The following is a 226,396-nucleotide window of genomic DNA, read 5'->3' as shown; positions in this document are numbered from 1 at the left end:
CGGGCGGTGCGGACCCCGCTCACCAATTGGCCACCGCCAGCGCGTACATGGCGAGCCAGCCGAGGCCGATCAGGGCGAGGGCGCGGTCGCCGAGGACGACCTCCTCGGGCTCGCCCGCGGTGCCCCGGTCGGCGAAGACGGCGTAGCGCAGGACCGCGAGGATGAAGGCGACCATGGACAGCTGGCGCCAGGGCAGCACGCTCGTGTGCGGCACACCGCCCTCCTCCAGGGCCCACATGCAGTAGCCCAGCACGGCGACGCCGGCGGCGAGCTGCCAGACGAAGCGGAGGTAGCCGGGGGTGTACTCGGTGAGCAGCGCGCGGGTGGCGCCCGCCTTCCCGGCCAGCTGGACGGCCTCGGAGTAGCGCTTGGCCGCCACCATGAACAGCGCGCCGAACCCGGTGGTGATCAGGAACCAGCGCGACAGCGGGATGCCGAGCGCGATCCCGCCGATCACCGCGCGCATCAGGAAGCCGGTGGAGACGACGACGAGATCGACGACCAGGACGTGCTTGAGGCTGACGCAGTAGGCCAGTTGGAGGCCCAGGTAGGCCGTCAGGAGCGCCGGGACCAGCGGCGGGGTGAGCCAGGCCGCGGCAACCGGCGCCAGGACGGCCAGGGCGCCTCCCACGCCGTACGCGAGGGGGACGGGGACGACGCCGGCGGCGACCGGGCGGCGGCACTTGGTGGGGTGGGCGCGGTCCGCCTCGGCGTCCCGGGCGTCGTTGATCAGATACACGGCGGCGGCGCACGCGGTGAACAGGGCGAAGACGAGCGCGAGATGGGCCAGGGCGTGCCGGGAGAACAGCTGGCCCGCGGCAGCGGGGGCGGCGACGACGAGGGTGTTCTTGACCCACTGCTTGGGGCGGGTGGTGCGCAGCAGGCCGGCCGCCAGCGCGAGGGGGGTGCGCGCGGACGGGTGGACGTGGGTGGGCGCGGGGGGCGTGCGCCGCTCGGGGAGGGCCGTTTCGCCGGGGCGCGCGGTGTCGGTCAGGGGCGCGGTCTCGGTCATGGGCGCCCCCCTTCGCCGGACGAGCCGTGTTGTACGCTCCGCGCGCCGGGCCGTACGCCGTGCGCGCTGTGTGCGCTCTGTGCGCCGTGCAGCATCCAGTGCGCCCCGAGTCGCGCCGTGAGCGCCCCCAGGGCGGCGCCGGCGGCCACGTCGGAGGGGTAGTGGACCCCGGCGACCAGACGGGACAGACACATCGCGGCGGCCAACGGCCGCACCCCGTACGCCCCGAGGGCCCCCAGGGCGACCGCGGCGGCGGTGGCGGAGGCGGCGTGCGAACTGGGGAAGGAGTGCCGGCCCGCGGTGCGCACCAGGGGGGTGACGTGGGTGGGGCGGGCACGGCGCACGACACGCTTCACGCCCATGCTGGCGACGTGCGCGCCCGCGACGAGCGCCGTGCCGCGCACCCAGGAGCCGCGTCGCGCGCCGTCCACGGCGGCTCCGGCGAGGCCCGTCGCCAGCCACAGCGCCGCGTGTTCGCCGGCCAGGGACAGGGCGCGTGCGGCGGACGCGACGCGAGGATCGGCACCGTGGGCGCGGAGCGCGGAGAGGATCCGGTGGTCGAGATCGTCCATGTCGTCCATGTGGACTCACTGTTCACGCCGACGCCGTCGGAACTACGGCAATATTGAGCGACATCCCATTAATCACCCATTTCGGGGAGAGATGCGATGTCCATGAATCAAACGCACCATAAGGGGCGATACGGTCACCCCCATGTCTGGAGACACGGTTCCCGTCACCGGGTGGGGCCGCACCGCCCCCACCTCCGCCCGGCTGGTCCGCCCGCGGACCTACGAGGAGGCGGTGGCCGCCGTACGGGACTGCGGTCACCGCGGAGGCATCGCCCGGGGCCTGGGGCGGGCCTACGGGGACGCGGCACAGAACGCCGGCGGCGCCGTCCTCGACATGACCGGCCTCGACCGCATCCACGCGATCGACGCCGACGGCGGCACCGTCCTGTGCGACGCCGGGGTCTCCCTGCACCGGCTGATGGAGGTCCTGCTCCCCCTCGGCTGGTTCGTCCCGGTGACGCCCGGCACCCGGCACGTGACCGTCGGCGGGGCGATCGGCGCCGACATCCACGGCAAGAACCACCATGTCTCCGGGTCCTTCTCCCGGCACGTCCTGTCCTTCGAACTCCTCACCGCCGACGGGGAGATCCACGCCGTGGGCCGCGGCACGCCCCTGTTCGACGCGACCACGGGCGGCATGGGGCTGACCGGGGTGATCCTCACGGCCACCGTGCGGCTGCTGCCGGTCGAGACGTCGTACATGGCCGTCGACACCGAACGCGCGGGCGACCTCGACGACCTGATGGCCCGGCTGACCACCGGCGACCACCGCTACCGCTACTCGGTCGCCTGGATCGACCTGCTCGCCCGGGGCGCCGCGACCGGCCGCGCCGTCCTCACCCGCGGCGACCACGCGCCCCGCGAGGCCCTGCGCGAGGGCGGCCGCGCGTGGCGGCGCCCGCTGTCCTTCCGGCCCCGGCAGCTGCCGGCCGCCCCCGCGTTCGTCCCCGAGGGGCTGCTCGGCCGCACCACCGTCGGGCTGTTCAACGAGTTCTGGTACCGCAGGGCGCCCCGCGCGCGCACCGGCGAGGTCCAGCGCCTCTCGGCCTTCTTCCACCCCCTCGACGGCGTGCCCCACTGGAACCGGGTCTACGGCCGCGGCGGCTTCGTGCAGTACCAGTTCGTCGTCGGACACGGCCGGGAGGAGACGCTGCGCGGGATCGTGCGCCGCATCTCCGAACGCCGCTGCCCCTCCTTCCTCGCCGTCCTCAAGCGCTTCGGCGAGGCCGATCCCGGCTGGCTGTCCTTCCCCGTGCCCGGCTGGACGCTCGCCCTGGACATCCCGGCGGGCCTGCCCGGCCTCGGCGCCTTCCTCGACGAGCTGGACACCGAGGTGGCCGCCGCCGGCGGGCGCGTCTACCTCGCCAAGGACTCCCGGCTGCGGCCGGAGCTGCTCGCCCCGATGTACCCCCGGCTCGCCGAGTTCCGGGCGCTGCGCGCGGAACTCGACCCGCGCGGGGTGTTCGTCTCGGACCTGGCCCGCCGGCTCGCCCTGTGAGGCCCCACGCCGCCCCACGCCCCGCCCCCCACTCGGCCCGGCTCGCCCCGCTCGGCCCCCCACTCGGCCCGGCTCGCCCCGCTCGGCCCCGCTCGAAGGAACCGTCGTGAAGGAGTTGTCGTGAAGGACGCCTTCGGCATCCCCCAGTCCCTGCTCGTCCTCGGCGGTACGTCCGAGATCGCGCTCGCCACCGCCCGCCGTCTGATCGCCCGCCGCACCCGCACGGTATGGCTCGCGGGGCGTCCGTCACCCGGCCTCGAACGGGCCGCCGAGGGCCTGCGCGCCCTGGGGGCGGACGTGCGCACCGTCGCCTTCGACGCGCTGGAGACCGGCTCCCACGAGCCGGTGCTCGGCAAGGTCTTCGCCGAGGGCGACGTCGACATGGTGCTGCTGGCCTTCGGCGTCCTCGGCGACCAGGCGCGCGACGAGCGGGAGCCGGCCGGGGCGGTGCGGGTGGCGCAGACCAACTACACGGGCGCGGTGTCCGCCGGTCTCGTCTCGGCGGCGGCGCTCCAGGAGCAGGGGCACGGCTCGCTGGTGGTGCTGTCGTCCGTCGCCGGGGAGCGGGCCCGCCGCTCCAACTTCATCTACGGTTCCAGCAAGGCCGGCCTCGACGCGTTCGCCCAGGGGCTCGGCGACGCGCTGCACGGCACGGGCGTCCATGTGATGGTCGTGCGCCCCGGCTTCGTCCGTACGGCCATGACCGCCGGCCTCGACGAGGCGCCGATGGCGACCACCCCGGAGGCGGTGGCCGCTGCCGTCGAACTGGGCCTGCGCCGCCGCTCGGAGACGGTGTGGGCGCCCGCCGCCCTCCGTCCGGTGATGGCGGCCCTGCGCCACCTGCCCAGGCCCCTGTTCCGCCGTCTGCCGCTCTGACGGTCCGTCGCGGGCGGTCGATCCGTCGCGGGCGTCAGCGGCTGGCGATGGTGTCGCGGTCCGTGTGCGGGGCCACCTGCGGGGGGACCACCGCACTGCCGAAGGGGAATTCGCGGAGCTTGCGCCACACGCCGTCGGCGCCCTGTTCGTAGAGCGCGAAGCCGGCGCACGGCCACTCGGCCTCGAAGTCGGCCAGTTCGTGGAAGGCCCGGTCCATGGCCGCCTCGTCGATGCAGTGCGCCACCGTGACGTGCGGGTGGTAGGGGAACTGGAGTTCCCGCGCCACCGGCCCCGCGGGGTCACGGACCTTGGCCTGCAACCGGGCGCACGCCTCGGCGCCCCGCACCACCTGCACGAAGACCACCGGCGACAGCGGCCGGAAGGTGCCCGTGCCGGACAGTCGCATCGGGAAGGGCCGGCCCACCGAGGCGACCTCGGTGAGATGCGCATCGACCGCCGGGAGCAGTCCCGCGTCGATCTCCGTGGGCGGCAGCAGCGTGACGTGCGTGGGGATGCCGTGGGCCGCGGCGTCGCCGAAGCCCGCGCGCCGCTCCTGGAGCAGGCTGCCGTGAGGCTCCGGGACCGCGATCGACACGCCGATCGTTACGGTCCCCACGTCGTCTCCTGTCGTCGTCTCGGCTGTGGTGCCGGATTCGTACTCGGCCGTCCGGCTATCGACTGTACGGCCACGGCTGTGCTCTGGGCAGGCGCAGCCGAAGTGATGTGCGGCGCTCCGCCGGGCGTACGTGTGTGCGGTCGTGCGCCTCAGTGCTTGGCGGGCAGGAAGCCCACCCGCTCGTACGCCCGGGACAGCGTCTCCGCGGCGACCGCGCGCGCCTTCTCCGCGCCCTTGGCGAGGATCGAGTCGAGGGTCTCGGGGTCGTCCAGGTACTGCTGCGTGCGCTCGCGGAACGGCGTCACGAACTCCACCATGACCTCGGCGAGGTCGGTCTTGAGCGCGCCGTACCCCTTGCCCTCGTAGCGCGCCTCCAGGTCGGCGATGCCCGTCCCGGTGAGCGTCGAGTAGATGGTCAGCAGATTGCTCACACCCGGCTTCCGCTCGACGTCGTAGCGGATGACCGTGTCGGTGTCGGTGACCGCGCTCCTGACCTTCTTCGCGGTGGTCCCCGGCTCGTCCAGGAGGTTGATGAGGCCCTTCGGCGTGGAGGCCGACTTGCTCATCTTGACCGCCGGGTCCTGGAGGTCGTAGATCTTCGCCGTCTCCTTGAGGATGTACGGCTTCGGGACGGTGAAGGTCTCGCCGAACCGCCCGTTGAACCGCTCCGCGAGGTCGCGCGTCAGCTCGATGTGCTGGCGCTGGTCCTCGCCCACCGGGACCTCGTTGGCCTGGTAGAGCAGGATGTCGGCGACCTGGAGGATCGGGTACGTGAACAGGCCGACCGACGCCCGGTCGGCGCCCTGCTTGGCGGACTTGTCCTTGAACTGGGTCATGCGGGACGCCTCGCCGAAGCCGGTGAGGCAGTTCATGACCCAGGCGAGCTGGGCGTGCTCCGGGACGTGGCTCTGGACGAACAGCGTGCAGCGCTCGGGGTCGAGACCGGCCGCGAGGAGCTGGGCGACGGCGAGCCGGGTGTTGGCGCGCAGCTCGGCCGGGTCCTGCGGGATCGTGATCGCGTGCAGGTCGACGACCATGTAGAACGCGTCGTGGGTCTCCTGCAGGGCCACCCACTGGCGGACGGCACCGAGGTAGTTGCCGAGGTGGAACGAGCCTGCGGTGGGCTGGATCCCGGAGAGCACGCGGGGACTGTCAGAGGCCATGCTCACCATTCTCTCAGGTCCCGGGGACCGGTCGGAAACCGGCGGGAACCGCGTCCGGGCGGATACTGGCCGGGACGGAAGGGGGGCCGATGGGAGCGAGGGGGAGGGCCGGAGCCCGCGCGGTGGTGGCCGTGGCGCTGGGGGCGCTGTGCGCCGTGCCGGCCGTCGCGTCGGCCGCGTCCCCGGCCCCGGGGGACGTGCCCGATCTGGCGCTGGTGGTGTCGGACACCGGGCGGTCGCAGACGCTGCGGGCGGGGCAGCCGGACTTCGCCCGGCTCCGGGAGCTGCTCCAGCCTGCGTACACGGGCACGGAGCGGGTGCCGGACGCCTGGACACACGGCCGGTACCCGGCGGTGCGGTTCACGGTGGTGTGGGGGCTGACGGGCGTCGGCGGCTGGCCGCAGACCCGCCGGGCGCCGGGCGGCGACGTGGCGATGGAGCGGCAGGACCAGCTGTTCGTCGCCGACGACGGCACGCCGTGGGTGCGCTCGGACCCGGCGCCGGACGTGGCGGACGACGACGTCCGCTGGCACCGGGCGCCGCGCGCGGCCTTCCGGCAGGCGGAGCGGCGCGGACTGTTCGGGCTGCCGGACTCCGCCCCGAGGGCCGCCCCGGCGGACGGGGGGCGGGTGCCGGAGGAGGCGTGGTGGGCCGTGCCCGGCCTGGTGGCCGGGGCGGCGGGCGGTCTCCTGATACGCCGCGTGGCGCGCCGGCGGAACACCGGCCCGCCACGCGAGGAGCCACGGCAGGAACTGATCGACCTCTAGGGCGTGTTTCGAAAGTAGCGCCGTCCGCCCGGAGGGCGGGGCCCGCGGCGTCTGGTGCGTGCAATCGCAAGGCGGAGGATCGTCCTCGTACTGGATGTACTTGGGCGTTCCGACAACGCGGCGAGTGTGCGTGCCAGGCGTCGCGGGCCAGGCGGGACTTTCGAAACACGCCCTAGGCGGTCGGACCCGGCCCGGGCGAGGCCCTGGGGCCGGTCCCGGCGGGTCAGCCCAGGTCGACCTGCGGGTAGAGGGGGAAGCCCGCGACGAGGTCCGTGGCCCGGTGGGCGACCTCGTCCGCGATCTTCGGGTCGAGGACGTGCTGCGCCTTGGAGGGCGTGCCCTTGGCGGTGGTGCCGGGCTCGGCCGCGGTGAGGACGCGGTCGATGAGGCCGGCGACCTCGTCCATCTCGGCGGTGCCCAGGCCACGGGTGGTCAGGGCGGGGGTGCCGATGCGGATGCCGGAGGTGTACCAGGCGCCGTTGGGGTCGGCCGGGATCGCGTTGCGGTTGGTGACGATGCCGGAGTCCAGCAGGGCGGCCTCGGCCTGGCGGCCGGTGAGCCCGTAGGAACCGGCGACGTCGATCAGGTTGAGGTGGTTGTCGGTGCCGCCGGTGACGAGGGTGGCGCCGCGCCGCGTCAGGCCCTCGGCGAGGGCGCGGGAGTTGTCGACGATCCGCCGGGCGTAGTCCTGGAAGGAGGGCTGCCGGGCCTCGGCGAGGGCGACGGCCTTGGCGGCCATGACGTGCGGGAGCGGGCCGCCGAGGACCATCGGGCAGCCGCGGTCGACCTGGTCCTTGAGGGAGTCGTCGCACAGGACCATGCCGCCGCGCGGGCCGCGCAGCGACTTGTGGGTGGTCGTGGTGACGATCTGGGCGTGCGGGACGGGGTCGAAGTCGCCGGTGAGGACCTTGCCGGCGACGAGGCCCGCGAAGTGGGCCATGTCGACCATGAGCGTGGCGCCGACCTCGTCGGCGATCTCCCGCATGACGCGGAAGTTCACGAGCCGCGGGTAGGCGGAGTAGCCGGCGACGATGATCAGCGGCTTGAACTCGCGGGCCTGGGCGCGCAGCGCGTCGTAGTCGATGAGACCGGTGACGGGGTCCGTGCCGTAGGAGCGCTGGTCGAACATCTTGCCGGAGATGTTCGGGCGGAAGCCGTGGGTGAGGTGGCCGCCGGCGTCCAGGGACATGCCGAGCATGCGCTGGTTGCCGAACGCCTGGCGCAGTTCGGCCCAGTCGGCCTCGGAGAGGTCGTTGACCTGGCGGACGCCGGCCTTCTCCAGGGCGGGGGTCTCGACGCGCTGGGCGAGCACGGCCCAGAAGGCGACCAGGTTGGCGTCGATGCCGGAGTGCGGCTGGACGTAGGCGTGGCGGGCGCCGAAGAGTTCGCGGGCGTGCTCGGCGGCGAGGGACTCGACGGTGTCGACGTTGCGGCAGCCGGCGTAGAAGCGGCGGCCGACGGTGCCCTCGGCGTACTTGTCGCTGAACCAGTTGCCCATCGCGAGGAGCGTCGCCGGGGAGGCGTAGTTCTCCGAGGCGATCAGCTTGAGCATCTCGCGCTGGTCGTGGACCTCCTGGCCGATGGCGTCGGCGACGCGCGGCTCCACGGCGCGGATCACGTCGAGGGCGGCGCGGAAGGCGGTGGACTCGGGAGACAGGGGGGCGGAATTCTCAGGCATCGGACCTCCGGACATGGCGTTCGGCGTGCTCGGTTCGGCCCAGGCGCACGGCACTGATTCCCGCTCGGGCCGCTCCCCGATGGTCGGTCCCATCCCAGCGCGCCAGTCACGGCCCGTCGGCCAGCCTACCGGGCACGCCGGACGGCGGAGGTCCCGCGTCCACCATGCGAGCGAGGACAGGATGGGGGTCGCATCCCGTTCCCTCGGTCCTCTGGAGAGCCCGTGAACGCTACGGAGACGCTCATCGCCGCCGCCGACGCCCACAGCGCGCACACCTACCGTCCGCTGCCGGTGGTGGTGGCGAGCGCGGAGGGGGCGTGGCTGACGGACGTGGAGGGGCGCCGCTACCTGGACCTGCTGGCGGGGTACTCGGCGCTGAACTTCGGGCACGGCAACCCGCGGCTGGTGGCGGCGGCGAAGGCGCAGCTGGACCGGGTGACGCTGACCTCGCGGGCCTTCCACCACGACCGTTTCGCGGCGTTCTGCACCCAGCTGGCGGAGCTGTGCGGCATGGAGCTGGTGCTGCCGATGAACACAGGCACCGAGGCGGTGGAGACGGCGGTCAAGACGGCCCGCAAGTGGGGGTACCGGGTGAAGGGCGTGTCCGCGGAGATGGCGAAGATCGTGGTCGCGGGGGGCAACTTCCACGGGCGTACGACGACGGTGATCAGCTTCTCGACGGACCCGGAGGCACGGGCGGACTTCGGGCCGTACACACCGGGGTTCGAGATCGTGCCGTACGGGGACCTGACGGCGATGCGGTCGGCGCTCACCGAGAACACGGTGGCGGTGCTAATCGAGCCGATCCAGGGCGAGGCCGGGGTGATCGTGCCGCCCGCGGGTTATCTGCCGGGGGTGCGGGAGCTGACGCGGGAGCGGAACGTGCTGTTCGTGGCGGACGAGATCCAGTCGGGGCTCGGCCGGACCGGGCGGACGTTCGCGTGCGAGCACGAGGGGGTCGTGCCGGACGTGTACGTGCTGGGGAAGGCGCTGGGCGGCGGGATCGTGCCGGTGTCGGCGGTGGTGTCGAGCGCCGAGGTGCTCGGGGTGTTCCGGCCGGGTGAGCACGGGTCGACGTTCGGCGGGAATCCGCTGGCCTGCGCGGTGGCGCTGGAGGTGATCGCGCTGCTGCGGTCGGGCGAGTACCAGGCGCGGTCGGCGGAGCTGGGCGCGCGTCTGCACCGGGAGCTGGCGGCGCTGCCCGGCACGGGGACGGTGACGGCGGTGCGGGGGCGCGGGCTGTGGGCGGGGGTGGACGTGGCGCCGTCGGTCGGCACGGGCCGGCAGGTGTCGGAGCGGCTCGTGGAGAGGGGTGTCCTGGTGAAGGACGCCCACGGCGCCACGGTCAGGATCGCCCCGCCCCTGATGATCGCGGAGGAGGACCTGGACTGGGGCCTCGACCGGTTGCGGAGCGTGCTCGGGGCCGAGGGGGTCAGAGGATGACGTGGGGCAGGAAGCGGGCGTACTCGTCGGTGACCAGGCCCGAGGACTCGCGGATGCCGAGCCCCGCGGACTCGCCGTCGACGACCCAGGCGCCGAGGACGACGTGGTTGCCGTCGAAGGCGGGCAGGGGCGCGAGCTCCTGGTAGCAGCAGGGTTCGTCACGGATCACGGGCGGGCGGCCGGCCTCGTGGACCGTGACGCCGGCGCCCTCGCGGCCGAGGAGGGGCTTGGCGACGTAGCCGGTGGTGGCGGCGAGGTCGCGGGGGCCGTCCAGGTGGGCGGGCAGCAGGTTGGGGTGGCCGGGGTACAGCTCCCAGAGGATCGCGAGGAGCGCCTTGTTGCTGAGGAGCATCTTCCAGGCGGGCTCGATCCACAGGGTGCTGCCGGTGCCGCCGCCGTTGTCCAGGGTGTCGAGGACGTGCGCGGCGAAGCGGTCGGTGGTGAGCCATTCCCAGGGGTAGAGCTTGAAGCAACTGCGGATGAACTGGAGCCGGTTGTCGACGAAACGTTCCGACAGGGGGTCCCAGCCGATCTCCTCCATGGAGATCCAGTCGGTGTCGAGGCCGGCCTGCTCCGCGGTCTCCTTGAGGTAGGCGACCGTCATCAGGTCCTCGCCGAGTTCGTCCTCGGACGAGTGGGCGAAGTAGAGGGGGCTGCCCGGCGGGAGCAGCGCGGACTGCTTCTCCCAGGCGGCGACGAGGCGTTCGTGGAGGGAGTTCCACTGGTCGGCGCCGGGGAAGCGGTCCCGCATCCAGAACCACTGGGGTGAGGCGGCCTCGACGAGGGAGGTGGGGGTGTCGGCGTTGTACTCCAGCAGCTTCGCCGGGCCGGTGCCGTCGTGGCGGAGGTCGAAGCGGCCGTAGACGGAGGGGAGTTCGGCGCGGCGGTGCCACGCCTCGGCGACCGCGCGGACGACGCGCGGGTCGGTGATGCCCAGGTCGGCGAAGCGGTCCTCGCGCACGATGTGCCCGGCGGCGGCCAGGCACATGCGGTGCAGTTCCTCGACGACCTCCTCCAGCGCCTCGACCTCGTCGAGCGTGAACGCGTAGTAGGCGCTCTCGTCCCAGTACGGGCGCAGGGAGTTGTCGGGGTGGCGGGTGAGCGGGTAGATCAGGCCCTGTTCCTCGACCGTGCGCTGCCAGTCGGGGCGGGGTGCGATCGTGCGGCGTTCCATGGTGTCCGGTGACTTCCGCGCTCAGCCGCCGGAGCCGCCCTCGCCGCCGTGGCCGAAGCCGCCGCGGTCCACGCCGCCGCCGTGCGTGCCGTGCGTGGTGCGGGTCGAACCGCCCGAGCCCCCGCCGGGCTTGGTGAAGGAGCCGTCGGTGACCCAGCCGCTCTTCTTCTTGCCGCCGTAGTACCAGGCGCCGCCGACCACGGTCTTGGTGGACTTGCAGTTCTTGTCGGAGACGACCTTGTAGCCCTTGGTGAGGTTGTAGCTGTCGCGGTCGACGCAGCGCTTGTCGGCGTCGGAGGAGCAGGCGGTGAGGGCGGCCGCGAGGAGGCCCATGCCCCCGAGGACGACCGTGCCCGACCGGAGTTGCCTGCGTGCGTTCGCCATGTTCCCCGTACCCCCCGTGGATCGACCGACGATGAACGACTCCCGGCCAGCGTAGAGATCATCCCGGGCGAGCGGGAGACCACCCCCGCCTTTCGCCGTCCCCCCGCGGGGCCTCGTGCCGTTCGTCGCCCCGTGCGCCGGTCACGGGAGTGCGCGGCACAGGGCCTCCAGCGCCGCGGGCCAGGCGTGGTCCGACGGGGTGCCGTAGCCGACGACCAGGGCGTCCACCGGGGGCGTCACGGCATACTCGTGGCGGAAGGCGGACAGGCCGTGGAGGGCCAGGCCCTGCCACGCCGCGGCCTGGACCACGGCCTGCTCACTGCCGGGCGGCAGGCGCAGCACCGCGTGGAGTCCGGCCGCGATGCCGGTGACCCGGACGTCGGGGGCGCGGACGGCGAGCGCGTCGACCAGGGCGTCACGGCGGCGCCGGTAGCGCAGCCGGGCGGCGCGGACGTGGCGGTCGTACGCCCCCGAGGTCAGGAACTCCGCCAGTGTCAGCTGGTCGAGCACACCGCAGACGTCGACGTGGCCCTTCGCCGCGACGCACTCCTCGACGAGCACGGGCGGCAGCACCAACCAGCCCAGCCGCAGCCCGGGGGCGAGGGACTTGCTCGCCGTGCCGGCGTACACCACGTGGTCCGGGTCGAGGCCCTGGAGCGCGCCGACGGGCTGGCGGTCGTAGCGGAACTCGCCGTCGTAGTCGTCCTCCAGGACCAGCGCGCCGGTGCGCCGGGCCCAGCCGACGGCGGCGGCCCGCCGGTCGGGGTGCAGCGGCGTGCCCAGCGGGAACTGGTGCGCGGGGGTGAGGAGTACGGCGTCCGCGTCGTCCAACTCGGCCGTGTCGGTGGACAGTTCGTCGTACGGCAGGGGGCGGGTGGTGAGTCCGGCGCCGGTGAGGAGGCGTCGGTGGACGTCGAGGCCGTACGACTCGACGGCGACCGTGCGGGCGCCGCGGGCCCGCAGGACCGTGCCGAGGATCATCAGGGCGTGGGAGAAGCCGGCGCAGACCAGCACGGTGTCGGGGTGCGCGCGGACGCCCCGGGCGCGGGAGAGGTAGGCGGCGAGCGCGGACCGCAGCTCGGGCCTGCCGCGGGGGTCGCCGTAGCCGAGGGCGCGCGCGGGGGCGGCGGCGAGGGCCCGCCGCCCGGCCTTGAGCCATTCGGCCCGGGGAAACCCGACGAGGTCGGGCACCCCGGGAACAAGGCTGTGCACAGGCTCGGGCACCTCCCGCACCTCCCGCACCTCCCGCACCTCCCGCACCTCCCGCACCAACCGCTCCCACCCGGCCTCGGCACCCCCGGCACCACCCCTGTACGTCCCTGCTCCCCCGCCCCCGCCACGCCCGCTCGACCCCGACTCAGCCGCCCCGGCGTCGCCACCGTGCGCCCCCTGGGCTCCCCCGACCCGCCGACGCACTCCTTCCCCGGCCCCGCCCGGCCCGAACTCGGCCGTCCGCTCTCCGCGGCCACGCGCCGCCTCGGCTCCGCCGACCCCGCCACGCCCCCTGCGCCCCGGTTCAGCCGCCCCGGCGGCACCACCGTGCGCACCCCCGGCACCCTCGGTTCCCGGCAGGCGTACGGCTGTCATCAGCCATGGCTGGGGGTCGGGTGCGGTGGTTGCCGAGGTCGGGGGCGTGTGCGGGGTGAGGTCGTCGGAGACTCTTGTGCCTGAGCCCTGGCGGGCCGTGAGCCAGCCCTCGGCGACCAGGTCGGCGTAGGCGTCGGCGACCGTGTTGCGGGCGATGCCCAGGTCCGTGGCCAGGGAGCGGGAGGACGGCAGCCGGGTGCCCGGCGCGAGCCGCCCCGTGCGGACGGCCTCGCGCAGCGCGTCGGTCAGCCCGCGCCGCAGCCCGCCCGAGCGGCCCGGTTCGAGGTGCAGGTCGACACCCGAAGTGGCCCAGAATTTCGCCATGGAAATGGACCATACTCCTGGGCTGCCCCGCTCCTAGGCTCGACGACATGACCACACAGGACAGGACCGCTCGGGAAACCCCCGGGTACGCCCCCGAGACCGCCCCCCGCCTCCAGCTGGCCCAGCTCGTCCCGGACGTCTACAAGGCGATGATCCGGCTCGACACCGCCGCCCGGCAGGGCCTCGACCCCACGCTGTACGAGCTGGTCAAGATCCGCGCCTCGCAGCTCAACCACTGCGCCTTCTGCCTCGACATGCACACCAAGGACGCCCTCGCGGCAGGCGAGACCGTCGAGCGGATCGTGCAGCTCAGCGCCTGGGAGGAGTCACGGCACTTCTACACGGAGAAGGAACTCGCCGCGATCGAGCTCACCGAGGCGATCACCGTGCTCACCGAGGGCTTCGTGCCCGACGACGTGTACGAGCGCGCGGCGAAGCAGTTCGAGGAGACCGAGCTGGCGCAGCTGATCGCCGCGATCACCGTGATCAACGCGTGGAACCGCTTCGGCGTGAGCACCCGGATGACGCCGGGCCACTACCAGCCCGGCGCCCGGCACTGACACCCCGGGTCAGGACAGCCACGCCCGCCATGTCGTCCCGTGGCTGTCCACCCACTTCTTCGCCGCCTGCGCCGGGGTCAGCTTCTGGTCGGCGATCATCAGCGAGACCTCGTTCTGGTCCTCGGTCGTCCACCGGAACCGCTTCAGCAGGGCCGCCGCCCGCCCGCCGTCCCGCGCGAAGTCCGCGTTGAGGTACTTCTGGAGCGGGGTGTGCGGATAGGCGCAGGCCACCTTCGCCGCGTCGGCGTCGCAGCCCTCCTCGTAGGGCGGCAGCCGCACCTCCGTCATGGGCACCTTCTCGAACAGCCACTGCGGCGCGTACCAGTACGTCAGGAAGGGCTTGTGCTCCTTGGCGAACTGTTTCATCTGGGTGATCTGCGCGGCCTCCGAACCGGCGAACACCACCTGGTAGTCCAGCTTCAGGTTCCGCACCAGCGCCTTGTCGTTGGTGACGTACGACGGGGAGCCGTCCAGCAGCTGGCCCTTGCCGCCGCTCTCCGCGGTGCGGAAGAGGGACGCGTACGTGTCCAGGTTCTTCCAGTCGGTGATGTCGGGGTGCTGCTTCGCCAGGTAGGTCGGCACGTACCAGCCGATGTGCCCGGTCACCCCGAGGCCGCCGGCGCGGGCGATGGTGTGCTTGTCGTCGACGTACCGCTTCTCCTGGTCCGGGTGGCCCCAGTCCTCCAGGATCGCGTCGACGCGGCCCTGGCTGAGCGCGTCCCAGGCGGGGACCTCGTCGACCTGGACGGTGTCGACGCGATAGCCGAGCTCGTGCTCCAGGAGGTACTGGGCGACGGCGACGTTGGCCTGCGCGCCCACCCAGGACTGCACGGAGAGGGTGACCGTCCGCGCGCCCCGGGCGTTGGCGAACGGCGACGCCTGCTTCGTCATGTCGGCGGCACCGCAGCCGGTGGTCAGGGCGAGGACGGCCACGGCCGCCGTGATCGTCGTACGGCGCATGTCAGGCTCCCTTCCGCGCACGGCGCCGGGTCGGCTGGGTCACCCGGTCCAGGACCAGGCCGAGGCAGACGATGGCCGCGCCGGCCACCAGTCCCGTCGCCAGGTCACCCTGGGCGAGGCCGAAGACGACGTCGTAGCCGAGCGCACCGCCGCCGACCAGGCCGCCGATGATGACGACGGCGAGGACCAGGACCACACCCTGGTTGACGGCGAGCAGCAGCGACCGCCGGGCGAGCGGGAGCTGGACCTGCCACAGCTGCTGGCGCCCGGTCGCGCCGAGCGAGCGCGCGGACTCCAGCGCGGCCGGGTCCACCTGCCGCAGGCCCTGCGCGGTGATGCGGACGACCGCCGGGAGGGCGTAGACGACGGCCGCGGCGACGGCGGGGGCGCGGCCGACGCCGAACAGGGCGACGACCGGGATCAGGTACACGAACTGCGGCATCGTCTGGAACACGTCCAGGACGGGCCGCAGGACCCGGTCGACGCGCTCGCTGCGGGCCGCGGCGATGCCGGTCGCGAAGCCGAGCACGAGGGTGACGGCGACGGCGGCGAGCACCTGGGAGAGCGTGTCGAGGGACGGCTCCCAGACGCCGAGCACCCCGATCGCGGCCATGGCGAGGACGGCGGTCAGGGCGGTGCGCCAGGTGCCGATCAGCCAGGCGAGGGCGGCCACGACCAGCAGCACGGACCACCAGGGCAGCCACTGGAGGCCGTCGCGCAGCGGGTCGAGGACCCAGGTGGTGAAGCGGCCGGCCCAGTCGGCGGTGCCGCCGAGGTACGGGACGCCGGTGTAGAGGTGGTCGGTCATCCAGTCGACGGCGCGGTCGACCGGCCCGGCGACGTCCACGGTCCAGGAGTCGGGCCAGCCGAGCCGGCCCAGCAGCCGGGCCGCCAGGGCGACGGCGACGGTGGCGACGGCCCCGTACGCCCAGCGGGCCCCGGCGCCGTGCAGCCGTCCGGCCCCGGCGCCGTGCGGGCCGCCCGCGCCGCCGCCCTCGTCCGTGGTGGTGCCCGCGCCCGCCGCGGCGGTCACACGGTCCAGGACGACGGCGAGCAGCACGATCGGGATGCCGGCGGCGAGGGCCGCGCCGACGTCGACGGAGGCGAGCGCCTGGTAGACGCGGTCGCCGAGGCCGCCGGCGCCGATGACCGACGCGATGACGGCCATGGACAGCGCCATCATGATCGTCTGGTTGAGGCCGAGGAGGAGTTCCTCGCGGGCCAGCGGGACGCGGGCGGTCAGCAGCCGCTGGCGTGCGGTGGCGCCCAGCGACTCCACGGCCTCCAGGACCTCCGGGTCGGCGCCGCGCAGGCCGAGCGCGGTGAGGCGGGCCATGGGCGGGGCGGCGTAGACGACGGTCGCGAGGACCGCGGCGGGGACACCGATGCCGAAGACCAGCACGACGGGGAGGAGGTAGGCGAAGGCCGGCAGCACCTGCATGGTGTCCAGGACCGGGCGCAGGGCGCGGTCCGCGCGGTCGGAGAGCCCGGCGGCGAGACCGAGGAGCACGCCGACGACGACGGAGGCCAGGACGGCGACCGCCATCAGGGCGAGGGTCTGCATCGTCGGGATCCACATGCCGAGCGCGCCGCAGGCCAGGAGGGCGGCGGCGGTGCCGGCGGCGAGCCGGGCGCCTGCGACCCGCCAGGCGACGAGGGCGCCGAGCGCGGTGACACCGGCCCAGCCCGCGGCCAGGAGGCCGAGGTAGACAACGCGTACGCAGAGCACGACCGCGTTGCTGACGTGGCCGAGGAAGTAGAGGAACAGGGGGTGGCTGTCCCGGTTGTCGACGATCCAGTCGCCGGCGGCGGTCAGGGGCTTGGCGAGACCGACCGTCAGCCCGTCGGGCCAGCTGCGGCCGTGCAGCACGGGGAGGAGGACCGCGGCGAACAGGGCGAGGAGGAGAAGCTTCGCCACGGCCCGGCTCCGCAGCACCCGGGGGGCGCCCGCCCGCAGCCCGGGGACGGTGAGCGTCGCCATCAGACCCCCTCCGGGGCGGTGCCCGCCCGTGCCGGTCCGCCGTCGCGCCCGCCCGCGGTGACGCCGGCGACCACGCCGAGCAGGCGCTCGTGGTCCACGACCCCCAGACAGGCGCCGTCGTCCATCACACGTGCGGGGGCGCCCGCACGGGCCACCGCCTCGATCGCCTCCGCGACGGTGGCGTCCGGGCGTACGGCGGGGCCGGCGCCGGTCTCCGCCGCGGACGCGGGACGCATCGCCGTGCGCACCGTCAGGACCTGTTCGCGGGGGACGTCGCGGACGAACTCGCGGACGTAGTCGTCGGCCGGGGAGGCGACGATCTCCTCCGGGGTGCCGAGCTGGACCACCCGGCCGTCCCGCATGAGGGCGATGCGGTCGCCGAGCTTCAGGGCCTCGGCGAGGTCGTGCGTGACGAAGACCATCGTGCGGCCCTCCTCGTCGTGCAGCCGCGCCACCTCGTCCTGCATGTCGCGCCGGATCAGCGGGTCGAGCGCGCTGAACGGCTCGTCGAACAGCAGGACCTCGGGGTCGACGGCGAGGGCGCGGGCGAGGCCGACGCGCTGGCGCTGACCGCCGGAGAGCTGGGCGGGCCGGCGTTTCTCCATGCCGTCGAGGCCGACCTTGGCGACGACCTCGGCGGCCCGCTCGCGCCGCTCCGCCCTGCCGACGCCCTGGATCTCCAGGCCGTAGGCCACGTTGTCGAGGACCGTGCGGTGCGGGAGCAGCCCGAAGTGCTGGAAGACCATCGCGGCGCGGTGGCGGCGCAGTTCGCGCAGCCGGGCGCGGTCCATGGCGCGGACGTCCTCGCCGTCGATGGCGATGGTGCCCGCGGTGGGCTCGATCAGCCGGGTGAGGCAGCGCACGAGCGTGGACTTGCCGGAGCCCGACAGGCCCATGACGACGAAGACCTCGCCCTTGCGGACGTCGAAGGAGACGTCGCGGACGGCGGCCGTGCAGCCGGTGCGGGCGCGCAGCTCGGCCGGTTCCAGCGCGGCGAGGCCGCTGTCGCCGGGGACCCGGTCGGCCCCGGGTCCGAACACCTTCCACAGGCCGTCCACGGCGAAGACGGGACCGCCGGTCGCCCCGGTCCCCCCGGTAGCCTCGGTCGCCGTACTCATCGCGCACCGCCTCCGATCAGGTCCACGGCCCGCTCGCCGACCATCAGCACCCCGATCATCGGGTTGACGGCGGGCATGGTCGGGAAGACGGAGGCGTCGGCGATCCGGATTCCGTCGAGCCCCCTGATCCTCAACTCGGGGTCCACGACCGCCTGTTCGTCGTCGGCGGCACCCATCCGGCAGGTGCCCGCGGGGTGGTAGACGGTGTGGGCGGCCTTGCGGGCGTACTCGCTCAGCTCCGCGTCGCCGAGGACCTCCGGGCCGGGACAGACCTCGCGCTCGAGCCAGCCCGCCAGAGGTTCGGTCCGCGCGATCTCGCGGGCGATGCGGATGCCGTCGACGAGGGTGCGGCCGTCGTGGTCGTCCTCGTCGGTGAAGTACCGGAAGTCCAGGGCGGGTTTGACGGCCGGGTCGGCGCTGGTCAGGTAGAGGCGGCCGCGGGACCTCGGCTTGGGGACGTTCGGGGTCATGGAGACGCCGAACTCGGGCCGCCGGTAGCCGAGGCGCTCCGGGTTGTCCGTGAAGGGGATCTGGTAGAAGTGGAACATCAGGTCCGGACCCGCCCGCCGGGGGTCGCGGCGCACGAAGAGGCCCGCGTCGGAGTCCATCGCGGAGTTCTCCGGGAGGGGGCCGTGGGTCTCCCAGACGATCACCGACTCGGGGTGGTCGAGCAGGTTCTCGCCGACCCCGGGCAGATCGTGCGCGACCGGGAGGCCGAGCGCCTCCAGGTCCTTGCGGGGGCCGATGCCCGAGTGCAGCAGCAGCCGCGGCGAGTCGACGGCGCCCGCGCACAGCAGGACCTCGCCGCGGGCCCGCAGCAGCAGTTCCTCGCCGTCCTTGGTCCGCACGTGCACGCCCTCGGCCCGGGTGCCGTCGAGTTCCAGCCGGTACGCCCACGTCTCCAGCAGGATCGTGAGGTTGGGCCGCTCGTCCATCACCGGGTGCAGGTACGCCACCGACGCCGACGAACGCTTGTTGTCCTCGGGGTGGTAGGCGAGGTCGAAGAAGCCGACGCCCTCGGTGAACGGCTGCCGGTTGAAGCCCTCGACACGGGGTACGCCCAGCGCCTCCTGGGCCGCGTCGACGAAGTCGCGGGCGATGGCGTTGCGGTCCTTCTCGTCGACCGGAACGATGTGGTTGAGCAGCCGGGCGTAGTACGCCTCCATGGGGACCGAGCCCCAGCCCGTGGCGCCGGCCGCCTCCCACTCGTCCCAGTCGGACGGCAGCGGCTTGAACGCGATCAGGGTGTTGTGGGAGGAGCAGCCGCCGAGGACGCGGGCGCGGCTGTGCCGGATGTGGGAGTTGCCGCGCGGCTGTTCGGTGATCGGGTAGTCGTAGTCCAGTTCGCCGCCGAGCAGGCCCGTCCAGCGGCGCAGGGTGAGGACGTCGTCGCGGCCGACGTCGCTGGGGCCGCCCTCGACGACGGCGACGGTGACGCCGGGGTCCTCGGTGAGGCGGGAGGCTATGACGGAGCCCGCGGTGCCGCCGCCGATCACGACGTAGTCGTACGTGTGCGGGGTGCGGGGTGTGTGGGGGGTGTCGGCCATGAGGGGTCGCTCCGGGGGTCGAAGGCCGGGTGGGGGGTCGGCTGGGGGCGGGCTCGGGGGTCAGCCCGCGAACCAGCGGACCGGCCTGGGCGCCAGGTTCTGGTAGACGTGCTTGGTCTCGCGGTACTCGGCGAGACCGGCGGGCCCGAGTTCACGCCCTGTGCCGCTCCTGCCGAAGCCGCCCCATTCCGCCTGCGGCAGGTAGGGGTGGAAGTCGTTGATCCAGACGGTGCCGTGGCGCAGCCGGGCGGCGACCCTGCGGGCGCGGCCGGGGTCGGCGGTCCAGACGGCGCCGGCGAGGCCGTACTCGGTGTCGTTGGCGAGACGTACGGCCTCGTCCTCGGTGCGGAAGGTCTCGACGGTGAGGACGGGCCCGAAGACCTCCTCGCGGACGACCCTCATCCCGCGGTGGCACTGGTCGAGGACGGTCGGCTCGTAGAAGTAGCCGTCGGCGGGCCGCCGGGGCGAGGGATCGGGGCGCCGTCCGCCGGAGCGCAGCACGGCGCCCTCGGCGAGGGCGCAGGCGACGTACGCCTCGACCTTGGCACGCTGCTCCTCGGAGACGAGCGGGCCGCACTCCACGCCCTCCTCGCTGCCGCGGCCGAGGCGGATGCGGCCCGCCCTGCGGGCGAGTTCGGCGACGAAGCGCTCCCGCAGCGGCTCCTCGACGATGAGCCGGGAACCGGCCGAGCAGACCTGGCCGCTGTGCACGAACGCGGCGTTGAGCGCCTGGTCGACGGCGGTGTCGAAGCCCTCGTCGGTGGCGCAGGCGTCGGCGAAGACGACGTTGGGGTTCTTGCCGCCGAGTTCGAGGGCGACCTTCTTGACGGTCGGGGCGGCGGCCCGGGCGACCTCGACGCCGCTGGCCAGGCCGCCGGTGAAGGAGACCAGGTCGACGCCGGGGTGTTCGGCCAGCCGGGCGCCGACGGTGCGGCCGGGGCCCGTGACGAGATTGGCGACGCCGTCGGGCAGACCCGCCTCGGCGAGCAGCGCGACGAGCGCGATCGTGGTCAGCGGGGTGATCTCACTGGGCTTGACCACCAAGGTGTTTCCGGCGGCGAGGGCCGGCGCGATCTTCCAACTGGCCTGGAGGAGGGGGTAGTTCCAGGGAGTGATCAGCGCGCAGACGCCGACGGGTTCATGGACGACGACGCTGTGCACGTCGGAGTTCCCGGCGTCGACGACCCGGCCGGGTGCCTCGGCCGTAACGAGGCCGGCGAAGTAGCGGAAGGCGTCGGCGACGCAGTCGACGTCGACGCGGCCCTCCTCCACGGTCTTGCCCGCGTCGCGGCTCTCCAGGAGGCCGAGCGCCTCGCGGTCGCGGACGAGGAGGTCGGCGACGCGGCGCAGCAGGGCGGCGCGCTCGGCGACGGGGGTGTGCGGCCAGGGGCCCGTGTCGAAGGCGTGGCGGGCCGCGGCGACCGCGCGGTCCGCGTCCTCCTCGTCGCCCTCCGCGACCACGGCGAACGGGACGGCGTCCGCGGGGTCGATGATCTCGCGCGTCGCGCCGGAGACGGCTTCCCGCCATGCTCCGTCCGCGTGGATCGTCGCCCGCGCCTGTCGTTCCGTTCTGTCCGCCATGTTCGGTGATGCCTTCCCTTCCTGGTCGGTGCCCGTGTGTCACGCGTGTGTGACTGTCGAGGACCGGATGCACCTGCCCCCTGGCCGGGATTGCATGCGCAAGGGGCGACCGGAAGTGTGACGCGTCACGGGAAATGCGGTCGAACAGGGGAAGAACCGGACCTCGACGCGGTCGGCGTGTGCGATCACCGCGGAACGTGAACGATCCGCGAAGGTGCAAACGACCGGGGCGCCGCATCACGCACTGTCGCGTCCGGCGGGAAACGCGTACTGTCGCGTTCGGCCCGTTGCCGCCAACCCCCCTTCCTCTTCCACGAGTTGACCCCGAATCACCCCCGATTCAGCCCCGAGGAGCCGTACGTGCCCGCTCTGCTCGATCCCGTTCTCGACCTGCTGACGGTGCGCGGCACCGTCACCGCCGCCGAGCCCTTCGCCGGCCGGATGCGGCTGCTGCGCATCGAGGGCCCGGGGCTCGCCGGCCTCGCCGTGCGCCCGGGGCAGCAGGTGCGCGTCCATGTGGGTTCCGGGCTGACCCGGCGGACGTACTCCGTGTGGCGCCACGACCCGGCGGGCGCCGTCGAGCTGTGCGTGCTGGACCATCCCGGCGCCGGGCCGGGGGCGCGCTGGGGGCACGGGGCCGCGGTGGGCGACGAGGTGCGCCTCGGCCGCCCGGAGGGCACGTTCGTGCTGCGCCCGGAGGCGTCGCACCACGTCTTCGTCGGGGACGAGACGGCGTCGGTCGCCTTCGGCGCGATGCTCGCGGCACTGCCCGCGGACGCGCGGATCTCCGGGTGCGTCGAGACCGGGACGGCCGCGGACCGGCTGCCCCTCGCCCACGCCGACCGGCTCGACTGGCTGATCCGGGGCGAGGACTCCCTGCCCGAGGTGGTGCGGCGGCTGGCTCCCGGGCCGGGCGGCGCCGCGTACGTCGCCGGTGAGGCGCGGACCGTGCAGGAGGTGCGGCGGGTGCTGGTGAAGGAGGCGGGCTGGGACCGGCGTTCGGTGCTCACCAAGCCGTTCTGGGCGCCCGGCAGACGCGGCATGGAGTGAGCGGGCGCTTGCCGGGCCGGCTACCGGGACAGCTCGACGCCGTGGGTCGATCCGGGGCGCGGACTCCGCGCTCCCCCGGAGTTCGGAGACCGGCTGGTTCCGGCGGACGCACGGCCGGACCGGTTCAGCTGCCCGCTCCCAGGAAGCCCCTCAGGTCCTTGGGGAGGAGGTCCTGGCAGGCGTGCTTGGACTGGGTGGTCAGGGCGTCGTTCACACACGTGTAGTAGTCGCGGTAGACCAGCTGGGCCGTGAAGGCCGTGGCCACCAGGGCCAGGGCCAGGGTCGCGGTGACCAGGCCCGTCACCGCCGCCGTCGTCTGGGGACGGCCGGGCTGCTCGGGGGTGCCGGGCTGCGGCGGGCGGGGCTTCATGCGCAGGGCGCTGCCGCCCCAGTACAGGGCGAGCGCACCGAGCAGCAGGGCCACGTACGGCCAGCTGAACAGGGCGAAGAAGAAGGCCCACATGCCGCTCAGCAGGGCGTAGCGCGCCCGGCGCTGGGCGGGGTCCGTCGGGTCCCAGCGCATGTTGCCGCCGGGGCCGCCGGGGCCTCCAGGTCCGCCGGGCCCTCCCGGTCGGCCCTCCGGCCCCTCGGGGTTCCGGCCGGGGCGCTCGCCGAAGCCGCCGCCGGAGGAGCGGCCGGGCTGGCGGTCGCTCCACTGGCTGCCCCACGGCGAGGAGTTCTCCGGCGGAGGCGTCGAGTCGTCGTCGCCCGCCGGGCGCCGGGGCTGCCACGGGCTGTCCGGGGTGCCCTCCGGCGGCGCGGCGAAGGGATTGTCGTCCTGGCCCGCACCGCCCTGTCCCCCGTCGCCCTTCCCGCCCGAGGGCGCGTCCGGAGGGGAGGCCGGCCGCTCCCGCCGCAGCAGGGCGTCACGCACGGCTCCCTGCACCGGCTGCGGGGGGAACGTGAGGAGTCGCGAGTTGCGGTCCGGCATCAAGTGAGCGTCTTCCCCTAGGTGAGTACGGCTGGTACGGCCTGTCCGGCAGGAGCTTCTCACCGGTGAACGCACCGCACGGCCACCGCGTTCCCGGACCCGCTCCCACCCAGACGCTACCTTCCGGCCACGCCCCCGTCCCGTGGGGGCCGTCCGGTGTGCCGGTATCGTTGCTGACGGCCGACCGCTTCGTAGACTTCCCCGTATCCCGGGGCGCGAAGCACTCGTACGAACGTCCAAACGGCGAACGCCGGCCGTCGTACGGGCCCGGCCGCCGTACCGACGCTCCCCCGAGAAAGGGCCCCATCGTGGCCGCCAAGCCCGTGGCCAAGCGCCTCGTCGTGCTGGTCTCCGGATCCGGCACCAACCTCCAGGCGCTCCTCGACGCGATCGACGCGACCGGTGCCGGGGACTACGGCGCCGAGATCGTCGCCGTCGGCGCCGACCGTGACGGCATCGAGGGGCTGGCGAGGGCCGAGCGGGCCGGACTGCCGACCTTCGTCGTGCGGGTCAAGGACCACGCGAGCCGCGAGGAGTGGGACGCCGCCCTCGCCGGGGCCGTCGCGGCGTACGAGCCCGACCTCGTGGTCTCCGCCGGGTTCATGAAGATCGTGGGCAAGGAGTTCCTGGCCCGGTTCGGCGGGCGGTTCGTGAACACGCACCCGGCCCTGCTGCCCAGTTTCCCCGGGGCCCACGGCGTGCGGGACGCGCTCGCGTACGGCGCGAAGGTCACCGGCTGCACCGTCCACTTCGTCGACGACGGCGTCGACACCGGCCCGATCATCGCCCAGGGCGTGGTCGAGGTCCGGGACGAGGACGACGAGAGCGCTCTGCACGAGCGCATCAAGGAAGTCGAGCGAAGGCTGCTCGTCGAGGTCGTGGGGCTGCTCGCCCGCAACGGCTATCGCATTGAGGGACGAAAGGTAGTTATCCAGTGACCGCCGACAGCAACAAGCGGCCGATTCGCCGGGCGCTCGTCAGCGTCTACGACAAGACCGGGCTCGAGGACCTCGCCCGCGGGCTGCACGAGGCGGGCGTCCAGCTCGTCTCCACCGGCTCCACCGCCTCCCGCATCGCCGCCACCGGTGTCCCCGTCACCAAGGTCGAGGAGCTGACCGGCTTCCCCGAGTGCCTGGACGGCCGGGTCAAGACCCTGCACCCCAAGGTGCACGCCGGCATCCTGGCCGACCTGCGCCTGGAGGACCACCGCGAGCAGCTCCAGGAGCTGGGCGTCGAGCCGTTCGACCTCGTCGTCGTCAACCTCTACCCGTTCCGCGAGACCGTCGCCTCCGGTGCCTCGCCCGACGAGTGCGTCGAGCAGATCGACATCGGCGGGCCCTCCATGGTGCGCGCCGCCGCCAAGAACCACCCGTCCGTGGCCGTGGTCACCAGCCCCGAGCGGTACGCCGACGTCCTCGCCGCGGTCCAGGGCGGCGGCTTCGACCTCACCACCCGCAAGCGGCTGGCCGCCGAGGCGTTCCGGCACACGGCCGCCTACGACGTGGCGGTCGCCTCCTGGTTCGCGTCCTCCTACGCGCCCGTGGACGAGTCGGTCTTCCCCGACTTCCTCGGCGCCACCTGGGAGCGCGAGAACACCCTGCGCTACGGCGAGAACCCGCACCAGCCCGCGGCCCTCTACGTCGACGGCAGCGGCGGTGGCCTCGCGAAGGCCGAGCAGCTGCACGGCAAGGAGATGTCGTACAACAACTACACGGACACGGACGCCGCGCGCCGTGCCGCGTACGACCACGACGAGCCCTGCGTCGCGATCATCAAGCACGCCAACCCCTGCGGCATCGCGGTCGCGGCGGACGTCGCCGAGGCGCACCGCAAGGCGCACGCCTGCGACCCGCTGTCCGCGTTCGGCGGGGTCATCGCCGTCAACCGGCCGGTGAGCAAGGAGATGGCCGAGCAGGTCGCCGAGATCTTCACCGAGGTCATCGTCGCGCCCGACTACGAGGACGGCGCGCTGGAGGCCCTGGCCAGGAAGAAGAACATCCGGGTGCTGAAGGCCCCCGGCGCCCCCGCCAACCCCGTCGAGGTCAAGCCCGTGGACGGCGGCGTGCTGCTCCAGGTCACCGACCGGCTCCAGGCCGACGGCGACGACCCGGCCCACTGGACGCTGGCCACCGGCGAGGCGCTGAGCGCCGACGAGCTGGCCGAGCTGGCCTTCGCCTGGAAGGCGTGCCGGGCCGTGAAGTCCAACGCGATCCTGCTCGCCAAGGACGGCGCCTCGGTCGGCGTCGGCATGGGCCAGGTCAACCGCGTCGACTCCGCGAAGCTGGCCGTCGAGCGGGCGGGCGAGGAGCGGGCGCGCGGTGCGTACGCCGCCTCGGACGCCTTCTTCCCGTTCCCGGACGGTCTGGAGATCCTCACCGCAGCCGGGGTCAAGGCCGTGGTGCAGCCGGGCGGTTCGGTCCGTGACGAGCTGGTCGTCGAGGCCGCGGAGAAGGCCGGCGTGACCATGTACTTCACGGGCACGCGCCACTTCTTCCACTGAGCCGCACCTCCCGTCCGACCCGACGTGACCGGTCCGGCCGTCCCCTGGGGGCGGCCGGACCGGTCGTGCGGGCGGACCGTCAGGTCAGCAGCGCGGAGCAGGCGCTCCGCGTCACCCACTGGTGCGAGGTGATGCGGTCGTTCACCCCGACGCCGTTGCTGAACGTGTTGTCGGTGAGGTTGTCGGCGTACAGCTCGCCGGGCAGCAGACAGGCGTGGCCGCCGCCCCAGTTGATGTCCTCGTAGAACTTGACGACGTCGTTGCCGCCGAGGAAGCCGCGGTTCATGACCGAGGTGGCCCTGTCGGTGGCGCCGGCGCCCCAGTAGGTGCTGTTCCCCGGGGTCGTGATCAGCAGGGTGCCCGAGCAGTCCAGGTCCTGCCAGGCGTACATGTTGCCGTTGCGCGCACCCCACTTGCTGTCGCAGACGGGGCCGAGCGCGGAGTTGCCGGCCGCCTGTGAGGCGGTGACCGGTACGACGACGGCCAGGGCGGTGAGCCCCAGGACCGCCGCGGTGGCGGTGAGCTTGCGCATGATGGTTTCCCCTCGTTTCGTGTGGAGCCGGTGTGGAGCGTCCGGGGCGCAGTGGTCAGCCGCGCTCCGGAACGATGTGGACCGCGCGGTCGTACGCCTCTCGGCCGAGCCGCCGGTACGTGTCGATGTCCTTGCCGTACCGGCCGCGCAGCCGGTCCGCGTAGTACGTCTCCCTCGCCGAGGCCACCGCGCGCAGCGAGGTCTTCCGGGCGCAGGTCGCGTCCGCGACGGCCGTCTCGCGCTCGGCGGCGAACGCCTCGTCGGCGCGGGCCGCGCCCAGCCGGGCGGTGTCGGACACGACGGCGTCGCGCGCCGCCCAGGGGTCCTCGTAGGGCTGTCCCGCGTCCTTCATGCAGCGGGCCCAGGCCCGCACCGCCGCGGTCAGCCGGCGGTCCTTCATGAGCTGTCCGGTGTACAGCGCGTTCACGCCCGTGGCGACCTTGCCGGTGCGGAACCAGACGGCCGGGTCGCCGTACAGCGTGCGCTCGGCCTCCTCCGTGCAGCCGCCGAGGCGCTTGCGGATCTCCCCGCCGCCCGGCAGCGGGGCGGTCAGCGGACGGGAGTCGGCGCCGCCGTCGAGCGCGGCGTCGAACGCGGCGCGCCGGGACGGGGAGAGACCGGCGCGGTAGGCGCCGTTCGGGTTGTGGGCGTGGGTCCGCGCGTTCTTCGCGTCGATGCGCCCTCCGTACCCGAACTCCCGCGCCCACGCCACGTCGTCCTGGACGTAGCGCACCGGCCTGCTCTCCCGCAGGCTCAGGGTGCGGTCCTCCCAGAAGGCGAAGCCGTGCCGTGCCATGCACCGGGCGGTCAGGCGCTGCTGGGCGTCGGTGACGCGCAGCTCCTGCCGCCAGCTCAGCAGTGCGGGGCGGTCCGTGGCGGGGACGGGGGGCCGGTCCTGGCCGCATCCGGCAGTGACGACCCCCGTGAGCGCCACCACCGCACACAGCGACGAAGCGAACGTACGCCTCATGGAACGGCCCCCCGTCTCCCATGGTTTCCCCCGTGCCGCCCGTCTCCGGTGCGGCACTCACACCATCGGGCACGCGGGGTGGAGGGGGTACCTCGGAGGTCTCAGGGTCGGTGTCGGGGCCGGTCGCGGCCGGACCGTGCGGGGGCCTCCTGCCTAGCGGGCCGGCGCGTACTCTCCGAGGTAGTGCGCGATCCGCCGGGCGTAGTCGCGGTACTTCGCCGGCACCCCGCCGGCCTTGTTCACGCGGTCCCACGAGGTCCGGTAGGCGGCGGCGACCAGGACGCGCCGGTCACCGGGGAGGTCCGCGTCCAGGCGCGGGGCGATCCAGCAGAGGTAACGGCCCATCGCCGGGACGGACTCGGCCGGCGGGAACGGCGGCGAGGGCACGGTCTCGCCGGGCGTGCCGTCCTCGTTCATCCACCAGCGCAGCACGCTCGGTGTCCAGCGGGCGATGCCGTACTCGTCCTTCTCCGGGTCGGACAGATCGGGGTCGAAGTCGCTCTCCACCTTCAGCATGGCGGCGATCAGGACCGGTGTGACGGGCGGCTGGTCGCAGTCGTGCGCCGTCTCGATGATGAGCAGCCGGTACGCCGACGGGATGTCCCGGTCGGTGCGCAGGAACTCGGGGCCGTACGGAGCGGGCGTGTGCGCCGTCGCCCCGCCGCCGGCCCGGTCGCCTTCGCCGCCCCGGGAGGCGACGCCGTAACCGAGGCCCGCCACGACGACCGTGGCCAGCGCGGCGGCCAGCACGGCCGTGCGCCGCGACAGCCGGGCGGACAGGCGGCGCGTCCGGGTGGGCACCCGCCCGGACGGCGGGGTGCCGGCCGCCGCCCCGATCCGGCGCAGCAGCGTCTCGGTGTCGATCCGGTCGGCGTGCGTACGGGACAGACAGTCCCGCACGATCTCCCGCCAGGCGTCCGAGAGTTCGGGCGCGAGCCGCAGCTCGTCATGGCCGCGGGCGTAGGCGGCGGCCGCGTCGCGACGGGCGCTCGGGGTGCCGCCGGGCAGCGGGAAGGAACCGGTGAGCACAAGGTGGGCCAGCACACCGAAGGCCCACACGTCGGCGGACGGGCGGATCCGGCGGCCGCGTTCGCCGATCTCCGCCCACAGCAGCTCCGGCGGCGTGTAGTCGGGGGTGGAGAAGGCGGGTGTGTAGGCGTGGGTGCCTTCCAGCTCGGCGGCCATGTTGAAGTCCGCGAGCCGGGCCGAACCGTCCGCCATCAGCAGCACGTTGGCGGGCTTCAGATCGCCGTGCACCCAGCCCGCGCGGTGCAGCTGGGCCAGCCCCTCGCAGATCTGGGCGAGCAGCGTGGGCCCGGTGGCCGGGCGCGGCGCGGTGGCGAGCAGGGCGGACAGGGAGCGCTCGGCGCGTTCCAGGACGAGGACGGTGGCGCCGTCGAGGGCGGGGGTCCCCGGGTCGTCGACGACGAGGATCTGGTACAGCCGGATCAGCCGCGGGCGCGTCAGCCGGCGGTACAACTCGATCTCCCGCTGCACCAGTTCGCGCAGGTGGGCCAGCTGGCGCGGGGTGTCCGTGCCGGTCGGCATGAACTTCAGGGCGGCCGTGCGCGGCAGCCCCTCGCCGTCACCGGTGCGGCGCCCCGCGTAGACGCTGCCGAAGGCGCCGGTGGCGATCGGCTCGCGCACCTCCCAGACACCGACCCGGTAGCCCTTGGGCACCGGGACGGCGTACGGCTCGGTCACCGTGTCACCCGGCGGCCGGACGCGGCGGCGAGCACGATCAGGTCGTCCTCGCGCACCAGGTCGAAGCGGAGCGCAAGGGAGACCAGGGACTCCTTCTTGCCGTTGAGGCGCGGGCCCGGGTCGGCGGTCTCGGGGCCGGGTTTGAGGCGCAGCTTCACGGCCAGGTAGTCGATGTTCCACTGCACGGTGGTGCGGGAGGCGGCCGGCCAGCCGGGGCGCAGCCGTTCGACGACCTGGTCGACGGTGGGCAGCGGGGCGTGCGGGGCGCCGCGCAGCCGGGGCTCGCACAGCGCGGCCAGCACCGCGAAGTAGCGCTTGGTGCGGTCGACGGAGAACGCCGGGGCCGTGGTGTCGCCGTCCGCGCCCGCGCCGTCGCGCAGATAGTCGTGGCGCGGGGCCCACACCTCGACCGACAGCAGGTCGCCCGCGGCGGGCAGCACGATCCGGGAGAACTCGAACGGCACCGGGGCGTCCAGCCGGCCCGGTCCGACCTTGATGTGCTCGCCCGCCCCCTCCGGGTTCTCCACGACGTACGTCTGGTGGGCGGAGAGGTTGCTGAGCGTCCAGAACGCGCCCTGGGCGCCGATCGCGCCGGCCCGGCGCGAGACCCCTTCGTGCGGGATCGCCAGGTCGTTGCCGGGCGCGGATCGCCCGAAGGTGAGGCGCTCGCCGGGGGCGAGCCGGATCTGGGTGCGGTGGCGGTCGTCCTCCGTGGTCGGCGGAGGTACCACGATGATGCTGTACAAGCTGCGTCTCCCCGTGCCCGACGGCTACCACGGCCAGCCTAGGACGACACGACGGGGCCGTGTCCCCCTCGTGCGGGTGAGACACGGCCCTCGGCGGTGTTTGGCGTGAAGACGCCGACCGGTGCGGTCAGTTGGAGCGGATCACGATGGAGGAGCAGACCTTGTCGGCGAACGTCTGCTTCTTCGAGTCCCACAGCGGCCACAGCCAGCCCAGGTAGCACGCCAGGCTGTCCAGGAAGTGCGCGATGCGGCGGACGAAGGCCATGCCCACGCCGAGCGGCTGGCCGGAGTCCTCCTTCACCAGCCGGATGCCGACCGTCTTCTTGCCGATGGTCTGCCCGGTGCGGCCCTCCTGGATCAACTGCCAGATCGCCAGCCCGATGATGGCGAGGAAGCCGATGACGGTCAGCGCGGCGATCTTCTGGCTGCCGCCGACGATGATGAGGATGTAGGGCACGGCGAACACGAGGCCGTCCACGATCGTGCCCAGGAAGCGCAGGCCCCAGTGGGCGTAGGGCGGCTGGACGCCGTAACCCTGCTGGTAGCCCTGGGGCGGGTAGCCGGGGCCCTGCTGGTGCGGGACGCCCGGGGCCTGCGGGTAGCCGTAGCCCGGCTGGGGCTGCTGCTGGGGGTAGCCGTAGCCCGGCTGGGGGTTCTGCGGCTGACCGTAGGGGTTCTGCGGGTTCTGCGGCTGCCCGTAAGGGTTCTGCGGGTTCTGGGGCTGACCGTACGGGTTCTGGGGCGAGCCGAAACTCATGGTCGTTGTTCCTCCGTTGCACTGCCGGGGACGACGCGGCATGCGCGGAGGAACGTCAGAGATCGAGCGGTTTGCCCCCCACCACGGACCGCGATACTGCGCCGTTCATCGTGGTAGGCCAGACAAGTCCTTGTCCAGCCGCATTCCGCAGGTGTTGTGCAAGTGCAACATCGGCGATCTTGCTGGAAGCCGGGGCAAAAGGACGAGGCGCCCCCTGATTGGAACCCGAGGGCGGTCATCCGCGAGGATGGGGGGCATGACCGCCCAGATTCTCGATGGCAAGGCCACCGCAGCAGCGATCAAGTCCGATCTGACCGCCCGCGTGGCGGCGCTGAAGGAGAAGGGCGTCACGCCCGGCCTCGGCACGATCCTCGTCGGGGACGACCCCGGCAGCCAGAAGTACGTCGCCGGCAAGCACCGCGACTGCGCGCAGGTCGGCATCGCCTCCATCCAGCGCGAGCTGCCCGCCACCGCCACCCAGGACGAGATCGAGGCGGTCGTCCGCGAGCTGAACGAGGACCCGGCCTGCACCGGCTACATCGTGCAGCTGCCGCTGCCCAAGGGCATCGACGAGAACCGCATCCTCGAACTGATGGACCCCGACAAGGACGCCGACGGCCTCCACCCGATGAACCTCGGGCGGCTGGTCCTGAACGAGCCGGCCCCGCTGCCCTGCACCCCCAACGGCGTGCTCACCCTGCTGCGCAGCCACGGCGTGGAGATCAAGGGCGCCGAGGTCGTGGTCGTCGGCCGCGGCGTGACCATCGGCCGCCCGATGCCGCTGCTGCTCACCCGCCGCAGCGAGAACGCCACGGTGACCCAGTGCCACACCGGCACCCGTGACCTCTCCACCCATCTGCGGCGCGCGGACATCATCGTCGCCGCCGCCGGGTCCGCCCATCTCGTGCGGCCCGAGGACGTCAAGCCGGGCGCCGCGGTGCTCGACGTCGGCGTCTCCCGCAGCGCCGAGGGCAAGATCGTCGGCGATGTCCACCCCGGGGTCGCCGAGGTGGCCGGCTGGATCTCCCCGAACCCGGGCGGCGTGGGCCCGATGACCCGTGCGCAGCTGCTCGTCAACGTGGTCGAGGCGGCGGAGCGCAGTGCCGGCTGAGGACACCCACGACCACGCGGAACCCACCGCCCGCGACGCGGTGAGCGCGCCCGACGCGCAGGGTCGCCCGCGGCGCGCCACGCGCCGCTTCCCGCTGTTCACCAAGGACACCGCGCGTCCCGAGGGCGGCGGCCGGGCCGCGCCGGGCGGCGCCCCGGCGCCCGCCCGGCAGTGGCCGATGCTCGTCGTCCTGGGAACGGTCGCGCTCGGCCTGCTGCTGACCGCGCTCGACGTCTTCCGCGCCGGGTTGCTGCTGATCGGCGTCGGCCTGCTGGCCGGTGCCGTGCTGCGCTGGGTGCTGCCCGGTGTCGGCATGCTCGCGGTGCGCTCGCGGTTCACGGACATCGCCACCTACGGCGGGATGGGCCTCGCCATCGTGCTGCTCGCGATGATGGCCCAGCCGAAGCCGTGGCTGGTGATCCCGTTCCTCAACGACACGCTGCACTTCACGATGAACCAGTAGGGCCGGCCGGTTCCGGCGGAACCGGCCGGAACCCGTGACACCCGCCCCACCGCCGGCGGCGGCCCGTCCCCTCCCCCGAGCAAGGACGGACCGCCGCCGCGCACCCAGCCTCCCGTGCCGCGAACTGCCTGTTCAACGGCTGTCCGCGCGCTGTGGCACGGAAGTGACCGTTCCGCCACGGTGTCCGGGCCCTGCCACAAAGGCCCCGGCCCGGTTTCCGGGCGGGGACGTTCCGGGTGCAACGGTCTAACGTGTTCCATACCGACCGGGGGGAAAGAGGGGGGAGAGCGATGCCTCGTTGGAAAGCCCTGCCGGACGAACTCGACCCGCAGATCAAGGAGTTCACCAGCCAGCTGCGGCGGCTCGTGGACCGCAGCGGGCTGAGCGTCGCGGCACTGGCCGACCGCACGGGCTACAGCAGGACGTCCTGGGAGCGTTATCTGGGCGGCCGGCTCCTGGCACCGAAGGGCGCCGTCGTGGCGCTCGCCGAGGTGACCGGGACCAATCCCGTGCACCTGACGACGATGTGGGAGCTCGCCGAACGCGCCTGGAGCCGCGCGGAGATGCGCCACGACATGACCATCGAGGCGATACGCGTCTCCCAGGCGCGCGCCGCGCTGGGGGAGTTCGGGGGACCTCCGGTGCCGGGCACCGCGACCCGCAACGGCTCCGGCACCACGGCGGCGCCGGGCGCCCCGGGCCTCGGGGGCGGGTCCCCGGCGATCCCGCAGCAGCCGACGGGCGCCGAGGCGGAGGCCCGGCGGGGCGGTGCGGAGCCCGTGGTCAACTCCTGGAACCTGGCCGGGTACGAGGGTCCGTCGAGGGTGAGCGCGCGCCCGGCCGCGAGGCCGCAGGTGCCGGCGCCGACGGCGGACGGCGGCTTCGGCCCGGCACCGGGCACCCCGTCCCCGTACGGCGAACGGCCCCGTCCGCGGCGGCCCGCGCCGCCCGCGCGACGGCGGCGGCTGACGATGTTCCTCGCGGGGGCGGCCGGTGTACTCGTCCTCGTCGGAGCGGTCCTCCTCTTCACCCGCGGGGCCGGCGGCGGGGGCGAGGACGCCGTCGAGTCCCCCTCCCCGTCCGCCAGCACACGCGCACTGCCCGCCGGGGTGAAGTGCGTCGACGCCGGCTGCACCGGCAAGGACGCGGAGGCCATGGGGTGCAGCAGCGGCGACCTGGCCACCACCGCGAAGACCGCGGTCCTCGGCACCGCCACCCTCGAAGTCCGCTACAGCAAGACCTGCGGCGCGGCCTGGGGCCGGGTCACCGGTGCCGTGCCGGGCGACGAGGTCAGGGTGAGCGCGGGGAAGACGGAGCAGAAGGGCAGGCTCACCGACGCGGGGGACACCATCGCGTACACCCCGATGGTGGCGGTGAAGGACGCGGCCGAGGCGCGGGCCTGCGCGGTCCTCGTGTCCGGCGGCACCGGCTGCACCTCGTAGGAGGGCGGGGGGAGCGGCCGCCGTCCGGGCGCGCGGAAGAATCACGTCCGGAAAGGCATGGCCCGGCGAAAGGCGGGAACGCGAACCGTTACCCCCACGGGAGTCCGGCACGTTCGGTCCCCGACCGGCGGCCGTCTTCGTCTTCCCTCTCCCGGACGGGCGGCCGCCTCTCCCGTGTCCCGGTCGTCACTCTGTGGGACGGGCCACAACGGGGCGGGAGGTCCCCGGTCACGGATGCGCGATAGCCTGACCGCCGGATCTCTCTTGACGCCAAGATATCGATCATCCGTGTGGTCGATCTCGCGGCGGGTACCGGTCACGAGCCGGGCCGGGGGATCCGGTACCCCCGGGGCAGCGACGCCCCACCGCCAGCTGTCATACGGAGAACGCCATGACCCGCACTCCCGTGAACGTCACCGTCACCGGCGCGGCCGGCCAGATCGGTTACGCCCTGCTCTTCCGCATCGCCTCCGGCCAGCTGCTCGGCGCGGACGTGCCGGTCAAGCTGCGCCTGCTGGAGATCACCCCGGCGCTCAAGGCCGCCGAGGGCACGGCCATGGAGCTGGACGACTGCGCGTTCCCGCTCCTCCAGGGCATCGACATCACGGACGACCCGAACGTGGCCTTCGACGGCACCAACGTCGCCCTCCTCGTGGGCGCCCGCCCGCGCACCAAGGGCATGGAGCGCGGTGACCTCCTGGAGGCCAACGGCGGCATCTTCAAGCCGCAGGGCAAGGCCATCAACGACCACGCGGCGGACGACGTCAAGATCCTGGTCGTCGGCAACCCGGCCAACACCAACGCGCTGATCGCCCAGGCCGCCGCGCCGGACGTACCGGCCGAGCGCTTCACCGCGATGACCCGCCTCGACCACAACCGCGCGCTCACCCAGCTCGCGAAGCGGACGGGCTCGACGGTCGCCGACATCAAGCGCCTGACCATCTGGGGCAACCACTCCGCCACCCAGTACCCCGACATCTTCCACGCCACGGTCGCCGGCAAGAACGCCGCCGAGGTCGTCAATGACGAGAAGTGGCTGGCCGAGGAGTTCATCCCGACCGTCGCCAAGCGCGGCGCCGCCATCATCGAGGCGCGCGGCGCGTCGTCGGCCGCCTCCGCCGCCAACGCCGCCATCGACCACGTGCACACCTGGGTCAACGGCACGGCCGACGGCGACTGGGTCTCCATGGGCATCCCGTCGGACGGCTCCTACGGCGTCCCGGAGGGCCTGATCTCCTCCTTCCCGGTCACCACCAAGGACGGCGCGTACGAGATCGTCCAGGGCCTGGAGATCAACGAGTTCTCCCGCGCCCGCATCGAGGCGTCGGTGAAGGAGCTGGAGGAGGAGCGCGACGCGGTCCGCGCCCTCGGCCTCATCTGACGGTCCCCTCTTCCTGGCAGGAGCCGACCGGCGGCAGGAACTGCCACCGGTCGGCTCCTCGGCCAGAGGTACAGCGTGTGGGGCCCGTCACCGGCCGGGCGCCGCTCACCCGCGCGGCCCGGCAGGAACCGCAGTCGGGTCGGGCATTCGGCAGAAGGGCTGAAACGGCTGACATCAGCTCCGGTTCTCACCGAGGGCGGCACGGAGCCAGTCCAGGGAGCCGGTTTCCAGGACCGCGTCAGCGAGTGCCTGGCCGCTCTTGGTGACGATCCTGCCGCGGCTGTTGTCGATCCACCTCTGCGCGTTGGCATAGCCCTGGTCGCGGTACTCGATGCCCTGGATCATGCACTCCAGCTTGTCCGCGTCCCGCGCGCACTGTGCCTCCGCGGACTCCTTGGCCTCGTACTCGGCCACGAGTCCCTTGACCGCGTCAGCGAGGACCGAGGGCATGCCGGCGACCTGATCGGCGGTGATCGCCTCGGGGTCGGCCTCCCCCACGGTGTACTTCTTGCCGAGGTGGTTGACGTCGCCCGTGCGCGTCTCCTGGCTGTCGTGCCACACCGCGAGGAACGCCGCACGAGCCGGATCGGCTCCCTCGAGCTGCGCGATGACGGTCGCGATCAGCGATGCACGCCAGGAGTGATCGGCAACCGACTCCGGGTCCTTGACTCCGGCCATCCACCAGCCGCTGCGCTTGGTGTTTTTCAGCGTCCCGGCCTCGTACAAGAAGCGCGCCACCGCAGTCAGTTCGTCGGACACCGTCGGGCTCCTCACACTGTGAATATTCAGGTCCACGTAGCCGTGCTCGGGGGCGATGCCCTCAACGAGGTGCGCAAGAAGTCGGTCACCCACGGCCATCAGTCGCTGTCTCCCGACTGGTCGGTGCCCTGGTCCGGAGTGCCGTCGAGTGAGGTCTTCGTGGACGTCTCCTTCGACGTCTCGGACCGCTTGTGCTTGCCCATCGTCGGCACCTGGTTGCCGTCCGAGTCCACCCACACGGTGGTCTGCGTCTCGGAGTCCAGGACGGCGCGGGCAGCGGGGAGGACGGCGGCATCGGGGAACGGCCTCATACGGCTGACCCCCAGGGGGCGATCCGATCGCGCTGAAGCGTCTCCACGGATCTCGTCGCTGTTCGGCCGTGATCCAGACCGCGAGGGAGGCGTACAGCGGCAGGAGGACGAGCACGTACAGTGCCTGCGCCTGGCCGGTGGTGTACGCAGACTGCTCGTCTGTGTTCTATGGGGGGTGTGTTGGAGGTCGGCCCAGACGCGTTTGCCGTCGGGGAGTGGTTCGACGCCCCACATGGTGGAGACGGCGGCGACGAGGGCCAGTCCCCGGCCATCGAGCGCGTCCGGTCCGGGGGAACGCGGGCGCGGGAGTTCACGGCAGCGGTCCTCCACACCCACGCGGACTCGTACGTCGGTGAGGCGCTCGACGGTGACCCGGATCGCTCCGGCGTCCGACACGTGCTGGACGCAGTTCGTCGTCAATTCCGAGACGATCAGCTGCGCATCCGCCCGAAGATCCATCAGCTGCCACTCCAGGAACGCGTCCTGGACGAGTCGGCGGGCCTGGGCCACCGACCCCGCGACGGATGGAAGAACAAGCTCGCGGGAGCCCTCGCCGTGCCCCAGTTCCTGTGGGGCGCCGAGCTGGAAGTCATTCACCGGACTGCCTCTCCCGGGCCAGGCGGGACCGGGCCCTGGCGATCAGTTCACCGGCCAGGTACGGCTTCGTCAGAGCGCCGGGGGTCCAGATCGGGACGGACCAGTAGGAGGGGCCCGAGTCCGGATCGGTCGCCGAGGGCGGCGGTACACCGAGGCGGTGGTCACGGCCCATGAACTCGACGTCGTCACTGCGGGATTCCCATTCGGGCCGGGACCGCTCGCTCAGCCCGAGAAGCACGTAGTAGTGCCCGGCATGCCGCTCGAAGAGGACCGGGCCGTCGCGCAACTCCCACGCCAGACAGGCGTCCAGCTCGGCGAGGGACGTCGACCGGGCGAACGCCTGCACGAGCCGGGCGTCGATGCGCACGACGTTGAACAGGGTCCCCACCCGCAGCAAGGCCCGGCCGGACTTTGGCCATTCCGCGCGGGCCCGCCCCGAGTCGTCGGCCGCGGTGAGCAACCAGCGTTCCACGACACGGATCCGCTCCGCCTCCAACGCAAGGGCCCTCGTCCGGACCAGCTCCAACCGCTCCTCGTCGGACAATTCTCCTACCCGTGACGGGGAGGCGGCGGCCTTCTCCTGCGTACTTGCTGATCTGCTCATCGTCACACCTTGATCGGGGAACGGAAAGGACCGGCGTCATCAACGCGGAAGGCAGGCCGCGCAGCGGCGGCAGTCACCAAGGCCGTCATCGGACGCACTCCGTGAGTACGGGCAACCCGGCCCCGCCTGACCAGGTCCTTTGCCTCGTCCACGTAACAGAGGTCACCAGGTCCGACCATGGGGACGCGCTCGCGCGGCACCGTGCTGCAGTCGACCCAGCCGCGCAGGTCGTCGTCCACGCACTCCAACTCGTCCGTGCCGACCACTGTCCACACCAGGCGAACCGGGGCCCGTATCACGCCGATCCGGCCACCGCGGCGCAGCCGGGCGATACCGTCCCGTATCCACTCCTTCAGCGCTTCGGCCGAGACCGCTGCGGCTGTCACCAGCCAGTCTTCAACCGGTCGGTCCCGCCCGACGCTGCCGATGGTTCTTGTCACGATGCCTTCCCCAGCCGAGATCGCTCGCTTTCCTCACCAGAGGTAATCGCTGGATGACGGTCTGCGGGTACCGTGATGAGTACGTGGGACCGTGAACACCGTGAATGCGCCATGAGCTGTCGGGAGTTGAACATGGCCACGAGGAAGCGCACACCCAACCATGCCCTGGACGCCCTACTTGACCAGGCACGATGGACGCGCACACAGCTTGCCCAGCAGGTCAACCGCCTCGGCCCGCAGGCCGGGCTCGACATCAGCTACGACCGGACGGCCGTCGCGCACTGGATCTCCGGTACGCCGCCAAAGCCACAGGTCAGGCCCCTGATCGTGGAAGCTGTTTCCGCACGGTTAGGGCGGCCGGTCACCTATCAGGAGGCCGGGCTCGAACCTCCTGTGCCGATCGACGGCTCCAGCCCGGTCGACACTGTGGAAGAGCTGATCGACCTAGGAAGGGCGGACATGGATCCATCCCGCCGCGGGCTCCTCACCGCAACACTCTTCTCCGCCGCCCTCTCCATCCCTGCTTTCCAGCGGGTGGCGCGCGCATCCGGCGATCCCGTCTCCCCGGGCAAGGCCACCACGCGGATCGGCGCCTCGCAGGTCGCTGCCGTACGGTCGATGACCGAGCGGATCGCGGACATCCTGGACGAGCTCGGCGCGGGCCACGCCCGGCCGATGGCGGCTGCCTTCCTCGTGAACACGGTGGGCCCCTGGCTGCGGGCGCAGGCATCCGAGCCCGTCAAACGGGACATCCTTGCTGCAGCCTCGGACCTCACGTACCTGACCGGCTGGATGGCCATGTACGAGAAAGCACACGGCCTCGGGCAGACCTACTACACCAAGGCATTGGAACTCGCGGACGAGGCCGACGATCATGTGACCTACTGCCGCACGCTCCGCGGCATGTCCCTCCAGGCGTCCAGCCTCGGCCACGGCCGGATGTCCCTCGAACTGGCGGACTCCGCGGCCGAGGCAGCACCGGCCGCCGGCCCCCGCCTCGTCGCGTTCCTCCGCGGCCAGCAGGCCCACGGGGCCTCGATGGTCGGCGACCGGCACCTGGCTCACAACCGCCTCCGTGAAGCCGAGACCGCGCTCTCCAAGGCGGACGACCGGCGTGACGCGATCGGCGGCTACGACCAGACCGCCTACCTCTTCCACGTCTCCCACGTCCTGATGGAGGAGGGCGACTACGCCGGCAGCATCAAAGCCCTGAAGAACAGCATCCGGCTCCAGCCTGCCCAGGAGCGACAGGGCCGTGTCCACGCATACGCGGTCCTCGCGCAACGGCAGCGCCGCCACGGCCACATCGATGCGGCGTGCGCGTCCTGGAGCCGGTTCCTCGACGAGTACGAGCAGATCTCCAGCGTTCGGGGCGACGACCATTTCGCAACGATGCGCACGGACCTGGCCCCGTACGCGAAGAGCCGGTCCGTGCGCGAGCTCGCCGGCCGCGTACGAGAGGTCTCGGCCTCGAAGGCATGAACGCAAGGCGCCTCCGGGGAAGCTGTCGGCAAACCCCGGAGGCGGCGCGGCAAGACCAATGGGAGGCTGCCCCGCCGGTCAGCGGTCAGCGTCGTGCCACATCCGGAGCCAGGCCAGCAGCGCGACCTCCGCGCCGACGATGGCATTCGGCCTGCGGATCATTCAGCCCTACTTATCGGAGCTCCAGGTGAACAGGTTCTCCGGCTGCGCCGAGCCGTTCCGCAAGCCAGCATCCCGCGCACGGGCCTGACGCGCATTCTGGCCTACAGAGTCGGGTGGGTGTGTGGGACGGCCCGGCGGCGCCACCAGCGCACCGTCCACCCCACCGGCACCCCCACCCCCGCCACCCACACGGCGACCGCGCCCCCCACGGCCCACCACACCGGCCCGAACCGCGCCAACGCCCCCGTCCCGAGCGGCCCGCCCGCCACCAGGGCCAGCGCGGCGAACACCGCACCGCACATCACCCCCGCCACCCCGAGCACAGCCGCCGTCCGCCCCGCGGACCACTCCCCCGCCTCCCGCCGCCCCGTCACGAACCAGGCCACGGTCACCCCGGCCGCCACCGGCACCACCCCGGCCGCCCAGGTCAGGGGTCCCCCGCCCCCCGCGTCCGGGACCGCCGCCAGCAGCGGGAACGGCGGCAGCATCGGCGCCGGGTCCGACACCACGGGCGACACCACGTGCCCCGCACCGAGCACGAACCCCGGCCCCGCCCCGTACGAGGCCGCCCACACCGCCGCGTTCGGCACCAGCGTCACGCACAGCAGCAGCACCGCGAACCGCCCCGACCACCCCGCGGTCAGCTCCACGAACGCCGCCCGCGCCGCCCCGCCGTGCCACAACAGCGACAGCCCGAGCAGCAGCGCCCCGCCCCCGAGGAGCACGGCCGCCCCCGCCCCGGCCCCGCGCGCGGCCGTACCGAGCGCCACCTGTGTGGACGGCTCCGCGACCGGCCCCCGCAGCCTGTGCGGCAGCAGGGGCAGCACCCGCAGCAGCACCTCGCGCGGACGCCCGTACGCCGTCCACACCCCGACCCCCGCCGCTCCCCCGGCGACGAGCGGCAGGCACACCGGCACCCAGAACCACGAGGGCCCGGGTTCACCGCCGGTGGCGTACAGCGCGGCGCAGCAGCCGACACCGAGGTAGCCGGCGACGACACCCGCCCAGGCGGTCCGCGCGTCCACCGGCGGCGGCCCGTCCTCGGCCCCGGCGGTCCCTGGGCTCCCCGACCCCTCGCGGTCCTCGCCGTCCGCACGGTCCTGGGGCGCGTCGACGGCGTCCCGCGCCGCCCGGTACAGCAGCCACACCGGCAGCGCGAGCAGCAGCAGCGGCGTCACGCCGACGGGGGCCGGAGCGCCGGAGAGCGTGTCGGTGCGCACGAGTTCGACGCCGTGCGCGAGCAGCCACAGCGCGGCGGCGACATGCAGCGCGCCGCCCGGCCCGCTGTCGGGGTAGGGCGAGCTGATCCACAGCACCATCACGAGCACCGCGGACGAACCGAGCCCCAGACCGGCCGCGACGGCACCGCCGACGAGGCTCGCGCCCAGCCCGGGTGAACGGTCGCGGGCGCGGGTCAGCAGGGGGGACAACAACGGGCGCAGAGCGGTCATCCGGATCACGACGGCCATGCTCCCAACGACACACGCTTTCCCGTCGCAACAGGCGAAGATCCGTTGTGTCGCCCAATATACGTTTATGTTCTTTTTCGCACGGAAGGGCGTACGGTGACGCAGAATCCCGAGAGCCCGCTTCCGCCTCCCAAGGAACGCCGACGCCTGCGCGAGTCGCGGTCGCTGACGCAGGCTCAGCTCGCCGCACGGCTCGGTGTGAGCCGCACGACCGTACGCGGGTGGGAGTCCGGCCGCACCGTCCCGAGCGGCGCCGCGGGTGAGGCGTACACGCGGATGCTGACCTCACTGGCGAACAGCACACCGGAGGCGACGGCACCACCGACGGCCGTATCGAAGCCCCCGGAGTCCCCGAAGACCCAAAAGGACCAGAAGACGCACAGGACCCACAAGGCCCACAAGGTCCAGAAGGTCCAGAGGACCCGGAAGGTCAAGGAGGCCGAGGGGGCGAAGGAGGTTCCGGAGACCCCGTTGGAGTCGACCGCCCCCCAGCCCTGCCTCGTGCCCCAGGAGGTCGAGGCGCCCCCTGCCCTGACCCCTGCCCTGACCCCCGCCCTGACGCCCGCTCAGGCGTTCGACGCCCTGTACGCGTTCTGCGCCCCCGCCCTCGTACGGCAGACCTATCTGCTCACCGGGCGGCGCGAGCTGGCCCGGGAATCCGTGGAGCGGGCCTTCCAACTGGCCTGGCAGCACTGGCCGGAGGTGGCCCGCGACCGCGATCCGGCGGGCTGGGTGCGGGCGGCGGCGTACGACTGCGCGCTCTCCCCCTGGCACCGCTTCCGCCCCCGCTACCGGCACCCCGAGCCCCCGCCCTCGGACGCCTCCGACCGCGCGCTGCTGGACGCGCTCCTGAGCCTCCCGTCGTCGTACCGCCGCACCCTCGTGCTGTACGACGGCGTCGGCCTGGGCCTGCCGGAGACGGCGGCGGAGACGGAGGCGAGCACCCCGGCCGCGGCGAACCGGCTGACCCGCGCGCGGGCCGCGGTCGCCGCCTCGCTGCCGGAGCTGGCGGACCCCGCCGCCCTGCACCGGCGCCTCGCCGAACTGGCCTCCACGGAGCGGCTGCGCGCGGCCGGGCCGGAGCCGGTGCGCACGGACGGCGAACGCCGGATCCGCTTCTGGACGCAGGCGGCCATTGCGTTCACCGTCGCGATCATCGGTGCGACGATCCTCACCCTGCGCTCCGCGCCCACGCACTACGAACCGCCGCTCTCCCCGGCCCAGGCCGTGCGCGGGGTGCCGCCGAAGGCGGCGCTGGGCCCGCTGTCGGGTGCGGAGCAGGAACTGCGCTCGAAGCTGCGCGGGGAGCCCGCGCCCGGCCCGGAACGGCTGGTGCCGGACACCCGCTGAACGCACGGAAGGGTCCGCGTCCCCCGGGGGCGCGGACCCTTCCGTCACATCTGTCCAGCCGTTGCAGCCGTTTTAGCCGTTGCAGCCGTTTCAGCCCGCGAGGATCTCGCGCGCCAGCTTCGCCGTCTCGGTCGGGGTCTTGCCGACCTTGACGCCCGCGGCCTCCAGGGCCTCCTTCTTCGCCTGGGCGGTGCCGGACGAACCGGAGACGATGGCGCCGGCGTGGCCCATGGTCTTGCCCTCGGGCGCGGTGAAGCCCGCGACGTAGCCGACGACCGGCTTGGTCACGTTCTCCTTGATGAAGGCCGCGGCCCGCTCCTCGGCGTCGCCGCCGATCTCACCGATCATGACGATCAGGTCGGTGTCGGGGTCGTCCTGGAAGGCGGCCAGGGCGTCGATGTGCGTGGTGCCGATGATCGGGTCGCCACCGATGCCGACGGCGGTCGAGAAGCCGATGTCGCGCAGCTCGTACATCATCTGGTACGTCAGCGTGCCGGACTTCGAGACCAGGCCGATGCGGCCCGGCTTCGTGATGTCGCCCGGGATGATGCCGACGTTCGACTGGCCCGGGGTGATGATGCCGGGGCAGTTCGGGCCGATGATGCGGGTCTTGTTGCCCTTCTTGCCGGCGTACGCCCAGAAGGACGCCGTGTCGTGCACGGCGATGCCCTCGGTGATCACGACGGCCAGCGGGATCTCGGCTTCGATGGCCTCGACGACCGCGTCCTTGGTGAACTTCTCCGGCACGAAGATGACGGAGACGTTGGCGCCGGTCTTCTCGACGGCCTCCTTGACGGTGCCGAAGACGGGTACCTCGATGGGGGCCCCTCCCTGGCCCTTAAGGCCTTGGGGGACGTCGAAGTCCACGGTCTGACCCGCCTTGCGCGGGTTCACGCCACCGACGACGTGCGTGCCGTCGCCCAGCATGAGCTTGGTGTGCTTCATGCCCGTGGCGCCGGTCATGCCCTGGACGATGACCTTGCTGTCCTTGTTGAGCCAGATAGCCATGGTGTCTAGATGTCCTCGTCCTCGGTGCTTACTTGGCGGCGGCCAGCTCGGCGGCCTTCGCGGCCGCGCCGTCCATGGTGTCGACGCGCTGCACCAGCGGGTGGTTGGCGTCGGAGAGGATCTTGCGGCCCAGCTCGGCGTTGTTGCCGTCGAGACGGACGACGAGCGGCTTGGTGACTTCCTCGCCCTTGTCCTCGAGGAGCTTCAGGGCCTGCACGATGCCGTTGGCGACCTCGTCGCAGGCGGTGATGCCGCCGAAGACGTTGACGAAGACGGACTTGACGTCGGGGTCGCCGAGGATGATCTCCAGGCCGTTCGCCATGACCTGGGCGGAGGCGCCGCCACCGATGTCCAGGAAGTTGGCGGGCTTGACACCACCGTGGTTCTCACCGGCGTACGCGACCACGTCCAGGGTGCTCATGACGAGACCCGCGCCGTTGCCGATGATGCCGACCTCGCCGTCGAGCTTGACGTAGTTGAGGTTCTTCTCCTTGGCGGCGGCCTCCAGCGGGTTGGCCGCGGCCTTGTCGTGGAGCTCCTCGAAGTCGGGGTGACGGAACTCGGCGTTGTCGTCCAGCGAGACCTTGCCGTCGAGGGCGATGACCTCGCCGGAGGCGACCTTGGCCAGCGGGTTGACCTCGACCAGGAGGGCGTCCTCCTTGATGAAGGTGTCCCACAGCTTGACCAGGATGTCGGCGACCTTGTCGGCGACATCGGCCGGGAACTTGGCGTCCGCGACGATCTCGCGGGCCTTCTCGGGGGTCACACCGTCGATCGCGTCGATCGGGGTCTGGGCGACGGCCTCCGGACGGGTGGCGGCCACCTCCTCGATCTCCATGCCGCCCTCGACGGAGGCGATGGAGAGGAAGGTGCGGTTGGCACGGTCGAGGAGGAAGGAGACGTAGTACTCCTCGACGATCTCCGGAGCGGTCTCGGCGATCATGACCTTGTGGACCGTGTGGCCCTTGATGTCCATGCCGAGGATGTCCGTCGCACGGGCGACGGCCTCGTCCGCGGAGGCGGCCAGCTTGACGCCACCGGCCTTGCCACGACCACCGACCTTCACCTGCGCCTTGACGACGGACTTGCCGCCCAGACGCTCGGTGATCTCGCGCGCCGCCTCAGGCGTGTCGATGACTTCACCGGCCAGCACCGGTACATCGTGCTTGGCGAAGAGGTCCCTCGCCTGGTACTCGAACAGGTCCACGCGCTTCCGTCCCTATCAGTGATCTCGCGGTTCGTTGGATGCGTGGGCGTGCCGCGAAGGGCAACGTGACGTCCGCATGGGTCACAGGGGAAGCGCACACGGTGTCCGAGCGCGCGGCATGTCCGTCTCGCAGGTTATCGCTGCATGCGGAGGGCCCCTAAATCGCGGGTCACACCTGAGCGGTGATACCTGTCACATGATGCCGGGCTGCCTGGCACGGCGTGCCGCAAGGGGCGGAGCCTCACCGGGCTGGGGTTGACCCGGTGAGGCTCCTGGGGTGGGCCACGAGGACCCGGGCCGGTTGATCCCCACCCCAATGGGGGTCAACCGACCCTGCCCGCGGGACACGGCCCGGCCCGGCCGACGGCGTTCGACCGTCCGGGTCCGCCGCTCCCGCGGAGTCGGGGGGCGAACGGCGCCTCAGCCGCAGGGGGCTCCGCCGGTCGGCCGGGGGTGAGGGTGGGGCTGGGGGTGAGGGTGGGGCTGGGGGTGGGGCTGGGCGTTCTCGTTCATGCGGGCGTCGGTTCCTTCGGAGTTCCACGGCGCCGGAGCCGGAGCGGCTTTCAGGGGCGCCGAAAACACGAACGGGGGACGTACGCCGTCCGGAGGCCGGAGATCGGAGGCCGGGGGCCGGGGATCAGACGGCCGGGGATCGGAAGGCCGGAGATCGGAAGGCCGGAGATCGGAAGGGCCCGGACGGGCACGGTGGGCCTCACCACCTCGCGCGGCCCGTGCGGTGGGCGCGGAGCGGAGGCCGGCGGTGTCCTAACCGGGGAAGACGGGGATGTCCCGGTACCTGTCCCGGGTCCCGGACGCGTCGAGGCGCGCGGCGGCACCGGGCACGAACCGCAGCGGCGCCCGGTCGTTCAGGGTGACGGCGTGGGCGTCGAGGTGCCGCGAGGCACCGTTGTCGACGGCCGACCGGTTGCCCAGCGCGCCGTCCGGGTCACCCGCGGGCGCGGGACGGCTCGGAGCGTGGCCGGGACGTGCGACGTGCGGGGCGCGCGCGTGCGCCGCGCCGGCCGCCGTCGAGGCGGGAGCGGTGTGCGGGTACGCCCGCACGGACCCGAAGGTCACGGCCCTGTCGGTCGTACGTCCCCTCGTGCCCGGGACGTCGGGGTGCGCGGCACCCGGGCGCCGGGGCGCGGGGTCCGTGACGACCGGCGCGGGCAGCGGCGCGCCCGGCGGCTCGGACAGTCCGGGGAGCTCCGGGAGCCCCGGGAGCAGCACGGTGGGCCCGGTCTCCGGCCACGTCGGCAGCCCAGGTAGTCCCGGCAGCCCAGGCAGTGTCGGCAACGAGGACGCCGGCTCCGACGGCCGGGTCAGCTCCGTGGTCACGGTCCCGATGACGTCCCCGACCGGCTTGACGACCGTGTCGGTGACGGAACGGACGAGGTCGTCGGAGCGGATGCCCGTCGGCACGGGGCCCGGCGGGAGAGCCGGGGCGTGGGGTGCCGAGGTCTGCGGAGCGGGCGAGTGGGTCACCGGCGCGGGACGCACCGGAGGCGCGGGCACGGTCCCGGACGGAACGGGGGACCCGGAGGGAGTACCCGTTCCGGGCGCCGCTCCGGTTCCGCTCCCGGGGTGACGGACCGCCGGTCCGCCCACCGAGCGCGTCAGCCCGGCGACGGTTTCCCCCAGGCCCTTCGTCAACGACCCCGGACCGTCCCCCCGTACGGAGGACACGGACCGTGCGGATCGTTCGGACGGTACGGACGCGCCCGGCCTGACGGACGTCGTCGTCCCGTCGGCCGCGTGCGCCCGCTCCCCGGAGAGGAGGCCGAGCGCGAGCAGTCCGCCCATCAGGACCGCCAGTTGCAGCGCACGCCGCCCGGCCACCGTGCGCAGTACGCGCGTGGCGGCTCCCGGCAGGGCTGCTGCTGGCGGGGTCAAGACGGGGCGGTTCCTCCCGTGCGGTGGTACGTGTGCCGCTTCGGCACGACGCGCGCCGATCCTCGCACGGTCCGCCCGCGGTAGCGCAAGCCCCCCGTTACCGATGGGTAGTCATGTCCCCTTCCATCACGGTCATCACGTGCCGTCCGGAATCGGAAGGGGCCGTTTCTCGATCGCCGCCGCCATCACCTCGGGAAACAGGTCGGGCGTACAGGCGAACGCCGGCGCCCCCAACGCGGCGAGCGCCGCCGCGTGTTCCCGGTCGTACGCCGGCGTCCCCTCGTCCGACAGCGCGAGCAGCGCGACGAACTGCACCCCCGACGCCTTCATCGCCGCGACCCGCTTCAGCATCTCGTCCCGGATGCCTCCCTCGTACAGGTCGCTGATGAGCACCACCACCGTGTCGGCGGGCCGGGTGATCTGCGACTGGCAGTACGCCAGGGCCCGGTTGATGTCCGTGCCGCCGCCGAGCTGGGTGCCGAAGAGGACGTCCACGGGGTCGTCGAGCTGGTCGGTGAGGTCGACGACGGCGGTGTCGAAGACGACGAGCCGGGTGCTGATGGACCGCATGGACGCGAGCACCGCGCCGAACACGGAGGCATGGACCACCGACGCCGCCATCGAGCCCGACTGGTCGATGCAGAGGACGACCTCCTTCTTCACGGACTGCGCCGCGCGGGCGTAGCCGATGAGCCGCTCGGGCACGATCGTGCGGTACTCGGGCAGGTAGTGCTTGAGGTTGGCCGCGATCGTGCGGTTCCAGTCGATGTCGTGGTGGCGCGGCCGACTGACGCGGGCGCTGCGGTCGAGGGCGCCGGTGAGGGTGGCGCGGGTACGGGTGGCGAGCCGCTTCTCCAGGTCGTCGACGACCTTGCGCACGACGGCCCGTGCCGTCTCCTTGGTGGTCTCCGGCATCGCCTTGTTGAGGGAGAGCAGGGTGCCGACGAGGTGCACGTCGGCCTCGACCGCCTCCAGCATCTCCGGTTCGAGGAGCAGGGCGGACAGCCCGAGCCGGTCGATGGCGTCGCGCTGCATGACCTGGACCACGGAGGACGGGAAGTAGGTGCGGATGTCGCCGAGCCAGCGCGCGACGGACGGCGCCGACGCCCCGAGCCCCGCCGACCGGTCCCGCCCCGGCTGCGGCCGGTCCCCCTTGCCGTAGAGCGCGGTCAGCGCTCCGTCCATCGCGGCGTCCTTCCCGGACAGCGCGCAGCCGGTGCCGTCGGCCGCCTCACCGCCGAGGACGAGCCGCCAGCGCCGCAACCGCTCCTGATCCGTCCCGGTCGTCATGTGTCTGTCCCCACCAGGTTGTTGTCGTCCGCCGTCGCCCTCTCCCCCACGCCGTCCGGGCCGAGCAGCAGGCGCAGCACGGGCAGGACGGCGTCGGCGCGCCCCGCGTCCGGTTCCGGGTGGAAGCCGGGCAGCCCCGCGCCCGGTCCGTCGGCCGTGCCCGCGTGCCGTCCCGGTCCGCGACGCACTTGTTCGCCGAGGGTGCGGCGCACACCGGGCTCGTACGCCGAGAACGTGCGGCGCAGCAGCGGCAGTACGTCGGTGAACGCGTCCGCCGGAACCCCGGTCAGCCAGGCGTCGACCAGCCCGAGCAGCCGTTCGTCGTGCACGAGGAGCATCCCGCCCCCGCCGCCGACGAACCCCTCGATCCACGCGGCCGCGTCCGCCGGGGCCGTCCCCACCGACAGCGCGAGCCCCATCAGCCGCGCGGCCTCCCCCTGTGCGAGCTCCCCCTCGTCCAGCAGCAGCCGCACGGACCGTCCCCGGACGACCCCGGGCACGGTGTCCCGCAGGGCGAGGGCCCGCAGGACGGACCGCCACCGCACGCGCAGCCCGGCGTGGTCGGGGCGAGGGCCGCCGGTGCTGTCCGTGCCGCCGGTGGCACCGGGACCGTCGGCGCCGGACGTGGTCTGCGCCAGCAGTCCCACCGCCGTGTGCACGGCGTCGACGTGGCGGCGCATCTCCTCGGCCGCGTCGGCGTCGAGGCCGGAGCAGGCCGGGGGCAGACCGACGAAGATCCGTTCCGCGAGGCCCGCCGCGACCTCGGTCAGGGCCCGGGTGTCCGTACCGCGCACGTCGCCGTAGCGCAGCGAGCGGACCAGCGCCGGGAGGGCCTGGGCGAGGTGGCCGACGTCGGTGTCGAGCGCGGCCCGGTCGGCGAGGACGCGCATCACCACGGGGAGCGCGTCCGGCAGGCCGGCGAGCAGACAGTGTTCGGCGAGCGCGGTGACGTCCGCGAGGGACGTCGCGGACGTCGCGTCCGACTCGGCCCTGGCCGTGGCCGCGGCGAGCACGGTCGTCCCCCACACCCCCGCCTCGGCGACCCGCACCGACAGCTCCGGTTCCCAGCGCAGCCGCCAGGTCTCCCGGAAGGTGCCCGTGCTCCCCCGCGAGCTCACCGGTTCGCCCCAGCCGACCCCGAGCAGCCGCAGCCGGTGCAGCAGACGGCTGCGTCCGGCGTCGGTGTCCTTGCGCAGGTCGAGTTCGATCTCCCGCTCCAGCGCCTCCGGTTTGAGCCGCAACCGGCGCTGGGACCGGGTCAGGTCGCGCTGGAGGGGCACCGCGGGCGCCGTCCCGGGCACCTCCCCGAGGGCGTCGCCGACCACGAGCCGGTCGTGCACGAGGGCCAGCGGCACGTCCGAGCCGTCGCACATCACCGCGCGCACGGCGTCGGTCGTCTCACCCAGTCCGGGCAGCGGGCGTCCGCGCATCGCCGCGAGGGTGCCGGCCAGCCGGACCGCCTCGATGACATGGGCCGAGGACACGATCCTGTCCTCCTCGCGCAGCAGCCCCGCCACCTTCGTCAGCCACCGCTCGACCGGCCGGTCCGGCGCGGCGAACAGGTGCGCGTACCAGCCGGGCGACTCGATGCCCGCCCCGTAACCGCCGGCCCGGGAGAGCCTGCGGTACGTCCACGGCACCCAGGTCAGGTCGACCTTGACCTTGGGCAGCCCCTTGAGCAGCGCCCGGTCGGCGGCGACGGGGGCCGCACGGCGCAGCGCGGGCACGTGCCACGCCCCGCACACCACGGCCACGGTCCCGTCGGTCTCGCGCCGCGCCGCGCGCAGTTGGAGCCGCATGTACGCCTCGCGCACCAGGTCCTCGCGGTGGCCGCCGCTGCCGTAGGTCTCCCGCAGCGCCTCCATGGCCTCCTCGACGGCGGTGAACGGCGCGAACGGGTCCCGCCGGTCGCCGCGGTGTTCGACGACGTCCTCCCACCAGCGCTCGGGGTCGTCGTACCCGGCGGCCCCGGTGAGCACGGCGAGGGGGTCCACCCGGACGTCCTCCTCGGGCCCGTCCCCCACCCCGGGGACTCCGCCCTCGCCCTTCCCGGGTGCCTCGTCCTCTCCGTTCTCCCCATCCTCTCCGTTCTCTCCGTTCTCTCCCCGGGCGAGGGTGTGTGTGGCGGGCAGGTCGATGAAGCGTGCCGGCACGCCGTGCTCCAGTGCCCAGCGGATCGCGACCCACTCGGGGGAGAACTCGGCCAGGGGCCAGAACGCCGAGCGGCCGGGCTCGTCCACGGCGTGGGCGAGGAGCGCGACCGGGGGCCGCATGTCCTCGTCGGCGGCCAGCGCGAGGAGCGGGTCCGCCTCGGGCGGCCCCTCGATCAGCACCGCCCCCGGCCGGGCCGCGTCCAGAGCGGCGCGGACCGCCCGTGCCGAGCCGGGCCCGTGGTGGCGCACCCCGAGGAGCAGTGTGCCGTCGGTCATGCGCTCACCTCCCGGCAGGCGCGGTAGAAGTCCGTCCAGCCGTCACGTTCGCGCACGACGGTCTCCAGGTACTCCTGCCAGACGACCCGGTCGGCCGCCGGGTCGCGCACGACGGCGCCGAGAATGCCCGCGGCGACGTCGCCGGACCGCAGCACACCGTCGCCGAAGTGGGCGGCCAGGGCAAGGCCGTTGGTGACGACGGAGATGGCCTCGGCCGTGGACAGCGTGCCGCTGGGCGACTTGAGCTTCGTACGCCCGTCGGCGGTGACACCGTCGCGCAGTTCGCGGAAGACGGTCACGACGCGGCGGATCTCGTCGATGCCGTCGGGCACGGCCGGCAGGTCGAGGGAGCGGCCGATCTGGTCGACGCGCCGGGACACGATGTCGACCTCGGCGTCGGCGCTCTCGGGCAGCGGCAGCACCACGGTGTTGAAGCGGCGGCGCAGCGCGCTGGACAGGTCGTTGACCCCGCGGTCGCGGTCGTTGGCGGTGGCGATCAGGTTGAAGCCGCGGACCGCCTGCACCTCCTGGCCCAGTTCCGGTATCGGCAGCGTCTTCTCCGACAGGATCGTGATGAGCGTGTCCTGCACGTCGGCCGGGATGCGGGTCAGCTCCTCCACCCGGGCGGTCGAGCCCTCGGCCATGGCGCGCATGACGGGGCTGGGCACGAGGGCGTCGCGGCTGGGGCCGTGGGCGAGCAGCCGGGCGTAGTTCCAGCCGTAGCGGATCGCCTCCTCCGGGGTGCCCGCCGTGCCCTGCACGAGCAGGGTGGAGTCGCCACTGACCGCGGCCGCGAGGTGTTCGGACACCCAGGTCTTGGCGGTGCCGGGGACGCCGAGCAGGAGCAGGGCGCGGTCGGTGGCGAGCGTGGTGACCGCGACCTCGACGATGCGGCGCGGACCCACGTACTTCGGCGTGATCACCGTGCCGTCCGGCAGCGTGCCGCCGAGCAGATAGGTCGCGACCGCCCACGGCGACAGCTTCCAGCGGGCCGGGCGCGGGCGGTCGTCCTGCGCGGCCAGCGCGGTGAGTTCGGCGGCGAAGGCGTGCTCGGCGTGCGGGCGCAGCACGTCGGCGTGCTCCTTCGCGTGCGTCGCTCCGGACGTCGTCCCCACGGCAGCAGTCATGGCTGAGGCCCCCTCAAGCTCGGCCGGTTCGGATCTGGTGTCCACCATGCACCACGCCACTGACAATCGCCGTGACCTGCACGAACGCGCCCGCCGGGGCGATTGTCAGTGGCGGGACCTACCGTCGTTGGCATGACTCAGCAGGGGGTGCGCTGGAGCGCAGACCAGGTGCTGGCACTGGCGCCTGACGCCGCGTCGCGCAAGGCGGGGAGCAAGCTCGGCGCGGCCGGTCCGTGGTCCGAGGCGGGGAGTTCCGGCGAGGGGACGGTGTGGGGGCTGTGCAAGGGCAGCGGCGGCAGCCCGTACCAGACGGTCGTGGACGTCGCGGACGCGGCGGGGCCCGCGTACAGGTGCAGTTGCCCGAGCCGCAAGTTCCCGTGCAAGCACGCGCTCGGGCTGCTGTTGCTGTGGGCGGGCGGGGACGGTGCGGTGCCGGCGGGGACGGCGCCGGAGTGGGCCGAGCAGTGGATCGAGGACCGCAGGAAGCGGGCGCAGGAGAAACGGTCGGCGGGCGGGGCGGGTTCGGCGACGGCGACGGCGACGGCCGATCCGGAGGCGGCCCGGCGCAGGGCGGAGCGCCGGGCCGAGCGGGTCACGGCGGGGGCGACGGAGCTGGAGCAGCGCCTCGCCGACCTGCTGCGCGGCGGCCTGGCCACGGCGGAGCGCGGGGGGTACGGGCTGTGGGAGGAGACGGCGGCCCGCATGGTCGACGCGCAGGCGCCGGGACTGGCCGCGCGGGTGCGGGAGTTGGGGGCGATACCGGCGTCGGGTCCGGGCTGGCCGGTGCGGCTGCTGGAGGAGTGCGCGCTGCTGCATCTGCTCGACCAGGGCTGGCTGCGCCGTGCGGGCCTTCCGGAGGAACTGGCGGCGACGGTCCGCTCCCGGCTCGGTCTGCCCGCGTCGGCGGACGGCCCGCCGGTGCGCGACCGCTGGCTGGTCCTCGCCCAGTACGACACGGCGGACGCGAAACTGACGACGCGCCGGATCTGGTTGTACGGCACGGAGTCGGACCGTACGTGTCTGCTGCTGTCGTACGGCGCGGCCGGCCGCTCGCCCGAGCCGGCGCTGCCGGTCGGTCTCGCCCTGGACGCCGAGGTGTCCGCGTATCCGGGCGCCGGGCAGCGACGGGCGGCGCTGGGCGAGCAGTTCGCCCCGCCCTCGCCCGCGGCGCTGCGGCCGCCCGGGGTGACGACGGCCGAGGCCGCCGCGCGGTACGGCGGGGCGCTGCGCGACGACCCGTGGCTGGAGTCGGTGCCGGTGACGCTGGAGCGGGTCGTGCCGGTCCCGGACGGCGACGGCTGGCAGCTGGCGGACGCCGACACGGACTCGGCGCTGCCCCTGACCCCGGCCGCCCGCGCCCGTCCCGGGCTGTGGCGCCTGGCCGCCCTCTCCGGGGGCCGACCGGTGACGGTCTTCGGTGAGTGCGGCCACCGCGGCTTCACGCCCCTCACCGCCTGGCCCGCGGGGCCGGGAGGGGCGGTGACGCTGTGCTGAACCGACCCGGTGCCACGGAACACCCGAGGGAAGGACGTCGTATGGACGGGTCCGCCGCATCCGTACAAGCCGCGGCCGGCTGGGAGGAGTTGGTGACCGTCGCGCTGCTCGGGACCGACCGGCGCGCTCCCGCGTGGGCCGCGCCGGGGCGGGAGGCGCCCGTGGCCCTGCTGGACGCGGCGGCCGTGGCGACCGTACGGCGTCGCGCGGGCCTGCGTCCGGCGCCCGCGGCGCCCCGCCCGGAACCGGCCGCCGACGATCCGCGGCCCGCGCTTCCCGAGGCCGCCGCGCGAAGGCTGGCCGTGCTGCTGGCCGACCGTCCCGGCGCGGGCGGCGGACGCCGGGGCGCCGCGCCGGACCTGAGGGAACTGCTGCCCCAGTGGCTGGCCGCGGCGAACGCGCGCGGGTACGCGGCACCTCCGGAGGCCCTGCCCGCGCTGCTGGACGCGGCGTGCGGACGCACCGATCTGCGGCCCGCGGTCCTGGCGTTCGCGGGCCCCCGGGCGCTGTGGCTGGCCCGGCTGAACGCGGACTGGCGGTTCGCGCTGCGCGCCGCACCGGGCGGCGGGACCGTGCTGCCGGAGGCCGGTGACCACGACGCGGTGCGGCGGCTGTGGCAGGAGGGGCTGTTCGCCGAGCGGGTCGCCCTGCTCTCGGCGCTGCGGGCGCGCGGGCCGGCCGAGGCGCGCGAACTGCTGGAGGGGACGTGGGGGACGGAGCGGGCCGAGGACCGGCTGATGTTCCTCGACTCGCTGCGCACGGGCCTGTCCGCCGACGACGAGCCCTTCCTCGAGCGGGCGTTGGCCGACCGCAGCCGCAATGTGCGGGCGACGGCGGCCGAGTTGCTGTCCGCGCTGCCGGACTCGGCGCTGGCCGCGCGGATGGCGGTCAGGGCCGCGGCCTGTGTGGCGCTGGACCGCGAAGGCGGGACGGCGGCGGTCGTCGTGGAGGCGCCGCACGCGTGCGACGCGGCCATGGAGCGGGACGGCGTCGTGGCCAGACCTCCCGCGGGGAAGGGGGAACGGGCGTGGTGGCTCGGCCAGTTGACGGAGGCGGCGCCGCTCGGCACCTGGCCGCGGCGGCTGGGCGGGCGTTCGCCGCGGGAGATCGTGGCGCTGCCGGTGGCGGACGACTGGCAGGGCGAACTGCACGCGGCGTGGTGCCGGGCGGCGGTGCGCCAGCGGGACGCCGAGTGGTCGCGGGCGCTGCTGGGGGCGCCCTCGGCGCCGGAGGCCGGCGGGCCGGAGGCCGGCGGGCCGGGGGCGGTGTCGCTGGCCGAGCGGGCCAAGCTGCTGGACGTGCTGGAGGCCGGGGAGCGGGCGGCGTGGGTGGCGGGGTTCATCGCGACGCACGGTCTGTCGGAGGCGTTCCAGTTGCTCGGGGTGTGCGCCGTGCCGTGGTCGGCGCCGCTGGGCCGCGCGGTGGTGGACGCGCTCGACATCGCGCGGGACGCGGGCAGTTACCCGTGGAGCTTCAGCGGGGTGATGGGCCTGGCCGAACGCTGCCTCGACCCCGCGGAGGCGATCCGCCTCGAAGGCCTGCTGACCACACCGGCCGAACGGGAGGACGCGTCCCCGGGAGCCGGGGGCTACTGGACGGAGGCGTTCCAACGCCTGACGACAACACTCCGCCTGCGCGCGACGATGACGACGGAACTGACCACCACCTGACGGGCCTCGGCCGCAGCGCCCCCTCGGCCGGCCCCGCCCGGCAACACCGGCCTCCACGCCCCGACGAACCCGGCCCCCGAGCCCGCCAACGGCGCCCGGACGGGACGGCAAGTGACGGGCGTCGGCCACACATCACCGCGTCGAGCGGCCCCCCGGTCGGCTCCGGCCGAGGGGCCCCGCCTCTCTGCCCCGGTCGGCCCCTTCTCCACTCAGTCGGCCCGAACCGCATCCGCCCGGTCGGCTCCGACCCCTCCGCCCGGCCGAACTCGCTCTCCGACCCCGGACAGCCCTCGCGCCGTCCCCGGCCAAGGCCCGGCGCCGGCGCTACGCTCCGGCGGGCTGGCGGACGTTCTCCCTGACCCAGGTCACGATCTCCGTCGTCGTGGCGCCCGGGGTGAAGATCTCCGCGACGCCCATCTCCTTGAGCGGAGCGATGTCCGCCTCGGGGATGATGCCGCCGCCGAAGACGAGGATGTCCTCGGCCTCGCGCTCCTTGAGAAGCGCGATGACGGCCGCGAAGAGCGTGTTGTGGGCACCGGAGAGGATCGACAGCCCGATGGCGTCGGCGTCCTCCTGGATCGCGGTGTCGACGATCTGCTCCGGGGTCTGGTGGAGCCCGGTGTAGATGACCTCCATACCGGCGTCGCGCAGGGCCCGCGCGATGACCTTGGCCCCGCGGTCGTGGCCGTCGAGCCCCGGCTTGGCCACCACCACGCGGATCGGACCGGCTGCCACACCCATCACTGCCTCCATGAAGCGTCTACATCCATCCGTACCGACAAGTACCGCACATTCCGTGCGGCCCGCCACCGTCCTGAAGTGAACGAACGTTATCCACACCATCCCGCAACCGGCAGTTTCGCGGCGCCCACCGAGGGGGAAATCACACAGTGGGACACGTTCGGGAGCCGCAGCGTGATCCGCGGGGACGGGAAGGGCGCGCACGGCGTTCCGCGCACCCCTCACCGCCCCCTCGCCCGGCTTCCACGAGCGCACACGGGGGACGGAGCCGTCCTCGGTGTGCCGACAGGAGGTCGGCCATGATGGTGACCCGGGCCCTGGAGCCCTTCCGTCCACTCTGTCGCCTTCTGTTTCCCGTACGGCTCGCGGGCCTCTCCCTCACGCTCCTCAAGGCGACGGCCCTGGAGGTCACCATCCTCGCGGGCCACCTCCTGCTGTATCCGACGGGGATCGTCAGCGAGCGCCGCGCCCCGTCCCGCGCCCTGCCCGCCGGGGACGGCACCGCACGGCTGCCGGTGCCAGCGGGACCCCCGGTCGTGCTGCTGCACGGGTTCATCGACAACCGCTCGGTGTTCGTGCTGCTGCGCCGCAGCCTCGCCCAGCACGGCGGCCAGCGGGTGGAGTCGCTCAACTACTCTCCGCTGACCTGCGACATACGGACCGCGGCCGAGCTGCTGGGCCGGCACATCGAGGAGATCTGCGTGCGCACGGACAGCCCGCGCGTGGACCTCGTGGGCCACAGCCTCGGCGGGCTGATCGCGCGCTACTACGTCCAGCGACTCGGCGGTGACCTGCGGGTCCGCACCCTCGTCACACTGGGCACCCCGCACGGCGGCACCCGGGTCGCACCGCTCGCGGACGCCCACCCGATCGTGCGGCAGATGCGGCCCGGCTCGGAGGTCATCGAGGAGCTGGCCCAGCCCGCGCCCGGCTGCCGCACCCGCTTCGTGAGCTTCTGGAGCGAGCTGGACTCGCTGATGGACCCGCTGGAGTCGGCCCGCCTCGACCACCCCGACCTGACGGTCCGCAACGTCCGGGTGACGGGCATCGGACATCTGGCGCTGCCGGTGCACCCCGCCGTCGCGGCCGCGATCCGGCAGGCACTCGACGACGAGCTGCCGGACGCGCTCGCCGCGCCCGCCGGCGGCCTCACGGTCGCCTGAGAGCCCGCGCACCGCCCGCGCACGGCCCCCGGATCGCTCCCGGATTGCTCTGGGACCGCCCTCGGATTGCCTCCGGACAGCCGTCGGACAGCCGCCCCACATCGAACACCCGTCGAACACAAAGCCAAGGTCACGCCCGCCGTCCCCCGAAACACGCCCGGATGCCCGTTTCCTGCGCGCGGGAAACAGGGAGAAGATTGTCGCGCCCGTCTACCGCCGGGTACAGTCGCCGCACTGCTCTGGCAGCCCCTGTTGTCGAGGCGAAAGAGAAGTTGGTGAACGACCGTCACCCGTCGGGGACCATGACCACCCCGGCTCCGGCGTCCGATGCCGCCTCGGCGCACTACGCGTACAGCAGACACGACGCCCAGTACGGCGACTTCACCACCTACGGCGGCTACGACGCGAACGGTTTTCCCACCGGCGCCCCCGCCACCGCCGGCTTCGAGTCGGACCCCCTCTTCGGCGGCCTTCCGGGTGACGTCCACACCGGCGCGTACGACACCACGCACTGGTCGACCGGCAGCCACCAGACCACGGGGTACGACCCGTACGCCGCCCAGCAGCAGGCCCTCCACGACAGCGGCGCCTACGACAGCGGTACCTTCGACGGCACCGCCTGGGCCGTCCCCGCGCAGGCCACGGTCGTCGACGCCGGCCAGTGGGACGCCACCGCCTGGGCCCAGACCCAGCCCGCCGACCCCACCCAGCAGTGGGAGTGGGGCACGCAGACCTTCGAGACCGGCGCGTACGACGCCACGCAGTGGAACCCGGACGGCACGGACCCGGCCGCCGACCCGTACGCGCTGCACTCCGCGCCGACCGAGTCCTACGAGCAGCCGCACCTCACGTACGAGGACACCCCGGCCCACACGGACCCGACGTCGTACGACGAGCCGTACGACGAGGAGCACTCCTACGACGAACAGGCCCCGCTGGACGCCGAGTCGGGCGCCACCGGGGAGATGCCCCCGGTGGCGTCGCTGCTGGAGGACCAGGAAGAGGTCGTCCCGGTGCCGCGCGCCGGCTCGCGCAGCGCGTCCCGCTCCCGCCGGCGTACGCCCGCCAAGCGCTCCGCGCTGCTGACCGTCGCCGTGCCCTCGGCCTGTGTGATGGGCGTGGCCGGAATCGCCGCCGCCTCCGTGGGCACCACGGGCGGCGAGGGGACCGAAGCCGCCACCACCGCCTCGGACGTGCGGGCGGTGCAGCCGTCCGCCGCCAACAACAAGCTGGACACCCAGCTCGAAAGCCTCTCGGCGGGCGCCGACGACTTCGCCGACCGGGCCAGCCGCACCCAGGAGCGCATCGACCTCAAGGCGCAGCAGGCCCTGGAGAAGAAGCGCGCGGCGGAGGAGGCGGCCCGCAAGGAGCGGCTGCGCCCCAAGTTCGCGCTCCCGGTGCTCCAGCACGGTCTGAGCGCCTACTTCGGCCAGGCCGGCATCAACTGGATGTCGGTGCACACGGGCATCGACTTCCCGGTTTCGTACGGCACGACGGTGATGGCCGCGACGGACGGCACCGTCCGCACCCAGTGGAACAGCGCCTACGGCAACATGCTGATCCTGACGGCGAAGGACGGCACGGAGACGTGGTACTGCCACCTCTCCAGCTACCGCGTCCCGTCCGGCACCGTCGTCAAGGCCGGTGACCCCATCGCGTACTCCGGGAACTCCGGCAACTCCACCGGCCCGCACCTGCACTTCGAGGTGCGGCCCGCGGGCGGGGCAGCGATCGACCCGCTGCCGTGGCTGCGCAGCCACGGCCTCGACCCCGGCTGAGCCGGCCCCGAGCCGTCACGCGAGGACCGCGGTGACCCGCGGTCTTCACCCCTCACCTCATCGCCCGTCGGCTACAGCTTCTCCACCGGCGCGTAGCGCAGCACGAGCCGCTTCGGCTTGCCGTCGCCGAAGTCGATCGTCGCCTGCGCGTTCTCGCCCTCGCCCGTCACGACGACGACCGTGCCCAGTCCGAACTGGTCGTGCGTCACCCGGTCGCCGACGGACAGGGCCACCACCGGCTTCTGCGTGGCGCGCTTCGTCGCGAACCCGGACGCGCCCGACGCCGAGGAGCGCGAGCGGGTCGAGGAGAGCGAGGCCGCGATGCCGGACGCCGGTCCTGAGGACACGGGCGCGGTGGCGCCCGTGCGCTTCCACTCCATGTGCGCGGCCGGGATCTCCTCCAGGAAGCGGGAGGGCGGGTTGTACGACGGCTGGCCCCAGGCGCTGCGGACCGTCGAGCGGGTGAGGTACAGCCGCTCCCGCGCGCGGGTGATGCCGACGTACGCGAGGCGCCGCTCCTCCTCCAGTTCCTTGGTCTGGCCGAGGGCCCGCATGTGCGGGAAGACGCCGTCCTCCATGCCGGTCAGGAAGACCACCGGGAACTCCAGGCCCTTGGCGGTGTGGAGGGTCATCAGTGTGATGACGCCGGAGCCGTCCTCGTCCTCGTCGGGGATCTGGTCGGAGTCGGCGACCAGCGCGACCTGCTCCAGGAAGTCGGCCAGCGTGCCGCCCAGGGCGGCGGCGCCCGGAGCGGGGGCGGCGGCGTCCGGTGCCGCCGCGCCCTCCCCGCGCTCCTGCTCGAACTCCAGGGCGACGGCGGCGAGTTCCTGGAGGTTCTCGATCCGGGTCTCGTCCTGGGGGTCGGTGGAGGACTGCAACTCGGCGAGGTAGCCGGTGCGTTCGAGGACGGCCTCCAGCACGGTCGCCGGTCCGGCGCCGGACTCGACGATCGTCCGCAGGTCCTCCATCAGCGTGTTGAAGCGCTTGACGGCGTTCGAGGAGCGCGCGGCCATGCCGTACGCCTCGTCCACCCGGCGCAGGGCCTGCGGGAAGCTGATCCGCTCGCGCTGGGCGAGGGCGTCGATCATCGCCTCCGCGCGCTCGCCGATGCCGCGCTTGGGAACGTTGAGGATGCGGCGCAGCGGCACCGAGTCCTCGGGGTTGGCGAGCACCCGGAGGTAGGCCAGGACGTCCCGGACCTCCTTGCGCTCGTAGAAGCGGACGCCGCCGACGACCTTGTAGGGCAGGCCGACGCGGATGAAGATCTCCTCGAAGACACGGGACTGGGCGTTGGTGCGGTAGAAGACGGCGACGTCGCCGGACTTCGCCCGGCCCGCGTCGGTGAGGCGGTCTATCTCGTCGGCGACGAACTGCGCCTCGTCGTGCTCCGTGTCGGCGACATAACCCGTGATCAGCGCGCCCGCGCCCGCGTTGGTCCACAGGTTCTTGGGGCGGCGGGACTCGTTGCGCTCGATGACCGCGTTGGCGGCGGACAGGATCGTCTGTGTGGAGCGGTAGTTCTGCTCCAGGAGGATCGTCGTGGCGTCCGGGTAGTCCTCCTCGAACTGCAGGATGTTGCGGATCGTCGCGCCGCGGAAGGCGTAGATCGACTGGTCGGCGTCGCCCACGACGCACAGTTCGGCCGGCGGGAGGTCGTGCTCGCTCGGCGGTGTGTCCTCGTCGTGCTCGCGGGTGCCGACGAGTTCGCGCACGAGGGCGTACTGCGCGTGGTTGGTGTCCTGGTACTCGTCGACGAGGACGTGCCGGAAGCGGCGGCGGTAGTGCTCGGCGACGTCCGGGAAGGCGCGCAGCAGGTTGACCGTCGTCATGATCAGGTCGTCGAAGTCGAGGGCGTTCGCCTCGCGCAGCCGGGACTGGTACAGGGCGTACGCCTGGGCGAGGGTCTTCTCAAAGCCGTCGGTGGCCTGCCCCGCGAAGTCCTCCTCGTCGATCAGCTCGTTCTTGAGGTTGCTGATCTTGGCGCTGAACGACTTCGGCGGGTAGCGCTTGGGGTCGAGGTCGAGGTCACGGCAGACGAGCGCCATGAGCCGCTTGGAGTCGGCCGCGTCGTAGATCGAGAACGACGACGTGAAGCCGAGCTTCTTGCTCTCGCGGCGCAGGATGCGCACGCACGCGCTGTGGAAGGTCATCACCCACATCGCGTTCGCGCGCGGGCCCACGAGCTGCTCGACGCGCTCCTTCATCTCGCCCGCGGCCTTGTTGGTGAAGGTGATCGCGAGGATCTGGCCGGGATGCACGTTCCGCTCGCCGAGGAGGTGCGCGATGCGGTGGGTGAGCACCCGGGTCTTGCCGGAGCCGGCGCCGGCGACGATGAGCAGGGGGCTGCCGGCGTGGACGACGGCCGCGCGCTGGTTCTCGTTCAGCCCCTCCAGCAGGGCCGCCGCGTCGAGCGCCGGACGGGGGGCGCCGCCGCGGTAGTACGCGTCGCGGTCCGGGGGCGCGTCGAACTTCCCGCCGAACAGATCGTCCGGAAGCGGCTCCGGAGCGTGATCGTCCTCGGGCGGGGGCGGAGGTTCCTCCTCGGACCCGTGGGGGGCCTGGAGGTTCGCCAGGAAGCTTTCGTCAAAGAGGCTGCTCATCGCTCTCCGAGTCTAGGGCGCCCCACTGACAACCCGCCGCCACCCCGGGAACATCCCCGGATTCCGCGTCCGCACGACGCCCGTCCCACCGCCCACGACCACCCCCGGGTCGCCCGGTCACGGTGCGCGACGGGTCGCATACCACGAGGTGGGAGCCGTGGACGGGAGATCAGAAACGAACAAATCACCCTCGATCGCAGCACATCGATCACGTCCCGCCCCACCTTGACCAAAGGTCACGAAAATGTATCGGGCATATCACCCATCAACCTTCACAGGCGCCACACGAGTTGGCTACCGTTCCGGGCGGGCCGTACGACCTCCACCGGCGAACGACGCCGGGCCGCGCGGCCTCCGTCGAGTCCGGACGCCTGTGGGGCGGCCGGAGCCGGGGACCCACCGACCTTGGGGTGAATCGGCCCAACTCCCTTCGGGGACCGGGCCGTAGGGCAACCCTTCCGAACCACCCGCCCGAACCCGACAGCTAACTCGGTAGGCGGAACATGGAAGGAGTCGCCTCCTTTGGCGTCGCACCGCAAGTCCCGCCCCGCCGGTCCGCGCATCGCGGGCATGGGGACGCCCGTCCTCGCCACCGCCGCCCTCACCTCCGTGGCCCTGCTCTCCCAGACCGCCAACGCCGCACCCTCGACACCCTCGACCGACGGCAGGCCGAGCGTCGAGGAGGTCCAGAAGAAGGTCGACGACCTCTACCGCCAGGCCGAGTCCGCGACCGAGAAGTACAACGCGGCCAAGGAGCAGACCGGCAAGCAGCGCAAGCAGGTCGACACGCTCCTGGACGACGTGGCCCGTCGTACGGACGAGCTCAACAAGGCCCGCGAGGAGCTGGGGACGTTCGCCGCAGCCCAGTACCGGACCGGGGCCGCCGCGCCCGACACGGCCACGTTCCTGCTGGCCGACAGCCCCCAGGACTACTTCGACCAGTCCCAGCTGATGAACCGGATGACCTCCCGGCAGAAGCAGGCGGTCGACGACTACGTCACCCAGCAGTCCGCGACCATGAAGAAGCGGCAGGAGGCCACCAAGAGCCTGGAGACGCTCGACAAGTCGCAGAGCGAGCTGCGGACCGCCAAGGCGATGGTCCAGAAGAAGCTGGCCGGCGCGCGTGAACTGCTGTCCGACCTGACGGCCGAGCAGAAGGCGCGGCTCGCGGCGATCGAGAAGCAGAAGCAGGAGGAGGCCGCGCGGCAGGCCGCGGAGCTGGCCGAGAAGCAGGCGGCGGAGAAGGCGGCCCAGGAGAGCGGCGAGGCGTCCGCGTCGACGGGGACCTCCGGCTCGACGGACACCTCCACGTCGGACACGTCGGGGTCGTCGGACACCTCGGGATCGTCGGGGTCGGGTTCCTCGTACGCCTCCAAGGCCGACCAGGCGCTCGCGTTCGCCCGCGCGCAGATCGGCAAGCCGTACGTGTGGGGCGCCACCGGGCCGGACTCGTACGACTGCTCCGGCCTCACCCAGGCCGCGTGGCGGGCCGCCGGCGTCACCCTTCCGCGCACCACGTGGGACCAGGTGAACGCGGGCACCACGGTCTCCCTCGCCGACGCGCAGCCGGGTGACCTGATCTTCTTCTACGACGACATCAGCCACGTCGGCCTCTACATCGGCGACGGCATGATGATCCACGCCCCCAAACCGGGCGCCTACGTCCGCGAGGAGTCGGTCTACTACGGCGGCGCCTCCATCATCCACAGCGTGGTCCGCCCGGCCTGACCGGAGGAACCCGGGCGGGGCCGCCGGAGAAACGGATCCCGCCCGGACCCGCGCGTCGATTCGGGCGGCCTCCCCGTGCGTACCGGACGCCGCGCGCCCACGGGACGCGTCCCGCATCGGCGGGTTTTCGACGGGTGCCCGCGTGTGGGCGGGAGCGGAGCCGGGTGGTGATCCTTAGCATCGGGACATGTCCGGTTTCTCCCCTCTTCGTGTCTGGTGGACGCGGCGCCCGCCCGCCGCGGGGGCCGCCGTGATGGCCACCGGGATCCTGTCCGTGGGGCTGGAGCTGGCCGGGCACGCGTTCCTGTCCCGGGTCTTCCTGGTGCTGGCCTGCGTCGCCTGGCTCGCGCTCGCCGTGACCTTCGTGACCGGGCTGCTGCGGGAGCGGACGCGCTGGACGGCCGAGGCACGGACACCGGACGCGCTCACCGCCGTGGCCGCCACCGCCGTCCTCGGCATCCGGTTCTCGCACTTCGGCGCCCAGGGTGTGGCCGAGGCCCTGCTGGCGCTCGCGGCCGTGCTCTGGCCCGTCCTGCTGCTGCTCGCCGTACCGCGCTGGGGCCGCCGTATGCACGGCGGGGTGTTCCTCGCCTGTGTCGCCACCCAGGCGCTCGCCGCGCTGGCCGCCACGATCGGCGGGGCCGTGGCCACGGCCTGGCTCGCGCACGCCGCGCTGGTGCTGTTCTGGCTGGGCCTCGTCCTCTACGGCCTCGCCCTCACCCGCTTCGACCCGCGGCAGCTGACGGAGGGCGCCGGCGACCAGTGGATCGCGGGCGGCGCGCCGTCCGTCTCCGCGCTGACCGGAGCGGCGCTGCTCACGGCGGACACCCCGCGGCTGTACCTGTGGAACGAGGACGACCAGGACGTCCTGCGCAAGGTGACCGTCGTCCTGCTCGTCCTCGACCTGACCTGCTACGTCGTCCTGCTGGCCGGCGAACTGCTGCGGCCCCGCGCGCGTCGTGACGTGCGCAACTGGGACGTGCGCCGCTGGGCGACCGCCTTCCCGATGGGTATGACGGCGGCGGCCACGCTGTCGGTCGCCGCCGCCGTCGGCGTCCCCTGGCTCAGGGGCCCGGGGCAGGCACTCGTGTGGATCGCCGTGGCGGTGTGGGTCGCGGTCGCCGCGGGCGCGCTGCTGACGGCCCGCGCCGCGATCGGCTCCGCCCGCTGAGAGCGCCGCCGCACCTCACGTCCACAGCACCGCGATGAAGACGTTCACCACCGTCAGCAGGCCGACCAGCCCGAACAGCCGCTTGTCGACCGTCTCGTCGTCCCGCTTCACATAGACGAGCCCGAGGATCACGATCAGCACGGCGAGCTTCACGCCGATCTTGACGGTGTTGACGTGGTGGTCGTCGGCCTGGTTCAGACCGACCAGGACGACACCGGTCACCAGCATCGTCAGCGCGCCGTGCAGCATCGCGGGGACGAAGCGGGCGGTGCCCTTGCCGATCGACTTCATCTGGGTGAGGAAGCCACCGAGGAGCGCGGCGATGCCGATGATGTGCAGGCCGACGAAGAGATGGATGAGTACGTCCATGGCTCCGGAGCCTAGCCAGAGGCCCACGTGACCCCGGTCACCGCCCCCACCTCCGGCCCCCACCTCCGCACACTCCCACAGAGCGCATATATGCGCCGCATAGCATCTCGCGGCCCCCGCCCGGCCCGGAACCGCCGCTTCGGTCATCACTCCCCGTGAAGTCGGCGGCTCCCGCCGCGGATCACGGTCGCATACGGTCACCCTCGGTCCCCTGCCGCCACTTCCGTACATGGCGTTACCGGACCGACACCATCGGCCTAGCGTCCTCCCCCAGGTGACCGGCTCCCCAACGCCGCCCGGGCCAGGGGCGGCCGCCGGCCACCACCGCCGAGAAGTCCGGCGGCGGCCCGCTCCCCCTGTGCGGGCCGTCGCCGGACGCCCCGGCGGGACGGCCCGACGGAAGGACGTGAAGGTCCAGGTGGCAGCCCACCGAAAGCCCCGGCAGCACTCGCTCGGCGGTCGTACGGCCCGGAAGGCCGCGACCGTGGCCCTGGCGGGCGCGGCCACCGCGACGGCCTTCGACGGGACCGGCCACGCCGAGCCGCGGCCGACGACGGCGCAGGTCGAGGCGAGGGTGGACCAGCTCTACCAGCAGGCCGAGGCCGCCACCGAGAAGTACAACGGGGCCAAGGAGAAGGCCGACGCGGCGCGGCGGCGGCTGAAGGCGCTGAGCGACGAGGCCGCCCGCAGGGAGCTGCGGCTCGACACCGCGCGCGAGGCGCTCGGGACGATGGCGGCGGCTCAGTACCGCAGCGGCGGCCTCGACCCCGCGGTCCAACTGGCGCTGTCCGACGACCCGGACCGGTACCTGGACGGGGCCGCGTTCGCCGAGCGGGCGGGTGACCGGCAGTCCCAGGCCGTGACGCGCGTGCGCGGGCAGTTACGGGAGATCGAGCGGCTGCGCGGCGCCGCTCGCGTCGAAGTGGCCTCGCTGAAGTCCCGGCAGGCCGAGCTGAAGCGGCACAAGCGGACCGTGACCGGGAAGCTGTCCGAGGCCCGCCGGCTGCTGGCCCGGCTGACACCCACGGAGCGCGCCCGGGTCACGGACGGCGGCACCTCCGTCTCACGGCCCGCGTCGGACGCGCACGGCACGGGTGCTCCCGCGGCGGCCCCCGACTCCCGCGCCGCGGCGGCCGTCGCCTACGCCCACGGCAAGCTCGGCAGCCCCTACGTCTGGGGCGCGACCGGCCCGAACGCCTTCGACTGCTCGGGCCTCGTCCAGGCCGCGTACCGCTCCGCGGGCGTCTCCCTGCCCCGCACGACCTACGCCCAGATCAACGCGGGCCGCCGCGTCTCCCGCTCCGAACTGCGCCCCGGCGACCTGGTGTTCTTCTACTCCGGCATCAGCCACGTCGGCATCTACGTCGGCCACGGCCGCATGATCCACGCCCCCAACCCCTCGGCCCCGGTCCGCGTGGCCCCGATCACCGAGATGCCCTTCGCGGGGGCGGCGCGGGTGGCATGAGACCGACCGCCGCTCCGTCCAAGCCGATTTCCGCCGGAACATCAGTTCGCGAAGGCCACCGACGTCCGGTCGGACTGGAGGTCGTTGATCATCGTCTTCTTGATCAGCTCCAGCTTGGCCAGTTGGGCGTGCCGCAGTTCGCGCTGCTCGGCCAGGGCGGACATCACCTCGACGACTCGCCGCTGCTCCGCAAGGCCCGGCAGCTCGATCTCGACGTTCCGCAGCCGCCCGGCGGGCAGGTCGTAGAGCCCGTCACGGCTCTCCCGCGCCTGCGCGTACAGACGGGGGTGCACCGAGCGGTGGGAGAGCCACACCGCCAGATAGCCCGGCAGGAGGCGTGTGGTGTCGCACGAGAGCCTCATGACGCTCCCGCCGTACGTGGCGCCGTGCGGTTGTCCGTCCCAGACGACCGCACGGTAGCCCCGGCCCGCCATGACGCGGGACGTGAGCAGGACGTCACCGGCGGACAGCAGTTCCGAGGGCCTCGGCGGGTTCTCCGGGCGGCGGTGGCGCATGCCCGTCGCCACGAATCCCCGCTCGGTGAGGTGCTTGGCCTCCACCGCGGGGGCGCCGTCCGGTTCCACGGTCAGCTGCCCGGACGTACCGGTCCTGGCGGCCGTGACGACGTCCCCGAGGAGACAGCGCTCGACACCGTCGGCCTCGGACGCGGCGTCCAGCACCGGCAGCAGGACCATCAGCTCGTCCACGTCCAGCTTGGCCAGCGCCCCGTCGACGGTCTTCTCCGTGTCCGTCAGGGCGTAGATGCGCTGTACCGTCCGCTGCCGTCCCTCCGCCACGCTCGTGTCGCCCGCCGTGGGGAAGTCCCACGCGCTCTGCTGCGACCACGGGTTGTTCTGGAGGAAGCCGACGCTCGGGCCCGTCAGCTGGGATTCGATCTCACGGAACGACAGGCCGTACTTCTCGTACCACCCCCGGTAGGTCTCGACGAGTTCGGCCCGCCTCGCCCCGACAAGGGCGTCGATCCGCGCCGTCAGGCCGTCCCCGAGGACGGACAGATCACCGGCGGGCGGCAGCAGACGGCCGCGCCGGGTCCAGGTCCTGAGCTGGGGCCCGGACTCACGCCACCAGTCCGTGAAGACCCCGGAGAGCGCCTGCGGTGCGAGGATGTCCGGCTCCTCCGTCAACTCCCGCCAACTGGAGGACAGTACGAGCCTCAACCGGCCCGTTCGCCCGTTGTCCGCGCGGTCGCCGTCCCGCTTCGGCGCGAACTCCGTGATGGCCCGCTCGGCCCGCTCCCACCACGCGCCGACCGCCGCCCGCAGCCGCTGCTCCCGCTCTCGTGCGAGGTCCGCAAGCCCGCGGTCGTCCGGCCTCTCGCCCGGGGGCGGGAAGTCCATGTACTCCGGATCCCCGTAGCGCGGGACGAAGAGCTGCCGAGGGGTGATTCCGTAGGCGTCCAGCAGCGCGCCCTTGCCCTTGATCTCGGCCACGGGCATCCCACCGCTCATATGGGCGCGCAGGTCCTGCGGCTCCGGCAGGGGAGCGCTGTCCACGTACCGGCGGATGTCGAGGCTGTCGCCGTGGTCCGAGAGCCGCTCCCGGTCCACGACCCGGGCGAATCGATCGACGTCCGTGAAGTCCCGCACCGCGGAGGCGATCCTCTCCACGTGCTCCGGCCGCATGTGGTTCTGGGCGGCCCCCTGGTGGTACTCGCGCGAGGCGTCGACGAACAGCACCTTCCCGCGCCGTTCCGGGGCCTTCCGCCCGGGTGCGCGCAGCAGCAGCACACAGGGCGGGACGGTGGCCGAGGAGAAGAGGTTGGGCGCGAGACCGACAACGGCCTCCACCACGTCGGCGTCCAGCAGCGCGGAGCGTGTCGCCTGGTCCCGTCCGCCGCGGAACAGCGCGCCGTGCGTGACCACCGTGCACACCGACCCCCCGCGCCCATCGACCAGTCCGAGCATGTACTGGATCAGCGCCCAGTCCGCCGGTCCCTTCTCGGAGACCGGCCCGTACGGCGCGTGCCCCCGCAGTGCCTGCGCCTGGTCGGGATGGAGGAAGAGACCGAACGGCGGCACGCTGAGCACCAGGTCGCACTCACTCGCGCCCGGCGGACCGGGCGACAGGGAGTCGCCGACCTCCAGGCGGACGTCCTGGATCCGGTGGAGAGAGAGGTTCAGGGCGGCCAGCTCGGCGGTCGGCCGGCTGACGTCCTGTCCGACGAGCGCCAACCGCCGGGCGTCACCTCCCTGTTCGTCCACGTACCGCTCGGCGTGCAGCAGCATGCCGCCCGTTCCGCAGAAGGGATCGTGGATGCGCATGCCTTCCCGCGGCCGGGAGATCTCCGTCAGCAGGTGCACCAACTCGCGAGGGGTGTAGTGCTCTCCCGAATGGCGTGCCGCGGCCTCGGACTCCTTGAGGAAGGTCTCCATCACGTCGCCGAGCATCTCGGGGTAGGCGAGGGCGTCGAGGCCGAGGTCCACGCCGCGGAAGACGTCCATCAGCTCTGCCTGCACGGTCTCGGCGGTACGGCTCACCGTGACGGCGGCCCGGCGGAGGAACTGTGCGAGCAGCGCATCGCCCTCGCCTCCCAGCCGGCCCTCGTTCAGCAGCGCGAGTGCCCGTTCCTCGAAGAGACGGGAGAGCGGGCCGCCCGGACCGCTGTCCGGCGGCCCGGCGGGGGCTTCCCGGAACCCGGCCGACGGCGCGTCGTCGAGCGTGGCCCGCGACAGGAGCAGCGCGAGGGCCACGTCCCGCCGCTCCCGGGAATCGATCAGCGCTCGGGGCGCCGCCGCCATCGCCCCGCGCAGAGCATGCTCCACCTGCTCCGGCAGGGTGAAGTTCACGGCCATGTGTCTCCCTCGTCCCTCCCTGTACCGCCCCGTGCCTCCCCCGAGGGCGGTCGGGTCAGTAGTCGACCACGTCCAAGCCCTCCTCGACGAAACGCCAGACGTCGGTGTAGGGGTCCCAGCGGTTCTGGTCGGAGGAGGTGTGCGCGGCGTTGATCCGCTGCGCGTACTGACGGGCCTTCTTGTAGTTCTGCGCCAGCTGGCCCGGTCTGACCCTCTTGGCGTCCTCCGGAGAGACGCCCCGGGCGTGGGCGCCGTACGTCTGGAGGAAACCGGGCTGCCGCTTGAGACGGCCGGCGACGTCCTCGCAGACCCCGCCGAACGTGCTCGTGTAGTTCTGGTAGTGGAGGAGGCGCCACAGCTCGAAGCAGGGGTGGGAGTAGGCGACGCGCACCCCCGCCTTCTTCGCCCGGGAGAAGGCCGTAGGAATGTCCTTGTGCTGGTCCCTGTCGAAGAGGCACCAGACCTGGGGCCAGTTCCAGTCGTCGGCTTTCAGGCCGGCCTTCTTGGCGGCCCGCTGCACCTCGTCCAGCTTCTCGATGGCGTCCTCCACGAGTGGCAGGGGCTTGCGGCGGCTCGGCGACACCGCGGCGTTCTCGATGAAGTGATTGACCGTGCGGCCCTGCTGCGCGCGGGTGCCGTGCTCCATCACGTACTCGACGAACTCCGGCTCGGTGACCTCGCCCTCCGTGAAGACGTACACCTCACGAGGCCGCTCCCCGGCTCGTGGCCTCCTGCCCCGGCTCACGCCGTCCCGCCCCTTGTCCCTCGCCATCAGGAACGCTCTTCCTCCTCTGCCAGTGCGGTGAGCATCTTCCGGCCGATCTGTCCCTGCGTCACGCGCGGGACCGCGCCGAACGCGCCCGCGAGATAGGAGTCGCTCAGGTCCTCTTCGGGCCCCGGGGCGACGTCGCTCAGCGGATACAGCTCCGTGGCTCCGCCGTCGTCCTTCTCCGTCAGCCAGATCTGTCCCGGCTCCAGCGGGCGCCCTCCCCGTGGGCTCTTGAGGAGCGAGGGGTCGTGCGAGGTGAAGACGAGCTGGGCGCCCCTGATGTTGACCCACGGAGCCTGGAAGAGCCGGACGACCTCGGCGGCGAAGCGGGGGTGGAGGCTCGCGTCCAGCTCGTCGATGAGCAGCACCGCGCCCCGGTCCAGCGCCAGCAGCAGCGGTCCGATCAGCGCGAACCACGAGCGCGTGCCGAACGACTCGTGCTGCCAGTCGAAGGGCACGACCTGGCCGCCGTCGCTTCCGTGGAGCAGCCGCACCCGGGGGCTCCGGCCGGGCTGGTGCTCCACCTCGGCGCCCTGGATGCCGAGGTCGGCCACGCGCAGCAGTTCCTCGATCCGGTCCCGGGTCCTCTCGTCGAGGAGCTCACGAGCCGTGAACGCCTCGCGCTGGCCGCGCTCGGTCTCCGGAGTGATGGCCCAGAGGTTCTGGTTGAACCACTCGTAGATCCGGGTGAGTTGGGGGTGGTTGTCGCTGGCCGCCCTGCTGAGCAGGAGGGCGTTGGGACGCGTCGTGCGGGCGAGCAGGGCACGGTCCTGGATGCGCTCGCCCGGGAAGTCGAAGACGGTGGCCCGCGCGGCGTCGCGGTCCAGCCACACCTGACGCCGTCCCTTCGGATACGCGTGCAGCCACTCGGACTCCACCCTCGTCGCGCCGAGCTCGAACCCGTACGTCCACCGGACCCCGTCCTCCAGGACGAAGTCGGCTTCGTAGAAGGTGCTTTCGGCGGCCGACTTGGGATCGAGCGCGAACTCCTCACGGGGGATGCTCCGGTAGGACGTCCACCGCCCGTACGAGTCGAGGACCGCCTCCCTCATCTTCATGAGGGCGGTGATGACGTTCGACTTGCCGGAGGCGTTGGCGCCGAAGATGCCGAGCACCGGATAGACCTGGAGCGACTTCCCGTCGGACAGGGGGAGTGCGCGCGCCCCGTCCGACTCCTCGCCCTGCGGCACGACGAAGGACAGCTCCTGCTCGTCCCGCAGCGATCGCACGTTCGCCGCGCGGAATCTCAGCAGCATGCCGTCCTCCTCCCGTCTCGCACAGCGTAACCGCGTGATCGCGTACGCGGGTGTCGGACGGTCACACCAGGCGGCGTGCCGTTGCCCAGCGGGTCAGTTCGTGGCGGTTGGAGAGCTGGAGCTTGCGCAGCACCGCCGAGACATGGGACTCGACCGTCTTGACGGAGATGAACAGTTGCTTGGCGATCTCCTTGTACGCGTAGCCGCGGGCGATGAGGCGCAGCACCTCGCGCTCGCGCTGGGTGAGGCGGTCGAGGTCCTCGTCGACGGGCGGGGCGTCGGTGGAGGCGAAGGCGTCCAGGACGAACCCGGCGAGGCGCGGGGAGAAGACGGCGTCGCCCTCCTGGACCCGGAAGACCGAGGCGACCAGGTCGGTGCCGGTGATCGTCTTGGTGACGTAGCCCCGGGCGCCGCCGCGGATCACACCGATCACGTCCTCCGCCGCGTCCGACACGGACAGCGCGAGGAAACGCACGGGCCGCTCGGCGTCGGCCATCAACGCGGCGCAGCGGCGCAGCACTTCGACCCCGCCGCCGCCCGGGAGGTGGACGTCGAGCAGGACCACCTCGGGACGGGTCGTGGTGATCACCGTGACCGCCTGGTCGACGTCGGCGGCCTCGCCGACGACCTCGACCCCGGTCTCCTCGGTCCGGCCGATCTCGGCCTGGACGCCCGTACGGAACATGCGGTGGTCGTCGACGAGGACGACCCGCACCCGACGGCCGCCCGCCTCGCCGCCGGACCGGGCGGACTCGGCCCCCGCCGCCGCTCCCGTCGTGCCGTTCCCCTCGGTCGCGTCGCTCATGACGTGTCCTCCGCCCTCTCCATCTCCAGCTCGACCTCCGTGCCGCCGTCGGGCACGGCCCGCAGCCGCGCCGTGCCCCCGTTGCGCTCCATGCGGCCGATGATCGATTCTCTGACTCCCATGCGGTCGGCGGGTATCGAGTCGAGGTCGAAGCCCGGACCGCGGTCGCGGACGGACACGAAGACCGTCCTTCCCTCGACCTCGGCGTAGACCTGCACGGCGCCGCCCTCGCCACCGTACTTGGCGGCGTTCACCATCGCCTCGCGCGCGGCCTGCATCTGCGCGCCGGTCCGGTCGTCGAGGGGGCAGTCACCGACCACGACGACCTCGATGGGCACCCCGTGCTTGTCCTCCACCTCGGCCGCGTTGCGCCGCACGGCCTCGGCGAGCGTGGCCGGTTCGTCCTCCTCGTCCTTGCCGGTGCCCTCCGGTTTGTACAGCCAGGTGCGCAGGTCGCGCTCCTGGGCGCGGGCGAGCCTGCGGACCTCGCCCGCGTTCTCCGCGTTGCGCTGGATCAGGGTGAGGGTGTGCAGCACGGAGTCGTGGACGTGGGCGGCGACCTCGGCCCGCTCCTGGGCGCGGATGCGCATGAGCCGTTCCTCGGACAGGTCCTGCGTCATCCGCACGAGGTAGGGGCCGGCGAGGAGCGTTATGCCGACCAGGACGGCCAGGGCGGCCTGGAGGACGGAGCCGAGGTGGGCGGCGGAGCCCTGGAGGACGACGATGCCGGAGACGCCCGCGGTGACGAGGAGCACGCCGACGACCGCGCGCAGCAGCGTGAGCGTACGGCGTCGGCCGCCGACCTCGACCCAGCGCGCCCGGCGGGCGTTGTCCGCCTGGCGCCAGACGAGGGCGACGCCCGCGGCGACGAGGACGGCAGGCAGCAGATAGGCCTTGACGCCCGTGCCGAGCTTGATGCTGCTCACGAACACCAGGGAGACGACGACCATGAGGAGCAGCGCGACGATCTGGCCCCGGTCGGGCTTGCGGGCCACGAGTCTGCGGCGGCCGTCGGGCGAGGTCTCGGTGGTCACGAGGGAGGGCGGGCGCTGGTCGCCGACGCCGCCGAGGCCGAGCGGCACGAAGAACCAGAACGCCGCGTACAGCAGGGCGCCGAGGCCGTTGGCCATGAACAGGCCGACGAAGACGAGCCGCACCCAGATGACGGGCAGCCCGAGATGCCCGGCGAGGCCCCGCGCCACTCCTCCGAGCCAGCGGCCGTCGCTGCTGCGGTAGAGCTTGCGCGGCGGCCGCGGGTCGTCGAGGGGCGCTGCGGCTTCCGGCATGCCAACGATGGTCACACGACGGGGAGTGGGGAGCATCAGGGTCGGCCCCCGAGACTCCCCTGATCTTCCGCGGACGGGCCGTCGAACGCCTCCCGGGCCACGTCTCGGGGCCGATATCAGGGTTCGGCCAGGGTCATCCCGACTGCCGTCGCGGCGCCGCGGCCGTCACCATGGACGCATGACCGATCACGAGCACGCCGCGACGGGTCCGGGACCCGGCACCGGCCCGCGCCCCGCCGAGGGCGCCGGGCCGGCGGATGCCGCGTCCGCCGCGGCGTCCCTGGCGGACGCGGCGGACACGGCGTCCGAGCAGGGGGAAGGGGAAGCGGCGGCCGGCGAGGACGGCGCGGCCGGTTCCCCGGCGCGGCTGCGCCGCGACCGCCGACACCGGATGGTGGCGGGCGTGTGCGCCGGGCTCGGGCGGCACACGGACATGGACCCCGTGATCTTCCGTATCACCCTCGCGGTGCTGGCCGCGACGGGCGGCATCGGCCTCATCTTCTACGGGTTCGCGTGGCTGTTCCTGCCGACCGAGGACGACGAGGAGAACGAGGTCCGCAAGCTGCTGACCGGCCGGGTCGACGGACAGGCGCTGGCCGCCGTGCTGTTCGCGCTGGTCGGCTGCGGCGTGTTCCTGACGATGCTGCGCAACGGCGGGCTGCTGATGTTCGCCGTCGTCCTGTCCCTGCTGCTCGCGGGCGCGGGGTACTGGTCGCGGCGGCGGGACACGCCCGGCCCCGACCCGCTGGCGGCGCAGGCGGCCGCCGACGCCCCGCCGGAGGCCCAGGCGCCGCCGCCCACGCTGTATCCGTCGTGGTGGCGCGACCCCATCGTCAAGGACGGGACGCACGTCGGCGGCACCGGTTATCTGTGGGGCCCCGGCGACTCCCGCGACCGGGACGTGGCGGCGGCCGTCAACATCGGTCTGGGCCGCGTCCGGCACGGCCGGGAGAGCCGGACCGCGCCGCGCGGGGCACCTCCGCGGCCTCGCGGGCCCCGCTGGATCGGCGGCTGGGTGTTCCTGCTGGCCCTGCTGGCGGGCGGCCTGGGCACCCGGCTCACCTGGGACGGCCATCCGCTGGGCACCAGCCTCCAGGCCGGTCTCGCCTGTGCGCTGGCGGTGTTCGGGCTCGGACTGGCGGTCAGCGCCTGCCTGGGGCGTACGGGGGGCGGCTCGGTGTTCCTGGCGATCGTCACGGCGGCGCTGCTCGCCGGGGCGGCGGCACTGCCCAAGGACGTCACCACACACTGGAACAACACGTCCTGGCGGCCGGCGGCGGTCGCGGACGTACGGCCCGCCTACCAGCTGGGGACGGGCGTCGGCACCCTGGACCTGACGGGGGTCAGGACCGGCAAGGGGCAGACGGTGACGACACGGGCCCAGGTCGGGGCGGGCCGGCTGAAGCTGGTGGTGCCGCGGGACGCGACGGTCCGGCTGACCATCGAGGTGGGTGTCGGGGACATACGGTTGCCCGGCGACGACCGGAAGGACGTGGACGTGCAGCCGGGCAGGCATCAGGACGTGACGCTTCCGGCACGGGCCGGCACCGGGGGCGGCGGCACGTTCGACATCAGCGTCGAGGTCGGGGTCGGACAGGCGGAGGTGAGCCGTGCTGCGTCATGAGTTCCAGCCGGGGAAGCTGGTCGCGGGCCTCTTCCTCATGGCGACGGGCGGGATCTACGCGGGGGACGCGGCGGGGCTGTGGGACACACCCTGGTTCGCGGTGGTCCCGCTGGTGGTCGGCGGTCTGTGCCTCGCCGGTACGGCGGCGGCCCTGACCCGGGCCGTCCGCAGACGACGCGGGCCCGGCCGTACGAGGACGGCCGAGCCCGTGGGAACCGACGGAGGGAGCTGACGGGCAGTCCCTCCGGGGACGTTATGCGAAGCCTCCCGAGCGTTGCCGTCGCCTCGCCCGCAGAAGGGAGTCCAGGGAGAGGTAGGGCGCGCCGGCGAGGACGAGCGGCAGCCAGGCCATCAGATAGGCGAGGTCGTTGCCATAGTAGTAGGGGTCGGACGCCCAGCTCACCGTCAGCCACAGGCTGAGGGAGATCAGCGCGCCGCCGAGGGCGGCGATACGGGAGAGGAGTCCGAACAGGGTGCCGAGGCCCACGGCGAGTTCGCCGAACGCCATGGCGTAGCCGAAGCCGACGGGGTTCTTGAGGGCCATGTCGACCAGGGCGGGGATCGCCGCGGAGTCGCGGACGGCGCGCATGGTGTCGCCCACGGATCCGGCGCCGCCCGACTTCAGGAACGCGCTGTCGGTCAATTTGTCCAAGCCGGCGTAGATGAACGTGACGCCGAGGAAGATACGAAGCGGCAGCAGGGCGTAGTGGCCGGCGGAGTCCCGCCAGTCACGGCGTCCGCCGTCCAGGTAGGGGGTGTGTGTATCCGTACGAATGCCGTGAGTCATCGTTCCTAGCCACCTCTCGCCGCCGAGACCCCATCAACTGACCATACGCACGAGAACGGAATTCGGATCAATTCTCCCGCGGAGAATTTTCCGGACGCATTCGGCCGGGGTCCGGATGTGGGGCGGCCGTCCGGGTTGTCTCGTCCGGGTCCTCGGACGGGGTCGGTCGTGGAGTGCGGTCAGTCGGTGATCTCCACGACGCAGCGGTTGGTGGTGACGCCGGCCGCGGTCACCACCTGGACCTCCACGGAACCGGGCTCGACGTCGACGGGGACGGGGACCTTGAGGACCGTGTCGGTGGGGTTGCTGAAGCCTCCGGTGACCGGGACCAGGGGGACGTGGACGTTGACCGGGCCGATGCGGACGACCATGAGGGAGAGCCGGTCGGCGGTGTCGGCGCCGGGCGGGACGAAGCCGGAGCCGCGGATCTCGATGTCGTCGCCGGTGCGGATCGGGCCGTCCAGGTCGCCCGCCTCGCGGGCGCGGACGACGGAGAGGACGACGGGCCGGCCGCCCTCGGCGTACTTGCCGGCCAGGTAGGTCGCGGCCGAGATGAGGACCAGGACGGCGAGTCCCCAGGGCAGGTCGGGGAGCTGGTCGGGGCGGCGGGCGAGCCGGACGGCGGCGAAGACGAGGGCGACGGCGCCGATCACGACGTACTGGATGTCGGCGAAGGTGCCGCGGCCGGAGTCGTCGGTGAGGAGGTCGGCCGCCCGGGGCCGGTGCGCGGGCAGCTTCTGGAGCCGCTGTCCGAGGACCCGCATCCCCACCACGCGGCGCACGATCACGGCGATCCCGCAGACCACGGCGAGGACGGTCACCACGCCGGCGCCGCGGACGAGTTCGAGCCCGGAGATCAGGGCGTCCCGTTCGGCGGGGTCGGAGGCGGCGGCGAGCCGTCCGGCCAGGACCAGCACGGCGTAGGAGACGAACAGCACCCAGGCCGCGGCGACGGTCCGGGAGGTGGACATCCGGTTGTCCTCGCCGATGACCGGCGCCAGCGCCCCGCCGCGCGACCGATGGAACCACGAGGCGGCGGTCAGCGCCCCGGCCACGACGACCGCGGCCAGCAGTCCGGCCGTGCGCGCGCTGGTCCAGCCCGCGCCGATCGCGGTCAGCGCCTGCACCAGCAGCAGGAGGACGAGGACCGCCCACAGGACGGACACCGTGCGCAGCCACAGCCGGGACAGCCAGGCCCCGCCCTCGGTGCGACCGCGTTCGGCGACGACCTGGGCGGACTGGGTCAGCTCCTCGGAGATCCACTGCCGGGAGGCGGAGGCCGAGTGGGCCACCGCCGCGGGCAGTCCTTGCCCGGCCGCGAACTCCTCGCGTTTGAGGAGGAACTCGGCCACCGCCCGGCGGTGTCCCGCACGGGCCCCGTGCGGGCAGTCCCCGCAGGTGCAGCCGCCCCCGTGGGCAGCGGTCTCCGCGCCCTGCCTCGCTTCCTGCACCGCCACGCCCGACGCCCGCCTTCCGCGCACCACGGCGCGACCGGTGGCCCCGGGTGGGGCTCCGGTGGGACGCCGTACAACTCCCCTGTGACGAGAGCGAATTGTGCCCTACGGCACCCGGCACCCGTTCGGCAGGTACGGTCACCAGGGGTGAATCCCGGTGCGCCGTGTTGACGCGGCAGCCGCAATCCGCGTCCTGGTGCCCCTGTTGGGGCACTAGCTCAGCAGGTCCGGTTCGCTGCGGCTGATGTCCTGCCACAGGGGCTGGTAGTTGATCCAGGCCACGAGGTCGCCGCCGAGCTGTTCGCGGGTGGCCGTGGCCGGACGGTGGTCGATGAGGACCGGGCGGCCCGCGGCCTTGGCGGTGAGCTGGACCTGGCAGGACTTCTCCATCGACAGGAACCACCAGGCGGCGGCGTCGACCGAGTTGCCGACGGTCAGCAGCCCGTGGTTGCGCAGCACGAGCGCCTTGTGGCTGCCGAGGGCGGTGGCGATCCGGCGGCCCTCCTCGGCGTCCACGGCGACGCCGGTGTACGCGTCGTACAGGGCGTGGTCCTCGTAGAAGGCGCAGCTCTCCTGGCTGATGGGGTCGAGCAGTTCACCGAGCGCGGACAGGGCGCGGCCGTACACGGAGTGGCAGTGGGCGACGGCGACGACGTCGGGGCGGGCGGTGTGCACCTGGACGTGCACGGTGAACGCGGCCTGGTTGACGTGGTAGCTGCCCTCGATCACCTGTCCGTCCCGGTTGGCCAGGACAAGATCGCTGACGGTGACGTGCCGGAACGGCATTCCGAAGGGATTGACCCAGAAGCAGTCGGAGAATTCGGGGTCGCGCGCGGTGATGTGTCCCGACACCCCGTCCTCGAATCCCGACCGGCCGAAGATCCGGAGTGCGCCCGCGAGCCGTTCCTTCCGGTGCCGGCGTTCGTCCTCGACCGATTCGTGCATCGGCGGCATCGCGAACCGGAGCTGGTCGGTCGGCAGCGGCAGGGGCGGGGTGGGCCCGTGCATTGGTCCTCCTGCACTGGTTTTGCTGTACGGGGCGGAAGTTACCGTCGGTCAGCACGAGAGAACAGAGTTGTTATCCAAAGAAGACCCGTGCGACCGATACCCGACAGAAGATGTCGGGTATTGCAGGAACACTCGCCGGTATGAACCAGACGGCCCGCTGGGCGGATTTCCGTGCCGCCGCACCCGAATTCGCGCGGACGGCGGAAAAGCGCTTCACCGCCTTCCGCCACCACGTCCTCGCCACCCTCCGCGCGGACGGCTCACCGCGCACCTCCGGCCTGGAGGTGCGCTTCCTGGACGGCGAGCTGTGGCTCGGCATGATGCAGGACTCGCTCAAGGCCCTCGACCTGCGCCGCGACCCGCGCTTCGCGCTCCAGGCCAATCCGGGGCCGGGCACGGACATGGACGGCGGGGACGTACGGGTCGCCGGGCGCGCGGTCGAGGTCACCGACCCGGCGCTGAAGGGGGCGTACATGCGGGAGGTGGAACCGCCGGAGCCGTTCCACCTCTTCCGCACCGAACTGACGGAGGTCGTGCGGACCTTCGTCGAGGACGAGACGTACCTCGTCACCGTGGTCTGGAGGCCCGGAGCGCCGGTGCGCACGCTCAGGCGGACCTGAACCTCACCGGGGACCGGCCCCGGGGAGGCTCACTCCCACTCGATGGTGCCCGGCGGCTTGCTGGTGACGTCGAGGACAACACGGTTGACGTCGCGGACCTCGTTGGTGATGCGGGTCGAGATCCGGCCGAGGACGTCGTACGGCAGCCGGGACCAGTCGGCGGTCATGGCGTCCTCGGAGGAGACCGGGCGCAGCACGATCGGGTGGCCGTAGGTGCGGCCGTCGCCCTGGACGCCGACGGAGCGGACGTCCGCGAGCAGGACCACCGGGCACTGCCAGATGTCGCGGTCGAGGCCGGCCGCGGTCAGCTCCTCGCGGGCGATGGCGTCGGCCTCGCGCAGCAGGTCCAGGCGCTCCTTGGTGACCTCGCCGACGATGCGGATGCCGAGGCCGGGGCCCGGAAAGGGCTGGCGCTGGACGATCTCCTCGGGCAGGCCCAGTTCCTGGCCGACCATCCGGACCTCGTCCTTGAACAGCTTGCGCAGCGGCTCGATCAGCTGGAACTCGAGGTCCTCGGGGAGGCCGCCGACGTTGTGGTGGGACTTGATGTTCGCCGTGCCGGTGCCGCCGCCGGACTCGACGACGTCCGGGTAGAGCGTGCCCTGGACCAGGAACTCCACCGCGGGGCCCGCGTCGGCGATGATCTCGGCCTGGGCCTGCTCGAAGACGCGGATGAACTCCCGGCCGATGATCTTCCGCTTCTCCTCGGGGTCGCTGACCCCCTTGAGCGCGGTGAGGAAGCGCTCCTCGGCGTCGACGACCTTCAGCTGCACGCCGGTGGCGGCCACGAAGTCCTTCTCGACCTGCTCGGTCTCGCCCTTGCGCATCAGGCCGTGGTCGACGTACACGCAGGTCAGCTGGGAGCCGATGGCCTTCTGGACGAGGGCGGCGGCGACGGCGGAGTCCACGCCGCCGGAGAGCCCGCAGATGGCCCGCCGGTCGCCGACCTGCTCGCGGATCGCGGCGACCTGCTCCTCGATCACGTTGCCGGTGGTCCAGTCGGGGCTGAGGCCGGCGCCGCGGTACAGGAAGTGCTCCAGGACCTGCTGGCCGTGCGTGGAGTGCATGACCTCGGGGTGGTACTGGACGCCGTAGAGCTTCTTGTCGTCGTTCTCGAAGGCGGCGACCGGGACGACGTCCGTGGAGGCCGTGACGGAGAAGCCCTCGGGGGCGCCGGAGCAGGCGTCGCCGTGGGACATCCACACGGCCTGCTCGGCGGGGGTGCCCTCGAAGAGGGTGGAGGAGGTGCGCGAGACGTGCAGGCCGGTGCGGCCGTACTCACGGGCGCCGGTGTTGTCGACGGTGCCGCCGAGGGCCTGCGCCATCAGCTGGAAGCCGTAGCACATGCCGAACACGGGGACACCGGCCTCGAACAGGGCGCTCTCGACGGTGGGGGCGCCCTCCTCGTACACGGACGAGGGGCCGCCGGAGAGGATGATGGCCGCCGGGTTCTTGGCGAGCATCTCGCTGACCGGCATGGTGCTCGGCACGATCTCGCTGTAGACCCGGGCCTCGCGGACGCGGCGGGCGATGAGCTGGGCGTACTGCGCGCCGAAGTCGACGACCAGGACGGTGTCGGGTGCGGCGGCGGCAGGAGTCGCTGATGACACGGGGTGCCTTCCGGCGGTCGGGCGGGGGGTCTGTGGTCATCGATTCTAACGGGGACGGGCGCCGGGGCCTCCCCGCGCGGGCTCCGTGGCATACTGGCCCCATGCTTTCGCACCCGACCTTCGTCTTTACCTATGGCAACCGGCCCACCGGCTGCCATGGTCGTGCTGCTTGAGCAACTGACAAGCGACTTCCCAGGCGCCCCGGGCCGACAAGGTCCGGGGCGCCTGGCATTTCCGGACCGTGTCGCTCCGGGGTTCCGGGTCCACCGGCGAGAACCCGACGAGGAGCCCCCGACATGAGCACCGCAGCGACCGACAGGACCGGCGCCCGCACCAGCGAGGCCGCCGAGACGATCACCGACGCCCGGGAGCGCGTCGACGCGCTCGACGACCGGATCATCGGTCTCGTACAGGAGCGGATGGCCGTCTCCGCCGTGATCCAGGAGGCGCGGATCGCCTCCGGCGGGCGGCGGGTGAACCTCTCCCGCGAGATGGAGATCCTCGACCACTACAGGGAGGCGCTGGGCAGGCCCGGCACCGCCCTCGCGATGACGCTCCTCGAACTGTGCCGGGGTCGCATCTGAGTTCGGGCGCGCTCTCACTCGTACGGCGCGTGACCGCCCCGCGGGCGGCTTCGTTGGTCCCGTTGTCCGTGCCAGCCAGGGGCGGGCCCGAAAGAACCACGCGTGGCTCGCTCTGGAGCGTCGAGACGTGCGGATCGTGCCGTACGTCGTGGGACCTCGCTCCAGGGAAGTGACCGGACGGCAGGGGACAGCAGCCCGGTCATCCAAGAGAACCGGCCGGCTCCGGGGACGCCCGGGGCCGTCCGGCGGAAACTGTAGGAATCCCCAACTGCTGGACCGGACGGTTGCGGAGGCCGTCCCCGTCCAGCACGATGCGAAGCACATCCCCACACCCGAGTCCCCGGGTCGACAACCGAATCGTGGTGCACCCCCCGACCGCCAGAGGTCGAGACCATCGATACGTCCCGTGCGCACCGGGACGCCGACCCAGGCACGACGGGCAGGGGCACACGGACAAGCGGCGCAACCCCCCGGCGCCGCTCCCAGGCACCGGCGCTGCCCTGACGCCGGTGCTGACGGAGAAGGGCCCCGCGGTTCGTCCGCGGGGCCCTTCACGTGTGCCCAAAGATGTGACGCGGCACACATAAGAATTCCGTGAAGAAGAGCACAACCATCGGCGGGCCTCGTGGATCAAACCCCCCGTACCAAGGGCCATACCCGCGCCCCACACGCGACGGCCTCCCACAACGCCCCGTGCCGCTCACCCGCGGCATGCCGGACTTTCGAGGTCTCTTCATGAAGCTTCGCCGCGCCATGGTCGCCGCCGCCGCGACGGCCGCCATAGCCCCGCTCGCCCTGCTCGCGGCGCCCGCCGCCTACGCCGACCCCGACCCGGCCTCCTCGGCGCCGAGCGCCAGTGTCTCCGAGTCGGCCCCGCAGAGCACCGAACCCACCGACACCGCGTCGGCCCCGCAGAGCACCGAGCCGAGCGCGTCCGCCAGCACGTCCGCCTCCGCGAGCGAGTCGGCACCCGCGCCGAGCGCCTCCGCCAGCGAGTCCGCCCCGGCCGCGTCCCCGTCGACCTCCGCTCCCACCGAGTCCGAGTCCCCCGACCCGGAGCCGTCGGCGTGCGAGGACTCCAAGGTGGACGTCAGCATCACCGGTCTGCCCGGCAAGATCGCCGCGGGCAGCGGCTGGCACAAGTTCTCGCTGAACGTGCTGAACAAGTCCGACTCCACGCTCAACGACCTCGACTTCTTCGCGGGGGCCTCCCCCGACAAGGACGGCGAGGAGCTGTTCCGGAGCAAGCAGGTCCAGCTCCAGGCGTGGGACCCGGACGGCAAGTCCTGGGTGAACCTGGACGAGGGCGGCTTCGCGGTCGGTTACGTCGGCTACACCGACGTGCTGAAGCCCGACTACGAGGTCGACGTCCCGATGCGGGTGAACGTGCAGTCGTCCGCCCCGGTCGGCTCCGGCTTCACGCTCGGCGCGACGATCTACGGCGACACCGACGGTCAGTGCACCGGCTTCGGCGACGTCTCCTACAAGTTCCAGATCGTGTCCGCCGGCACCGACACCAACGGCACCAAGCCGCAGGAAGGCGGCAAGGCCCCGGTGACCGACACCAAGCCGGCCGCGGACACCCCCGAGGTCGAGGGCACCCTGGCCTCGACCGGTTCCAGCTCCGCCCTGCCGACCATCGGCCTCGTCGGCGGTGTCGCCGTCGTCGCCGGTGCGGGTGCCGTGTTCGTCGCGCGGCGCCGCAAGGCGGGCGCCGAGGCGTAAGCGCCTCGCACCACGGCCCGGCACGGCCGGGAAGGACCCGCGCTCGGAGGGGGGCGCGGGTCCTTCCTTTGTGTCATCGCCGCTTTCCTGTCATCCTCGCTTCTTCGTCATCCCCGCTTCGGCGGGACCACCGGGACGTCCAGGAGCGGCAGGCGCAGCGCGGCGAAGGCGTCCGCGGGGACCGCCGGGGAGCGGGGCTCGACGGGTGCCAGACGGGTGTAGGCGGCGCCCTGCGGCGGGCGCGGGTCCGGCTCGCCCTCGTTGGGCCAGTGGGCCATCGCCCGCTCGGCCTGCGCGGTGATCGTCAGGGACGGGTTGACGCCCAGGTTCGCCGAGACCGCGGCGCCGTCCACCACCGAGATGCCGGGGTGGCCGTAGAGGCGGTGGTACGGGTCGATCACTCCCGTCTCGCGCGAGGCGCCGATGGGGCAGCCGCCGAGGAAGTGCGCGGTGAGCGGGGTGCCCATCAGCTCGCCGACGTTGCTGCCGGCGAAGCCGTTGATCTCCTCGGCGAGCGCGGTCGCCGCCCGCGTGGCGGCCCTGATCTGCTTGGGGTTGGGCGCACCGTGCCCCTGGCGGGCGGTGAGCAGGCCCCGGCCGACGCCGTCCGGTTTCAGGTACGTCGTCAGGGAGTTGTCCAGCGACTGCATGACCAGGCCGATGATGGTCCGCTCCGACCAGCGGCGGTTGGACAGCGAGCGCAGGACCAGCAGCGGGTGCCGGGCCGCGTGGGCCAGCCAGCCCAGGACGCGGGAGGAGCCCTCGGCGTACGGGACCTGGAGGATGGACAGCCCGCCCATCGAGTTGGAGCCCCTGCCGTAGCGGACCGGTTCGATGTGGGTGTCCTCGTCGGGGTGGACGGAGGACGTGATCGCCACGCCCCGGGTGAAGTCGGCCCGGGGGACGCCATGGGCCCTGCGGTAGCGGCGGTCGTCGGTCTGTGCGCCCACCAGGGCCTCGGAGTTGGTACGGGTCAGCTCGCCCAACCGGTCGGACAGGTACGGCAGTTGGCCGCCCGCCTTCATACGGTGCAGCAGGGTCTGGGTGCCGTAGGTGCCGGCGGCCAGGACCACCCGCCGGGCGGTGAGGACACGGCCCTCGCCCTTCTTCCTGTTGTCCGTGGGCAGGGTCGCCACCGCGTAGCCGCCGCGCGAGTCGTCGGTGACGGACACGACCGTGGTCATCGGGTGGACGGTCGCGCCCGCCTTCTCGGCGAGGTGGAGGTAGTTCTCGTCGAGGGTGTTCTTGGCACCGTGCCGGCAGCCGGTCATGCACTCGCCGCACTCGGTGCAGGCGGTGCGGGAGGGCCCGGCACCGCCGAAGTAGGGGTCGGCCGCCCGCTCGCCCGGCGCGGCCCTGGTACCGCCGTCGGCGTCCTCACCGTCGCCGAAGAACACCCCGACCGGTGCCATGTGGAAGGTGTCGCCGACGCCCATCCGCGCCGCAGCCGCCTTCAGGTGCACGTCGGAGGGGGTCATGGTCGGGTTGAGCCGCACGCCGAGCATCCGCCGGGCCTGATCGTAGTACGGCCTCAACTCGTCCTGCCAGTCGGTGATGTCCTTCCACTGCGGGTCCTCGAAGAACGCCGCGGGCGGGACGTAGAGCGTGTTGGCGTAGTTGAGCGAGCCGCCGCCGACGCCCGCGCCGGCCAGCACCATGACGTTGCCCAGCAGATGGATGCGCTGGATGCCGTACATGCCGAGCCGGGGTGCCCAGAGGTAGTTCCTCAGGTCCCAGGAGTTCTTGGGGAGCGTGTCGCGGGTGAAGCGGCGGCCGGCTTCGAGCACGCCGACGCGGTAGCCCTTCTCGGTGAGGCGCAGGGCGGTGACGGAGCCGCCGAAGCCCGATCCGACGACGATGACGTCGTAGTCGTAGGCGTCCTTGGGCACGTGCGTTCTCCCCTTCGGATGCGGCGCGGACGGAGGTGACGGCGCGGGTGGACGTGACGGCCCGGGTGGGCGTGACGGCGCGGGCGGCGCACCCCGGCCTAGCGGAAGCGGAACGCCTTCAGCGCGCGCAGGGCACGGCTGAGGACGGCCGCATACTGCGCGTCGTCCATGCCCAGGGCCGGGGCCATGGGGAGGAGGCGCTGGTGGGCGATGGTCTGCGGCTCGGTGTACTTGAGGATGCCCTCGGAGCCGTGGCGGCGGCCGAGGCCGGAGTCCTTCATGCCGCCCATGGGGGACTGGACGCTGCCGTAGGCGGGCGCGTAGCCCTCGTTGATGTTGACGGTGCCGGTGCGCAGCCGGGCGGCGATGTCCCGGGCGCGGCGGGTGTTCCTGGTCCAGATCGCCGAGTTGAGGCCGTAGGGCGTGGAGTTGGCGCGTTCGACGGCCTCGTCGTCGGTGGCGAAGCGGTAGACGGAGACGACCGGGCCGAAGGTCTCCTCGCCGCACACGGCCATCGGGGCCTCGACGCCTTCGAGGACGGTGGGTTCGAAGAAGTAGGGGCCGATGTCGGGCCGGGCGACGCCGCCGGCGACCAGGGTGGCGCCCTTGGCGACGGCCTCGTCGACGTGCCGTCCGACGGTCTCCAGCTGCCGTTCGCCGGCGAGGGAGCCCATGTCGGCGCCGTACGCGAGGGAGTTGCCCAGCCGCATGGCCCGGGTACGGGCGGCGAAGCGCTCCAGGAAGGCGTCGGCGACGGACTCGTGGACGTAGAGCCGCTCGATGGAGACGCAGAGCTGACCGGCGGAGGAGAAGCAGGCGCGGACGGCGCCGGCGGCGGCCTTGTCGACGTCGGCGTCCTCCAGGACCAGCATGGCGTTCTTGCCGCCGAGTTCGAGGGAGACGCCGACCAGCCGGGCGGCGGCGGCCCCGGCGACCTCGCGGCCGGTGCGGGTGGAGCCGGTGAAGGAGACGTAGTCGGCGTGCCTGACCACCTCGGGGCCGACGACCGGGCCCTCGCCGATGACGACCTGGAAGACACCGGCGGGCAGTCCGGCCTCGATGAGCAGGTCGCGGGCCCACAGCGCGGTCAGGCAGGTCTCGGTGTCGGGCTTCATCACGACGGCGTTGCCCGCGACGAAGGCGGGCAGGGCGTCGCCGACGGCGAGTTCGAGGGGGTAGTTCCAGGGCACGATCTGGCCGACGACACCGCGCGGGTGGCGCAGTTCGGTGACCTTGGTCAGGGTCGGCATGGCGCCGGTGTGCCGCTTGGGGGCGAGGTAGGCGGCGGCCTTGCGGCCGTAGTGGCGGGCGACGACGGCGACGCCCTGCACCTCCTCGTGGGCGTGCAGGCGGGCCTTGCCGGTCTCCAGCTGGATGAGGTCGAGGACCTCGGCCTGCCGTGCCAGGACCAGGTCGTGGAAGCGGAGCAGGACGGCCGCGCGCTGCCGTACGGGCACCTTGGCCCACACGGCCTGGGCGGCCCGTGCCGCGCCGAACGCCCGCTCGACGTCCTCGGGGGTGGACTCGGGCAGGTCGGCCAGCTTCTCGCCGGTGAACGGGGTGTGGTTGGCGGTGCGGCCGGAGCCGGCGACGCCCTTGGTGAGCTGTGCGACCAGTTCCGGCGTGACCACGTCGGCGGCGGTGCGGACGCCCTCCGGGGCGGGGGCGAGGGGGTTGGTGCCGGTCGGGTGCGTACCGGTCTTCTCCGGGGCCTGCGAGTCCGTCATGAGCCGCAGGGTATGCCGGGGCGGAAACTTTGGGTACCCGTCGGTAACGCGGATTCACCGAGTGCTCACATGCCGCCAGTGATCACTGGCGGCGAACACCCTGATCAGGGGTTGGGCGGGGTCAGAGGGGGACGGCGGCGGGCGCGAGGGGCTCCCGCTCCGGACCGGCGATCGTGGTGAGCACGGCGGCGACCTCCTCCGGGCCCGGCCGCTGGGACGGCTCCGGCAGCAGCAGCCGGTCCAGGAGCGGGCCGAGGGGGCCGGTGTCCTCGGGCGCCACCGGCGGCCGGCCCTCGACCGCCGCGCGCAGCAGCGCGCCGAGGGACCACAGGTCGGCGGCGGGGCCCGCGCCGCGCTCCACCAGCCGCTCGGGCGCCATGAAGTCGAGGTCGTCGCCCGGCGCGCCGCCCCCGGCGCCGGGCTCGCCCGGGTCGCCGTGCGGGCCCTCGCCCTGGGGGTGGCCGATGCCGAAGTCGGTGAGGACGACCCGGCCCGTGCCGGACTCCACGAGCACGTTGGCGGGCTTGAGGTCGCGGTGCACGATGCCCACGGCGTGCGCGGCGCGCAGGGCGCCGAGGACGGCGAGCCCCACGCGGGCGGCCTCGGAGGCGGGCAGGGGCCCCTGCGCCAGGGTGGTGTGCAGGGACTCGCCGCGCACCAACTCCATGACGATCCAGGGGAGTCCGCCCTCCACGAGGACGTCGTGGATGGCGACGGCGGCCGGGTCGTCGACGCGCGCGGCGGCCCGGGCCTCGCGGTAGAGGCGGTTGGCGGCCCGCAGCCGGTCCTCGTCGGCCGGATCGCCGGGCAGCAGGGGTTCCTTGACGGCCACGTGCCGTCCGCCGGTCTCGTCGAACGCCCGCCACACGGTGCTCGTGGGCCCGCTGCCTATGCGTTCGATCAGCCGGTAGCGCCCGCCGAGCAGACGTCCCCCGGGCGCGTCGGTTTCGCTCATGCCCCATCAGTACCGTGCGCACCGCGCTCTTGTCGACGCGCCCCGGTCAGACCGCCGCCGCCAACTCCCTTGGGCCGGGCATCCGTTCAGCCGCCCACGGTGATCGCCTCACTCACCGGTCGCCTCACCCACCTGGCTCGCCGAGGAACGTGTCGACCGCCACGTCGAAGTACTCCCGCGCCTCGCGCACCTTCCCGACCGGCGCCGACACCCACACGTCGTACAGCCGCCCGTCCTCCTCCCAGCACAGGTCGTACGTGTGCCGGGCGCCCTCGGCCGCGCTGAAGCCGTTCCAGGTGAACTCCCAGAGCGCGGCGGGCCGTCCGGAACGCGTCGTGCGCGTGACCCGGCCGTCGTGGTAACCGGGGTTGGTGCGGGGCCCGTCGGCCGCCGAGCGGCGCAGCACCCCGAGCGGGCCGCCCGGCTGGGGAGCGCCCACCTTGACGCCGAGCCGGAAGGTCCTGCCCGACGAGACGTAGAAGATCCGCTCGCCCTGCGGCTCGCGGCGGAAGCCCTCGGGCACGGCGAGCGAGAAGCCGCCCGCGTCCCGGACGAGGCGGTAACCGGACGGCGCGGTACGGGTGTCGGTCGCGCGGGGCAGCGGGCCGGTGCCCGGTGTCGCCGGCCCGCTCGACGTGTGCGCGGGCGCCGGCTCGCCCGCCCCGCCGCCCCGGTGCACCAGCAGCGCGGCGGCCGACACGCCCGCCCCTGCCATGGCCGCCATGAGCAGCCCCGCGACCAGCACGCCCCGCGGGGAACGCCCGGAGCGCGCCACCACGGGCGCGGCGATCGGCACGTTCGGCCGGGTCGGCGAGTACGGCACGACGGGCCGCGCGGGGGCCGGCGCCGGCGGGGTGCGGCCCGTCTCACGGAACGCCCGCAGCATCCGCTCGGCCTCCCCCGCGTCCAGCCGCCGCTCCGGGTCCCGCTCCAGCAGCCCCCGTACGACGGGCAGCAGCGGCTCGGCCTGTTCGGGCGGGCGGATCTCGTCGGCGACGACGGCGTGCAGGATGCCGCCGAGCGAGTCGCGCCGGAACGGCGACACGCCGCTCAGCAGCGCGCACAGCAGCACGCCCAGCGACCACAGGTCGGACGCGGGTCCGCTGCGCGCGCCCGCCATCCGCTCCGGCGCCGTGTACTCGGGCGAGCCGACGAAGGAGCCGGTCTCGGTGAGCGTGGTGGCGCCGGGGACCTGCGCGATCCCGAAGTCGGTGAGGACGACCCGGTCGGTGCCGGACTCCACGAGGACGTTGGCCGGCTTGACGTCCCGGTGCAGGATGCCCGCCTCGTGCGCGGTGCGCAGGGCGCCGAGCAGGGCGATGCCGATGCGCGCGGCCTCGGCGGCACCGACCGGGCCGTGGGCGGCCATGCGGTCGGCGAGGGATTGGCCGTCGATCAACTCCATGACGATGTACGGGCGTTCGTCGTGCTCGACCACGTCGTGGACGACGATGACGTGCGGATGGCCGAGTCCGGCGACCGCGCGGGCCTCACGCAGCGTGCGGTCCCGGCGCAACCGGGCCTCGTCGTCGGACAGGGAGGGGTCCTGGGTGAGTTCCTTGACCGCGACACGCCGCCCGAGGAGTTGGTCGGTGGCCCGCCACACCACGCCCATCCCGCCGCGCCCGAGCCGCGCCTCCAGCCGGTAACGGCCCGCGATCACCCGGTTGCCCTCGGTCCCCATGGGGCCCATCATGCCGCAGCCGACATCCGTGCCCTCGAAATCTGATCGCTGCCAGAGGTTTCTCTTTCAATCCGGTAGTTCGTTAAATCCGGCTGCAGAGGTCAAGCCATGTTCGATGGCGACCTCGCCGATCGTGACCTGAAGCCCGGAACGCGGGCCCTTGTTCATCAAAGCTCGCCGCCACCGGTTGAAGGTGGTAACGGGGGTGAGTCAGGAACAGACGGGACCTCGGCCCAGCAAGCATGCTGGGCCTGGTGGGGTTCGGTTGATTCCCCTCCCCGGGCACCTTGTTCGGTCACGGGTGCGGGGCAGCGGCGTCCAGCCGTCCCGTGGTGCGAAGCACCGGACCCAACGGAAGAAGAGGGCGTAGCCGACCGGGGCCTGATGGCCACGGATGGCGTAGCCGACCGGTAAGTTTGGCGAGCGGGGCCCATGCTCCTTGCGCGACTTGAACGCCGCCCTGCAGCTCAAGCCCACACCCCTCCCGCAAGCCGCCAGAGCAGCTGCCAATCGGGATTCCGCGCGAAAGGACGGATCAGACCGATCGACGGTGAAGTGATGGATTGACAAGTAGACGCATGCGATGAGCAGTACATACGGCCGTCAGTCTACAACATGGCACGCCGCCGGTCATTGATCTGCGAGGCCCCCATGCGGGCCAAAACAGGAACAACCGCACCCACCATCGGCCCCGCACTCACTAAGCGAATACCCCCACCGCGTTATTTCACCCCTGCAACGCAGGCAGCTGGGTTCAACTCTCGCGGAACCCAGCTGCCGCACCAGGCCAAGGAAGGGGATTTCCAACCGAGCCGCGTACTCTTCCAACGATCCCGGCATGAGCAGACGTAGACTGCACACCGTCATGTCCAACCCCCGTAAACAGGGATGATCAACAGTGCACGAAACTGCCACCATCCGAGAGGAGATCGCCGCGGACCCAACCGTACTCGTTTGTGTTGTCGTCCCTCAGATAGGTCCAGATATAGCCTTCGAGTTCATTGAACACATAGCAGTGGTAATCCAGCCTGTGACCACTACTCGCCTTACCGAGGATGGCGCAGGCAACGCCCGGACCCGAACGCATATTCGCTCCGCCTGCCGTAGCGTTCCAGGCACTGCCGTCCTTGTCCGATTCACCAATCCCGCACTCAACGCCAGCAAACGCCAGCGACTTCGGCTTCTCCGGCGTCGCGTGCGCAGGTGCGGCCAACAGCGCCGGCATCGCTGCGGTAGCCGCAACAACCGACAACAACCTAAGAGCGACCCTCTTCACTTGCCCCCCTGAGACAGTGGCCTTCTCGCGGCCCCCGATCGAGACCAACCATGAACTCATCGGACCGCGTGGATTTACATCCATCAAAGAATGGCATACCCACACCATCTTACAAAACCCCATCGACAGCACAATCCCGCCATCTTCACTTCGAGAAAATCCCCCGCTGCACCCTCCGCAAAGCGGACGAATGCCCTCACCCGACAGATGGGCAGGGCGGACAAAAATGCACTTCCCGGAAAAAGAGCCCCGCACCGCAAGGTTCAAGACCATCCCTTCCCGCGTTCGCTCCGCAACAACCAACTAACCCAATGTGACGCCTTTTCGACCATTAGCTCGTTGGCCCGGTGGTGAGTGAGGGGGAGATTTCTGACGTCACGTGAGCGGTGATCGAAGCGTTGCCGCCACCCATGGGTAGGGCTCGCGGCGGTGGCGCGATCACCGCCAGGCGCTCAAGGGCATCATGTGCAAATTCCGCACCGGACTGTCCCGGAGAGGCATGCCTGAACGGCTCGCCCCGTGGCAGTCCATCCACGGACGATTCGCCCGCTGGGCAGACGATGGCACTTTCGGCCGCTTGCTGAACGCGGCCCGGACACGGGCGAAAGTGGACCGGGCTCACCGGCACGCAGTCGCCAAAGGGAGCTCGAAGAACGTGGCCTCACACGACCCCGCGGCGGGCTAACCAGCAGGATCCACCTGCACTCAGGCCGAGAGACCGTCATCAGGAAGATCCGCGTCCTGCTGCTCGGCCCGGTAAGCCCCCGGTCCCGGCCGGACCGCATAGTCGCGCACAAGGGCTACTCGGCCCACACTCTCCAGGCCCACCTCCGCCAACGAGAGGCCAAAGCCACGGTCCCCGAATACATGGGGCCCTTGCTGCAAGACCCAGGCGCGACCGGGGCGATGGCTTGAACCTGGATCAGCCGCTTGGACGTACCGTTGGAGATACCGACGCGATGGATCAGCCCGGCGTCGCACAGTTCGGCGGACGCTCCGAAGCGCTCGCTGATCGATTCGATCCGTCGGCTCGATGGCACGCGCAGGTCCACCACGTTCAGGTAATCACGGCCGAGTTGGCGGAGGTTCTCCTCGACCTGGCCTCGCAACTGCCCTGGATTGGCACACCATCACGCACTCAAGGGATCACGCCCGGCCAGACCTTGGTGGTGATGACCAGGCCCTCCGGGTACGGCGTGGTCGAAAGGCTCAGTACCCGTCAGGCCCATCGCGCAGAGCCCAATGTTGTTGACGGTCAGGTCACCGAGCTGTCAAGTTCCGGTGCCTGCCGTGGCGTCCGTCTGCGCGCTCATGGCATGGCTCCCCTCTTGCAGGCTGGAAACGAGGAACCAGTGGGTGGGTGCAGCAGGTTCAGGCGCTCAGCGAGGCGAGCGCCTCAAAACGGGCCCACCAGTGCCGGAACAAGACGCCGGGCATGAAAAAAGTCTCCCCGGCGGATCGGATTGTGTGCCACGAAGGCGCTCCTACTAGCCAGACATTCGTCACCGAAGGGCGCCTTGGCTATGCAATCGCCGACAGACAGCTGGTCGAGTCGAATCCGATCACGTGGCCATAGGAGCGAGGAGCTCGTCACGGATCGGGGCGAGAATACGTGACGAAACAGCAAGTGCGAATTTTCCCACGCTGCATGGACAAAAGGAATATTATGCCGCCCTCCACGGCCTGATGGCTACCATAAAACCACATCCGGTATCGACTCATCGCACCAACACTTAACCTCACGCGCCGTCAGAGGGTAGTAGCGGGACAACCCAAACGAGTATTCCTACTAATAGGCGGCACCTCACCTGGTCAAGACAGCTGCAGATACCGTGACGCGCCCCACGAGCTGCGGGCAGTGCACTCAGTAGAAGGGCGCCAACCAACGGCTGATCGGTTTACTGCGGCTGTTGCCAACCCTGAAGAATCGTCTTGAACTGCTCTCTCGCCTTCGCCCAGTCCTTCTCGGGCGACGAGATGTAGATGGCGTATTCGACGCCTTCCCTGGATATATACGTCTCCTCAAGGGCGCGGCGCGGCCCTGGAAAGTCCGTATCCCGGGGCTGCGCAGTCCATGTGTACTCCCAGACTGAACCGTCGCGGTCACGGTAAATGTTCTTCTCCAGGCGAATGCGATGGTATTCAAATAGCCGCATGCTGAGCTGCTCGTCCAGATCGATCTGGTGCGAGTAAGCATCACTGAAGTCCGGCGAAGCATCGATGGCGATACGGACAAAGTAGTTTCCACCGTCGGGTGTGTAGTCAACCTGTCTGAGATCACCGGGAACACCAACGACCTTCCGCGACCATCCCTTGGGCAGATAGATCTTGAAGCCCCATGGGTCTTCGTACCGTTTCCACGCAGCCGGAATTGTTCCATCGGAACGTGGCGTGGCGCTATCTCTCACCACGGGTGACGTGGTAGCCGAACTCGAATCCCCGTTCGTCCCAGTGCTCCGCTCCCAGCGATGCCACTCCTGAAAAGCCACTGCGACACTGCTGCCGAGCACTGCCGCCAGGGCAACTACAAGGACGAAGGAACGTAGTCGGTGCCTGGACCGTGTCTTCGGCGTGCCTCCCAAAGCGCCAGAGTACCCAGAAATCGCGGCTATCGCCTCGGGCGTAGCAATGCCTACGCCTTCCAGCGCCCCGGGCTCATGACCGGTAGAATCAGAACCGGGATTTATCCCCCCATCAGTGTTTGCACTTGAGTGCTGCGTCGGCACGTACGCCTGCGCGGCGTCGGGGCGCCGGCCCTCGGCGGCCTCGGCGAGCATGTGCTCGGCCTCCTCCGCGTCCGGGCGCCGCGCGGGGTCCTTGCGCAGCAGCGCGGTGATGACGGGCCCGAGCGCGTCGGCGTACTGCGGCTCGGGCGGCTCCTCCTCGACGACCGCCTGCATGGTGGTCAGCGGCGAGGTGCGCCGGAACGGCGAGCGGCCCTCGACGGCCGTGTAGAGCGTGGCGCCCAGCGCCCACAGGTCGGAGGAGGCGCCCGGGTCGTGGCCGCGCACCCGCTCGGGCGCGAGGTAGTCGACCGAGCCGACGACCTCGCCGGTGCGGGTGATGGTGGAGTCGCCCTCTATCTGGGCGATGCCGAAGTCGGTGAGCAGGACGCGCCCGTCCCGGCCGAGCAGGACGTTGCCCGGCTTGACGTCGCGGTGCAGGACGCCGGCGGTGTGGGCGGCGCGCAGCGCCTTCAGCACCCACAGTCCTATGCGCGCGGCCTCCCGCGGCTCGACCCGGCCCTGCTCCTTGACGGCGTCGGCCAGCGAGCTGCCCTCGACCAGCTCCATCACGATCCACGGCCGGCCGTCGTGTTCGAGGACGTCGTGCACGGTGACGACGGCCGAGTGGTTGATCCGGGCGGCGGCACGCGCCTCGGCCCGGGTGCGGGCCAGCAGGACGGCTTGGTCGCTCTCCGAGACGTAGAGCGCGGCGGTCAACTCCTTGACGGCGACCGACCGGTGGAGCACTTCGTCGTGGGCTCGCCACACCCGGCCCATGCCGCCGCTGCCGATGGAGTCGACGAGCCGGTAGCGGCCCGCGATGAGCAGGCCCTGCATCTGATTCACGTTGCCCCGCAATGGTCTTGACAGGGTCAGACTAAGGATCGGCCCGCCTTCAGGGAACCTGGGGGGTGACACGGAGACCGCACTGTGACGGTTTTCGCTTCTGCGAGTGTTCGGGAACCAATTCGCGAGGTGCTCAACCGGTGTACCGGTAGGTCGCCTGCGCCTGCTCGTACAGCCGGGTCACCTCGTCGCGCTCGGCCTCCGGGCCGCGCACCTGGAGCACGTGGTAGCGGCCCTCGACGAGGATCGCGATGTTGCGGACGAACAGGTCCCGGCCCTGGTCGTCGGTCCAGGTGAACTGCCCCTCGGCCATGGTCCGGTCGCCGACCTCAATGGTTCGCAGGCCCGTAGCGGTGGCCCAACTGGAGTCCCGGTAGGGCTGGAGCTCGCGCTCGCGGTCGCGCTGGTACACCATCGGATCGCTGCCGTTGGCCGCCGTGCCGTCCCGGCCGGGGACGACGATCAGCTCGAAGTCGCCGTGCGTGTAGACGACTTGGCCGCGGCCGTTCTTCGGCGAGCGGTCCCAGCCGCGGGCCACGGCGACCTGGAAGCCCTCGGGGTCCTTGCGCAGGGTGAAGCCGTCGGCGACGGACGGGTCGGTGGTCGTCTGCGTCTCGGCGGAGGGCGCTGAGGACGGCGCGGGGCCCTTGTCGGGGGGTTCCTCGCCCCCGGTCCGCGACGGCGCGGGCGCCGGACTCACCTCTCCCGTGGCGCCGGTGCGGTCGACGCCCCCCGTGCCGCTGTCCGCCTTGGGCAGGAACAGCACGGCGTACGCGATCGCGCCCGCCAGCAGGAGCAGGATCAGCACGAGCAGGGTGCGGCCCAGGCTGCGCGGGGACTTCTCCTCCGGCCGGCCGCGCTTGTGCCGGCCGTGCGGGCTGTTCGCGGGCAGTCCGGCCCGCCGCCTGCGCACCAGTTCGCCGCGGCGCCGCACGATCGGCAGCCGGCGCGGGTCGGGCGGGGCGGCGACGACATGGGCGCCGGCCTCGGCCTCGGGCGCGGAGCGCACCAGCGAGCGCAGCCAGCCGCGCAGTTCCTCGAACTCCGGGCGCTCGGTGGGGTCCTGGCGCAGCAGCGACTCGACGACGGGGCGCAGCGGGCCGCACTCCTCGGCGAAGGCGGGCGGCTCCGCGCACACCAGCTGCACCAGTTCGGCGGTGGACTCCTCCGGGTACGGGGCGTGTCCCTGTACGGCCCTGAAGAGCAGCGCGCCGAGCGCCCACAGGTCGGTGGCCGGGCCGATGGGCGCGGCCAGCTGCCAGTTCTCGTGGACCGGTCCGGCCTGCTCCGGTGCCCAGCGCTCGGTGACGGGTCCCACGACGGTCATCCGGACCTGGCGGGCCCGCTCGGCGGCCAGGGCGGTGGCGGGACCGCGGCCGGCGCCGGGCGCGGGGGCGTCCCACTGTCCGGGGCCGGGGGCGCCCGCCGAGCCGGCCGGCGCCTCGCCGGCGGCGCGGTTCGCCTGGACGGGCAGGGCGGGGTTCCGGGGGCCGGGGGGCGGGACGCTCGCGGAGGGCGGGACCGGGGTGAGTGCCTGGCCGTCGGGCGTGCGGGGCGCGGCGCCGTGCCAGGGGGTGGCGCCCCGGACGCCGTACGGGTCGGCGATCTGTCCCGGGGGGCCGGAAGGGCCCGTGCCCCGGGTGTCGCCGGTGGCCTCCTCGGCGGGCGGGCGGGCGCCCGGGAGTGCCGCGCGCGCGTTCTGCGCCTCCTGCACCCGGGCCGCGGCGCGCGCTCCCGCGCGGTACGCCGCGATCGCCCCGGCGCGGGCGGCGCGGATGTCCTCGCCGGTCTCCAGCGCGGGGCGGGCGGGCGTACCCGGGCCGCCGGCCGTGCCGGAACCGCCCGTCCCCGCCGCGGGCAGCCCTCCGGCCGCCCTGGCCTGAATGGCGGCCCGCCGGGCCGCCTCGGCGTCGACGACGCCCCCGGCACCGAGCCCGGCACCACCACCGGTGACCGGCCCCGAGCCGGCACCACCACGCGGCCCTTCACCGGGCCCGACCGCCGCACGAGCCCCGCCGACCGGGCCACCCGGCCCGCCGACCCCACCGCCGTCCCCTCGCGCACCACCGTGCCCGTAGCCGCCGTGGCCGCCCGCACCCGGGCCGCCCGGACCGGCCGAGCCGCTCGGGCCTCCTGGACCGCCACGCCCGGCGCCGCCCGGCGCGCCCTGTCCGAAACCGCTGCCGCCATGACCGCCCGTGCCCGAAGCACCCGCTCCCCGTCCGCCGGGCGCGCCGCCCTGACCGGCGTGCGGGCGCGCCCCGCCGACCTGGCCGTCCGGGCCGTCCTCGCTCGGGCCGGTGTGCACGGGGGCGGACGGATTCCCGGTTCCCACGGGCCCGTCCTGCGCGGGTATCGGGTCGTAGCCCGACAGGGCCTCCTCCGCCGCGCCCACCGCGAGGCCCGTGAGCATCACCCGGCCGTCGTCGCAGACGAGGACCGTGCGGGCGGTGATGTTGCGGTGCACCCAGCCGTGCGCGTGCAGCACCCGCAGGGCCGTCAGCACGTCGGAGGCGACCTCGGCCGCCCGGTACGGCGTCAGCGGCTGCTCGCCGAGCATCGCGGACAGCGGACGCGCGGCCACCCACTCGCTGACGATCCACAGCGACCCGCCCTCGGCGAACACGTCGAAGACCTGGTCGAGCCGGGGATGGTCGGGGATGCGGGCCGCGGCCTGCGCGGCCTCGACGGCCCGCCGCACCGCGGGATCGGTCGGCCGCCGCGTCGCCGCGCGACCCGCCGCGGGCCGCCGCGCCCCGCGGTCACGCGCCGTGAACCCGTCGGGCAGCCCGTCCGCGTCGAGCACCTCCGCCTCGACGACCTCGGGCAACGGCACCTGCCGTACGAGGACTTCCTGCCCGCTGTAGGTGTCGAAGGCCCGGGTCTCGGTGAGTTCGTACTCGTCGGAGGGGGGCAGCGGCAACCGGTAGCGGTCGGCGAGCACCCGGCCCGCGTAGTCGTCCACGTTGCCTCCCCCGACCGGTCGGTTGCTCAATTCCGTTCGTCGTGCGACCCGTTCTGTATCCATACCTGGATGCGCACGGTTCGCAACCACTCACGATACGTGCCGTTGCCACATCGCAACGGATGATGCCCGATTCTCACGGCTTCGGTTCGAACGACGACGTGAGCGTCTTCCAGGTGTCCTTGCGCAGCGTGTCGTCCCAGTGCGCGGACTCCGCGGTGTACATCAACGCGTACCCGGCATGGTCGTTGACGACGAATCCCCGGTCGATCGTCCGGTACTTCGTGCCGCCGTCGACGTAGGTGAACTCCCAGTCGGCGGTGTTCCAGCCCCGGTAGTCCACCGACTCTATGGTGATGCGCCGGTACTGCGAGCGCACCATGTAGCGCTCCTGGTTCTTCCAGTCGGCTACCGGGTCGCCCTTCGGGGTGGTCGTCCAGGCCACCAGCAGCTTCTGCCCGTCGGGGCCGGTGTACCGGTCGCCCGCGGAACTGGCGGTCTGGAACTTCCAGCCCTTCGGCAGCCCGATCGAGTACCCCTGGCTGCCCTTGCGCGTGGTGACCACCGGGGCGGCGCCCGCGCCCTTCTCCTTGCCACTGGAGTTCGACGCGTCGTCGTCGCCCTCGTCGTCGCCGGACCCGCTCGCGCCCGAACTCCCGTCCCCCGACGTGGAGTCGGCCGGAGCCGAGGCGGACGCGGAAGCGGAGGAGGACGAGGCGCCGTCGGTGCGCGCGCCGTCGGCGTCGCTCTTCGGGCTGCCGGTGCCGGCGCTCGCGCCGGGCACGGGCCCGGCGCCCCGGCCGTTCCCCGCGGTGCCCTTGTTGTCGTCACCGCCGAGCGTGAGGGCCAGCACCGTGCCAAGCACGGCGAGCACGACCACCACCGCGACGATCACCAGGGTCCGCTTGGGCACCACGTCGGTGAGCGGTGCCCGGGGCGCGGTGCGCGGCGGCAGGTCGGGCGGCGTCATCACGGGCCAGCCCGAACTCGGCCTGCCCGCCGCACCGTTGCCGGAGCCCGACGTGGTCTGCGCGCCACCGGAGCTCTGCGCGCCACCGGAGCTCTGCGCGCCGACCGCGCCCACCGCGCCACCGGCCGTCGCGCCGGAGGCCGTGGGACCGCCGGAGGCCGTGGCACCGGAAGCCGTCGCCGACTGCTCCCCGGACCCCGTCGAGGCGTCGCCGGAGCTCTTGGTGCGGGACGCGGCCGCGGCCGCCGTGGCCGCCCCCGCCGCCTTGCGCACGGACCGCAGCGCCCCGCGCAGCTTCTCCCCCGCCTCCGAACCGCCGCCCGCCTCGGGCGACTCGGGCTGCGCGGGCAGCGGGACCACCCGCGTGGCGTCCATCGGCTGCGGCTCGGGCGCGTGGATCACCGCGTCGAGCATGGCGCGGGCGCCCGCGTCGTCCAGCCGCTTGGCCGGGTCCTTGGTGAGCAGCCCGTGGATGACGTCCCTGAGCGGGCCCGCGTTCTTGGGCTCCTCCAGGGGCTCGGTCATCACCGCGGTCAGCGTGGCGATCGCCGACCCCTTGTCGTAGGGCGGCATGCCCTCGACCGCCGCGTACAGCAGTCCGCCGAGGGACCACAGGTCGGCCGCCGGGCCCGGCTTGTGGCCGCGGGCGCGCTCCGGGGAGATGTAGGAGGGCGCTCCGACGAGCATGCCGGTGGAGGTGATGGACGGGTCTCCCTCGACCTGCGCGATGCCGAAGTCGGTGAGCACGACCCGGCCGTCCTCCGAGATCAGCACGTTGGACGGCTTCACGTCACGGTGCAGGATGCCCTCGCGGTGCGCCGAGCGCAGCACGTCGAGGACGGCGAGGCCGACCTCCGCGGCGCGCTTGGGCTCCAGCAGGCCGTCCTCGCGGATGACCTCGGCGAGGGACTTGCCCTCGATCAGCTCCATCACGATCCACGGCCGGTCGTCCTCGTCGACCACGTCGAAGACCGTCACCGCGCTGTTGTTGCGGATCCGCGCGATCGCCTTGGCCTCGCGCAGGGTCCGGGTGATCAGCCGGCGCTTCTCCTCCTCGTCGATGCTCGTCGGGAACCGCAGCTCCTTGACGGCGACCGTACGGCCCAGGGTCTCGTCCTCGGCCCGCCAGACCGTACCCATGCCGCCGCGGCCGAGCACTGCTCCCAGCCGGTAGCGCCCGGCGAGGAGACGTCCGCTCCTGTCCTGACGGGATGTCCCCGCCCGCTCCGCGTCCGACATGCGTCCCCTCATGCAACCCGCCCTGACAGAGCCTCCATTGTCCCTCACCCGACAAGTGCCCGACGCCCAGGGTGCCCCCTCCGGCGTACCCGGCGACGCCGTCCGGGGCCCGGCCGCGCGTCCCGCGGCGCCCGGGACCGCCCGCCCGCGCGGGCACGGTGCCGCGTGTCACAGGGGCACGATGTCCGGCGCCCCCAGCCGGGCGGCGTCCGCCGTCAGGTCGTCCGGCTGCCGCTGGGACTCCCGTTCGGCCTCCACGCGCTTCTCGTAGTGCTCGACCTCGCGCTCGATCTGGTCCTTGTCCCAGCCGAGGACCGGCGCCATCAGCTCGGCCGCCTCTCGGGCGCTGCGCGTGCCCCGGTCGAACGTCTCGATGGAGATCCTGGTCCGCCGGGTCAGCACGTCGTCCAGGTGGCGGGCCCCTTCGTGCGACGCCGCGTACACCACCTCGGCGCGCAGGTAGTCGTCGGCGGCCTGGAGGGGCTCGCCCAGGGAGGAGTCCGCGGCGACGAGGTCGAGGAGTTCCTCGGCCATCGAGCCGTACCGGTTGAGCAGGTGCTCCACGCGCACCACGTGCAGCCCGGTCCGGGCGGCGATCCGCGCCCGCGCGTTCCACATCGCGCGGTACCCCTCCGCGCCCAGCAGCGGTATCTCCTCGGTGACGCAGTCGGCGACCCGCAGGTCGAGCCCGTGCACGGCCTCGTCGACGGCGTCCTTCGCCATCACCCGGTACGTCGTGTACTTGCCGCCCGCGACGACGACCAGGCCCGGGACCGGATGGGCCACCGTGTGCTCGCGCGACAGCTTGCTGGTGGCGTCCGACTCCCCGGCGAGCAACGGCCGCAGCCCGGCGTACACCCCCTGGACGTCGTCGCGGGTGAGCGGGACCGCGAGCACCGAGTTCACGTGCTCCAGCAGGTAGTCGATGTCCGCGCTGGAGGCCGCCGGGTGGGCCTTGTCGAGGTCCCAGTCGGTGTCGGTGGTGCCGACGATCCAGTGCCGGCCCCAGGGGATGACGAACAGCACGGACTTCTCGGTGCGCAGGATGAGCCCGGTGGTGGAGTGGATGCGGTCCTTGGGCACGACGAGGTGGATGCCCTTGGAGGCGCGGACGTGGAACTGCCCGCGCTCCCCCACCATCGCCTGGGTGTCGTCGGTCCACACCCCTGTGGCGTTGACGACCTGCTTGGCCCGGATCTCGTACTCGCCGCCCGCCTCGACGTCCTGCACCCGGGCGCCGACCACCCGCTCGCCCTCGCGCAGGAAGCCGGTCACCCGCGCACGGTTGGCGACCTTCGCGCCGTACGCCGCCGCCGTGCGCACCAGCGTGGCCACGTAACGGGCGTCGTCCATCTGGGCGTCGTAGTACTGCAGGGCGCCGACCAGGGCGTCCTTGCGCAACGCGGGGGCGACGCGCAGGGCGTGGCGGCGGCTCAGATGACGGTGCATCGGCAGGCCCCGGCCGTGGCCGCGGGCCATCGACATCGCGTCGTAGAGCGCGACGCCCGAGCCGGCGTACAACCGCTCCCAGCCCTGGTGCTGCAACGGGTAGAGGAACGGCACCGGCTTGACCAGGTGCGGGGCCAGCCGCTCCAGGAGCAGACCGCGTTCCTTCAGCGCCTCGCGCACGAGGGCGAAGTCGAGCATCTCCAGATAGCGCAGCCCGCCGTGGACGAGCTTGCTGGACCTGCTGGAGGTGCCCGACGCCCAGTCGCGCGCCTCGACCAGTCCCGTGGACAGGCCGCGCGTGACGGCGTCCAGCGCGGTGCCCGCGCCGACCACGCCGCCGCCGACCACCAGTACGTCCAGCTCACGCTCGGCCATGCCGGCCAGTGACTCCGCGCGCTGCTTCGGACCCAGTGTCGCTGCCCTCACCGCTGCCTCCCGCTGTCGGTCGCGTCGGCCGCACCCGGTGGGCGAAGCCCGGTCGATCCCCTCCTCATGCCCAAATTCTGACCGGGTCGCCCGGCTTCAGCCACCACTCGCCCCCAGCCTGTGGACAACCGGCAGGTGAGCGGCGGAGAACCCCGGAAACACACAGGAACACACAGCAACGTAATCCCGCATAACGGTCATATTTACTCCTAGTCTGACATTGCGCTCGCCCGTCCTGTCCACCGGGCTTGCGCACCTGTCCCCTTTCGGCTATCGGGAAGGACGGCCCACGCCATGCCCGCAGACCTCGCCGTCATCGGCCTCGGCCCCTACGGCCTGCCCCTGGCCCAGGCCGCCGTAGCAGCCGGCATCCCCACGCTCGGGTACGCCACCGGGCCGGAGACCGGCGCGCTCAGCCCCGCCGAACTGCGCCGGATGCTCTCGGGGGGCTTCCGGACGACCACCGACCCCACCGGACTCGGCCGGGTGCGCACCGCCGTGATCTGCGCGCCCACCCCGCGCGGGGCGGACGGCGGGCTCGACCTGGGCCAGGTGGAGGCGGCCGGCCGCGCCCTCGCCGGACGGCTGCGCCCGCACACCACCGTGATCCTGGAGTCGCCGGTGCCCCCGGGGACGACCGAGGACTTCCTGCGGCCCCTGCTGGAGGACGGCTCGGGGCTGCGGGCGGGCCGCGACTTCCACCTCGCCTACTCGCCGAGCCGGGTCGACCCCGGCAACCGGGACGTCACCCCGGCCGGCACCCCCAAGGTGATCGGCGGGCTCACCCCGGCGTGCACGGAGTCGGCCGCCGCCTTCTACGCGCGCCTGACGGACAAGGTGGTGCGCGCGCGGGGGCCGCGGGAGGCCGAGACGGTGCAGCTGCTGGAGACGAACTTCCGGCACGTCAACATCGCGCTCGTCAACGAGATGGCCGTCCTCTGCCACGACCTGGGCGTCGACCTGTGGGACGTCATCCGCTGCGCGGAGACCAGGCCGTTCGGCTTCCAGGCGTTCCGGCCCGGACCCGGCGTCGGCGGCCACGGCGTCCCCCAGGACCTGACCGCGCACACGGGCCGCACCCTGCGCATCGTGGAACTGGCCCAGCAGGTCAACAACCGGATGCCCCGGTACGTCGTCCAGCGCGCCGCGGCCCTCCTCAACGAACACGGCAAGTCCGCGCGCGGCGCCCGGGTGTTGCTCCTGGGCGTGACGTACAAGGCCGACCTCGCCGACCAACAGGCCACCCCGGCCCACGAGGTCGCGGTCCGCCTGCTGGAACTGGGCGCGTCGGTCAGCTACCACGACCCGCTGGTCCCGTCCTGGAACGTCCTGGACCGCCCGATCCCCCGCGCCGACTCCCTCTACGAGGCGGCCGCCGGCGCCGATCTGACGATCCTCCTCCAGCACCACAGGACGTACGACATGCAGGGCCTCTCGGTGAAGGCCCAGCTCCTCCTGGACACCCGCGGCGCCACCCCCACGGGGGCGGCGCACCGGCTGTAGGTCAGGGCGGGCACGCCGGAGGGGGCCGGTCGCCGTCCGGGCGGCCGGCCCCCTCCGGGACGTACGGGAGCGGGGACTACCTCCGGTGCTGCGAGTCCGCGACCGTCACCTCGACGCGCTGGAACTCCTTCAGCTCGCTGTAGCCCGTGGTCGCCATCGCGCGGCGGAGGGCGCCGAAGAAGTTCATCGAGCCGTCGGGGGTGTGGGACGGACCCGTGAGGATCTCCTCGATCGTGCCGACCGTGCCCAGGTCGACCTTCTTGCCGCGCGGCAGCTCCTCGTTGACGGCCTCCATGCCCCAGTGGTGGCCCTTGCCCGGCGCGTCCGTGGCACGGGCCAGCGGGGAGCCCATCATCACCGAGTCGGCGCCGCAGGCGATCGCCTTCGGCAGGTCGCCGGACCAGCCGACCCCGCCGTCCGCGATCACGTGCACGTACCGGCCGCCGGACTCGTCCATGTAGTCGCGGCGGGCCGCCGCGACGTCCGCGACCGCCGTCGCCATCGGGACCTGGATGCCGAGCACGTTGCGCGTGGTGTGCGCCGCGCCGCCGCCGAAGCCGACCAGCACACCGGCCGCGCCCGAGCGCATCAGGTGCAGCGCCGCCGTGTACGTGGCGCAGCCGCCGACGATCACCGGCACGTCCAGCTCGTAGATGAACTGCTTCAGGTTCAGCGGCTCGTGCGAGGACGACACGTGCTCCGCGGACACCGTCGTGCCCCGGATGACGAAGATGTCCACGCCGGCGTCCACGACCGCCTTGGAGAACTGCGCCGTGCGCTGCGGGGACAGCGCGGCCGCCGTGACCACGCCGGAGTCGCGCACCTCCTTGATGCGCGCGCCGATCAGCTCCTCCTTGATCGGAGCCGCGTACACCTCCTGGAGACGGCGGGTCGCCGCCTCGGCGGGCAGCTCGGCGATCTCGTCGAGCAGCGGCTGCGGGTCCTCGTACCGCGTCCACAGCCCTTCGAGGTTCAGCACGCCGAGGCCGCCCAGCTCACCGATGCGGATGGCGGTGGCCGGGGAGACGACCGAGTCCATGGGCGCGGCCAGGAAGGGCAGCTCGAAGCGGTAGGCGTCGATCTGCCAGGCGATCGAGACCTCCTTCGGGTCCCGCGTACGGCGGCTGGGGACGACGGCGATGTCGTCGAAGGCGTACGCCCGGCGGCCGCGCTTGCCGCGCCCGATCTCGATCTCAGTCACGTCTGTGGCCTTTCCCTGATGCGTCTCAGCGTCTTCCAGTATCGCCGACGGGTACGCCGAGGGCGGCCCCGGAGCCCCGGAGCCGCCCTCGGCGCTGCCTCGTCCCTACTTGCCGCTGTAGTTGGGTGCCTCGACCGTCATCTGGATGTCGTGCGGGTGGCTCTCCTTGAGGCCCGCCGACGTGATCCGCACGAACCGCCCGTTCTCCTGGAGCTCGGGCACCGTCCGGCCGCCGACGTAGAACATCGACTGGCGCAGGCCGCCGACCAGCTGGTGGACGACGGAGGACAGCGGGCCGCGGTAGGGCACCTGGCCCTCGATGCCCTCGGGGATCAGCTGCTCGTCGGAGGCGACGCCCTCCTGGAAGTAGCGGTCCTTGGAGAACGACTTGCGGTCGCCGCGGGTCTGCATGGCGCCGAGCGACCCCATGCCGCGGTACGACTTGAACTGCTTGCCGTTGATGAACAGCAGCTCGCCCGGCGACTCCTCGCAGCCCGCGAGCAGCGAGCCGAGCATCACCGTGTCGGCGCCCGCGACCAGGGCCTTGGCGATGTCGCCGGAGTACTGGAGGCCGCCGTCGCCGATGACCGGGACGCCGGCCGTGCGGGCGGCGAGGGCCGCCTCGTAGATGGCGGTGACCTGCGGGACGCCGACGCCGGCGACCACGCGGGTGGTGCAGATGGAACCCGGGCCGACACCGACCTTGATGCCGTCCGCGCCCGCGTCGACCAGGGCCTGGGCGCCGTCGCGGGTGGCGACGTTGCCGCCGATGACGTCGATGCCGCCCGAGTTCGACTTGATCTTGGCGATCATGTCGCCGACCAGCCGGGAGTGGCCGTGCGCGGTGTCGACGACGATGAAGTCGGCGCCCGCCTCGATCAGCGCCTGGGCGCGCTCGAAGGCGTCACCGGCCACACCGACGGCGGCACCGACCAGGAGCCGGCCCTTGGCGTCCTTGGCGGCGTTCGGGTACTGCTCGGCCTTGACGAAGTCCTTGACCGTGATCAGGCCCTTGAGGACCCCCTCTTCGTCGACCAGCGGCAGCTTCTCGATCTTGTGCTTGCGCAGCAGCTGCATCGCGTCGACGCCGGAGATACCGACCTTGCCGGTGACCAGCGGCATCGGGGTCATGACCTCGCTCACCCGGCGGGTGCGGTCGGTCTCGAAGGCCATGTCGCGGTTGGTGACGATGCCGAGCAGCTTGCCCGCGGGGTCGGTGACGGGCACACCGCTGATGCGGAACCTGGCGCACAGCCCGTCCGCCTCGGCGAGCGTCGCGTCCGGGTGGATGGTGATCGGGTTCGCCACCATGCCGGACTCGGAGCGCTTCACCAGGTCGACCTGGTTGGCCTGGTCCTCGATGGAGAGGTTGCGGTGCAGAACGCCGACGCCGCCCTGGCGGGCCATCGCGATCGCCATGCGGGACTCGGTCACCTTGTCCATGGCGGCGGACATCAGCGGGATGTTGACCCGCACGTTCTTGGACACGTGCGAGGCGGTGTCGATCTCGTCGGGCGCCATGTCCGACGCGCCCGGCAGCAGCAGCACGTCGTCGTAGGTCAGCCCGAGTGTCGCGAATTTTCCGGGCACTCCGTCGACGTTGGCAGTCATGACACCTTCCCCAAATGGCCTTGATCGGTGCGGATGTCCATGCTAACGGGAAGCGCGGGGCGCACATTCCACGGTCCCGCCCGGCTTCCGACTTCGTATGTTCGTACGGATATGAGGCGCGTCCCGTTCACCACGGGCCCCGCAAGGGCCGTCACTGTTCGGCCAGGGCCCGCAGTCTGCTCAACGCACGGTGCTGGGCCACCCGGACCGCGCCCGGTGACATTCCCAACATCTGACCGGTCTCCTCCGCCGTCAAGCCCACCGCGATCCGCAGCAGCAGCAGCTCGCGCTGGTTCTCCGGGAGGCTGGCCAGCAGTTTCTTCGCCCACTCGGCGTCGCTGCTGAGCAGCGCGCGCTCCTCTGGCCCGAGGGAGTCGTCCGGGCGCTCCGGCATCTCGTCCGAGGGGACGGCGGTCGAGCCGGGGTGGCGCATCGCGGCGCGCTGGAGGTCGGCGACCTTGTGCGAGGCGATGGCGAACACGAATGCCTCGAACGGGCGTCCGGTGTCCCGGTAACGGGGAAGTGCCAGCAGGACCGCGACACAGACCTCCTGGGCCAGGTCCTCGACGAAGTGCCGCGCGTCGCCCGGGAGCCGGGACAGCCGGGTGCGGCAGTAGCGCAGCGCGAGCGGGTGGACATGGGCGAGCAGGTCGTGCGTCGCCTGCTCGTCCCCGTCCACGGCGCGATGCACGAGCGCACCGATCGCCCCCGTGCCCGCCTCGTCGTCGCGCATCGGTCCATGGTGCCCTGCGGCCTCACGGCCCGCGGCACCGCGCTCATCGTTGTGCACCGAAGCGTTATGAGCAGGTGCGCCGGAACTCATCTCCTGCGCCCTCCCCTTCCGCTCGACCGACTCGTCCCCGAGGAACTCCACACCTCAAGGATGCGGCATCCGCAGCGAAACGAGCAGCGGGCGTCCGACGGACCGCGTCGCCCGTCCCGCCCACCACGCGGGTGAGCGGGGGGTGCGGAAGGGTCCGCACCCCCGCCGCCGCTCACGGGGTCCTACCGGACCAGGCCCCACCGGAAGCCGAGCGCCACCGCGTGCGCGCGGTCCGAGGCGCCGAGTTTCTTGAACAGCCGCCGTGCGTGCGTCTTGACCGTGTCCTCGGAGAGGAACAGCTCACGGCCGATCTCGGCGTTGGACCGTCCGTGGCTCATGCCTTCGAGCACCTGGATCTCCCGCGCGGTGAGCGTGGGCGCGGCGCCCATCTCGGCGGAGCGCAGCCGGCGCGGGGCCAGCCGCCAGGTCGGGTCGGCGAGGGCCTGTGTCACCGTGGCCCGCAGTTCGGCGCGCGAGGCGTCCTTGTGCAGGTAGCCCCGGGCGCCGGCGGCGACCGCGAGGGCCACACCGTCGAGGTCCTCGGCGACGGTGAGCATGATGATGCGCGCGCCGGGGTCGGCCGACAGCAGCCGGCGCACGGTCTCGACGCCGCCCAGACCGGGCATGCGCACGTCCATCAGGATCAGGTCCGAGCGGTCGGCACCCCAGCGGCGGAGGACTTCCTCGCCGTTGGCGGCCGTCGTCACGCGCTCGACGCCGGGCACGGTCGCGACCGCGCGGCGGAGCGCCTCTCGGGCAAGCGGGGAGTCGTCGCAGACGAGGACGGATGTCATGGCCGCCCTCCGCAGCTGATGCGCGTCACCTTGAGCCTCCAGGCTGGTACGGAATCGTCACCTGTGCGGTCGACCGTCTCGGACGCCTGCCCGAGCGCTCTTGTTTTCAACCGCCTCCGCACTCTCAACGACGGTCACTCGAAAGAGTTACGGGGGTACACGACCTCTTCGGCACTCTACGTGAGGGCGCGCACACGATGCAGACCTGCCCGGAGGACCCACAATTTTTCATCACAACCTATGCCCCATTTGAGCCATTTTCTTCCTGTTCGCCAGTGTCTGGGGCTAGATTCGCAATGAGTCATATTTTCATCTTCTTAGACCGGAGATGTACGGTCGTTGGCACCGTATCCGCCCAGATCGGCTACAAGGGGTCACGTAATGGCAGATTTCTCCCGCCTTCCCGGACCGAACGCGGACCTGTGGGACTGGCAGCTCCTCGCTGCGTGCCGCGGGGTCGACAGTTCGCTCTTCTTCCACCCGGAGGGTGAGCGCGGGGCGGCTCGGAGCGCTCGAGAGAACTCGGCCAAGGAGGTCTGCATGAGGTGCCCGGTCCGCGCGGAGTGCGCGGCGCACGCGCTGGCCGTGCGGGAACCGTACGGAGTGTGGGGCGGCCTGACCGAGGACGAACGCGAGGAGCTCATGGGGCGGGCGCGCAACCGGCTGGTGTCGGCCACGACGTCCGGCGGGGACACCGCCCCGAACACCTGAAGGAACGTTTCTTCACGCAGGAGACAACAGACAGGAGACCGTGGGGCAGGAGACCGTGGGGCAGGAGACCGTGGGGCAGGAGGCAGTCGAGGGAACAGGTCGGCGCGGCGACGCGTGCGCGCGACTACGCGTGCGCGCCGGAAGCTTCACGCCCGCCGGGCCGCCGCCGCCAGCTGCTCCAGCGTCGCCGAGACCGCGGGGACCTGCGCCAGGTCGGGCAGGGTGAGCGCGACGATCTCGCGCCTGACCGCCGGTTCAAGGTCCAGCACGCGCACGCCCCGGGGCCGTACGGACTCCACGGCGAGCTGGGGCAGGACGGCCACGCCGAGGCCCGCGCCCACCAGGCCGACCACCGCGGGGTAGTCGTCGGTGGCGAAGTCGATGCGGGGCGTGAAGCCCGCGCCCTCGCACACCTCCACCAGCTGGCCGCGGCAGCGCGGGCAGCCCGCGATCCAGGGCTCCCCGGCGAGTTCGCCGATGGCGACGCGGCCGGTCCGCGCGAGCCGGTGCCGCTCGGGCACGAGCCCCACGAGCCGGTCCGTGAGCAGGGGCCGGACGACCAGGTCGTCCCACTCCTCGGCGCCCGCCGCGCCCTCGTACCGGAAGGCCAGCGCCACGTCGCAGTCGCCCTCGCGCAGCAGGTCGACCGAGTGCGGCGGCTCGGCCTCCTCCAGGGAGACGCGCGTGCCGGGGTGGGCGGCGCGCAGGGCGGCGAGGGCGGTGGGGACCAGGGCGGAGCTGCCGCTGGGGAAGGAGACCAGCCGGACCCGGCCCGCGCGCAGGCCGGCGATGGCGGCGACCTCCTCCTCGGCCGCGGTGAGTCCGGCGAGGATGCCGGAGGCGTGCCGGACCAGGGCCTCGCCGGCCTGGGTCAGCCGCATCGACCGGCCGCCGCGGACCAGCAGCGGGGTGCCGACGGAGGCTTCCAGGGCCTTCATCTGCTGGCTGACGGCGGGCTGGGTGCAGCCCAGCTCGCGCCCCGCGGCCGAGAAGGAGCCGGTGGTGGCGACGGCGCGCAGGACACGGAGATGACGGGCCTCGATCACCCCTTGAGCATAAGCGTGACTTGGATGGCGAGCCGAATATCGCGTCGACACTTTGGGTATGGTCACGTAGCGTGAGCACCATGGACCTTCTCTCTGTGAACCTGGGCCGCCCGAAGGCCGTGCCGTACACGGAACAGCCGGAGGGCGTGACCGGCATCGACAAGCGGCCGGTCGACCACGCGGTGCGGGTGGCGGCGCCGGGCCCCAAGGGGGTGGGGGCGAGCGGCCTCACCGGCGACGCGGTGTGCCACCTGCGCCACCACGGCGGCGACGACCAGGCGGTGTACGCGATGGCGCGCGAGGACCTCGACGACTGGGAGCGCGAGCTGGAGCGGACGCTGGCGAACGGCTCGTTCGGGGAGAACCTGACGACGCGCGGGGTGGACGTGTCCGGCGCGCTGATCGGGGAGCGCTGGCGGATCGGCCCCGAGGTCGTCCTCGAAGTCACCTCCGGGCGCGTCCCGTGTGCCACGTTCCAGGGCCACTTGGGCGAGCGGGGCTGGGTCAAGAGGTTCACGCGGAAGGGTGCGCCGGGTGCGTACCTCCGGGTGATCCGGCCGGGCGAGGTCCGGGCGGGCGATCCGATCGAGATCGTGCACCGGCCCGACCACGACGTGACGGTGGCCCTCCAGTTCCGCTCGGGGACGACGGAGCGGGAGCTGCTGCCGCGGGTGCTCGTCGCGGGCGAGGCCCTGCACGCCCAGGCCCTGGCCGAGGCCCGGGAGTACGTGGCGCGGTACGGCGGCGGGGCGGCCCGTTCCCACTGAGCCCGACGGCCCGTCACGGGGTGGCCGCGCACGCGGGCTTCACGGATCGGGAGGCCCTGTGCTCGGGGCGGGTGCGCGGCGTCCGGGTAACTAGTCTTGGGCCATGACAACGGCTCTGATTACGGGATCGACCGCGGGGATCGGCGCCGCGTTCGCGCGACGCCTGGCGGCGGACGGGCACGACCTGGTCCTGGTCGCCCGGAACACCGGGCGGCTGCGCGAGCAGGCGACCGAGCTGCACGACCGGCACGGCATCGAGGCGGAGGTGCTCACCGCCGACCTCGCCGGGGACGAGGGCATCGAGGCGGTCGCCGCCCGGCTCGGCGACCGGCGCAACCCGGTGGACCTGCTGGTCAACAACGCGGGGTTCGGCAACAAGGGCCGCTATCTGGACGTGTCGATGGCCGACGAGCTGAGGATGCTCAAGGTGCACGTCGAGGCGGTGCTGCGGCTGACGTCGGCGGCGACGGAGTCGATGCGCGAGCGCGGGCGGGGCGGAGTCGTGAACGTGGCCTCCGTGGCGGCGTTCGTCCCGAGGGGCACCTACGGGGCGTCGAAGGCGTGGGTCGTGCAGTTCACGCAGGGCGCGGCGCGGGACCTGGCGGGCACGGGCGTGCGGTTGATGGTGCTGTGCCCGGGTTTCACCCGCACGGAGTTCCACGAGCGGGCCGGGATGGGCACGGACAACATCCCCGGCTGGATGTGGCTGGACGCGGACAAGCTGGTCGCGGCGGCGCTGAACGACCTCGCGCACGGCAGGACGGTGTCGATCCCGGACCCGCGGTACAAGGCGCTGATGGGCCTGGCGAAGGTGACGCCGCACCGGCTGCTCGGCGGGATCACCTCGAAGACGGGGCGCAAGTACGGCCCGCAGTGAACCCGCGCACGGCGGGGGTGCCGGGCACCGCACCGGTGGGAAAATGGGCGTGACGGAACCGGACCCAGGGGGGCCGGAGGCGGCGCCATGACGTTCGTACAGCTCATCGAGTGCAGGACCAGCCGGTTGGACGAGGTGGACCGGCTCATGGACAGCTGGGTCGAGCAGACCCGGGGGAAGCGGACCGCGACGCACGACCTGGTCGGCCGGGACCGGTCCGACGCGTCACACATCGTCGAGATCGTGGAGTTCGCGTCGTACGAGGACGCGATGCGCAACTCCAACCTGCCGGAGACGGACCGGGTCTTCCGGGACCTGGTCGCCCTGTGCGACGAGATCCCGACGTTCACGGATCTGGACGTCGTGCGGGACGAGCAGCTGGGCACGGCGGCCGCGCGGCGGTTCTTCGAGGTGATGGCGGCGCCGGGTGAACTGCCGCCGCTGGACGGGCTGCTGGCCGAGGGGTACCACGACCACGATCCGGCGCGCGAGCAGGACGCCATCGGGATGGACGCGGTCCGCCGGGAGATCACGGTGTGGCGGGACGGCTTCGACTTCGCGTTCACCCTCGACGACCGGATCGCGCAGGGCGACAGGGTGTGCGTCCGCTGGACCTTCGAGGGCACGCACAAGGGCGAGTTCCTGGGCCTGCCGGCGACCGGGCGGCGGGTGACGATGACCGGGACGACCGTCTTCCGCTTCGGCGCGGACGGGAAGATCGCCGAGGGCTGGTGGCAGTACGACCGCCTCGGCCTGATGGCCCGGCTGGGTGCGCTGGACGCGCTGGAGACCTGATCCGAAGGACGCCCGCGAGGGGCGGAAGCCCCCGCTCCCGGTGACCGGGAGCGGGGGCTTCTTCCGTGCTGCTTCGGCGTGGTGCCGTTGCCTCAGTGGGCGTGGCCGTGACCGTGGCCCGCGGCGGCCGGCTCTTCCTCTTCCTTCTTCTCGACGACCAGGGTCTCGGTCGTCAGGAGGAGGGCGGCGATGGAGGCGGCGTTCTCCAGGGCGGAGCGGGTGACCTTCACCGGGTCGATGACGCCGGCCTTGACCAGGTCGCCGTACTCGCCGGTGGCGGCGTTGTAGCCGTTGCCCTTCTCCAGCTCGGCGACCTTGGAGACGATGACGTAGCCCTCCAGGCCGGCGTTCTCGGCGATCCAGCGCAGCGGCTCGACGGCGGCGCGGCGGACGACCGCGACACCGGTGGCCTCGTCGCCGGTCTTGCCGAGGTTGCCCTCCAGCACCTTGACGGCGTGGACGAGCGCGGAGCCACCACCGGAGACGATGCCCTCCTCGACCGCGGCGCGGGTCGCGGAGATGGCGTCCTCCAGACGGTGCTTCTTCTCCTTCAGCTCCACCTCGGTGGCGGCGCCGACCTTGATCACGCACACGCCGCCGGCGAGCTTCGCGAGGCGCTCCTGGAGCTTCTCGCGGTCCCAGTCGGAGTCGGTGTTCTCGATCTCGGCCTTGATCTGGGCGACGCGGCCGTGGACCTCTTCGGTCTTGCCGGCACCGTCGACGATCGTGGTGTCGTCCTTGGTGACCGTCACGCGGCGGGCGGAGCCCAGCACGTCGAGGCCGACCTGGTCGAGCTTGAGGCCGACCTCCTCGGAGATGACGGTGGCGCCGGTGAGGACGGCCATGTCCTGGAGCATCGCCTTGCGGCGGTCGCCGAAGCCGGGGGCCTTCACCGCGACGGCGTTGAAGGTGCCACGGATCTTGTTGACGACCAGGGTCGACAGGGCCTCGCCCTCGACGTCCTCGGCGATGATCAGCAGCGGCTTGGAGGCGTTGGTCTGGATGACCTTCTCCAGCAGCGGCAGCAGGTCCGCGATGGAGGAGACCTTGCCCTGGTTGATGAGGATGTAGGGATCCTCCAGGACGGCCTCCATGCGCTCCTGGTCCGTCACGAAGTACGGCGACAGGTAGCCCTTGTCGAAGGCCATGCCCTCGGTGAAGTCCAGCTCCAGACCGAAGGTGTTGGACTCCTCGACGGTGATGACACCGTCCTTGCCGACCTTGTCCATGGCCTCGGCGATCAGCTCGCCGACCTGCTGGTCCTGGGCGGACAGCGCGGCGACGGCGGCGATGTCGGACTTCTCGTCGATCGGCCGGGCGGTGGCGAGCAGGTCGTCCGAGACGGCCTTGACCGCGGCGTCGATGCCCTTCTTCAGGGAGGCCGGGGAGGCACCGGCGGCGACGTTCTTCAGACCCTCGCGCACGAGCGCCTGGGCGAGCACGGTGGCGGTGGTGGTGCCGTCACCCGCGATGTCGTTGGTCTTGGTCGCCACCTCCTTCACCAGCTGGGCGCCGAGGTTCTCGTACGGGTCCTCGATCTCGACCTCGCGGGCGATGGTGACGCCGTCGTTGGTGATGGTGGGAGCGCCGAACTTCTTGTCGATGACGACGTTGCGGCCCTTGGGGCCGATCGTCACCTTGACCGTGTCGGCAAGCTTGTTGACGCCGCGCTCGAGGGCGCGACGGGCGTCCTCGTCGAACTTCAGGATCTTCGCCATGACAGCGTGAGCCCTCTCGGAAATCTCGGATGAAAGAAACTGCGCCCCGGGCGCCCGGTCCTGTTAGCGGTCGCGGGGGCCAGGGGCGCAGCTCGAAGCAGAAATGCTGAGGTGACTTACTTCTCGATGATCGCGAGGACGTCGCGAGCCGAGAGGACGAGGTACTCCTCGCCGTTGTACTTCACCTCGGTGCCGCCGTACTTGCTGTACAGGACGACGTCGCCGACCTTGACGTCGAGCGGCAGGCGCTCGCCGTTCTCGAAGCGACCCGGACCCACGGCGAGGACGGCGCCCTCCTGGGGCTTCTCCTTCGCGGTGTCCGGGATGACCAGGCCAGAGGCGGTGGTCTGCTCGGCGTCGAGCGGCTGGACCACGATGCGGTCCTCGAGCGGCTTGATGGCAACCTTGGAGCTGGCGGTCGTCACGATCCGACCTCCCCCTTCGGAGATCTCACGGGGTTAACTGTCTGAGGTGGCGACCAGGTCGATCCGTCGTCGCGGGTGCCGGACCTGCCCGTCGCTGTGTTGGCACTCTCGTCTGCCGAGTGCCAGAGCCGAGACTATGACCGCGATTAGCACTCGGTCAAGCGGAGTGCCAATTGCCCGCGGCGCGTCAGCCGGAAATCCCTCCTCGGGCGGCCCGGTGCCGGCGACTCGGACTCAGAGGTAGTCCTCCAGCCGGCCCACCGTCAGGCCGGCGCGCTGGGTCTCGCGCAGCAGGCGGGTCGTGCGTTCGCGGAGGGTGGGGCCGGTGGACTCGTCGGGGCCCACCAGGACGACGTCGCCGGGGCGCAGCCGCGCCTCGCCGCGGGCGTAGGAGATGCCCTCGGCCGTCATCGCGGCCCGCCACAGGACGACCGCCGAGACGCCGCAGTCCGCCGCCGCGCGCAGGGTCGTGGTGTCGTACGTGCCGTAGGGCGGCCGGAACAGGCGGGGGCGGATGCCGAAGCGGGACCTGACCTTCTCCTGCTGGCCGCAGATCTCGGCGCGCTGCCCGGCGTACGGCAGTCCGCGCATCGCGGGATGGTCGAGGGTGTGGTTCTGGACGCTCGCGCCGACGGACTGGAGGCGCGCGAAGTGGCCGTAGCCGGGTCCGACCACGCTGTCGGTGAGGAACAGGCTGACGGGCAGGCGCAGTTCGCGGACCATGTCGACGAACCGGGGGTCCTTCTCGGCACCGTCGTCGTAGGTGAGGAAGACGACCTTGTCGGAGGTGCCGACGTGGTCCACGACGGGCGGCAGCCCCGGGCCGGCCGTGCGCGGTGCCGCGGTGCGGGCGACGGGGGTGGGACGCGGGGCGAGCGGGGCCGCGAGGCCCCAGCGGCGGTAGGCGGGTTCCGCCTCGGGGCCGTGCGACCGGACGCCCTGGGCCGCCTTCTTGCCGAGCCGTTCGATGGGGTCGACGGACTGGGCGCAGCCGCTCAGGACGCAGCCGGTGAGGGCCAGGGCGGCCGCGAGGACGGCGGTGGACCGCCGGTGCCCCGCCGCCGGCCGCCTCACAGGTAGTCCTCCAGGCGGGCCACGGCGTATCCCTCGCGCGTGACCTTGTTCAGGAAGCGGCGCATGTCGTCGGTCATCGTGCCGTTCCACTCGTCGCGGCCCTGGAAGTGGGTGAGGACGATGTCGCCGGGGTGCAGGCTCCGGTCCCACTCGCGGTACTCCCAGCGGTCGACGAAGACCTCCTCGTCCCAGATCGGCGCGTACTCGATGCCGCAGGACTTGGCGGCGCGCAGGGTGTCGCCGTTGTAGTTGCCGTACGGCGGGCGGAAGAGGGTCGGGCGCTTGCCGAACTGCCGCTCCATGACGTCCTGCATGCCGCAGATCTCGTGCCGCTGCTCCTCGTAGGAGAGTCCGGGCAGGTAGGGGTGGGTGAGGGTGTGGTTGTTGAGGGTGACGCCCTGCGACTGCATCCTGCGGAAGTAGCCGTAGTCGTCCTCGACCAGGTAGTTGCTGAGGAAGGCGGTGTACGGGACCTTCAGTTCGCTCATCATGCGCAGGAACGCCGGGTCCTTCTCGGCGCCGTCGTCGATGGTGAGGAAGACGACCTTGTCCTTGGTGGGGATCGTGGTGAAGACCGGGGGGAGGCCGTCCGTCACCTGGCCGTCGACCTCGAAGCCTTCGCGGGCGGCGATCCTCGGCTTCCGCTTCGGGGGCGGCGGGGGCGTCAGGGGGGCCGCGTCGAGTCCCCAGCGGTGGGCGGCGGCGACCAGGGCGGCACGGCCGGCGGGCGGGCGGGTGGTGTGGTCGTCCGGTCCGCGGGCGGGCGGTGCCCCCAGGGGGTGCGAACCCTCGGCCGGGCGCCGCTCCGTCTCCCCGCCCGGCGCCGAGCAGCCGGTGACGACCGCGGCGACGGCGAGCACGGCGAGGCCGCCCCGGACGGCCGTTCGCCCACCCCACGCCCTCTTTTGATCGTTTTGTCCTACTACTCGCATGGGCCCGGATCCTCGCAGGCACCCGGCCCCGGCCCGGCCCGACACCGCCACCGCGGGCGCAGCGTCCACCGACTGGCCCACAATGACCCGGTGAACGACCTGCTCCCCCTCCACGCGCTGCTCACCCCCGAGGGCCGCGCCCTCCTCGACGAGGTCCGCGACACCGCCCCGGCCGACGAACTCGCCGTCGCCACCCGGCTGCGCCGAGACCACCCCGCCGACCTGGTCTCGGCGGCGCTCGGCCAGGCCCGGCTGCGGCAGCGGGCGGTGGCGAAGTTCGGCGCCGAGGACGCGGGACGGATGTTCTTCACGCCGAACGGGGTCGAGCAGTCGACGCGGGCCGGCGTGGCGGCGTACCGCGCCGGGCGGCTGCGGGAACTGGGTGTCACGTCCGTCGCCGACCTGTGCTGCGGGATCGGCGGCGACGCCCTCGCCCTCGCGCGGGCCGGCATCCGGGTACTGGCGGTGGACCGGGACCCGCTGACGGCCGAGACCGTCCGGGCCAACGCCCGCGCGCTGGGCCTGGACGACCTGATCGAGGTGCGGGAGGCGGACGTCACCGGGGTCGACACGGCGGCGTACGACGCCCTGTTCGTCGACCCGGCACGGCGCGGCGGCCGGGGGCGGATCTTCGACCCCGAGGCGTACTCGCCGCCGCTGTCCTGGGCGGTCGGCGCGGCCCGTGCCGCCCGGGTGGCCGCGCTGAAGATCGCGCCCGGTGTTCCGCACGAGGCGGTGCCCGCGGAGGCCGAGGCCGAGTGGATCTCGGACGGCGGCGACGTGAAGGAGGCGGTGCTGTGGTTCGGGACCGGACGGCCGGGCGCCGTCCGCGCCACACTGCTGCCCGGTCCGCGCACCCTGCCCGGCCGGGGGCTGCCCGACCCCGGGGTGCGGGAGGTGGGGCGGTACCTGTACGAGCCCGACGGCGCCGTGGTCCGGGCGCATCTGGTCGCCGAGGTCGCGGAACGGGTGGGCGGCGGGCTCCTCGACGCGACCATCGCGTACGTCACCGCGGACGCGCTGGTGGCCGAGGAGTTCGCGACGGCGTACGAGATCACCGATCACCTGCCCTTCAACGTCAAGCGGTTGAAGGCGCTGCTGCGCGAGCGGGGGGTGGGGACGCTGACCGTGAAGAAGCGCGGCTCGGCCGTCGAGCCGGAGGAACTGCGCCGCAAGGTCAGACCGCAGGGACCCCACGCGGCGACGGTGTTCCTCACCCGGGTCGCCGGCGCCCCGGCCATGCTGATCGGCCACCCCGCCCGGTGAACCGCCCTGTCGGGACACTAGGCGAGTTCGGCCGCCCGGTGGCGCAGGAGGGTGCGTTCGCGTTCGTTGCGGGCCAGGGTGGCCGCCCGCTCGACCGCGGCCCGCGCCTCGTCCGTGCGGCCCAGCCGCTCCAGCAGGTCCCCGCGCACGCTGGGCAGCAAGTGGTAGTCGCGCAAGGCCGGTTCGTCGGCGAGGGAGTCCACGATGCGCAGGGCGGCGGCCGGGCCCTCGGTCATCGACACGGCGACCGCGCGGTTCAACTCGACCACCGGGGACGGGGACCGGGCGGCGAGCAGACCGTAGAGCGTGGTGATGGCCGCCCAGTCGGTGTCCGCGTAGGCGGCGGCCCGCGCGTGGCACGCGGCGATGGCCGCCTGGAGGACGTACGGCCCCGGCGCGCCGGACGACGCGGCCTCGGCGCGCGCCAGGGCCGCGACCCCGCGCGCGAGGAGCGGACGGTTCCAGCGGCGCCGGTCCTGGTCCCGCAGGAGGACCGGTGCCCCGTCGGGGCCGGTGCGGGCGGCGGTGCGGGACGCCTGGAACTCCAGGAGCGCGGCCAGGGCGTGCACCTCGGGCTCCTTCGGCATCAGCGAGGCCAGCACCCGGGCCAGCCGCAGGGCGTCCTCGCACAGACCGGGGCGCAGCAGGTCGTCGCCCGCCGTCGCCGCGTACCCCTCGTTGAAGATCAGGTAGATGACCTCCAGGACCGAGCCGAGCCGGGCCTCGCGGTCGGGGCCGTACGGCACCTCGAAGCCGATGTTGCGGGTCGCGAGCGTCCGTTTGGCGCGCACGATCCGCTGGGCGACGGTGGGTTCCGGTACCAGGAAGGCGCGGGCGATCTCCTCGGTGGTCAGCCCGCCGAGCAGCCGCAGGGTGAGGGCGGTGCGGGCCTCGGCGGACAGCACCGGGTGGCAGGCGGTGAAGACCAGGCGCAGCAGGTCGTCGTCGATGTCGTCCGGGTCGGCCGGCTCCTCGGGCGGCGCGGCGCCCTCCAGGTCCCGGCCGATCTCCGCGAGCTTGCGCGCGTAGCGCTCCCGGCGCCTGACCAGGTCGACGGCGCGGTTGCGGGCGGCCGTCGTGAGCCAGGCGCCGGGGTTCGCGGGCACGCCGTCCCGCGGCCACTGCTCCAGGGCGGCGACCAGGGCGTCCTGTGCGATCTCCTCGGCGATCCCGAGGTCCCGCACGATCCGGGCCGCGGCGGCGACGACCCGGGCCGACTCCATCCGGAAGACGGTCTCGACCACTCGGGCCGCGGTGGGCTGCTGCTGTTCCACAGCCCACCATGCAACACCCCGGGCCGGTGGTGCGCCAGAACCGCCGGTCAGGCCTCGGCGATCTCGCGCACCTCGCAGGTCACCGTCCAGTGCTCCTCGTGGACGCGGACGAACCGCTTGGTCCACTCGACCGCCTCGTCCATGTCCTTGCACTGGGTGATGGCGTAACCGCCGACGACCTCCTTGGACTCGGTGAACGGGCCGTCCGTGACGGAGAGCTTCCCGCCCTCCCAGTGGACCCGCCTGCCCTGGCTCTGCGGGGTGAGCCCGGCCGTGTCGAGCATGACGCCCGCCTTGGTGATCTCCTCGATGAGCGCGCCCATCCGCTCCATCAGTTCGGGGCTCGGGCCCTCCGGCGGCGCGGTGGTCTCGTCGATGCGCACGAGGGAGAGGTAACGCGGCATGGTGACTCCTCGGGTGGCGGCGGGGTCCCTCCCCGCCTCTCACCCATGACGTCGAACGGCGACGGGCGGGATCGACACCCACGCCGGACTTTCCCGAAGATTTTTTTCCGGGACGGGCCGGGCCGGGTCAGGTCGGGCCGGGTCAGGTCGGGTCGGCCCGGCACCGCCGCCGTGTCAGCGCAGCGACTCCCACAGGTCGCCGGCCGCCGGTTCCCGGGCCACCACCCGGTTGGGGTCGGACGGCGCGGGCAGGACCGGCATCGTCACGGTCCGCGCCGAGTCGGCGGACAGCCCCTTCAGGCTCCGGCCGAGGCCCATCAGCTCGTTCAGGGAGTCGAGGCCGGTGTCGGTGGTCAGGCTCGCGGTGACCGCGTCGGCGACCCGGTAGAGCTTGGCCGGGTCGGTGAGCAGGTCGGTCGCGGCCATCTGTGTCAGCAGGGCCTTGACCAGTTTCTGCTGGAGGGCTATTCGGCCGAGGTCGCTGCCGTCGCCGATGCCGTGCCGGGTGCGGGCCAGGGCGAGGGCCTGGGTGCCGTCGAGGTGGTGGGTGCCCTTCTCCAGGTGCAGATGGCTCAGGTCGTCGTCGATGTCCTGGTCGGTGGTGACGTCGACCCCGCCGAGGGCGTCGACGAGCTTCGCGAAGCCGGCGAAGTCGATCTCGACGTAGTGGTCCATGCGGACGTCGGTCATCGCCTCGACCGTCTTCACCGCGCACACCGGGCCGCCCACCGCGTAGGCGCTGTTGAACATGGCGTTGTACGCCACCGCCGTGGACCCGCCCGAGGGCAGCGGGCAGGAGGGGCGGGTGACCAGGGTGTCGCGCGGAATGCTGACGACGGTGGCGGAGGTGCGGCCGGCGTCGATGTGCACCACCATCGCGGTGTCGGAGCGGGCACCGGTGCTGTCGCCGCCGCCGAGCGTCTTGTTGGCCTTGCCGCTGCGTGAATCGGAGCCGAGGACAAGGATGTTGACGGCCTCGGTCGGCAGCGGGGAGGCGTCGGGCGAGGGGGCGACCAGCGGCCTGGCCGGGCGGTCGTCGCCCAGCGCGCTGTTGATGTCGACGCTCTTGATGTTGTTGTCGAGGTGCCAGTACACCCACCCGGCCCCCGCGACTCCCAGCACCAGCGCCGCCGCCAGGGTGAGCCCCGCGGCCCTGAGCACGGCCGAACGCCGGCCCCCGTGTCTTCCCTCGTCGCCGTTCTCGTCGTGTCGGGTCACAACGAAGAACATAAGTCCGAATTATTAGCGGACTGTTAGGGGAAGCGCCGCGAGGCGGATTTCTTCGGAAAATCTCACCATTCCTCGGTCGTCTCGAAAGTTTCGACGGCGCGGCCGTCACGCCGTGGGCGCCGCCGTGCTGCTGCGCACCACCAGACTCGTCGCCAGCTCCACCCGTGTCGCCACCGACGAGTCCTCCTCGCGGCCCAGGTCGAGCACGAGCCGGGCGGCGGCCTCCGCCATCTCCGTGAGCGGCTGCCGCACGGTCGTCAGCGGCGGCCCCACCCAGCGGGCGACCGGCAGGTCGTCGAAGCCCACCACGCTCAGGTCCTCCGGGATGCGCAGCCCCAGCTCCCGCGCCGCCTCGTAGAGCCCGAGCGCCTGGAGGTCGTTGCCCGCGAAGACGGCGGTGGGCCGGTCCGGGCGGCGCAGCAGCTCCAGGCCCAGCCGGTAGCCGGCCTCGTGGTGGAAGTCCCCGGTGACGATCAGCGAGGGGTCGACGGGCAGCCCGGCGGTCTCCAGCGCCGCCCGGTAGCCGTCGACCCGGGCCCTGCTGCACATCATCCGGGACGGCCCGCTGATCGCCCCGATGCGGCTGTGGCCCAGTTCGACGAGATGGCGGGTCGCGGCGAGCCCGCCCTGCCAGTTGGTGGCGCCGATCGAGGGCACGTCGGCGCCGGGGTCGCCCGCCGGGTCCATCACCACGAACGGGATGGACCGGCTGGTCAGCAGCGCGCGCTGGGACTCGTCGAGCCCGGACAGGACCAGCACCACGCCGTGCGGGCGGCGGGCGGCCACCTGGTCGGCCCAGGTCCGGCCGGGGGTGAGCCGCCCGGCGGACTCGGACAGGACGACGCTGAGGCCCGCGTCCCGCGCCACGTTCTCCACGCCCCGGATGACCTCCATCGCCCAGGCGCTCTCCAGCTCGTGGAAGACCAGGTCGATCAGGGGCGAACGGGACGCCTCGGCGCGGCGGCGCCGGTAGCCGTAGGAGCGCAGCAGCTCCTCCACCCGGGTCCGGGTGGAGGGAGCGACGTCGGCGCGGCCGTTGAGCACCTTCGAAACAGTCGGAGCCGACACCCCGGCCTCGCGGGCGATTTCAGCGAGCGTCGCTGTCTGCGTTTCCATGGGCTTCCCAGGCTTCATGCCCGCGATCGTATCCCTGCGCGAACCCTTGACGAAGACCCTCTTCCGCCATACGTTCCCGGAACATTCGAAATGCCAGCCGAAACATTCGCGAGAGGCCACGGTCATGGAGTCCACCACGTCCAACGGCGGGCGTACGTTCAGCAGGCGCTGGGTGCTCGGCGCCGGTGCCACCACTCTTCTCACCGCCGGACTCTCGGCCTGCGGCTCCTCCGGGGGTTCCGGCGGCGGCGGTGGCACGCTCACCGCGTTCGTGTACGGCGACGACGCGGCCAAGATCCAGGTCGCCGCCATCGACCGGTTCAACAAGTCGGCCGCAGCCAAGAAGGCCAAGGGCAGCCTCAAGCTGGAGAAGGTGCCAGGCGCCGAGTACCCGGCGAAGCTGCGCACGGCGATGGGCTCGCCCAACGCGCCCGACGTGTTCTTCAACTGGGGCGGCGGCTCGATCAAGGCGTACAAGGACGCCGGCCAGCTGGTCGACCTGACCGACACCATCAAGTCCGACCCGGTCCTGAAGGACGGGTTCCTGCCCTCGGTCATCGAGGCGGGCGGCCTCGGCGGTCACCTCTACGGCGTCCCGATGCGCGGCATGCAGCCCGTGATCCTCTTCTACAACAAGGCGCTGTTCGCCGAGCACAAGCTCCAGCCGCCCACCACCTGGGACCAGTTGCTCGACAACAACACCAAGCTGAAGAAGGCCGGCATCACCCCGTTCGCGCTCGGCGGCGCGGACATCTGGCCCGAACTGATGTGGCTGGAGTACCTGGTCGACCGCATCGGCGGCCCCAAGGTGTTCGACCGCATCAAGAACGGCGACGCCTCGGGCTGGGGCGACCCGGCCGTCCTCAAGGCCGCCGAGACGGTCAAGCAGCTCATCGACGACGGCGCCTTCGGCAAGGGCTACAGCTCGGTCGCCTACACCAACGGCGGCGCCCCGGCCGTGTTCGCCAAGGGCAAGGCCGCGATGCACCTCATGGGCTCGTGGGAGTACTCCACGCAGCTCGGCAAGTTCCCGGAGTTCGCCAGGAAGGACCTCGGCTGGATCGCCTTCCCCACCGTCGAGGGCGGCGCGGGCGACATACGCAACGTCGTCGGCAACCCCACCAACTACTGGTCCGTGAACGCCCGTACGTCCAACAAGGACGCCGCGCTCGCCTTCCTGCGCGACTGCGCCTCCGAGCAGTACGCCAAGGACCTGGTGGCCAACGGCGACATCCCGACCACGACCAACGCCGAGAAGCTGCTCGACGCCTCGCCCAACCCGGAGTTCGCCAAGTTCCAGTACCAGATGGTGCAGCAGGCACCGGCGTTCACCCTCAGCTGGGACCAGGCGGTCGACCCGAACGTGTCGACGCCGATGCTGACCGAGGTCAACAAGCTGTTCGTGGGCAAGTCCTCGCCCGCTCGGTTCGTGTCCGCCCTCAAGGGGCTGAAATGAGCGGCACCGCGGCGAAGGGCGGCCCGCGCACCGGCGCGGGCCGCCCGCGCGGCGGTTCGGGCGTCCGGGCGGGCCGCCCGCACGCCGTCTGGGCCCTGCCCGGCGTCCTGTTCTTCGCGTTCTTCGCCGTCGCCCCCATGGCGCTGGCGTTCTACCTGTCCTTCACCGAGTGGAACGGCCTGGGCGACCCCAAGCCGGTGGGCCTCGCCAACTGGCGCAAGCTGCTCGGCGACGACCGGCTCACCCAGTCCCTCACGGTCACCGTCCTGCTGACCGTCGTCAGCTGGGCCTTCCAGACGGTCGTCTCGCTGCTGCTCGGCGTCTGGGCGGCGGGCCGGCAGCGCAACCGGGCGGTCCTGTCGGCGGTCTTCTTCGTGCCGTTCCTGCTGTCCTCGACGGCGATCTCGCTGCTGTTCTACGCCCTGCTCGACCCGAACTTCGGCATCGTCCGCGGCGACACCCTCGGCTCGACCGACGGGGCCTTCCTCGCGATCGTGTTCGTCGGCGGCTGGCAGTTCATCCCCTTCCACACCCTGATCTACCAGGGCGGGGCGCGGCAGATCCCCGAGGTTCTCTACCAGGCGGCGGCGATCGACGGCGCGGGCCGCTACCGCCAGTTCTTCTCGATCACGCTGCCCCAGTTGCGCAACACCGCGACCACCTCGGGCGTGCTGATGATCGTCGGCTCGCTCACCTACTTCGAGACCGTCCTGATCCTGACCCAGGGCGGCCCCGGCACCGACACGGCGATCCTGCCGTACCTGATGTACGAGGCCGGCTTCAAGAGCTACGACTTCGGCTACGCGAGCGCCATCGCCTCCTTCCTCGTGGTGGCCGCGACCGCGCTGTCCCTGCTGATGGTGAGGCTGTCCGGCTTCGGCGCGATGCGCAGCACCCGGGAAGGAATGTGACGAAGTGTCGCACGACACGCTGCCCCGTCCCGTGCAGACCGCCGAGGCGCCCGCGCCCCGGCCCGCGGGCCGCCGCAGGCACTGGACACGACGGGCCAACCCGCTGGCCGGCCTCGGTTCGCTGATCTGGCTGGTCGTCGTGATCGTCCCGATCTACGCGATGATCTCGGCCTCCCTCACCGGCCAGGACGAGGCGCTCGGCAACAACGCCCTCAAGCCGCCGAGCCGTCCGACGCTGGACAACTACGACACCGTCCTGCACAACGGCTTCGGCCACTACCTGTGGAACACGGCGGTCGTGGCCGCGGCGGTCGTGGTGATCGTCCTCGCGCTGTGCGTGCCGCTCGCCTACGTCGCCGTCCGCACCCGGAGCTTCTGGTCCGGCGCGGCGTTCCGGCTGTTCCTGCTCGGCGTGGCCATCCCGGCGCAGGCGGTCGTCGTACCGCTCTACCTGATGATCTCCAAGCTGAACCTGTACGACAGCCTGCTCGCGATCGTCCTGCCGACGGCCGCCTTCGCGATGCCGGTCGCCATCCTGATCCTCACCGGCACCCTCCGGGACATCTCGGAGGAGGTGTACGAGGCGATGGCCCTGGACGGCGCCTCGCCCACCCGGATGCTGTTCCAGCTGGTCATCCCCATGTCCAAGGGCGGCATCAGCACCGTCGTCGTCTACTCGGCGCTCCAGGCCTGGAACGGCCTCCTCTTCCCGCTGATCTTCACCCAGTCCGACGGACCGCGCGTGCTGACCCTCGGCCTGTTCAACTACGTGAGCCAGTTCGGCGTGAACATCCCCGCCCTGCTCGCCTCCGTCGTCCTGTCCGGCATCCCCATCTTCGTGGTGTACCTGGTGGCCCGCCGCGCGCTGGTGGGCGGCCTGATGGGCGTGGGCGGCAAGTGAGCGCGAACGACCCGGGGCAGCGCACCCCCCTTTCCCCGACAGGAGTTTCATGACCACCGCCCCCTGGCGCGACCCCTCCCTGCCCGCCGCCGCCCGCGTCGACGACCTGCTGTCCCGGATGACCCTGGAGGAGAAGACCGCCCAGCTGTACGGCGTGTGGGTGGGCGCCGCGACGGACGGCGACGGGGTCGCGCCCCTCCAGCGCGAGATGACCTCCGACTACGACTGGGACGAGCTGATCACGCTGGGCCTCGGCCAGCTGACCCGCTCCTTCGGCACGGCCCCCGTGGATCCGGAGGTCGGCGCGCGGGCGCTGGCCCGCGCCCAGCGCCGGATCGCCGACGCCGGCCGCTTCGGCATCCCCGCGGTGGCCCACGAGGAGTGCCTCGCCGGGTTCACCGCGTGGCGGGCGACGGCGTACCCGGTGCCGCTGGCCTGGGGCGCGACCTTCGACCCCGGCCTGGTCGAGGAGCTCGGCGGGCGCATCGGCCACGACCTGCGCTCGGTCGGCGTGCACCAGGGCCTCGCACCCGTCCTCGACGTGGTCCGCGATCTGCGCTGGGGCCGGGTGGAGGAGACGATCGGCGAGGACCCTTACCTGGTCGGCACGATCGGCTCGGCCTATGTGCGGGGCCTGGAGTCGGCCGGGGTCGTCGCCACGCTCAAGCACTTCGCCGGGTACGCGGCCTCGGCGGGCGCGCGCAATCTGGCGCCGGTGCGCGCGGGCGTGCGCGAGTTCGCGGACGTGACCCTGCCGCCCTTCGAGATGGCGCTGCGCGAGGGCGGCGCCCGCTCGGTGATGGCGGCGTACAACGAGACGGACGGCGTGCCGGCGTCGGCGGACTCCCGGCTGCTGACCGACCTGCTGCGCGACACGTGGGGGTTCACCGGCACGGTCGTCGCCGACTACTTCGGCATCGGCTTCCTGGAGACGCTGCACCGGGTGGCCGGCAGCCCGGCCGAGGCGGCCCGGGTGGCGCTGGAGGCCGGCATCGACGTCGAACTGCCCACCCTGAAGTGCTACGGCAAGCCGCTGGTGGCCGCCGTGCGCGAGGGCGCCGTCCCGGAGGCGCTGGTCGACCGGGCCGCCCGCCGGGTGCTGCTCCAGAAGTGCGAACTGGGCCTGCTGGACGAGGACTGGCGGCCGGAGACGGACGGCACGGTCGACCTGGACTCCCCCGGCAACCGGGCGCTGGCCCGCCGGCTCGCCGAGGAGTCCGTGGTGCTGCTGGACAACCCGGACGGCCTGCTGCCGCTGGCGCCCGACACCCGGATCGCGGTCGTCGGACCGCGCGCCGCGGACGAACTGGCCATGCTGGGCTGCTACTCCTTCCCCTCGCACGTCCTCACGCACCACCCGGACGTGCCCCTGGGCATCGACATCCCGACCGTCCTGGACGCCGTACGGGCCGAACTCCCGGACGCGAAGGTCACGTTCGCGGAGGGCTGCGGGGTGTCCGAGCCGGACACCGCCGGTTTCGCGGAGGCGGTGGCACGCGCGGCGGAGGCCGATGTGTGCGTGGCCGTGCTCGGCGACCGGGCCGGGCTGTTCGGCCGGGGCACCTCGGGCGAGGGCTGCGACGCGGAGACGCTGCACCTGCCGGGTGTGCAGGCCGATCTGCTCGACGCGCTGGTGGACAGCGGGGTGCCGGTGGTGCTGGTGCTGCTCACCGGGCGGCCGTACGCGCTGGGCCGCTGGCAGGGCCGGCTCGCCGGTGTGGTCCAGACGTTCTTCCCGGGCGCGGAGGGCGGTCCCGCGGTGGCGGGCGTGCTGTCCGGCCGGGTGAACCCCTCCGGCCGCCTCCCGGTGGGTGTGCCGCGCTCCCCGGGCGGCCAGCCCTGGACCTATCTCCAGCCGCCGCTGGGGCTGGCCGGCGAGGTCAGCAACCTGGACCCGACCCCGCTGTACCCCTTCGGGCACGGCCGCTCCTACACGACGTTCGCGTGGGAGGGCGCCGAGGGCCCGGACGCGGAGATCACGACCGACGAGGAGTACGACGTCTCGGTGCGCGTCCGCAACACGGGCGGGCGCGCGGGCGCCGAGGTCGTGCAGCTCTACCTGCACGACCCGGTGGCGTCGGTAACCCGCCCGGACGTCCGGCTGATCGGCTACCGGCGGGTGGAACTGGCCCCGGGCGAGTCCCGGCGGATCACGTTCCGCTTCCACCCGGACCTCTCGTCGTTCACGGACCGCGACGGCCGCAGGACCGTGGAACCGGGCGCCCTGGAGCTGCGCCTCGCGGCCTCCGCCGCGGACGTCCGCCACACGACCCGCCTCACCCTCACGGGCGAGCGGCGGTACGTGGGCGCGGACCGGCGGCTGCGCTGCGAGAGCGCGGTGGACTGACCGAGGGGGGCCGGGCCCGGCTCAGTCGAGCCCGGCCGACTCGAAGCGCCAGCGGTGGACCGGGCGGCTGCTCAACTCCCCGGGCGGCTCGGGCAGTTCGGGGAGGGACGCGTCGTAGGGGGCGTCCCACCAGGTGAGGACCAGGACGCGGTCCTGCGGGGCCCGGAAGGTCTCGCGGCGCGGCGGCCGCTCGGCGAGGGGCTGCTCGCGTGCCCAGGCGAGCAGGTCGTCGCCGCGGCCCTCCGCCGCCCTCGCCTCCCACATCAGGGTGACCGTCATGAGTACAGGTTCTCCTTGCCCGTCTCGTGCGCGTGCTCGTGGGCGCGGCCCGGCACGTGCGGGTCCGTCACCGGGAGCGAGGAGTCCGCGGACAGGTCCCAGTCGGAGGCGGCACGGCCCCGCGCCACCATCTCCGCGCCGAGCGCCGCCACCATCGCCCCGTTGTCCGTGCACAGCTTGGGCCGCGGCACCCGCAGCCGGATGCCCGCCGCCTCGCACCGCTCCTGCGCCAGGGCCCGCAGCCGGGAGTTGGCCGCGACCCCGCCGCCGATCATCAGGTGGTCGACGCCCTCGTCCTTGCAGGCCCGTACGGCCTTGCGGGTGAGGACGTCCACCACGGCCTCCTGGAAGGAGGCGGCGACGTCCCGCACCGGCACCTCCTCGCCCGCGGCGCGCTTCGCCTCGATCCAGCGGGCCACGGCCGTCTTCAGCCCCGAGAACGAGAAGTCGTACACCGGATCGCGCGGGCCGGTCAGACCGCGCGGGAACACGATCGCGCCGGGGTCGCCCTCGCGCGCGTAGCGGTCGATGACCGGGCCGCCGGGGAACCCGAGGTTCAGCACCCGGGCGATCTTGTCGAACGCCTCCCCGGCCGCGTCGTCGATCGTCGCGCCCATGGGCCGCACGTCGGAGGTGATGTCCGTCGACAGCAGCAGCGACGAGTGACCGCCGCTGACCAGCAGCGCCATCGTCGGCTCGGGCAGCGGCCCGTGCTCCAGCTGGTCCACGCAGATGTGGGAGGCCAGGTGGTTGACGCCGTAGAGGGGCTTGCCGAGCGCGTAGGCGTACGCCTTCGCCGCGGACACACCGACCAGCAGGGCGCCCGCGAGGCCGGGGCCCGCCGTCACGGCGACGCCGTCCAGGTCCCGGGCGCTCACCCCCGCGTCCTTCAACGCGCGGTGGATCGTCGGGACCATCGCCTCCAGATGGGCGCGGGACGCCACCTCGGGCACGACGCCGCCGAAGCGCGCGTGTTCGTCGACGCTGGAGGCGACGGCGTCCGCGAGCAGGGTGGTGCCGCGGACGATGCCCACGCCGGTCTCGTCGCAGGAGGTCTCGATCCCCAGGACCAGGGGTTCGTCAGCCATTGATCTCGGTTCCTTGTACGGACGTGGAGGGGTCGGTCAGTCGCATCACCAGGGCGTCCACGTTCCCCGGCTGGTAGTAGCCGCGTCTGAAACCGATGGGCTCGAACCCGAAGCGCTCGTAGAGCTTCTGCGCGCGGACGTTGTCCACGCGGCATTCGAGCATCACCTCGGCGCACTCGAACTCGGTGGCGGCCCGCAGCAGTTCGGTGAGCAGCAGCGCGCCGAGGCCGGTGCTCCAGTGGTCGCGGGCGACGGCGATGGTCTGGATGTCGCCCAGCTCGCCCTGGGCGGCCAGTCCGGCGTACCCGACGAGCCGGCCGCCGAGGACGGCCACGACGTAGCGCCGGGTCGCCTCGCCGCCGCGGGCGTGGGCCAGCTCCGACCAGAACATGCCCCGGGACCAGGCGTCCTCGGGGAAGAGGTCCTTCTCGAGTCCGAGGACCGCGTCGATGTCCCACCAGCGCATCTCGCGCAGCGCGGGCTTCACGGGTTCGGTCACTTGGGCGTGACCACCTTGTAGTTCTTCGGCACCTGCGCGTCGGGCCTGCGCAGATACAGCGGCCGGGGCGCGGGCGGCTCCTCCCCCGCGGCCAGCCGCTCGGCGGCCAGGGAGGCGAGGGCCGCGGCGGAGACGTGCTCGGGCTCGTGGGCCTGCGGGAAGGTCTCGGGGTAGAGCAGCGCGCCCGCGCCGACGGCGGGCAGGCCCGCGACCCGCTCGGCGATGTCGGCGGGCCGGTCGACGGCCGGCTCCGTCACCCGGGTGCGTGAATCGGCGTACGTCGCCCAGTAGACCTCCTTGCGCCGGGCGTCGGTCGCCACGACGAAGGGGCCCTTCTCGATGTCGGCCGCGTACGCGAGTCCGTCGAGCGTGCACACGCCGTACACGGGGACGCCGAGCGCGAGCCCGAAGGTGTCGGCGGTCATCAGGCCGACGCGCAGCCCGGTGTAGGGGCCGGGCCCGGTGCCGACGACGACGGCGGTGACGGCGTCGAGTCTCAGTTCCGCCTCGGCCAGCACGCGGTCGACGGCGGGCAGCAGCAGCTCACCGTGCCGGCGCGCGTCGACCTGGCTGGACGAGGCGAGGACGGCCGTGCCGTCGTGGAGCGCGACGGTGACGGCGGGGGTGGCGGTATCCAGAGCGAGCAAGAGCACGCGAACAGCCTACGGCTCCCGCGCGCTGAGCACGCCCGTCCCGGTCGGACCGTCACAGGCTGCTACGGTCTGTGCGAAGTGCGACATATCACCCAGGGCGGAGGCGGGCACAGGTGTCAGGCACCAGCGCGGGAATCGTGGCCGGGCTCGCCGGCGCGGCCGTCGTGACGGTCGGCGTCCTCGCCCTCCAGGCGTCGGCGACCGTCCCGCCGGGCCTCGGCGGCAGGCCCGGCGCGGGCGCCTCCCCGACGCTCGCCGCGGCCAAGGCCCCCCGCGACCCGAACCGGCCCACGGCACTGCCCTCCGGCTCCGGCACGGGCGAGCGGGTCGTCTACTCGGTGGACGACGACCGGGTCTGGCTGGTCGACGCGGGCAACCGGGTGCGGCGGACCTTCGAGGTGACCCCGGGCACCGTGGACCCCCGGCCGGGCTCGTACGTGGTGACGTCCCGCTCGAACGCGATCACCGGCACGGACGGGCGCCCCGTCGAGCACGTCGTGCGCTTCACGAGCGTGGGCAGCACGGTGGTCGGCTTCAGCGCGGCCCTGAAGAACTCGGCCCCTGCGCCCGATCCGACGGCGCGGTCGGGCGCGATCCGCGAGACCCGTCCGGACGGCGACGCGATGTGGCAGTTCGCCACGATCGGCGTACGCATCGTCGTGATCCGCTGACGGCTCCCCGCCGGCCGGGTGTCCGGGCCCACCGCCTAGGCGGCCTCCGCGGCCTCCGGACGGGCACCGCCGTGGCGGTCGTGGCCGTCCGCCGGCCGGGGCGCGACGGGTCCGGGGTCCCGCGGCGGCCGGGAGACCACGGCCGCGGCGGCGCAGGAGGCCAGCAGTTCCCGCATGGAGACGCCGGTGGGGCGCGGCAGGGGCCGGACCGGGGGCTGAGGGGCGGACATGGGCGCCTCCTGACGAGCGGGGGCGGGCGGCCGGGCCTGGCCGGTTAGGCAGACCTAACCTCGAACTGGCTACCATGTGACCACGCCGGACGCGTCCCGCGCAATATCTTGCCGACGGCTTGTCGGAACCTTCCCCGGTCCTCCCCGCGATCCGCCCGGCTCAGGCGCCGAGCGAGCCGAGGTCCGCGTCCGCCCAGCGCCGGCCGAGGCCGGTGAGCGTCACGTGCCGCACCTCGTCCGCGCCCGCGGGCCCGGGGTCCGCCCCCCGGGAGGCCACGGTGCCGACCGTACGGTGGATCACCACCTGCAACCGGTCGTCCGTCAGCTCCTCGACCTTGCCCTCGCCCCACTCCACGACGACCACCGAGTCGGGCAGCGAGACGTCCAGGTCGAGATCCTCCATCTCGTCCAGACCGCCGCCCAGCCGGTACGCGTCCACGTGGACCAGCGGCGGGCCGTCGCCCAGCGACGGGTGCACCCGGGCGATCACGAAGGTCGGCGAGGTGACCGCCCCACGCACCCCGAGCCCCTCGCCGAGCCCCCGGGTGAGCGTCGTCTTGCCCGCGCCCAGCTCACCGCTGAGCATCACCAGGTCGCCCGCGCGCAGGAGCCCCGCGAGCGTGCGGCCCAACTCCCGCATCCGCTCGGGGGACGTGATGGTCAGGTGGGTCTCAACCGGGTCGTGCGGCGCCGCTGGTGCTTCCATAGCCACTTACCGTAGCCCCTGCCGGGACGGCTCCCGCGCGGGTGAGCAGGTCGGCGAGCCGGTCCGTGACCACCTCGGGATGTTCCAGCATGACCAGGTGCCCGGCGTCCGGCACCAGCACCAGTTCGGCGTCCGGCAGCAGGCCGGCGATGGCCTCGCTGTGCTCGCTCGGCGTCACCAGGTCCTGGACGCCGGCCAGCACCAGGACCGGCATGTCGGCGAACTGGACGAGCGCCTCGGTCTTGTCGTGGTCGGTGAAGGCCGGGTAGAACTCGGCGACCACGTCGATCGGCGTGGACTCGATCATCCGCTCCGCGAACCGCACCACGGCCGGATCGACGTCCCGCGACGCGAACGAGTACCGCTTGACGACCCCGGCGAACAGATCGGCGGTGGCCCGGCGCCCCTTCTCCACCAGTGCCGCCTGCTGCCCCAGCGCCTTGAGCACCCCGGGCAGCACCCGGCGCACCGCGTTGACCCCGGCGACCGGCAGACCGAAGCTGACCTCGCCGAGCCGCCCGGACGAGGTCCCCACCAGGGCGGTGGCCACCACCCGGTCGCGGATCAGCTCCGGGTACTGGGCGGCCAGCGCCATCACTGTCATCCCGCCCATCGAGTGACCGACCAGCACGATCGGCCCCTCCGGCACGGCCGCGTCCAGCACGGCCTTCAGATCGCGGCCGAGCTGGTCGATGGTGAGCGGCACGCCGTCGCCGTGCTGGGCCACGCCCCGCCCGGACCGCCCGTGGCTGCGCTGGTCCCAGTGCACGGTGCGCACGACACCGCGCAGCGCCGCCCGCTGGAAGTGCCAGGAGTCCTGGTTGAGGCAGTAGCCGTGGCTGAAGACCACGGTGACCGGCACGGGCGCCTTGCGGCCGAACAGCCGGCGCCTGCGCGGCGCCGGGCCGCCCTCGGGCTCGACGTCGTCGACCTCGTAGTACAGCTCGGTGCCGTCGTCGGAGTACGCCTTGCCGGGGGTGCCGCGCAGGGCGCCGTAAGGGCCGGTCGAGTCCAGCGCCAGCCGGGCCCGGCGGCGCATGCCCCGGCCGACGGTCATCCGCTCTATCGCCACGCCGGCGGCCGCGCCCGCGGCGAGCACCCCTATGGCCGCGCCGGCGAAGCCGGTCGCCCGGCGCCAGCTGCCGGACGCCGCCACGGCGGAGGCGACGACCGCCGCGGCGGCGTCCGCGACCGCCTCCGCACTGCTCTCGCTCACGTACCGCTCCTCTTCACCGTGTTCACGTCGATCACCGTGTTCGCCGTACTGCAGTTCGCCGCACGGCCGACACGACCGCCGGGACACCGGCGGGGGCGGGTGCCACCCGGGTCGTACGGCGGACGGTCCCTGTAGGGCTTACCCGTCCTGCGCGTCGTCCTCCCCGTTCAGATGGACGCGGGGCACCCGGGATCCGATGCGGGTGACGATCTCGTACCCGATCGTGCCCGCGGCCTGCGCCCAGTCCTCGGCGGTGGGCTCGCCGCGGTCGCCGGGGCCGAACAGGACGGCCTCCGAGCCGACTTCGGGCTCGTCGCCGCCGAGGTCTACGACGAACTGGTCCATCGCGACGCGGCCGGCGATCGTGCGCCACTTGCCGCCGATCAGGACGGGGCCGGTGCCGGAGGCGTGCCGGGGGACGCCGTCCGCGTAGCCGACGGGCACCAGGCCGAGGGTGGTGGTGCCCGGAGTGACGTAGTGGTGGCCGTAACTGACGCCGTGTCCGCCCGGGACGTGCTTGACCAGGGCGAGGGAGGCGGACAGCGTCATCACCGGGCGCAGTCCGAAGTCGGCCGGGACGCCGACCTCGGGGCTCGGCGACAGGCCGTACACCGCGCAGCCCGTGCGGACGAGGTCGAAGTGGCTCTGCGGCAGGGTGAGCGTGGCGGGCGAGTTGGCGATGTGCCGCACCTCGGGGCGCACCCCTCGCTGTTCGGCGTACGCCGTCATCTCCCGGAAGCGGGTGAGCTGGAGGGCGATGGAGGGGTGGCCCGGCTCGTCGGCGCAGGCGAAGTGCGACCACAGGCCGGTGACTCGCAGCAGGCCCTCGGCCTCGGCGCGCAGGGCGGCGTCGACCAGTTCGGCCCAGTCCTCGCCCGGCTGGCAGCCGCCCCGGCCCAGACCGGTGTCGGCCTTGAGCTGCACACGCGCGGGGCGGCCCGCCGCGCGGACCGCCGCGATCACCTCGTCCAGCGCCCACACACCGCCGACCGAGACGTCGATGTCGGCCTCGACGGCCTCCCGCCAGGGGCCCCCGGGGGTCCACAGCCAGCACATGATGCGCCCCGGCAGCCCGGCCGCGCGCAGCGCCAGGGCCTCCTCGGGCGTGGCCGTGCCGAGCCAGGTCGCCCCCGCCCGTACGGCCGCGCGGGCACACGGAACCGCCCCGTGGCCGTACGCGTCGGACTTCACCACGGCCATCAGGGCCGCGCCCGGCGCGAGGGCACGCAGGGCACGGACGTTGGCCCGCAGGGCGGCCAGGTCGATCTCGGCGCGGGCCCGCAGGGGCGCGCTCACCGCATGTGCTGTCGTACTCATCGCGCCCCCAGTCTCTCAGAGCCGCCCGCGGCCCCCGTCCGACATCCCCGCCACGCACGACGTGACGACCCCTGCGGCCGGTCCGGGGCGACGCCGGCCCCGGGCGCGCCGCGCCTCCCCGCACGCCCCGGCGCACCGCGGTCGCCCCCGGGGACAGGACCGCGGTGCGGCCAGGGGCGGCCGGCCGGTCGCGGGCGCGGCTCCGGGGCCCGTGCCGGTCACCGGCGGAGGCCGTCGCGCCGGCCGGGCGGGCCGTCCCGCTCAGGCCGTCGGTTCGCGGACGTCGCGCCACGCCTCCGGGATCGCGGCCGCGACGTCGTGGGCGCCCGCGGGGGCACCGTCCGCCGCGTAGCGGCCTGCGAGGCCGTGCAGATAGGCGGCGGCGCTGCCCGCGTCCTTCGCCGACAGGCCCGACGCCAGCAGGGAGCCCGCGAGGCCCGACAGGACGTCCCCGCTGCCGGCCGTGGCCAGCCAGGCCGTGCCGGTCGCGTTGACGCGCACCGCCCCGCCCGCCGGATCGGCGACCAGCGTGGTCGAGCCCTTGAGCAGGACGGTCGCCCGGTAGCGCGCGGCGAGTTCGCGCACGGCGGTGAGCCGCGCCCCCTCGACCTCCTCGCGCCGCACCCCGAGCAGCGCGGCGGCCTCCCCGGCGTGCGGGGTGAGCAGGGTCGGCGCGGTACGGGCCCGTACGGCCTCCGGCCCGGCCAGCCGCAGCCCGTCCGCGTCGATCAGCACCGGCACGTCCGCCGCGACCACCTCGGCGACGGTGTCCGCGTCGTCACCGGCCCCCGGCCCGGTCACCCACGCCTGCACCCGCCCCGCCCCGCGCGGCCCCCGGTCGGAGACCAGCGTCTCCGGGAAGCGGGCGATCACCGCGTCCCCGGCGGGCCCGACGTACCGCACGGCCCCCGCGCCGCCGCGCAGCGCGCCCGACACGGCGAGCACGGCCGCGCCGGGATAGCGCGCGGACCCGGCGGCGACACCCACGACACCGCGCCGGTACTTGTCGCTCTCCGCCCCCGGCGCGGGCAGCAGCGCGGCCACGTCGGCGTGCTGGAGCGCCTCCAGTTCGGGTACGGCGGGCAGGTCGAGCCCGATGTCGACGAGCCGTACGGAACCGGCGTGCTCGCGGGCCGGATCGACGAGCAGCCCCGGCTTGTGGGTGCCGAACGTCACGGTGAGGTCGGCCCGCACGGCCGCCCCCAGCACCTCCCCGCTGTCCGCCTCGACCCCGCTGGGCAGGTCGACGGCGACCACGGCGGCCCGGGAGCGGCGCGCGGCGTCGGCGAGCGGCACGGCGTCCGCCCGCAGCCCGCCCCTGCCGCCGATCCCGACGATCCCGTCGAGGACGAGGTCGGCCCGCGCGACGGCGTCCTCGGCCGCGCCGGACGCCACGACGGTTCCACCCGCCCGGCGCAGCGCGGCGAGCCCGCCCGGGTGGGTCCGCTCCGGCGCGAGCAGCACGGCCCCGACCCCGGCGCCGCGCCGGGCGAGCCGGGCGCCGGCGTAGAGGGTGTCGCCCCCGTTGTCGCCGCTGCCGACGAGCAGCACGACGCGGCTGCCGTACACCCGCCCGAGCAGGTCGGCGCAGGCGGCGGCCAGCCCGGCGGCGGCGCGCTGCATGAGGGCGCCGTCCGGGAGCCGTGCCATCAGCTCCCGTTCGGCGTTTCTGACGGTCTCGACGCTGTACGCGGTTCGCATACCTGCGAGTCTGCCGTCACCCCTCGGCGACGACCACCGCCGACGCCACTCCGGCGTCATGACTGAGCGACACGTGCCAGGACCGCACGCCGAGCTCGGCGGCGCGGGCGGCCACCGTCCCGGTGACCCGCAGCCGCGGCTGCCCGGAGTCCTCGACGTACACCTCGGCGTCGGTCCAGTGCAGTCCGGGCGGGGCGCCGAGGGCCTTGGCGAGGGCCTCCTTGGCGGCGAAGCGGGCCGCGAGCGAGGCGATGCCGCGGCGCTCGCCGCTGGGCAGCAGCAGCTCGCTCGCGAGGAACAGCCGGTCGGCCAGCCCGGGGGTGCGTTCCAGGGAGGCCCGGAAGCGATCGACCTCGGCCACGTCGATCCCGACCCCGATGATGCTCATGGGGAGCACCCTACGGCGCCCGGGACACGGGCCCCGGCCGCTCCCCCGCGTCCCCTACTCGACCGTCACCGACTTGGCCAGGTTGCGCGGTTGGTCCACCTCGTTGCCCCGCGCGGTCGCCAGTTCGCACGCGAAGACCTGCAACGGCACGGTCGCCACGAGCGGCTGCAGCAGCGCCGGCGTGGCCGGGACGCGGATCAGGTGGTCGGCGTACGGCACCACCGCCTCGTCGCCCTCCTCCGCGATCACCACGGTCCGCGCGCCGCGGGCCCGGATCTCCTGGATGTTGGAGACGATCTTGTCGTGGAGGAGGGACGGACCGTGCGGGGACGGGACCACCACGACGACCGGCAGGTCCTCCTCGACGAGGGCGATCGGCCCGTGCTTCAGCTCGCCCGCCGCGAAGCCCTCGGCGTGCATGTAGGCGAGTTCCTTGAGCTTGAGCGCGCCTTCGAGGGCGACCGGGTGGCCCACGTGCCGGCCGAGGAACAGCACCGTCCGCTTGTCGGCGAGGGAGCGCGCGAGCGCCCGCACCGGCTCCATGGTCTCCAGGACGCGCTCGATGTCGCCGGGGACGCGGGAGAGGTCGCGGATGACCGCGGCGATCTCGTCGGCCCCCTTGGTGCCGCGGACCTGGGCCAGGTACAGCGCCACCAGGTAGCAGGCGACGAGCTGCGTCAGGAACGCCTTGGTCGACGCGACGGCGACCTCCGGGCCCGCGTGGGTGTACAGCACCGCGTCGGACTCGCGCGGGATGGTGGAGCCGTTGGTGTTGCAGATCGCCAGCACCCTGGAGCCCTGTTCACGGGCGTGCCTGAGGGCCATCAGGGTGTCCATGGTCTCGCCGGACTGGGAGACGGCGACGACCAGGGTGCGGGTGTCGAGGATGGGGTCGCGGTAGCGGAACTCGCTGGCCAGCTCCACCTCGCAGGGGATGCGGGCCCAGTGCTCGATGGCGTACTTGGCGATCAGACCGGCGTGGAAGGCCGTGCCGCAGGCGACGATGACGACCTTGTCGGTCGCGCGCAGTTCGTCCGCGCCGATGCGGACCTCGTCCAGCGTCAGCGAGCCGTTCGTGTCGACCCGGCCCAGCAGGGTGTCGGCGACCGCCTTCGGCTGCTCGGCGATCTCCTTCAGCATGAAGTAGTCGTAGCCGGCCTTCTCCGCGGCCGAGGCGTCCCAGTCGACGTGGTAGGAGCGGACCTCGGCCGGGGCACCGTCGAAGCCGGTCACCGTGACGCCGTCGCGGCGCAGCTCCACGACCTGGTCCTGGCCCAGCTCGATCGCGGAGCGGGTGTGCCCGATGAACGCGGCGACGTCCGAGGCGAGGAACGCCTCGCCCTCGCCGACGCCCACCACGAGCGGGGAGTTGCGGCGGGCGCCGACCACCACGTCCGGGTCGTCGGCGTGCACCGCGACCAGGGTGAACGCGCCCTCAAGACGCCGGCACACCAGCCGCATCGACTCGGCGAGGTCCGCGGTCGCGGAGAACTCCTCGGCCAGCAGGTGCGCGACCACCTCGGTGTCGGTCTCCGAGGTCAACTCGTGCCCGCGCCCGGCGAGTTCGGTGCGCAGCGCGGCGAAGTTCTCGATGATCCCGTTGTGCACGACGGCGACCCGGCCCGCGTTGTCCAGATGGGGGTGGGCGTTGGCGTCGGTGGGGGCGCCGTGCGTGGCCCACCGGGTGTGCCCGATGCCGGTGGTCCCGGCCGGCAGCGGCCGGTCGACCAGCTCCTTCTCCAGGTTGACCAGCTTCCCGGCCTTCTTGGCGGCGGCCAGCCCGCCGTCCGCGGGCACGGCGACGCCCGCCGAGTCGTACCCCCGGTACTCCAGCCGCTTCAGCCCGGCCACGACGACGTCGAGCGCAGACTGCGATCCCACGTATCCCACGATTCCGCACATGCGCCGCAGCCTACGGTCCCTTTCCCCCACAAACCCCCCGCAGCGTGCCCGAATTCGGAAATTCCACCGAACCCCGGACGGGGACGGCCGACGTGACCGAGCACACCCTCCGGAGTGTTCGAACTCCGTTCACAATGGAATGTGATCTCTCCGGTCTCCTCGATGCCCCGGAGCGCCCACCGGCACAGGCCGGAGGCGACTCCCTACGTCGATCTCACCCGTGCCGAGTGGAGCGCGCTGCGCGACAAGACGCCGCTGCCGCTCACCGCCGAGGAGGTCGAGAAGCTGCGCGGTCTGGGCGACGTCATCGACCTCGACGAGGTGCGTGACATCTATCTGCCGCTCTCCCGGCTCCTCAACCTCTACGTCGGCGCCACCGACGGCCTCAGAAGCGCGCTGAACACCTTCCTCGGCGAACAGGGCTCCCAGTCCGGGACCCCCTTCGTCATCGGCGTCGCCGGCTCCGTCGCCGTCGGCAAGTCCACCGTCGCCCGTCTCCTCCAGGCCCTGCTGTCCCGCTGGCCCGAACACCCGCGCGTGGAACTCGTCACCACCGACGGCTTCCTGCTGCCCACCCACGAACTGGAGGCCCGCGGCATGATGTCGCGCAAGGGCTTCCCCGAGTCGTACGACCGCCGCGCCCTGACCCGCTTCGTCGCCGACATCAAGGCCGGCAAGGACGAGGTGACGGCCCCCGTCTACTCCCACCTGATCTACGACATCGTGCCCGGCGGGAAGCTCACCGTCCGCAGGCCCGACATCCTGATCGTCGAGGGCCTCAACGTCCTCCAGCCCGCCCTGCCCGGCACGGACGGCCGCACCCGCGTCGGTCTCGCCGACTACTTCGACTTCAGCCTGTACGTCGACGCGCACGGCGACGACATCGAGCGCTGGTACCTGGAACGCTTCAAGAAGCTGCGCCAGACCGCCTTCCAGGACCCGTCCTCGTACTTCCGCAAGTACACCCAGGTCTCCGAGGAGGAGGCCGTGGACTACGCCCGCACGCTCTGGAAGACGATCAACCGCCCCAACCTGGTGGAGAACATCGCCCCCACCAGGAGCCGGGCCACCCTGATCCTGCGCAAGGGCCCGGACCACAAGGTCCAACGCCTCAGACTACGCAAGCTGTAGAAGGCCGCCCTTCGACACCGACCCGAGGGCAGCGCCCCGAAGGGGCGCGGGGAACTGCGCGAACGGCCACAGCGAAACCCGCACCCCGCAACCGGCAAGACCCCGCACCCCCAACCCGGCCCGGCCAACTACCCAAGCGCCGACTTCACCGCGTCGGCCAGCCGCCCGGCGACGGTCCGCGCCTGCTCGATGTCCTGCGCCTCGACCATCACCCGAACCAACGGCTCGGTCCCGGAAGGCCGCAGCAACACCCTCCCCGTCGTCCCCAACTCCCGCTCCGCCTCGCCGACGGCCGCCGCGAGGTCCGCGGACGTACGCACCCGCGACTTGTCGACGTCCGGCACGTTGATCAGCACCTGCGGGAGCCGCTCCATGACCGACGCGAGGTCCCGCAGCGTACGGCCCGTCCCGGCGACCCGGGCCGCCAGCATCAGCCCGGTCAGGGTGCCGTCCCCGGTGGTGGCGTGGTCCAGCACGATGACGTGCCCGGACTGCTCGCCGCCGAGGGCGTACCCGTGCTCCTTCATCTCCTCCAGCACGTACCGGTCGCCGACCGCGGTCTGCACGACGTGGACGCCCTCGCGCTCCATGGCCAGCTTGAAGCCCAGGTTGGACATCACGGTCGCGACGACGGTGTCGGAGCGCAGTGCGGAACGCTCCCGCATCGCCAGCGCGAGCACGGCGAGGATCTGGTCCCCGTCCACCTCGGCACCGGTGTGGTCCACGGCGAGGCAGCGGTCGGCGTCGCCGTCGTGCGCGATGCCGAAGTCGGCACCGTCCTCAACGACGGCGGCCTTCAGCAGGTCGAGGTGGGTCGAGCCGCAGCCGTCGTTGATGTTGAGCCCGTCCGGCTCGGCCCCGAGGGTGACGACCTGGGCGCCGGCCCGCCGGAACGCCTCGGGCGAGACCCCGGCGGCCGCGCCGTGCGCCTCGTCGAGGACGATCTTCAGTCCGTCGAGCCGGTCCGGCACGACGGCCAGGAGGTGGCCGACGTACTGGTCGAAGCCCTCGTCGTAGGACCGCACCCGGCCCACGCCCGCGCCGGTGGGCCGCTCCCAGGGCTCACCGTGGCGGTGCGACTCGTAGACGGCCTCGATCCGGTCCTCCAGCTCGTCGGCGAGCTTGTGACCGCCGCGGGCGAAGAACTTGATGCCGTTGTCGGGCATGGCGTTGTGGCTCGCGGAGAGCATCACGCCGAGGTCCGCGCCGAGCGCGCCCGTCAGATACGCCACCGCGGGCGTCGGCAGCACACCGACGCGCAGCACGTCCACACCGGCGCTCGCGAGGCCCGCGACCACGGCGGCCTCCAGGAACTCCCCGGACGCGCGCGGGTCGCGGCCGACCACCGCCGTCGGCTTGTGGCCCTCGAAGGTGCCCGCCTCGGCCAGTACGTGCGCCGCGGCGACCGAGAGGGCGAGCGCCATCTCGGCCGTCAGGTCCGCGTTGGCGACACCGCGCACGCCGTCCGTGCCGAAGAGTCGTCCCACTTGTCCTCCTGAGGAAGCGTCAGTTGCGGCAGGCGCCTCAACGTGCGATCACACCAGACTTAGAGCATCTTGTGTCGTTATACGCCCAGGCGCTGTGATAAACGAACGCCCCGGCGGCACTGTGGCGTGCCGCCGGGGCGTTAGGAGTACGTGCAGGCAGCTGCGGATTAACGCTTGCTGTACTGCGGGGCCTTGCGGGCCTTCTTCAGACCGGCCTTCTTGCGCTCGACCGCACGGTCGTCGCGGCGCAGGAAGCCGGCCTTCTTCAGGGCGCCGCGGTTGTTGTCGACGTCCGCCTCGTTCAGCGCGCGGGCGACACCGAGACGGAGCGCACCGGCCTGACCGGAGACACCGCCACCGGCGATGCGGGCGACGACGTCGTAACGACCTTCGAGCTCGAGCACCTTGAAGGGCTCGTTCACTTCCTGCTGGTGCACCTTGTTCGGGAAGTAGTCCTCGAGGGTGCGACCGTTGATCTTCCACTTGCCGGTGCCCGGGACGATCCGGACACGGGCGATGGCGTTCTTGCGGCGACCCAGGCCGGCGGCCGGCTGGGGCTCACCGAAGCGGGAGGCCATCGACTCCGAGGTGTACTCACCCTCGACGGGGACCTCGGACTCGGTGGTGTAGCTGTCGATGTCGACGAGCTCGGTCTCTTCGAGCGGCTGCTCGGCAGTGGTCTCGGCCACGATTCTCCTCAGATTCTCTTCAGTCTTAGGGGGTGGCCGGACTTACTGCGCGACCTGGGTGATCTCGAACGGCACCGGCTGCTGGGCGCCGTGCGGGTGCTGGTCACCCTTGTAGACCTTCAGCTTCGAGAGCATCTGACGGCCCAGGGAGTTCTTGGGGAGCATGCCCTTGACGGCCTTCTCGATGGCCTTCTCCGGGTTCTTGTCCAGCAGCTCGTCGTAGCGGACGGAACGCAGACCGCCCGGGTAGCCGGAGTGGCGGTACGCCATCTTCTGGGTCCGCTTGTTGCCGGAGAGGTGCACCTTGTCGGCGTTGATGATGACGACGAAGTCACCGGTGTCGACGTGAGGGGCGTAGATCGCCTTGTGCTTGCCCCGGAGGAGGCTCGCTGCGGTGGTGGCGAGACGGCCCAGGACGACGTCCTGAGCGTCGATGACGTGCCACTGACGCGTCACATCGCCGGGCTTGGGGCTGTACGTACGCACGGTTCGTAGCCTTCGCTTCTTCAGTGAATGGTCCTGACAAGGTCACCGAAGACGATCACGACAGCCCTGACCGCACTGCGGTGACGCAAACCGCGTGCTGGTCGCTGGTCATCGGCCCGGTGGACCGGTGTAAGGGCCGGGTCCGTGAGAAGAGCCAAGCCAATACACAACGAAGATGCAGGATACCCGCCACGCCGCGGGCAGGTCAAAACGAGCCCTTGGATGCGGAATCCCGCCTGTTCGTGACCGAAAGTCTACCGGCCTGGATTGGGCCGGGCCGCCCCGATAAGGCCCCTATTCGTGGGACGAGAGGCGCACCGCCACCGCGTGTCGCCCGTCTAAGATGCGGCCCATGAGCTATGGGCAGGGGGGACCCCAGTCCCAGTGGGATCCCTGGAAACCGAACTCCCAACCGAACTCCCCGCAGGACCCGTGGACCGGCGGGAGCGGGGGCCAGACCCCGGACTGGGCCGCGCTCGCCGACGCGTCGGAGACGCGGAGCAAGCGGCGCCGGCTGCTGTTCATCGGCGGCGGCGCGGTCGCGACGGTGGCGATCGGCGCGGCCGTCGCCATGGCCGTGGTCTCGGCCAACGGCGACAACGACGCGTCCGGCGCCGGCGGGGTGCCGAGCGCGTCCCTGCCGAGCGACTCCCTGGGCCTGCCGTCCTTCGCGCCCACCAGTGCGCCGCCGCCGCTGGACCCGAAGGAGTTCATATCGAGCGCCCAGAAGGACACGGCGCCGCTCAGCGCCGAGACGCTCTTCCCGGGCACCCAGCTGACCATGGGCGACACCGTCTACAAGAAGGGCCTGACGGCGGACACCAAGGACTGCGCCTCCGCCGCGCAGGGCTCGCTGCCGAAGGTCCTCACGGACAACAAGTGCACCCGGCTGATGCGCGTCAGCTACCTCAAGGACGGGGTCGCGGTGACCGTCGGCGTCGCCGTCTTCGACACCGACACCGACGCCACCAAGGCCAAGCTCCAGGCCGACAAGAAGAGCATCGTGACGTCGCTCGCGGGCAAGGGCGTCAAGTCCTTCTGCGACTCCGCGGTCTGCCGCTCGACCACCAACTCCTACGGCCGTTACGCCTACTTCACCATCGCCGGCTTCACGAACGGCAAGGACGTCACGACCAAGGACACCCAGGTCTTCAGCACCGGCAACGACCTCGCCGAGTTCGCCTTCCGCCAGATCCGCCGCCGCGGAGAGGCCCAGGCATCGGCCGCCGCGGGCGGCTGACCCCGACCGCGCAACGGGCGTCGCCGGGGTCCCGCCGCAGCGGTCAGCAGCAGCCCGCGGCCGGTCCCGCGACCGGCAGGGAGCGCTTGTTGCGGGCCTCCCTGTTGCGGGCCGCCAGGAGGGCGTCGGCCGGGTAGCCGACCTCCTCCAGGGTCAGGCCGTGCGGCCGTACGACGTGCACCGCCGAGTCCCGCACCCCGGCCGCGAGCACCTTCGCCGGCCAGTCCGGCCCGCGGTGCCCGTCCCCCACGAACAGCAGCGCCCCGATGAGCGAGCGCACCATGTTGTGGCAGAAGGCGTCCGCCCGCACGGTCGCGGTGACGATCCCGTCGTCGCCTCGCACCAGACTCAGCTCCTGGAGCGTACGGATCGTGGTCGCGCCCTCGCGCCGCTTGCAGTACGCGGCGAAGTCGTGCTCCCCCAGCAGTCCGCGCGCCGCCGCGTTCATGGCGTCCACGTCGAGTGGCCAGTCGTGCCACAGGACGTGCCCGCGCAGCAGCGGGTCGACGCCGCCGGGGTCATCCGTTACGCGGTAGGCGTAGCGCCGCCAGATCGCGGAGAACCGGGCGTCGAAGCCCTCCGGCGCCTCGCCCAGCCGCCAGATCCGCACGTCCTTCGGCAGCCGGCCGGCCAGCCGCTTGAGCAGCTTCTCCCGGTGCTCCGCCCACAGCTGCGCCGGCAGGTCGACGTGGGCCACCTGGCCGCGCGCGTGCACCCCGGCGTCGGTCCGCCCGGCCACGGTCAGCTCGTACGTCGTCTCCCGCGACCGCGTCACCGTGCGCAGCGCGTCCTCGATCTCGGCCTGCACGGTCCGCTTCCCGCCGGCCTGCTTGGCCCAGCCGTGGAAGCCGGTGCCGTCGTACGACAGGTCGAGGCGGACCCGGACGCGGCCGGGTGCTACTTCGTCACTCACCCACAGATCCTCTCAGCAACACAAAAGCGGGCCCGCCCCCGGAAAGGGAACGGACCCGCCAACGCCCCCGAGGGGGCGCGGGGAACTGCGCGACGAGCCACGACGGAGCCGCGCCCGCCGACGGAACGGTCCCCCGCGGAACGCTTACGCGTCCTTCGACTCCTCGGCAGCACCCTCGGCCCCGGCGCCCTCGGCGTCCGCGTCCTTGGTGACGTCGACCTTGGTCTCCTCGGCCGGAGTCTCCACCGCGGCCTCGGTGTCCTTCGCCGCACGCCGCGTCGCGGCCTCGGCCTCACCGGTGGCCTGCTGCGCGACGGTCAGCGCCTCGACCAGCTCGATGACGGCCATGGGCGCGTTGTCGCCACGACGGTTGCCGATCTTGGTGATGCGCGTGTAGCCACCCGGACGGTTCTCGTACCGCGGGCCGATCTCGGTGAAGAGCGTGTGGACGATGCTCTTGTCCGTGATCACCTGGAGCACCTGACGGCGGTTGTGAAGGTCGCCCTTCTTCGCCTTGGTGACCAGACGCTCGGCGTACGGCCGCAGACGGCGGGCCTTCGCCTCGGTGGTGGTGATGCGGCCGTGCTCGAACAGCGCCTTCGCGAGGTTCGCGAGGAGCAGCTTCTCGTGCGCGGCGCTGCCGCCCAGACGGGCACCCTTGGTGGGCTTCGGCATGGTTCTTCTCCTGTGTGTCTGCCCCGGCCGTATCAGGTACCGGAGTCAGTATCCGAGCAGACGGTCGTCTGTCGGAGATCCGGGAGCAGCCCCGTAGGGGCGCTCCCGGAAGGGGCGCGGGGAACTGCGCGATCAAGCACAGCGCACCCGCGCCCGGGTACGGACCGGACGGCCCGAGCCCTCAGTACTGCTCGGTCTCGACGAAGCCCGCGTCCGCGTCGTCGTCCGCCCCGAACGCGTCAGCCGCAGCCGTCGGGTCGAATCCGGGCGGGCTGTCCTTCAGGGCCAGGCCCATGCCGGCCAGCTTCGCCTTGACCTCGTCGATGGACTTCGCACCGAAGTTGCGGATGTCCAGCAGGTCGGCCTCGGAGCGCGCGACCAGCTCACCCACGGAGTGGATGCCCTCACGCTTGAGGCAGTTGTACGACCGAACGGTGAGCTCCAGCTCCTCGATCGGCAGGGCGAGGTCCGCGGCCAGGGCGGCGTCCGTGGGGGACGGGCCCATGTCGATGCCCTCGGCGTCGATGTTCAGCTCGCGGGCGAGACCGAACAGCTCGACGAGGGTCTTGCCCGCGGAGGCCATGGCGTCACGGGGACGCATCGCCTGCTTGGTCTCGACGTCGACGATCAGCTTGTCGAAGTCGGTGCGCTGCTCGACACGGGTGGCCTCGACCTTGTACGTGACCTTGAGCACCGGCGAGTAGATGGAGTCGACCGGGATACGGCCGATCTCCTGGCCCACCTGCTTGTTCTGCACGGCGGAGACGTAACCGCGACCGCGCTCGACGGTCAGCTCCATCTCCAGCTTGCCCTTGCCGTTGAGCGTGGCGAGGACCAGGTCGGGGTTGTGCACCTCAACACCGGCCGGGGGCGCGATGTCGGCGGCGGTGACCAGACCCGGGCCCTGCTTGCGCAGGTACATCACGACCGGCTCGTCGTGCTCCGAGGAGACGACCAGCTGCTTGATGTTGAGGATCAGGTCGGTGACGTCCTCCTTGACACCCGGCACGGTGGTGAACTCGTGCAGGACGCCGTCAATACGGATGCTGGTGACAGCGGCTCCGGGGATCGACGACAGGAGGGTGCGGCGGAGGGAGTTGCCGAGGGTGTAGCCGAAGCCCGGCTCCAGCGGCTCGATCACGAACCGGGAGCGGAACTCGTCGACGACCTCTTCGGTCAACGAGGGACGCTGAGCGATCAGCATGTTGGGATCCTTCAGTCAGGGGCGCCCGCTATTTGACGCCCTGAGGTACTTCAAGGGTACGGGCGGCACGGCTCCTGGAGGAGGCCGTACCGCCCGGAACCGACAAAGCGCTGTGCGTCAGACGCGGCGACGCTTCGGCGGGCGGCAGCCATTGTGCGGGGTCGGGGTGACGTCCTGGATGGAGCCGACCTCGAGGCCCGTGGCCTGGAGGGAACGGATCGCGGTCTCACGACCGGAACCCGGGCCCTTCACGAACACGTCGACCTTGCGCATGCCGTGCTCCTGGGCGCGGCGGGCGGCCGACTCGGCAGCCATCTGCGCGGCGAACGGCGTGGACTTCCGGGAGCCCTTGAAGCCGACGTGGCCGGCGGAGGCCCAGGAGATCACGTTGCCCGACGGGTCCGTGATGGAGACGATCGTGTTGTTGAACGTGCTCTTGATGTGCGCGTGGCCGTGAGCGACGTTCTTCTTTTCCTTGCGGCGCACCTTCTTGGCAGCGCCCTGACGACCCTTGGGGGGCATCTACTAACTCCTACGGGAGGTGGTCGGTCCTACAGCGAAGACCGTGGAATGAGGTCCGCTGCGGACTACTTCTTGCCCGGCTTCTTCTTGCCGGCGATGGCGCGACGCGGGCCCTTGCGGGTACGGGCGTTGGTGCTGGTGCGCTGACCGCGGACGGGCAGACCACGACGGTGGCGCAGACCCTGGTAGCAGCCGATCTCGACCTTGCGGCGGATGTCGGCCTGGATCTCGCGACGGAGGTCACCCTCGGTCTTGATGTTGTTGTCGACGTACTCGCGGATCGCGACGAGCTGCTCTTCGCTCAGGTCGCGGACGCGGGTGTTCGGGTCGATGCCGGTCTCCGCCAGCGTCTGCTGGGAGAGCGTCCGGCCGATGCCGAACACATAGGTGAGGGCGACCTCCACGCGCTTTTCGCGCGGGATGTCAACACCGGAAACGCGTGCCATTCAATGGCTCCTGGTGATCTTCGGAGGTCTTCCGCAGAACCGGCTCCCAGCCGCCGTACCAGGTACGAACTGGGTCCCCGGCCTCCGAACCGGGGGTGTCGAGCCGCGGACGGCTCGGGTTCTGCCTCTGAACAAATTCAGCTCGCGTCGCGCGAAACTCTGCGGTGGGTGCAGAGGGATCGGTCGTGCGTCAGCCCTGGCGCTGCTTGTGGCGCGGGTTCTCGCAGATGACCATGACCCTGCCGTGACGGCGGATCACCCTGCACTTGTCGCAGATCTTCTTGACGCTCGGCTTGACCTTCATGGGATGTGAGGTTCTCCGGGTCAGTTGCCGGCGACCCCGCGCGGACGCGGAGTCTGGGCAAGATCTACTTGTAGCGGTAGACGATCCGGCCACGCGTCAGGTCGTAAGGAGACAACTCCACCACGACCCGGTCGTCAGGGAGGATGCGGATGTAGTGCATGCGCATCTTGCCGCTGATGTGTGCCAGGACCTGGTGGCCGTTCTGGAGCTCGACCTTGAACATGGCGTTCGGAAGAGACTCGACGACAGTGCCCTCGATCTCGATGGCACCTTGCTTCTTGGCCACGCTTCGCCCTTCGAATCGACTACCTTGATCGACTCCCACGCGTCCCTTGCGGGCGCATGCGGACATGCGGGTGCACGAGAGCCGACGAGTCAGTCTACGTCAGCGCACCCGGAAAGACGAATCGAGAGAGTCTGCCCCACCACGCGGATCGTCAATCCAGCGGATCGGGGGCCGCGGTCACGCCGAGTTCGGCGAGCTTGGCCCGGCCGCAGTCCGGGGCCGTCAGCACGAGGGGCCCCTCCTCGGTGATGGCGACCGAGTGCTCCCAGTGGGAGGACCAGGTGCCGTCCGTGGTGATGACCGTCCACTCGTCCTCGAGGACCTGGGTCTTCGCGGTGCCCAGGGAGACCATCGGCTCGATCGCGAGGCAGAAGCCCGGCACCAGCCTGGGGCCCTTGCCGCGACGCCGGTCGACGTAGTTCAGCAGGTGCGGGTCCATGTGCATCTCGGTGCCGATGCCGTGGCCGCCGTAGTCCTCGATGATCCCGTACCGGCCGCCGCCCGGCTTGGGCTGGCGGCGGATGTACGTCTCGACGGCCCGGGAGACGTCGACGAGCCGGCTGCCCGGCTTCATGGCCGCGATCCCGGCCCACATCGACTCCTCGGTCACCCGCGACAGCTCGATCAGCTCCGGAGCGTGACCCGAGCCCACGAACGCGGTGAACGCGGCGTCCCCGTGCCAGCCGTCCACGATGGCGCCGCAGTCGATGGAGATGATGTCGCCGTCCTTGAGGACGACCTCGTCCGACGGGATGCCGTGGACCACGACGTCGTTGACGGAGGTGCAGATGGTCGCCGGGAAGCCGCCGTACCCGAGGAAGTTCGGCTTGGCGTTGTGCTCGGCGAGCACCTTGCGGGCCACCAGGTCCAGATCCCGTGTCGACGCGCCCGGCACCGCGGCCTCCCGGGTGGCCGCGTGGATGGCGGCGACGACCAACCCCGCCTCACGCATCTTGGCGATCTGCTCCGGGGTCTTGATCTGCACCATGGGTGGCCTGCGCTCTCCGTCACTCACGTCGGTCGGTTACCTGTACAACAGTACGGCCGCGGTGCCCTCGGGGTCCGCCGGACGGGGTCCGGGGGGAGGGCGCCGCGGCCGGAAACGGCCCGAGGGCTACTTCTCGGTGTCCTCGTCACGCTTCAGCGCCTCCAGCGCCCGCCGCGTGACCTCGTCCACCGGGCCCAGGGAGGAGATCGTGACAACCAGGCCCTGCGCCTTGTAGTAGTCGATGATCGGCTCGGTCTGCGTGTGGTAGACCTCCAGCCGGGTGCGGACGGTCTCCTCGGAGTCGTCGTCGCGCTGGTACAGCTCGCCGCCGCAGACGTCGCAGACGCCCTCCTTCTTCGGCGGGCTGTACGTCACGTGGAAGACGTGGCTGGAGTCCTTGCGGCAGATGCGGCGGCCCGCGATGCGCTTGACCACCTCTTCCTCGGGGACCTCCAGGTCCAGCACCGCGTCCAGCTTGATGCCCTCGCCGCTGAGCAGTTCGTCCAGCGCCTCGGCCTGCGACACGTTGCGCGGGAAACCGTCGAGCAGGAAGCCGTTCTCCGCGTCGGCCTGCTCCATGCGGTCCTTGGCCATCGCGATCGTGACCTCGTCGGGGACGAGGTTGCCGGCGTCCATGTAGGACTTCGCGAGCTTCCCGAGCTCCGTCTGCTGGCTGATGTTGGCCCGGAACAGATCGCCCGTGGAGATGTGCGGTACGCGCAGTTTCTCGGCGAGGCGCACGGCCTGCGTTCCCTTACCGGCGCCCGGCGGCCCGACGAGGACGATTCGCATCAGCGGAGGAACCCTTCGTAATTGCGCTGCTGAAGCTGGCTCTCGATCTGCTTCACCGTCTCGAGACCCACACCCACGATGATCAGGATGCTGGTGCCACCGAACGGGAAGTTCTGGCTTGCCCCGAAGCCAACCAACGCCATCGTCGGTACGAGAGCGATCAGGCCCAGATACAGCGAACCCGGCCAGGTGATCCGGTTGAGCACGTACGACAGGTACTCAGCGGTCGGTCGGCCAGCCCGGATGCCCGGGATGAAGCCACCATACTTCTTCATGTTGTCGGCGACTTCCTCGGGGTTGAAGGAGATCGCCACGTAGAAGAACGCGAAGAAAACGATGAGCAAGAAGTACGCGGTGATGTAGATCGGGTGGTCGCCCTTGGTGAGGTTCTGCTGGACCCAGGCCTTCCAGCCCGAGTTGCCACCGGAGAACTGGGCGATCAGGGCCGGGATGTAGAGCAGCGACGACGCGAAGATGACCGGGATGACACCGGCCTGGTTCACCTTGAGCGGGATGTATGTCGAGGTGCCGCCGTAGGAGCGGCGGCCGATCATGCGCTTCGCGTACTGCACCGGGATACGGCGCTGGGCCTGCTCGACGAAGACGACGAGCGCCACCATGACCAGACCGACGGCGATGACGGTGCCGAACTCGATCCAGCCGCCGGCGAGGGTGCCCTGCTTCTTGATGGCCCACAGCGCGGACGGGAAGGTCGCGGCGATCGAGATGAACATCAGGATCGACATGCCGTTGCCGATGCCGCGGTCGGTGATCAGCTCACCGAGCCACATGACGACGGCCGTACCGGCGGTCATGCAGATGACCATCGTGATCGTGCCGAAGATCGCACGGTCCGGGACGATGCTCGACGCGACCGTGCAGCCGGAGAAGAGGGCGCCGCTGCGGGCGGTGGCGACGAGGCCGGTGCCCTGGAGGATGGCCAGCGCCACGGTGAGGTACCGGGTGTACTGGGTGATCTTCGCCGTGCCGGACTGGCCCTCCTTCTTGAGGGCTTCCAGGCGCGGGATGACCACGGTCAGCAACTGAAGGATGATGCTGGCCGTGATGTACGGCATGATGCCGAGCGCGAAGACCGTGATCTGGAGCAGCGCGCCGCCACTGAACATGTTGACGAGACCGAAGAGGCCCTGGTTGCCGGACGCCTCGTTCACGCACTGCTGGACGGCCTGGTAGTTGACGCCGGGGATCGGGATGTGGGTACCGACCCGGTAGACCACGATGATGCCCAGCGTGAAGAGCAGCTTCTTGCGCAGGTCGGGCGTCCTGAACGCCCGGGCGAACGCGGTGAGCACGGTGCCTCCTGCGACCCCCGCGCGTCTGCGTCAAGGGTGACGGTCTTGAAGTTCGACGAATGAAGAAAAAGTAACAGCGCAGGCCACCTTACCGGCGACACTGCCCCCTAGGAACGACCAACCGGGGATACCTCATTGTGAGGTATCCCCGGTCGGGTACGTCTACGTCATGGAACTCAGACGAGTTCGGTGACGGTGCCGCCGGCGGCGGTGATCTTCTCCTTGGCGGAACCGGAGACGGCGTCGACCGTCACCTGCAGCGCCACGGAGACCTCGCCCTGGCCCAGGACCTTGACCAGGCTGTTCTTGCGAACGGCGCCCTTGGCCACCAGACCCTCGACCGTGACCTCGCCACCCTCGGGGTAGAGCGCGGCCAGCTTCTCGAGGTTCACGACCTGGTACTCGGTCTTGAACGGGTTCTTGAAGCCCTTCAGCTTCGGGAGGCGCATGTGGAGGGGCATCTGGCCACCCTCGAAGCGCTCCGGAACCTGGTAACGGGCCTTCGTGCCCTTGGTACCACGACCGGCCGTCTTACCCTTCGACGCCTCACCACGACCGACACGGGTCTTGGCGGTCTTGGCGCCCGGGGCGGGACGGAGGTTGTGGATCTTGAGCGGGTTCTGCTCCGCCATGATCAGTCGACCTCCTCGACCGTCACGAGGTGGCGGACGGTGTGCACCATGCCGCGGAACTCGGGGCGGTCCTCCTTGACGACCTGCGTGTTGATGCCCTTGAGACCAAGGGAGCGCAGGGTGTCACGGTGGTTCTGCTTGCTGCCGATGTAGGACTTGACCTGCGTGATCTTCAGCTGCGCCATCACGCACCCACTCCGGCACGGGCACGCAGCAGAGCCGCGGGCGCGACGTCCTCCAGGGGCAGACCGCGGCGGGCCGCGATCTCCTCGGGACGCTGGAGACCCTTCAGGGCCTCCACGGTCGCGTGCACGATGTTGATCGCGTTGTCGGAGCCGAGCGACTTCGACAGCACGTCGTGGATACCGGCGCACTCGAGCACGGCACGCACCGGGCCACCGGCGATGACGCCGGTACCGGGGGACGCGGGCTTGAGCAGCACGACGCCGGCAGCCTTCTCACCCTGGATGGGGTGCGGGATGGTGCCCTGGATGCGGGGGACCTTGAAGAAGTGCTTCTTGGCCTCCTCAACACCCTTGGCGATGGCGGCCGGCACCTCCTTGGCCTTGCCGTAACCGACACCCACGGTGCCGTCACCGTCGCCCACCACGACCAGCGCGGTGAAGCTGAAGCGACGACCACCCTTCACAACCTTGGCGACACGGTTGATCGCGACGACACGCTCTACGTACGCGGTCTTCTCGGCGGCAGCAGCGCCGCCGTCACGGCCCTTCCGGTCCCGCCGCTCGCCGCCACCGGCACCGCCACCGCGGCGCTGGGGTCCAGCCATTGGATTTACCTCTCTCTTTTCCGCTAGCTACGGCGGCTCAGAACCTGAGCCCGGCCTCGCGGGCGGCGTCCGCCAGGGCGGCGATGCGCCCGGCGTACTGGTTGCCACCACGGTCGAACACGACAGCCTCGACGCCGGCGGCCTTGGCACGCTCGGCGACCAGGGCGCCGACCTGCTTGGCCTGCGCGGACTTGTCGCCCTCGCCACCGCGGATCGAGCCGTCCAGGGTGGACGCCGACGCCAGGGTGTGGCCCTTCAGGTCGTCGATCACCTGCGCCACGATGTGGCGGTTGGAGCGGGTCACGACCAGACGGGGACGCTCCGCCGTACCGGACACGCGCTTGCGGATCCGGATGTGACGGCGCTTGATCGCGGCGCGCTTGTAGGCGTCGCCCTTGAGGATCTTCTGCCCGTATGCCATGGCTTACTTACCCGCCTTTCCGACCTTGCGGCGGATGACTTCGCCCTCGTACTTGACGCCCTTGGCCTTGTACGGGTCAGGCTTGCGCAGCTTGCGGATGTTGGCCGCAACCTCGCCGACCTTCTGCTTGTCGATGCCCTCGACCGAGAAACGCGTGGGCGCCTCGACCTTGAAGGTGATCCCCGAGGGGGCCTCGACCACGATCGGGTGGCTGTAGCCGAGCGCGAACTCGAGGTTCGAGCCCTTGGCGGTCACGCGGTAACCGACACCACTGATCTCGAGCTTCTTCACGTAACCCTGGGTCACGCCGGTGATCATGTTCGCCACCAGCGTGCGGGACAGGCCGTGGAGGGCCTTGTTCTGACGCTCGTCGTTGGGGCGGGTGACGTTCAGGACGCCGTCCTCACCCTTGACGATCTCGATCGGTGCCACAACGGTGTGGGTCAGCTCGCCCTTGGGGCCCTTGACCTTGACCGTACGGCCGTCGATGGTGACGTCCACGCCGGCGGGAACCGCGATGGGGAGCTTGCCGATGCGCGACATAGCTGTTTCCTCCGTTCCCTTCCGCTACCAGACGTAGGCGAGGACTTCCCCACCCACGCCCTTCTTGCCGGCCTGCTTGTCGGTGAGGAGCCCGTGGGACGTGGAGATGATCGCCACGCCGAGGCCGCCGAGCACCCTGGGCAGGTTGGTGGACTTCGCGTATACCCGGAGACCGGGCTTGGAGATCCGCTTGATGCCCGCGATGGAGCGCTCACGGTTGGGGCCGAACTTCAGCTCCAGGACGAGGCTCTTGCCGACCTCGGCGTCCTCGACCTTCCAGCCCGTGATGAAGCCCTCCTGCTGGAGGATCTCCGCGATGTGCGACTTGATCTTCGATGCCGGCATCGTCACGGAGTCGTGGTATGCCGAGTTCGCGTTACGCAGACGCGTCAACATGTCTGCGATCGGATCAGTCATGGTCATGAATTGGCCTGTGGCCTTTCTCGCCGGGGTTTCCTATATGCGCCATCCCTCTCCCCGTACTACGGACGGGACGGGTGCGGTGCGGGGACCTACGGCGTAGTAAGTCGTTCAGGGCGGCAGAGGCCCAACCCTCCAAGCCTAAGGCATACGAGGAGGGGCCCCTGCCGTCCCGGTTGCTTACCGAGAGACCCAGCAATCCCTGTTGAGGGGATTACCAGGAGCTCTTGGTCACGCCCGGCAGCTCGCCACGGTGAGCCATCTCACGAAGGCACACGCGGCACAGGCCGAACTTGCGGTACACGGAGTGCGGACGGCCGCAGCGCTGGCAGCGGGTGTAGCCACGCACACCGAACTTGGGCTTGCGAGCAGCCTTAGCGATCAGAGCCTTCTTCGCCATCTCGCTCACGCCTCCTTGAACGGGAAGCCGAGGTGACGAAGGAGCGCGCGGCCCTCAGCGTCGTTGGTCGCCGTGGTGACCACGGTGATGTCCATACCCCGGACGCGGTCGATCTTGTCCTGGTCGATCTCGTGGAACATGACCTGCTCCGTGAGACCGAAGGTGTAGTTGCCACGGCCGTCGAACTGCTTGGGGGACAGGCCGCGGAAGTCGCGGATGCGCGGCAGCGCGAGCGACAGGGTGCGGTCCAGGAACTCCCACATGCGGTCGCCACGAAGCGTGACGTGGGCACCGATCGGCTGACCCTCACGCAGCTTGAACTGCGCGATGGACTTGCGGGCCTTGGTGACGGCCGGCTTCTGACCGGTGATCGTGGTGAGGTCGCGGATGGCGCCCTCGATCAGCTTGGAGTCGCGGGCGGCGTCGCCCACACCCATGTTGACCACGATCTTGACGAGGCCGGGGATCTGCATGACGTTCTCGTACTTGAACTCGTCACGCAGCTTGCCCGCGATCTCCTCGCGGTACTTCTGCTTCAGACGCGGAGTGGTGGTGGTAGCCATCAGATGTCCTCACCCGTCCGCTTGGCAACGCGGATCTTGTTGCCTTCGTCGTCGAAGCGGTAACCGACACGCGTGACGACCTTGTTGCCGTCCTTCTCCACGACGAGCTGAACGTTGCTCACGTGGACCGGGGCCTCGGTCGTGACGATGCCGCCGGCCTGCGAACCGCTGGCGGTCGGGCCGGCCTTGGTGTGCTTCTTGACCCGGTTGACACCCTCGACCAGGACACGCTCCTCGCGCGGGAAAGCGGCAATGACCTTGCCCTGCTTGCCCTTGTCCTTACCGGTGATGACCTGGACCAGGTCGCCCTTCTTGATCTTCATGCTTACAGCACCTCCGGCGCGAGCGAGATGATCTTCATGAACTTCTTCTCGCGCAGCTCACGGCCGACCGGGCCGAAGATGCGGGTGCCGCGAGGGTCGCCGTCGTTCTTCAGAATGACGGCGGCGTTCTCGTCGAAGCGGATGTACGAGCCGTCCGGACGGCGGCGCTCCTTGACGGTGCGAACGATGACCGCCTTGACGACGTCACCCTTCTTCACGTTGCCACCGGGGATCGCGTCCTTGACGGTGGCGACGATGACGTCACCGATGCCCGCGTAGCGGCGACCGGAGCCACCGAGCACACGGATGCAAAGGATCTCCTTCGCACCAGTGTTGTCGGCGACGCGCAGTCGCGACTCCTGCTGGATCACGTCTATCTCCTGTGTGTCTGCCGGTTCCCGGCGAGGAGCGTGAGTGCCTCACGCTCCTCGCCGAGCCTGGCGGAACTGACCTGCGAGGCAACTGCCCCGCAGGAATTGCTACTTGGCCTTCTCGAGGATCTCGACGACGCGCCAGTGCTTCGAGGCGGACAGCTTGCGCGTCTCCATCAGGAGGACGCGGTCGCCGATGCCGGCAGCGTTCTGCTCGTCGTGCGCCTTGAGCTTGTTCGTACGGCGGATGACCTTGCCGTACAGCGCGTGCTTGACGCGGTCCTCGACGGCGACGACGACGGTCTTGTCCATCTTGTCGCTGACGACCAGGCCCTCACGGGTCTTCCGCGCGTTGCGCTCGGTCTGCTCGGTCACGTTCTTCTCGCTCATCAGGCGCTCTCCACCGTTTCGATGCCCAGCTCACGCTCGCGCATCAGGGTGTAGATCCGCGCGATGTCCTTGCGGACCGCCTTCAGACGGCCGTGGTTCTCGAGCTGACCGGTCGCCGCCTGGAAGCGGAGGTTGAACAGCTCTTCCTTGGCCTCGCGGAGCTTGCCGAGAAGCTCCTCGTTGCCCAGTTCGCGCAGCTCGGACGCCTTGGTACCGGCCGACATCACGCTTCACCTGCCTCGCGCTTGACGATCCGGCACTTCATCGGCAGCTTGTGGGCCGCACGAGTCAGCGCCTCACGGGCGATCTTCTCGTTGGGGTACGACAGCTCGAACATGACGCGTCCGGGCTTGACGTTGGCGATCCACCACTCCGGCGAACCCTTACCGGAACCCATGCGGGTCTCGGCAGGCTTCTTGGTGAGCGGACGGTCCGGGTAGATGTTGATCCAGACCTTGCCGCCACGCTTGATGTGACGGGTCATCGCGATACGAGCCGCCTCGATCTGGCGGTTCGTGACGTAGGCCGGGGTCAGCGCCTGGATGCCGTACTCGCCGAACGCAACCTGCGTACCGCCCTTGGCCGCGCCGTCGCGCTTCGGGTGGTGCTGCTTGCGGTGCTTGACCCTACGGGGGATCAGCATGTCGGTCAGGCCTCCGTTCCGGTGCTCTCAGCCGGAGCTGCGGCCGCCGGGGCCGCCGAGGACTCCGTCTTGGGGGCCTCGGCACCGGCAGCCTGCTGCGGCTTGCGACCGCGCCGCTCGCCACCGCGGCCACCACGGGCCGGGCGGTCGGCACCGCCACGCGCCGGGCGGTTGCCCGCACGGGCGGCGGCGTTCTCGGCGCGGACCTCGGCGATGTTCTTGACGTCGCCCTTGTAGATCCAGACCTTCACACCGATGCGGCCGAAGGTCGTCTTGGCCTCGAAGAAGCCGTAGTCCACGTTCGCGCGGAGCGTGTGCAGGGGCACGCGGCCCTCGCGGTAGAACTCCGAGCGGGACATCTCGGCGCCGCCGAGGCGGCCACCGCACTGGATCTTGATGCCCTTGGCGCCGGCCTTCATCGCCGACTGCATGCTCTTGCGCATGGCACGGCGGAAGGAGACGCGGGAGGAGAGCTGCTCGGCGACGGCCTGGGCCACGAGCTGAGCGTCGGTCTCGGGGTTCTTGACCTCGAGGATGTTCAGCTGGACCTGCTTGCCCGTGAGCTTCTCGAGGTCGCCGCGGATGCGGTCGGCCTCGGCGCCACGGCGGCCGATGACGATGCCCGGACGGGCGGTGTGGATGTCCACACGCACACGGTCACGGGTGCGCTCGATCTCCACCTTGGAGATGCCGGCGCGCTCCATGCCGGACGTCATCATCCGACGGATGGCGACGTCTTCCTTGACGTAGTCCTTGTACAGCTTGTCGGCGTACCAACGCGACTTGAAGTCGGTGGTGATGCCGAGCCGGAACCCATGCGGGTTTACCTTCTGGCCCATTACCGGGTTCCTTCCTTGCTGCTGACGACCACGGTGATGTGGCTGGTCCGCTTGCGGATCCGGTAGGCACGGCCCTGGGCGCGCGGCCGGAACCGCTTCAGGGTCGGGCCCTCGTCGACGTACGCCTCGGAGATGAAGAGGCTGCCGGCGTCGGTGTGGTCGTAGTTGTGCGCGGCGTTGGCGATGGCGCTGTCGAGCACCTTGCCGACGGGCACGGAGGCTGCCTGCGGAGCGAATCGCAGAACAGCCTGGGCCTCCGTGGCGTCCATGCCACGGATGAGGTCCACCACACGGCGGGCCTTCATGGGCGTGACGCGGATGTACCGCGCCTGGGCCCTGGCTTCCATGGTTGTCCCTTCAGAGTTACTTACTTGTCTGAATGCGATCCGCTACTAGCGGCGCTTCGACTTCCGGTCGTCCTTGACGTGACCCCGGAAGGTGCGGGTCGGCGAGAACTCGCCGAGCTTGTGGCCGACCATCGACTCGGTGACGAACACCGGGATGTGGGTCTTGCCGTTGTGCACCGCGATCGTGTGGCCCAGCATGGCCGGGACGATCATCGAGCGACGGGACCAGGTCTTGATGACGTTCTTGGTACCGGCTTCGTTCTGGACGTCCACCTTCTTGATCAGGTGGTCGTCGACGAAGGGTCCCTTCTTCAAGCTACGAGGCATCTCAACCCGTCCTTAGCGCTTCTTGTTCGTCTTGCGGCGGCGGACGATGTACTTGTTCGACGCCTTCTTGGGCGAACGAGTACGGCCTTCCTTCTGGCCCCACGGGGACACGGGGTGACGGCCACCGGAGGTCCGGCCCTCACCACCACCGTGCGGGTGGTCGACCGGGTTCATGACCACACCACGGACGGTCGGGCGAACGCCCAGCCACCGCTTGCGGCCCGCCTTGCCCCAGTTGATGTTGCTCTGCTCGGCGTTGCCGACCTCACCGACGGTGGCGCGGCAGCGCGCGTCCACCATGCGGATCTCGCCGGACGGCATACGGAGGGTCGCCATGGCACCCTCACGCGCCAGCAGCTGCACCGAGGCACCCGCGGAACGGGCGAACTTGGCGCCACCGCCGGGACGGAGCTCGATCGCGTGCACCGTGGTACCGACGGGGATGTTGCGCAGGGCGAGGTTGTTGCCCGGCTTGATGTCGGCCCCGGGACCGTTCTCGACGCGGTCGCCCTGTGCCAGGCCGCGCGGCGCGAGGATGTAGCGCTTCTCGCCGTCGGCGTAGTGCAGCAGCGCGATGCGCGCGGTGCGGTTGGGGTCGTACTCGATGTGCGCGACCTTCGCCGGCACGCCGTCCTTGTCGTGACGACGGAAGTCGATCACTCGGTAGGCGCGCTTGTGTCCGCCACCCTGGTGGCGAACGGTCACACGACCGGCGTTGTTACGGCCGCCCTTGCTGTGCAGCGGGCGGACCAGCGACTTCTCCGGCGTGGACCGCGTGACCTCGACGAAGTCGGCGACGCTGGCGCCACGACGGCCCGGCGTAGTCGGCTTGTACTTGCGGATTCCCATTTCTCAGTCCTCGTCCGATATCGGACGATCCGGACCGCCGTCAGGCGGTCGGACCGCCGAAGATGTCGATACGGTCGCCCTCGGCGAGGGTCACGATCGCGCGCTTGGTCGCCGCACGCTGGCCGAAGCCGGTGCGGGTCCGCTTGCGCTTGCCCTGGCGGTTGATCGTGTTGACCCCGGTGACCTTGACCGAGAAGACCGCCTGGACGGCCTGCTTGATCTGGGTCTTGTTGGCGTTCGGGTCGACGATGAACGTGTACTTGTTCTCGTCCAGGAGCGCGTAGCTCTTCTCCGACACGACCGGCTTCAGCAGGACGTCACGGGGGTCCGTGTAGGCCTTGCTCGCCGGGGTGACGACGGTGTTCTTGCCCTCGGTGGCGTGGCGCTTCGCCTTGGCGACGCGCGCGACCTTGGCGGCCTTGGCGGCCTTCGAGGCGATGCTCGGGTGACGCGTAGCCATCAGGCTTCGCTCCCTTCGGTGTCAGCAGCCGATTCAGCCGGCGCGCCAGACACGAAGGACTCGAGAGCGGCCTGGGTGAAGACCACGTCGTCCGAGACGAGAACGTCGTACGTGTTCAGCTGGCCCGGCTCCAGGATGTGGACCTGGGGCAGGTTGCGGGCGGACAGCCACGCGGCCTCGTCTGCGCGGTCGACGACCAGGAGCAGGTTCTTGCGCTCGCTGATCTTGCCGAACAGGCTCTTGGCGGCCTTGGTGCTGGGGGACTCGCCCTCGATCACGCCCGTGACGACGTGGATGCGGTTGTGGCGCGCCCGGTCGGTGAGGGCGTGACGCAGAGCGGCGGCCTTCATCTTCTTCGGGGTGCGCTGCGAGTAGTCACGCGGCTGCGGGCCGTGGACGACGCCACCGCCGGCGAACTGCGGCGCGCGGGTCGAGCCCTGACGGGCGCGGCCGGTGCCCTTCTGGCGGTACGGCTTCTTGCCGCCACCGCGAACCTCGCCACGGGTCTTGGTCTTGTGCGTGCCCTGACGGGCGGCCGCGTTCTGCGCGACGACGACCTGGTGGAGCAGCGGGATGCTGATCTTCTCCACGCCGAAGATCTCCGCGGGGAGCTCGACGCTACCGGTCTTCTCGCCCGCAGGCGAAAGGATGTCAACAGTGCTCATCGGTTACCTCAGGCCCCCTTGGCCGCGGTGCGGACCAGGACGAGGCCGCCGTTCGGACCGGGAACCGCGCCCTTGATGAGCAGCAGACCCTTCTCCGCGTCAACGGCGTGGACGGTCAGGTTCTGGGTGGTGACACGCTCGTTGCCCATACGACCCGCCATACGGAGGCCCTTGAACACGCGGCCCGGGGTGGCGCAGCCACCGATGGAACCGGGCGAGCGGTGCTTGCGCTGGGTGCCGTGACCGGCGCCGAGGCCCTTGAAGTTGTGACGCTTCATGACACCGGCGAAGCCCTTGCCCTTGCTCTTGCCGGTGACGTCGACCTTCACGCCGGCCTCGAAGACCTCGGCGGTGACTTCCTGACCGAGGGTGTACTCGGCGGCGTCGGCCGTACGGATCTCGACGAGGTGGCGACGGGGGGTGACGTCGGCCTTCGCGAAGTGGCCCTTGAGGGGCTTGTTCACCTTGCGCGGGTCGATCTCGCCGAAGGCGATCTGGACCGACTCGTAGCCGTCGACGTCATTGGTGCGGACCTGGGTGACGACGTTGGGGCCGGCCTTGACGACGGTGACCGGAACAACGCGGTTGTTCTCGTCCCACACCTGCGTCATGCCGAGCTTCTCGCCCAGGATGCCCTTGATCTGCTTAGCCATTCTCAGCTCACCGACCCTCAGAGCTTGATCTCGATGTCGACACCGGCCGGGAGGTCGAGTCGCATCAGAGAGTCAACGGTCTTGGGGGTGGGGTCGAGAATGTCGATCAGGCGCTTGTGCGTGCGCATCTCGAAGTGCTCGCGCGAGTCCTTGTACTTGTGCGGCGACTTGATGACGCAGTACACGTTCTTCTCAGTGGGCAGCGGCACCGGGCCCGCGACCGACGCACCAGTGCGGGTCACCGTCTCGACGATCTTCTTCGCCGAGGAGTCGATGACCTCGTGGTCGTAGGCCTTGAGCCGGATGCGGATCTTCTGTCCCGCCATGGCTACTCAGTAGTCCTGTCTCTTGGCACGCTCTGGAACCCGGTGTTCCGTACTGCTGCTCTCCGACCCACGCGGTCGGGCGTGTCGCGCTCCCGCTGACACAGATGCCCCTTGTTCGAACATCCCTGCGGGGAATGCACACGGCCCTTCCGGTACCGCAAGCCGGGGGCGGAAGGCCCACCGGGCGCCTGGCCGGTGCTGCACCACACTTCCCGAAAGATTCCCGTACGTCCGTCCCAGTGCTGCCGTAGTGGCAGTTAGGACGACGAGTACTGTGGGACTCGCTTCCGGTCCCCCCGGCGGGAGGCGCGCAGCATCAACACTCGACCGAGCAACTCGGACAGTCTGCCATAGACGACGGTGCCCTGGCCAATCGGGCCGGAGAGAATACCCCGGGGGTGACGCAGGTCAAACCCGGCCCCACCGCACCCCTCCCCCTCAGGTGCGCGTCACCGTTCCGCACTGGCCGTCGTCGGCCGCGGGAGACGCGTCCGGCAGGGGCCGGCTGCGGTCGTACGGGTCCTCCGCGGGGCCCGTGCCCGGGGAGGACGTGGGGCCGTCGTCGGGGAACATCGGGTGGAGATAACCGTCGTAGACGTCGCACGCGTCGTTGTAGTACTCCGCGTCCCACGACCCCAGCAGCAGCCTGCCCCTGGTGACGATCCAGCGGTTCGGGTCGGAGGCGATCATCTTCACGTCACGGCGGACGATGGTCCGGGCCACCACGTCGCCGTCGCCGTGGGCGCGCACCAGCGGATAGACGAAGGTGTAGTCGGCGTGCACCTCGACCTGGCCCGGCTTGCCGGCCGCGAACGTCATGTGGCCGCGCACCTTGACCACGTCACCGGCGATCCGCGCCTCCTTCGGGTCGAAGCGGCTGAACAGCGACACCGGGTCGTGGCGCTCGGTGGGCGCGCGCAGCGCCCCCTCGACGTCCTTCAGCACGTCCGGCTGCTTCGGGTCGAGCAGGGCGAGCGCGTCGGCGGGGCGCGCGCCGCCCAGCACGGCGGGGTCGAGGCTGCCCGCGACCAGGAACTCCTTGGCCCTGCGCAGCGCCTGCGCCACCTCGTCCTTGCCCAGCCCCCCGGTCGCCTTCGCGGCGGGCAGCTCGATGGCGTCCGCGCCCTCGCCCCACGCCTCGGCGGGCGACCCCCGGAAGGGGTGGGCCCGGGTGGGCCCACCGGCCGAGTCGGCCGCGCCCGGCCCGGTCGAGGGCGGTGCGGTCTCGGCGGGCAGGGGTGAGGGGCTCGCGGCGGCGTCCGCCTCGCGGCCGGGCAGCCGATCGGTCAGCAGGGACGGCCGTACGGCGACCACGGCGACCAGGAGGGCCAGCGCCACCCCGATGCCGTTGCGCACGGCGCGCCGGCGCCGGCCCCTGCCGTCGATCTCCCTCCAGGCGGGCCCGGTGCGCCAGCCGGGCGGCTGCTGCGCCGCCTGCCGCGACCGCCGTGCGGCCCGTTCGCGTGCCGACTCCTCCCGCGGTGCCGAGGACCTGGACCGTCCGCGCCGCTTGTCCTCCGCGACGGCCTGGTGCAGGAACCGCTCCCACTCCTCGTCGGGTATGGAGGACCCGTCGTCGGGTCTGTCGCCGGGCTGTCCGGAGGACGGGGTACCGCTCACGGGCTCACTCTCATCGGCCGGGACGCGCAGATGATCACCGCGCTCACGGCCATTCCTAGGCGCCCCCGTCCACACGTCACAAGACCCGCCGGAAATCGTTGGGAACCCGTGATCGACGACCGGCCCGGGAACACCGAAAGGCCCGTACGACCGAAGTCGTACGGGCCTTCCGAGACCTACCGGATCAGTGCCGGGGTCGGACCGAGATCACTTGTTGATCTTGGTGACCTGGCCGGCGCCCACCGTGCGGCCACCCTCACGGATGGCGAACTTCAGGCCCTCTTCCATGGCGATGGGCTGGATGAGCTCCACCGTCATCTCGGTGTTGTCACCCGGCATGACCATCTCGGTGCCCTCGGGGAGGGTCACGACGCCGGTCACGTCCGTCGTACGGAAGTAGAACTGCGGACGGTAGTTGTTGAAGAACGGCGTGTGGCGGCCACCCTCGTCCTTGGACAGGATGTAGGCCTGCGCCTCGAACTCGGTGTGCGGGGTGACCGAGCCCGGCTTGATGATGACCTGGCCGCGCTCGACGTCCTCGCGCTTGATGCCGCGGAGCAGCAGACCGACGTTCTCACCGGCCTGGCCCTCGTCGAGCAGCTTGCGGAACATCTCGATGCCGGTAACCGTGGTGGTGGTCTTCTCGGTCTTGATGCCGATGATGTCCACGGTCTCGTTGACCTTGAGGACACCACGCTCGATACGACCGGTGACGACCGTGCCACGACCGGTGATCGTGAAGACGTCCTCGATCGGCATCAGGAACGGCTTGTCGACGTCGCGCTCCGGCTCCGGGATCGCGGTGTCGACGGCGTTCATGAGGTCCAGGACGGACTGCGTCCACTGCGAGTCGCCCTCGAGGGCCTTCAGCGCGGAGACGCGGACGACCGGCAGGTCGTCGCCCGGGAACTCGTACTCGGAGAGGAGCTCACGGACCTCGAGCTCGACGAGCTCCATGATCTCCTCGTCGTCCACCATGTCGGCCTTGTTCAGGGCGACGACGATGTACGGAACGCCGACCTGGCGGGCCAGGAGCACGTGCTCCTTGGTCTGCGGCATCGGGCCGTCGGTGGCGGCGACCACGAGGATCGCGCCGTCCATCTGCGCGGCACCGGTGATCATGTTCTTGATGTAGTCCGCGTGACCCGGGCAGTCGACGTGGGCGTAGTGACGCGCCTCGGTCTGGTACTCGACGTGCGCGATGGAGATGGTGATACCGCGCTGACGCTCTTCGGGCGCCTTGTCGATGTTGTCGAACGGGGTGGCCTCGTTCAGGTCCGGGTACGCGTCGTGCAGCACCTTGGTAATGGCGGCCGTGAGGGTCGTCTTACCGTGGTCGATGTGACCGATGGTGCCGATGTTGACGTGCGGCTTAGTCCGCTCGAACTTCGCCTTCGCCACTGGGGTCCTCCTGTGGAGTGGTTCTGTACGCCTTACTTCATCGGCGCCAGGTGATCTTTGCTGGAAAGCCCGGAACCCGGGGCATTCGTCCGAGAATGCGGCTGAATGCCCCTTGAGGCTCCGGAGTCAAGCCTAAAGCGTGGGAACGCTGTGCGTTACTCGCCCTTGGCCTTCGCGATGATCTCCTCGGCGACGTTCCGCGGAACCTCGGCGTAGGAGTCGAACTGCATCGAGTAGCTTGCGCGACCCGACGTCTTGCTACGGAGGTCGCCGACGTAGCCGAACATCTCCGACAGGGGCACGAGGCCCTTCACGACGCGGGCACCGGCCCGCTCCTCCATGGCCTGGATCTGGCCACGGCGGGAGTTGATGTCGCCGATGACCTCACCCATGTAGTCCTCGGGCGTGGTGACCTCGACGGCCATCATCGGCTCCAGGAGCACGGGCGAAGCCTTGCGCGCGGCCTCCTTGAAGGCCTGCGAACCGGCGATCTTGAACGCGAGCTCGGAGGAGTCGACCTCGTGGTAGGCACCGTCGTGCAGGATCACGCGGACACCGGTCATCTCGTAACCGGCGAGGATGCCGAACTGCATGGCCTCCTGCGCACCGGCGTCGACCGAAGGGATGTACTCCTTCGGGATACGACCACCGGTCACCTTGTTCACGAACTCGTACGAGGTGTCGCCACCCTCGAGCGGCTCGATGCCGATCTGCACCTTGGCGAACTGACCGGTACCACCGGTCTGCTTCTTGTGCGTGTAGTCGACGCGCTCGACGGCCTTGCGGATCGTCTCGCGGTAGGCCACCTGCGGCTTGCCGACGTTGGCCTCGACCTTGAACTCACGGCGCATGCGGTCGACCAGCACCTCGAGGTGCAGCTCGCCCATGCCGCCGATGATGGTCTGGCCGGTCTCCTCGTCCGAGTGGACCTGGAAGGACGGGTCCTCCTCGGCCAGGCGCTGGATCGCGACGCCCAGCTTCTCCTGGTCGCCCTTCGACTTGGGCTCGATGGCGACCTGGATGACCGGCGCCGGGAAGTCCATGGACTCCAGGATCACTGGCTGCTTGTCGTCGCACAGCGTCTCACCGGTCGTGGTCTGCTTCAGACCCATGACGGCGATGATGTCGCCGGCGCCCACCGCGTCGATCTCCTCACGCTTGTTCGCGTGCATGCGGTAGATCTTGCCGATGCGCTCCTTCTTGCCCTTGACGGAGTTCAGCACCGAGGTGCCGGACTCCAGGCGGCCCGAGTAGACCCGGACGAAGGTGAGCTTGCCGAGGTGCGGGTCGCTCATGATCTTGAACGCGAGCGCGGACAGCGGCTCCTCGTCGGACGGCTTGCGCCGGACGACCTCCTCCGGGTTGTTGACGGCGTGGCCCTCGATGGCCTCGACGTCGAGCGGGGAGGGGAGGTAGCGCACGACCGCGTCGAGCAGGGGCTGAACGCCCTTGTTCTTGAACGCGGTGCCGCAGAACACCGGGGTGACCGTGGTGTCCGTGGACTTGCCGGACGCGATGGTGATGCGACGGATCGCGGCGTACAGCTGCTCCTCGGTGGGCTCCTCGCCCTCCAGGTACAGCTCCATGATCTCTTCGTCGTTCTCGGCCACGGCCTCGATGAGCTTGCCGCGGTACTCCTCGGCAGCCTCGGTGTGCGTGTCCGGGATGTCGACGACGTCGTACATCTCGCCCTTGGTCGCCTCGGCGGACCACACGAACGCCTTCATGCGGACCAGGTCCACGACGCCCTTGAAGTCGGCCTCCGCGCCGATCGGCAGCTGCATGACGAGCGGCTGCGCGCCGAGGCGGTCGGAGATCATGTCGACGCAGCGGTGGAACTCGGCACCGGTGCGGTCGAGCTTGTTCACGAAGCAGATGCGCGGAACGCCGTAGCGGTCCGCCTGACGCCACACCGTCTCGGACTGGGGCTCCACGCCGGCGACGCCGTCGAACACCGTCACGGCACCGTCGAGCACCCGGAGGGAACGCTCCACCTCGACCGTGAAGTCGACGTGGCCCGGGGTGTCGATGATGTTGATGGTGTGGTCGACGTCTTCCAGCGGCCAGTGGCAGGTGGTGGCAGCAGAGGTGATCGTGATGCCACGCTCCTGCTCCTGCTCCATCCAGTCCATGGTGGCAGCGCCGTCGTGGACCTCACCGATCTTGTAGGACACACCGGTGTAGAACAGGATCCGCTCGGTGGTGGTCGTCTTGCCCGCGTCGATGTGGGCCATGATGCCGATGTTGCGCACCTTGGCCAGGTCAAGCGAAGTGGTAGCCATAAGGCTTCAGTCTTCTCTCGGTCTCGATGTGGGTAGCGACTACCAGCGGTAGTGCGCGAAGGCCTTGTTGGACTCGGCCATCTTGTGCGTGTCCTCGCGCTTCTTCACAGCGGCACCGAGGCCGTTGGAGGCGTCGAGGAGCTCGTTCAGCAGGCGCTCGGTCATGGTCTTCTCACGACGGGCGCGGGAGTAGCCCACGAGCCAGCGCAGCGCCAGGGTGTTGGCACGGCCGGGCTTGACCTCGACCGGGACCTGGTAGGTGGCGCCACCGACACGGCGGGACTTGACCTCGAGGGTCGGCTTGATGTTCTCCAGCGCGCGCTTCAGCGTGATGACCGGGTCGTTGCTGGTCTTCTCGCGCAGGCCCTCCATGGCGCCGTACACGATGCGCTCGGCGGTGGAGCGCTTGCCGTTCAGCAGCACCTTGTTGATGAGGGACGTGACCAGAGGAGAACCGTAGACCGGGTCGATGATGACCGGGCGCTTCGGGGCGGGGCCCTTACGAGGCATTCTTACTTCTCCTTCTTGGCGCCGTAGCGGCTGCGGGCCTGCTTGCGGTTCTTGACACCCTGGGTGTCGAGCGAACCGCGGATGATCTTGTAGCGAACACCGGGCAGGTCCTTCACACGACCGCCACGCACGAGCACGATGGAGTGCTCCTGCAGGTTGTGTCCCTCACCCGGAATGTAGGCCGTGACCTCGATGCCGCTGGTCAGACGCACACGCGCGACCTTACGCAGGGCCGAGTTCGGCTTCTTCGGGGTGGTCGTGAACACACGCGTGCAGACACCACGACGCTGAGGGGAACCCTCGAGTGCGGGCGTCTTGTTCTTCTCGACCTTGTCCTGCCGGCCCTTGCGGACCAGCTGCTGGATCGTAGGCACTACTTCTCCGGTTTCTGTGTGCCGATGGGTACAGCTAACCTGGAACGTCGCCGACCCACGCGGTCGGGTGTGTCGAATCCCGCAGACTTCCACCGCCAGGGAGGAAGGGCGCAGATCACGGTGGCCGGTCACAGCTCGCCATGCGGTTGAAGGCACGCACGAGAGCCAGGGCACACCCCAGGCACAAGGTCTGAGCGTACCTACCTCATTCGCTGCGGTCAAAACAAATGAAACGAGGCCGGAGGGCGGGCGGATCGAACGGATTTGACCTGGGATTCCAAGGCGGACCGGTTGCCCGGTCACCCGGCTCAGGACCGCGGCACCGTCTCCTCCGTCCGCGGCGCCGCCTCGGCCGCCACGCCGTCCGCCCCGTCACCCTTCTCCCCCGCTGTGTCGTGGCCCACGAAGTACGCCGGCCGGTTCTGTATGGCCGTGTAGATGCGCCCCACGTACTCCCCCAGCAACCCGACGCAGATCAGCTGCACCGCACCGATGAACAGCACGCCCGTGAAGAGGGAGGTCCAGCCCGGGACCGTGTGGTCCAGCACATGGGCGGTGAGGGTGTAGAGGATCAGCCCGACACAGACCAGGAAGGCGAAACCACCGAGCCAGGTGGCCAGCCGCAGCGGGGCCGCGGAGAAGCCGGTGACGCTGTCGACGGCCAGCCGGACCATCCGGCCGAGCGGATACTTGCTGCGCCCGGCGGTGCGCGGCTCGCGCTCGTAGGTGACCTGTCCGCTCGGGAAGCCGAGCCAGGGCACCAGCAGTCGGTAGACCCGCTCCCGCTCCGGCAGCGCGTTCAGCGCGTCCACCGCGGCCCGGCCAAGCAGCCGGAAATCGCCCGCCTGCGCGGGGATCGAGGGCCCGGCGAGGCGCCGTACGAGCCGGTAGTACAGACCCGCGCTCCAGCGCTTGAACCCGCTGTCGCTGGTCCGGTCGGTGCGGACCCCGTAGACGATGTCGAGCCCCTCGGCACGGGCCAGCGTCAGCATCTCGGGGATCTTCTCGGGCGGGTCCTGGAGATCGGCGTCCAGGCTGACCACGTACTCGCCGACCGCCCGCTCCAGACCGGCGGTGAGGGCGCCCTGGTGACCGCAGTTGCGGCGCAGGCCGATCACCCGCAGTTCGGGCCAGCCGAGCCGGAACGCCGCGAGCAGCCCGTCGGTCCCGTCGGTGCTGCCGTCGTCGACGGCGACGAGCTCGTACGGCACACCCAGCCCGTCGAGGACCGGGCGCAGCCGGCCGACGAGCGCGGGCAGCGCCTCCACCTCGTTGTACATGGGTATGACGACCGACAGCTCGATCCCCGTGTGCGCTCCGTGAGCCACCCGCGTCTCCCCCCTCCGCCGTGCGCATGCGACGCTTCTCCCGCGCGCAGACGCGTTTTGTGTGATCTTGCGACTGAACACTTCACGACCATCCGGACCTGTGGGCGCTCCTCGGCCCGGTGATCGGACTAGGGGGAACCACGGGATGAGCACGACGTCCGAAGCCACCGGGGCGGACACCGCCCCGCCCGCCGAGCAAGGCGCTCCCCGGCAGCCCGGCCGCCGGCTCACCCTGCCCCTCGCGGTACGGCCGTACGTGGCCCCCCTCGTCCTCTACAGCGTCACGAAGCTCGTGGGGCTCACCATATTCGCCTGGCTGCTGGAGCACGCGGGCGACTACCGAACGAAGAACCCGCGCTTCGGCGGCGGCGCCCACTGGTGGGACGTCCTGTCGTCCTGGGACGGCTGGTGGTACCTCCAGGTCGCGGAGAAAGGGTACGACCCCGGCCCGCTGCAACCGCTGGCCCCCGGCGGGGTGTTCACGGCGCAGCAGAACTCGGTCGCCTTCTTCCCGCTCTATCCCGGCCTGATCCGCGGGGCGTCCGAGGTGACCGGCCTCGGTCTGTACGGATCCGCGATACTGGTGTCGGTCCTGGCGTCCCTGGTCGCCGCGGCCGGCATCTACGCCGTGGTCTCCCTGCTCGCGGGCGCGCGGGCGGGCACCGTCGCCGCCGGACTGTGGGCCGTGGTACCCGGAGCGGGCGTCGAGTGGGCGGTCTACTCGGAGTCCCTGTTCGTCGCGCTGGCCGCCTGGTGCTGCTACTGCGTCATGAAGGGCCGCTGGGCGGCGGCCGGGCTGCTCGCGTTCGCCGCCGGCCTCAACCGGCCGACGTCGGCGGCGCTCATCGGCGCGGTGGGGCTCGCGGCGCTGGTGACACTGGCCCGGCGCGAGGGCAGGCGCGAGCACGGGATCGCGGGTCCCGTGTACGCCATGCTGGCCGCGCCGCTCGGGCTGTTCACCTACGTCGCCTGGGTCGGCCACGGCATGGGCGACCCTCTCGGGTACTTCAAGCTCCAGCACGAGGGCTGGGCGCACTACTTCGACTTCGGCGCCTACACCCTCGACGTCCTGCGGAACGTGGCGGTCGGCAAGAGCGACTACCTCTTCCCCTTCACCGTCTCCGACCTGATCGGCGTACAGATCGTCGTGGCCCTGCCCTTCCTGGTCGCCCTGATGCTGCGCAAACGGCCGCCCCTGGTCCTGGTCGCCTACACCCTGGCCTCGATCCTGACCGTCCTCGGCACCCAGCAGATGTTCGGCAACACCCCGCGCTATCTGCTCCCGGCGTTCCCCCTGCTGCTGGCCCCGGCGGCGGCCATGAGCCGCCTCAGACTCCCGACGCTGACGGTCTTCTTCACCACGGCGGCGGTGGCCTCCGGCTGGTACGCGCACTACGTCATCTTCGAGCTGGGGATCCCGTAGGCTCCCGGTCCGCACCCGCGCGGCGCGCACTCAGCCCGAGGACGCCAGTGAGGCCGCGATGATCACTGTGAACAACAGTGCCCAGCCGGCGATCGACAGCCAGCCCAGGATCAGCCCCGTCAGCGCCAGGCCGTCGCCGCCCTCCCCCGTACGCCGGATCTCCGACCGGGCCGTGTGGCCCAGGACGACCGCGGGGATGCCGGTCAGGCCCGCGGTCATGACCGTCAGGACACCGCAGACGAGGGCGCCGACCGCCTTCCCGTTGGCCGGCGGGCGCGGGGCCGGCAGGAACGTCGCCGGGACGGCCTGCGGCCCGGCGTACGGCACCGGGGCGACCGGCGTGGGCCCCTGTGGCAGATCGGCGACGAGCAGCGCCAGCTCCCCCACCGTCCGCGCCTGGTACGCCCGCGCGACCCGCTTGTCGAGCTCGTCCCGCATCAGCCGCCCCTCGCCGAACCCGGCTCTGAGCACGTCCACGGCACGCTCCCGATCGGCGTGCGAGGCGAGCATCGACGCCCCGCCCTGACCACCCTGCCCCTGCCACGGCTGCCAGGGCTGCTGCTGCCACGGTGTCGGCTGGGACATGGGCACCTCCCCCGGGCGGCTCCCGAATACCGTCCTCTGTCACACTTCAACGCCCATTGTCCGGCATCGGTTCCTGTCTTCGCCTTCCCGCGCGCGGGAATTCGCACGCCGCGTGACGGGACATGTGCGCCGGGCACGCCGAAGGGCGGCCACCCCCGCAGGGTGACCGCCCTTCAGTTCAAGCTGCTCGCCTACTGGTTGTACGGACCGTAGTCGTAGTCCTCCAGCGGAACGGCCTGGCCGGAGCCGGTGCCGAACGGCGAGTAGTCGATGTCGTCGTAGCCGACGGCCGAGTACATCGCGGCCTTGGCCTCCTCGGTCGGCTCGACCCGGATGTTGCGGTAGCGGGACAGACCCGTACCGGCCGGGATGAGCTTACCGATGATGACGTTCTCCTTGAGGCCGATCAGGGAGTCGGACTTGGCGTTGATCGCCGCGTCCGTGAGGACCCTGGTCGTCTCCTGGAAGGACGCCGCCGACAGCCAGGACTCGGTGGCCAGCGACGCCTTGGTGATACCCATGAGCTGCGGACGGCCGGAGGCCGGGTGACCGCCCTCCTGGACCACACGACGGTTCTCGGTCTCGAACTTCGAGCGCTCGACGAGCTCGCCGGGCAGCAGCTCGGCGTCGCCGGACTCGATGATCGTCACACGGCGCAGCATCTGCCGGATGATGATCTCGATGTGCTTGTCGTGGATCGACACACCCTGCGAGTTGTAGACCTTCTGGACCTCGCCGACCAGGTGGACCTGGACGGCACGCTGGCCCAGGATGCGCAGCACGTCGTGCGGGTTGGTGGCACCCACGGTGAGCTTCTGGCCCACCTCGACGTGCTCGCCCTCGCTCACCAGGAGCCGGGCGCGCTTCGAGATCGGGAACGCCGTCTCGTCGCTGCCGTCGTCCGGGGTGATGACGAGCTTCTTGGTCTTCTCGGTCTCCTCGATCCGCACGCGGCCGGAGGCCTCGGAGATCGGGGCGACACCCTTCGGGGTACGGGCCTCGAAGAGCTCGACGACACGCGGCAGACCCTGGGTGATGTCGTCACCGGCCACACCACCGGTGTGGAAGGTACGCATCGTCAGCTGGGTACCGGGCTCACCGATGGACTGGGCGGCGATGATGCCGACCGCCTCACCGATGTCGACCAGCTTGCCGGTGGCGAGCGAACGGCCGTAGCACATCGCGCAGGTGCCGACGGCGGACTCGCAGGTCAGGACCGAGCGGGTCTTGACCTCCGACACACCACGGGCCACGAGCTCCTCGATGAGGACGTCACCGAGGTCGGTGCCGGCCGGGGCCAGGACCTGACCGTCGACCACGATGTCCTCGGCGAGGCAGCGCGCGTACACGGACGTCTCGACGTTCTCCGCCTTGCGCAGCACGCCGTCGGCGCCGACCTCCGCGATGTGGAGCTTGAGTCCGCGGTCGGTGCCGCAGTCCTCCTCGCGGATGATGACGTCCTGCGACACGTCCACCAGACGACGGGTGAGGTAACCCGAGTCGGCGGTACGCAGGGCGGTGTCCGCCAGACCCTTACGGGCACCGTGCGTGGAGATGAAGTACTCCAGGACGGACAGGCCCTCACGGAACGACGCCTTGATCGGACGCGGGATCGTCTCGTTCTTCGCGTTCGACACCAGACCACGCATACCGGCGATCTGACGCATCTGCATCATGTTGCCTCGTGCACCCGAGTCAACCATCATGAAGATGGGGTTCGTCTTCGGGAAGTTCGCGTTCATCGCCTCGGCAACCTCGTTGGTCGCCTTGGTCCAGATCGCGATGAGCTCCTGCGTGCGCTCTTCCTTGGTGATCAGACCACGCTCGTACTGCTTCTGGACCTTCTCGTCCTGCGACTCGTAGCCCTTGACGATCTCCTTCTTCGCCTCGGGAACGACGATGTCGGAGATGGCCACGGTGACGCCGGAACGGGTGCCCCAGTAGAAGCCCGCCGCCTTCAGGTTGTCGAGCGTCGCCGCCACGATGACCTTGGGGTAGCGCTCGGCCAGGTCGTTGACGATCTCGCCGAGCTGCTTCTTGCCCACCGAGTAGTCGACGAACGGGTAGTCCTCGGGCAGCAGCTCGTTGAAGAGCGCACGGCCCAGAGTCGTCCGCAGGCGGAAGGTGTCACCCTGCTGCCACTCGGGCTCGCCCTCCTCCTGCGCCGGCGGGGTCCAGCCGCGCGGCGGGATGGTGCCCACCGGGAAGCGGATGTCGACGGCCGACTGGAGCGCGAGCTCCCCGGCGTCGAACGCCATCGTCGCCTCGGCGGTGGAGCCGAAGGCCCGGCCCTCGCCCTTGACGTCGCGCAGCTCGCCGTCCGTGGTCAGGAAGAACAGACCGAGGACCATGTCCTGGGTCGGCATCGTCACCGGGCGGCCGTCGGCCGGCTTGAGGATGTTGTTCGAGGACAGCATCAGGATGCGGGCCTCGGCCTGCGCCTCCGCGGACAGCGGCAGGTGCACGGCCATCTGGTCACCGTCGAAGTCCGCGTTGAACGCGGTGCAGACGAGCGGGTGGATCTGGATGGCCTTGCCCTCGACCAGCTGCGGCTCGAAGGCCTGGATGCCGAGGCGGTGCAGGGTGGGCGCACGGTTCAGCAGCACCGGGTGCTCGGCGATGACCTCTTCGAGGACGTCGTACACGACGGTGCGACCGCGCTCCACCATGCGCTTGGCCGACTTGATGTTCTGCGCGTGGTTCAGGTCGACCAGGCGCTTCATCACGAACGGCTTGAAGAGCTCCAGCGCCATGGCCTTGGGCAGACCACACTGGTGCAGCTTGAGCTGCGGGCCGACGACGATGACGGAACGCGCCGAGTAGTCGACTCGCTTGCCGAGCAGGTTCTGACGGAAGCGGCCCTGCTTGCCCTTGAGCATGTCGGACAGCGACTTCAGCGGACGGTTGCCGGGGCCCGTGACCGGGCGGCCGCGGCGGCCGTTGTCGAAGAGCGCGTCGACGGCCTCCTGGAGCATGCGCTTCTCGTTGTTCACGATGATCTCGGGAGCACCGAGGTCGAGAAGCCGCTTCAGTCGGTTGTTGCGGTTGATGACACGGCGGTACAGGTCGTTCAGGTCGGAGGTCGCGAAGCGGCCACCGTCCAGCTGCACCATCGGACGCAGGTCCGGCGGGATGACCGGCACGCAGTCCAGCACCATCCCCTTGGGGCTGTTGCTGGTCTGGAGGAACGCGGAGACGACCTTCAGGCGCTTGAGCGCACGGGTCTTCTTCTGGCCCTTGCCGGTACGGATGATCTCCCGGAGCTTCTCGGCCTCCTCGTCGAGGTCGAAGGACTCCAGGCGCTTCTGCAGCGCCGCGGCACCCATCGAGCCGTCGAAGTACGTGCCGAAGCGGTCGCGCAGCTCGCGGTAGAGCAGCTCGTCGCCCTCCAGGTCCTGGACCTTGAGGTTCTTGAACCGCGTCCACACCTCGTCGAGACGGTCGATCTCGCGCTGCGCGCGGTCGCGCAGCTGCTTCATCTCGCGCTCGGCACCCTCGCGCACCTTGCGGCGCACGTCGGCCTTGGCGCCCTCGGCCTCCAGCTCGGCCAGGTCGGCCTCGAGCTTCTTGGCGCGGCCTTCCAGGTCGGCGTCGCGACGGTTCTCGATCTGCTGCCGCTCGACGGAGACGTGCGCCTCCAGGGAGGGCAGGTCGCGGGTGCGGCGCTCCTCGTCGACGTACGTGATCATGTACGCCGCGAAGTAGATGACCTTCTCCAGGTCCTTCGGGGCGAGGTCGAGCAGGTAGCCGAGGCGCGACGGGACGCCCTTGAAGTACCAGATGTGCGTGACGGGCGCGGCCAGCTCGATGTGGCCCATCCGCTCACGGCGCACCTTCGCGCGCGTGACCTCGACGCCACAGCGCTCACAGATGATGCCCTTGAAGCGGACGCGCTTGTACTTGCCGCAGTAGCACTCCCAGTCCCGGGTGGGGCCGAAGATCTTCTCGCAGAAGAGCCCGTCCTTTTCCGGCTTGAGGGTGCGGTAGTTGATGGTCTCGGGCTTCTTGACCTCGCCGTGGCTCCACTGACGGATGTCGTCCGCGGTGGCCAGGCCGATCCGGAGCTCGTCGAAGAAGTTGACGTCGAGCACTATGCGTCAATCCCTCTCAGGGTCGTGAGTCTTTGGTCTGAAACGGGGGCCTGGGGGTCGGCGGGCCCTGATGGCTCAGGGACCGCCGGACTCCCGTCAGACCTCTTCGACGCTGCTCGGCTCGCGCCGGGACAGGTCGATGCCGAGCTCCTCCGCAGCGCGGAAGACGTCCTCGTCGGTGTCACGCATCTCGATGGACATACCGTCGCTGGACAGCACCTCCACGTTCAGGCAGAGCGACTGCATCTCCTTGATGAGCACCTTGAAGGACTCGGGGATGCCGGGCTCGGGGATGTTCTCGCCCTTGACGATGGCCTCGTAGACCTTCACGCGGCCGGTGACGTCGTCGGACTTGATGGTGAGCAGCTCCTGGAGCGCGTAGGCGGCGCCGTAGGCCTCGAGGGCCCACACCTCCATCTCGCCGAAACGCTGGCCACCGAACTGCGCCTTACCACCCAGCGGCTGCTGGGTGATCATCGAGTACGGACCGGTCGAGCGGGCGTGCAGCTTGTCGTCGACCAGGTGGTGGAGCTTCAGGATGTACATGTAGCCGACCGAGATCGGGTCCGGGAACGGCTCACCGCTGCGGCCGTCGAACAGCCGCGCCTTGCCGGTCGGGAGCACCATGCGCTCGCCGTCCCGGTTCGGGATGGTGTGCTGCAGCAGACCCGCGAGCTCGTCCTCGCGCGCGCCGTCGAAGACGGGGGTCGCGACGTTCGTGCCCGGGTCGACCTGGTCGGCGCCGATCGCCTGGAGGCGCTGCGCCCACTCCTCCGCCAGACCGGAGACGTCCCAGCCGCGGCTGGCGAGCCAGCCGAGGTGGATCTCCAGGACCTGTCCCGGGTTCATTCGGGACGGGACACCCAGCGGGTTGAGGATGATGTCGACCGGGGTGCCGTCCTCCAGGAACGGCATGTCCTCGATCGGCAGGATCTTGGAGATGACGCCCTTGTTGCCGTGACGGCCGGCGAGCTTGTCACCGTCGGTGATCTTGCGCTTCTGCGCGACGTAGACGCGGACCAGCTGGTTCACGCCCGGCGGCAGCTCGTCGCCCTCCTCGCGGTCGAAGACGCGCACGCCGATGACCTTGCCGGTCTCGCCGTGCGGCACCTTCAGCGAGGTGTCACGGACCTCACGGGCCTTCTCACCGAAGATCGCGCGCAGCAGGCGCTCCTCGGGGGTCAGCTCGGTCTCACCCTTGGGGGTCACCTTGCCGACGAGGATGTCGCCCGCGATGACCTCGGCGCCGATGCGGATGATGCCGCGCTCGTCGAGGTCGGCGAGGACCTCCTCGGAGACGTTCGGGATGTCCCGGGTGATCTCCTCGGGGCCGAGCTTGGTGTCACGGGCGTCGACCTCGTGCTCCTCGATGTGGATCGAGGAGAGGACGTCGTCCTGCACGAGGCGCTGCGACAGGATGATCGCGTCCTCGTAGTTGTGACCCTCCCACGGCATGAACGCCACGAGCAGGTTCTTGCCGAGGGCCATCTCGCCGTTCTCGGTGGCCGGGCCGTCGGCCAGCACCTGACCCGTGACGACGTGGTCGCCCTCGGAGACGATGACCTTCTGGTTGACCGAGGTGCCCTGGTTGGAGCGGGAGAACTTGGCCAGGCGGTACGTGATGTACGTGCCGTCGTCGTTGGCCGTGGTGATGTAGTCCGCGGAGACCTCCTGGACCACACCCGCCTTCTCGGCCTTGACGACGTCCCCGGCGTCGACGGCGGAGCGGTACTCCATGCCGGTGCCGACGAGCGGGGCCTCGGACTTGATGAGCGGAACGGCCTGGCGCATCATGTTCGCGCCCATGAGGGCACGGTTGGCGTCGTCGTGCTCCAGGAACGGGATCATGGCGGTCGCGACCGACACCATCTGGCGCGGCGAGACGTCCATGTAGTCCACGTCTTCGGGGCTGACGTAGTCGACCTCGCCACCACGGCGGCGGACCAGCACGCGGTTCTCGACGAAGTGCAGGTCGTCGTTGAGCGTGGCGTTGGCCTGCGCGATGACGAACCTGTCCTCCTCGTCGGCGGTCAGGTAGTCGACCTCGTCGGTGACCTGGCCCTCGAGCACCTTGCGGTACGGGGTCTCGACGAAACCGAACGCGTTGACCCGGCCGTACGAGGCGAGCGAGCCGATCAGACCGATGTTCGGGCCTTCGGGCGTCTCGATCGGGCACATGCGGCCGTAGTGCGACGGGTGCACGTCACGGACCTCGAAGCCGGCCCGCTCACGCGAGAGACCACCCGGACCGAGCGCCGACAGACGGCGCTTGTGGGTGAGACCCGACAGCGGGTTGTTCTGGTCCATGAACTGCGACAGCTGGCTGGTGCCGAAGAACTCCTTGATGGAGGCGACGACCGGCCGGATGTTGATCAGGGTCTGCGGCGTGATCGCCTCGACGTCCTGCGTGGTCATGCGCTCGCGCACGACGCGCTCCATACGGGCCAGACCCGTGCGGACCTGGTTCTGGATGAGCTCGCCGACGCTGCGCAGACGACGGTTGCCGAAGTGGTCGATGTCGTCCGTCTCGACGACGATCGAACCGCCGGAGTCGCCGACCGTCTCGGTCTCGCCCGCGTGCAGCTTGACCAGGTACTTGATCGTCGAGATGACGTCCTCGACGGTCAGGATGCCGGCGTCGAGCGGGGCGTCCGCGCCGAGCTTCTTGTTGACCTTGTAGCGGCCGACCTTGGCGAGGTCGTAGCGCTTGGGGTTGAAGTACAGGTTCTCGAGCAGCGTCTGCGCGGCCTCGCGCGTGGGGGGCTCGCCCGGGCGCAGCTTGCGGTAGATGTCGAGCAGCGCGTCGTCCTGGCCCTGGGTGTGGTCCTTCTCCAGGGTGGCGCGCATGGACTCGTACTCGCCGAACTCCTCGAGGATCTGCTCGGTCGTCCAGCCGAGCGCCTTCAGGAGGACGGTGACGGACTGCTTGCGCTTGCGGTCGATGCGCACGCCGACCATGTCGCGCTTGTCGATCTCCATCTCCAGCCAGGCACCCCGGGAGGGGATGATCTTGGCGGAGAAGATGTCCTTGTCGGACGTCTTGTCGATGGTGGAGTCGAAGTAGACACCGGGCGAGCGGACCAGCTGCGAGACGACGACACGCTCGGTGCCGTTGATGACGAAGGTGCCCTTGTTCGTCATGAGCGGGAAGTCGCCCATGAAGACGGTCTGGGACTTGATCTCGCCGGTCTCGTTGTTGGTGAACTCGGCCGTGACGAAGAGCGGGGCGGCGTACGTGAAGTCGCGCTCCTTGCACTCGTCGATGGAGTTCTTCGGCGGCTCGAAGCGGTGGTCGCGGAAGGTCAGCGACATCGACCCGGAGAAGTCCTCGATCGGGGAGATCTCCTCGAAGATCTCCTCGAGCCCGGACTTGGTGGGGACGTCCTGACCACTCTCGAGAGCCTCCTCGACGCGAGCCTTCCAGACGTCGTTGCCGAGCAGCCAGTCGAAGCTCTCGGTCTGGAGCGCGAGAAGGTTCGGAACCTCGAGGGGCTCCTTGATCTTTGCAAAGGAAATGCGCAGCGGGGCGGTGCTGGCGCCGTTGTTCGTATTCGCGGTCGAGGCGTTGCGCGAGGCGGCCAAGAGGGGGTCCTTCCGAGGGCTCGGACTCACTGCGCGCGTACCGGCCCCTCGCCCGAGCACGGAGACAGAAATCCCAGGTCAGGGATGTTCTGATCGTCGATGCTCAAGTGAGGGCAAGCCCCTGGTGACGGGCAGGGGAGAGCTAACAGGCAGCGCAAAGGGACAGTGTAGCCACTCGGCACACTGATGTCCAGCCCCGATTTTCTGTGACCCTCGTCGTCCTCAACGCCCTCGGCATGCCTGCCCTCAATGCACGTTGATACTGCCCTCTTCGTCGTCGATCCATGCCTCGGATTCGGATCCTTGTGACGACGCGTCCTGAGAATTGCGCGCTGCGTGCTGTTCGTCAAGGCCCCCCAGCCCGAACCAGGGGTTTCCGGAGACACGACGAAGATCACCATACCCCTCGCCGGCGAGGGTGCAAGGCAACCGTGATCGCGCCCCCAGGAACGCCGAGGAGCGACCACCCGGATGGATGATCGCTCCTCGGTACGCTCGCGTTACAGCCCCGGGGGACTGTTTTCAGCGCGCTGTGCGAAGGTCTTACTTGACCTCGACGGACGCGCCGGCGCCCTTGAGGGACTCGGCGGCCTTCTCGGCGGCCTCCTTGTTGACCTTCTCGAGGACGGGCTTCGGGGCGCCGTCCACCAGGTCCTTGGCCTCCTTGAGGCCGAGGGAGGTGAGCTCGCGCACGACCTTGATGACCTGGATCTTCTTGTCGCCGGCGCCGGTGAGGACGACGTCGAACTCGTCCTTCTCCTCCTCGACCGGGGCGGCGGCGGCCGGACCGGCCGGGCCCGCGACGGCAACCGCGGCGGCGGCGGTGACGTCGAACTTCTCCTCGAACGCCTTCACGAACTCGGAGAGCTCGATGAGGGTCATCTCTTCGAACTGCGCGAGCAGGTCTTCCTGGCTGAGCTTCGCCATGATGGGCGATCCTTCCACTAATTCGGCTGGTGCCGGATGTACATGTCTGGCGGGCGTGCGCCTCACGGCGTTACTGCGTAGACGTTCGGCCCGCTGCGACCGTCACCTCAGGCGACGGTCAATGCGCGAGCCGAGTTACTCGGCACCGCCCTGCTCGTCCTGCTTGGCGCGCAGCGCGTCCACGGTGCGGACGAGCTTCGACGGGAGCGCCTGGAAGACCTGAGCAGCCTGGGTCTGCTTGCCCTTGAAGGCGCCCGCCAGCTTGGCGAGCAGAACCTCGCGGGACTCGAGGTCCGCGAGCTTCTTGATCTCGTCGGCGGACAGCGCCTTGCCGTCAAGGACACCGCCCTTGATGACGAGGTTCGGGTTGTCCTTGGCGAAGTCACGAAGACCCTTCGCCGACTCCACCGGGTCACCGGTGACGAAGGCGACCGCCGTCGGACCGTTGAACAGGTCGTCGAGCGTCGTGATCCCGGCCTCGTTGGCCGCAATCTTGGTCAGCGTGTTCTTCACCACGGCGTACTGGGCGTTCTCACCGAGCGACCGGCGCAGCGTCTTGAGCTGAGCCACGGTGAGACCCCGGTACTCGGTCAGCACGGCGGCGTTCGAGCTGCGGAACTGCTCCGTCAGCTCGGCCACCGCGGCAGCCTTGTCGGGCCTTGCCATAGAGCGTCGGCCTCCTTCCGGGTGATGGGACCGCTCGGAAGGGGCTGGAGAAAACGAAACGCCCCGGCGCAGGCGCACGGGGCGTGGCTCTACCTTTACTCCCCTGTGGACAGGGGCGTTCCGGGAGCAACTTCCACAGTCACCTGCGCGGGTCGTCCGCGGTACAGCGGATCCTTCGGCCACCGGGCCCTCTTGCGAAGGCACGGCAACGACCAGCGGTCTTTGGCTTCTCCAGGAGAGTACGGGAACGGGACGCCGTCGAGCAAATCCGTTCGTACGGGGCCGCCCGGCCGCCCTACGGGACTCTCGACGGCCGCGCCGCTCGGCCCTCGGCCGCCGTTCAGCCCTGGGCCGACTGGGCGTCCTTCAGCATCTGGGCCAGGTCGACGGTGTCCTTCGCGGGCGGGGCGTCGACGGTGACCGGCTTGTTGTAGTCGAGGAAGGTGATGGTCATGTCCAGCGGGCCCTTCTCGGTGGCCGAGTTCATCCGGAACCGCTTGGTGTGGTTGCCGCCGTCGATCCACATGTCCATCGTGAGCGTCTCGACGCCCATCTTCTCGTACTGCTCCAGGCTCTTCTGCCGGCGCTCACGGGTGTCCTGGTCGCCGCCCTTCAGGGCCGTGCGCAGGTCGGCCAGGTCGACCGTGCCCTTGTAGTGGGTGGTCTTCACTCCCTCGACGGTCTCGGTGCCGACCTTCTTCACGTCCTTGGAGCCGGTGAGGAAGGTGGACTCGGTGGCCGGGTTCTGGTTGGCCTGGCCGGCGCCCAGCGAGCCGGCGCCCGGGGCGCCCCCGTCGGCGCCGAGTTCGGACGCGCCGAACTTGATCCAGCTCTTCCCGTCCATCTCCTTGGCCGCCTCGGCGCCGCCGTTGACGTAGAGCGCCTGGTCGACGAGGCGCAGCTCCACCTCTTCGGACGCCTTGGAGGACGACATCCGCATGCTCATCGCGAGCGGCTTGACGCTCATCGACGCCTCGCCCCGGACGGTGCCCGCCTCGGGCATCGTGCCGTTCAGCCGGTAGCGGAAGGACGTGATGCCCTCGGTGTTCTTCGCCGCCTCGGCGACGGCCGCGGCGGGGGTCATCGCCGGGGACTCCTCGTCGGTCTTGGCACAGCCGACGGCCCCGGCGGCGAGCAGCAGGGCCGCGACGCCCGCACCGGTGACCCTGACGCCGCCACGGACGCGCACGGAAGACTTCATAGATTCCCCCCAAGGAATTCATGATCGACACACAGCAACCGCGTGAGCGTATCCCACGGGTACGACAGCGGCCCCCGAATTCCCGTGGGGCCCGGGAGGCCCGGGAGACGCCCCTGCTGTGCGTGGGGGGCTGGGGCTCAGGACGTGCCCGTGCCGCCCTGTTTCTTCATCAGCTCGGCGAAGTCCTCGGTGTCGGAGGCCTGGGGCGCCTCGGCGGAGACCTTCACCCCGTAGTCGCTGTAGTACGCGGTCTGGGTCATCGCGCCGGCCGCCATGTCGGCCTTCTCGACCTTCTTGACCAGCAGGTCCTGGTCGTCGACCCAGATGTCCACGGTCTCCGTGGTGACACCGGCCTGGGTGAGCTGCTTCTTCAGGTCGGCGACCTGGCCGGCGCTCAGATCGCTGCCGCGCGCGGCGAGCGCGGCCACGTTCACGGTGCCGGAGTAGTGCGTGGTGCGCTTCCCGGAGACGGTCTCCTCGCCGACCTTGCGGACGTCCCCGGAGGCCAGCAGCAGCTTCACGGACTGGTTGGGCGTGGTGTTCTGCATCTGGTCCTTGAGGTAGGCGCCGGAGGCACCGCCGATGTCGGCCAGGTCGTCGTACCCGTACCTGATCCAGTGCCTGCCGCCCGTCTGCTCGGCGAACGTGTCGCCCATCCGCGCGTAGTAGGCGTCGCGCAGATAGCGCGCCTCCATGGACGTCGTACCGAGCCGGCGCATCGTCTCGGCCGTGGTGCCGCCGGTGTAGGTGATGGTGAGCGTGCCGGTGACGCCGTCGCCCCAGCCGAGGGAGCCGTCGGCCCTCATCGACATCAGCGAGCCCAGGACCGTCGTGGAGCGGACCTTGGCGGACTCGGCCCGGTCCGTGGACCTCGCGGCCGAGCGCAGCGCCGCCAGGGGGCCGACACGGGCCGTGTCCTTGCCCCCGCGGTCGCCGCCCGCGCCCGAGTCGTCGGAGCCGCCGGAGGAACTGCACGCGGCCGCTCCCGACAGCGCGGCCGCCACCACGATCGAGAGGGCCGCTCGGCGCGCGGTCGTGTTCTTCATGTCGTCCCACCCCTGTGCGAGTCCTGTGTCCGCACGCTAACGCAGCGCACTGACATCCGTACGAAGAGTCGTACGGAAAAGGACGGGCCCCGCACCTCGAAAGGTTGCGGGGCCCGCCCTTGTGTCGCGTCCCTGACGCGGCCTGCCGGGGTGAGCGCGGGGCTCAGACGGCGGCCGGGTCCTCCTCGACGAGGAGGTTGCGGGTGCGGTTCGGGTCGAGCTGGATGCCGGGGCCCATGGTGGTGCTCACGGCGGCCTTCTTGATGTAGCGGCCCTTGGCGGCGGACGGCTTCAGACGGAGGATCTCCTCCAGCGCGGCGCCGTAGTTCTCCACCAGCTTGCTGTCGTCGAACGACGTCTTGCCGATGATGAAGTGCAGGTTCGAGTGCTTGTCGACGCGGAACTCGATCTTGCCGCCCTTGATGTCGGTGACGGCCTTGGTCACGTCGGGGGTGACGGTACCGGTCTTCGGGTTCGGCATCAGACCACGGGGACCGAGCACACGGCCGAGGCGGCCGACCTTGCCCATGAGGTCCGGGGTGGCGACGACGGCGTCGAAGTCCAGGCGGCCCTTGGCCACCTCGTCGATCAGCTCGTCGGCACCGACGATGTCGGCGCCCGCGGCACGCGCGGCCTCGGCACGGTCACCGGTCGCGAAGACCAGGACCCGGGCGGTCTTACCGGTGCCGTGCGGAAGGTTCACGGTGCCACGGACCATCTGGTCGGCCTTGCGCGGGTCGACACCCAGGCGGAAGGCGACCTCGACGGTGCCGTCGAACTTGGTCGTGGAGGTCTCCTTGGCGAGACGGACGGCCTCGAGCGGGGCGTACAGCTTCTCCCGGTCGATCTTGGCGTCCGCAGCGCGGAGAGCCTTGCTGCGCTTGCTCACAACTGCTCCTGTGTGTTCTGAAGAGGAGTCGTGGTGTACGGGCCGAGCAGGCCCTACCACGGTGGTTCTACGAAGGTGGGGTTCAGCCCTCGACCGTGATGCCCATGGACCGGGCGGTGCCGGCGATGATCTTCGACGCGGCGTCCAGGTCGTTGGCGTTCAGGTCGGGAAGCTTGGTCTGGGCGATCTCGCGGACCTGCGCCTCGGTGATCTTGGCGACCTTGGTCTTGTGGGGCTCGCCGGAGCCCTTCTCGACACCAGCGGCCTTGAGGATCATCTTCGCGGCCGGCGGCGTCTTGGTGATGAAGGTGAAGGAGCGGTCTTCGTAGACCGTGATCTCCACCGGGATCACCCAGCCACGCTGCGACTCGGTCGCCGCGTTGTAGGCCTTGCAGAACTCCATGATGTTGACGCCGTGCTGGCCGAGCGCGGGGCCGACCGGCGGGGCCGGGTTCGCCGCACCGGCGTTGATCTGGAGCTTGATGAGCCCCGTGACCTTCTTCTTCTTGGGAGGCATAGCTCTCCGGTTCCTCTCTTCGGGTCCTACCCGCGCCCAGGTTGATCTCCTGCACGCAGGCATACCGCACAACGATAACGGGTATGGATGCGCGGCCAAAAACCGAGCAGGTCAGGCAGCGCCTGACCTGCTCGGAAGCGGTACGTCCAGAAGGAACTAGTTCTTCTGGATCTGGTCGAAGGACAGCTCGACCGGCGTCTCGCGGCCGAAGATCTCCACGAGGCCCTTGACCTTCTTCGAGTCGGGGTTGATCTCGTTGATGGTCGCCTGGAGCGTGGCGAACGGGCCGTCGGTGACGGTGACCGAGTCGCCGACCTCGAAGTCCAGCACCTGGACCTCGACCTTGCGCTGCGGGGCGGGCTTGCCCTCGGCCTCGGCGGCCTCGCGGGCGGCCTTCTCCTCGGCCTCCGGGGCGAGCATCTTGACGATCTCGTCCAGGGTCAGCGGGTAGGGGTCGTAGGCGTTGCCCACGAAGCCGGTGACGCCGGGGGTGTTGCGGACGACGCCCCAGGACTCGTTGGTCAGGTCCATGCGGACCAGGACGTAACCCGGCAGCTTGTTCTGCTTGATGGTCTTGCGGTCGCCGTTCTTGATCTGGACGACCTCTTCCTGCGGCACCTCGGCCTGGAAGATGTAGTCCTCGACGTTCAGCGAGACGGCGCGCTGCTCCAGGTTGGTCTTCACGCGGTTCTCGTAGCCGGCGTACGTGTGGATGACGTACCACTCGCCGGGCAGCGAGCGCAGCTCCTCACGCAGGGCCTGGACGGGGTCGACCGGCTCGGCCGGCTCCTCCTCGGCCTCGGCGGCGAGTTCGTCTTCGTCGGTGTCGGCGTCCTCGACGTCACCGTCGTCCGCGCCGTCCTCGTCCTCGACGTGCAGTGCGGCCTCCTCGGCCGGCTCCCCCAGTGCGGCCTCGGCAGCCTCGAACTCGTCCTGCTCGTCCGCGCCCTCGACGATGTCGAGCTCGTCGTCGACCGCCGTATCCGGCTCGATGGCGTCGTTCAGGTTCGGGTCAGACACGATGGCTGCTTCTTCCTGGATACATAGGGGTGGAACATGCGAAAACGGGCGCCGGTACCACGGCGCCCTTCGCTCTTGGCTCAGCCGAAGACGTACTTGGCCGCGTGGTTGAGCCCATAGTCAATCACGGTCACCAGCGCGATCATGATGGCGACGAAGAAGATCACCACGGTGGTGTACGACGTCAGCTGGTTGCGGGTCGGCCAGACGACCTTGCGGAGTTCCGCGACGATCTGGCGGTAGAAGATGGCCAGGCGCTTCAGCGGGCCCTTCTTGCCGCGCTTGCCGCCCTTGCGGGTCTTCTTCTGAGACTCCGGCACCTCATCCCGCGCATCAGGCGTGTCGATGGAGCCCACGGCGTCCGTCATTCATCCTCACCTGATCCCGGGTCGTGGCCGTGCCGCGCCCGGTTTCTGAGCCGCACGGCGGTGCTGTACGTACATGCGCACACATCCTGGCGGTGTGTGTAGCAGGGCCGGAGGGACTTGAACCCCCAACCGCTGGTTTTGGAGACCAGTGCTCTACCAATTGAGCTACGACCCTTTGTGTGTCCCCCAACGTACCGCATCCGACCGGGTGCTTGGAGTGCACCGCCCGGACGAGGCTGCCGAAGGCCAACGAGGTGAGAGTGTACGTGGTCAACGGCCCGGCGTCGAACAGAAAGAGCCCGCACAGGGTGAGCGGGCGGAAGATCGTCCTGGCCGGGGGCCGGATCCGGACGCTTGTTCACGGGTCGGTCCGATGCCGTTCAGTCTGTGAAACCCGCGTGCCGGGGACATTTCCGGTCTGAAACGATGGACCCCATGAGCGCTGCAACCCCACCCACCGAGCGCCGGGTCTCCGCCCGAGTCGGCGCGATCTCCGAGTCCGCCACCCTCGCCGTGGACGCCAAGGCCAAGGCCCTCAAGGCCGCCGGGCGTCCGGTGATCGGCTTCGGCGCCGGTGAGCCCGACTTCCCGACGCCGGACTACATCGTCGAAGCCGCGATCGAGGCGTGCAAGAACCCGAAGTACCACCGCTACACGCCGGCCGGCGGGCTGCCCGAGCTGAAGGCCGCGATCGCCGCGAAGACGCTGCGCGACTCGGGCTACGAGGTCGACCCGGCCCAGATCCTGGTCACCAACGGCGGCAAGCAGGCCATCTACGAGGCGTTCGCCGCGATCCTCGACCCGGGCGACGAGGTCATCGTCCCGGCGCCGTACTGGACGACGTACCCGGAGTCGATCCGGCTGGCCGGCGGTGTCCCGGTGGAGGTCGTCGCCGACGAGACCACCGGCTACCGCGTGAGCGTGGAGCAGTTGGAGGCCGCGCGCACCGAGCGCACGAAGGTCGTCCTGTTCGTGTCCCCCTCGAACCCGACCGGCGCCGTCTACAGCGCCGCCGAGGCCGAGGCGATCGGCCGCTGGGCCGTCGAGCACGGTCTGTGGGTGCTGACGGACGAGATCTACGAGCACCTCGTCTACGGCGACGCGACGTTCACCTCGCTGCCGGCGCTGCTGCCCGAGCTGCGCGACAAGTGCGTCGTGGTCAACGGCGTGGCCAAGACGTACGCGATGACCGGCTGGCGGGTGGGCTGGATCATCGGCCCGAAGGACGTGGTGAAGGCCGCGACGAACCTCCAGTCGCACGCCACCTCGAACGTCTCCAACGTGGCCCAGGTCGCCGCCCTCGCGGCCGTCTCCGGCGACCTGTCCGCCGTGGAGCGGATGCGGGAGGCGTTCGACCGCCGCCGGAAGACGATCGTGCGGATGCTCGGCGAGATCGACGGTGTGTTCTGCCCGGAGCCCGAGGGTGCCTTCTACGTCTACCCGTCGGTGAAGGCCCTGCTCGGCAAGGACATCCGGGGCCGGCGCCCGAAGGACACGGTCGAGCTGGCCGCGCTGATCCTGGAGGAGGTGGAGGTCGCGGTGGTCCCGGGCGAGGCGTTCGGCACCCCCGGCTATCTGCGGCTGTCCTACGCGCTCGGTGACGAGGATCTCGTCGAGGGCGTCAGCCGGATCCAGAAGCTGCTCGCGGAGGCGCGGGACTAGCCGCTCACGAGGGCGCCGACCGGGCGTCCGCCTCCTTCCCGGGGCCACCCACGACTTCCCGTGGGTGGCCCCGGGCATGTGTGCGAGCAAGACCACGTTCGGGGAATCCGCTTCCGGGGCGGCGGGCGCGTGCGGCAGGATCCTCCAATGGAGCGTGTACGTGATGTCTCTGATCTGCCGAAAGCCCATCTGCACCTGCACTTCACCGGGTCGATGCGGCCCACCACCCTGCTGGAGCTGGCCGACAAGTACGGCGTGCGCCTGCCCGAGGCGCTGACGGAGGCGCTGACCAGCGGGGAGCCGCCGAGACTGCGGGCCACGGACGAACGGGGCTGGTTCCGCTTCCAGCGGCTGTACGACGCGGCTCGCTCCTGCCTGCGGGAGGCGGAGGACATCCAGCGGCTGGTCAGGGAGGCCGCGGAGGAGGACCTGCGGGACGGTTCGGGCTGGCTGGAGATCCAGGTGGACCCGACGTCGTACGCACCGCGGCTGGGCGGGCTGATCCCGGCGCTGGAGATCATCCTGGACGCGGTCGAGGCGGCCTCGCGGGACACCGGGCTCGGGATGCGGGTCCTGGTGGCCGCCAACCGGATGAAGCACCCGCTGGAGGCGCGCACCCTGGCCCGGCTGGCGGTGCGTTACGCGGACCGGGGCGTGGTCGGCTTCGGGCTGTCCAACGACGAGCGCCGGGGCATGGCGCGGGACTTCGACCGGGCGTTCGCCATCGCGCGGGAGGGCGGTCTGCTGGCGGCGCCGCACGGCGGTGAGCTGACCGGCCCGGCGTCCGTGCGCGACTGCCTGGACGATCTGCACGCCGCGCGGATCGGGCACGGTGTGCGGTCCGCGGAGGACCCCCGGCTGCTGAAGCGGCTGGCCGACCGGGGGGTGACCTGCGAGGTGTGCCCGGCGTCGAACGTGGCGCTCGGCGTCTACGAGAAGGCCGAGGACGTGCCGCTGCGCACGCTCTTCGACGCGGGGGTCCCGATGGCGCTGGGCGCCGACGACCCCCTGCTGTTCGGTTCCCGACTGGCGGCGCAGTACGACCTGGCCCGCCGGCACCACGCCTTCACGGACGCCGAACTGGCCGAACTGGCCCGGCAGTCGGTCAGGGGGTCGGCGGCGCCGGAGGACGAACGGGCGAAGCTGCTGGCGGGCATCGACGACTGGCTGGCCGGCCCGGTCGACTGAGATGCCGCCACGCGCGGGAGCGGGGAAGCCCGGAAACGGGGGGACCCTGGGACGAGGGGCCCCGGTAACGGGGGAACGAGGAGGACGTCATGCACCTCACCGTCTTCGGCGCGACCGGCGGCATCGGCCGGGAGATCGTCCGTCAGGGGCTGTCCGCCGGGCACCGGGTGACGGCCGTCGTGCGCGATCCGGCCCGGCTGACCGTGACGGGCCCCGGCCTGGAGGTCTTCCGCGCCGACCTCACCGATCCGGAGGCGATCCGCCCGGCCGTGGCGGGCCGGAACGCGGTCCTGTCCGGCCTGGGAGCCCGCCGCCGCGGGGACGCCGGGATCACGTCCCGGCTGACCCGTACGGTCCTCGCGGCCATGGCGGACGAGGGCGTACGGCGGCTGGTCGTGGTCAGTGCGGGCCCGGTCGGCCCCGAGCCGGCCGACGGTCTCCTCGACCGCGCCGCGCGGGGCGTCGTCTCCGCGCTCCTCAGGGACGTCTACGCGGACCTGCGGGAGACGGAGGCGGAACTCGCGCGCAGCGGCACCGACTGGACGTCGGTACGACCGCCGCGCCTGCGGGACAGGCCGCTCACCGGCACGTACCGCACGGTCGTCGGCGGTTTCCCGCCCAGGGGCCGCTTCATCTCCCGCGCGGACGTGGCCCACGTGATGCTCGCGACGGTCGACGACCCGGGGACGGTCCGGCGGGGCGTGGGGGTGGCGTACTAGGTGGTGTACGTGGGCGCGCTGGGCGCAGCGGGCGGGTTCAGAGGCTGACGCCTACCGTCACGGGCTCGTTGACCAGGGTGATGCCGAAGGCTGCGTGGACGCCGGTGACGACCTCGCGGGCCAGGGCGAGCAGGTCCTCGGTGGTGGCGCCGCCCCGGTTGGTGAGGGCGAGGGTGTGCTTGGTGGAGATCCGCGCGGGTCCGCTGCCGTACCCCTTGGTGAAACCGGCCTTGTCGATCAGCCAGGCGGCGGAGGTCTTCGTCCGGCCGTCCCCGTCGGGGTAGGCGGGCGGCTCGGCGCCGTCGCCCAGCCGTTCCCGTACCCGCGCGTGGAAGGCGGCGAACTCCTCCTGGGTGAGGATCGGGTTGGTGAAGAACGACCCGGCCGACCAGGTGTCGTGGTCCTCGGGGTCCAGCACCATGCCCTTCCCGGAGCGCAGCTTCAGGACGGTCTCGCGGGCGGCGGCGAGCGGCACGCGCTCCCCCGGCCCGACGCCCAGCGTGCGCGCGGTCTCGGCGTACTTGACCGGCGCCGACAGCCCGTCCGCGTCCTCCAGCAGGAAGCGGACGCGCAGGACGACGTACCGCCGCGGGTCGGCCTTGAAACGGCTGTGCCGGTACGAGAACACGCACTCGGCGTTGGTCAGGGTGACCGTCTCGCGCGCGGTGCGGTCGTAGGCGACGACCTCGGTGATGGTGGCGGAGACCTCCTGGCCGTAGGCCCCGACGTTCTGGATCGGCGTGGCGCCGGCCGAGCCCGGAATGCCGGCGAGGCACTCGATCCCGGCGAGCCCGGCCTCCACGGTGCGCGCGACGGCGTCGGTCCACACCTCGCCGGCCGCCAGTTCGAGCCGGGTGCCGTCCAGTGCGAAGCCGCGCGTGGCGATGCGCAGGGCGGTGCCGTCGAAGCCCTTGTCGCCGATGACGAGGTTGGAGCCACCGCCGATGACCAGCAACGGAGTGCCGCTGTCGTCGGCCTCGCGCACGGCGGCGATCACCTCGTCGTCGGTGACGGCCGTGACCAGCCGGGTCGCGGGACCGCCCAGCCGGAAAGTGGTCAGCGGGGCGAGGGGAGCGTCGTGGAGTTCCTGCACGCGCCCAAGACTACGAGACACGGCCGACAGCACCGGGCGGCCACCGCGCGCGAAGGGGAGCGCCACGAGAACGCTCCCCTCTCTTCTCCCCCGCGCGTCTCTCCCACACGCGGGAGGCTCCGCGAGGCGGAGGGTCCCACCAGGTGCGCGCAACACGGCGGTGGTCTCCGCGAACCTCGTCGCGGAGACCACCGGGGTTGGACCGTCGCGGCGGGTGCCGCGCGGGTTCAGCTCGCCGCGCTCTCCAGCACCGGCTCCGGCTCGGGCGGTGTCACCGGCCGCGCGGCGCGGCGGTGGGCCGGTATCGCCAGGGCGGCGAGGGCGCCCAGGGCGACCACGGCGGCGCCGGTCACCAGGGCGGGCCGCAGACCGTCGACGAAGGACTGTGCGGACTCGTAACCGCCCTGCGCCGAGAAGATCGACGACATGATGGCGATGCCGAGCGCGCCGCCCACCTCGCGCAGCGCGTTGTTCGCGCCGGAGGCGATGCCCTGTTCGTGTGCGCCGACGCTGGACATGACCAGGTTGGCGGCCGGGGCGAAGTAGAGGGCCATGCCGATGCCGCTGAGGATCAGGGCGGGCAGCTGGGCGGCGTAGGAGACGTCCGCGGCGATCACGTACGCCATGTAGCCGAGTCCTGCGGCCTGGAGGAACAGGCCCGTCGCGACGACCGGGCGTCCGCCGATGCGGTCGGAGAGGATTCCGGCGATCGGGGCGACGAGCATCGGCATGCCGGTCCAGGGCAGCATCCTGAGGCCGGCCTCGGTGGGCGAGTAGCCGAGCACACCCTGCATGAACTGGCTGAGCAGGAAGATCGACCCGAACATCCCGAGGAACATCAGCAGGCTCGCCACGTTGATCCCGGAGAAGGCGCGGGAGCGGAACAGCCGCATGGGCAGCATGGGGTTCTTGGCGCGGGTGCTGTAGAGGGCGAAGCCCACGAGCAGGGCGGTGCCGGCGAACAGCCCGGTCAGGACGAAGGGCGCCGTCCAGCCGTCGGCGGGGCCGCGGACCAGCCCGTACACGATGCCGAACAGACCGCCGCTGGCGAGCAGCGTGCCGGGGACGTCGAGCGGGGCTCCGGTGCCGTACGACTCGGCGAGCCGCAGCCGGGCCAGCGGCAGCAGCGCCAGGCCGAGCGGGACGTTCAGCCAGAAGATCCAGTGCCAGGAGACGTGCTCGGTGAGGCTGCCGCCGATGAGCGGCCCGGAGGCGACCGCGAGTCCGTTGACGGCGCCCCAGATGCCGTACGCCATCCCGCGCCTGGCCGCCGGTACGGCCGCCGTGAGCAGGGTGAGCGTGAGCGGCATCATCACCGCGGCGCCGACGCCCTGGACCGCGCGGGCGGCGATGAGGGAGCCGATGCCGGGCGCCATGGCCGCGGCGGCGGAGGCGCCGGTGAACACGGTGAGCCCGGCGATGAACAGCCGGCGGCGGCCGAACCGGTCGCCGAGCGCCGCACCGAACATCAGCAGGACGGCGAAGGTGAGCGTGTAGGCGCTCACGGTCCATTCCAGGTCGTCCAGCGCTCCGCCTAGGTCCTTGCGGATGGAGGGCAGGGCGGTGGTGACGACGAGGTTGTCGAGGGCCGCCATGAAGCCGGCGACGCTGGTGATGACGAGGGCCCAGACGGCTCCCCCGCGGCGTTCGGTGGTCGGTTCGGTCTGCGTCGGTTCGGTCTGCTGTGACATCGCTCCCCCAGAGCGTGATCCACGATCAATGGGTAGTTATTGATTACTAACTTTCGCGGGCATGAAAAGGCGGTGAACCCTGCCTCCCCCTGTCCCCCTGTTCGGTTCGCCTACTACTCCGTCCGCCCGGAGACCCGGGCGATCGGATAGATCCCCTCCCAGACCCGGTGCTCCGACGGGAACCCCATGGCCGCGAGGGTATTGATGAGCATTCCGTACGCGAGGAAGGTCGTGGTCTCCTCCACGTCCGCCCCCAGCGGCAGGTGCACGGTCTCCCAGAGCTTCATCCAACTGGCCCGCACCGCCTCGCCGAAGGCGTGGTCCCCCTCCGCCTCGGCGGCCGAGACCGCGCCGTAGGTCTGCATCTGCATCTGGAGGCGCTCCGGCTGCTCCTGGATGAGCCGGACGTACGCCGCCGCCATCGCGTGCAGCGCCTCCTCGCCCTCCAGCCCCTCGGCCGCCTGCCCGAGGACACGGCACGCGTCATCCACGCAGCGCAGCGAGGCGGCGGCGAAGATCGCCTTCTTGCCCGGGAAGAGCCGGAAGAGATACGGCTGCGAGACGCCGACCCGCTTGGCGATCGCCTCCGTCGAAGTGCCGTAGTAGCCCTTCCTCGCGAACTCGGCGATGGCCGCCGCGATGACACTCTCGCGCCGCTCTTCTGCGCTCATCCTGACCATGCGAGAAAGTTAGTACTCAATCACTAACTTCGTCAAGGGGGGTCGGGGGCGTGTGATGGGCGGTGAGTGCGTGCTCACGCCCCCCCGACGCGCGTAAGGGGCACCCCGCTATGGAGGACGCCCCTTACCTCGCCGTACGCGACCCGCTCGGACGGCGCGGCGAACCCGCACCGCGCCGCGGTCGGTCCGCGCTCAGGCCAGTCGCACGACCGCCCGGGACATGCCGAGCACCTTCTTGCCGTCGCTCATGGCGGTGAGGTCCACGCGCACGGTGTTGTCGTCGAGCTTGGCGGCGACCTTGGCGCTGACCTCGATCAGGGCGCCCCGGTCGTCGTTGGGGACGACGACGGGCTTGGTGAAGCGGACGCCGTACTCGACCACCGCGCCGGGGTCCCCGGTCCAGTCGGTGACCACCCGGATCGCCTCGGCCATGGTGAACATGCCGTGCGCGATGACGTCCGGCAGGCCCACCTCCTTGGCGAACTTCTCGTTCCAGTGGATCGGGTTGAAGTCCCCGGAGGCGCCCGCGTACCGCACCAGCGTGGCGCGGGTCACGGGAAAGGTCTGCGCCGGCAGCTCGGTGCCGACCTCGACCTCGTCGTAAGCGATCTTCGCCGTCATCGGGCTCAGCCCTCCCCTTCCGCGTCGGCCGCGCGCGCCACCAGCTTGGTCCAAGCGGTGACCACGTGCTCGCCCGCCTCGTCGTGGACCTCGCCCCGGATGTCCACGACGTCGTTGCCCGCCAGGGACTTGATCGACTCGATGGTCGAGACGACGGAGAGCCGGTCACCGGCCCGCACCGGGCGGGCGTAGACGAACCGCTGATCGCCGTGGACCACCCGGCTGTAGTCCAGGCCGAGTTGGGGGTCCTCGATGACCTGTCCCGCGGCCCGGAAAGTGATCGAGAACACGAAGGTCGGCGGGGCGATCACATCGGAGTGACCGAATGCCTTGGCCGCTTCGGCGTCCGTGTACACCGGATTGGTGTCACCCACCGCCTCGGCGAACTCTCGGATCTTCTCCCGGCCCACCTCGTAGGGCTCGGTGGGCGGATAGGTCCGCCCGACGAAGGACTGGTCGAGCGCCATGGCCCGGCACCTCCTGATGTTCGCTGTGGAAGCCACGAGCCGGCGGGAACCGACCCGCGAAAACGCCGCGAGGCCGCCCCCGGACTTGCGGGGCGGCCTCGTGGACGAGCCTGTTGTTATCGCGTCTCGCGGTGCGCGGTGTGCGCATTGCAACGCGGGCAGTGCTTCTTCATCTCAAGACGATCCGGGTTGTTACGCCGGTTCTTCTTGGTGATGTAGTTCCGCTCCTTGCACTCCACGCAGGCCAGCGTGATCTTCGGGCGGACGTCGGTGGCAGCCACGTGAGTGCTCCTAAGACGAACGGATGGACTAATTCAACGCAAGAAAGAGTAGCCGATCGAAGGACCGACCCCGCAATCGGCTACTGTCAGTAGCGGTGACCGGACTTGAACCGGTGACACAGCGATTATGAGCCGCTTGCTCTACCGACTGAGCTACACCGCTTTGATGAGATCAGTCCCGCCTCGCGACGGGAACCTCTCACACCAGAGCCCCAAAACGGAATCGAACCGTTGACCTTCTCCTTACCATGGAGACGCTCTGCCGACTGAGCTATTGGGGCGAGCGATGAAGACATTACACGCTCGGCAGCCGTTCACCCAAATCCGTTTCACACCGCCTGTCCAGGCCCGTTCCGCGCGGATCCCGGCAGCCTCGTGACCCCCTCGCGCACCCCTTCCCGCCAGCGACGGGACCACGCCGGTACGACTATTGCGCTCCTCCGCGCCCCGCGCGTCCGGCCGCCCTAGGCTCGACTCACTCTGCGTGATCTTGCGTCCCCGTGCACGGTCCCCGAGCCTCCCCGTCCCGTGGCCCGCCGGACCCCCGATCCCCTGGAGCGCGATGCCCGACAGCCGCCCGCAGCCGCCCCCGCCGTCGTCGAACCCGCCCGGCTCCTCCGGGCACCCGGACGGGGCCGCCCTCCTGCTGTGCGGCGCCCGGCTCACCGACGGCCGGACCGTGGACGTACGGCTCGCGGGCGCGCGCATCGAGGCCGTCGGCACCGCCGGCAGCCTGGCGCCGGGCCCGGCCCGCTCCGGCGGCGCGCACGTGGACCTCAGCGGCTACCTGCTGCTCCCCGCCCCGGCCGAACCGCACGCCCACGCCGACACCGCCCTGTCGGCCGAGGACGCCGGGCCGGTCCCGTGCGAACCCGAGGACGTCCAGCGCCGGGCCACCGAGGCCGCCCTGCTCCAGCTCGCCCACGGGGCGACCGCCCAGCGCGCGCACGTGCGCGTGGGTGATGTCCAGGGACTCGGCTCGCTGGCCGCGGTCCTCCGGGCACGGCGCTCGCTGCGCGGCCTGGCGGGCCTGACACCGGTCGCGACACCGCGGTTGCTGACCGGGGTGGCCGGCGCGGACGGCCTCGCGATGCTGCGGGACGCCGTGACGATGGGCGCCACCGTCGTGGGCGGCCGTCCGGATCTGGACCCCGATCCCACCGGGTACGTGGCGGCGGTCCTGGAACTGGCCTCCGAGCACGGCTGCTCCGTCGACCTGCACACGGACGCCACCGATCCGGCCCGGTTGTCCCGGCTCGCGGCGATGGCCGCTGGTCTGCGCCCCGGCGTGGCCCTCGGCCCGTGTGCCGGTCTGGCGCTCCTCAGCACGGACGCGGCCTCCCGCCTCGCCGACCAGCTCGCGGCGGCCGGGGTGACGGTCGTGTGCCTGCCCCAGGGCGGCTGCGGCAGCGCCGACCGGCGGGGTACGGCCCCGGTACGGCTGCTGCGGGCGGCCGGTGTCCGCGTCGCCGCCGGAAGCGGCGCCCTGCGCGACGTCTCCAACCCCGTGGGGCGCGGCGACCCCCTGGAGGCCGCCTATCTGCTCGCCTCGCGCCACGGGTTGCGCCCCGAGGAGGCGTACGACGCCGTGAGCGCCTCGGCCCGCGCGGCGCTCGGTCTCCCGGAGGTCCGTGTGGAGGCGGGCTTCCCGGCTGAGCTCCTCGCCGTGCGCGCCGGCCATCTGGCCGGCGCGCTGTCGCTCGCGTACAGCCGGATCGTGGTGCACCGGGGGCGGGTGGTGGCCCGGACGAGCGCGGTGCGGGAGTACTGCAACTCGGCGTCGGCGCGAGAGCCGGGGCTGCCGAGGCAGGGGCGCAAGGAGTTGTCGTAGGGCGTGTGGTGCGGGGGTGGGGTGCGGGGGGGGGACAGGTGTGGGGTGTGCGGCGGAGCGCGCGGGGGGCGTGCGGGCGGTGGGGCGTGGGCGCTCTCTGCCCCGGCGTGCGTGTGGGGTGCGCGCCCGGCGTCCGGCGGATGAAGTGCGTGCCCCGCGAAGCCGCTCGCCCGCACGCCGCTCCCCTTCCCCACCCCCCTTCCTCGCTCTCCTTCCCCCGGCGTACGCCTCGGGCGCTCGGCAGAGCGTGAGCGCCCCTGCTCGCACTCGTGCCCCCGGGCGCGCTCCCTCCCCCGCTCCCGCCGCTCCCGGACCGTGCGGCGGTCGGGGCCGGTGGGGCGTACGGTCGGAGACATGCGCATTGTCATCGCTGGTGGTCATGGACAGATCGCGCTGCGGCTGGAGCGCATGCTCTCCGCGCGCGGGGACGAGGTCGCGGGGATCATCCGCAAGGAGGAGCAGGGCGACGACCTGCGGGAGGTCGGGGCCGAACCGGTGCTGCTCGACCTGGAGTCCGCCGCGCTGGAGGAGGTCGCGGCCCATCTCCAGGGCGCGGACGCCGCGGTGTTCGCGGCCGGCGCCGGCCCGGGCAGCGGCGCGGCCCGCAAGGACACGGTGGACAAGGGCGCGGCGGTGCTGTTCGCGAACGCGGCCGTGCGCGCGGGCGTACGCCGCTTCGTCATCGTCTCCTCGATGGGCGCGGACCCGGCCCACCGGGGCGACGAGGTCTTCGACGTCTACCTGCGCGCCAAGGGCGAGGCCGACGCGCACGTCGCCGGGCTGACCGCCCTGGACTGGACGATCCTGCGCCCCGGCGCCCTGACGGACGACCCCGGCACCGGCCTGGTCCGCCTGGAGGCCCACACGGGCCGCGGCCCCATCTCGCGCGAGGACGTGGCCGCGGTGCTCACGGAGCTGGTGGACAGCGCGGCGACGACCGGGCTGACGCTGGAGCTGATCGGTGGGTCGACGCCGGTGTCGGTCGCGGTGAAGTCGGTGGCCGGGAACTGAGGTTGCCCACCATCCGTCGAACCGTCAGAAGAGAGGCAACTGCCCGGGGAAGTCCGGTACGGCGTAGCCGTCCAACGACGGCTGGACCGCCCCGAGTTGAGCCTGCTGCCGGGATCCCGCGCAGGAGACGAGTTCGTGGTGCTCCCGTGCCCCGGGCGGATCGTGCCGCGCGAACCGTCCTGCGACGACGGCGATCTCACGGCGGCACACGGGACAGGTTCTGCGACGGGACGACATGAGGCCAGTGTGCCCCGCGCCGCACCACCCGTACCGAGCCCCCGCGCAGGTCGCGAGCGTCGGGCGCGGAATCTTGCCTAGCCGCGGGCCGCGTTGGACGCCCCGAGCGCGGCGAGCGTGAAACCGTCGCGCAGTTCGCCCGCCTGGATCGCCTTGGCGATCTCGTCCGGACTCCACCAGCGCGCGGCCGCGATCTCCCCGTCACCGGCCGAGTCGGGACGCAGCACGGCGTCCTCCCGGACGGCGACCTCGACGACGGCGACCTCGTTCTCCAGCAGGCCGGAGTCGACGTCCATGTACGCCGTCACGGTCGCCGCGGTGCCCACCAGCCCCGTCTCCTCGACGAGCTCGCGCAGCGCGTCCGAGACGGGGTCGGTCTCGCCGAATCCCCGCGGCAGTTCCCAGGCCCACCGGCCGACGGTCGGCCGCCACTGGCGGACCATCAGGATGTCGTCGCCCCGGCGGGCCAGCACCACGACACCCGTGCGGCCACCGCCGACGCGGACGCGGTGCCGGACGGTCTCGGCGCCGGACGGCAGACGGTAGGTGTCGAGGTAGACCTCGCACCATCGCCCGCCGTCGGTGTCGGTGTAGGTCTTGTGGGTGTGGGTGCGCGGCGCCTCAGCGTCCATCAGGCCCTCTTCCGTGTGCCCCGGACCCGGGTAGCTCGGGGAGCTCGATCACGTCGTACCGTCCGCGGAAATCGGTCAGCCGGGTCACCCCGGCGGCCACGGCCGCGACGACGACCGGTGCGAGCGCCCCGCCCGCGCCGGAGGCGAACGCCCCGGACGTCCCCTGACCGAGCAGACTGCTCGCCAGGCCCATGCCGCCGCCCGCGACCATCTGGGCGGTGGCCCCGCGTGCGCCCTGCACGAACCGCTGCAGTCGCGTCACGGACACGTCGTCCGTGACGCCACCGGCCGGCGGTTCTTTCGTACGCCCCGCGAGCAGGTCGCCCACCTCCTGCAGTGCGGCGAGGTCACGCCGGTGCCACCAGCGGGTCAGGGCGTCGTCCGCGTCGTCCGTGAAGCGCTGCCACTGCTCACCGCTCATCAGGCCGAGCCGGAGTTCGAACCGGGTCGGATAGATCACGACCGGTGTCTGCTCGCCCATCGTCGCCGCCTCGCGGCGCCGGACGCCACGTCGTGGCGAGGCCAGGCCCAGCAGGCAGTCCTCGCTCGCCGCTATGGCGCGGTAGTACGTCTCGTCGAAGGACTCCCGCAGCATCTGCGCGTCCGTCCGCACCGCGCGGTCGCCTGAACCCTGCAAGGGGTCGAGGCTCTCGTACAGGCGGCTGCGGTTGGGCAGGCCGTTCACGTCGAACTCCCCGCCGGTCCAGGCGGCGAGGACCGCCCGCCCCTCGTCACTGGCCGCGTCCTGGGGGCGGGGCGGGGGACAGAGCGCGTAGGCGGTCGCGTAGTCGGCCGGCACCAGGGGGCTGACCTCCAGTCGGCCGCGGTCGGCGGCCTCCAGCCAGTCCCCCCACCGGGCGACGGTGCGTCGCCGCAGCGGGGTGTCGAGGACTCCGGTCGCGGCCAGCAGCCGGTCCGCCGCGCCCAGCGGTCCCTCGGCGGCGAGGACGGCCCGCGCGGCCTCGGCGTCCGCGCGGGCGGCCAGCTCCCGCTGGAGGCGGAGGCACTGGTCGTCGGGGATCGGCAGGGAGGAGAAGAGGAAACCGGTCGAGAGCATCGCGGTCAGCTGTCCGGCCAGGTCCGCGTCGCGTGAGTTCACCCGGATCGGCAGGACCGCCCCGCCGCCGATCGCCCCGATCGCCAGCTCGTCGAGGAGCGCGGCGGGCCGGAGCACCGCGAACAGGGCGCCGTCGAGCAGTTGAGGGTACGTCAGGAACAGGGAGCCGCCCTGGATGACCTCCCAGCGCAGCCGCCCGAGCAGCTCGGCCCGCTCAAAGGCCGGCAGCCGCTCCATCGGGACGGTGGCCCCGGCAGCCGGCCCACTCAGCCGGCTCCGCTGTCTCACGCTGTCCCACCCCGTGCTGAGCACCGCGGTCATGTGCCGGCCCCCTGTGGCATCCATACCAAGAAACCCCCTCCGACCTACCGTAATGGTTGATCGAAGGGGGTTTTCCCAGTGTGGCGGCGCCAGGATTCGAACCTGGGAAGGCTGAGCCGGCAGATTTACAGTCTGCTCCCTTTGGCCGCTCGGGCACACCGCCGGGTTTTGCTGCCTTCGAACCCGCTTTCGGCGGTGCTCCCTGGCAACGACGTAAACAATACCCGATGCCGAGGGGTGGTTCGCCACCCGATTGATCTGCGCTCGTGCGTCGTGGGATGGCTAGGCTGGTGCGGATGCGGACCGGCTCCGTGCCGGACTCGGTGACCGCCCAGCAGGCGCGCCGGACGCACCCGATACGCCCCCTGATACAAGGAGCCACAGGACATGGCCGACTCCAGTTTCGACATCGTCTCGAAGGTCGAGCGGCAGGAGGTCGACAACGCCCTCAACCAGGCCGGCAAGGAGATCTCGCAGCGCTACGACTTCAAGGGCGTCGGCGCCTCGATCTCCTGGTCCGGCGAGAAGATCCTGATGGAGGCGAACTCCGAGGAGCGGGTCAAGGCCGTCCTCGACGTCTTCCAGTCCAAGCTGATCAAGCGCGGGATCTCGCTGAAGGCGCTGGACGCGGGCGAGCCGCAGCTCTCCGGCAAGGAGTACAAGATCTTCGCCTCGATCGAGGAGGGCATCTCCCAGGAGAACGCGAAGAAGGTGGCGAAGATCATCCGGGACGAGGGTCCCAAGGGTGTGAAGGCCCAGGTGCAGGGCGACGAACTGCGGGTCTCCTCCAAGAGCCGCGACGACCTCCAGGCGATCATCGCCCTCCTGAAGGGCCAGGACTTCGACTTCGCGATCCAGTTCGTGAACTACCGGTAGTCCGTACGGCAGACAGGTGGGAGGGAGCGGGCCCGTCACGGTACCCGCCCCCTCCTCTCTGTCTGCCGCGCCGCTCCCGCGCGTCACTCGCGTGAGTTGCCGAACAGGAGCCGGTAGACGATCAGGAGGACGAGTGAGCCTCCGATGGCCGCCGCCCAGGTGGCGCCGTCGAAGAAGTCCTTGCTGATGGGGTGGTCCAGCCAGCGGGCGGAGATCCAGCCGCCGATGAACGCGCCCACGATGCCGATGAGGGTCGTACCGATGAAGCCACCCGGATCGCGTCCGGGCAGCAGGATCTTGGCGATGGCGCCGGCCAACAGTCCCAGGATGATCCAGCCGATGATGCTCATACCGTGAACCTGCCCTTCCGCGCCGCGCCCGTGCAGTCCGGAACCTGTGAATCTCGTCCGGGCCGACTGCTCCGCGTGGGCCGTGCGCCCCGTGTTCCGTGCCGTTCGTGCTCCGTGTGCGTTTCCGCACCGCCCGTGGCACACCTGTTCGTGCCACGTTGCCGAGGAGGACGCCGCCGGTGCACCCGGCGGTTGCACCGGTCAGTAGGGTGCGGCGCATGACACGCTCCGATCCCGGTCTGCGGCGCACGCTGGGCGTACGGGACGCCGTGGTCGTCGGGCTCGGCTCGATGATCGGCGCCGGCGTCTTCTCCGCCCTGGGGCCCGCGGCGCACGCGGCCGGCTCGGGGCTGCTGCTCGGGCTGGCCGTCGCGGCCGTGGTGGCCTACTGCAACGCGTCCTCCTCCGCGCGGCTCGCCGCCCTGTATCCGGAGTCGGGCGGCACCTATGTGTACGGGCGGGAGCGGCTCGGGGACTTCTGGGGCTATCTCGCGGGCTGGTCGTTCGTGGTCGGGAAGACGGCCTCCTGTGCGGCGATGGCGCTCACGGTGGGCGCGTACGTCTGGCCGGATCAGGCGCACGCGGTCGCCGTCGCGGCCGTGGTGGCGCTGACCGCGGTGAACTACGGCGGCATCCAGAAGTCCGCGTGGCTGACGCGGGTGATCGTGGCCGTGGTGCTGGCGGTGCTGGCCTGTGTGGTGGTCGTGTGTCTCACCTCCGGTCGGTCCGATGCCGGGCGGCTGGACGTCGGGGTCCCGTCGGGTGCGGGCGGGGTGCTCCAGGCGGCCGGCCTGCTGTTCTTCGCGTTCGCCGGGTACGCGCGGATCGCGACGCTGGGCGAGGAGGTCCGGGACCCGGCACGGACCATTCCGCGCGCGATTCCGCTGGCCCTCGGGATCACACTCGTGGTCTACGCGTGTGTGGCCGTCGCCGTGCTGTCCGTGCTCGGCGCGGACGGTCTGGGCGACGCGGCCGCGCCGCTGGCGGACGCGGTGAGGGCGGCCGGGGTGCCGGGTCTCGTACCGGTGGTGCGGGTGGGGGCGGCAGTGGCCGCGCTGGGGTCGTTGCTCGCGCTGATCCTGGGGGTGTCCCGGACGACGCTCGCCATGGCCCGGGACCGCCATCTGCCCGGGGCCCTGTCCGCGGTGCACCCGCGGTTCCAGGTGCCGCACCGCGCCGAGCTGGCCGTGGGTGCGGTGGTGGCCGTGCTGGCCGCGACGGTGGATGTGCGGGGTGCGATCGGTTTCTCCTCCTTCGGTGTGCTGGCGTACTACGCGGTGGCCAACGCGTCGGCCTGGACGCTGGATCCGGCTCCTTCCTCGCGCGTGGTACCGGTGGTCGGACTGCTGGGGTGTGTGACGCTGGCGTTCGCGCTGCCCGCGGTCTCGGTGGTCGTGGGGGCGGGTGTGCTGGCCGTGGGTGTGATCGCCTACGGCGTGCGGCGGCGGGTTTCCGGGACGCGGTGACTGCGGGCGGCCGGTGCGGTGATGGCCCGCCGGCCGCCTCGGTCGTACGTGGCGGCACTCACGAAGCGCAGGTGGTGCGGGACGGCCGCCGTCTCAGGAGGCTCTGGGCGGGCGGGCCGCGCGTATGCGGAAGTCGGTCCAGGGGGCCAGTTCCGTGTCCGCGTGGTTCTCGTCGTACCAGCCCGTGCCGTCGAGCCAGGCGTTCAGCCAGTCAGTGAGGGTGGGCGCGTCCACGTACCAGGCGTCGTCTGCGGCGTCGGCGTTCGGCTCGTAGAGGAGGACGGGGCTGCTCTCGTCGTGGCAGTCCACGCACGCGTACATCCCGCAGCCCCAGTGGGATATCGGCAGGACGCCCTCGGGCCAGGGCCAGTCGGGGTCCTTGCGGCCGTCCTCACGGTTGGCGAGGTACTGGGGGACGACGGCCGGTTCGCCCGAGGGCGAGCTGTCCAGGAGGGGCAGCAGACCGTACTCCGGGCCGAATCCGCCGTCCCCTATACGGCGGTAGAGCGCGGCGAGGAGGGGTGGCAGGGCGAAGCCCAGGCCGGCCTCGGCGCGGTCGAGCGTGCCTGCGTCGACGGGCGCGGGAAGTGAAGGCCAGCCCCAGGGACGGGAGGTGCGGGCCTCTTCGGCCACCCGTGTCAGCAGCTGCTCGTTCTCGGTCATGGATTCATGATGCAAGCCGCCACTGACATTCGGGTGAGCCTGTGGACAACTCCGGACTTGTGGACAACTCGTATGAGATCACCACGGTGTGACGGTTGGTCAGACCAGTCGGACGTCAATGCCCTTCTCCTCGAAGAAGTCGAGGACCTCCTCGAAACTCGGCGGGCCTTCGAGGAGCGGTGTGGGACCCAGACAGGTGCGGGCCACGTGGGAGTCGTGCCAGACGAGGACGAAGGGCCAGGCCGCGCCGTAGTTCCCGCAGAGACAGTCGGCGGTGGCGTCGAGGCTGCGGCCGAAGTAGCCGCCGGGGCCGTTCACGGCCTCGCCGAGGGCGCAGAAGAAGCCGGGGATGTCGGTGACATGACGGCCGTCGAGGTGGAACGTGCTTCCGGGCGGCGCGTCGGGACGGTCGGGGTCGCGGTTGTCGAGGGCGGTGGTCAGCCAGTACTCACGGCCCGACGCTCCGCACGCCGACCAGGCGCCGGGCTCCGCCGGACGGCCGTACTCCCATGCCTGCCAGACCTGTCGGGCCGCGGGCGGCGGGCGGTCCGACCAGGGTTCGAGGGCCAGGTCGACCCGGCCGGGGCCGTGCGCGGACGGGATCCAGGAGATCAGCTCGCCCTCGGCGGCCGTCTGGAGCGGCCGTCCTCCTCTGTCGAGCCGGATCACCCGAGCGTGGCCGAGGTACTCCTCACCCGCCTCCATCGCCGCCCGCAGCGCGCCGCTCACCTCGCAGCCGAGCAGTCGCACGGGCGGGTCGGGTGTCCCCGGCCGTCCGCCTGGGTGGGGCACCACGTCCTGGCAGGTACCGAGGAGTTCCTCCTGCATGCGGCCCTGCGCCGCCAGTCGGTAGCCCGGCTGCGACGGCGCGTGGTCGGGCGGGTCGTCCTCGTACTGGGCGGCCTCGACGGTGATGTCGCGCAGGGACGGGTCGTGTGCGGCGGGGCGGTCGCCGATGATCCGGACGCCCTCCAGGTACCACTCCCCCGCCCACTCGTAGCGGTCGTCGAAGGGCTCCAGGACGAGGGTGCCGAGGGGGGCCGAACCCGTCGTGCGCGCGCGGGCGAGGGCGGCTCGAAGTGATCCTTCGGGAGCGCAGCCGAGGAGTTCGTACACCGCGCGGGCCGGTGCGGGCGGGTCGGCGAAGAGGTTCCGGGCGCTCTCGCACAGGGCCCACGGCTCGTGGTCCGCGGGGCCCGTGCCGTATGCCGTCACCGCGTACTCGGGTGCCCCCACCCTCGCCCTCCCCGCGTGTGGTCAGCGCGTCGCGAACGGCTGGTCCGTGGGCACGATCTCACGGCCCAGCGGCAGCAGGGAGACCGGAATCAGCTTGAAGTTGGCGACACCGAAGGGGATGCCGATGACCGTGAGGCACAGCGCGATGCCGGTGACGATGTGGGCGAGGGCGAGCCACCAGCCCGCGAGGACCAGCCACAGGACGTTGCCGACGCAGGACGGTGCTCCGGCGTCGCGGCGCTCGACCGTGGTGTACCCGAAGGGCCACAGGGCGTAGACGCCGATCCGGAAGGCGGCGATCCCGAACGGGATCGTCTCCCTACGTTCCCGATCACGCTACAAGGGCTCTCCGGTTCCGCCTGAACGCGTGACCTGCTGATACTGGTGGTAGCAGGACAGTACCGGCGGACCCACCTGGAGAGGTGTCGATCATGAAGCTGTTCAACCTGCTGCTGAACATCATCTGGCTCGTCTTCTGCGGCATCTGGATGGCGATCGGCTACGTGATCGCCGCGCTGATCTGCTTCATCTTGATCGTCACCATCCCCTTCGGCATCGCGTCCCTACGCATCGCCGGCTTCGTCCTCTGGCCGTTCGGCCGCACCACTGTGGAGCGGCCGGGCGCCGGGGCTGGGTCGTTCATCGGGAATGTGATCTGGGTGATCTTCGCGGGCTGGTGGCTGGCTCTGGGGCACCTGATCACGAGCATCCCGCTGTTCCTGTCGATCATTGGGATCCCCTTCGGGTGGGCCAACTTGAAGCTGATCCCGATCTCACTCATGCCGTTGGGACGTGAAGTGGTGCCGACGGACCAAGGCTTCGGAGGCAGGTGACCGTGGGAGCGGGTATCACACCTCTCAGCCTCCCGCATAGCAGGCGGGGTCACACCTGCGAAATCCCTCCCTACGCCTCCCTGTTACACCGTCATCCGTGCTACAACCAAGCATGACGACCCAGCGCCTGAACCCCAACCTCCTTGAACATCTTGTTGATGAATTCATGGATGACGGGAAACGCGCAGTCGAGTTCTTGCGTGCGGCAGAAGCCCTTCTCCTGATGCCTGAAGATGCACTACCGGGTCACGCAGAGCTTATCGCCTATTCACTCCGCGAAGCCATGAAAGCCATTCCCGCCTCCCAACGGACCGGTGGAGGCGGAGAATGGTCAGTCCGCTCGCGCGCGGTCGTAGAAGCAAAAAAGCGCTATGAACTAGCCAAAGGACTTCCGGGCGAAGACCAAGAATTGGCCCTTAGTGGATTGATACAGAAGATCGACGAGATGGCGATCACCCACACACAGGAGAGGATTCACCAAAAGAAACTAATTACTGTCATGATCAATAGGACCGGAGTCGCCCCCCTCTCTGAAGGCATCAAACCCGTAGAAACCTATCAGGGAATTTTGGATCGCCTGGATAGAGCAGTTCACGGAAATATGGACACGGCGGAGGCCCGAGGCATCTGGGATGAGTGCCTAGCGATTCTCAATCAACTCTTCCTGCCTCCGGAAATGAGATTCTCCACTCTCGATGAACTGGCAGCGCTTGAGGATCCCACGGAAGACAATCGCAAGCAACTAATCGGCCTCGTTTCCACACCGCAGCATCTCACCTATTTCCTAAAGCGGGTTCGCAACTCGACATGGCTTGAGTTCCTCTATGACGCAAACCTCCTAGCTCCATCGCCTGAAAATGCCGGTTGGCCCGTATTCGCAGCTGTGGAAAATTTGCGTCTCCATCACAGCGAGAAGCTCGAATCCATACTCGAGCGGCTCTTCGATAATTATGGAAGCGACACAGAAAGCTCCTGGTACATTTCAAGGGTCGCCCTTGAGCTTGGCGAACAAGGTCACGGGATCATTGTTCGGACCCTGAATAAGCATAGGAAGTCACGCCCGATCGCTTCCTTCGCTATAGCCGCAGCAGAAAAAGCGGATCCTTCGAGTGACTTCGTTGAGAAAGTTGCGGATCGGATCTTGAATTCCAATACGTGGGATGAGGTAGAACCCTACACACCCAAGCTGACAGCAGCCTATTGCGCTGGCCTAACTGAGGAGAACTGTGAATCGCGCATCAAGCTGCTTTGCTACAAGCTCAAGTCACCATCGGTCAATGATCTCGATTGGAGGAACTTCCCCTACGATCAAGGCCATCTAGGTGACGGCGTTAAGGACACTCCTTGGGCGAAGCATTTTAGCGTTGCCCTGACCACCCTCGTCGAATGCCTACGGAAATCTATACCGCTCTGCGATTCGACTAAGCTACTCAACTCGGTCGAACCGCTCAACGGTCTCCTGAAATCGCGCGTTCGCACATGGATCCTCGCCAATAGCCAGGCAGCCGACAGTTCGTTGATGATTTCAGCGATTTCAGAAGGTATCCTGTCACGAAATCCGAATGCAGATGACGCAGATTTGGTTGACATGGTCGCGGGAAGCTGCGACGCGGACCTTTTCGAACAATCATGGAAAGAAGCTCTGGGTAGCCCACCAGAGCTGGCTGAACTGGGTACCTCTCTGGCGGATAACTCAGTACCAAAAGAGTGGCGTCACGCCTACCAATGGAGCGCCATACTCTCTCGGGGGGTGTGGAGTGATTGGGAAAATGCAATAGCCGTGATGTCTGCTTCCTACGGACAGCCGAGCCGCGAGCATCTCCAAAGCTCTCCGAGGTTCCAAGCTTATTTCACGGGCAGCCCAATCGAGGACAACGAACTTGAAAGCCTTCCGCCTCTGGTAGCGGCACAAAAGATCTCAGAATGGCGCCCCGGCGCCGATGGTGGGCAGGCAAGTGCGCGAGAGTTGGCCCGTACCCTAGAGAGGGTGGTTAAGAGCGATATTCCAGCATGGGCGACGTCACCCATCGCTGTTGCTAGTGCTCTGCGCCACCCCACATACATCAGTCACTATCTCGTAGCGCTCTCGGATTCTGAATCCTCGCTCCGCGCCGAATACAGCGGTGCTCTTCTCGATCTCATTAGATTGACCCGGACGCACCCATGGCCAGTCATAGCACTGGGGGACAATTCTTTCGATTTCGATGAGACCTGGAGGCCCGTCGAGTACGCAGGAGTCGCTCTGATAAAGACATTGGCAGACAGCAACGCCGGCTTCTCGGAAGATAGCGACTACGCCTGGAATCTGTTGCTCACCGAGGTTCGAAACCGCAGCGAAGGGTCCGGGATTGGTGATGATTCGGATCATCTGACGGCTGCGATAAACCGGCCCTGCACGCGTGCTCTGGACTCTCTTCTCTCGTTCCTCGCGTTTGAGCGAAGGAGCGGGAAGCCCGTACGTCCAGACTTCCGTGAAGTACTTGATTCGATACTCCGTCTTGAAGGTGCAGATGGATCACAGTTCCGCGCCATCATAGGACCTCGGTTCGGGTTCATTAAGTATCTTGATGAAGAGTGGTTCAATCAAAATCACTCCCTGCTATTCGGTGACGATGCTCCGTCTGGAATGGGGCAGCTAACAGCCGACTTGACACTGCGCTGGGGACAGCCCCGACGCTGGTTTCTAGAGAACTATAAAAAGCAGGTTGAGGACGCCGTAGTCCGCGAAGTAGAAAACTCTATGGCCCAATACATCGTTGGCCTTCTGAACGGATTCAGTGGATACTCTGTGGCCGAATCCGTCGTTTTCTTCAAGAGGATCGAGAAGGTCTCAGCGGCTGGCGAGTTCATCGGCCGACTCCTGAGAGGTGACACAACGGTCGAGAGTGGCATCGTTGAATCAGCCATCTCCTTCTGGCGCGAAGCCATCAAGCTGAAGTCAGCCGGCGAGCTTTACGGATTCGGCTGGATGGCAGAAGTAACATCCATCGACGAGGCGATATGGAATGGCCTCATGGTCGAGACCTTGGAAATTTCGTCAGGAAACATCGACTGGTCGCACGAAGTAGCCGATAGAGCAGCCTCGTCCCAGCCTCAGTCAGAAATTACTTTGAAAATTCTCAATCTCCTTGTCCGCGGCTTGCAGGACGACTGGGATCGGCGAAATATTGGCACCATAGCGAAGGGCGCACTTGTCAACGCCGCCTCTCTCACGGAGACCACAGAATACAAACGGCTTCGAACTACCCTGCTTGAACGTGGAATTATGGAATAGTAGAGAAGGATCGAATGAGGTCGTGCAGTCCTGACCATCACGTCGGACGAGAGTTGAAAATCGTCCGCAATAGATGGGTTGACCCACCTCCGACTCAGCTCATTTAGTCACCGTTGCAAGAATGCTAAGCCCGTCTGACTGTGCCGTCTTCGTCGAGAACTTCCCGTGCTCTGGCCATGAATCTGGTGAGCAAAGGTGTGAGGCTATGAGCGTCTTCCGAAAACTTCCTTGAATGAAACTCGAAGCTTTCTGAAGTCGGCTGTTCTTCTGTCAGTCTCTGCACTGAACTCACGAGCAAAGCGGACGTGAAGGCGAGGCTTGCGCATTTGTCATCCATCGACGTGGCCAGGGCTGCTAGGTCATCTGGCCCTGAAATAGAGACGTTCAGCCATGCTTCCCTAACCCGATTAACTCGCTCGCCAACCAGTGCTGCAAAGTCGTGGGTAAACCGCTCAGGTCCAAACTGGCTGATAGCGATGCCGCCCCCCATTGGGCCCGCTCCCGCGCAATCGCGTGTTTCCACGACTGCAGCAACGAAGGTCTTGTAAACATCGCTTCGCGGCTCTCTCCGCTGTCTCCGATGTTCAGCACGTGCCGCAATAAGTACATTCTCGCGCTGCCACCATCCTGTGGCAAAAGCGGCGCCGGTCGTTGCGACAGCACCCGCCAATGCGCCGCACACTGCGGCCAATCCTGCATCCATGGCCGCACATCATACCAACGAATAAAGACTCTGCGGGGGGGGGATCGTCGTTCTCTACTGCAAGCAATAGCAGCAGATTTGCGGCGCTGCTACGTCTTCACACCGGGGCTGGCCAGCCCCGGACACGGAGACCGTAATTGTCAGAAAGGAAGCTCGGGCCTGGCGGCGCCTCGTTTTATGGTCATGACTCGCTCGTGAAAATCACGTGTTGAGGCTTCTCGGGGGTAACGGGAGCGAAGCTCCTTGTCCAGCTCGTCGGCGACTAAAAGCAAGGACGGAAGAGATTTCCGGTCGGCTTCGAGTGCAGTGGTGCCCATGCCGACGGCTTCCTCTATGTCCCCGGTGCGGGCAGCGGCGACCCCGAGGGTCAGGCGGGCTTCAGCGGCACGCATAGGGGAGATCTCGGTGCCGTCAGGGCCGGCGCTAATACGGATCACGGACCTGGCGTGGGCGGCGGCGCGCTCGTCATCTCCGAGGAGGCGATAGGCGTCCATCTCGTAGAAGTCCCATTTATCGGGGTCGATGATGAAGTGGTGCTCAGGGTGATCTGGGCGAGGTAGGCGGTCCAGGCGGGCGCGGCCGGCGTCGAGGGAGTCTCGGACTAGGAACCGGCCTCGGCTCTTCGTCACCCTCACCGCCCCCTCCTTCGGCCCGGTCCACCGTGCCGGGGAGCGATGCCGTCCCCCCCGCCGTAACAGCGGCGCATGCGAACACGGCCGTCCCCTCAGCTGCGGCACAGTCCACTCCCCCGACGCTCCCTCGATCGGCCAACCCTTGTGCCTGGACTGCTACGACTACACAGGCCATGTCCTGTGGCACGCGCATGCCAGCAAGCTATGGGACCGGTTCGTCATCGACGCCCGGCGGCGCCTCGCCTCTTCCGCCGGCCTCGTACAGTCCGCCTTCGCGAAGCACACGCGGCTGTCCTTCGCCCGCATCGCCGAATATCAGAAGCGGGCAGCCGTGCACGTCCACGCCGTGGTCCGCCTCGATGGCCCGAACGGACCGGACGACGAACCTCCGACCTGGGGCACTGTTGAGCGGCTGACCGATGTGGTCCGGGCCTCCGCTGGGCGGGTCCTGGTCCGCACTCCCTACAGTCCCGCCGTGGGCGAATGCGCGCTCAGGTGGGGCAACCAGATCGACATCCGCCCTCTGCACACACCCGACGGCCCTGATGACGACGCCGTAGCCGCGTATGTGGCCAAGTACGTAACCAAGGGAGCAAGCGACACAGGCGCCGGGACAGATCACCAAGTCACCAGCTGGGAGGGGATCGAGGCGGCACCTACCAGTGAGCACGTACGTACCCTCATGCGGACTTGTTGGCGTCTTGGTGGCTTACCTGAATACGCCACGCTCAGTCTGCGGAGTTGGACTCACACCCTCGGCTACCGCGGCCACATCCTCACCAAGTCCCGTGCCTACTCCACCACGTACGCAGCGCTGCGGGCCGAACGTGCCAATCACGTCGGCCGCTTCGAGCCATCAGGCACGATCGCGGATTCCCGTTGGCGCTATGCCGGCTGCGGCCACTCCCCCGGCGGCGCGCTGATCGCCGCGGGCATCTACGAAGACCTCGCCATCAACCGAGAGTTGAGCCGGGAGGCAGCACAGCAACGGGGTGGATCTGATGGCTGACACCCAGGTCATATGGCTCCCGGACAAGACGCTGTCTCCTGCCGAGCGCGCGTTACTCCTGCGCATTCTGTTCGGGCCGAGAGCACGTCGGCGAACGAATGACAGAAAGACCGACGGCTTGTCAGAAACCCGAGCTACCCTGGAACTTAAGACAAACGCCCCGGCAGCGGCTGGCACCGCCCCGGGGCTGGCCGACTGACTAGGAGTCGACGTGTCCAATGTAAGCACACCCCTGTCTTCATCCATCGAGACCGCTGCCCGCGCAGTCGGCGCACGTACTCTGCGCGCAGTCGACTACCTACGTGTCTCGACCGAAGAGCAGAAGAAGGGCTACGGCGTAGCTCGGCAAAGCCGCAAGACCACTCGGCACATCGCCCTCAAGCAGTGGACTCATGTCGCCACGTACAAGGACGAGGGTGTCTCGGGCTCTCTGGAAGCTGCTGACCGTGGTGATCTGAAGCGGCTCATGGACGACGCCCAGCAGACTCCACGCCCCTTCGACATCGTGGTTGTGCCTGACGGCCGTGTGATCGGCCGCAAAGGTCGTGCCTTCTGGCGCTGGGTCTGGGCTCTGGAAGACATCGGCGTCTTCGTCGCTGTCGTTGCTGACGACTACGACAACACCACTACCGAGGGGCGCAAGAAGATGCGCCGGGATGCTGACTACGCCGAGACCGAATGGGAGACGATCCGCGACCGCACTCAGGGCGGCTTGCAGGAAAAAGCGGAGCTGACGCCGGCCGCGCACATCGGTGGGCGTGCTCCCTACTGCTACCGCATCGCCAACAAGGGGACCCCTGGCTCGTACCTGGTGATCGATGAGGAAGAGGCGAAGGTCATCAAGCATGTGTATGACCTGGTGGTCGGCGAGGGGCTCAACCTCCGCAAGGCCACAATTCGCCTGATCGGCGAGGGGATCACGGCACGATCCGGCAAGACATGGACGCGGGACAACCTCCGAGATCGCATCATGTCAGCTCCCGTACTGGACGCTGTGCTCGTCTTTCGTGGCAAGCATGCCAAGAGGGACGAAAACGGCGACCTCATCTGGGGCGACTCCGTCAGGATCGGATTGCCTCGAATCCTGACCGAGGAACAGAGCGCAGAGCTACGCCGAAAGGTCGCCGAAACGGCGAAGCTCAGCAGCAGCCAACGCTGGATCTACCCGCTCAGCGGTCGGATCGTCGGCATCTGCGGCAAGACTCACTCGGGCTTCGGCTATACAGCGGGCCGGGAGGTGGCTCGGTTCTACAGGTGCGCAGGCGCTGCGCCCAACGATCCCAGCCAAAAGTCTTGCGGCTGCTCCCGAATCGACGCAGACGCGCTTGAGAAGCACGTCTGGAAGCACGTCACCGAGATCGCGAGCAACAGCGAAAAACTCCAGGAGTTGGCTGCTGAGTGGATCGGTTTGGCGGAAGGTGACACGGCTGCCCTTGTCGACCGCATCGCTGACCTCGACCAGCAGATCGAGGGTATGAACGCCTCCATCGCGGCCGTCATCGTCGCGTCAGCCAAGCAGAGCAAGTCCGCGGACGCCATCGAGGCGGCTACGGCTGTCTTGAACGACGAACTCCAACAACTCCAGAACCTCCGCGGAGAGGCGGCCGAATGGCTGGCGGAGATGGAAGAGTCCGATCAGCGCGCCCGTGATCTCATCGCACTGGCGGGCATGGCGAAGAAGTCGTTCCCGGACATGGCTCCTGAGCAGCAAGCAGCCATCCTGTCCGTGTTGGAGCTGAAGGTCACTATCACTGGCCCGGTACCGGACGACCGTCGCGGCGGTGTTCCTTGCACCGTACGGGCCTGGTACTCCGCTACCGACTTCGGTATCCCCGCTGCCGCGCTCTCGGACGAGGACTGGGCAAAGGTCGCTCCCCTACTCCCGACGGGGCGTAGGGGCACCGTCCGCCGATCCGTGGACGCCATCTTCTACAAGGCGCGCACCGGCAAGTCATGGCCCAACATGATCAAGGAAACCGGCGCCACCATCCAAGCCTCGAAGCACTTCAACGCCTGGACGTCCGACGGCACCTGGAGCCGCGTGAACGCTGCCCTTGCGGACGTGGAACAGGTCCCCCTCGCCGAGATCCGGCTACTGCCCTCGATGGTCATCGAAGGGCGGGTCGACCCGAGCGCGATGCTGAATGCAGAAGAACGATCCCGAAGGGGATGCCGATGATGGTGATGCACAGGAGGACGCCCGCGAGCAGGTAGCCGAGGAACAGCCAGAAGCCGCTCAGGACGAGCCAAATGACGTTCAGGATGGTCTTCACCGGGGGCGACCTGCCATCTTCTCGAGCCGGGCGATGCGCTCCGCCATCGGCGGGTGCGTGGAGAACATCTTGGACAGGCCCTGGCCGGGGCGGAACGGGTTCGCGATCATCATGTGGCTCGCGGTCTCGATCCGGGGCTCTGGGGGCAGCGGCAGTTGCTTGGTGCCCGCCTCCAGCTTGCGCAGGGCGCCGGCGAGGGCGAGCGGGTCGCCGGTGAGCTGGGCGCCCGAGGCGTCCGCCTCGTACTCCCTGGACCGGCTGATGGCCAGCTGGATGACGGTGGCGGCGAGGGGGCCCAGGATCATGATCAGCAACATGCCGAGCAGACCGGGGCCGTCGTCGTCGTCCGAGCGCCCGACCGGGATCAGCCAGGCGAAGTTGACCAGGAACATGATCACCGAGGCGAGGGCTCCGGCGACCGAGGAGATGAGGATGTCGCGGTTGTAGACGTGGCTGAGCTCGTGGCCGATGACGCCGCGCAGTTCGCGCTCGTCCAGGAGGCGCAGGATGCCGTCCGTGCAGCACACGGCCGCGTTGCGCGGGTTGCGGCCCGTCGCGAAGGCGTTGGGTGCCTCCGTCGGTGAGATGTACAGGCGGGGCATGGGCTGGCGGGCCTGGGTGGAGAGCTCTCGGACCATGCGGTACAGCGCCGGGGCCTCGAATTCGCTGACCGGGCGGGCCCGCATCGCGCGCAGTGCCAGCTTGTCGCTGTTCCAGTAGGCGTACGCGTTGGTGCCGAGCGCGACGAGAACGGCGACGATCAGGCCCATGCGGCCGAAGAAGCTGCCGATGACGATGATGAGTGCGGACAGTCCCCCGAGGAGAACTGCGGTCCTGAGCCCGTTGTGCCGGCGGTGCACGGTACGCCCTCCAAGTCGTGCAGCAGGGGAACCCTTTGCTGGCTTGATCCGCTTGCTGACCTGCTTGTCGATCTCCGAAGCCAACTGGTGCCGTGGTGTCACGTCCAGTGGACCCTCCCGCTCTGGACAACGCCAGGCGGCGGCCGCTAGTTCCCTTGTGGGCACTGCGGTGCTGGTCGGCCGTCCGGGTGAGGGCGTCACAACGGGCACGCGCGCGTGCCGGAGGGGTACCGCACGCGCGCGTGGGAGGCGATCAGAACAGACCGGTGGTGGCGAAGCGCAGCACCAGCTGGGGTGCGCCGGACAGGGCGACGCCGAGGACGCCGGTGAGGGTGATCGCGGCCGTGAGGGGCGCGGGGACGCGGTGGCGGGCCGGTTCGCCCTCGGGGGCGCGGAACAGCAGGGCCGTCCACTGGAGGTAGTAGAAGAGGGCGATCACCACGTTGACGCCCATGACGACGGCCAGCCAGCCCAGGCCGGCGTCGACGGCCACCGAGAAGACGGTGACCTTGGCGAACAGCCCGATGACACCCGGCGGCAGTCCGGCCAGGCAGAGCAGGAAGAAGGCCAGGAGGAGGGCGGTGACGGGGTTGGTGGCGTACAGGCCGCGGTAGTCGGTGATCCGGTTGAGGGACTTGGCGCGGCCCACCAGGGCGGCCACGGCGAAGGCACCGAGGTTCACCGCGGCGTACATGAGGGCGTAGGCGACGGTGGAGCCGATCGCCTTCCGGGCGTCGGGCGAGTACCCGGCGGCGGCGATCGGCACCAGGAGGTAGCCGGCCTGGCCGACGGAGGACCAGGCGAGCAGTCGTACGGCGCTGTACGCGCGGGTGGCCTGCTGGCGCAGGGCGCCGACGTTGCCGACGGTCATGGTGAGTGCGGCCAGGGCGGCCAGGGCCGGGCCCCAGACGTCGGCGTACGAGGGGAAGGCGACGACGGTGACGAGGATGAGACCGGAGAAGCCGACGGCCTTGCCGACGACGGACAGGTAGGCGGCGATCGGCAGGGGTGCGCCCACATAGGTGTCGGGCACCCAGAAGTGGAAGGGGACGGCCGCCGTCTTGAAGGCGAAGCCGATCAGGGTGAGGACGACGCCGGTCTGGGCGAGGGTGTGGAACTGCCCGTCGACGTGCTGGATGCGGTCGGCCACCTGGGTGAGGTACAGGGTGCCCGTGGTGGCGTACACGAAGCTGATGCCCAGGAGGCTGACGGCGGTGGCGGTGACCGACGAGAGGAAGAACTTCAGGGCGGCCTCGGAGGACCTGCGGTCGCCGTGTCGGATGCCGACCAGGGCGAAGGCGGGCAGGGAGGCGACCTCCAGGGCGACGACGAGGGTGGCGAGGTCGCGGGAGGCGGGCAGCAGGGCGGCGCCCGCGGCGGAGGACAGCAGCAGGAACCAGAACTCGCCCTCGGGGAACCCGCGGCGGCCGTCCTTGAGGGTGGTCACGGACAGCAGGGCGGCGAGGAGCGCGCCGCCGAGGACGAGGAACTGGATGACGAGGGTGAACCGGTCGGCGGTGTAGCTGCACACGCGCGGGTCGCCGGTGAGGCAGAAGGTGCTGCGGTCGCCGTCGAGGAGGGGCAGCAGCAGGAGCGCGGAGACGGCGAGGCCGGCGACGGAGACCCAGCCGAGGACGGCCTTCCTGGCGTCGGGCACGAACAGGTCGGCGACGAGGACGGCGAGCCCGACGACCGCCGCGGCGGTGGGCGGGGCGATCGCGAGCCAGTCGACGGACTGGACGACCGACTGGGCCAGGGGCTGGGCCAGGGCGCTCATCGGGTGCCTCCTGCGAGGAGCTGCTGCACGGCCGGGTCGGTCAGGCCCAGCAGGGCCCTGGGCCACAGCCCGGCGACGACGGTGAGGGCGACGAGCGGGGTCCAGGCCGCGAACTCGTACGTGTGGACGTCGGCGAGGCTCGGGGCCCGCTGGGGTACGGCGCCCATGCAGACGCGGCGGACCACGACGAGCATGTAGGCGGCCGTGAGGAGCGTGCCGAACGCGCCGATCGACATGAAGGTGAGGAACGCGGGGCGGCTGAGGCCGGCGGCCGGGTCGAACGCGCCGAACAGGGCCAGCATCTCGCCCCAGAATCCGGCGAGTCCCGGCAGGCCGAGCGAGGCGACCGCGGCGAAGGCGAGCAGGCCGCCGAGGCGCGGCGCCCTGCCGTACAGCGCGGCGCCGGTCTCCTCGGCGAGGGTGTCGAGGTCGGAGGTGCCCGTGCGGTCCTTGAGGGCGCCGACGAGGAAGAAGAGCAGGCCGGTGATGAGGCCGTGGGCGATGTTGGCGAACAGGGCGCCGTTCACGCCGGTCGGGGTCATCGTGGCGATGCCGAGCAGGACGAAGCCCATGTGGCCGACGGACGAGTAGGCGATGAGCCGTTTGAGGTCGCCCTTGGCCCCGCGTCTGGCGAGGGCCAGGCAGGCGAGGGAGCCGTAGACGATGCCGACGACGGCGAGGGCGGCGAGGTAGGGCGCGAAGGTGCGGAAGCCGTCGGGCGCGACCGGCAGCAGGATCCGGACGAACCCGTACGTACCCATCTTCAGCAGGACGCCGGCCAGCAGGACCGAGCCGACGGTCGGCGCGGCGGTGTGGGCGTCCGGCAGCCAGCTGTGCAGCGGCCACATCGGTGTCTTGACCGCGAGCCCGATCCCGATGGACAGAACGGCGATGACCTGCACGGATGTGGTCAGCGACCGGCCGTTGTCAGTGGCGAGTGCCACCATGTCGAAGGTGCCCGCCTTGATTCCGATCAGGAGCAGGCCGAGCAGCATGACGACGGATCCGAGCAGCGTGAAGAGGATGAACTTCCAGGCCGCCCTGGTCCGGCCCGCGCCGCCCCAGCGGGCGATGAGGAAGTACATCGGGATGAGCACGGTCTCGAAGGCCAGGAAGAACAGCAGCAGGTCGAGGACGGCGAAGGTCGCGAGGGTGCCGGACTCGAGGACGAGCAGGAGGGCGACGAACGCCTTCGGGGTCGGGCCCGACGGCATCTTGAAGTACGAGTAGAGCGCGCAGAGGAAGGTCAGCAGCGCGGTCAGGACCAGGAGGGGGAGGGAGATGCCGTCGATGCCGAGGTGGATCCGCACGTCGAGTGCGGGGATCCAGCTGATGTCGGTCGTGGCCTGCATCTTCGAGGGGTGGTCGTGGTCGAAGCCGAGCGCCAGGACGATCGCGGCGGCGAGGATCACTCCGGTGACGGTCACGCCGTGGCGGAGCACGGCCTGCTCGGGTGACTTCCCCTTCAGTCCGGGCGGGGCGGGCAGGAGGGCGGCGGCCGCGCCGAGCAGCGGGCCGACGACGACGAACGCCAGGAGGAACTGCATCACGGACTCGTTGATATCGATCACGCCTGCTCACGCTCCCGTGGCGACGAGGAGGACGGCGACCGTCAGGACGACGGTGCCGGCGAGCAGTGCGCTCACATAGGTCTGCACATTGCCGGTCTGGGCTCGCCGTACGGCGGACCCGAGCGCGCGGGGCAGCGCCGCCGCGCCGCGTACGTAGGTGTCGACGACCTCGCGGTCGAGGAACCGGACGAGAGTCGCGCCGGCCTGGACCGGGCGGACGAAGGCGGCCTCGTAGACGGCGTCCAGGTGGAAGCCGGCGGCCGCGTGCCGGTGCAGCGGGCCGAGCAGCAGCCGTCCCGGGTCGGCGGGGTCGGGCGCCCGGGCGATGTCGCCGTAGGCGGGGGTGTGGCTGGCGATGGCCTCGGCCTCGACGAGCCCGGCGTCGCCCTCGGGGTGGGCCGCGACGGCGCCGAGGGGGACGTCGGCGGCGAGGGCGGTGGTGTGCCGCCAGGCCGCGTAGGTGACGATGCCGCCGACCAGGGCCACGCCGGTGCCGAGCACGGAGGTGGTGAGGGTCGGGGTGAGGTCGCCGCCGTCGAACCAGTCGGGCAGCCCGCGGTAGGCGAGTCCGCCGAGGGCGAGGGACGGGACCGCGAGCACCCACAGGACCACGGTCATGGTGAGCGGCTGCCGTCCGTGGTCGGGGGCCTCGGTGCCGTGGCCGCGGAAGGCGAGCAGCCACAGGCGGGTGGCGTAGGCGGCGGTGAGCAGGGCCGCGGCCAGTCCGGCGACGAGGATGATCCAGCCGGCGCTGCCGGGGGCGTGCTCGGTGTGGCCGGTGGCGACGTGTTCGGCGGCGCCGAGGACGGACTCCTTGGAGAAGAAGCCGCTGAACGGCGGAATCGCGGCGAGCGCGAGGAGCGCCACGGTCATCGTCCAGAAGGCGTCGGGGATGCGGTCGCGCAGGTTGCTCATGCGGGACATGGTGGCCAGTGAGTTGGTGCCGGCGGCGTGGATGATCACGCCGGCGGCGAGGAACAGCAGGGCCTTGAAGGCGCCGTGCGAGATGAGGTGGAAGACGGCGGCTCCGCGGTCGCCGACGGCGAGGGCGCCGGTCATGTAGCCGAGTTGGCCGATCGTCGAGTAGGCGAGGACGCGTTTGATGTCGTCCTGGGCGAGTGCGGCGACGCCGGAGCCGGTCATGGTGACGGCGGCCATGACGGCGAGGACGACCATCGCGGCCGATGAGGCCTCGAAGACGGGGAGGAGACGGGCGATGAAGTAGACACCGGCGGCGACCATCGTCGCGGCGTGGATCAGCGCGGAGACGGGTGTGGGGCCGGCCATCGCGTCGGGGAGCCAGGTGTGCAGCGGGAACTGCGCGGACTTGCCGGCCACGCCCGCGAGGAGCAGCAGGGCGACGAGGGTGGGGTGGTGGAGCCGGCCGTCCGCGACGGCGCCGAGGACGCGGGTGATCTGGAAGGACCCGGCGTCGGTGGCCAGGGCGAACAGGCCGATCAGGAAGGGCACGTCGCCGAGCTTGGTGACGAGGAACGCCTTGAGGGAGGCGGCGCGGGCCTCGGGCGTCTCCCAGTAGTGGCCGACGAGGAAGTAGGAGCAGATGCCCATGACTTCCCAACCGACTAGCAGCACGATCAGGTCGCCCGAGTAGACGACCAGGAACATCGCGGAGGTGAACAGGGAGACGAGGGCGGCGTAGGAGGGGTAGCGGGGGTCGTCGCGCAGATAGCCGGTCGAGTAGATCTGCACGCAGGTGGCGACGACGCCGACCAGGACGGCGACGAGGGCGGCGAAGCCGTCGATGTGCAGGGCCAGTTCGATCGGGATCGAGCCGGTGGGCGTGAGTTCGGTGGCGGCGTCGATCGGGTCGCCGCCACCCTGGTCGACGGCGACGGTCACGGCGAGCGCCAGCGCGGCGAGGGGCGGCAGGACGGCGAGGGGGCGGACGAAGCCGGGGGCGGTGCGGCCGAACAGCAGTCCGGCGGCGGCGCCGAGGAACGGCAGGACGGGGACGAGGACGGCGAGAGTGGTCGTGGTCACGCGGTGGCCTCAGCCTTCTCGGCCGCGGGGGTGTCGCCGTCGGAGCCGTCGCTCTCGTGGCCCTCGGCGGTGTCGCGGAGCTTGTCGATGTCGGAGGTGCCGCGGTTGCGGTGCACGGCGAGGACGATCGCCAGGCCGATGCCGATCTCGGCAGCGGCGATGGCGATGGTGAAGAGGGTCAGGGCCTGGCCGGAGTGGAGGGTGTCGCGGGCGGCCCTGTCGAGCCAGACGTCGAAGGCGACCAGGTTGAGGTTGACGGCGTTGAGCATCAGCTCGACCGACATGAGGACCAGGATCGCGTTGCGGCGGGCGAGGACGCCGTACAGGCCGGTGCAGAAGAGGAGGGCGGAGAGTACGGCGGGATAGGCGAGGTGCATCAGCGGGCGCCTTCCTGCTCGGCCGGGCGGCTTCCCTCGATCGGGTGATTCCGGGAATTCGGGACGATCGGGGAACCACCGGTGGTGGCCCGGGAGTTCACAGGGGGAGAGCTCGACTCCGCCTTCGCCTTGCGGGACAGGACGATCGCGCCGACCAGTGCGGCGAGGAGGAGGACGGAGAGGGCCTCGAAGGGCAGGACCCAGTTCTGGAAGAGGCTCTCGCCGGTGACCTTCGTCGAGCCGGCGGCGGGGCCGTCGAGGTCGACCCAGGTGGCGCGGAAGGCGTCGACGACCACCCACACCAGAGCGGCCGCGGCGGCGACGGCCACGGTGAGGGCGGCCCAGCGGTTGCCGGAGTCGGCGTCCGGGGAGCGGCCGATGGGGGCCCTGGTGAGCATCAGACCGAAGAGGAGGAGGACGACGACGGATCCGACATAGATGAGGACCTGCACCCAGGCGATGAACTCGGCGGTGAGGAGGAGGTATTCGACGGCGAGTCCGCCGAGGGTCACCACCAGCCAGAGGGCCGCGTGGACGAGCTGCCGGGTGGTGACGGTGACGAGGGCGGCGCCGAAGGTGACCAGGCCGACCAGGAGGAAGGCGATCTCCACGCCGGTCGGTGAGAGGAAGCCGTGGGGCGCGGCGGCGACGGTGGTGGTCGCGGTGTGTGCCGCGGAGGCGGCTGCGACGAGGGTCACGAGGTGCCCTCCTCGGGTTCGGCCCGGGCCGCGGCGAGCTTCTCGGCGGTCTTGCGGGCGGCTGCCAGTTCCTTGGGCTCCTCCGCGCAGGGGTCGAGGGCGGGCGGGGCCGGCACGGTCCACATCCACTCGCGGAGCTTGTCGCGTTCGTGGGTGAGGTCGTGGATGTCGGTCTCGGCGTACTCGAACTCGGGTGACCAGAACAGCGCGTCGAACGGGCAGACCTCGATGCAGATACCGCAGTACATGCAGAGGGAGAAGTCGATGGCGAAGCGGTCGAGGACGTTGCGGCTGCGTTCGCGACCGCCCGGGGCGGCCGCCGGGATCGTCTCCTTGTGGGAGTCGATGTAGATGCACCAGTCGGGGCACTCACGGGCGCACAGCATGCAGACCGTGCAGTTCTCCTCGAACAGGCCGATGACGCCGCGGGTGCGGGGCGGGAGGTCGGGCTGGACGTCGGGGTACTGCTGGGTGACGGTCTTCTTCGTCATCGTGCGCAGGGTGACGGCCAGGCCCTTGGCGAGGCCGGAGCCAGGGATGGGGGCCATCAGGAGATCACCACCTTGACGATGCCGGTGAGGGCGATCTGAGCGAGGGAGAGGGGGACGAGGAGGGTCCAGGAGAGTTTCTGGAGCTGGTCCTCGCGCAGGCGGGGGTAGGTGACGCGGAGCCAGATGACGACGAACGCGAGGATCGCCGTCTTCAGCAGGGTCCAGACCCAGCCGAGGCCGTCGGCGCCCCAGGGGCCGTGCCAGCCGCCGAGGAAGAGGACGGTGGTCAGGCCGCACAGGACGATGATCCCGGCGTACTCGGCGAGCAGGAACAGGGCGAAGCGCAGCCCGGTGTACTCGGTGTACGCGCCGAAGATGATCTCCGAGTCGGCGACGGGCATGTCGAAGGGCGGGCGCTGGAGTTCGGCGAGGCCGGCGACGAAGAAGACGATCGCGCCGACGATCTGCCAGGGCAGCCACCACCAGTGGAAGGCGTCGAGGATGCCCGGCAGGGAGACGGTGCCGGCGGCCATCGCGACGGAGGCGGCGGTCAGGAGCATGGGGAGTTCGTAGGCGAGGAGCTGGGCGGCGGTACGCAGGCCGCCGAGGAGGGAGAACTTGTTGGCGCTGGCCCAGCCGGCCATGAGGGAGCCGAGGACGCCGACGCCCATCACGGCGAGGACGAAGAAGACGCCCGCGTCGAGGACCTGGCCCACGGCGCCTTCGCCCGGGCCGATGGGGATGGCCAGGAGGACGAGGAGGTAGGGGAGGAGGGCGACGGCGGGGGCGAGTTGGAAGATGCGGCGGTCGGCGCCCGTGGGGACGACGTCCTCCTTCTGCGCGAACTTCACGCCGTCCGCGATGAGTTGGGCCCAGCCGTGGAAACCGCCGGCGTACATCGGGCCGAGGCGGCCCTGCATGTGGGCCATCACCTTGTGCTCGGTCTGGCCGACGATGAGGGGGAAGGTGAGGAAGACGACGAACACGACGAGGAGTCGCAGGGCGACGTCCAGCACGCCGTTCACTGCGGGCCTCCTGAGCTGTCACGGGTGGGGGGTTCATCGGATTCGGGGACGACGGGAGCGTCGGGGGCCGCGTCCTCGGCGGCAGGAGCCTCGGGAGCGGGAGCCTTCTCCTCCGCCGCCTTCGAGTCCGCCGCCTTCGAGTTCGGCGCCGTCTCCGCTTCGGTCGGCTCTTCGGTCGGCTTTCCGGTCGGCTTTTCGGGTGCTTCGTCGAAGGCCGGGCGGGCGTGGTGCCAGGGGGCGTCCGCGCTGCGGGGGGCCGTGGAGCGGGTGGTGGGTGCGGCCGGTTCGGGCGCGGTCGGGGTCTCCTCGTCCTGGGCGCGCTGGGAGGCCGAGCCTTCCGAGGCGGTGCGGGCCCGACGCGGACCGGCCGGGGTGGTGGGCTGCGGCGGCGTCTCCGGCGCCTCCTCCGCCCGCTGCGAGGCGGACCCTTCGCCCGCGGTGCGGGCCCGGCGCGGACCGGCGGCTTCGCCCTGGCTCGCCGAGCCTTCCGCGGCGCTGCGGGTCCGGCGGGCCGGAGTACCCGGCTCTCCGGGGCCCGAGGGGGCCGCGGAGGGGCCCGAGGAAGTCGCGGTCTGGCTGGCCGAGCCCTCCGCCGCGGTGCGCGACCGGCGCGCGGTGGCTCCGGGCTCGCGCCCTGCCGGGGCCGAAGCCTGGGCTTGGTCCTGGGTCGGGGCCGAGGCTTGAACTTGGTCCTGCGCCTGGGCCTGGGCCGGCGGCGTTCCCTCCGTCTTCGGTGGGGCGGTCGTGGCGGCGGTCTGGCCGGTCGAGCCTTCCGCGGCCGTGCGGGTCCGGCGGGCCGGGCGGTCGCCCGCCGCGGCGGCCCCGCGTGCCGGGCGCTCCCCCGCCGCGCGGCCCGCTCCCCTTGCCGGGCGGGCCGGGGCGGGCGGGAGCTGGCCCTTCAGGGGACCCCAGTCGTTGGGGTCGGGGACGCCGGGCGGGAGCATCTGGCGGCGCTTGGGGGTGCCGTGGTCCGACTCCCCCGGTTCCTTGGCGCCGGGCCAGGCCTTGGCGACGCGGGCCGCCAGGACGAAGTCCTTGCGCAGGGGATGGCCCTCGAAGGTCTCCGGGAGGAGGAGGTGGTCCAGGCCGGGGTGACCGTGGAAGTCGACGCCGAACATCTCGTGCGTCTCGCGTTCGTGCCAGGTCGCTCCGGCGTACACGCCGACGGCGGAGGGCAGGGCCGGCGCCTCGTGCGGGACCGTCGTGCGCAGCAGCAGCCGGCGCACCGGGGACAGCGCCACGACGTGGGCGGCGACGCGGAAGCCGGTGCCGGGTTCGTCGACCGCGCTCAGCCAGTCGAAGTAGGTGCAGGACAGGGTGGTGCGGGCCGTCTCCAGGGCCCGGATCCAGGCGGAGGGGGGTACGTCGACCGTGAGGACCTCGTAGGACTCCTCGGCGGTGGCCTCCGTGCCGAAGAGGTCCTCGACGGGGGCGGGGAGCCAGCCGACCGTGGTCATCGGGTGCCTCCTTCGACGGCCGGGGCCGGCGGGCGCACCAGGCCGCTCTGGAGGGCGGCGGCGGAGGGGCGGGTGGTGCCGTAGCGCTCGCCGAGCGACTCGCGGGCGATCTTCTCCTGGAGCTTGAGGATGCCCTGGAGCAGCGCCTCGGGGCGCGGCGGGCAGCCGGGGACGTAGACGTCCACGGGGATGATCTGGTCGACGCCCTTGGTGACGGCGTAGGAGTCCCAGTAGGGGCCGCCGCAGTTGGAGCAGGCGCCGAACGAGATGACGTACTTCGGCTCGGGCATCTGCTCGTAGAGGCGCTTGACGGCGGGGGCCATCTTGTCCGTGACCGTGCCGGAGACGATCATCAGGTCGGCCTGCCGGGGGCCCGGCGCGAAGGGGATCACACCGAGGCGGATGAAGTCGTGGCGGGCCATCGACGCGGCGATGAACTCGATGGCGCAGCAGGCCAGGCCGAAGTTGAAGACCCAGAGCGAGTAGCGGCGGCCCCAGTTGAGGACCACCTTCATGGGCTCGGGGGCGAGGCGGGCCAGTGTCCCCAGCCGCTTCGGCTCCGGGAGCAGGACCGGCTGCACCGGCTCGGCCGGCTCGAGGGCGACGGGAGTGGGGGTCACGTCCATGCCAGGACGCCCTTCTTGTAGGCGTAGAGCAGGCCCACGGCGAGGAAGCCGAGGAAGATGAACATCTCCACGAGGGTGGTCCCGCCGTATCCGTGGTCGGCGAAGACCGTGGCCCAGGGGAACAGGAAGATCGAGTCGACGGCGAAGATGACGTACAGGAAGGCGTAGACGTAGTAGCGGACCTGGGTGTGGGCCCAGCCCTCGCCGACGGGGTCGACTCCGCACTCGTAGGTCAGCAGTTTCTCGGGTGTGGGTACCACGGGCCGCAGCAGTCGGCCGGCGCCGAAGGCGACGGCGACGAACAGCACGCCCACAACGGCGAGCAGTCCCACGACCGAATAGGACTGGAAGTAGTCCGCGGCGACGACCGCGGTCGAGCCCCCCAACGTCTCCCGCAACGTTCGTCCCTCGCTCCCTGACACGGTGACCTCGGTGATGTGGTGAACCGTGTGCGCAACATGATTCGAACGATCTGTACGCACCGGAGTCTAGGCCCTGCTAAAGGGACGGTAAGCAGCCTGGCTGGAGGGGGTGCGCGAGCGAGCGCGGGAGGGGCGGGTGCCGGGCGTCGGTGGGGCGTGGGAGCACGGAGGGCAGGGGTGGGGTTTTCCCCCGCACGCCGGGGCGGCGGACCTCATGGCGCGGGGGGTGCGGGGCGCGGGACCCTGGCGCGTATGACCGCTCGCAGCTCCTTCGCCGACCCGGCCCGGCCCGGTGACGACCGCCCGCCGCCGCCCCGTTTCGCCTATGACGCGCACACCTGGAAGGAGATCGCGCATCTGCTGGTGAACCTGCCGATGGCGTTGATCGGGTTCACGTACGTGGTCGGGGCGCTGTCCGTCACCGGTGCGCTGACGCTGACCGTGATCGGGCTCCCGCTGCTGGCCGGTGCCCTGCTCGGGGCGCGGATGCTGGGCCGGCTGGAGCGGGCGCGGGCCCGGGCGCTGCTGGGGGTGCGGGTGGACGAGCCGAGTCCGCTGCCGCTCACGGGGGGCGGCGGGCTGCTCCCGCGGCTGTGGCTGGCGCTGAAGGACCCGGTGGGCTGGCGGACGCTGCTGTACGACTTCATCCGGCTGCCGTGGGGCATCCTCACCTTCACGGTCACGCTGGCGGGGCTGTTCGTGCTGTGGCCGGTGCTGCCGTTCGTCGTGCGGGGACTGACGAACGTGGACCGGGTGCTGGTGCGCGGGCTGCTGTCGCCGTCGGACGAGCTGGAACGCCGTATCGCCGAACTGGAGTCGGACCGGGGGGTCGTGGTCGACACGGCGGCGGCGGACCTGCGGCGCATCGAGCGGGACCTGCACGACGGGGCGCAGGCCCGGCTGGTGGCGCTGGCGATGGGGCTCGGTCTGGCCAAGGAGAAGCTCCTGGAGGACCCGGACTCGGCGGCGGCGATGGTCGAGGAGGCGCACGGCGAGGTGAAGCTCGCGCTCCAGGAGCTGCGGGACCTGGCCCGGGGCATCCATCCGGCGGTGCTGACGGACCGGGGCCTGGACGCGGCGCTGTCCTCGGTGGCCTCGCGGTGCACGGTGCCGGTGAAGGTGACCGCCGATCTGCCGTCGCGGCCGGCCGCGGCGATCGAGGGCATCGCCTACTTCACGGTCTCCGAGCTGCTCCAGAACGTCAGCAAGCACAGTGGGGCGCGCAACGCGTCGGTGGACGTGTGGCGGGCGGACGACCGGCTGCTCATCCAGGTCCAGGACGACGGCCGGGGCGGGGCGCGGCTAGACGGGGGCAGCGGGATGAGCGGGCTCGCGGAGCGGCTGGGCGCGGTGGACGGCCTGTTCGTCGTCGAGTCGCCGGTGGGCGGCCCGACCACGGTCACGGCCGAGCTGCCCTGGCGGGACCGGACGTAGGCAGCCCTCGGGGGTGGGGAAAACCCCCGTTCCGAGACGCCGACGGACTCCATGGTCCCGGCGCCCGCGGCACAGCAGGGTGGAGGTACGGCGACAGGGCCGGCCGACGAGGAGAACGGGACGACACCGATGGCCACGGAGTACGGGCAGGGGTACGGGGAGCGGTACGGGTACGACGACGAGCGGCGCCACCGGCTGCCCGCCGTGCTGCGGGCGCCGTTCGCGGGGCGCACCTGGCGCGAGTTCGGGTACGTCCTGCTGAGCCTGCCGATCAGCGCCCTGCTGTTCGCGTACGTGGTGACGATGGTGTCCCTCGGCGCGGGGCTGCTGGTGACGTTCCTCGGCATCCCGGTGCTGGCGGCGGGGCTGGCGGGCTGCCGGGGGATCGGCTCGCTGGAGCGGGCGCGGGCGCGCGGGCTGCTCGGTCTGGAGGTGGCCGAGCCGGAGCCGCTGCGGATGCGCAAGCCGGGGGCGACGGCGTGGATGGGGGCGGTCCTCAAGAGCGGGGCGTCGTGGCGGCATCTGCTGTACGCGGTGCTGCACTTCCCCTGGTCGTTGTTCTCGTTCGTCGTCGCGGTGAACTTCTGGGCCTACGGCTGGGCGCTGCTGACGTATCCGCTGTGGTTCTGGGTGTTCCCGGCGTACGTGGGGCAGGGCGGGCTCCAGCTGTACGGCGACGAGCATCACCAGGTGTATCTGGACAACCCGTTCGAGATCACCGTCACGGCGTCGATCGGGCTGCTGTTCACGCTGGCCACGCCGTGGATCGTGCGGGCGCTGACGCTGGTGGACCGGGTGATGGTGCACGGACTGCTCGGGCCGTCGCGGCTGGCGACGCGGGTGGTGGAGCTGGAGTCGGACCGGGGGGTCGTCGTCGACACGGCGGCGGCGGACCTGCGGCGCATCGAGCGGGACCTGCACGACGGGGCGCAGGCCCGGCTGGTGGCGCTGGCGATGGATCTGGGGCTGGCGAAGGAGAAGCTGGTGGAGGACCCGCGGGCGGCGGCGCGGATGGTGGAGGAGGCGCACGGCGAGGTGAAGACGGCGCTCCAGGAGCTGCGCGACCTGGCCCGGGGCATCCATCCGGCGGTGCTGACCGACCGCGGTCTTGACGCGGCGCTGTCCTCGGTGGCCTCGCGGTGCACGGTGCCGGTCCAGGTGGAGGTGGACCTGGTGGAGCGGCCCGCGCCGGCGATCGAGGGCATCGCCTACTTCACGGTCTCCGAGCTGCTCCAGAACATCAGCAAGCACGCGCGGGCGGGGCTGGCGACGGTGGACGTGTGGCGGGTGGAGAACCGGCTGATGCTCCAGGTCATGGACGACGGGGTGGGCGGCGCCGACGTGTCGTCGGGCTCGGGTCTGGCGGGCCTGGCCGGCCGGCTGGACGCGGTGGACGGAATCCTGGTCGTCGACTCCCCTCCGGGCGGCCCGACCCGGGTGACGGCGGAACTCCCCTGGCGCGGCTGACGGCGCCTCCGGCGGGGGGAGCGGGAGGGCGTCGGAAATCCCCCCCCGGGACGCTCCCGCCCGCGGATTCCCGCCGCCCATCAGGCCGGTTTCCCGCCGCCTTCCGGCCTGGACTCCCGCTGCCTTCCGGCCCCCGCTGCCTTCGGGCCCGGCTACCCGCCGCCTTTGGGCTCGGACGCCGCCGCCTTTGGGCTCGGCCGCCGCCGCCTTCGGGCTCGGCCGCCCGCCCCCCGGGGCTCGCCCCGGGATGCCCGTGAGGGGTGAGGCAGCGGGCCGGTGACAAGCCCCGTGCCGCGGCCCCTCGGTGGGGCTCCTTTCGGTCGTTCCGTGAGGGTGGGGGGGCTTCCGCCCGCCCGATCCCTTCGGCGCGGGCGCGTCGGTCGTCGAATGCTGGAATGCTGGGGCCTCGTACGGGCGGGGTACCGCGGGACGACCGGCGTGTGGGGGGACGAGGGATCGTGGAGGACAGGGTGCGGGTGGTCATCGCCGAGGACTCGGTGCTGCTCAGGGAGGGCCTGACCCGGTTGCTGACCGACCGGGGGCACGACGTGGTGGCGGGTGTCGGGGACGCCGAGGCGCTGATCAAGACCATCGGGGACCTGGACGCGCAGGGCGAGCTGCCGGACGTGGTCGTGGCGGACGTACGGATGCCGCCGACGCACACCGACGAGGGCGTACGGGCGGCCGTGCGGCTGCGCAAGGCGCACCCGGGCCTCGGGGTGCTCGTGCTGTCGCAGTACGTGGAGGAGCGGTACGCCACCGAACTGCTGGCCGGTTCCAGCCGTGGCGTCGGCTATCTGCTGAAGGACCGCGTGGCCGAGGTGCGGGAGTTCGTGGACGCGGTGGTCCGGGTGGCCCGGGGCGGTACGGCCCTGGACCCGGAGGTGGTCGCCCAGCTCCTGGGCCGCAGCCGCAAGCAGGACGTGCTGGCCGGGCTCACCCCGCGCGAGCGGGAGGTGCTGGGGCTGATGGCCGAGGGCCGGACGAACTCGGCGGTCGCGAAACAGCTGGTGGTGAGCGACGGCGCCGTGGAGAAGCACGTCAGCAACATCTTCCTGAAGCTCGGGCTGGCGCAGAGCGAGGGCGACCACCGGCGTGTTCTGGCCGTTCTCACGTATCTGAACTCCTGAGGGCCGAATCCGGACGACGTGATCTTCCGGTCCCGGAGTCGCATGGGACGCGTGAGAAACGGGGAGCGTCTCGGAATTGCGATTCGTCATGCGAATGACCCCGGGAAGGCGACCCTAACCGACGTAGGGTTGGTCCTGGGAAAGGTCCGTGGGACGACCGCGCCCGGACAGCCGCCCCGAAGGAGGTCCAGTTCAGTGACCAGCCAGGTCAGCAGCCCAGCGGAACAGGCCGACGACACCGTCGTAGGAGAGCAGCGCAGACCGGGCGACGGGAAGGACGTACGGCGCCTGGACCGAGTGATCATCCGTTTCGCTGGGGATTCGGGTGACGGGATGCAGTTGACGGGGGATCGTTTTACGTCGGAGACGGCGTCGTTCGGGAATGATCTCTCGACGTTGCCGAATTTCCCGGCGGAGATTCGGGCACCCGCCGGGACGTTGCCCGGGGTGTCGTCGTTCCAGGTGCATTTTGCGGATCATGACATTCTCACACCGGGGGATGCGCCGGATGTGCTGGTGGCGATGAATCCGGCGGCGCTGAAGGCGAATGTGGGGGATCTTCCGCGGGGTGCGGAGATCGTGGTGAACACCGACGAGTTCACCCGGCGGGCCCTGGCCCGGGTCGGATACGGGACCTCGCCACTGGAGGACGGTTCGCTGGCCGGGTTCCGGGTGCACGAGGTGCCGCTGACGACGTTGACGGTGGAGGCCCTGAAGGACTTCGGCCTGACGCGGAAGGAGGCCGAGCGGTGCAAGAACATGTTCGCGCTGGGCCTGCTGTCGTGGATGTACCACCGGCCGACGGAGGGCACGGAGCGGTTCCTGCGGACGAAGTTCGCGCGGGTGCCGCGGATCGCGGAGGCGAACTGGACGGCGTTCAAGGCGGGCTGGAACTTCGGTGAGACGACGGAGGACTTCGCCGTCTCCTACGAGGTCGCCCCCGCCGCGTCCGCGTTCGCCCCGGGCACCTACCGGAACATGTCCGGGAACCTGGCCCTCGCCTACGGCCTGATCACCGCCTCGCAGCGGTCGGGGCTGCCGCTGTTCCTGGGCTCGTACCCGATCACCCCGGCCTCCGACATCCTGCACGAGCTGAGCCGGCACAAGAACTTCGGGGTGCGCACGTTCCAGGCGGAGGACGAGATCGCGGGGATCGGTGCCGCGCTGGGCGCCGCCTTCGGTGGCTCGCTCGCCGTGACGACCACCTCCGGGCCCGGGGTGGCGCTCAAGTCGGAGACGGTCGGGCTGGCGGTGTCGCTGGAGCTGCCCCTGCTGGTCGTCGACATCCAGCGCGGGGGCCCGTCGACCGGGTTGCCGACCAAGACCGAGCAGGCGGATCTGCTCCAGGCGATGTTCGGGCGCAACGGTGAGGCGCCGGTGCCGGTGATCGCGCCGCAGACCCCCGGGGACTGTTTCGCCGCGGCACTGGAGGCGGCCCGGGTGGCACTCACGTACCGGACGCCGGTGATGCTGCTGTCCGACGGCTACCTCGCCAACGGCTCCGAGCCCTGGCGCATCCCCGACGTCGGCGAACTCCCCGATCTGCGGGTCGAGTTCGCGACCGGGCCCAACCATGTGCTGGAGGACGGCAGTGAGGTCTTCTGGCCCTACAAACGTGATCCCGACACCCTGGCGCGGCCGTGGGCGGTGCCCGGGACGGCGGGTCTCGAACACCGGATCGGGGGGATCGAGAAGCAGGACGGCAGCGGCAACATCTCCTACGACCCGGCCAACCACGACCTGATGGTCCGCACCCGCCAGGCCAAGATCGACGGCATCGACGTCCCGGACCTGGAGGTCGACGACCCGGACGGGGCGCGCACGCTGGTGCTGGGCTGGGGATCGACCTACGGGCCGATCACCGCGGCGGTGCGGCGGCTGCGCAAGGGCGGGAAGTCGGTCGCCCAGGCGCATCTGCGGTATCTGAACCCCTTCCCGCGCAACCTCGGCACCGTGCTCGGGCGGTACGAGCGGATCGTGGTGCCCGAGATGAACCTCGGCCAGCTCGCCCTGCTGCTGCGGGCGAAGTACCTGGTCGACGCCCGTTCCTGCACCCAGGTCAACGGCATGCCCTTCAAGGCCGAACACCTCGCCACCGCGCTCAAGGAGGCCATCGATGACTGACGCCCCCCACGCGCCCACTCCCCTGCCCCTGGTGCCCAGGGCGACCGGACGGCAGACGGCCAAGGACTTCAAGTCCGACCAGGAAGTGCGCTGGTGCCCCGGCTGCGGCGACTACGCCATCCTCGCCGCCGTCCAGAACTTCATGCCCACCCTCGGCATCGCCCGCGAGAACATCGTGTTCATCTCCGGGATCGGCTGCTCCTCCCGCTTCCCGTACTACATGAACACCTACGGGATGCACTCCATCCACGGCCGTGCCCCCGCCATCGCCACCGGTCTGGCCGCCACCCGTCCCGACCTCTCGGTCTGGGTCATCACCGGCGACGGCGACGCCCTCTCCATCGGCGGCAACCACCTCATCCACGCCCTGCGCCGCAACGTCAACCTCAACATCCTGCTGTTCAACAACCGCATCTACGGCCTCACCAAGGGCCAGTACAGCCCCACCTCGGAGACGGGGAAGATCACCAAGTCCACCCCCATGGGCTCCCTGGACACCCCCTTCAACCCCCTCTCCCTCGCCCTCGGCGCCGAGGCCACGTTCGTCGCCCGGACCCTCGACACCGACCGCGCGCACCTCACCGCGACCCTCCAGCAGGCCGCCGCCCACCCCGGCACGTCCCTCATCGAGATCTACCAGAACTGCAACATCTTCAACGACGGCGCCTTCGACACCCTCAAGAGCCCCGACCGCACCCAGGAGGCGCTGATCCGGCTGGAGCACGGGCAGCCGATCCGGTTCGGCGCGGACGGCGACCGCGGGGTGGTGCGCGACCCCCGCACCGGGGAACTGGACGTCGTG

At 71.2% G+C, this 226,396-nt stretch carries 206 protein-coding genes, 4 tRNA genes, 6 pseudogenes and 2 riboswitches (2 of these 218 running past the window's edge); of the genes and pseudogenes, 57 read left to right on the top strand and 159 right to left on the bottom strand.

Annotated elements, in window-relative coordinates; genetic code table 11:
- The 3 genes in view from AB0F77_RS09695 to AB0F77_RS09685 are tightly spaced (each overlapping or abutting the next) and all read right to left on the bottom strand, a layout consistent with a single transcriptional unit that may run on beyond the window.
- On the bottom strand, positions 1-26 hold the beginning of the coding sequence (locus AB0F77_RS09695; RefSeq protein WP_361944170.1) for a GtrA family protein. The gene continues 412 nt to the left of window position 1, outside the view; 26 of the gene's 438 nt are visible here — the first part of the coding sequence; its start codon is at positions 24-26; the stop codon falls past the left edge of the window.
- Positions 20-1,012: a decaprenyl-phosphate phosphoribosyltransferase gene (locus AB0F77_RS09690; protein ID WP_361944167.1), complete on the bottom strand. Its 993-nt coding sequence runs from the start codon at positions 1,010-1,012 to the stop codon at positions 20-22. Before AB0F77_RS09690 ends, AB0F77_RS09695 begins: the two co-directional genes overlap by 7 nt.
- Positions 1,009-1,593 (bottom strand): phosphatase PAP2 family protein, encoded by a 585-nt coding sequence (locus AB0F77_RS09685; RefSeq protein WP_361944164.1) that lies wholly within the window; start codon positions 1,591-1,593, stop codon positions 1,009-1,011. The genes AB0F77_RS09690 and AB0F77_RS09685 overlap by 4 nt, the downstream gene beginning before the upstream one ends.
- 133 nt (positions 1,594-1,726) lie before the next feature.
- Between AB0F77_RS09685 and AB0F77_RS09680 the strand changes: the two genes are divergently transcribed.
- Positions 1,727-3,082 (top strand): FAD-binding oxidoreductase, encoded by a 1,356-nt coding sequence (locus AB0F77_RS09680; RefSeq protein ID WP_361944161.1) that lies wholly within the window; start codon positions 1,727-1,729, stop codon positions 3,080-3,082.
- 120 nt (positions 3,083-3,202) lie between these two features.
- On the top strand, positions 3,203-3,958 hold the full coding sequence (locus AB0F77_RS09675) for a decaprenylphospho-beta-D-erythro-pentofuranosid-2-ulose 2-reductase (RefSeq protein ID WP_361944158.1): 756 nt from the start codon (positions 3,203-3,205) through the stop codon (positions 3,956-3,958).
- Positions 3,959-3,992: 34 nt separating this feature from the next.
- Here AB0F77_RS09675 and AB0F77_RS09670 read toward each other — a convergent pair whose 3' ends face one another.
- The gene (locus AB0F77_RS09670) at positions 3,993-4,574 is read right to left on the bottom strand and encodes a 2'-5' RNA ligase family protein (protein ID WP_361944155.1); all 582 of its coding nucleotides are present in this window, start codon (positions 4,572-4,574) and stop codon (positions 3,993-3,995) included.
- A 149-nt stretch (positions 4,575-4,723) separates the two neighbouring features.
- Complete coding sequence (gene trpS, locus AB0F77_RS09665; RefSeq protein WP_361944152.1) at positions 4,724-5,737, bottom strand: tryptophan--tRNA ligase; 1,014 nt, start codon at positions 5,735-5,737, stop codon at positions 4,724-4,726.
- A gap of 89 nt (positions 5,738-5,826) precedes the next feature.
- Here trpS and AB0F77_RS09660 point away from each other — a divergent pair, with 89 nt between their 5' ends.
- Entirely contained in the window at positions 5,827-6,504 is a 678-nt protein-coding gene (locus tag AB0F77_RS09660) for a hypothetical protein (protein ID WP_361944149.1), read from the top strand.
- A gap of 223 nt (positions 6,505-6,727) precedes the next feature.
- Here the strand turns inward: AB0F77_RS09660 and AB0F77_RS09655 are convergent, their stop codons facing one another.
- On the bottom strand, positions 6,728-8,182 hold the full coding sequence (locus AB0F77_RS09655; RefSeq protein WP_361944146.1) for a glycine hydroxymethyltransferase: 1,455 nt from the start codon (positions 8,180-8,182) through the stop codon (positions 6,728-6,730).
- A 30-nt stretch (positions 8,183-8,212) separates the two neighbouring features.
- A riboswitch (ZMP/ZTP riboswitch) is annotated at positions 8,213-8,302 on the bottom strand.
- Positions 8,303-8,404: 102 nt separating this feature from the next.
- Here AB0F77_RS09655 and rocD point away from each other — a divergent pair.
- Positions 8,405-9,625 (top strand): ornithine--oxo-acid transaminase, encoded by a 1,221-nt coding sequence (gene rocD, locus AB0F77_RS09650; RefSeq protein WP_361944143.1) that lies wholly within the window; start codon positions 8,405-8,407, stop codon positions 9,623-9,625.
- On the opposite strand, the gene AB0F77_RS09645 is transcribed toward rocD, so the two are convergent.
- The 3 genes from AB0F77_RS09645 to AB0F77_RS09635 all read right to left on the bottom strand — a co-directional run bounded on the left by AB0F77_RS09645 (position 9,615) and on the right by AB0F77_RS09635 (position 13,094).
- Entirely contained in the window at positions 9,615-10,799 is a 1,185-nt protein-coding gene (locus tag AB0F77_RS09645) for a glutathionylspermidine synthase family protein (RefSeq protein ID WP_361944140.1), read from the bottom strand. The two genes, rocD and AB0F77_RS09645, sit on opposite strands and share 11 nt — an antisense overlap.
- Before the next feature lie 21 nt (positions 10,800-10,820).
- A complete protein-coding gene (locus AB0F77_RS09640; RefSeq protein WP_361944137.1) occupies positions 10,821-11,183 on the bottom strand; it encodes a hypothetical protein in 363 nt (120 codons plus the stop codon).
- Between the two features lie 141 nt (positions 11,184-11,324).
- Entirely contained in the window at positions 11,325-13,094 is a 1,770-nt protein-coding gene (locus tag AB0F77_RS09635) for a PLP-dependent aminotransferase family protein (RefSeq protein ID WP_361944133.1), read from the bottom strand.
- Between the two features lie 47 nt (positions 13,095-13,141).
- Here AB0F77_RS09635 and AB0F77_RS09630 point away from each other — a divergent pair, with 47 nt between their 5' ends.
- Positions 13,142-13,654, top strand: coding sequence for a carboxymuconolactone decarboxylase family protein (locus tag AB0F77_RS09630; RefSeq protein WP_361944130.1), 513 nt, complete (start codon positions 13,142-13,144; stop codon positions 13,652-13,654).
- 9 nt (positions 13,655-13,663) lie between these two features.
- On the opposite strand, the gene AB0F77_RS09625 is transcribed toward AB0F77_RS09630, so the two are convergent.
- The 5 genes from AB0F77_RS09625 to AB0F77_RS09605 are packed head-to-tail and all read right to left on the bottom strand — an operon-like array spanning position 13,664 to position 20,841.
- The gene (locus AB0F77_RS09625; protein WP_361944127.1) at positions 13,664-14,614 is read right to left on the bottom strand and encodes an ABC transporter substrate-binding protein; all 951 of its coding nucleotides are present in this window, start codon (positions 14,612-14,614) and stop codon (positions 13,664-13,666) included.
- Position 14,615: 1 nt separating this feature from the next.
- Entirely contained in the window at positions 14,616-16,595 is a 1,980-nt protein-coding gene (locus AB0F77_RS09620; protein WP_361944124.1) for an ABC transporter permease subunit, read from the bottom strand.
- Positions 16,595-17,713: a glycine betaine/L-proline ABC transporter ATP-binding protein gene (locus tag AB0F77_RS09615; RefSeq protein WP_361944121.1), complete on the bottom strand. Its 1,119-nt coding sequence runs from the start codon at positions 17,711-17,713 to the stop codon at positions 16,595-16,597. Before AB0F77_RS09615 ends, AB0F77_RS09620 begins: the two co-directional genes overlap by 1 nt.
- Positions 17,710-19,260 (bottom strand): GMC oxidoreductase, encoded by a 1,551-nt coding sequence (locus tag AB0F77_RS09610; RefSeq protein WP_361944118.1) that lies wholly within the window; start codon positions 19,258-19,260, stop codon positions 17,710-17,712. Before AB0F77_RS09610 ends, AB0F77_RS09615 begins: the two co-directional genes overlap by 4 nt.
- Before the next feature lie 60 nt (positions 19,261-19,320).
- Positions 19,321-20,841, bottom strand: a complete 1,521-nt coding sequence (locus tag AB0F77_RS09605) for an aldehyde dehydrogenase family protein (RefSeq protein ID WP_361944115.1) — start codon at positions 20,839-20,841, stop codon at positions 19,321-19,323.
- A 360-nt stretch (positions 20,842-21,201) separates the two neighbouring features.
- Here AB0F77_RS09605 and AB0F77_RS09600 point away from each other — a divergent pair, with 360 nt between their 5' ends.
- Positions 21,202-21,891, top strand: a complete 690-nt coding sequence (locus tag AB0F77_RS09600) for a siderophore-interacting protein (protein WP_361944112.1) — start codon at positions 21,202-21,204, stop codon at positions 21,889-21,891.
- A gap of 124 nt (positions 21,892-22,015) precedes the next feature.
- On the opposite strand, the gene AB0F77_RS09595 is transcribed toward AB0F77_RS09600, so the two are convergent.
- Entirely contained in the window at positions 22,016-22,822 is an 807-nt protein-coding gene (locus AB0F77_RS09595; protein ID WP_361944109.1) for a hypothetical protein, read from the bottom strand.
- 308 nt (positions 22,823-23,130) lie between these two features.
- Here AB0F77_RS09595 and purN point away from each other — a divergent pair, with 308 nt between their 5' ends.
- Together purN and purH are read left to right on the top strand one after the other, a co-directional pair.
- Positions 23,131-23,760, top strand: coding sequence for a phosphoribosylglycinamide formyltransferase (gene purN, locus AB0F77_RS09590; RefSeq protein WP_361944106.1), 630 nt, complete (start codon positions 23,131-23,133; stop codon positions 23,758-23,760).
- Positions 23,757-25,322, top strand: a complete 1,566-nt coding sequence (gene purH, locus AB0F77_RS09585) for a bifunctional phosphoribosylaminoimidazolecarboxamide formyltransferase/IMP cyclohydrolase (RefSeq protein WP_361944103.1) — start codon at positions 23,757-23,759, stop codon at positions 25,320-25,322. Before purN ends, purH begins: the two co-directional genes overlap by 4 nt.
- Before the next feature lie 79 nt (positions 25,323-25,401).
- On the opposite strand, the gene AB0F77_RS09580 is transcribed toward purH, so the two are convergent.
- From AB0F77_RS09580 to AB0F77_RS09560, 5 genes are all read right to left on the bottom strand, one after another.
- Positions 25,402-25,854: a peptidase inhibitor family I36 protein gene (locus tag AB0F77_RS09580; protein WP_361944101.1), complete on the bottom strand. Its 453-nt coding sequence runs from the start codon at positions 25,852-25,854 to the stop codon at positions 25,402-25,404.
- A gap of 55 nt (positions 25,855-25,909) precedes the next feature.
- A complete protein-coding gene (locus AB0F77_RS09575) occupies positions 25,910-26,824 on the bottom strand; it encodes a hypothetical protein (protein ID WP_361944098.1) in 915 nt (304 codons plus the stop codon).
- A 153-nt stretch (positions 26,825-26,977) separates the two neighbouring features.
- Complete coding sequence (locus AB0F77_RS09570; RefSeq protein WP_361944095.1) at positions 26,978-28,528, bottom strand: protein kinase; 1,551 nt, start codon at positions 28,526-28,528, stop codon at positions 26,978-26,980.
- A complete protein-coding gene (locus AB0F77_RS09565) occupies positions 28,525-29,274 on the bottom strand; it encodes an FHA domain-containing protein (RefSeq protein WP_361944092.1) in 750 nt (249 codons plus the stop codon). The genes AB0F77_RS09570 and AB0F77_RS09565 overlap by 4 nt, the downstream gene beginning before the upstream one ends.
- A 127-nt stretch (positions 29,275-29,401) precedes the next feature.
- Positions 29,402-30,031, bottom strand: coding sequence for an RDD family protein (locus tag AB0F77_RS09560; protein WP_361944089.1), 630 nt, complete (start codon positions 30,029-30,031; stop codon positions 29,402-29,404).
- A 256-nt stretch (positions 30,032-30,287) separates the two neighbouring features.
- Between AB0F77_RS09560 and AB0F77_RS09555 the strand changes: the two genes are divergently transcribed.
- From AB0F77_RS09555 to AB0F77_RS09540, 4 genes are all read left to right on the top strand, one after another.
- A complete protein-coding gene (locus tag AB0F77_RS09555) occupies positions 30,288-31,142 on the top strand; it encodes a bifunctional methylenetetrahydrofolate dehydrogenase/methenyltetrahydrofolate cyclohydrolase (RefSeq protein ID WP_361944086.1) in 855 nt (284 codons plus the stop codon).
- Positions 31,132-31,605, top strand: a complete 474-nt coding sequence (locus AB0F77_RS09550; RefSeq protein ID WP_361944083.1) for a DUF3017 domain-containing protein — start codon at positions 31,132-31,134, stop codon at positions 31,603-31,605. The genes AB0F77_RS09555 and AB0F77_RS09550 overlap by 11 nt, the downstream gene beginning before the upstream one ends.
- A 290-nt stretch (positions 31,606-31,895) precedes the next feature.
- A complete protein-coding gene (locus AB0F77_RS09545) occupies positions 31,896-33,047 on the top strand; it encodes a DUF2690 domain-containing protein (RefSeq protein WP_361944080.1) in 1,152 nt (383 codons plus the stop codon).
- Positions 33,048-33,438: 391 nt separating this feature from the next.
- Entirely contained in the window at positions 33,439-34,428 is a 990-nt protein-coding gene (locus AB0F77_RS09540) for a malate dehydrogenase (RefSeq protein ID WP_361944077.1), read from the top strand.
- A 174-nt stretch (positions 34,429-34,602) separates the two neighbouring features.
- Here AB0F77_RS09540 and AB0F77_RS09535 read toward each other — a convergent pair whose 3' ends face one another.
- The 5 genes and pseudogenes from AB0F77_RS09535 to AB0F77_RS09515 all read right to left on the bottom strand — a co-directional run bounded on the left by AB0F77_RS09535 (position 34,603) and on the right by AB0F77_RS09515 (position 37,139).
- Positions 34,603-35,187 carry an HD domain-containing protein gene (locus AB0F77_RS09535; RefSeq protein WP_361944074.1) on the bottom strand — a complete coding sequence of 195 codons (585 nt, stop codon included), beginning with the start codon at positions 35,185-35,187 and terminating at the stop codon, positions 34,603-34,605.
- A gap of 98 nt (positions 35,188-35,285) precedes the next feature.
- Positions 35,286-35,549 carry a putative ATP-grasp-modified RiPP gene (gene tgmA / locus AB0F77_RS09530; protein WP_361944286.1) on the bottom strand — a complete coding sequence of 88 codons (264 nt, stop codon included), beginning with the start codon at positions 35,547-35,549 and terminating at the stop codon, positions 35,286-35,288.
- Between the two features lie 183 nt (positions 35,550-35,732).
- Positions 35,733-36,008, bottom strand: a pseudogene (locus AB0F77_RS09525) (ATP-binding protein); the annotation flags it as partial.
- A 79-nt stretch (positions 36,009-36,087) separates the two neighbouring features.
- Entirely contained in the window at positions 36,088-36,699 is a 612-nt protein-coding gene (locus AB0F77_RS09520) for a hypothetical protein (RefSeq protein WP_361944072.1), read from the bottom strand.
- A gap of 2 nt (positions 36,700-36,701) precedes the next feature.
- Positions 36,702-37,139 carry a hypothetical protein gene (locus AB0F77_RS09515; RefSeq protein WP_361944069.1) on the bottom strand — a complete coding sequence of 146 codons (438 nt, stop codon included), beginning with the start codon at positions 37,137-37,139 and terminating at the stop codon, positions 36,702-36,704.
- Between the two features lie 132 nt (positions 37,140-37,271).
- On the opposite strand from AB0F77_RS09515, the gene AB0F77_RS09510 reads away from it, so the two are divergent.
- The gene (locus AB0F77_RS09510) at positions 37,272-38,621 is read left to right on the top strand and encodes a hypothetical protein (protein WP_361944066.1); all 1,350 of its coding nucleotides are present in this window, start codon (positions 37,272-37,274) and stop codon (positions 38,619-38,621) included.
- A gap of 293 nt (positions 38,622-38,914) precedes the next feature.
- On the opposite strand, the pseudogene AB0F77_RS09505 reads toward AB0F77_RS09510, so the two are convergent.
- A pseudogene (locus AB0F77_RS09505) lies at positions 38,915-40,252 on the bottom strand (DUF6350 family protein); the annotation flags it as partial.
- 96 nt (positions 40,253-40,348) lie between these two features.
- On the opposite strand from AB0F77_RS09505, the gene AB0F77_RS09500 reads away from it, so the two are divergent.
- Positions 40,349-41,602 (top strand): helix-turn-helix domain-containing protein, encoded by a 1,254-nt coding sequence (locus AB0F77_RS09500; protein ID WP_361944063.1) that lies wholly within the window; start codon positions 40,349-40,351, stop codon positions 41,600-41,602.
- A 90-nt stretch (positions 41,603-41,692) separates the two neighbouring features.
- On the opposite strand, the gene sucD is transcribed toward AB0F77_RS09500, so the two are convergent.
- The 6 genes from sucD to AB0F77_RS09470 form a co-directional block, all read right to left on the bottom strand.
- A complete protein-coding gene (gene sucD, locus AB0F77_RS09495) occupies positions 41,693-42,610 on the bottom strand; it encodes a succinate--CoA ligase subunit alpha (protein ID WP_361944060.1) in 918 nt (305 codons plus the stop codon).
- Between the two features lie 28 nt (positions 42,611-42,638).
- Positions 42,639-43,817 (bottom strand): ADP-forming succinate--CoA ligase subunit beta, encoded by a 1,179-nt coding sequence (gene sucC / locus AB0F77_RS09490; protein ID WP_361944057.1) that lies wholly within the window; start codon positions 43,815-43,817, stop codon positions 42,639-42,641.
- A 765-nt stretch (positions 43,818-44,582) separates the two neighbouring features.
- Positions 44,583-45,710 (bottom strand): hypothetical protein, encoded by a 1,128-nt coding sequence (locus AB0F77_RS09485; RefSeq protein WP_361944054.1) that lies wholly within the window; start codon positions 45,708-45,710, stop codon positions 44,583-44,585.
- A 135-nt stretch (positions 45,711-45,845) separates the two neighbouring features.
- Positions 45,846-47,000: a VWA domain-containing protein gene (locus AB0F77_RS09480; RefSeq protein WP_361944051.1), complete on the bottom strand. Its 1,155-nt coding sequence runs from the start codon at positions 46,998-47,000 to the stop codon at positions 45,846-45,848.
- Positions 46,997-49,429: a DUF5682 family protein gene (locus AB0F77_RS09475; RefSeq protein ID WP_361944048.1), complete on the bottom strand. Its 2,433-nt coding sequence runs from the start codon at positions 49,427-49,429 to the stop codon at positions 46,997-46,999. Before AB0F77_RS09475 ends, AB0F77_RS09480 begins: the two co-directional genes overlap by 4 nt.
- On the bottom strand, positions 49,426-50,556 hold the full coding sequence (locus AB0F77_RS09470; RefSeq protein WP_361944045.1) for an AAA family ATPase: 1,131 nt from the start codon (positions 50,554-50,556) through the stop codon (positions 49,426-49,428). The genes AB0F77_RS09475 and AB0F77_RS09470 overlap by 4 nt, the downstream gene beginning before the upstream one ends.
- 132 nt (positions 50,557-50,688) lie before the next feature.
- Between AB0F77_RS09470 and AB0F77_RS09465 the strand changes: the two genes are divergently transcribed.
- Both AB0F77_RS09465 and AB0F77_RS09460 read left to right on the top strand, forming a co-directional pair.
- Positions 50,689-52,050, top strand: coding sequence for an SWIM zinc finger family protein (locus AB0F77_RS09465; RefSeq protein WP_361944042.1), 1,362 nt, complete (start codon positions 50,689-50,691; stop codon positions 52,048-52,050).
- Positions 52,051-52,091: 41 nt separating this feature from the next.
- Positions 52,092-53,720 (top strand): DUF5691 domain-containing protein, encoded by a 1,629-nt coding sequence (locus AB0F77_RS09460; RefSeq protein ID WP_361944039.1) that lies wholly within the window; start codon positions 52,092-52,094, stop codon positions 53,718-53,720.
- 324 nt (positions 53,721-54,044) lie between these two features.
- Here AB0F77_RS09460 and AB0F77_RS09455 read toward each other — a convergent pair whose 3' ends face one another.
- The gene (locus AB0F77_RS09455; protein WP_361944036.1) at positions 54,045-54,461 is read right to left on the bottom strand and encodes a cobalamin B12-binding domain-containing protein; all 417 of its coding nucleotides are present in this window, start codon (positions 54,459-54,461) and stop codon (positions 54,045-54,047) included.
- Between the two features lie 299 nt (positions 54,462-54,760).
- Between AB0F77_RS09455 and AB0F77_RS09450 the strand changes: the two genes are divergently transcribed.
- The gene (locus tag AB0F77_RS09450; protein WP_361944033.1) at positions 54,761-55,624 is read left to right on the top strand and encodes an alpha/beta fold hydrolase; all 864 of its coding nucleotides are present in this window, start codon (positions 54,761-54,763) and stop codon (positions 55,622-55,624) included.
- A 275-nt stretch (positions 55,625-55,899) separates the two neighbouring features.
- Positions 55,900-57,402: a M23 family metallopeptidase gene (locus AB0F77_RS09445; protein WP_361944030.1), complete on the top strand. Its 1,503-nt coding sequence runs from the start codon at positions 55,900-55,902 to the stop codon at positions 57,400-57,402.
- A 71-nt stretch (positions 57,403-57,473) separates the two neighbouring features.
- Here AB0F77_RS09445 and pcrA read toward each other — a convergent pair whose 3' ends face one another.
- Positions 57,474-60,002, bottom strand: a complete 2,529-nt coding sequence (pcrA, locus tag AB0F77_RS09440; protein WP_361944027.1) for a DNA helicase PcrA — start codon at positions 60,000-60,002, stop codon at positions 57,474-57,476.
- Between the two features lie 345 nt (positions 60,003-60,347).
- A riboswitch (cyclic di-AMP (ydaO/yuaA leader) is annotated at positions 60,348-60,516 on the top strand.
- An 8-nt stretch (positions 60,517-60,524) separates the two neighbouring features.
- Here pcrA and AB0F77_RS09435 point away from each other — a divergent pair.
- Together AB0F77_RS09435 and AB0F77_RS09430 are read left to right on the top strand one after the other, a co-directional pair.
- Positions 60,525-61,730 carry an NlpC/P60 family protein gene (locus AB0F77_RS09435; RefSeq protein ID WP_361944024.1) on the top strand — a complete coding sequence of 402 codons (1,206 nt, stop codon included), beginning with the start codon at positions 60,525-60,527 and terminating at the stop codon, positions 61,728-61,730.
- A 187-nt stretch (positions 61,731-61,917) separates the two neighbouring features.
- A complete protein-coding gene (locus AB0F77_RS09430) occupies positions 61,918-62,901 on the top strand; it encodes a hypothetical protein (RefSeq protein WP_361944021.1) in 984 nt (327 codons plus the stop codon).
- Positions 62,902-62,916: 15 nt separating this feature from the next.
- Here the strand turns inward: AB0F77_RS09430 and AB0F77_RS09425 are convergent, their stop codons facing one another.
- Complete coding sequence (locus tag AB0F77_RS09425; RefSeq protein WP_361944018.1) at positions 62,917-63,270, bottom strand: hypothetical protein; 354 nt, start codon at positions 63,268-63,270, stop codon at positions 62,917-62,919.
- Positions 63,271-63,688: 418 nt separating this feature from the next.
- Here AB0F77_RS09425 and AB0F77_RS09420 point away from each other — a divergent pair, with 418 nt between their 5' ends.
- Positions 63,689-64,735: an NlpC/P60 family protein gene (locus AB0F77_RS09420; protein ID WP_361944015.1), complete on the top strand. Its 1,047-nt coding sequence runs from the start codon at positions 63,689-63,691 to the stop codon at positions 64,733-64,735.
- Between the two features lie 41 nt (positions 64,736-64,776).
- On the opposite strand, the gene AB0F77_RS09415 is transcribed toward AB0F77_RS09420, so the two are convergent.
- The 5 genes from AB0F77_RS09415 to AB0F77_RS09395 all read right to left on the bottom strand — a co-directional run bounded on the left by AB0F77_RS09415 (position 64,777) and on the right by AB0F77_RS09395 (position 71,664).
- Positions 64,777-67,548, bottom strand: a complete 2,772-nt coding sequence (locus tag AB0F77_RS09415) for an N-6 DNA methylase (RefSeq protein ID WP_361944012.1) — start codon at positions 67,546-67,548, stop codon at positions 64,777-64,779.
- Between the two features lie 55 nt (positions 67,549-67,603).
- On the bottom strand, positions 67,604-68,248 hold the full coding sequence (locus tag AB0F77_RS09410) for an RloB family protein (RefSeq protein WP_361944009.1): 645 nt from the start codon (positions 68,246-68,248) through the stop codon (positions 67,604-67,606).
- A gap of 71 nt (positions 68,249-68,319) precedes the next feature.
- Complete coding sequence (locus AB0F77_RS09405; RefSeq protein ID WP_361944006.1) at positions 68,320-69,573, bottom strand: ATP-binding protein; 1,254 nt, start codon at positions 69,571-69,573, stop codon at positions 68,320-68,322.
- Between the two features lie 61 nt (positions 69,574-69,634).
- The gene (locus AB0F77_RS09400; RefSeq protein ID WP_361944003.1) at positions 69,635-70,378 is read right to left on the bottom strand and encodes a response regulator transcription factor; all 744 of its coding nucleotides are present in this window, start codon (positions 70,376-70,378) and stop codon (positions 69,635-69,637) included.
- The gene (locus AB0F77_RS09395) at positions 70,375-71,664 is read right to left on the bottom strand and encodes a PspC domain-containing protein (RefSeq protein ID WP_361944000.1); all 1,290 of its coding nucleotides are present in this window, start codon (positions 71,662-71,664) and stop codon (positions 70,375-70,377) included. Before AB0F77_RS09395 ends, AB0F77_RS09400 begins: the two co-directional genes overlap by 4 nt.
- A gap of 178 nt (positions 71,665-71,842) precedes the next feature.
- Between AB0F77_RS09395 and AB0F77_RS09390 the strand changes: the two genes are divergently transcribed.
- On the top strand, positions 71,843-73,288 hold the full coding sequence (locus AB0F77_RS09390) for a PspC domain-containing protein (RefSeq protein WP_361943997.1): 1,446 nt from the start codon (positions 71,843-71,845) through the stop codon (positions 73,286-73,288).
- Positions 73,275-73,520 (top strand): hypothetical protein, encoded by a 246-nt coding sequence (locus AB0F77_RS09385; protein WP_361943994.1) that lies wholly within the window; start codon positions 73,275-73,277, stop codon positions 73,518-73,520. The genes AB0F77_RS09390 and AB0F77_RS09385 overlap by 14 nt, the downstream gene beginning before the upstream one ends.
- Positions 73,521-73,541: 21 nt before the next feature.
- Here AB0F77_RS09385 and AB0F77_RS09380 read toward each other — a convergent pair whose 3' ends face one another.
- From AB0F77_RS09380 to AB0F77_RS09370, 3 genes are all read right to left on the bottom strand, one after another.
- On the bottom strand, positions 73,542-74,075 hold the full coding sequence (locus AB0F77_RS09380) for a DoxX family protein (RefSeq protein ID WP_361943991.1): 534 nt from the start codon (positions 74,073-74,075) through the stop codon (positions 73,542-73,544).
- 179 nt (positions 74,076-74,254) lie between these two features.
- Complete coding sequence (locus AB0F77_RS09375) at positions 74,255-75,532, bottom strand: hypothetical protein (RefSeq protein WP_361943988.1); 1,278 nt, start codon at positions 75,530-75,532, stop codon at positions 74,255-74,257.
- Positions 75,533-75,742: 210 nt separating this feature from the next.
- The gene (locus AB0F77_RS09370; protein WP_361943985.1) at positions 75,743-76,537 is read right to left on the bottom strand and encodes a class II aldolase/adducin family protein; all 795 of its coding nucleotides are present in this window, start codon (positions 76,535-76,537) and stop codon (positions 75,743-75,745) included.
- Positions 76,538-76,677: 140 nt separating this feature from the next.
- Here AB0F77_RS09370 and AB0F77_RS09365 point away from each other — a divergent pair, with 140 nt between their 5' ends.
- Positions 76,678-77,157 carry a pyridoxamine 5'-phosphate oxidase family protein gene (locus AB0F77_RS09365; protein WP_361943982.1) on the top strand — a complete coding sequence of 160 codons (480 nt, stop codon included), beginning with the start codon at positions 76,678-76,680 and terminating at the stop codon, positions 77,155-77,157.
- A gap of 29 nt (positions 77,158-77,186) precedes the next feature.
- On the opposite strand, the gene guaA is transcribed toward AB0F77_RS09365, so the two are convergent.
- Positions 77,187-78,767 carry a glutamine-hydrolyzing GMP synthase gene (guaA, locus tag AB0F77_RS09360; RefSeq protein ID WP_361943979.1) on the bottom strand — a complete coding sequence of 527 codons (1,581 nt, stop codon included), beginning with the start codon at positions 78,765-78,767 and terminating at the stop codon, positions 77,187-77,189.
- Positions 78,768-79,063: 296 nt separating this feature from the next.
- Between guaA and AB0F77_RS09355 the strand changes: the two genes are divergently transcribed.
- Complete coding sequence (locus tag AB0F77_RS09355) at positions 79,064-79,351, top strand: chorismate mutase (RefSeq protein WP_361943976.1); 288 nt, start codon at positions 79,064-79,066, stop codon at positions 79,349-79,351.
- A gap of 735 nt (positions 79,352-80,086) precedes the next feature.
- Entirely contained in the window at positions 80,087-81,076 is a 990-nt protein-coding gene (locus AB0F77_RS09350; protein ID WP_361943973.1) for an LPXTG cell wall anchor domain-containing protein, read from the top strand.
- A gap of 107 nt (positions 81,077-81,183) precedes the next feature.
- Here the strand turns inward: AB0F77_RS09350 and AB0F77_RS09345 are convergent, their stop codons facing one another.
- The 5 genes from AB0F77_RS09345 to AB0F77_RS09325 form a co-directional block, all read right to left on the bottom strand.
- On the bottom strand, positions 81,184-82,965 hold the full coding sequence (locus tag AB0F77_RS09345; protein WP_361943970.1) for a GMC family oxidoreductase: 1,782 nt from the start codon (positions 82,963-82,965) through the stop codon (positions 81,184-81,186).
- A gap of 98 nt (positions 82,966-83,063) precedes the next feature.
- Positions 83,064-84,692, bottom strand: coding sequence for a succinic semialdehyde dehydrogenase (locus AB0F77_RS09340; protein ID WP_361943967.1), 1,629 nt, complete (start codon positions 84,690-84,692; stop codon positions 83,064-83,066).
- A 121-nt stretch (positions 84,693-84,813) separates the two neighbouring features.
- Positions 84,814-85,647 carry a serine/threonine-protein kinase gene (locus AB0F77_RS09335; RefSeq protein WP_361943964.1) on the bottom strand — a complete coding sequence of 278 codons (834 nt, stop codon included), beginning with the start codon at positions 85,645-85,647 and terminating at the stop codon, positions 84,814-84,816.
- A gap of 124 nt (positions 85,648-85,771) precedes the next feature.
- Positions 85,772-87,331 carry a serine/threonine-protein kinase gene (locus AB0F77_RS09330; protein ID WP_361943961.1) on the bottom strand — a complete coding sequence of 520 codons (1,560 nt, stop codon included), beginning with the start codon at positions 87,329-87,331 and terminating at the stop codon, positions 85,772-85,774.
- An 892-nt stretch (positions 87,332-88,223) separates the two neighbouring features.
- Entirely contained in the window at positions 88,224-88,556 is a 333-nt protein-coding gene (locus AB0F77_RS09325; RefSeq protein ID WP_361943958.1) for an SH3 domain-containing protein, read from the bottom strand.
- Positions 88,557-89,040: 484 nt separating this feature from the next.
- Between AB0F77_RS09325 and AB0F77_RS09320 the strand changes: the two are divergent.
- Positions 89,041-89,292 (top strand): annotated as a pseudogene (locus AB0F77_RS09320) (transposase); the annotation flags it as partial.
- Positions 89,293-90,505: 1,213 nt separating this feature from the next.
- Here the strand turns inward: AB0F77_RS09320 and AB0F77_RS09315 are convergent.
- From AB0F77_RS09315 to AB0F77_RS09300, 4 genes are all read right to left on the bottom strand, one after another.
- On the bottom strand, positions 90,506-92,170 hold the full coding sequence (locus AB0F77_RS09315; protein ID WP_361943955.1) for a serine/threonine-protein kinase: 1,665 nt from the start codon (positions 92,168-92,170) through the stop codon (positions 90,506-90,508).
- A 142-nt stretch (positions 92,171-92,312) separates the two neighbouring features.
- On the bottom strand, positions 92,313-95,144 hold the full coding sequence (locus AB0F77_RS09310) for a protein kinase (protein ID WP_361943952.1): 2,832 nt from the start codon (positions 95,142-95,144) through the stop codon (positions 92,313-92,315).
- 136 nt (positions 95,145-95,280) lie between these two features.
- A complete protein-coding gene (locus AB0F77_RS09305; RefSeq protein WP_361943949.1) occupies positions 95,281-97,353 on the bottom strand; it encodes a serine/threonine-protein kinase in 2,073 nt (690 codons plus the stop codon).
- Positions 97,354-97,521: 168 nt separating this feature from the next.
- Complete coding sequence (locus AB0F77_RS09300; RefSeq protein WP_361943946.1) at positions 97,522-99,228, bottom strand: glycerol-3-phosphate dehydrogenase/oxidase; 1,707 nt, start codon at positions 99,226-99,228, stop codon at positions 97,522-97,524.
- Positions 99,229-99,522: 294 nt separating this feature from the next.
- Between AB0F77_RS09300 and AB0F77_RS09295 the strand changes: the two genes are divergently transcribed.
- On the top strand, positions 99,523-100,731 hold the full coding sequence (locus tag AB0F77_RS09295; protein WP_361943943.1) for a nucleotide sugar dehydrogenase: 1,209 nt from the start codon (positions 99,523-99,525) through the stop codon (positions 100,729-100,731).
- A gap of 76 nt (positions 100,732-100,807) precedes the next feature.
- Here AB0F77_RS09295 and AB0F77_RS09290 read toward each other — a convergent pair whose 3' ends face one another.
- From AB0F77_RS09290 to AB0F77_RS09275, 4 genes are all read right to left on the bottom strand, one after another.
- Positions 100,808-101,932, bottom strand: a complete 1,125-nt coding sequence (locus AB0F77_RS09290) for a GuaB3 family IMP dehydrogenase-related protein (RefSeq protein ID WP_189311967.1) — start codon at positions 101,930-101,932, stop codon at positions 100,808-100,810.
- A 105-nt stretch (positions 101,933-102,037) separates the two neighbouring features.
- On the bottom strand, positions 102,038-103,543 hold the full coding sequence (gene guaB / locus AB0F77_RS09285; protein WP_361943939.1) for an IMP dehydrogenase: 1,506 nt from the start codon (positions 103,541-103,543) through the stop codon (positions 102,038-102,040).
- A 151-nt stretch (positions 103,544-103,694) separates the two neighbouring features.
- Complete coding sequence (locus AB0F77_RS09280; RefSeq protein WP_361943936.1) at positions 103,695-104,276, bottom strand: sigma-70 family RNA polymerase sigma factor; 582 nt, start codon at positions 104,274-104,276, stop codon at positions 103,695-103,697.
- 272 nt (positions 104,277-104,548) lie between these two features.
- Entirely contained in the window at positions 104,549-105,160 is a 612-nt protein-coding gene (locus AB0F77_RS09275) for a response regulator transcription factor (RefSeq protein ID WP_003948568.1), read from the bottom strand.
- Positions 105,161-105,541: 381 nt separating this feature from the next.
- Here AB0F77_RS09275 and AB0F77_RS09270 point away from each other — a divergent pair, with 381 nt between their 5' ends.
- Positions 105,542-105,871, top strand: coding sequence for a WhiB family transcriptional regulator (locus tag AB0F77_RS09270; RefSeq protein ID WP_361943933.1), 330 nt, complete (start codon positions 105,542-105,544; stop codon positions 105,869-105,871).
- Positions 105,872-106,017: 146 nt separating this feature from the next.
- Here the strand turns inward: AB0F77_RS09270 and AB0F77_RS09265 are convergent, their stop codons facing one another.
- A complete protein-coding gene (locus tag AB0F77_RS09265; RefSeq protein ID WP_361943930.1) occupies positions 106,018-106,917 on the bottom strand; it encodes a LysR family transcriptional regulator in 900 nt (299 codons plus the stop codon).
- Between the two features lie 80 nt (positions 106,918-106,997).
- Here AB0F77_RS09265 and AB0F77_RS09260 point away from each other — a divergent pair, with 80 nt between their 5' ends.
- From AB0F77_RS09260 to AB0F77_RS09250, 3 genes are all read left to right on the top strand, one after another.
- Positions 106,998-107,684, top strand: a complete 687-nt coding sequence (locus AB0F77_RS09260) for an MOSC domain-containing protein (RefSeq protein ID WP_361943927.1) — start codon at positions 106,998-107,000, stop codon at positions 107,682-107,684.
- Positions 107,685-107,787: 103 nt separating this feature from the next.
- Complete coding sequence (locus AB0F77_RS09255) at positions 107,788-108,561, top strand: SDR family oxidoreductase (protein WP_361943925.1); 774 nt, start codon at positions 107,788-107,790, stop codon at positions 108,559-108,561.
- Between the two features lie 87 nt (positions 108,562-108,648).
- Positions 108,649-109,356 carry an ester cyclase gene (locus tag AB0F77_RS09250; protein WP_361943922.1) on the top strand — a complete coding sequence of 236 codons (708 nt, stop codon included), beginning with the start codon at positions 108,649-108,651 and terminating at the stop codon, positions 109,354-109,356.
- A 92-nt stretch (positions 109,357-109,448) separates the two neighbouring features.
- Here the strand turns inward: AB0F77_RS09250 and groL are convergent, their stop codons facing one another.
- From groL to AB0F77_RS09230, 4 genes are all read right to left on the bottom strand, one after another.
- Positions 109,449-111,074: a chaperonin GroEL gene (gene groL / locus AB0F77_RS09245; RefSeq protein ID WP_361943919.1), complete on the bottom strand. Its 1,626-nt coding sequence runs from the start codon at positions 111,072-111,074 to the stop codon at positions 109,449-109,451.
- Positions 111,075-111,190: 116 nt separating this feature from the next.
- The gene (gene groES / locus AB0F77_RS09240) at positions 111,191-111,499 is read right to left on the bottom strand and encodes a co-chaperone GroES (protein ID WP_039652762.1); all 309 of its coding nucleotides are present in this window, start codon (positions 111,497-111,499) and stop codon (positions 111,191-111,193) included.
- Positions 111,500-111,733: 234 nt separating this feature from the next.
- Complete coding sequence (locus tag AB0F77_RS09235) at positions 111,734-112,573, bottom strand: polysaccharide deacetylase family protein (protein WP_361943916.1); 840 nt, start codon at positions 112,571-112,573, stop codon at positions 111,734-111,736.
- Positions 112,570-113,505 (bottom strand): polysaccharide deacetylase family protein, encoded by a 936-nt coding sequence (locus AB0F77_RS09230; protein ID WP_361943913.1) that lies wholly within the window; start codon positions 113,503-113,505, stop codon positions 112,570-112,572. Before AB0F77_RS09230 ends, AB0F77_RS09235 begins: the two co-directional genes overlap by 4 nt.
- Here AB0F77_RS09230 and AB0F77_RS09225 point away from each other — a divergent pair.
- Positions 113,488-114,771, top strand: a complete 1,284-nt coding sequence (locus AB0F77_RS09225; protein ID WP_361943910.1) for an SAM-dependent methyltransferase — start codon at positions 113,488-113,490, stop codon at positions 114,769-114,771. The genes AB0F77_RS09230 and AB0F77_RS09225 overlap by 18 nt on opposite strands.
- Positions 114,772-114,788: 17 nt before the next feature.
- On the opposite strand, the gene AB0F77_RS09220 is transcribed toward AB0F77_RS09225, so the two are convergent.
- From AB0F77_RS09220 to AB0F77_RS09205, 4 genes are all read right to left on the bottom strand, one after another.
- Positions 114,789-115,994, bottom strand: a complete 1,206-nt coding sequence (locus tag AB0F77_RS09220) for a sigma-70 family RNA polymerase sigma factor (RefSeq protein WP_361944283.1) — start codon at positions 115,992-115,994, stop codon at positions 114,789-114,791.
- A 98-nt stretch (positions 115,995-116,092) separates the two neighbouring features.
- Positions 116,093-116,449: a YciI family protein gene (locus AB0F77_RS09215; protein WP_361943907.1), complete on the bottom strand. Its 357-nt coding sequence runs from the start codon at positions 116,447-116,449 to the stop codon at positions 116,093-116,095.
- Positions 116,450-116,623: 174 nt separating this feature from the next.
- Positions 116,624-117,679: an LCP family protein gene (locus AB0F77_RS09210; RefSeq protein WP_361943904.1), complete on the bottom strand. Its 1,056-nt coding sequence runs from the start codon at positions 117,677-117,679 to the stop codon at positions 116,624-116,626.
- Positions 117,680-117,784: 105 nt separating this feature from the next.
- Positions 117,785-118,813, bottom strand: coding sequence for a LacI family DNA-binding transcriptional regulator (locus AB0F77_RS09205; protein ID WP_361943901.1), 1,029 nt, complete (start codon positions 118,811-118,813; stop codon positions 117,785-117,787).
- 106 nt (positions 118,814-118,919) lie between these two features.
- On the opposite strand from AB0F77_RS09205, the gene AB0F77_RS09200 reads away from it, so the two are divergent.
- Genes AB0F77_RS09200 through AB0F77_RS09185 form a run of 4 tightly spaced genes read left to right on the top strand, consistent with a single transcriptional unit; the run spans position 118,920 to position 124,410 of the window.
- Positions 118,920-120,251: an extracellular solute-binding protein gene (locus AB0F77_RS09200; protein ID WP_361943898.1), complete on the top strand. Its 1,332-nt coding sequence runs from the start codon at positions 118,920-118,922 to the stop codon at positions 120,249-120,251.
- Positions 120,248-121,162: a sugar ABC transporter permease gene (locus AB0F77_RS09195; RefSeq protein ID WP_361943894.1), complete on the top strand. Its 915-nt coding sequence runs from the start codon at positions 120,248-120,250 to the stop codon at positions 121,160-121,162. Before AB0F77_RS09200 ends, AB0F77_RS09195 begins: the two co-directional genes overlap by 4 nt.
- Before the next feature lie 4 nt (positions 121,163-121,166).
- Positions 121,167-122,063: a carbohydrate ABC transporter permease gene (locus tag AB0F77_RS09190; protein ID WP_361943891.1), complete on the top strand. Its 897-nt coding sequence runs from the start codon at positions 121,167-121,169 to the stop codon at positions 122,061-122,063.
- Between the two features lie 49 nt (positions 122,064-122,112).
- Positions 122,113-124,410, top strand: a complete 2,298-nt coding sequence (locus AB0F77_RS09185; protein WP_361943888.1) for a glycoside hydrolase family 3 N-terminal domain-containing protein — start codon at positions 122,113-122,115, stop codon at positions 124,408-124,410.
- A 21-nt stretch (positions 124,411-124,431) separates the two neighbouring features.
- On the opposite strand, the gene AB0F77_RS09180 is transcribed toward AB0F77_RS09185, so the two are convergent.
- From AB0F77_RS09180 to tsaB, 4 genes are read right to left on the bottom strand one after another with little or no spacing between them, the layout of a single operon-like run.
- The gene (locus AB0F77_RS09180; protein ID WP_361943885.1) at positions 124,432-124,689 is read right to left on the bottom strand and encodes a hypothetical protein; all 258 of its coding nucleotides are present in this window, start codon (positions 124,687-124,689) and stop codon (positions 124,432-124,434) included.
- On the bottom strand, positions 124,686-125,777 hold the full coding sequence (tsaD, locus tag AB0F77_RS09175) for a tRNA (adenosine(37)-N6)-threonylcarbamoyltransferase complex transferase subunit TsaD (RefSeq protein WP_361943882.1): 1,092 nt from the start codon (positions 125,775-125,777) through the stop codon (positions 124,686-124,688). The genes AB0F77_RS09180 and tsaD overlap by 4 nt, the downstream gene beginning before the upstream one ends.
- Positions 125,770-126,276, bottom strand: a complete 507-nt coding sequence (rimI, locus tag AB0F77_RS09170) for a ribosomal protein S18-alanine N-acetyltransferase (RefSeq protein ID WP_361943879.1) — start codon at positions 126,274-126,276, stop codon at positions 125,770-125,772. Before rimI ends, tsaD begins: the two co-directional genes overlap by 8 nt.
- Entirely contained in the window at positions 126,273-126,929 is a 657-nt protein-coding gene (gene tsaB / locus AB0F77_RS09165) for a tRNA (adenosine(37)-N6)-threonylcarbamoyltransferase complex dimerization subunit type 1 TsaB (RefSeq protein WP_361943876.1), read from the bottom strand. Before tsaB ends, rimI begins: the two co-directional genes overlap by 4 nt.
- A 113-nt stretch (positions 126,930-127,042) precedes the next feature.
- On the opposite strand from tsaB, the gene AB0F77_RS09160 reads away from it, so the two are divergent.
- Positions 127,043-127,600, top strand: coding sequence for a hypothetical protein (locus tag AB0F77_RS09160; protein ID WP_361943873.1), 558 nt, complete (start codon positions 127,043-127,045; stop codon positions 127,598-127,600).
- 35 nt (positions 127,601-127,635) lie between these two features.
- Here AB0F77_RS09160 and AB0F77_RS09155 read toward each other — a convergent pair whose 3' ends face one another.
- From AB0F77_RS09155 to glmS, 7 genes are all read right to left on the bottom strand, one after another.
- A complete protein-coding gene (locus tag AB0F77_RS09155) occupies positions 127,636-127,830 on the bottom strand; it encodes a hypothetical protein (protein WP_361943870.1) in 195 nt (64 codons plus the stop codon).
- 160 nt (positions 127,831-127,990) lie between these two features.
- The gene (gene tsaE / locus AB0F77_RS09150) at positions 127,991-128,536 is read right to left on the bottom strand and encodes a tRNA (adenosine(37)-N6)-threonylcarbamoyltransferase complex ATPase subunit type 1 TsaE (RefSeq protein ID WP_361943867.1); all 546 of its coding nucleotides are present in this window, start codon (positions 128,534-128,536) and stop codon (positions 127,991-127,993) included.
- On the bottom strand, positions 128,502-129,752 hold the full coding sequence (locus tag AB0F77_RS09145; RefSeq protein ID WP_361943864.1) for an alpha/beta hydrolase: 1,251 nt from the start codon (positions 129,750-129,752) through the stop codon (positions 128,502-128,504). The genes tsaE and AB0F77_RS09145 overlap by 35 nt, the downstream gene beginning before the upstream one ends.
- Before the next feature lie 138 nt (positions 129,753-129,890).
- Entirely contained in the window at positions 129,891-131,069 is a 1,179-nt protein-coding gene (gene alr / locus AB0F77_RS09140; protein ID WP_361943861.1) for an alanine racemase, read from the bottom strand.
- Between the two features lie 261 nt (positions 131,070-131,330).
- On the bottom strand, positions 131,331-132,770 hold the full coding sequence (locus AB0F77_RS09135) for an NAD(P)H-hydrate dehydratase (protein ID WP_361943858.1): 1,440 nt from the start codon (positions 132,768-132,770) through the stop codon (positions 131,331-131,333).
- A 16-nt stretch (positions 132,771-132,786) separates the two neighbouring features.
- Positions 132,787-133,158 (bottom strand): holo-ACP synthase, encoded by a 372-nt coding sequence (locus tag AB0F77_RS09130; RefSeq protein ID WP_361943855.1) that lies wholly within the window; start codon positions 133,156-133,158, stop codon positions 132,787-132,789.
- A 54-nt stretch (positions 133,159-133,212) separates the two neighbouring features.
- Complete coding sequence (gene glmS, locus AB0F77_RS09125; RefSeq protein ID WP_361943852.1) at positions 133,213-135,060, bottom strand: glutamine--fructose-6-phosphate transaminase (isomerizing); 1,848 nt, start codon at positions 135,058-135,060, stop codon at positions 133,213-133,215.
- Between the two features lie 162 nt (positions 135,061-135,222).
- Between glmS and coaA the strand changes: the two genes are divergently transcribed.
- Complete coding sequence (coaA, locus tag AB0F77_RS09120) at positions 135,223-136,191, top strand: type I pantothenate kinase (protein WP_361943849.1); 969 nt, start codon at positions 135,223-135,225, stop codon at positions 136,189-136,191.
- Positions 136,192-136,319: 128 nt separating this feature from the next.
- On the opposite strand, the gene glmM is transcribed toward coaA, so the two are convergent.
- The 3 genes from glmM to rplM all read right to left on the bottom strand — a co-directional run bounded on the left by glmM (position 136,320) and on the right by rplM (position 138,853).
- The gene (gene glmM, locus AB0F77_RS09115) at positions 136,320-137,678 is read right to left on the bottom strand and encodes a phosphoglucosamine mutase (protein WP_361943846.1); all 1,359 of its coding nucleotides are present in this window, start codon (positions 137,676-137,678) and stop codon (positions 136,320-136,322) included.
- Between the two features lie 167 nt (positions 137,679-137,845).
- Positions 137,846-138,367 carry a 30S ribosomal protein S9 gene (rpsI, locus tag AB0F77_RS09110; RefSeq protein ID WP_361943843.1) on the bottom strand — a complete coding sequence of 174 codons (522 nt, stop codon included), beginning with the start codon at positions 138,365-138,367 and terminating at the stop codon, positions 137,846-137,848.
- A 42-nt stretch (positions 138,368-138,409) separates the two neighbouring features.
- Positions 138,410-138,853: a 50S ribosomal protein L13 gene (rplM, locus tag AB0F77_RS09105; RefSeq protein WP_361943840.1), complete on the bottom strand. Its 444-nt coding sequence runs from the start codon at positions 138,851-138,853 to the stop codon at positions 138,410-138,412.
- 352 nt (positions 138,854-139,205) lie between these two features.
- Between rplM and AB0F77_RS09100 the strand changes: the two genes are divergently transcribed.
- Positions 139,206-140,093 carry a hypothetical protein gene (locus AB0F77_RS09100; RefSeq protein ID WP_361943838.1) on the top strand — a complete coding sequence of 296 codons (888 nt, stop codon included), beginning with the start codon at positions 139,206-139,208 and terminating at the stop codon, positions 140,091-140,093.
- 43 nt (positions 140,094-140,136) lie between these two features.
- On the opposite strand, the gene truA is transcribed toward AB0F77_RS09100, so the two are convergent.
- The 37 genes from truA to AB0F77_RS08915 form a co-directional block, all read right to left on the bottom strand.
- Positions 140,137-141,006, bottom strand: a complete 870-nt coding sequence (gene truA, locus AB0F77_RS09095; RefSeq protein WP_361943835.1) for a tRNA pseudouridine(38-40) synthase TruA — start codon at positions 141,004-141,006, stop codon at positions 140,137-140,139.
- 144 nt (positions 141,007-141,150) lie between these two features.
- Positions 141,151-141,681, bottom strand: a complete 531-nt coding sequence (rplQ, locus tag AB0F77_RS09090) for a 50S ribosomal protein L17 (protein WP_361943832.1) — start codon at positions 141,679-141,681, stop codon at positions 141,151-141,153.
- A 181-nt stretch (positions 141,682-141,862) separates the two neighbouring features.
- Positions 141,863-142,885: a DNA-directed RNA polymerase subunit alpha gene (locus AB0F77_RS09085; RefSeq protein ID WP_003966937.1), complete on the bottom strand. Its 1,023-nt coding sequence runs from the start codon at positions 142,883-142,885 to the stop codon at positions 141,863-141,865.
- 117 nt (positions 142,886-143,002) lie between these two features.
- Positions 143,003-143,407: a 30S ribosomal protein S11 gene (gene rpsK / locus AB0F77_RS09080; RefSeq protein WP_003956432.1), complete on the bottom strand. Its 405-nt coding sequence runs from the start codon at positions 143,405-143,407 to the stop codon at positions 143,003-143,005.
- A 65-nt stretch (positions 143,408-143,472) separates the two neighbouring features.
- Positions 143,473-143,853, bottom strand: a complete 381-nt coding sequence (gene rpsM, locus AB0F77_RS09075; protein WP_020135802.1) for a 30S ribosomal protein S13 — start codon at positions 143,851-143,853, stop codon at positions 143,473-143,475.
- 190 nt (positions 143,854-144,043) lie between these two features.
- Complete coding sequence (gene rpmJ / locus AB0F77_RS09070; protein WP_003998809.1) at positions 144,044-144,157, bottom strand: 50S ribosomal protein L36; 114 nt, start codon at positions 144,155-144,157, stop codon at positions 144,044-144,046.
- A gap of 64 nt (positions 144,158-144,221) precedes the next feature.
- Positions 144,222-144,443, bottom strand: coding sequence for a translation initiation factor IF-1 (infA, locus tag AB0F77_RS09065; RefSeq protein WP_003948620.1), 222 nt, complete (start codon positions 144,441-144,443; stop codon positions 144,222-144,224).
- A 151-nt stretch (positions 144,444-144,594) separates the two neighbouring features.
- A complete protein-coding gene (gene map / locus AB0F77_RS09060; RefSeq protein WP_361944280.1) occupies positions 144,595-145,431 on the bottom strand; it encodes a type I methionyl aminopeptidase in 837 nt (278 codons plus the stop codon).
- Positions 145,432-145,557: 126 nt separating this feature from the next.
- On the bottom strand, positions 145,558-146,223 hold the full coding sequence (locus tag AB0F77_RS09055; RefSeq protein ID WP_361943829.1) for an adenylate kinase: 666 nt from the start codon (positions 146,221-146,223) through the stop codon (positions 145,558-145,560).
- The gene (gene secY / locus AB0F77_RS09050) at positions 146,223-147,536 is read right to left on the bottom strand and encodes a preprotein translocase subunit SecY (RefSeq protein WP_361943826.1); all 1,314 of its coding nucleotides are present in this window, start codon (positions 147,534-147,536) and stop codon (positions 146,223-146,225) included. Before secY ends, AB0F77_RS09055 begins: the two co-directional genes overlap by 1 nt.
- 176 nt (positions 147,537-147,712) lie before the next feature.
- The gene (gene rplO, locus AB0F77_RS09045) at positions 147,713-148,168 is read right to left on the bottom strand and encodes a 50S ribosomal protein L15 (RefSeq protein ID WP_361943823.1); all 456 of its coding nucleotides are present in this window, start codon (positions 148,166-148,168) and stop codon (positions 147,713-147,715) included.
- A 2-nt stretch (positions 148,169-148,170) separates the two neighbouring features.
- Complete coding sequence (gene rpmD / locus AB0F77_RS09040) at positions 148,171-148,353, bottom strand: 50S ribosomal protein L30 (RefSeq protein WP_003974250.1); 183 nt, start codon at positions 148,351-148,353, stop codon at positions 148,171-148,173.
- Complete coding sequence (rpsE, locus tag AB0F77_RS09035; RefSeq protein WP_003998815.1) at positions 148,353-148,958, bottom strand: 30S ribosomal protein S5; 606 nt, start codon at positions 148,956-148,958, stop codon at positions 148,353-148,355. Before rpsE ends, rpmD begins: the two co-directional genes overlap by 1 nt.
- Before the next feature lie 37 nt (positions 148,959-148,995).
- Positions 148,996-149,379 carry a 50S ribosomal protein L18 gene (rplR, locus tag AB0F77_RS09030; RefSeq protein ID WP_361943819.1) on the bottom strand — a complete coding sequence of 128 codons (384 nt, stop codon included), beginning with the start codon at positions 149,377-149,379 and terminating at the stop codon, positions 148,996-148,998.
- Positions 149,380-149,382: 3 nt separating this feature from the next.
- The gene (gene rplF / locus AB0F77_RS09025; protein ID WP_361943816.1) at positions 149,383-149,922 is read right to left on the bottom strand and encodes a 50S ribosomal protein L6; all 540 of its coding nucleotides are present in this window, start codon (positions 149,920-149,922) and stop codon (positions 149,383-149,385) included.
- A gap of 24 nt (positions 149,923-149,946) precedes the next feature.
- Complete coding sequence (gene rpsH / locus AB0F77_RS09020) at positions 149,947-150,345, bottom strand: 30S ribosomal protein S8 (protein ID WP_361943813.1); 399 nt, start codon at positions 150,343-150,345, stop codon at positions 149,947-149,949.
- Positions 150,346-150,556: 211 nt separating this feature from the next.
- Entirely contained in the window at positions 150,557-150,742 is a 186-nt protein-coding gene (locus AB0F77_RS09015) for a type Z 30S ribosomal protein S14 (RefSeq protein WP_003948630.1), read from the bottom strand.
- 5 nt (positions 150,743-150,747) lie between these two features.
- Positions 150,748-151,305 (bottom strand): 50S ribosomal protein L5, encoded by a 558-nt coding sequence (gene rplE, locus AB0F77_RS09010; protein ID WP_016434630.1) that lies wholly within the window; start codon positions 151,303-151,305, stop codon positions 150,748-150,750.
- Entirely contained in the window at positions 151,305-151,628 is a 324-nt protein-coding gene (gene rplX / locus AB0F77_RS09005; RefSeq protein WP_223776223.1) for a 50S ribosomal protein L24, read from the bottom strand. The genes rplE and rplX overlap by 1 nt, the downstream gene beginning before the upstream one ends.
- Before the next feature lie 2 nt (positions 151,629-151,630).
- Positions 151,631-151,999 (bottom strand): 50S ribosomal protein L14, encoded by a 369-nt coding sequence (gene rplN, locus AB0F77_RS09000; protein ID WP_003998823.1) that lies wholly within the window; start codon positions 151,997-151,999, stop codon positions 151,631-151,633.
- Between the two features lie 108 nt (positions 152,000-152,107).
- Complete coding sequence (rpsQ, locus tag AB0F77_RS08995) at positions 152,108-152,389, bottom strand: 30S ribosomal protein S17 (protein ID WP_361943808.1); 282 nt, start codon at positions 152,387-152,389, stop codon at positions 152,108-152,110.
- Positions 152,389-152,613, bottom strand: coding sequence for a 50S ribosomal protein L29 (rpmC, locus tag AB0F77_RS08990; RefSeq protein ID WP_030174543.1), 225 nt, complete (start codon positions 152,611-152,613; stop codon positions 152,389-152,391). Before rpmC ends, rpsQ begins: the two co-directional genes overlap by 1 nt.
- Entirely contained in the window at positions 152,613-153,032 is a 420-nt protein-coding gene (rplP, locus tag AB0F77_RS08985) for a 50S ribosomal protein L16 (protein ID WP_046732372.1), read from the bottom strand. Before rplP ends, rpmC begins: the two co-directional genes overlap by 1 nt.
- Before the next feature lie 5 nt (positions 153,033-153,037).
- Positions 153,038-153,871 (bottom strand): 30S ribosomal protein S3, encoded by an 834-nt coding sequence (gene rpsC / locus AB0F77_RS08980; protein ID WP_361943804.1) that lies wholly within the window; start codon positions 153,869-153,871, stop codon positions 153,038-153,040.
- Positions 153,871-154,218, bottom strand: a complete 348-nt coding sequence (gene rplV, locus AB0F77_RS08975; RefSeq protein WP_032926743.1) for a 50S ribosomal protein L22 — start codon at positions 154,216-154,218, stop codon at positions 153,871-153,873. Before rplV ends, rpsC begins: the two co-directional genes overlap by 1 nt.
- A gap of 45 nt (positions 154,219-154,263) precedes the next feature.
- Positions 154,264-154,545, bottom strand: a complete 282-nt coding sequence (gene rpsS, locus AB0F77_RS08970) for a 30S ribosomal protein S19 (protein WP_003948639.1) — start codon at positions 154,543-154,545, stop codon at positions 154,264-154,266.
- A 12-nt stretch (positions 154,546-154,557) separates the two neighbouring features.
- Positions 154,558-155,394, bottom strand: a complete 837-nt coding sequence (gene rplB, locus AB0F77_RS08965; RefSeq protein WP_361943800.1) for a 50S ribosomal protein L2 — start codon at positions 155,392-155,394, stop codon at positions 154,558-154,560.
- A 40-nt stretch (positions 155,395-155,434) separates the two neighbouring features.
- Positions 155,435-155,854, bottom strand: coding sequence for a 50S ribosomal protein L23 (gene rplW, locus AB0F77_RS08960; protein ID WP_361943797.1), 420 nt, complete (start codon positions 155,852-155,854; stop codon positions 155,435-155,437).
- Positions 155,854-156,519 carry a 50S ribosomal protein L4 gene (gene rplD / locus AB0F77_RS08955; RefSeq protein ID WP_361943794.1) on the bottom strand — a complete coding sequence of 222 codons (666 nt, stop codon included), beginning with the start codon at positions 156,517-156,519 and terminating at the stop codon, positions 155,854-155,856. Before rplD ends, rplW begins: the two co-directional genes overlap by 1 nt.
- 8 nt (positions 156,520-156,527) lie before the next feature.
- On the bottom strand, positions 156,528-157,172 hold the full coding sequence (rplC, locus tag AB0F77_RS08950) for a 50S ribosomal protein L3 (protein ID WP_046732368.1): 645 nt from the start codon (positions 157,170-157,172) through the stop codon (positions 156,528-156,530).
- Positions 157,173-157,189: 17 nt separating this feature from the next.
- Entirely contained in the window at positions 157,190-157,498 is a 309-nt protein-coding gene (gene rpsJ / locus AB0F77_RS08945) for a 30S ribosomal protein S10 (protein WP_003948644.1), read from the bottom strand.
- 438 nt (positions 157,499-157,936) lie between these two features.
- A complete protein-coding gene (locus AB0F77_RS08940; RefSeq protein WP_361943790.1) occupies positions 157,937-159,118 on the bottom strand; it encodes a hypothetical protein in 1,182 nt (393 codons plus the stop codon).
- 207 nt (positions 159,119-159,325) lie between these two features.
- Positions 159,326-160,519, bottom strand: coding sequence for an elongation factor Tu (gene tuf, locus AB0F77_RS08935; protein WP_361943788.1), 1,194 nt, complete (start codon positions 160,517-160,519; stop codon positions 159,326-159,328).
- Positions 160,520-160,674: 155 nt separating this feature from the next.
- Positions 160,675-162,801, bottom strand: coding sequence for an elongation factor G (fusA, locus tag AB0F77_RS08930; protein WP_361943786.1), 2,127 nt, complete (start codon positions 162,799-162,801; stop codon positions 160,675-160,677).
- 39 nt (positions 162,802-162,840) lie between these two features.
- The gene (gene rpsG, locus AB0F77_RS08925) at positions 162,841-163,311 is read right to left on the bottom strand and encodes a 30S ribosomal protein S7 (RefSeq protein ID WP_007384059.1); all 471 of its coding nucleotides are present in this window, start codon (positions 163,309-163,311) and stop codon (positions 162,841-162,843) included.
- A 2-nt stretch (positions 163,312-163,313) separates the two neighbouring features.
- Entirely contained in the window at positions 163,314-163,685 is a 372-nt protein-coding gene (gene rpsL, locus AB0F77_RS08920) for a 30S ribosomal protein S12 (RefSeq protein WP_003948652.1), read from the bottom strand.
- 308 nt (positions 163,686-163,993) lie between these two features.
- Complete coding sequence (locus AB0F77_RS08915) at positions 163,994-165,013, bottom strand: glycosyltransferase family 2 protein (RefSeq protein ID WP_361943782.1); 1,020 nt, start codon at positions 165,011-165,013, stop codon at positions 163,994-163,996.
- A 145-nt stretch (positions 165,014-165,158) separates the two neighbouring features.
- Here AB0F77_RS08915 and AB0F77_RS08910 point away from each other — a divergent pair, with 145 nt between their 5' ends.
- Complete coding sequence (locus AB0F77_RS08910) at positions 165,159-166,436, top strand: glycosyltransferase family 39 protein (RefSeq protein ID WP_361943779.1); 1,278 nt, start codon at positions 165,159-165,161, stop codon at positions 166,434-166,436.
- Positions 166,437-166,466: 30 nt separating this feature from the next.
- Here the strand turns inward: AB0F77_RS08910 and AB0F77_RS08905 are convergent, their stop codons facing one another.
- The 12 genes from AB0F77_RS08905 to AB0F77_RS08850 form a co-directional block, all read right to left on the bottom strand.
- A complete protein-coding gene (locus AB0F77_RS08905) occupies positions 166,467-167,021 on the bottom strand; it encodes a DUF4190 domain-containing protein (protein ID WP_361943776.1) in 555 nt (184 codons plus the stop codon).
- Positions 167,022-167,212: 191 nt separating this feature from the next.
- Complete coding sequence (locus tag AB0F77_RS08900) at positions 167,213-171,112, bottom strand: DNA-directed RNA polymerase subunit beta' (RefSeq protein ID WP_361943773.1); 3,900 nt, start codon at positions 171,110-171,112, stop codon at positions 167,213-167,215.
- A 96-nt stretch (positions 171,113-171,208) separates the two neighbouring features.
- Complete coding sequence (gene rpoB, locus AB0F77_RS08895; RefSeq protein WP_361943770.1) at positions 171,209-174,694, bottom strand: DNA-directed RNA polymerase subunit beta; 3,486 nt, start codon at positions 174,692-174,694, stop codon at positions 171,209-171,211.
- A 543-nt stretch (positions 174,695-175,237) separates the two neighbouring features.
- Positions 175,238-175,621, bottom strand: a complete 384-nt coding sequence (gene rplL, locus AB0F77_RS08890) for a 50S ribosomal protein L7/L12 (RefSeq protein ID WP_361943767.1) — start codon at positions 175,619-175,621, stop codon at positions 175,238-175,240.
- 135 nt (positions 175,622-175,756) lie between these two features.
- Positions 175,757-176,287, bottom strand: coding sequence for a 50S ribosomal protein L10 (gene rplJ / locus AB0F77_RS08885; protein WP_266521127.1), 531 nt, complete (start codon positions 176,285-176,287; stop codon positions 175,757-175,759).
- A 340-nt stretch (positions 176,288-176,627) separates the two neighbouring features.
- Complete coding sequence (locus AB0F77_RS08880) at positions 176,628-177,488, bottom strand: DUF1396 domain-containing protein (protein ID WP_361943763.1); 861 nt, start codon at positions 177,486-177,488, stop codon at positions 176,628-176,630.
- Positions 177,489-177,625: 137 nt separating this feature from the next.
- Positions 177,626-178,534 carry a hypothetical protein gene (locus tag AB0F77_RS08875; protein ID WP_361943760.1) on the bottom strand — a complete coding sequence of 303 codons (909 nt, stop codon included), beginning with the start codon at positions 178,532-178,534 and terminating at the stop codon, positions 177,626-177,628.
- 163 nt (positions 178,535-178,697) lie between these two features.
- A complete protein-coding gene (rplA, locus tag AB0F77_RS08870) occupies positions 178,698-179,423 on the bottom strand; it encodes a 50S ribosomal protein L1 (protein WP_361943757.1) in 726 nt (241 codons plus the stop codon).
- Positions 179,424-179,505: 82 nt separating this feature from the next.
- On the bottom strand, positions 179,506-179,940 hold the full coding sequence (gene rplK, locus AB0F77_RS08865; RefSeq protein WP_055515278.1) for a 50S ribosomal protein L11: 435 nt from the start codon (positions 179,938-179,940) through the stop codon (positions 179,506-179,508).
- 156 nt (positions 179,941-180,096) lie between these two features.
- On the bottom strand, positions 180,097-180,960 hold the full coding sequence (nusG, locus tag AB0F77_RS08860) for a transcription termination/antitermination protein NusG (RefSeq protein ID WP_361943754.1): 864 nt from the start codon (positions 180,958-180,960) through the stop codon (positions 180,097-180,099).
- Between the two features lie 80 nt (positions 180,961-181,040).
- Complete coding sequence (gene secE / locus AB0F77_RS08855; RefSeq protein WP_361943752.1) at positions 181,041-181,328, bottom strand: preprotein translocase subunit SecE; 288 nt, start codon at positions 181,326-181,328, stop codon at positions 181,041-181,043.
- A gap of 102 nt (positions 181,329-181,430) precedes the next feature.
- A tRNA-Trp gene (locus AB0F77_RS08850) sits at positions 181,431-181,503 on the bottom strand.
- Positions 181,504-181,763: 260 nt separating this feature from the next.
- Here AB0F77_RS08850 and AB0F77_RS08845 point away from each other — a divergent pair.
- From AB0F77_RS08845 to AB0F77_RS08835, 3 genes are all read left to right on the top strand, one after another.
- On the top strand, positions 181,764-182,990 hold the full coding sequence (locus AB0F77_RS08845) for a pyridoxal phosphate-dependent aminotransferase (protein WP_361943750.1): 1,227 nt from the start codon (positions 181,764-181,766) through the stop codon (positions 182,988-182,990).
- 147 nt (positions 182,991-183,137) lie between these two features.
- The gene (locus AB0F77_RS08840) at positions 183,138-184,178 is read left to right on the top strand and encodes an adenosine deaminase (RefSeq protein WP_361943747.1); all 1,041 of its coding nucleotides are present in this window, start codon (positions 183,138-183,140) and stop codon (positions 184,176-184,178) included.
- 89 nt (positions 184,179-184,267) lie between these two features.
- On the top strand, positions 184,268-184,897 hold the full coding sequence (locus tag AB0F77_RS08835; RefSeq protein WP_361943744.1) for an NAD(P)-binding oxidoreductase: 630 nt from the start codon (positions 184,268-184,270) through the stop codon (positions 184,895-184,897).
- A gap of 37 nt (positions 184,898-184,934) precedes the next feature.
- On the opposite strand, the gene AB0F77_RS08830 is transcribed toward AB0F77_RS08835, so the two are convergent.
- The 8 genes from AB0F77_RS08830 to AB0F77_RS08795 form a co-directional block, all read right to left on the bottom strand.
- Complete coding sequence (locus AB0F77_RS08830; protein WP_361943741.1) at positions 184,935-185,990, bottom strand: UDP-N-acetylmuramate dehydrogenase; 1,056 nt, start codon at positions 185,988-185,990, stop codon at positions 184,935-184,937.
- Positions 185,991-186,217: 227 nt separating this feature from the next.
- On the bottom strand, positions 186,218-187,681 hold the full coding sequence (locus AB0F77_RS08825; RefSeq protein ID WP_361943738.1) for a DHA2 family efflux MFS transporter permease subunit: 1,464 nt from the start codon (positions 187,679-187,681) through the stop codon (positions 186,218-186,220).
- Between the two features lie 113 nt (positions 187,682-187,794).
- A complete protein-coding gene (locus AB0F77_RS08820; RefSeq protein WP_361943735.1) occupies positions 187,795-188,361 on the bottom strand; it encodes a helix-turn-helix domain-containing protein in 567 nt (188 codons plus the stop codon).
- Positions 188,362-188,553: 192 nt separating this feature from the next.
- On the bottom strand, positions 188,554-188,982 hold the full coding sequence (locus tag AB0F77_RS08815) for a MaoC family dehydratase (RefSeq protein WP_361943732.1): 429 nt from the start codon (positions 188,980-188,982) through the stop codon (positions 188,554-188,556).
- A 5-nt stretch (positions 188,983-188,987) separates the two neighbouring features.
- Positions 188,988-189,449 carry a MaoC family dehydratase N-terminal domain-containing protein gene (locus AB0F77_RS08810; protein WP_361943729.1) on the bottom strand — a complete coding sequence of 154 codons (462 nt, stop codon included), beginning with the start codon at positions 189,447-189,449 and terminating at the stop codon, positions 188,988-188,990.
- A 116-nt stretch (positions 189,450-189,565) separates the two neighbouring features.
- On the bottom strand, positions 189,566-189,730 hold the full coding sequence (gene rpmG / locus AB0F77_RS08805) for a 50S ribosomal protein L33 (protein ID WP_003948671.1): 165 nt from the start codon (positions 189,728-189,730) through the stop codon (positions 189,566-189,568).
- Between the two features lie 90 nt (positions 189,731-189,820).
- Positions 189,821-189,893, bottom strand: a tRNA-Met gene (locus tag AB0F77_RS08800).
- Positions 189,894-189,938: 45 nt separating this feature from the next.
- Positions 189,939-190,011: transfer RNA gene (locus AB0F77_RS08795), tRNA-Thr, on the bottom strand.
- Positions 190,012-190,292: 281 nt separating this feature from the next.
- Here AB0F77_RS08795 and AB0F77_RS08790 point away from each other — a divergent pair.
- Together AB0F77_RS08790 and AB0F77_RS08785 are read left to right on the top strand one after the other, a co-directional pair.
- On the top strand, positions 190,293-191,561 hold the full coding sequence (locus AB0F77_RS08790) for an amidohydrolase family protein (RefSeq protein ID WP_361943726.1): 1,269 nt from the start codon (positions 190,293-190,295) through the stop codon (positions 191,559-191,561).
- A 354-nt stretch (positions 191,562-191,915) separates the two neighbouring features.
- Complete coding sequence (locus AB0F77_RS08785) at positions 191,916-192,572, top strand: NAD(P)H-binding protein (RefSeq protein ID WP_361943723.1); 657 nt, start codon at positions 191,916-191,918, stop codon at positions 192,570-192,572.
- A 24-nt stretch (positions 192,573-192,596) separates the two neighbouring features.
- On the opposite strand, the gene AB0F77_RS08780 is transcribed toward AB0F77_RS08785, so the two are convergent.
- The 4 genes from AB0F77_RS08780 to AB0F77_RS08765 all read right to left on the bottom strand — a co-directional run bounded on the left by AB0F77_RS08780 (position 192,597) and on the right by AB0F77_RS08765 (position 194,982).
- On the bottom strand, positions 192,597-192,809 hold the full coding sequence (locus AB0F77_RS08780; RefSeq protein WP_361943720.1) for a hypothetical protein: 213 nt from the start codon (positions 192,807-192,809) through the stop codon (positions 192,597-192,599).
- A gap of 77 nt (positions 192,810-192,886) precedes the next feature.
- Positions 192,887-193,441 (bottom strand): NUDIX hydrolase, encoded by a 555-nt coding sequence (locus AB0F77_RS08775; RefSeq protein WP_361943717.1) that lies wholly within the window; start codon positions 193,439-193,441, stop codon positions 192,887-192,889.
- Positions 193,431-194,786, bottom strand: a complete 1,356-nt coding sequence (locus tag AB0F77_RS08770) for a hypothetical protein (protein ID WP_361943714.1) — start codon at positions 194,784-194,786, stop codon at positions 193,431-193,433. The genes AB0F77_RS08775 and AB0F77_RS08770 overlap by 11 nt, the downstream gene beginning before the upstream one ends.
- Positions 194,787-194,900: 114 nt before the next feature.
- Positions 194,901-194,982: transfer RNA gene (locus tag AB0F77_RS08765), tRNA-Tyr, on the bottom strand.
- Between the two features lie 224 nt (positions 194,983-195,206).
- On the opposite strand from AB0F77_RS08765, the gene AB0F77_RS08760 reads away from it, so the two are divergent.
- Positions 195,207-195,695 (top strand): YajQ family cyclic di-GMP-binding protein, encoded by a 489-nt coding sequence (locus AB0F77_RS08760; RefSeq protein ID WP_361943711.1) that lies wholly within the window; start codon positions 195,207-195,209, stop codon positions 195,693-195,695.
- Positions 195,696-195,778: 83 nt separating this feature from the next.
- Here the strand turns inward: AB0F77_RS08760 and AB0F77_RS08755 are convergent, their stop codons facing one another.
- Entirely contained in the window at positions 195,779-196,045 is a 267-nt protein-coding gene (locus tag AB0F77_RS08755) for a GlsB/YeaQ/YmgE family stress response membrane protein (protein WP_361943708.1), read from the bottom strand.
- A gap of 218 nt (positions 196,046-196,263) precedes the next feature.
- Between AB0F77_RS08755 and AB0F77_RS08750 the strand changes: the two genes are divergently transcribed.
- Positions 196,264-197,511, top strand: coding sequence for an APC family permease (locus AB0F77_RS08750; protein WP_361943705.1), 1,248 nt, complete (start codon positions 196,264-196,266; stop codon positions 197,509-197,511).
- Positions 197,512-197,604: 93 nt separating this feature from the next.
- Here the strand turns inward: AB0F77_RS08750 and AB0F77_RS08745 are convergent, their stop codons facing one another.
- From AB0F77_RS08745 to AB0F77_RS08735, 3 genes and pseudogenes are all read right to left on the bottom strand, one after another.
- A complete protein-coding gene (locus AB0F77_RS08745) occupies positions 197,605-198,174 on the bottom strand; it encodes an SMI1/KNR4 family protein (protein ID WP_361943702.1) in 570 nt (189 codons plus the stop codon).
- 99 nt (positions 198,175-198,273) lie between these two features.
- Positions 198,274-199,410, bottom strand: coding sequence for a barstar family protein (locus AB0F77_RS08740; protein WP_361943699.1), 1,137 nt, complete (start codon positions 199,408-199,410; stop codon positions 198,274-198,276).
- A 21-nt stretch (positions 199,411-199,431) separates the two neighbouring features.
- Positions 199,432-199,722 (bottom strand): annotated as a pseudogene (locus AB0F77_RS08735) (YccF domain-containing protein); the annotation flags it as partial.
- Positions 199,723-199,841: 119 nt separating this feature from the next.
- On the opposite strand from AB0F77_RS08735, the gene AB0F77_RS08730 reads away from it, so the two are divergent.
- Together AB0F77_RS08730 and AB0F77_RS08725 are read left to right on the top strand one after the other, a co-directional pair.
- Positions 199,842-200,243, top strand: a complete 402-nt coding sequence (locus AB0F77_RS08730) for a YccF domain-containing protein (protein ID WP_361943696.1) — start codon at positions 199,842-199,844, stop codon at positions 200,241-200,243.
- Positions 200,244-200,355: 112 nt separating this feature from the next.
- Complete coding sequence (locus AB0F77_RS08725) at positions 200,356-203,517, top strand: hypothetical protein (protein WP_361943693.1); 3,162 nt, start codon at positions 200,356-200,358, stop codon at positions 203,515-203,517.
- Between the two features lie 124 nt (positions 203,518-203,641).
- On the opposite strand, the gene AB0F77_RS08720 is transcribed toward AB0F77_RS08725, so the two are convergent.
- On the bottom strand, positions 203,642-204,220 hold the full coding sequence (locus AB0F77_RS08720; RefSeq protein WP_361943690.1) for a hypothetical protein: 579 nt from the start codon (positions 204,218-204,220) through the stop codon (positions 203,642-203,644).
- Positions 204,221-204,360: 140 nt separating this feature from the next.
- Positions 204,361-204,855 (bottom strand): hypothetical protein, encoded by a 495-nt coding sequence (locus tag AB0F77_RS08715; protein WP_361943687.1) that lies wholly within the window; start codon positions 204,853-204,855, stop codon positions 204,361-204,363.
- A 13-nt stretch (positions 204,856-204,868) separates the two neighbouring features.
- Between AB0F77_RS08715 and AB0F77_RS08710 the strand changes: the two are divergent.
- A pseudogene (locus AB0F77_RS08710) lies at positions 204,869-205,861 on the top strand (replication initiator); the annotation flags it as partial.
- Between the two features lie 211 nt (positions 205,862-206,072).
- Positions 206,073-208,040, top strand: a complete 1,968-nt coding sequence (locus tag AB0F77_RS08705; protein ID WP_361943684.1) for a recombinase family protein — start codon at positions 206,073-206,075, stop codon at positions 208,038-208,040.
- Here AB0F77_RS08705 and AB0F77_RS08700 read toward each other — a convergent pair.
- The 12 genes and pseudogenes from AB0F77_RS08700 to AB0F77_RS08645 all read right to left on the bottom strand — a co-directional run.
- A pseudogene (locus tag AB0F77_RS08700) lies at positions 208,018-208,134 on the bottom strand (YccF domain-containing protein); the annotation flags it as partial. The gene AB0F77_RS08705 and the pseudogene AB0F77_RS08700 overlap by 23 nt on opposite strands.
- Positions 208,131-208,994 carry a zinc metalloprotease HtpX gene (gene htpX / locus AB0F77_RS08695; protein WP_361943681.1) on the bottom strand — a complete coding sequence of 288 codons (864 nt, stop codon included), beginning with the start codon at positions 208,992-208,994 and terminating at the stop codon, positions 208,131-208,133. The pseudogene AB0F77_RS08700 and the gene htpX, both read right to left, overlap by 4 nt.
- A 253-nt stretch (positions 208,995-209,247) precedes the next feature.
- Positions 209,248-210,771: an NADH-quinone oxidoreductase subunit N gene (locus AB0F77_RS08690; RefSeq protein WP_361943678.1), complete on the bottom strand. Its 1,524-nt coding sequence runs from the start codon at positions 210,769-210,771 to the stop codon at positions 209,248-209,250.
- Positions 210,768-212,342, bottom strand: a complete 1,575-nt coding sequence (locus AB0F77_RS08685; RefSeq protein ID WP_361943675.1) for an NADH-quinone oxidoreductase subunit M — start codon at positions 212,340-212,342, stop codon at positions 210,768-210,770. The genes AB0F77_RS08690 and AB0F77_RS08685 overlap by 4 nt, the downstream gene beginning before the upstream one ends.
- 6 nt (positions 212,343-212,348) lie before the next feature.
- Positions 212,349-214,343: an NADH-quinone oxidoreductase subunit L gene (locus tag AB0F77_RS08680; protein ID WP_361943672.1), complete on the bottom strand. Its 1,995-nt coding sequence runs from the start codon at positions 214,341-214,343 to the stop codon at positions 212,349-212,351.
- On the bottom strand, positions 214,340-214,720 hold the full coding sequence (nuoK, locus tag AB0F77_RS08675) for an NADH-quinone oxidoreductase subunit NuoK (RefSeq protein WP_361943669.1): 381 nt from the start codon (positions 214,718-214,720) through the stop codon (positions 214,340-214,342). The genes AB0F77_RS08680 and nuoK overlap by 4 nt, the downstream gene beginning before the upstream one ends.
- A complete protein-coding gene (locus tag AB0F77_RS08670; RefSeq protein WP_361943666.1) occupies positions 214,720-215,418 on the bottom strand; it encodes an NADH-quinone oxidoreductase subunit J in 699 nt (232 codons plus the stop codon). The genes nuoK and AB0F77_RS08670 overlap by 1 nt, the downstream gene beginning before the upstream one ends.
- On the bottom strand, positions 215,415-215,966 hold the full coding sequence (locus tag AB0F77_RS08665; RefSeq protein WP_361943663.1) for an NADH-quinone oxidoreductase subunit I: 552 nt from the start codon (positions 215,964-215,966) through the stop codon (positions 215,415-215,417). Before AB0F77_RS08665 ends, AB0F77_RS08670 begins: the two co-directional genes overlap by 4 nt.
- Complete coding sequence (locus AB0F77_RS08660) at positions 215,966-216,934, bottom strand: complex I subunit 1 family protein (protein ID WP_361943660.1); 969 nt, start codon at positions 216,932-216,934, stop codon at positions 215,966-215,968. Before AB0F77_RS08660 ends, AB0F77_RS08665 begins: the two co-directional genes overlap by 1 nt.
- Positions 216,931-218,391 (bottom strand): NADH-quinone oxidoreductase subunit C, encoded by a 1,461-nt coding sequence (locus tag AB0F77_RS08655; protein ID WP_361943657.1) that lies wholly within the window; start codon positions 218,389-218,391, stop codon positions 216,931-216,933. The genes AB0F77_RS08660 and AB0F77_RS08655 overlap by 4 nt, the downstream gene beginning before the upstream one ends.
- The gene (locus tag AB0F77_RS08650) at positions 218,388-219,017 is read right to left on the bottom strand and encodes an NADH-quinone oxidoreductase subunit B family protein (protein WP_361943654.1); all 630 of its coding nucleotides are present in this window, start codon (positions 219,015-219,017) and stop codon (positions 218,388-218,390) included. Before AB0F77_RS08650 ends, AB0F77_RS08655 begins: the two co-directional genes overlap by 4 nt.
- On the bottom strand, positions 219,008-219,415 hold the full coding sequence (locus AB0F77_RS08645) for an NADH-quinone oxidoreductase subunit A (RefSeq protein ID WP_361943651.1): 408 nt from the start codon (positions 219,413-219,415) through the stop codon (positions 219,008-219,010). Before AB0F77_RS08645 ends, AB0F77_RS08650 begins: the two co-directional genes overlap by 10 nt.
- A gap of 276 nt (positions 219,416-219,691) precedes the next feature.
- On the opposite strand from AB0F77_RS08645, the gene AB0F77_RS08640 reads away from it, so the two are divergent.
- The 5 genes from AB0F77_RS08640 to AB0F77_RS08620 form a co-directional block, all read left to right on the top strand.
- A complete protein-coding gene (locus AB0F77_RS08640; protein WP_361943648.1) occupies positions 219,692-220,873 on the top strand; it encodes a sensor domain-containing protein in 1,182 nt (393 codons plus the stop codon).
- A 129-nt stretch (positions 220,874-221,002) separates the two neighbouring features.
- On the top strand, positions 221,003-222,340 hold the full coding sequence (locus AB0F77_RS08635) for a sensor domain-containing protein (RefSeq protein ID WP_361943645.1): 1,338 nt from the start codon (positions 221,003-221,005) through the stop codon (positions 222,338-222,340).
- A gap of 470 nt (positions 222,341-222,810) precedes the next feature.
- A complete protein-coding gene (locus AB0F77_RS08630; RefSeq protein WP_361944277.1) occupies positions 222,811-223,470 on the top strand; it encodes a response regulator transcription factor in 660 nt (219 codons plus the stop codon).
- A gap of 195 nt (positions 223,471-223,665) precedes the next feature.
- Positions 223,666-225,594, top strand: a complete 1,929-nt coding sequence (locus AB0F77_RS08625; protein ID WP_361943642.1) for a 2-oxoacid:acceptor oxidoreductase subunit alpha — start codon at positions 223,666-223,668, stop codon at positions 225,592-225,594.
- On the top strand, positions 225,587-226,396 hold the 5' portion of the coding sequence (locus tag AB0F77_RS08620; protein ID WP_361943639.1) for a 2-oxoacid:ferredoxin oxidoreductase subunit beta. It continues 255 nt past the right edge of the window; 810 of the gene's 1,065 nt are visible here — the first part of the coding sequence; its start codon is at positions 225,587-225,589; its stop codon lies off the right edge, out of view. Before AB0F77_RS08625 ends, AB0F77_RS08620 begins: the two co-directional genes overlap by 8 nt.

Origin of the sequence: Streptomyces sp. NPDC026672 (assembly GCF_040638185.1) — a bacterium.
GTDB lineage: Bacteria > Actinomycetota > Actinomycetes > Streptomycetales > Streptomycetaceae > Streptomyces.
The sequence above is the reverse complement of the archived record's forward strand: the minus strand, read 5'-3'. Positions and strand labels throughout refer to the sequence as shown.

Excerpts from the sequence above, each read along its gene's own strand:
- AB0F77_RS09690 (WP_361944167.1), bottom strand. The coding sequence starts at position 1,012 with ATGACCGAGACCGCGCCCCTGACCGACACCGCGCGCCCCGGCGAAACG.
- AB0F77_RS09685 (WP_361944164.1), bottom strand. The coding sequence starts at position 1,593 with ATGGACGACATGGACGATCTCGACCACCGGATCCTCTCCGCGCTCCGC.
- AB0F77_RS09680 (WP_361944161.1), top strand. The coding sequence starts at position 1,727 with ATGTCTGGAGACACGGTTCCCGTCACCGGGTGGGGCCGCACCGCCCCC.
- trpS (WP_361944152.1), bottom strand. The coding sequence starts at position 5,737 with ATGGCCTCTGACAGTCCCCGCGTGCTCTCCGGGATCCAGCCCACCGCA.
- AB0F77_RS09660 (WP_361944149.1), top strand. The coding sequence starts at position 5,827 with ATGGGAGCGAGGGGGAGGGCCGGAGCCCGCGCGGTGGTGGCCGTGGCG.
- AB0F77_RS09655 (WP_361944146.1), bottom strand. The coding sequence starts at position 8,182 with ATGCCTGAGAATTCCGCCCCCCTGTCTCCCGAGTCCACCGCCTTCCGC.
- AB0F77_RS09645 (WP_361944140.1), bottom strand. The coding sequence starts at position 10,799 with ATGGAACGCCGCACGATCGCACCCCGCCCCGACTGGCAGCGCACGGTC.
- AB0F77_RS09640 (WP_361944137.1), bottom strand. The coding sequence starts at position 11,183 with ATGGCGAACGCACGCAGGCAACTCCGGTCGGGCACGGTCGTCCTCGGG.
- AB0F77_RS09635 (WP_361944133.1), bottom strand. The coding sequence starts at position 13,094 with ATGGCGAAATTCTGGGCCACTTCGGGTGTCGACCTGCACCTCGAACCG.
- AB0F77_RS09630 (WP_361944130.1), top strand. The coding sequence starts at position 13,142 with ATGACCACACAGGACAGGACCGCTCGGGAAACCCCCGGGTACGCCCCC.
- AB0F77_RS09625 (WP_361944127.1), bottom strand. The coding sequence starts at position 14,614 with ATGCGCCGTACGACGATCACGGCGGCCGTGGCCGTCCTCGCCCTGACC.
- AB0F77_RS09620 (WP_361944124.1), bottom strand. The coding sequence starts at position 16,595 with ATGGCGACGCTCACCGTCCCCGGGCTGCGGGCGGGCGCCCCCCGGGTG.
- AB0F77_RS09615 (WP_361944121.1), bottom strand. The coding sequence starts at position 17,713 with ATGAGTACGGCGACCGAGGCTACCGGGGGGACCGGGGCGACCGGCGGT.
- AB0F77_RS09610 (WP_361944118.1), bottom strand. The coding sequence starts at position 19,260 with ATGGCCGACACCCCCCACACACCCCGCACCCCGCACACGTACGACTAC.
- AB0F77_RS09605 (WP_361944115.1), bottom strand. The coding sequence starts at position 20,841 with ATGGCGGACAGAACGGAACGACAGGCGCGGGCGACGATCCACGCGGAC.
- AB0F77_RS09595 (WP_361944109.1), bottom strand. The coding sequence starts at position 22,822 with ATGCCGGACCGCAACTCGCGACTCCTCACGTTCCCCCCGCAGCCGGTG.
- AB0F77_RS09580 (WP_361944101.1), bottom strand. The coding sequence starts at position 25,854 with ATGCGCAAGCTCACCGCCACCGCGGCGGTCCTGGGGCTCACCGCCCTG.
- AB0F77_RS09575 (WP_361944098.1), bottom strand. The coding sequence starts at position 26,824 with ATGAGGCGTACGTTCGCTTCGTCGCTGTGTGCGGTGGTGGCGCTCACG.
- AB0F77_RS09560 (WP_361944089.1), bottom strand. The coding sequence starts at position 30,031 with ATGAGTTTCGGCTCGCCCCAGAACCCGTACGGTCAGCCCCAGAACCCG.
- AB0F77_RS09555 (WP_361944086.1), top strand. The coding sequence starts at position 30,288 with ATGACCGCCCAGATTCTCGATGGCAAGGCCACCGCAGCAGCGATCAAG.
- AB0F77_RS09545 (WP_361944080.1), top strand. The coding sequence starts at position 31,896 with ATGCCTCGTTGGAAAGCCCTGCCGGACGAACTCGACCCGCAGATCAAG.
- AB0F77_RS09540 (WP_361944077.1), top strand. The coding sequence starts at position 33,439 with ATGACCCGCACTCCCGTGAACGTCACCGTCACCGGCGCGGCCGGCCAG.
- AB0F77_RS09520 (WP_361944072.1), bottom strand. The coding sequence starts at position 36,699 with ATGAGCAGATCAGCAAGTACGCAGGAGAAGGCCGCCGCCTCCCCGTCA.
- AB0F77_RS09510 (WP_361944066.1), top strand. The coding sequence starts at position 37,272 with ATGGCCACGAGGAAGCGCACACCCAACCATGCCCTGGACGCCCTACTT.
- sucD (WP_361944060.1), bottom strand. The coding sequence starts at position 42,610 with ATGGCTATCTGGCTCAACAAGGACAGCAAGGTCATCGTCCAGGGCATG.
- AB0F77_RS09480 (WP_361944051.1), bottom strand. The coding sequence starts at position 47,000 with ATGACGACCGGGACGGATCAGGAGCGGTTGCGGCGCTGGCGGCTCGTC.
- AB0F77_RS09475 (WP_361944048.1), bottom strand. The coding sequence starts at position 49,429 with ATGACCGACGGCACACTGCTCCTCGGGGTGCGCCACCACGGGCCCGGC.
- AB0F77_RS09470 (WP_361944045.1), bottom strand. The coding sequence starts at position 50,556 with ATGACTGCTGCCGTGGGGACGACGTCCGGAGCGACGCACGCGAAGGAG.
- AB0F77_RS09465 (WP_361944042.1), top strand. The coding sequence starts at position 50,689 with ATGACTCAGCAGGGGGTGCGCTGGAGCGCAGACCAGGTGCTGGCACTG.
- AB0F77_RS09460 (WP_361944039.1), top strand. The coding sequence starts at position 52,092 with ATGGACGGGTCCGCCGCATCCGTACAAGCCGCGGCCGGCTGGGAGGAG.
- AB0F77_RS09455 (WP_361944036.1), bottom strand. The coding sequence starts at position 54,461 with ATGGGTGTGGCAGCCGGTCCGATCCGCGTGGTGGTGGCCAAGCCGGGG.
- AB0F77_RS09450 (WP_361944033.1), top strand. The coding sequence starts at position 54,761 with ATGATGGTGACCCGGGCCCTGGAGCCCTTCCGTCCACTCTGTCGCCTT.
- pcrA (WP_361944027.1), bottom strand. The coding sequence starts at position 60,002 with ATGAGCAGCCTCTTTGACGAAAGCTTCCTGGCGAACCTCCAGGCCCCC.
- AB0F77_RS09430 (WP_361944021.1), top strand. The coding sequence starts at position 61,918 with ATGTCCGGTTTCTCCCCTCTTCGTGTCTGGTGGACGCGGCGCCCGCCC.
- AB0F77_RS09425 (WP_361944018.1), bottom strand. The coding sequence starts at position 63,270 with ATGGACGTACTCATCCATCTCTTCGTCGGCCTGCACATCATCGGCATC.
- AB0F77_RS09415 (WP_361944012.1), bottom strand. The coding sequence starts at position 67,548 with ATGGCCGTGAACTTCACCCTGCCGGAGCAGGTGGAGCATGCTCTGCGC.
- AB0F77_RS09405 (WP_361944006.1), bottom strand. The coding sequence starts at position 69,573 with ATGCTGCTGAGATTCCGCGCGGCGAACGTGCGATCGCTGCGGGACGAG.
- AB0F77_RS09400 (WP_361944003.1), bottom strand. The coding sequence starts at position 70,378 with ATGAGCGACGCGACCGAGGGGAACGGCACGACGGGAGCGGCGGCGGGG.
- AB0F77_RS09395 (WP_361944000.1), bottom strand. The coding sequence starts at position 71,664 with ATGCCGGAAGCCGCAGCGCCCCTCGACGACCCGCGGCCGCCGCGCAAG.
- AB0F77_RS09390 (WP_361943997.1), top strand. The coding sequence starts at position 71,843 with ATGACCGATCACGAGCACGCCGCGACGGGTCCGGGACCCGGCACCGGC.
- AB0F77_RS09380 (WP_361943991.1), bottom strand. The coding sequence starts at position 74,075 with ATGACTCACGGCATTCGTACGGATACACACACCCCCTACCTGGACGGC.
- AB0F77_RS09370 (WP_361943985.1), bottom strand. The coding sequence starts at position 76,537 with ATGCACGGGCCCACCCCGCCCCTGCCGCTGCCGACCGACCAGCTCCGG.
- AB0F77_RS09365 (WP_361943982.1), top strand. The coding sequence starts at position 76,678 with ATGAACCAGACGGCCCGCTGGGCGGATTTCCGTGCCGCCGCACCCGAA.
- AB0F77_RS09355 (WP_361943976.1), top strand. The coding sequence starts at position 79,064 with ATGAGCACCGCAGCGACCGACAGGACCGGCGCCCGCACCAGCGAGGCC.
- AB0F77_RS09350 (WP_361943973.1), top strand. The coding sequence starts at position 80,087 with ATGAAGCTTCGCCGCGCCATGGTCGCCGCCGCCGCGACGGCCGCCATA.
- AB0F77_RS09340 (WP_361943967.1), bottom strand. The coding sequence starts at position 84,692 with ATGACGGACTCGCAGGCCCCGGAGAAGACCGGTACGCACCCGACCGGC.
- AB0F77_RS09335 (WP_361943964.1), bottom strand. The coding sequence starts at position 85,647 with ATGAGCGAAACCGACGCGCCCGGGGGACGTCTGCTCGGCGGGCGCTAC.
- AB0F77_RS09330 (WP_361943961.1), bottom strand. The coding sequence starts at position 87,331 with ATGGGGACCGAGGGCAACCGGGTGATCGCGGGCCGTTACCGGCTGGAG.
- AB0F77_RS09325 (WP_361943958.1), bottom strand. The coding sequence starts at position 88,556 with ATGCCGGCGCTGTTGGCCGCACCTGCGCACGCGACGCCGGAGAAGCCG.
- AB0F77_RS09315 (WP_361943955.1), bottom strand. The coding sequence starts at position 92,170 with ATGCAGGGCCTGCTCATCGCGGGCCGCTACCGGCTCGTCGACTCCATC.
- AB0F77_RS09305 (WP_361943949.1), bottom strand. The coding sequence starts at position 97,353 with ATGTCGGACGCGGAGCGGGCGGGGACATCCCGTCAGGACAGGAGCGGA.
- AB0F77_RS09295 (WP_361943943.1), top strand. The coding sequence starts at position 99,523 with ATGCCCGCAGACCTCGCCGTCATCGGCCTCGGCCCCTACGGCCTGCCC.
- guaB (WP_361943939.1), bottom strand. The coding sequence starts at position 103,543 with ATGACTGCCAACGTCGACGGAGTGCCCGGAAAATTCGCGACACTCGGG.
- AB0F77_RS09280 (WP_361943936.1), bottom strand. The coding sequence starts at position 104,276 with ATGCGCGACGACGAGGCGGGCACGGGGGCGATCGGTGCGCTCGTGCAT.
- AB0F77_RS09275 (WP_003948568.1), bottom strand. The coding sequence starts at position 105,160 with ATGACATCCGTCCTCGTCTGCGACGACTCCCCGCTTGCCCGAGAGGCG.
- AB0F77_RS09270 (WP_361943933.1), top strand. The coding sequence starts at position 105,542 with ATGGCAGATTTCTCCCGCCTTCCCGGACCGAACGCGGACCTGTGGGAC.
- AB0F77_RS09260 (WP_361943927.1), top strand. The coding sequence starts at position 106,998 with ATGGACCTTCTCTCTGTGAACCTGGGCCGCCCGAAGGCCGTGCCGTAC.
- AB0F77_RS09255 (WP_361943925.1), top strand. The coding sequence starts at position 107,788 with ATGACAACGGCTCTGATTACGGGATCGACCGCGGGGATCGGCGCCGCG.
- AB0F77_RS09250 (WP_361943922.1), top strand. The coding sequence starts at position 108,649 with ATGACGTTCGTACAGCTCATCGAGTGCAGGACCAGCCGGTTGGACGAG.
- groL (WP_361943919.1), bottom strand. The coding sequence starts at position 111,074 with ATGGCGAAGATCCTGAAGTTCGACGAGGACGCCCGTCGCGCCCTCGAG.
- AB0F77_RS09230 (WP_361943913.1), bottom strand. The coding sequence starts at position 113,505 with ATGCGAGTAGTAGGACAAAACGATCAAAAGAGGGCGTGGGGTGGGCGA.
- AB0F77_RS09220 (WP_361944283.1), bottom strand. The coding sequence starts at position 115,994 with ATGGAGTCGGCCCGGGTCGTCGCCGCCGCGGCCCGGATCGTGCGGGAC.
- AB0F77_RS09215 (WP_361943907.1), bottom strand. The coding sequence starts at position 116,449 with ATGCCGCGTTACCTCTCCCTCGTGCGCATCGACGAGACCACCGCGCCG.
- AB0F77_RS09210 (WP_361943904.1), bottom strand. The coding sequence starts at position 117,679 with ATGTTCTTCGTTGTGACCCGACACGACGAGAACGGCGACGAGGGAAGA.
- AB0F77_RS09205 (WP_361943901.1), bottom strand. The coding sequence starts at position 118,813 with ATGAAGCCTGGGAAGCCCATGGAAACGCAGACAGCGACGCTCGCTGAA.
- AB0F77_RS09200 (WP_361943898.1), top strand. The coding sequence starts at position 118,920 with ATGGAGTCCACCACGTCCAACGGCGGGCGTACGTTCAGCAGGCGCTGG.
- AB0F77_RS09195 (WP_361943894.1), top strand. The coding sequence starts at position 120,248 with ATGAGCGGCACCGCGGCGAAGGGCGGCCCGCGCACCGGCGCGGGCCGC.
- AB0F77_RS09185 (WP_361943888.1), top strand. The coding sequence starts at position 122,113 with ATGACCACCGCCCCCTGGCGCGACCCCTCCCTGCCCGCCGCCGCCCGC.
- AB0F77_RS09180 (WP_361943885.1), bottom strand. The coding sequence starts at position 124,689 with ATGACGGTCACCCTGATGTGGGAGGCGAGGGCGGCGGAGGGCCGCGGC.
- tsaD (WP_361943882.1), bottom strand. The coding sequence starts at position 125,777 with ATGGCTGACGAACCCCTGGTCCTGGGGATCGAGACCTCCTGCGACGAG.
- AB0F77_RS09155 (WP_361943870.1), bottom strand. The coding sequence starts at position 127,830 with ATGTCCGCCCCTCAGCCCCCGGTCCGGCCCCTGCCGCGCCCCACCGGC.
- tsaE (WP_361943867.1), bottom strand. The coding sequence starts at position 128,536 with ATGGAAGCACCAGCGGCGCCGCACGACCCGGTTGAGACCCACCTGACC.
- alr (WP_361943861.1), bottom strand. The coding sequence starts at position 131,069 with ATGAGTACGACAGCACATGCGGTGAGCGCGCCCCTGCGGGCCCGCGCC.
- AB0F77_RS09135 (WP_361943858.1), bottom strand. The coding sequence starts at position 132,770 with ATGCGAACCGCGTACAGCGTCGAGACCGTCAGAAACGCCGAACGGGAG.
- AB0F77_RS09130 (WP_361943855.1), bottom strand. The coding sequence starts at position 133,158 with ATGAGCATCATCGGGGTCGGGATCGACGTGGCCGAGGTCGATCGCTTC.
- glmS (WP_361943852.1), bottom strand. The coding sequence starts at position 135,060 with ATGTGCGGAATCGTGGGATACGTGGGATCGCAGTCTGCGCTCGACGTC.
- coaA (WP_361943849.1), top strand. The coding sequence starts at position 135,223 with ATGCCCCGGAGCGCCCACCGGCACAGGCCGGAGGCGACTCCCTACGTC.
- AB0F77_RS09100 (WP_361943838.1), top strand. The coding sequence starts at position 139,206 with ATGAGCTATGGGCAGGGGGGACCCCAGTCCCAGTGGGATCCCTGGAAA.
- rplQ (WP_361943832.1), bottom strand. The coding sequence starts at position 141,681 with ATGCCGAAGCCCACCAAGGGTGCCCGTCTGGGCGGCAGCGCCGCGCAC.
- AB0F77_RS09085 (WP_003966937.1), bottom strand. The coding sequence starts at position 142,885 with ATGCTGATCGCTCAGCGTCCCTCGTTGACCGAAGAGGTCGTCGACGAG.
- rpsK (WP_003956432.1), bottom strand. The coding sequence starts at position 143,407 with ATGCCCCCCAAGGGTCGTCAGGGCGCTGCCAAGAAGGTGCGCCGCAAG.
- rpsM (WP_020135802.1), bottom strand. The coding sequence starts at position 143,853 with ATGGCACGCGTTTCCGGTGTTGACATCCCGCGCGAAAAGCGCGTGGAG.
- rpmJ (WP_003998809.1), bottom strand. The coding sequence starts at position 144,157 with ATGAAGGTCAAGCCGAGCGTCAAGAAGATCTGCGACAAGTGCAGGGTG.
- map (WP_361944280.1), bottom strand. The coding sequence starts at position 145,431 with ATGGTGCAGATCAAGACCCCGGAGCAGATCGCCAAGATGCGTGAGGCG.
- AB0F77_RS09055 (WP_361943829.1), bottom strand. The coding sequence starts at position 146,223 with ATGCGAATCGTCCTCGTCGGGCCGCCGGGCGCCGGTAAGGGAACGCAG.
- rplO (WP_361943823.1), bottom strand. The coding sequence starts at position 148,168 with ATGGCGGAGCAGAACCCGCTCAAGATCCACAACCTCCGTCCCGCCCCG.
- rpmD (WP_003974250.1), bottom strand. The coding sequence starts at position 148,353 with ATGGCGCAGCTGAAGATCACGCAGGTCAAGTCCTACATCGGCAGCAAG.
- rpsE (WP_003998815.1), bottom strand. The coding sequence starts at position 148,958 with ATGGCTGGACCCCAGCGCCGCGGTGGCGGTGCCGGTGGCGGCGAGCGG.
- rplR (WP_361943819.1), bottom strand. The coding sequence starts at position 149,379 with ATGGCATACGGGCAGAAGATCCTCAAGGGCGACGCCTACAAGCGCGCC.
- rplF (WP_361943816.1), bottom strand. The coding sequence starts at position 149,922 with ATGTCGCGCATCGGCAAGCTCCCCATCGCGGTTCCCGCCGGCGTGGAC.
- rpsH (WP_361943813.1), bottom strand. The coding sequence starts at position 150,345 with ATGACCATGACTGATCCGATCGCAGACATGTTGACGCGTCTGCGTAAC.
- AB0F77_RS09015 (WP_003948630.1), bottom strand. The coding sequence starts at position 150,742 with ATGGCGAAGAAGGCTCTGATCGCTAAGGCTGCTCGCAAGCCCAAGTTC.
- rplE (WP_016434630.1), bottom strand. The coding sequence starts at position 151,305 with ATGGCTACCACCACCACTCCGCGTCTGAAGCAGAAGTACCGCGAGGAG.
- rplX (WP_223776223.1), bottom strand. The coding sequence starts at position 151,628 with ATGAAGATCAAGAAGGGCGACCTGGTCCAGGTCATCACCGGTAAGGAC.
- rpsQ (WP_361943808.1), bottom strand. The coding sequence starts at position 152,389 with ATGAGCGAGAAGAACGTGACCGAGCAGACCGAGCGCAACGCGCGGAAG.
- rpmC (WP_030174543.1), bottom strand. The coding sequence starts at position 152,613 with ATGTCGGCCGGTACCAAGGCGTCCGAGCTGCGCGAACTGGGCAACGAG.
- rplP (WP_046732372.1), bottom strand. The coding sequence starts at position 153,032 with ATGCTGATCCCCCGTAGGGTCAAGCACCGCAAGCAGCACCACCCGAAG.
- rpsC (WP_361943804.1), bottom strand. The coding sequence starts at position 153,871 with ATGGGCCAGAAGGTAAACCCGCATGGGTTCCGGCTCGGCATCACCACC.
- rplV (WP_032926743.1), bottom strand. The coding sequence starts at position 154,218 with ATGGAAGCCAGGGCCCAGGCGCGGTACATCCGCGTCACGCCCATGAAG.
- rpsS (WP_003948639.1), bottom strand. The coding sequence starts at position 154,545 with ATGCCTCGTAGCTTGAAGAAGGGACCCTTCGTCGACGACCACCTGATC.
- rplB (WP_361943800.1), bottom strand. The coding sequence starts at position 155,394 with ATGGGAATCCGCAAGTACAAGCCGACTACGCCGGGCCGTCGTGGCGCC.
- rplW (WP_361943797.1), bottom strand. The coding sequence starts at position 155,854 with ATGGCTACGCGTCACCCGAGCATCGCCTCGAAGGCCGCCAAGGCCGCC.
- rplD (WP_361943794.1), bottom strand. The coding sequence starts at position 156,519 with ATGAGCACTGTTGACATCCTTTCGCCTGCGGGCGAGAAGACCGGTAGC.
- rplC (WP_046732368.1), bottom strand. The coding sequence starts at position 157,172 with ATGGCTAAGCAGATCAAGGGCATCCTGGGCGAGAAGCTCGGCATGACG.
- rpsJ (WP_003948644.1), bottom strand. The coding sequence starts at position 157,498 with ATGGCGGGACAGAAGATCCGCATCCGGCTCAAGGCCTACGACCACGAG.
- fusA (WP_361943786.1), bottom strand. The coding sequence starts at position 162,801 with ATGGCTACCACTTCGCTTGACCTGGCCAAGGTGCGCAACATCGGCATC.
- rpsG (WP_007384059.1), bottom strand. The coding sequence starts at position 163,311 with ATGCCTCGTAAGGGCCCCGCCCCGAAGCGCCCGGTCATCATCGACCCG.
- AB0F77_RS08910 (WP_361943779.1), top strand. The coding sequence starts at position 165,159 with ATGAGCACGACGTCCGAAGCCACCGGGGCGGACACCGCCCCGCCCGCC.
- AB0F77_RS08905 (WP_361943776.1), bottom strand. The coding sequence starts at position 167,021 with ATGTCCCAGCCGACACCGTGGCAGCAGCAGCCCTGGCAGCCGTGGCAG.
- rplL (WP_361943767.1), bottom strand. The coding sequence starts at position 175,621 with ATGGCGAAGCTCAGCCAGGAAGACCTGCTCGCGCAGTTCGAAGAGATG.
- rplJ (WP_266521127.1), bottom strand. The coding sequence starts at position 176,287 with ATGGCAAGGCCCGACAAGGCTGCCGCGGTGGCCGAGCTGACGGAGCAG.
- AB0F77_RS08880 (WP_361943763.1), bottom strand. The coding sequence starts at position 177,488 with ATGAAGTCTTCCGTGCGCGTCCGTGGCGGCGTCAGGGTCACCGGTGCG.
- AB0F77_RS08875 (WP_361943760.1), bottom strand. The coding sequence starts at position 178,534 with ATGAAGAACACGACCGCGCGCCGAGCGGCCCTCTCGATCGTGGTGGCG.
- rplK (WP_055515278.1), bottom strand. The coding sequence starts at position 179,940 with ATGCCTCCCAAGAAGAAGAAGGTCACGGGGCTCATCAAGCTCCAGATC.
- secE (WP_361943752.1), bottom strand. The coding sequence starts at position 181,328 with ATGACGGACGCCGTGGGCTCCATCGACACGCCTGATGCGCGGGATGAG.
- AB0F77_RS08845 (WP_361943750.1), top strand. The coding sequence starts at position 181,764 with ATGAGCGCTGCAACCCCACCCACCGAGCGCCGGGTCTCCGCCCGAGTC.
- AB0F77_RS08840 (WP_361943747.1), top strand. The coding sequence starts at position 183,138 with ATGGAGCGTGTACGTGATGTCTCTGATCTGCCGAAAGCCCATCTGCAC.
- AB0F77_RS08835 (WP_361943744.1), top strand. The coding sequence starts at position 184,268 with ATGCACCTCACCGTCTTCGGCGCGACCGGCGGCATCGGCCGGGAGATC.
- AB0F77_RS08825 (WP_361943738.1), bottom strand. The coding sequence starts at position 187,681 with ATGTCACAGCAGACCGAACCGACGCAGACCGAACCGACCACCGAACGC.
- AB0F77_RS08820 (WP_361943735.1), bottom strand. The coding sequence starts at position 188,361 with ATGGTCAGGATGAGCGCAGAAGAGCGGCGCGAGAGTGTCATCGCGGCG.
- AB0F77_RS08815 (WP_361943732.1), bottom strand. The coding sequence starts at position 188,982 with ATGACGGCGAAGATCGCTTACGACGAGGTCGAGGTCGGCACCGAGCTG.
- AB0F77_RS08810 (WP_361943729.1), bottom strand. The coding sequence starts at position 189,449 with ATGGCGCTCGACCAGTCCTTCGTCGGGCGGACCTATCCGCCCACCGAG.
- AB0F77_RS08790 (WP_361943726.1), top strand. The coding sequence starts at position 190,293 with ATGCCCGACAGCCGCCCGCAGCCGCCCCCGCCGTCGTCGAACCCGCCC.
- AB0F77_RS08785 (WP_361943723.1), top strand. The coding sequence starts at position 191,916 with ATGCGCATTGTCATCGCTGGTGGTCATGGACAGATCGCGCTGCGGCTG.
- AB0F77_RS08780 (WP_361943720.1), bottom strand. The coding sequence starts at position 192,809 with ATGTCGTCCCGTCGCAGAACCTGTCCCGTGTGCCGCCGTGAGATCGCC.
- AB0F77_RS08775 (WP_361943717.1), bottom strand. The coding sequence starts at position 193,441 with ATGGACGCTGAGGCGCCGCGCACCCACACCCACAAGACCTACACCGAC.
- AB0F77_RS08760 (WP_361943711.1), top strand. The coding sequence starts at position 195,207 with ATGGCCGACTCCAGTTTCGACATCGTCTCGAAGGTCGAGCGGCAGGAG.
- AB0F77_RS08755 (WP_361943708.1), bottom strand. The coding sequence starts at position 196,045 with ATGAGCATCATCGGCTGGATCATCCTGGGACTGTTGGCCGGCGCCATC.
- AB0F77_RS08750 (WP_361943705.1), top strand. The coding sequence starts at position 196,264 with ATGACACGCTCCGATCCCGGTCTGCGGCGCACGCTGGGCGTACGGGAC.
- AB0F77_RS08745 (WP_361943702.1), bottom strand. The coding sequence starts at position 198,174 with ATGACCGAGAACGAGCAGCTGCTGACACGGGTGGCCGAAGAGGCCCGC.
- AB0F77_RS08730 (WP_361943696.1), top strand. The coding sequence starts at position 199,842 with ATGAAGCTGTTCAACCTGCTGCTGAACATCATCTGGCTCGTCTTCTGC.
- AB0F77_RS08725 (WP_361943693.1), top strand. The coding sequence starts at position 200,356 with ATGACGACCCAGCGCCTGAACCCCAACCTCCTTGAACATCTTGTTGAT.
- AB0F77_RS08720 (WP_361943690.1), bottom strand. The coding sequence starts at position 204,220 with ATGGATGCAGGATTGGCCGCAGTGTGCGGCGCATTGGCGGGTGCTGTC.
- AB0F77_RS08690 (WP_361943678.1), bottom strand. The coding sequence starts at position 210,771 with ATGAGCGCCCTGGCCCAGCCCCTGGCCCAGTCGGTCGTCCAGTCCGTC.
- nuoK (WP_361943669.1), bottom strand. The coding sequence starts at position 214,720 with ATGCACCTCGCCTATCCCGCCGTACTCTCCGCCCTCCTCTTCTGCACC.
- AB0F77_RS08665 (WP_361943663.1), bottom strand. The coding sequence starts at position 215,966 with ATGGCCCCCATCCCTGGCTCCGGCCTCGCCAAGGGCCTGGCCGTCACC.
- AB0F77_RS08655 (WP_361943657.1), bottom strand. The coding sequence starts at position 218,391 with ATGACCACGGTCGGCTGGCTCCCCGCCCCCGTCGAGGACCTCTTCGGC.
- AB0F77_RS08650 (WP_361943654.1), bottom strand. The coding sequence starts at position 219,017 with ATGGACGTGACCCCCACTCCCGTCGCCCTCGAGCCGGCCGAGCCGGTG.
- AB0F77_RS08640 (WP_361943648.1), top strand. The coding sequence starts at position 219,692 with ATGACCGCTCGCAGCTCCTTCGCCGACCCGGCCCGGCCCGGTGACGAC.
- AB0F77_RS08635 (WP_361943645.1), top strand. The coding sequence starts at position 221,003 with ATGGCCACGGAGTACGGGCAGGGGTACGGGGAGCGGTACGGGTACGAC.